This window comes from Flavobacterium lacisediminis (genome assembly GCF_025909975.1).
GTDB lineage: Bacteria > Bacteroidota > Bacteroidia > Flavobacteriales > Flavobacteriaceae > Flavobacterium > Flavobacterium lacisediminis.
This window is the reverse complement of sequence record NZ_JAPCIO010000001.1, coordinates 115,344-346,029: the sequence shown is the minus strand read 5'-3', so window position 1 is coordinate 346,029 and position 230,686 is coordinate 115,344. Positions and strand designations below refer to the sequence as shown.

Below are 230,686 nucleotides of genomic sequence, written 5' to 3'. Positions count from 1 at the left end.
GATTAATTCAGGTTGGGCGTATTATGCTTTTGATACAGCTGAGAGTTTAGATGCAATGCGTAAAGAAGCTGAAGCAAATGGAAATACGTTTATTTATAATCATTCAGTTAGAGAACAATTGGATAACTCGTTGACGGTTTCACGTGAAAAAGTTGAAGAACGAATTGCAAATGGAGAACACTATGTCATCCGTTTTAAAACACCTGTGAATGAAATTTTAGAATTAAAAGACATCATTCGTGGCGATATTAAATTTGATACCAATTTATTAGACGATAAAGTTTTGTTCAAATCAGATGGAATGCCAACGTATCATTTAGCGAATATTGTGGATGACCATTTGATGGAAACTTCGCATGTAATTCGTGGTGAAGAATGGTTACCATCAATGCCATTACACGTTTTATTATACAAAGCATTTGGTTGGAATGCTCCAGAATTTGCGCATTTACCATTGATTTTAAAACCAATTGGAAATGGAAAATTATCAAAACGTGATGGTGATAAAATGGGATTCCCAGTATTTCCTTTGGAATGGAAAACAGAAGAAGGAACTTCATCAGGTTATAGAGAAAACGGATTTTTCCCAGAAGCGGTTATCAACTTTTTAGCTTTATTAGGTTGGAATGACGGAACTGAACAAGAGATTTTCTCATTAGAAGAATTGGTAGAAAAATTTGATTTAAACCGAATTCACAAAGCAGGAGCGAAGTTTGACCCTGAGAAAAACAAATGGTTCAATCATCAGTATTTACAAAAGCAAAGTGATGCAAGTTTAGCGGAAAGCTTTAAAACTATTTTAGATAAAAAAGAAATCTCAACTTCTCTTGATTTGGTAAAAGTGGTTTCTTTAATTAAAGAAAGAGCGCATTTTGTGAATGAGTTTTGGGATTTAGCCGATTATTTCTTTGAAGCGCCAACATCATACGACGAAAAAGCAGCTAAAAACTGGAAAGAAGAAACACCAGGTTTAATGCAACAAGTGATTTCTGAATTGAATAAAATAGAAGATTTTACATCCGTTAACATCGAAACCTTATTAAAAGAATGGATGACAGCTAACGAAATTGGAATGGGGAAAGTAATGCAACCGTTACGATTAAGTTTAGTAGGCGCACTAAAAGGACCACATTTATTCGACATCATCGAAATGGTAGGAAAAGAAGAAACGGTTAAGAGAATAGAAAAAGCGATTGCTAGTTTATAAAAGAAAAGCCCTGATAATTCAGGGCTTTTCTTTTATAAATTTAATTTGTAGTTGTTCTTTTTAATTCTAAGTTCGCAAAATAAATATGCATTGCTTTTACAAAAAAATTAAAATCTTCCATTACTTGATATGTCTTATTGTGCAATCTATCTTTAACAAAAAATCTTTTATAACTTCCAGATGAATATCCCGTATTTGTCATATTAGAATAAGATCTACCTTCTGAAAAATCAAAAACAAATCTATATTTGTCTACATCTGAGAATTTATTGCTGTAAAATTCTGATTCTTTTACAAGTAAATAGTTTCCTTTATAATTCTTTTTAACAGCTCTTTTTACATAACCGTTATAATAAGGATTATTATCTTTTAAAATAACAATTAATACTTCATCTTTATTTACGCCAAAACGAGGAGGAATCGCATTATTTTCAACAGTATAAACTTTTTTCATTTTTTTTATTTGCTTTGCTTTGGCAAAATAGCATGATTGTAAAGTAATTACAACAAATAGTAATAATATTAATTTCTTCATAAGAATTAGATTTTAAATATGAAAGCGCAAATATAAAATATATGCGCTTTTAAAAAGTTTCTTTTTGTAAGTATTTTACAAATATATCGTAATCTGACCACTAATTAAACCAATATTTCCTTTCATTTTTTCATCAAGTAACTTTACGTTATCATTGTTTTTTAAGTTGCCAAAGAAATTCGTTAAACCGTATTGGTAACCAATTCTTGCTCTTACGTTTTTAACTCCACCATTAATTCCTACATAGAAATTCGCATTAAATTTCGAAACATCTAAAATGTCTTTGGCAATTAAACCGGGTTGATCTAACAATAAATTGTTTTCATCGTCTTTATCAATTCCTAATTTACCATTTACTTGTAAAACTGGGCCAAATTCTAAATTCAAATGGTCAGGTATAGCAACATAACTTGGTACAATATAAATTTGAACCGCCGACATTTTGAAATTCGTTTGTGTTTGAATGAATCCTTTTTGTGTTGGAATAGAAAAATTACTATCGGTAAAAAACATACCAAAACTCATTTGCCAATTGTTATAATAGTTTCCTCTAACACTTAAACCACCAATCCAACCAGTTTCGGGTGTTACTGTAAAATTATCGGTAAAAATATTCAATTGGGTTAAACCTGCTCCAATACCAATTCTGTTACTGTCTTTAAAACCACGTTGCGCCATTGCAACTGTTGAAAACAATAAAATAATAAAAGTTAATTTTCTCATATACTATTTTTAAATATTAAACCACATAGAAACAAAGGTTTTACACTAGTTAAAGTTTACCATAGATTACATTTTATATAGCTTTGATATCTATCTTAAATAAAATACCTTAAATTCAATATAAAAAATCTATGTTTCTATGTGGTTAAATTTCTTTTTAAATTAAAAGAAGCGCCAAAAGTAAACTTAAAAATTGGTTTTTGTAACTTTTTACTTTAAAAAGCGTATAATAGGTATAACTAAAACTATAAAATCATGGAGTTTATCATGTTCCCTCTTATTTTCGTTGGATTAATTGTCCTTTTATCTTCTTTCTTCACTGTAAAACAACAAACAGTTGTTGTTGTGGAACGTTTTGGAAAATTTCTTAGTTTGAGAAATTCTGGTTTACATTTAAAAATTCCAGTTGTGGATAGAATTGCAGGTCGCGTTAATCTAAGAATTCAACAATTAGATGTTATCATCGAAACCAAAACAAAAGATAACGTATTCGTTAAAATGAAAGTTTCGGTTCAGTTTAAAGTATTACAAGAAAAAGCATACGAAGCGTTTTATAAATTAGAATATCCACACGATCAAATTACGTCTTATGTATTTGACGTTGTGCGTGCTGAAGTTCCAAAATTAAAATTAGACGACGTTTTCGAAAGAAAAGATGATATTGCAGTTGCAGTAAAACGTGAGTTAAACGAAGCGATGACGACTTATGGTTATGACATTATCAATACGTTAATTACGGATATTGATCCAGATATTCAAGTTAAAAATGCGATGAACCGTATTAACGCAGCTGACCGTGAAAAAACTGCTGCTGAATACGAAGCAGAAGCAGGAAGAATCAGAATTGTTGCCAAAGCAAAAGCAGAAGCGGAAAGTAAAAGACTTCAAGGTCAAGGTATTGCTGACCAAAGAAGAGAAATTGCTCGTGGTTTAGTAGAATCAGTTGATGTGTTAAACAAAGTGGGAATTAATTCTCAAGAAGCTTCGGCTTTAATTGTTGTAACGCAACATTACGATACTTTACAAGCGATCGGTGCAGATGCAAATAGTAATTTAATTTTATTACCAAACTCACCTCAAGCTGGAAGTGACATGTTAAACAATATGGTGGCTTCATTTAGTGCATCAAACCAAGTAGGCGAAATGATGAAAAAAGGAAACATCAAAAAAGTTGCTAAGAAACATCAAAAAGACGAATTTGGAACAGAAGGAGAATCTGAAGAAGTATAAATAAATGCTGAACTAATCCCGAAACTTCGGGATAGCATGAAAAACGAAAACCATCAATTTTTAATTGGTGGTTTTTTTATAACCAAATGTTGGAAATTTATAAATTCAGTGATAATTTTTTAGATACAGTTCCAAAAAGAGAAAATCAGAATTAAATTACCTCAAATTTAGGTAAAAATTGAAATAAAGCGATTTTAGCTACTTTTACAAATCAAGATGTAAAAACACTTTACCTAAAAAAGTTTTTTTCTTACAATTCATTTATGAAAGTCACTTTTTTAAGTTTTTAATTATTAAAAATTAATTTTTGATAGATTTTATTAATAATAATTTTTAGTGATGATTTTTTAATTCTTTATCAAGATTTTTATATAAAACAAAAACGTGTCAGGTTTTGAAAACTTGACACGTTTAAAATATGATTTAGATGCTGAAATAAATTCAGCATGACAAAAAATCGAAAATTTTTATTGTTCTGAAATTTTTGCCCAAGTATCTCTAAGTCCAACCGTTTTGTTGAAAACTAATTTTTCAGCTGTTGAATCTCTATCCACACAAAAATAACCTAAACGTTGAAATTGGAAATGATCTAATTCTTTTGAAGTTTGTAAACTTGGTTCTACATAACCTGTAATTACTTTTAATGAATTTGGATTGATAAATTCTTTAAAATCAACTTCTTTGTCTTTATCTGGACTTTCATTGGTAAATAATCGATCATAGACACGAACTTCTGCTTCTTTTGCATGAGGAATAGAAACCCAATGAATCGTTCCTTTTACTTTTCTTTGACTTGCTTCTGTTCCGCTTCCTGACTTAGAATCTACGTCGTAAGTAACGTGAATTTCTGTGATTTTTCCGTTTTCGTCTTTTACAACTGATTCACCTTTAATGATATACGCATTTTTCAAACGAACTTCAGTTCCTAAAGTTAATCGGAAAAATTTCTTATGTGCTTCTTCTTGAAAATCTTCTCTTTCAATATATAATTCTTTAGAAAATGGCACTTTTCTGTAGGTCATTACTTCTTCTTCCGGATTATTTTCAGCTTCTAACCACTCTTCTTGTCCTTCAGGATAATTCGTAATTACTAATTTTACTGGATCTAAAACTGCCATTACACGAGGTGCAACTTTGTTCAAATCTTCACGAACACAGAATTCTAAAAGCGAAACATCAATCAAATTATCGCGTTTTGCAATTCCGATTGTGTTAGCAAAATTTACAATAGAATTTGGTGTATAACCGCGTCTTCTCATTCCAGAAATCGTACTCATACGAGGATCATCCCAACCTGTAACATGCTTTTCTTCAACTAATTGCAATAATTTACGTTTAGAAACAACCGTATGTGATAAATTTCTACGCGCAAATTCTCTTTGCTTTGGTCGCACCTTCGTAGGATCATAAATTTGATTCAAAAACCAATCATATAATTCACGGTGAGGTAAGAATTCTAACGTACAAAATGAATGCGAAATTTGTTCTAAATAATCACTTTCACCATGTGCCCAGTCGTACATTGGATAAATACACCAATCGTTTCCTGTTCTGTGGTGATGTGCGTGCATGATACGATAAATAATAGGATCACGCATCAACATATTGTTAGCGCCCATCGAAATTTTAGCACGTAAAACGTGAGTTCCTTTCTCGAATTCTCCGTTTTTCATGCGAGTAAATAAGTCTAAATTCTCTTCGATAGAACGATTTCTATAAGGGGAATCGGTTCCTGGTTGCGTAGGAGTTCCTTTTTGTTGCGCCATTTCTTCCGAAGTTTGGCTGTCTACATACGCTTTATCTTTTTTAATTAATTCCACTGCCCAATCATACAATTGTTGGAAATAATCAGAAGCATAACATTCTTTATCCCATTTAAAACCAAGCCATTCTACATCACGCTTAATAGCGTCAACATATTCTTGCTCTTCTTTAGATGGATTGGTATCGTCGAAACGAAGGTTTACGGGTGCTTTGTAATCGATTCCTAAACCAAAATTTAAGCAAATTGCACTAGCATGACCTACATGCAAATACCCATTTGGTTCTGGTGGAAAACGAAAACGTAATTTATCTGCTGACAAACCATTTTTTAAATCTTCTTCAATGATTTGTTCTATAAAATTCAATGATTTTTCTTCTGTTGACATAGTATCAAAAATTTATGCAAAGATATATAAAGTTTCATGGTTTAATACCTTAAAAATGGCTAAAAATTGGTAAATTTGGTATATAATAAAAGAAAAAATGGGAACTATTAAATTACAAAATATTCGCACGTATTCCTATCACGGATGCTTAATTGAAGAAGGAAAAATAGGCTCTGATTACCGTGTAGATTTAGAAATAAAAACCGATTTACGTAAATCATCTCAAACAGATGAATTAGCAGATACGGTTGATTATGTATTATTAAATAAAATTGTGGTAGAAGAAATGGCGATTCGTTCTAAATTATTAGAACATGTTGCACAGCGCATTATCACCAGATGTTTTGCGGAAATTCCTTCGATTTCTCGAATAAAATTAGCAGTTTCTAAATTGAATCCTCCTATTGGTGGCGATGTAGAAGCGGTTACAATAGAAATGGAAGAGTTTAGAAATTAGTTAATGCGTTATAATTTTGGAGTTTAGGGTAATTTTAAAAATTTTTTAAACTATAAACTTTTAAACTATAAACTTTTTATATACATTTGCAGTCCGTTCAAATAATGGCGTCTTGGCCGAGCGGCTAGGCAGCGGTCTGCAAAACCGTCTACCCCGGTTCGAATCCGGGAGATGCCTCCAAAACCTTCAAGGAAACTTGGAGGTTTTTTTATGGGATAATTTTTAGAAAAAATTAATTAAAAGATATATCGAATCCGTGAGATGCCTCCAAAACCTTCTAAGAAATTAGGAGGTGTTTATTTAACAATTGTAATTTTTAAAGGTGATATTTTACAGATGTATAAATCTAAACCTTCATCAAATTCAATTTGAAATTCGTGAATTTTTAAAAAAGTAAAACCTTTTGTTTTAAAAATTTCTGAATATGTTTGTTCATCTATTCTATTACCTTTAACCTCAATAGTTTTATCTAGAATTTTATTATCACTATCTATAAAACTTATAGTAAAACCAATTACATTAACTTTAAAATTAAACACAAAATCAGGCATATGATAACTCAAAAAAGCATTTTGAAATTCTTCCTTAGTTAATTCAACAATACAATTTTTATAACATCCTAAACTATTAATTGTAACAAATCCTGATGGCAATCCTTTAATTCTAAAAACATGTTCCTCAATAACTTTAGAACCATCAAAATTTTCTATTTCAACAAATACTTTGGTTTCACTACCTGAACCTGGGCGAATAACATATTTTCCTTCTTCATTTTTAAAAACACCATTACCATAAATTACATACGATTTAGCATTGTTAACCGCAATTGAAATAGGATTAGGAACACCACGATAAACGACGTTCATTTTATCTAAAGCAATAATACTTTTTGAAGCTGGAATAGTATCTTGAGCGTAACTATGAAAACTAATTATAAATACAAATAATAGAAGCTTTTTCATAGTATGAATTTTTGAAATTATTCAGAAACTGTAGTATCTGGTAATAGCTTATTAGTTATCATTTCTTTTTCTTTTGGGAAGAAACCTTGTAGGATAAAAAACAATCCAAAAATAGAGATAACCAAACTAATTACTCTTTTAATTTTGTAGATGTTAGCTGGAATTAATTTGTGTTTTAACTGTTTTGCTAATAATATTTTAGCTACATCAAAAGCTAAATAAAACGCTAAAATGGCAGCAAAAAAGATAGAAATTCTTGAAGTATCCATTTCCATTTGAGGTCCGTACGTGATAATAATCATCATCCAAAAACCAAGCACTCCAATATTGATGAAATTCAATAAAAAACCTTTAAAAAATAAAGCGAAATAATTCTTTTTTGGAATGTTATCGTCGTCTTGTTCGTCGTCTTGTTGTTTTTTAAAATTACGTTTTAACATGATAAAAGAAACTAAACCGTAAACCAACATGATAATTCCACCAATAATAAACAAAGTGGGATTATCTTTTAATTGTTCTAAAAGTTGATTGGTACTTAAATAAGCAATTAAAATAAAGATAATATCACCAAAAACAATTCCTAAATCAAAAACAAAAGCTGCTCTAAAACCTTTGGTAATACTAGTTTCAAGTAAAACAAAAAAACCAGGACCAATTGAAAAAGCTAACAAAAGTCCCCAAGGAATTGCGGTAAGTATATCGTGTAAATGCAAATTTTAGTCTCAGTCTCGGTTCTCAGTCGCAGTTTTGCAAACTAAAAATTGTTAATAGTACGAAATTACAAAAAAAACTGAAAACTGTGACTGAAAACTGTGACTAACTTTACTTCGCTTGTTCGATAGTTCCTCCAGCGATTTTCTTTTCGTTAATTTGTTTTGGTTTTCCGTAAATCGTAATTTCTCCACCAGCTCTTGTTTTAGCGTCTACAAAATCAGTCGCATATACATTTGCCATTCCGCCAGCATTTACAGTAACTACAGATTGTTGTGTTTTACAATCTTGACCATCGTATTTTCCTCCAGAATTGGATAAAATATCTTGGTTTTTAACTGTTCCTTTTGTAGTTACTATACTTCCTTGTGAAACACGAACTTGTAATCTATCGGCTTGTAAATTAGTTAGTTTTACTTCAGAACCTTCTTTACAAATGATATCAAAATTAATGGCAGAAATTTCATCTTTTGAAGCAATTCTACTTCCTTCATTAGCTTCTACAGCATCTAATTTTTTGTAATAAACCGTAGCGGAAACATCGTCGCCACTTAACATTTTTGTTAGAGGCATTCTGATTTTTAATTCACCATTTTTGTTTACCAATTCTACTTCTTGCGAATTTGCTCCTGTTAAAACGATTTTATTTTCAGATGAAGCAACTAAGTTAACATCTATTTTATCAAAAGCGGTTACTTTGGTAAAATCACCAACGTTTTTTTCGGTTTGAGCAAAAGCTATTGAGCTAATTAGTAATAAACTGTAAACTATTTTTTTCATTTTAATATTTTTAAATTCTTACAAGAAATTAATTACTCTCTCTTTCTCAAATAATGAAAATCTAATTGTTTTTTCACTAAATCTGCATTTTTTACTTTAACGTAAATTTCGTCTCCTAATTGTAAAATGTTTTTAGAAACTTCACCAACTAAAGCATATTGTTTATCATCAAAGGTGTAATAATCATCTCTAATTTCTCTGATTCTAACCATTCCTTCGCATTTATTTTCGATGATTTCTACATAAATTCCCCATTCTGTAACACCAGAAATTACACCTAAAAACTCTTCGTCTTTGTGATCTTGCATATATTTTACTTGCATGTATTTCACAGAATCGCGTTCGGCTTGAGCGGCTAAACCTTCCATTTGTGAAGAATGCACACATTTTTCTTCGTATTCTTCTTCACTTACACTTTTTCCGCCATCTATGTAAAATTGTAACAAACGGTGTGCCATAACATCCGGATAACGACGAATTGGCGAGGTAAAATGACTATAATAATCAAATGCTAATCCGTAGTGACCAATATTTTCAGTTGAATAAGCAGCTTTACTCATACTTCGAATTGTAAGCGTATCCACCAAATTTTGTTCTTTTTTACCCACAACTTCTAAAAGTAAATTATTCAATGAACTCGAAATATCTTTTTTAGAACGGAAATTTATCGAATAACCAAACTTAGCAATCACGGTTTGAAGATTGATTAATTTATCTTCATTAGGTTCATCGTGAATTCTGTAAATGAAGGTTTTCTTTTGTTTCCCAATGAATTCCGCTACTTTTCTATTGGCTAACAACATGAATTCTTCAATCAAATGATTCGCATCTTTACTTTGTTTGAAGTACACTCCAATTGGTTCAGCATCTTCATTTAAATTGAATTTTACTTCTACTTTATCAAACGAAATCGCTCCAGCTGCCATTCTTTTTCTACGAAGAATTTTAGCTAATTCATCCATTTTTAAAGTGGCTTCAACTATTGGTTTTGGAACAATATATTCGCTTCCAGTTAATGAAATTTCGGCTGGAATAACATCACTTTTAGTTTCGATGATACTCTGTGCTTCTTCATATGCAAAACGTTGGTCAGAATAGATTACTGTTCGTCCAAACCATGCATCTAAAACTTCTGCTTTATTGTTTAGTTGAAAAACCGCTGAAAACGTATATTTCTCTTCATGTGGTCGAAGCGAACAAGCAAAATTTGATAATACTTCTGGAAGCATTGGAACCACTCTATCAACTAAATAAACCGAAGTTGCTCTTTTATAAGCTTCATCATCTAAAATAGTTCCTTCTTGAAGATAATGGGAAACATCGGCAATATGAACTCCTATTTCGTAATTTCCATTTTCTAACACTTGAAATGATAACGCATCATCAAAATCTTTAGCATCTTTTGGATCAATCGTAAACGTTAAAACATCACGCATATCGCGACGTTTTTTAATTTCTTCTTCTGTTATTGAAGTATCAATTTTATTCGCATACGCTTCTACTTCAATTGGAAAATCGTATGGTAAACCATATTCAGCTAAAATCGCATGAATTTCTGTATTGTGTTCGCCTGGTTTTCCTAAAACTTTTATCACGGAACCAAAAGGAGAATCGGCTTTTTTAGGCCAATCTTCTAAAGTTACTAAAACAACATCTCCGTGTTCGGCATCACCAATTTTATTTTTTGGGATGAAAATATCGGTATACATTTTAGCATTAGCAGTGGTTACAAAAGCAAAGTTTTTTTGAATATCAATAACCCCAACAAATTCTGATTTTTTTCTTTCTAAAATTTCTAAAACTTCTGCTTCTGGTTTACGTGAACTTCTTCTATTGTAAATATAAGCTTTCACTTTATCACCATCTAAAGCATGATTTAAGTTAATAAACGGAATAAATACATCGTCTTCTAATTCGTCGCAAACAAAATAACCTGTTTTACGAGACGTCATATCAACAATTCCTTCGTAATATTCGGCTTTGGAAATAATTTGATATTTTCCAATTTCCGTTTCGTGAATTTTATCTTGTGCTTTAAGTATTTTTAAATCTCTAATTATTTCGTTTCGGCTTTTGGTATCGCTTAACTCTAAAACAGCAGCTATTTGCTTGTAATTAAAAGATTTAGAAGGTTCTCTTGAAAGTATTTTAAATATTTGTGCAGTAAAATCTTTTGGTTTATTTCCTAATTTTTTTGGTTTCTTACTCATTGTATCATTTTCAATTATTGGTTAAAGTTACAAAATACAACAATGTAAAACGAAAATGTATTTCAGTTTTAATATAAAAATAACTTATCGTAACTTTATAAAGTAAATCAATTCAGATGGAAAATTTTGTAACCGTTGCTGTTTTTAACTACCAACACGAAACTTTAATTATTAAAAATTTATTAGAGCAAGAAGGTATTGCTTACTTTTTTGAAAACGAAACTATCGTTGGAATCGATCCATTTGCTACAATTGCTTATGGCGGAATCAAATTAAAAGTACATCCAAACGATGAAGCAACCGTGAAAGAAATTCTAAAAAAACTAAACGAAGACGATCATTTAAAAATTGTTTAATTTTTTAAAAGCTGAAAGTTTTCAACATATATTAAAAACAAAAAAGGTTATCTAAAATTACTTTAGACAACCTTTTTTAAATGATAAAGTACTATTAATCAATTATTATTGTTCTTGTAGCTTTTCCTTGATTAGTTATTAATTCTACAAAATAATTTCCTTTTGATAAACTCGATATATTTATTTCTGTTTTATTTTCAGTTTTAATTAATTGTCCTAATGAATTATAAATATTTACATTTTTTAATTCTAAATTATTCTTTAAAGTAATATTTAAAATACTAGAAACAGGATTTGGATAGATTATAAAACTCTCTAAAATAAAATTATCTGATGTTAAAATAGCTGATAAATCAAAAACACGCACATGACCAGAATCAGATCCATTTCCATCATTATAATTAGATCCAATTGCAACTATATTACCATTATTTGATAAACTCACTCCACTACTTTTATCTCCAGCAGCCTCACCATTTATATCTTGTCCTATTTGAGTCCAAACTCCTGATATATTTTGGTAAACTCGTACGTGACCAGAATCAGATCCATTTCCATCATTATTAGCAGCGCCTATAACAACTATATTTCCATTACCTGATAAGTTTACATTTCCACTCCAATCACCAGCAGCTTCACCATTTATATCTTGCCCTATTTGAGTCCAAACTCCTGATATATTTTGGTAAACTCTAACATGACCAGAATCAGATCCATTTCCATCATTAAATATAGCACCAATAGCAATTATACTACCATCACTTGATATTGATAAACTTTGACCAAATAAATCACCGGCAGCTTCTCCATTTATATCTTGTCCTATTTGAGTCCAAACCCCTGATATATTTTGATAAACTCGTACATGACCTGAATTTGAACCATTTCCATCATTATTTCTAGCCCCAATTGCTATAATATTAGCATTACTGGATAAACTTAATCTAAAACCAAACCAATCACCAGCAGCTTCACCATTTATATCTTGTCCTATTTGAGTCCAAACTCCTGATATATTTTGGTAAACTCGTACGTGACCAGAATCGGATCCATTTCCATCATTTCCATAAGCTCCAATTGCAACTATATTTCCATCGCTAGACAAACTTAATCCTGCACCACTATAATCATTTAATGCTTCACCAATTATGTTTTGACCAATCTGAGTCCAAACTCCTGATATATTTTGATAAATTCTTACTAATCCTGAATTTTGAAAAATTTGATCACTTGAAGGAGAACCTAAAGCAATTATATTTCCATTACTTGATAAACTTATTTGATAACATTCTTCTCCTAAAATTTGCCCATTTATTTTCTGACCAATTTGAGTCCAAATTCCTGATACATTTTGATAAACTTTTACATGACCTGTAAAATTATTACTACCAACTGAACCAATAGCCACAATATTACCATCAGAAGATATACTTAAACCAGATGAACTCCAATCACCGGCAACTTCACCATTTATATCTTGACCAATTTGAGTTTGACTTAAACTAATTAAAGGAAACAATAAAAAGATAATATTTTTTCTCATTTTTATAAATTAAAATATTTTTCAAATCTAATAATATTTAAGTTTTCAACATTTATTAAATACAACAAAAAATATTTTTAATTTAATTTAAATTTATGATGGTTATTATAGCGTGTTAATATGTAGAATAAGTTTTTTTAAAGAAGTAGTTTTTAAAAGTTATCGTTACTTATACAACGTAATTAACAATTTAAAAATTTAGTAAAGAACTGAAAATAAGACCTTCTAAATTCTTTATTTTGTAGTTATCAACAGTTGTTGAAAATAGATTTTATATTCGTTTTGTAAATAACTTCAATTGTTGATTTCTGTTGAAAACTGATTTTTTTCTATTGATAACTTTTCTAAAAATTCGTGAAACTAAATTAGGATTTTTAATTCCGGTTTTGGATTACAAATTTTTTCTTTACAACCTAAAAAAACTTCTAAATTTCTATCCAAAGTTGTTAACAATAATTGTTAAATTAAGGTTAACTGATTATCAAGGATTTACGTAAAGAAATTAACAATGTGTAATTTTTAGTTTACTTTCTTATATAATTCATTGATTTTAAAGGATTTGTTTAAAAAAATATCAAAATCCAAATCATATTATTATTACTCCTTTATCTTTAGTATTTTTGCATATACAAAACACACAACAACTTATGAAAATTTCAATTGGAAACGACCACGCTGGTCCAGATTATAAAAAAGCTATTGTTCAATATTTAGAAGAAAAAGGACATACCATTTTTAATCACGGAACTGATACTTTTGATAGTGTTGATTATCCTGATTTTGGTCATCCAGTAGCGTATGATGTGGAATCAAAAAAAGCGGATTTAGGAATTGTAATTTGTGGTTCAGGAAATGGAATTGCGATGACAGCTAACAAACACCAAGACATTCGTTGTGCACTTTGTTGGACAAAAGAAATTGCTGCTTTAGCACGTCAACATAACGATGCTAATATTATTAGTATTCCAGCTCGTTATACTTCTATTCAGCAAGCCATTGAAATGGTAGATACTTTTTTAAATACACCATTTGAAGGCGGAAGACACGGAAATCGCGTGAAAAAAATCGCCTGTAAATAATCAATAATCTTAAAATCAATTCAAATGGAAGTCGTAAAATTAGATTTGAATTGTATTAAAAACACTTATAAAAAACGACCATGTGATTCTCACAAAGGAACACATGGTCATGCTTTGTTAATTGCGGGAAGCACAGATAAAATGGGAGCTACTATAATTGCTTCAAGAGCTTGCTTACGTTCGGGCGTTGGTTTATTAACAGTTGTTTTTTACCCCGAAAACAAAAGTGTTCTTTTCAATTCGATTCCCGAAGCGATGTATGCCAATTCTTGTGTGATAAGTGATTCATCACCTTATCAAGCTATCGGAATTGGTCCCGGAATTGGAGTTGATGAAGTAAGTCTACAATACATTTACGAATTGTACGAAAATAAACTTCCTGTTATTTTTGATGCCGATGCTTTAAATTTAATTGCGAAATACAAAATAGATTGGAAAAAATTTAATTTTCGATTTGTTTTAACACCACATCTAAAAGAATTTGACCGATTATTTGGCGAACATGATTCTGAATCCGAAAGAAGAACAACCGCGATTCAAAAAGCGAAAGATTTAAATTGTGTGATTGTTTTAAAAGGACACAAAACGTTTATCACTGACGGAATTCACACTTTTGAAAACACTACAGGAAATTCAGGTTTAGCAAAAGGTGGTTCTGGAGATGCGTTAACCGGAATGATTACTTCATTTTTAGCGCAAGGTTATACTACTTTAGAATCGGCTATTTTAGGAGTTTATCTTCACGGATTAGCTGCTGATATTACACTTCAAACACAAAGCGAAGAAAGCATGTTAATAACCGATGTTATTGAGAATATCGGATTAGCTTTTAAAAGCTTGAATTCCGAAATACAATAAAACAACCTGAAGTATCGCAATAGTATAAAAAGCGATTATAAATGAAAACTTATTGGTTTTGTGCTTGAAAAGATACATGCTTAAAATTCCACCAACAGTTCCACCAATAGCAGTTAATAAAAGCAAATTGAATTCCGAAACGCGTCTTTTATTGTTTTTAGCTCGCCATTTATCGTAGCCAAAAGTTAAAAAACAGAGGCTGTTAATCACAATTAAATAAATAAATAGTACTTCCAAAAGCTAATAATTTTGTCCAAAGATAGTATTTTAGCATTTCAATTTTTATTTACAATGACCAATATTCAATTCATTCAAAACCAAACCAACATTGCTCCAAAAAGCATTGAAGCTACTATAAAATTACTTTTAGAAGATTGTACGATTCCGTTTATTTCGCGTTACCGAAAAGACCAAACCGGAAATTTAGATGAGGTGCAAATCGAAGCCATTTCGAAATTAAACAAGCAATATGATGAAATCATCAAGCGAAAAGAAAGCATTCTAAAATCGATAGAAGAACAAAACGCACTTACACCAGAATTGAAATCCAAAATTGAGAACAGTTTCGATTTACAAGAATTGGAGGATTTTTATTTACCCTATAAAAAGAAGAAAAAAACCAAAGCCGATGTCGCTCGTGAAAACGGATTAGAACCATTAGCAAAAATCATCATGAGTCAAAAAAATGATGATATTGAGTTTTTGGCTTCCAAATATTTGAATGCGAATGTAAAAAATGAAGACGAAGCTTTACAAGGCGCTCGCGATATCATTGCGGAGTGGATTAACGAAAATATCTTTATTCGTAAAAATTTACGTCGCTTGTTTCAACGAAAAGGAGAAATCACAACAAAAGTCGTTAAAACTAAAAAAGACGACGAAGGAGCTCAAAAATTCTCCCAATATTTTGATTGGGCAGAACCGATTTCTAAAGCGCCATCGCATCGTTTATTAGCCATGTTGCGTGCCGAAGCTGAAGGTTTTGTGAAGTTAAATGTCGCTGTTGAAAAAGAAGAAGCTTTAGATTTCATCGAAGAAAACATTATCAAAAATAAAAATTCGGATGCCACAGAACATTTAGAATTAGCGATTAAAGACAGCTACAAACGCTTGTTAGAACCAGCTATTTCAAATGAAACCTTACAAGAGGCAAAAGCCAAAGCCGACATAAAAGCGATTGATGTGTTTTCCGAAAATTTACGTCAGTTGTTGTTAGCGCCACCATTAGGAGAAAAACGAATTTTAGCTATCGACCCTGGTTACAGAACCGGTTGTAAAATCGTGTGTTTGGATGAAAAAGGCGATTTACTAAACAACGAAACCATTTATCCACACGCACCACAAAACGACACCGCCATGGCGATGAAGAAAATTCGCTCAATGGTGAATGCGTACAACATTGAAGCGATTTCTATTGGTAACGGAACGGCTTCTCGTGAAACCGAATTTTTCATTAAAAAAATCGCTTTTGATAAACCCGTTCAAGTTTTTGTGGTTTCCGAAGCAGGAGCATCGGTGTATTCTGCGAGTAAAATTGCTAGAGAAGAATTTCCAAATTACGATGTAACCGTTCGTGGTTCTGTTTCGATTGGAAGAAGATTAAGTGACCCATTGGCTGAATTGGTAAAAATTGATCCAAAATCAATTGGTGTTGGACAATATCAGCACGATGTGGATCAAACTAAACTACAATCAGCTTTAGATAGCACAGTAATGAGTTGTGTGAATTCTGTTGGAATTAATATCAACACTGCTAGTAAATCGTTGCTGAGTTATGTTTCTGGAATTGGTGAAAAAATGGCGGAAAATATTGTTACTTATCGTTCGGAAAATGGACCTTTTGAAGATAGAAAACAATTGAAAAAAGTACCACGTTTAGGAGAAAAAGCGTACCAACAAGCAGCCGCTTTCATCAGAATTCGCGATGGAAAAAATCCATTGGATAATTCGGCAGTACATCCAGAAGCGTATCCTATTGTGGAAAAAATGGCAAAAGATTTGGGAATCAAAACCAATGAATTGATTGCCAATAAAGAAAAAATCGCTCAAATAAAACCAGAAAATTACATCACGGCAGAAATCGGAATTTTAACCTTAAAAGATATTTTAAAAGAGCTAGAAAAACCAGGTTTAGACCCAAGAAAAGCGGCTAAAATTTTTGAATTTGACCCGAATGTAAAAACCATAAAAGATTTACGAACAGGCATGATTTTACCTGGAATCGTAAATAACATTACCGCTTTTGGTTGTTTCGTTGATTTAGGAATCAAAGAAAGTGGTTTGGTGCACATTTCCCAACTAAAAGAAGGCTATGTTTCCGATGTAAATGAAGTCGTAAAAATGCATCAACATGTTCAAGTAAAAGTCGTTGAGGTGGATGAAGCTAGAAAGAGAATTCAGTTGACGATGATTTTGTAATTCTCTAAAATATAAAATCCCAAATTCTAATAAAATGGAATTTGGGATTTTAAATATTAAAAAGAAAAACTATTCTTTTTCTTTAGTTTCTTCTTCTTTTTTAGAATTTGCTGGTTGGTCGTCTTTGGCAGCGTTTTTAAATTCTTTAATACCAGTTCCAATTCCTTTCATTAATTCTGGAATTTTTTTACCACCAAAAAGTAAAACCACAATGGCAATAATAAGGATTACTTGCATAGGACCAATTGCTCCTAAAAATATAGCTAGTGCATTCATTTGTTCTAAAATTTAAAGTACAAAGATATAAAGAAATTAACAAATGATTATTTTTTAACGATTAATTATACAATTCGAAATTAGAAACCCGTTGTATTTAGTATATTTGTGTAATTAATATGTTTTAAAAATGGCTAATAAAAGGCTAAAAAGACAACTTTTATTAAGAAAATTATTCAACAAGAGAAGGTTAGTTATACTTAACGAAGACACTTTTGAAGAAACTTTTTCATTAAAATTAAATTTAATGAACGTCTTTGTTGTGGCAACCGTTGGTGCAATATCCATCATTTTTATTACTACTTATATCATTGCTTTTACACCTTTACGCGAATACATTCCTGGTTATGCTTCATCAAAATTAAAACAAGAAGCTTTAGAAATGGCCATAAAATCGGATTCACTTGAAAAATCGGTGAAAATCAACAATGCTTATATTGCTTCCATTAAAAAAGTGCTTACTGGTGATTTAGAATATGCTAAATTAAATAAGGATTCTATTAAAGCATTAGATGTATCTGAAATAGATATTTCAGGACTTACTCCTACAGAAAAGGAACAAGAATTAAGAGATAAAGTTATTAAAGAAGATAAATATAATGTATTTGAATCTTCAACACCTAAAGTAAGTTTTGTATTATTTCCGCCCGCACAAGGAAGTATTTTACAAAAATATAATGCAGGAAATAAACATTTAGCCGTTACAATCGCACTTACTAATAATACACCAATCAAAGCCGTGGCAGCTGGAACCATCATTTTTTCCGATTGGACGCCAAGTTCAGGATATGTGGTCATTGTACGCCATAAAGATGATATTTTGTCGGTCTATAAAAATGCGGCTTCTGTAACTAAAAAACAAGGAAACACGGTAAAAGCAGGAGAAGTTATTGCTCTTGCAGGAAATGCAAATACAGTTCAAAATTCGGGTGCTACGTTGCATTTTGAATTATGGAAAGATGGTTTCCCAATTGACCCAACGCAGTTTATCAATTTCAATTAACATGTCAGTAAAAGCTTTTGCAGCAAAATTATTTGCAAAAAGAATTCACGCTAAAACCCAAAAATGGGCCAATAATCCTGTTGAAACCCAACATAAAGTTTTTGAAGAATTAATCAGAGAAGCGGGTCAAACGCAATTTGGAAAAGACCACGATTTTGGTTCGATAAAATCCCATTCTGATTTTATTCAAAAAGTTCCCGTTCGCGATTATGAAGGCTTGAAGCATTATGTTGATAAAGTTGTAAAAGGCGAAGAGAATGTACTTTGGAAAGGAAAGCCTTTATATTTTGCTAAAACTTCTGGAACTACTTCTGGAGCTAAATATATTCCGTTAACAAAAGAATCGATGCCATTTCATATTCAAGCTGCACGAAATGCGATTTTGAGTTACATTCATGAAACAGGGAAAGCCAATTTTGTTTCAGGAAAAATGATTTTCTTGCAAGGAAGTCCGCTTTTAGAAGAGAAAAACGGTATCAAACTTGGAAGATTATCCGGAATTGTAGCACATTTTGTTCCGAAATATTTACAAAAAAACCGTATGCCAAGTTGGGAAACCAATTGTATTGAAGATTGGGAAACTAAAGTCAATGCTATTGTTGAAGAAACCATCAATGAAGACATGTCAGTGATTTCAGGTATTCCGTCTTGGGTGCAAATGTATTTTGAGAAACTGGCAGCAAAAGCAGGAAAACCTGTTGGCGAAATCTTTAAAAACTTCAATTTGTTTATTTACGGCGGTGTAAATTACGAACCCTATCGAGCGAAATTTGAAAATTTAATTGGAAGAAAAGTTGATTCGATAGAATTATTTCCTGCTTCTGAAGGCTTTTTTGCATACCAAGATTCACAGAAGGAAAAAGGAATGTTGCTATTATTGAATTCCGGAATTTTCTACGAATTCATAAAAGCAGACGAGTTTTTTACCGAAAAGCCAAAACGTTATACCATTGGAGAAGTAGAATTAGGTGTTAATTACGTTTTAATCATTTCCACGAATGCTGGACTTTGGGCATATAATATTGGTGATACGATTCAGTTTACGAGTTTAAAACCATATCGTGTTATAGTTTCGGGAAGAATCAAGCATTATATTTCCGCTTTTGGTGAACACGTTATCGGAAAAGAAGTGGAATCGGCTTTAAAAGAAGCAATGGAAGGAACTGATGTTCGAGTAAACGAATTTACAGTTGCACCTCAAATTACACCAACCGAAGGCTTACCATATCACGAATGGTTCATCGAATTTGAAAATGAACCAACCAATTTAGAAGATTTCGCATTAAAAATCGACGCTGCCATGCGCAAGCAAAACGTGTATTACGATGATTTGATAGTTGGGCATGTATTGAGAACATTAGTAATTACAGGTGTTCCAAAAAATGGTTTCCAAGAGTATATGAAATCGATAGGTAAATTAGGTGGACAAAATAAATTACCAAGATTAAGCAACGATAGAAAAATTGCTCAGTTTTTTGAGATAAAAGAATAAAGATGAAAGAAAAAAGAGTGATTTGGTTTTTTCTTATCGTTTCACAATTTACTTTTTCGCAAATCCATGGTGTAGTGAAAGACAGTATTTCTGGCGAACCAATTCCGTTTGTGAATATTTGGGTGGAGAATGAAACTATTGGAACTACTTCGGAAGCGGATGGAAGTTTTTTCTTGGAAGCATCCAAAGAAAAAAACATTGTGATTTCGGTTTTAGGTTATGAAAGGAAAACGATTAAAGGAAGTCAAATTTCTGTTGTTCAATTGAAACCTATGGCTTACGATTTACGAGAAGTAGTGATATTGAATAAAAAACAATCCAAACAAATTGAAATAGGCGATATCAAAAATGCTATTTTTCAATCATTTGACAACGGACCAAAAATTGAAGCCAAGTTCTTTCCATACCAGTCTTCGTACAGTAAAACAAAGTTTATAAAAGAAGTAACGATTTTCACAGACAGCAGAATTGAAGAAGCCACTATAAAGCTTCACTTTTACAGTGTGGATGAAAACGGTTATCCAGGCGAAGAATTGTTGACAAAAGATTATGTTGTTACTTTGAAAAAAGGAGTAATCAAACATCGTTTTAATATATCACAATTTGATTTGGTTTTTCCAGAAAAAGGAATGTTTGTGGCGTATGAAAAGTTGTTAATTGAGAGTAATAAAACCGGCACTAAATACCAACCTTATGTGTTATATAACTATGTAGAAAGAGATTTCTTTTATACTTATGCTTACGGAAAATGGAGTAAGCAATCAGGGAATAATTTGGAGAAAATAAGTGTAAATGAACCCTCAATAAACCTAATTTTAACCAATTAAAAATAAAAATCGTACTTTTGCAGGTTAGAAAAACAAAATATTAATGAAAGACATTAAAAACATTTCGCGTTCTAGAGCGCAAGAGTCCTCAGCAGCTATTGAGCGACTGTACATTACCATGAGACATTTATTTAACAGAGGTTTCTATAAACCAATGGGTGTTTCAGGAGAAACTTTAAGAGAAGCTTTATTAGCGCTTCGACCAGAAATTTACGGTACTATTGCAGAAGAAAAGGTAGAATTAAACGGACTTTTATATGTAATCGAACGTTTACCAATTGGAATTGAAGAATGCCGTTACATTAACTTAACTTCTGATGAAGGCTATTCAAATTCGCACTTTAAAGCGATTGTTCCTCCAAAAAGAAGAAGAAATTGTTACCGTATTGACGACGAACAAATGAATGTGGAAATCACACGTGGACGTTCGGATATTTACGATATTTTAACGCATTTGACCTTTATTTTTATCGAATCACATAAAATTAAAGATAGAGTTTTAATTGATGATGAAGGTTCGGTTTCACGTGATTGGCAAAAATTAGAATTAGCGGTAAGACAAACTAAAAAATTAAGTTTAATAGATCGCGAAAAAGCAATTTCTCATGCTGCTAACGTATTAGGAAGAACTTTTGCTGAAGTACAAGATATTTATGATGATTTCGCTACAGCTGAAGCGCCAGATAGATTCTTACACGTAGTGTATTGGTTAGGAAAATTAGCCATTGAAGAGGTTGTTGATAACAACAAAAGAACCATTACGTTTAGTCCAATTTTAAGAGAAAGATTAGGTCACCATATTTATGGGGATATATGGGCAACTACAATAAAAGAAGTTTTACAGCAAAATAATTTATTAGATAGACCTATTCATATTATTAGTGCAAATATGCATAGTGTAATGAATTCTATTTTTGCAGAACCAGTTTTAGGAAAAAAATACAAGAACACACCTGAATTTCAGATATTTGAAGATTTAAGTAGTTCATCAAATAAAGAGTTACGCAAGAAAGTAGAAGAATTTGCGTTACAACAAGGAATGATTTCATTACCAGATGCATCAGGAACCAATATCGACGTTCAAATTTTTGATACCGCTAAAATTGATTTCAAGAAAACCATTTTTGCTGAAGCTAAATTAACCAAGGAAAAACCAGTAATCATTGTAATGGATTACGCTTTTGGTGAGCAAGCATTTGAAACAATTGACGAGCTATTAAAACCATTTAAAGAAGAAAAGAAAAATAAAATTTTCTTAAATGTAGAATCGGTTTCGATTATGGGTAAGGCTGGAATTTTAGAGGGAGGAAAAGGAGATATAATGATTCCTAATGCACACGTAAATGAAGGAACGGCTGATAATTATCCTTTTGAAAATGAATTAACACAAGAAATGTTTGAAGGAAATGATATTCCAGTTTTTGCAGGACCTATGATTACGGTTTTAGGAACATCGCTTCAAAATAGAGATTTGTTGAAGTTCTTCCATGAATCTACTTGGCAAGCTATAGGTTTAGAAATGGAAGGCGCATATTATCAAAAAGCTATTCAATCGGCTTCAAAAATTAGAAAAAGTATCAATCCAGATGTAAAAGTTAGATACGCTTATTATGCTTCTGATAATCCATTAGAAACAGGAAGTACATTGGCTTCTGGTGGGTTAGGAACCACTGGGGTTAAACCTACGTATTTAATTACAATTAAAATATTAGAACAAATTTTTAACGTAAAATAAGTTTAAATGAGTACAAATTCTCAAGATCAAGAAATCGATTTAGGACAAATCGGAACTGGAATTAAAAACTTTTTTAATGGAATTATAAATTCTATTTTTGATTTTATATTTTTTGTTAGGAAGAAAATAGTAATTATTAGTTGTTTATTTGTTTTGGGAATCATTTTAGGTTTTTTAATAGATAAAAACTCAAAAAAATATACATCAGAAATAATAGTTTCTCCAAACTTAGGAGGTGTGGATTATTTGTATGCAAAAGTCGATTTAATAAAATCAAAATTAAAAGAAAACGATAAAGACTTCTTTAATTCGATAGGGATTTCAAATAAGGACAATATAATTGATATTTCAATTAATCCTATAATTGATATTTACACCTTTGTTAATACAAATACTGCAATTGCAGAGAATGCTCAAAACACTCAAAATTTTGAGCTTATGAAATTATTAGCCGAAAATGATGATATTAATGATGTTATAAAAAATGAAATTACTAGTAAAAATTATCCTCATCATAAAATTACTATTGTAACTTTAAATAAGGTTAAAGAAAATGTAATAATTAAACCAATATTAAATTATTTGAATTCTGATCAATATTTGAATAAATTATTATCAATAACAAAAGAAAATATTATCATTAAAATGAAGAAAAATGAAGAACAAATTCTTCAAGTGGATAATTTAATTTCTCAAATTTCTAAAAATATTGCTAAAGAAAAATCAGATTCAAATTTAATTTACAATAATGAAAATAATGAATTAAACGCTCTTTTTTCATTAAAAAATAATTTGATTAATGAAATATCGGATCAAAAAATAACACTTGAAAACATTAAAATTTTTATTAAAGATATTAGTGTAACTTCTAATTTTGTAAACAATAAGGGGTTTAATAATAAAATGAAGTTAATTTTACCCTTTCTTTTTGTATTTATTTACTTAGGATTTTTTAGTTTTATTTCGCTTTATAAAAAACAATTATCAAGAATAAAGTCATAATGAAAAACATATTAATAACTGGCGGTGCCGGATTTATAGGAGCTAATTTTGTTCCCTATTTTATTGAAAATAATTCAGAATACCATTTAGTAAATTTAGATTTACTTACCTATGCAGGTAATCTTGATAATGTAAAAGAAGTGGAAAACCACCCAAGATATACGTTTGTTCAAGGCGATATTTGTGATAGAAGCTTTATAGAAGCACTATTTCAAAAATTTCAGTTTCACGATGTTATTCATTTTGCTGCCGAAAGTCATGTAGATAATTCAATTTCTGGTCCAGAAGCCTTTATTAAAACCAATGTTTTAGGAACATTTAATTTATTAGATACCGCAAGAAAACTTTGGATGTTAGCACCTAATCAATATAATGCAGGATTTGAAAATTCGCGTTTTCACCATGTTTCTACTGATGAAGTTTATGGAACATTGGGCGAATCGGGTTTGTTTGAAGAAACCACACCTTATGCACCAAATAGTCCATATTCAGCTTCAAAAGCAGGTTCCGATATGATTGTAAGAAGTTATTTTCATACGTACGGAATGAATGTGGTTACCACTAATTGTTCGAATAATTACGGACCAAAACAGCATGATGAAAAGTTGATTCCAACTATCATTCGTAAGGCAATTTCAGGAGAAAACATTCCTATTTATGGAGATGGTAAAAACGTGCGTGATTGGTTGTATGTTTTAGATCATTGTAAAGGAATTGAATTAGCCTTCAAAACTGGAAAAGCTGGTGAAACCTATAATATTGGCGGAAGAAATGAGCGTAATAATTTATATATTGTAGATACCGTTTGTTCGATTTTGAATGAATTACAACCAAAATCTGAAGGAAAATATCAAGATCAAATTACGTTTGTAAAAGATAGACCGGGTCACGATTTACGCTATGCTATTGATGCTTCAAAAATCGAAAATGAATTAGGTTGGAAAGCTGATGAGAATTTTGAATCAGGAATTAAGAAAACCATCGAATGGTATTTACAAAAATATAACAACTAATGAAAGGAATTATATTAGCTGGAGGTTCAGGTACACGTTTGCATCCGTTAACATTAGCGGTCAGCAAACAATTAATGCCTATTTATGACAAACCAATGATTTACTATCCATTATCAACTTTGATGTGGGCAGGAATCAGTGAAATATTAATCATTTCAACACCTCATGATTTACCTTTATTTCGTCAATTATTAGGCGATGGAAGTAAATTAGGCTGTCGATTTGAATATGCAGTTCAAGAACATCCAAACGGATTAGCGGAAGCTTTTATTATTGGAAGAGAATTTGTAGGAAACGATAAAGTAGCTTTGATTTTAGGTGATAATATTTTCTACGGAACGGGTTTAGCTGAATTACTTCAAGCGAATAATAACCCAGAAGGTGGAATTATTTATGCCTATCACGTTCATGATCCAGAAAGATACGGTGTAGTTGATTTTGATGCCGCTGGAAAAGTATTATCTATAGAAGAAAAACCAGAACAACCAAAATCTAATTACGCAGTACCAGGAATTTATTTCTACGATAACGATGTTTTAGATATTGCCGCTAATATAAAACCAAGTCACCGTGGTGAATTAGAAATCACCGATGTGAACAAAGAATATTTAAATAGAGGTAAACTTCAAGTAAGTATTTTAGATAGGGGAACTGCTTGGTTAGATACAGGAACTTTCCAATCGTTAATGCAAGCAGGTCAATTCGTTGAGGTAATTGAAGAACGCCAAGGTTTAAAAATTGGTGCTATTGAAGAAGCAGCTTACCGAATGGGATTTATTGATGCAAATCAATTAAAAGCATTAGCAGAACCATTACTCAAAAGTGGTTACGGAAAGCACTTGATGAGTTTAATTTAACTAATTGTTATGCTGAGCTTGTCTGAGCAATTTTTTATACATAATGAATTTCATAGAAACCAAACTTAAAGGATGTTTTATCCTTGAACCAAAAATATTCAAAGACGAACGCGGTTACTTCATGGAAAGTTTCAATGAAAAAACTTTTCAAGAAGGCGTGGGTCAAAAAGTGACTTTTGTTCAGGATAACCAATCGTTTTCCACTAAAGGAGTTTTAAGAGGATTGCATTATCAATGTGGCGAACATGCTCAAGCCAAATTGGTTCGTGTTTTACAAGGTGAAGTTTTAGATGTGGCGGTTGATTTACGTCCCGAATCAGAAACATATGGTCAATATGAAGCGGTTTTACTTTCAGGTGAAAATCAAACCCAATTTTTTGTACCAAGAGGTTTCGCACACGGATTTTTAGTACTTTCAGAAACGGCAACATTCTTTTACAAATGTGATAATTTTTACAATAAGGAAAGCGAAGGCGGATTAATTTATAACGACTCAACTCTTAACATTGACTGGAATTTTCCTTTGGATGAATTGATAATTTCTGAAAAAGATCAAATATTACCTTATCTTCAAAACGCTAAGAAAGTATGGTAGTATTAGTTACAGGCGCCAATGGTCAGTTAGGACAATCCATTCAATTTATTGCGGATAAACATCCAAATATTCAGTTTGTGTATACCGATTTTCAAGAAATGGATATTACGAATCTTGAAAGTTGTCAAACCGTTTTTTCAAAATATAAACCTCAATTTTGTATCAATACCGCAGCTTATACCGCAGTTGATAAAGCAGAAAGCGAAGCAGAAAAAGCGCAATTAATTAATGCTATTGGGCCAGAAAATTTAGCTAAGATTTGTAAAGAATTTGATACTATTTTAGTTCATATTTCTACAGATTTTATTTTTGATGGAACTTCAAAAACACCTTATTTAGAGTCAGATATTCCAAATCCACAAAGTGTTTATGGACAAACCAAATTAGATGGAGAAATTGCTATTCAAAAGAATTGGGAAAAACATTTCATTGTAAGAACTTCTTGGGTGTATTCCCAATTTGCAAATAATTTCATGAAAACGATGTTACGTTTGGCTTCGGAACGAGATAACTTATCTGTTGTAAACGACCAAATAGGAACACCTACAAACGCTGTTGATTTAGCAGATGTTTTGCTAAATATTATAACTAAAGATGAGATCCAAATATCACATTTTGGAACCTACAACTTTTCAAATGAAGGTGTTTGCTCTTGGTACGATTTTGCTAATGAAATATTCCATCAGAGTAAAATTTCCATACATTTAAATCCAATTCCAACAGAAGCCTATCCAACGCCTGCTAAAAGACCGGCATATAGTGTTTTAGACAAAACGAAGATTAAAAAGGTTTTTGGTGTTTTAATTAAGGATTGGAAAGAAAGTTTAAAAGAAAGTTTAAACCAATTAAACTAATGAAAAGAGCCCTACTTTTTATCTGTTTTTCAATCTCATTATCTTTTTCTCAGGAGAAATCATCTGGATATTTTGATGTTCAACTTTTTAGAGGAAATATTATAAAACATACCGAAGATGTTGGGCATTTGATTTCAGATCATCCAGACGGATTTTTACTAAGTTACAACTGGAAAACTTTTGGAAAAAAAGAATGGGAACAAGTTTATAATTATCCCGATTATGGTATTTCATTTCATTATTTAGATTTTAATAATCAATATCTAGGGTATAATGTTGCCCTAGGATTACACTATAATTTTTACTTTTTCAATCGAAATTTAATGTTTCGAATTTCACAAGGTATTGGTATGACATCAAGTCCTTATGATAAAGAAACCAATAATAAAAACAATGCTTTTGGAACTAAAGTAATGGATAACAACTACTTTATGTTACAGTATAAAAAAGAAAATCTTATTAATCGAATTGGTTTTCAAGCAGGATTTATGCTAACGCATTTTTCAAACGGAAGATTTAAAGCACCAAATAGCGGAATTAATACTTTTGCCTTAAACGTTGGGTTGAACTATAATTTAGGTGAAAAGCAAGAATATATTAAGGATTCTTTACCAGCATCTACAACTTATAAAGAACGAATTAAATATAACATTGCATTTAGAACAGGTATTTCTGAAGGTCCAGTTCCAAATTTAGGACAACGTCAATTTTATCATATTGGTTTATATGCCGATAAAAGAATTGGACGAAAGAGTGCTTTACAATTAGGAACTGATGTTTTCTTTTCCCGATATTTAAAAGATTATATAGAGTTTGTTTCGGTGGCTTTTCCTCCCGGACATGAATCTTATACAGACCCTGATACTGATTACAAAAGAGTTGGATTGTTTGTTGGGCATGAATTATTCATAAATAAACTTTCTATTGAAACACAACTTGGTTATTATGTTTATAAGCCATTTGATTATGAAATTGATATCTATCAAAGAGTTGGGATAAAATATTATCTTTATAAAAATTTATTTACCGGTGTTGGATTAAAAACCCATGGCGGAAGAGCTGAAGCTATAGAAGCTACAATAGGAGTACGATTATAAGATGAGAAAAATTATTTTACATATAGTTACTTTGTGTTGCCTAATTTTGGTAATGAGTTGTGGTATTTCCGAAGATTGTTTTAAAGGAAATGGAAATCAAGTAACCCAAACATTTCCTTTAGAGAATTTCTCCAAAATAAAAGTTTATGATGGTGTAGGCTTAGTTGTTAAAGAAGGATCAAATTACGAGGTTAAAATTAAAACATCGGAAAATATCATTGACAACTTAGATGTTAAGCTAGAAGGAAATATGCTGGTAATTAAAGATAATTCTTCTTGTAATATTGCTAGAGATTACGGACAAACAACGGTTTATGTTACTATTCCAGATGGAACTAACCTGCCTTTAATTCAAGAACTAGAATTGCATTGTAAAACCGAACAAAAAATTAAATCCGATGGGATATTGCACTCACCAATTATTCGTTTGTTCTCAATTGGAGATGATGGTGATGGGGCAGGAACAGCTGATTTTCAAATAGCTGTAGATAACGGGCAGTTAGTTATTGAAAGCAATAATGTTTCCAATTTTTATATTAATGGAAATTGTACAGAAATGTTATTAAATTTTTATTTCGGAGATGGACGGTTTTATGGAGAAAACTTACAAGTTGAAAATATAAAATTATATCATAGAGGTTCAAACGACATGTTTGTCTACCCTGTTCAAAAAATAGAAGGAACTATTTTTGCAACAGGAAATGTTATTTTAAAAAACGTACCACCGATTGTTGATGTAGAAGAGGTTTACAGAGGAAGAGTAATTTTTTAAACATGAATCAAAAGAAAAACATCTATTGCTTAACTCCCGTTTATAACGACTGGGAAAGCTTTGTTGTTTTGATTCAAGAAATTAGTCATTTAAGAGACAACTTAAATGATTATAATTTTTTTGTAGTAGCAGTAAATGATGGTTCTACTGAAGAAATTCCAGAAGATTTTGATTTCAAGAATATACCTACTACCGTTTTAAATTTAAAAATTAACATTGGTCACCAAAGAGCTATTGCTGTTGGTTTACAATATATTTACAATGAAATTTCTGATTATGATTTTGTTGTGGTAATGGATAGTGATGGAGAAGATAAACCAAAAGACATTAAGGAATTAATCAACAAAGCAGAGCTAGAAAAAGAAAAGAAAATCATTTTTGCTCAACGTAAAAAACGTCAAGAATCTACTTATTTTAAGATTGGTTATTTCTTTTATAAATATTTGTTTTACTTCTTAACAGGACAAAAGATAAGTTTTGGAAATTTTAGTGTTATTCCAAAAAGATTACTTTCAAAAGTAGTACATCAAAATAACATTTGGAACCATTATTCGGGCGGTATCATTCAATCTAAAATACCATTTGAAAAAGTATTACTTGATAGAGGAAAACGTTATATGGGCGTTTCTAAAATGAATTTTAATAGTTTAATAGTTTACGGATTAAGTTCAATTTCGGTTTATTTTGATTTTTTATCTATTCGTATTCTTAGATATTCATTGTATGGAATAGGCATTTGTACTATTTCTGTTTTATATATATTATACCAAAAATTATTTACCGATAATGCGATTCCTGGTTGGGCATCAAGTTTGACATTGATTATTTTGGGCATTATTTTACAATTGTTTTCTGTAACCTTGGTTGTTCTGTTATTACAATTGAGTTCTAGGAAGCATATAAGTGGACCAAATATTAAGCAATATCTAAATTTTATTGAAAATGAAATAAAAGTAAATTTTTATAAAGACTAATAGATTAAACGATTAGCAAAATAATTTACAAGTAGGATTTTCAAATATGGAGATTCATTTTTTATTCAACCATTTATTACATTTATTGCTGTTTTTTGTAGAATTATTTTATATAGATATGTAAATTTGAGATCGCATAAGTTTAGCTTAAGTATTAGTTTTTATAATTGTAATATTGTTTTTTAGAAATCAATTTACCTTTAGTTAAGTAATAGGATTAGTTTTATATTTATAGAAAAAAAATAATAGATTTAAGTTTTAGTGAAAAAGAAATTAGCCATCATAGGAGCGAGTTATTTGCAGCTTCCCATTGTTTTAAAAGCAAAACAAATGGGGGTGGAAACACATTGCTTTTCTTGGTTAGAAGGAGCTGTTTGTAAAGATTTTGCTGATTTTTTTTATCCTATATCTGTTTTAGATAAAGATTTAATTTTGGCAAAATGCGAAGAAATAAAAATTAACGGCATTACAACTATTGCTACAGATATGGTAGTACCAACAGTATGTTATGTTGCGCAATCATTGAATTTGATTTCTAATTCGTATAGTTCTTCAATTATTTCAACTAATAAGTTTGAAATGAGAAATGCTTTTAAAAGAAATAGTTGTAATACACCTAATTTTATTGAAACTTCAACATCAGAAATCGATTACACTAAATTTGACTTTCCTTTAATAGTTAAGCCTGTTGATCGTTCGGGGAGTAGAGGTGTTTCAAAAGTAAATAACTTTAAAGAGCTCGAAAATGCAACTCTAGAGGCTATTAAAGAGTCTTTTTCAAAAAAAGTAATTATTGAGGAGTATATTGAAGGAGTAGAGGTTAGTGTAGAAACTATATCCTGGGAAGGCGAACATACGATTTTAACTATAACTGATAAAATAACAACAGAAGTACCTCATTTTGTAGAACTTGCTCATCATCAACCCACTCAATTATCACTTGAAATTCAAGAAAAAATAAAAAAGGAAACCATAAAATGTTTAAATGCATTAGAAATAAAATATGGGGCAAGTCATTCCGAATTTAAAATTACACCTAAAGGCGAAGTTTTTGTTATTGAGGTTGGCGCTAGAATGGGTGGAGATTTTATAGGCTCTCATTTAGTCGAATTAACTACGGGATATGATTTTTTGAAAGGAGTTATTGATGTTGCCTTAAATCAATTTCAACAACCTGTTTGTACAAAAAGTAAATGTGCAGGGGTTTATTTTTTATGCAAAGAAACAGAAAAATTATTGCCTTTTTTTAACCAAAAAAATGATTTTGATTTTCAAAAAGACATTCAAAATTTAGAATTAAAAAACATTACAAATAGTAACGATAGGTCGGGGTATTTAATTTATCAAGACAACAAAAGAATTGAATTATTATGACTTTATCAGTAGTTACAACATTATATAAATCAAAACCTTTTTTAGAAACTTTTCTAAAGGAAATTATTGCCAGTATACAAATAATTAAAATCACGGATTTTGAATTAGTTTTTGTTAATGATGGCTCACCAGATGATTCTGTAGAATATTTGTTAGAAAGAAAAAGTGATATTCCTCAAATAAAAATTTTAGATTTATCTAGAAATTTTGGACATCACTATGCAATACAAGCGGGATTAAATTATGCTTCAGGGCAATATATTTTTTTAATTGACAATGATTTAGAAACACCACCAAGCGTTTTAGTTGAATATTATAATGAAATAATAAACGACAATACTTTAGATGTTGTCTATGGTTATCAAGAAACAAGAAAAGGGAGTTTTATTGAAAAAAAAGCAGGAAGTATTTTTTGGATTTTAATTAATAAATTATCAGACACAAAAATTCCACACAATATTCTTACCGAAAGATTAATGACAAGGCAATATGTAAACGAGTTATTACGTTTACAAGACGCTAATTTATTTATTGGTGGTATGTTTTATTGGGTAGGTTTTAATCAAAAAGGAATTGCAGTAAAAAAAGGTTTAAGACAGGGCGCTAGCACTTACACCTTAAAAAGAAGAGCCGAATTAATGTTACAAGCTATTACTTCTTTTTCTGGAAAACCACTAGAATGGTTATTTTATATTGGTATTTCAATTTCTTTCTTTAGCTTCCTATTTTTAATATATTTAGCTTTTCAAAAATTAATTTATCAAGATGAAGTACAATTGGGTTGGACATCAATTGTAGCTATTAATGTTTTAATTTTAGGAATTATCTCTACCTTTTTAGGATTAATAGGTATTTATATTTTTAAAATTTTTAAACAAGTACAGGGCAGACCAAATGCTATAATAAAAAAAATATATGAATAAAAAGAAAATAGTTTTTTTGGTATCAGGCGGAGGTGGAACCTTAAAATTTATTTTTTTCGCGATTGAAAAGCTACAACTTCCAATTCAAATTGTAGGGATTATTGCTGACAGAGTAACAAATCTCGAAAAATTCGCTAATAAAAATAATATTTATTATAATCAAGTTGCATATAAAAGATCAGAACCCAAAGAACTACAAAACGAATTGAATCAATTAAAACCAGATGTTATCATTACAAACATCCATAAAATAATTGATAGTGATACACTTAATATGTTTCCTTCAAAATTCATTAATTTGCATTATTCGTTATTACCAAGTTTTGCAGGTTTTATAGGAATGGAAACAGTTGAAAAAGCGAAAGAACAAAATGTTGGTTTTATTGGCGGCACCTGTCATGAAGTAAACGAAATTGTAGATGCAGGTAAAATCATTCATCAAGGTTGTTTTGCAGTGGATTGGAATAACGACAAAGAAATTATAGATACTGTTTTTAAAACATCTTGTTTAGCAATTTTAGGTGGAATCTGTACTAAAATAGAAATAAAAAAAGAAGGTACAGAAAGAGTAATTATTAATGATAAAGAGATAATATTTTCTCCGAGACTTCCAGTTTCTAATTTAGATTTTGAAGAAAATTTTTGGGTTAAATTAAAAAAAGAACATGATACCATTTAACAAACCTTATTTAACGGGCAAAGAAACACAATATATAGAAGAAGCTGTAAAATCGGGCAAGATTTCTGGTAACGGAATTTTTACACAAAAATGTCAACAGTTTTTCGAGTCTAATTATGGCTTCAAAAAAGCTTTGTTAACCACTTCATGTACCGATGCGTTAGAAATGGCTGCGATTTTGATTAATATAAAAGAAGGAGATGAGGTAATCATGCCATCTTACACTTTTGTATCTACCGCAAATGCATTTGTACTTAGAGGAGCCAAAATCGTATTTGCCGATAGCATGATGAATCATCCAAATATGGATGCGACTAAAATAGAGGCTTTAATTACATCCAAAACAAAAGCAATTGTTCCCGTTCATTATGCCGGAGTAGCTTGTGATATGGATGTGATTATGGATTTAGCAAGAAAGTATGATTTATTTGTGGTTGAAGACGCAGCTCAAGCTATTGATAGTTATTTTACAGGAAAAGATGGCACAAAAAAAGCCTTAGGTTCTATAGGACATTTAGCAGCGTTTTCATTCCATGAAACCAAGAATATTATTTCCGGAGAAGGCGGAATGTTAGTTATTAATGATAAACAATTTATCAATAGAGCTGAAATTATTTGGGAGAAAGGAACCAATCGTTCTTCTTTTTTCAGAGGTGAAGTAGATAAATATGGTTGGGTAGATATTGGAAGTTCATTTTTGCCGTCAGAAATTGTAGCTGCATTTTTATGGGCACAATTAGAAAATTTAGAAAACATTCAAAAAGTTAGAAATCAGCTTTGGAGAGAGTATTATTTAAAATTAGCAGATTGGGCAAAGGAAAATGAAATTGAATTACCTCAAATTCCAAGTTATGCAACAAATAATGCACATATGTTTTTTTTAAAATGCAAAAGTATTGAACAGAGAACGCATATAATTAATAAACTAAAATCAAAAGACACTCACCCTGTTTTTCATTATATTAGTCTACATTCAAGTCCTTTTTATTTAGATAAACATGATAATAGAGTACTACCAAATACGGATGTTTTTACAAATACACTGTTAAGATTACCATTGTTTTATGAGTTAGATATACAAACTGTTATTAATCAATTATTAAATATCAAATGAAAAAAATTATTAATCAATTATTAAACAACAAATGGATAATATCAATATTATTTGTTGCAATTTTTTTAAGATTATACAAAATTGATTATCAGAGTTTATGGATGGATGAAATTTATACAATGAATATTTCAAATCCAGAAAATTCATTTTCGACAGTAATTGATGAGGTAAATAATAGAGATGGTTTTCCCTATTTATATTTTATTTTATTAAAAATATTTCATGCTTTATTTGGGTTTAATTCTATTATTGCAAGACTTTTTTCGGTTTTTGGAGGTATTATTTCAATATATTTAATTTATATATTAACAAAAAAAATTATTAATAAAAATACCGCATTAATAGTCTCTTTATTGTTTTGCTTAAGTCATTATCACATATATATTTCTCAAGAAGCTAGACCATATTCTTTATATTTAGCAGTAACTATTTTTGTTTATTATAGGCTATGGTGTTTTTTAAATGACAAAAGTTTAAAAAATGCAGTTTTTTACGGATTATCGGCAGGTTTATTATTAAACATTAATTTTTTTGGATTTATAAATCTTTTTAGTCAGTTTATTTTTATCCTTTTTTATTTTTATCAAACAAAACAAAAAATCTCAAAAGATATATTAAAACAGTTTTTTATAATTGGGATAATTACAATTCTAATATTTTTGCCAAACATTCAAAAATTTATATTACTTTTTGGAAAAGGAGAATTTTGGGTACCAAAACCAACACAAGATTCTTTTACAATAATGATTAAAGAAGTTTTCGGAAACTCAGAATTTTTATTGTTTTTGTATTTGGTAGTATTTCAATTCCTATTGTTTAATTTATTTAAACTAAAAGGAAATGTTTCAAATAATAATAAACTATTAGCATTCACATTTTTACTATTTTGGGGAGTTGTTTTTGTGCTATTTTTACTTGTTAAATCATACGGGGAAGTTTCACTAATACTAACTAGATACTTTACAAGTGTTATTCCAGTAATTTATATATTTATTGCATGGGGTATAAATGAAATAAAAAATAAATTCCTGAAACATCTCGCAATAGTTTTAATTATTATTTTTTCACTAATTAATTTGGTATTAGAAAAAAAATATTATGATTCACCAAATAAAGCACAATTTAGAGAAGCTTCAAATACAGTTATTGAAAACAACTCTAGAAAACACGAAGTATATACTAGTCAAAAGTATTGGTTTGATTATTATTTTAATAAGTCAGAACAAAATCCGGTAGTTGAAAAAGAATTTGAAACGTTAATAAACGAAATGATTAACGATTCATCAAAGATTCAATCTTTTTGGTATTTAGATGCATTTGGAAAAGTTTATCAACCAAGCGATAAATCTTTAGAATTTATAAACAAAAACTTTGTAATTGATGAATCTTTTGATGGATTTCAAGGGTGGGCGAAGCATTTTGTACTAACTAAAGAAACTCCTCAATTTATAAATCTTAGTGGATTAGATATAAAATCTACTTACAGTGGAGATTCATTTATGAATAACATTGAAATTTTTGATATTAAAGACAATTTACTTTCGGTTTCTGGATGGGCATATTTTAACAATATTTCATCTGAAGAAACAAAGTTATATTTAGTACTAATAAACAACAATACCCAAATTGATAGAGTAAAACTAATTCCAATTCAATCTATAAACAGGCCTGATGTTACAAGTTATTTCAAATGCGATTTTAACGCTGACAACTCTGGTTTTAAAGCAGATTTTGAAATTAGTAATTTAAATAATGAAGAATATAAAGTAGGAATTTATCTGGAAAACAAAAAATTAGCAAAAAAAGGATTGTTTGTTTCTGATAAAATTATTAAATAACAAAAAAAACTTTTACATTTGCGCAAATAAAAAAACGATAAAATGAAAAAAATATTTGTATTATTACTATGTATTTCAATGTTTTCGTGTAAAAATGAAACTGAAGAAAGCAAAAGTACTATTTCGACTACCGAAAACACACCTGTTGAATCCGTTGACAAAACATTAGTTAGAGTAGCATTTAACATTGTTGCAGAGAAAGATGACAAAGCTTGCTTGTTTTATACTGAAGACGGTACAATAAATTTTGATGATAAGAAAACTGTATGGGCAGATATTAAAGGATCAACTCAGGCTCAAGAGGTTGTTTTTAATTTACCAAAAGAAGTATTGCCAACACACATAAGAATTGATTTAGGAAGAGGGAAAAATCCAGAACAGTTGTATTATGATATAAAAGGTTTCAAAGTTACTTATCTTGATAAAGAATTTTCTGCTCAAGGAAATGATGTGTTTAATTATTTTTATCCAAATAAAGACATCAATATTATTACACCAAAATCTACTATGTTAAAAAAAGTTAGCAAAGATCAAGAAACAGGTGTTATTTTGTATCCTCACCAACCACTTTCGGATGAATTAAGTAAAATTGTAAAATAATTTTATTCAAATATTTTAAAAAAGTTACCCTTAATAGAGGTAACTTTTTTATTTTTATGAATTCATAAAATACTAAAATGAATTACGAAGAAAAAGCCCCCGATTATTTTTCTAATATTAGAAAAGACCTTATAAACTTCATAAAACCCAATTCAAAAGATTTAAAAATTTTGGAAATTGGAGCTGCTTATGGAGAAACGTTATTTTATCTTAAGGAAAAAGGTATTGCTTCAGAATGTGTAGGTGTTGATTTGTTTGAAGATGTTAACAATAAACAAAATTATAAAAACATAGATAGATTTATTTTTGGCAACATTGAACAAATCGATCTAAAGGAATATTATGGTTATTTTGATTTAATTTTATTGCCCGATGTTTTAGAACATTTGTTAGAACCAACACCTGTTTTAAATAAAATAAAAGAATACTTAAAGGAAGATGGAAAAATAATTGTCAGTATGCCTAATATTCGTCATTATTCTGCTTTAATTAAAATTTTTATTAAAGGTGATTTCAGGTATGAAGAAAGTGGAATATTTGATTATACTCACATGCGTTTTTATTGTAGAAAGAATATACAGGAGCTACTTGAAATTTCGGGTTATAAAATAATAACACAAGAAAGTTCTATAAAAAATTATAAAGGAAAATCAGCAGCCAAGCTTATAAATTTGATTACTTTTGGGATATTTGAAGAATTTTTTAGTTACCAATATTTTTTTGTAATTAAAAAATAAATGAATTACTTTAAGTCAATATCATAAAATGATTCAATTAAACAGTAGTTTTAAAAAGTTAATTTCATCATCAGGTGTAAATTTTATTTTTAGAATCTTTGGATTAGGAACTTCTTTTCTAACAACGGTTTTAATTACTCGTTTTTTTGGCGTAGGAACTTTTGGTGACTATTCATTAGTATTTGCTTTATCACAAATAATAGCTCTTTTGTTTACTTTAGGAATTCCTAATACTTTAATAAAAGTTATTGGAAACAATAATTTTACATTTTTACAAGCGAAGAAACTTTTGATTAAAGGTTTAAAGGGTGCTTTAATTTTCTCAATAATACCCGTACTATTTTTTTATTTTGGTTCAGATTTTCTATCCGAAAGTGTTTTTCATAATAAACAATTAGTAAATTATTTTTTAATTGTTTCAATTTCTATTCCATTATTTATAGTTCATGAAATTTTTCTTTATTTTTTGATAGCAACAAAAAACTTCAAAAAATATAATTTATTCATGTTTGTTATTCCAAACATATTATTGATATTGTTTTTATTTTTATTTTTTACTTTGGATAAAAATAATTACTTCACATTTATCGCTTTTTCTTTATCTATTTTTATTACCGTTTTGTTGGAAGCCTTAACTATTTTTGAGTTAAAACAACAGGAAGCAACTATATCTATCAGTACTTTAAAACTTATTAAAACTGCGTCTCCATTACTTTTTAGCAGTTTATTCATATATTTATTAAATTATACGAACATTATTATGTTGGGAATAATGTCAAACGACAAACAAGTGGGTATTTATAATATTGCCTATAAAATTGGAAGCGTTGGTTTTTTAGTAATAGTATCGGTAAGTACAATTATAACACCTAAAATGGCTGAACTTTTTGGTAAGGGAAATCTCGATCAATTGAAAAAACTTACACACAATTCAACCCGACTGATTGCTTTTTTGTCATTGCCAATAGTGTTAGTGTTAATTTTTTTAAGTGACTATATTTTGTCTTTTTGGGGAACAGAAGCCATCGCTGGAGGAAACACATTAATTATAGTTTCAATTGGGGTATTTTTTAGTGCTGTTGCGGGTAATGTAGATCAGATTTTAAACATGACTGAGAACCAAAATATTTTAAGAAATATAACTGTTTTTAGTTTTTTCGTTAACTTATTTCTAAGCTATCTTTTGATTCCTTTGTATAATATTGAAGGTGCTGCAATAGCTAGCTTAATAACCAATATTTTAATTAATGTATTGTGTTTGTATTACATAAAAAAGAAATTGGGTTTTTATACTTTATTTTAAAATGAATATTGAATTATCAGTCATAATTGTCAATTATAATGGAGTTAAGTATCTAAAAGATTGCTTAGATTCATTATATCTAAAATTAACTAATATTTCTTTTGAAATAATTATACTAGATAATAATTCAACAGACAATAGTTGTGTCTATATAAAAGAAAATTTTCCAACAGTTAAGTTAGTTGAGTCAAAAATTAATCATGGTTTTGGTAAAGGGAATAATGAAGCTGTCAAGCATGCGAAAGGAAAATATCTACTTCTTTTTAATAACGACACTATTTTATTAGATAATCTTTTACCAGCACTTGAATTTCTTGAAAATGACAGTAAAATTGGTGTTATAGGAATTAATATGCTTAACGGGAAAAAAGAGTATTTGCAAGCAGCAGGAAATTTCCCGAACTTCAAAAATATGTTTCAGTTTCAAAAACTATTAGATTTAGGAATTGAGTTTAAAAAAGGTAAGTTTACAAAAAAATATTATGAAGTCGATTGGTTAGTGGGTTCTTTTTTGATGTTAACTAAAGAAACATATTTATTAATTAAAGGATTTGATGAAGATTATTTTATGTACGTTGAAGATGTAGATTTATGTAAAAAAATTGCAGACGTAGGATTAAAACGCATTTTTCTACCTAATCTAAGTTATATCCATTATGTAGGATTTAATAAAAAGAAAAATCCATTACTAGTAAAAGGGTATAAAATTTATTTAAAAAAACATTTTAAAGGTATTTCAGTATTCTTCATTTCTTTAGCTTTAACTATTAATTCTTTTGTAAAATTTTTAAAATCTAGATTTTAAATAATTTATTCTGTATTTTTGGTCTTTAACAAAAATATAAATGAAGATTAATAAAGCAAGTTTTTACAATTCACTTCTAATTGTGATGTTATTATCACAAATTTATATACCTTCATTTAAGTTTAATGTGTTTTTTCAGTTGCTTGTTTTAAGTTTTTTCCTGTTTTATGAAAAACCTAAAATAAAAACTTCATTTTTAAAATCCTTATTTCCTCTTTTTCTTATTTTTTTTATTGGATTTGTTGGCATGATAATTTTCAAAAGACCAATAGGTTATGCCTTAAAAGATATTTTTCATTTTATTAAACCTCTTCAAGGGATTTTAATTGGTTACTTTTTCTATCAAATAGTTGATAATAAAAAAGTTTTTTTTCAAGCCCTAATAAAAGCGGCATCAATATCTGCTATCATACATATATTTATTGTTCTTTTTTTTACAAATCTTAGCTCGGGTTCAATACATGAAATTAGAGAATTTACTAGAGATAATTATTTAGAATTATTTGCTCTTTTTTTTGTGTTATATTATAAGTTTTTCTTTAAAGAAGAATTGTTTAATAGTATCATAAATAAGAAAATTATTGTTACTATTTTGTCAATTTCATGTGTATTATATTTTTCAAGAACTATGTTAGTTGCTTCATTAATTATTTTACTCTCAATTTATGGATATACAAAACTAACAATGAAATCGGTAAAGTTATTGTCTTTGATGGTAATGGCAATTTTGTTGTTTTACACTTATCTTTATTCTGTAACAATTGATAGGGAGGCAAGAGGTTTGGAAGGTTTTTTATATAAGGTTAAAATTGCTCCATCTGAACTTTTTGAAACGAAAATAGATAGAGAAAATCATAAAGATTTATGGGATCATTGGAGAGGATATGAAGCAAAGCGAGCTTTTGCGTTAATGAATGAAAAACCAATTAGTTATTTAACTGGAACTGGATATGGCTCTGTAGTCAATTTAAAATTTAAAGCACCCCTAGATGGTGGAAAAAAAGGAATGAAATATATTTCAGAATTACATAATGGCTATCCTTATTTATTATATAAATCGGGTATTTTAGCTCTTTTTTCATACTTAGCATTCCTGTTTTTCATGTATAAAAAAATATACATGAAATTTACCTTCGAAACAGTTTTCATCTCAGCGATGGCTCTTTTTTATTTTTTCACAACATTAACAATAACTGGAATTTATAATACAAATGACACTATTATATTTGTTTTAGGCGCTTTATTTTGTGGTTATTTCGAATCAAGAAAAAAAGTTGAATCATGATAAAAAAAGTTTTTCAAAAATTACTATTGCAAACAGGTAAATCATATAAATTGGATTCTGAGATTCCAGACCGATTACTTGTTGAATTCCTATTTGAAAGATTTATAATGATGATAAGAGGCTTATTTTTTATGAGGGGTAAAATTTTTTTAGGAAAAGGGTGTTCTATAAAAAATAAAAGAAATTTTTCATTTGGAAAAAACGTTACTATTGAAAAACACACAACAATCGATTGTTATGCTTCAGAAAAAGTAATAATAGGTTCGGGATCAAGAATAGGGGCTTATTCTTTGGTTACTTGTACAAGTCATCTTTCGAAGTATGGTAAAGGATTAAAGATAGGAGAAAATTCTGCTATTGGTCGTTTTTCGGAATTTGGTGCGGCCGGTGGTATTGAAATTGGTGACAATGTAATTATGGGCTCTTACATTAGCTTTCATTCAGAAAACCACAATTATGATGACACCTCACGCTTGATAAGAGAGCAAGGAGTAACTTCAAAAGGAATAATATTAGGAAATAATATTTGGGTAGGTGCTAAAGTCACCTTTTTAGATGGAAGTCAAGTTGGAGATAATTCTGTTGTAGCAGCAGGCACAGTAGTAAAAGGTGTTTTTCCAAATAATGTTATTATTGGTGGTGTTCCTGCTAAAATTTTAAAAGTAATTGAATAATGAAAAATATTCTTTTTATTCATCAGTCAGCTGAATTGTATGGCTCCGATAAAACTTTATTATTGTTGCTAAAAAATTTAAACAAAAATGAGTTTAATCCTGTTGTAATATTACCTTTTGATGGGCCATTAAAAGTAGCTTTAGAAAATGAAAACATAGAAGTTATAATAGCGCCAGTTTTAAAATTATATAGAAAATTATTTACTCCAAAAAATGTTCTAAATTTTTTTAAAGAAATAAAAATAGCATTTAGAATAGTAAATGAATTACATAAAAAACATCAATTTGATTTGATTTATTCAAACACATTGGCTGTTTTATTAGGAATTATGTTTGCATGGAAAAATAACATAAAACATTTATGGCATGTACATGAAATTATAGAAAAACCAAATCTTTTTAAAAAAGCATTTGTTAACTTATTGTCTTTAAAAAGTAATACATTTATTGTGTATAATTCTCAAGCAACGAAAGCTTTTTGGGAAGTAAACCAAAGAATTAAAAATAAAGGAATTGTAATTTGGAACGGAATTGAAATTAGTATGCCTAAAATAGGTTTATCTGAAATATCTGAAATTCGAACAAATTTATTTTCCTCACAAACTAATGAGATTGTAATAGCATTGGTTGGAAGAATTAGCCGCTGGAAAGGTCAAATGATTTTATTAGAAGCTTTTAATAATTTACTTCAAAATAATAAAGATATAAAGCTTATTATTGTTGGAGCCCCCCCACCTAATCAGGAGAATTTTCAATACGATTTAGAAGATAAAATCGCACAATATCAACTTAAAAGCAAAGTAACAATTATTCCATTTCAAAATGAAATTCATAAAATTTGGCAGGCAATTGACATCGCAGTTGTACCATCCACGGAACCAGAACCTTTTGGAATGGTAGCTATAGAAGCAATGATAGCCCACAAGCCAATTGTAGGGTCTAATCATGGAGGCCTAACTGAAATTATAAAAAACAACGAAACTGGGTTTTTGGTCACCCCAAATAGTGTGAATGATTTAGTAACCGCACTTGAAAAGCTAATTCAAGATAAATCGTTAAGAAATGAAATGGGCGAAAAAGGGTATTTAAGAGTAATTGAAGAATTTTCAGTGGAACAATATGTAGATTCTTTTGATAAGTTTTTTAAAAAAGTATAGTAAATAAACTTAAGATTAGCTTTCATAAACTTTCTTTTAAAAATAGTTCTAAAATAGTTACATTTGAAAAAATATTGTTTTTTTAATGAAGATTGCTATATTAGGAACACGAGGAGTGCCCAATCATTATGGAGGGTTTGAACAATTTGCCGAATTTTTTTCTGTTTATTTAGCTGATAAAGGCCACGAAGTTTATTGTTATAATTCGCACAATCACCCTTATCAAGAAAAAACTTTTCACGGTGTACACATATTACACAAGCATGATCCAGAGTATAAATATGGTACTTTTGGCCAGTTTATATATGATTACAACTGTATAATGGATGCTCGTAAAAGAGATTTTGATATTATTTTACAATTAGGATATACAAGTAATTCAATTTGGTTTTTTTTAATGCCTCAAAAAGCTATTAATATCATAAATATGGATGGATTAGAATGGAAGCGTTCAAAATATTCATGGCCAATACAACAATTTTTAAAAGTAGCCGAATGGTTAGCCGCAAAATCAGGTGATTATTTAGTAGCAGATTCTCTAGGTATCCAGTCTTTTCTAAAGAAAACATATAAAAAAGAATCCACTTATATTGCATACGGTGCTCACTTATTTGATTCTCCAAATGAAAATATTCTCCAACAATATCAAGTTGAAAAAGGAAATTATAATATGGTCATGGCTCGTTTTGAGCCAGAAAACAATATAGATATGGTGTTAGAAGGTGTTGCCTTAGATAAGGAAAATCAAACTCCTATTCTAGTTATTGGTAAACATGAAACAAAATATGGTGCATATTTAAAAAACAAGTTCAAAGATTTTTCTAATATTCGCTTCTTAGGTGGAGTTTATAATTTAGAACATCTTAATAACTTAAGATACTTTAGTAATTTATATTTTCATGGACATAGTGTAGGCGGAACTAATCCATCATTGTTAGAAGCCATGGCTTCACAAGCATTTGTTATTGCACATAATAATGATTTTAATAAAGGAGTACTTAAAGAAAACGCATATTATTTTTCAAACCCAAATGAGGTTAAAAAAATCTTAAATACTGTCAAAAAAAGTGATAACTTGCAATTTATAAAAAACAATTATCAGGCAATTGCAAACGATTTTAATTGGGAAAAAATAAATGGCGATTATTTACAACTCTTTGAAAAATGTATGGATCAATCTTCTAAACGAAAGTAAAACAAACATTTCTTTTTTACCGTTAGTTTTACTAATGGTTAGTATTCCATTAAAGCTAGGAATTAATAATGTTTTTTTAGTAATATTTTTTATTTCTGTTTTATTTAATAAAAACAAATCAAAACAAAATTTTTCAATAGTATTTTTAGCGCCAATATTTCTTTTTTTGTGGATGACTCTGTCATATTATTGGTCAATAGATGTAAAAAATACGTTAAAAGCTATTCCAAAAGAAATTGCATTATTTCTGCTACCCATAACATTTTTATTTGTACAATTTACAAATAAACAAAGACAAAAAGCCATTTCTATTTATAGTTATTCAATGGTTATCTTTACAATGTATTATTTCTTACGTGCTATTTTAAGGTATATAATAACTCATGATAGTAATGCCTTTTTTTACCATGGTGAAAACGACAATGATTATGGATTAGTGCCCAAATTACTAAATGCAATTCATGTTTCGGTTTTTGTTTCAATTGCTTTTTTCTATTTTTTTACTAAGGAAATTAAAACTAAATTGGATTATTTTATTTTATTTTTCTTATTTGGATTCATTACTCTATTATCTTCAAAAAACATCATTTTAGTTGTCATTTTATTAATTTTTGTTCAGATATTTTTTTATTCAAAAATTGCAAACAAAATGAGATTAAGAAATTTAGTTGTTTTATTATCGCTATTAGTATTAGTGTTTTCGTTTGGGAAAATTAAAGAGAGGTTTTATCTTGAATTTCAATCAAATTCAGAAAAAAGTATTTCTCATAATGTTGTTTCAGGATTACCAGAAGGAGTTCACAACGTTAGTATTTATGAAGCTTGGAATAATGAAAAATTTTCCCAAAATGATTTTTTCCCTGGAACAGCATTTCGTGTTTATCAAGCGAGATTGTTTTTTGAATTTCTTCAAGAAGAATCAATATTTTGGAATGGATTTGGGCTAAATGCCTCTTTCATAAAACTTGAGGAAAAAGGAAAACATTATAATGTTTTTTTAGGAAGTGAAACAGCAGAAGGGTATCAAAAGAAAAACTTTCATAATCAATATATTCAAAATTTTGCTGAACTTGGAATAATTGGATTTACCTTATTGATAATTATTTTATTGATAAATTTAAAAAACGCATTAAAAAGGAAAGATTTTGTTCATATTGTTTTTGCAGTTCTAATGATAAGCTTATTTTTGACAGAATCATTTTTATGGCGACAAAGAGGAGTTGTGTTTTTTGCGGCTTTTTATTGTTTGTTTAATTTTATGAATAAAACCCCAGAAAAGAAAAATTAAAATGAAAAGAATATTAATAACAGGTGCGGCAGGTTTTCTTGGTTCGCATCTTTGCGATAGATTTATTAAAGAAGGTTATTTTGTAATAGGTATGGATAACCTCATTACTGGAGATTTAAAAAATATTGAGCATCTTTTTAAACTTCAAAATTTTGAATTTTACCACCATGATATCACTAAGTTTGTTCATGTTCCTGGAAAATTAGATTATATACTGCATTTTGCATCACCAGCAAGCCCAATAGATTATTTAAAAATACCTATTCAAACCTTAAAAGTAGGTTCGTTAGGAACTCATAATTTATTAGGTTTAGCTCGAGTGAAAAAAGCTAGAATTTTGATTGCTTCAACTTCTGAAGTTTATGGAGATCCGTTGGTTCATCCTCAAACAGAAGAATATTATGGAAATGTAAACACAATAGGCCCACGTGGTGTATATGATGAAGCAAAGCGTTTTCAAGAATCAATCACGATGGCATACCATACTTTCCATGGGGTAGAAACCAGAATTGTGCGTATTTTTAATACATACGGGCCAAGAATGCGTTTAAACGACGGTCGTGTAATACCAGCTTTTATTGGACAGGCACTTCGTGGTGAAGATTTAACTATTTTTGGGGACGGAAGTCAAACACGCTCGTTTTGTTATGTAGATGATCAAGTAGAAGGCATTTTCAGATTGTTACATTCTGATTACCATTTACCCGTTAATATTGGTAACCCAGATGAAATTACGATTAAAGATTTTGCAGAAGAAATTATTAAGTTAACCGGAACTAATCAAAAAGTAGTATATTACCCACTTCCTGTTAATGATCCAATGCAAAGACAACCAGATACCACTAAAGCAAAAGAGATTTTGGGATGGGAAGCAAAAGTTTCTAGATCTGAAGGCATGAAAATCACATATGATTATTTTAAGACGCTTTCATCAGAAGAACTTTTAAAAGAAGAACACAAAGACTTTTCAAAGTATATATATTAGTTTATGCAAAAAGGTAGATATTCCAAATATATTAGGCCTATTGTTATTTTTGTAGATTTATTAGTCATAAACCTATTGGTATTGGTATGTCTTAGATCTGCAATGAGCAATTTTGGTTATCATTTAATTTTGTCTACTTTTTGGTTGATTATTGCTTATTATATTGGTTTTTATGAAGTTTACAGAACAACAAAAGAAATAACAATTTTTTCAAAATTACTCAAGCAATTTTTATTTATTTGGTTAATTACATTTGCATATATTGGTTTTAAATATAAATTTGTTACTACAAATGAGATTTTTACCTATATTTTGGTTTCTTTTATTGTTGTAAGTTTTTTTAAATATTTAGTTTTCTATTTATTAAAAAAATATCGAGTTCATTATAAAGGAAATATTAGAAGTGTAATAATTATAGGTTCTAAACAAAACACCTTAGAATTAAGCAATTATTTTACTAAAAACCCTTATCTTGGGTATGTAATTGTAAAACATTTTGATGTAAGGAATGACAAGAATATTAGTATATCAAATATTTTCGAGTATATTTCTGACAATAGAATAGAAGAGGTTTACGCTGCACTTGATGATTTGTCTAAAAATGAAACGGAAAAACTAATTGAATTTACGGACAATAGTATTATTACTTTGAGATTAATACCAGATAATAAAAGTAAATTATACAGAAATTTAGCTGTTGAGTATTATGGAATTATACCAATAATCGTTCTTAGAAAAATACCTCTAGAAATAGATATTAATAATAGGATAAAAAGAACTTTTGACATCATATTTTCATTATTAGTAATAATTTTTATTCTTTCATGGTTAACACTCATTCTTGGGTTATTAATTAAAATTGAATCAAGAGGACCAATCTTTTTCAAACAAAATAGACCTGGATTTAAAGAACAAGATTTTTTGTGTTATAAATTTAGATCTATGATGATTAATAAAACAACCGAAAAAGAAGCAACAAGAAATGATCCAAGGGTTACAAAAATCGGAAAGTTTATTAGAAAAACAAGTATTGATGAATTGCCTCAATTTTTTAATGTCTTGTTGGGAGATATGTCTGTCGTGGGTCCAAGACCACACTTGTGGGCCCAAAACAAAGCATATGGTACTAAAGTAAAAAAATACATGATACGTCATCATGTAAGTCCTGGAGTAACTGGTTTAGCTCAGGTCAGAGGTTTCAGAGGTGAAATTGAAACTGATGAAGACATGGTTAATAGAATAAAATATGATGTTTTTTATATAGAGAATTGGTCAATATGGATGGATATTAAAATTATCATCCAAACAGTAGTTAATATTTTTAAAGGAGAGGAAAAAGCCTACTAATGAACGCTTTAGTTTCCATAATTACACCATCTTATAATTCAGCAAAATTTATTGCTGAAACGATACAATCAGTGCAAAATCAAACCTATCAAAATTGGGAAATGATTATTGTAGATGATGGTTCTTCTGACGTAACGGAAAATGTGGTTTTATCTATCATCCAAAACGATAATCGTATTCAATTTCATAAATTAAGCCAAAATTCTGGACCAGCAGTAGCCCGAAATACCGGTATTGAAAAAGCGTCAGGAGATTACATGACGTTTATTGATGCTGATGATATTTGGTTCCCAACTTTCATCGAAAACAATATTAAAACTATTAACGAAACTGGAATTCCATTCGTGTTTTCGTCTTATAGAAGAGCCAATGAAGAATTAGAATTTGTGTATTCCGATTTTATTGTACCACATAAAGTTTCGTATACCGACATTTTAAAATCCAATTCAATTAGTTGTTTGACCGCTTTTTTAGATATTAAAAAGTTGGGTAAAAAATATATGCCACTCATTCGAAAACGTCAAGATATGGGGTTGTGGTTGAATTATTTGAAAGTGATTCCATTCGCTCACGGAATCCAAGAAACACAAGCTATTTATAGAATCAGAGAAAATTCACTTTCCAGAAAAAAATCGGATTTAATTAAATACCAATGGCAATTTTATAGAGAAGTTGAAAAGCTCAATGTTTTTCAATCGGCTTACTATATGTTGCATTGGATGTATCGCGGTTTTATGAAGTATAGAAATTAGTTTTCGACTTCGCTCAAACTGACAAATGAATCATAAATTTGATTGAAATTGCTTCAATTTCCCTCTTTTTGTTCTTTCCAAAACTTCTTTTCGGTTATAGGTAAAATGCAAGCCAGGTTCTAAATATTTAGCAATTGCTTTTTCAATTTCTTGAATTTGTTCCGAAGTCAATTCCACCGAGCTTACATAATCAATATCAAAACTATCCAATTTGGTTTGGCGTACGATGAATTCTTTTACGTTTCCATCGTCTTCAATTATACTTTTGGTTACGTAGTAAAACGTTAATCCTGGTGATTTTTTCCCACTTGGTAAAAGTGCCACATCGCTGGTTCTTCCAATTAATTTTTTCAGAATGGGTTTTTTCAACGTGCTTTTTTCATCTAAAATCCCAACATCGCCAATTTCATATCGAATAAATGGATGCGCTTTGTTGAATAACGAAGTAATAACTACCTTCCCTTCCTTTCCGTACGGAACGGGATGATTATTTTTATCTAAAATTTCTACAAATAAAGTTTCCGAATTCACTTGCCATTCGTCTTTCGGATTCTGAAAAGCAATTAAATCCAATTCCGAAGCACCATATTCATTCACAACCGGAATTCCTAAATGTTTTTCCAGCAGAATTTTATCTTCTTCAAACAACATTTCCGATGTCACCATACAAACTTTCAAGGTGGGACAAACATCGGTTAAAATGATATTTCGAGCTTGTAAATACTTTCCAAAAAGTACAATCGAACTCGTGTAACCATTAATGTAATCAAATTTTTTGGTTTTAAAATGTTCTAAAACGCCATCTAAAACTTTGTCCGATAAATCAAAAATTGGGAAACGATATCTTTTGCTTAAAAAGTCTTTCAAACGTTCTTTTCGATATCCAATAAAATCTAAAGGAATCCCATAAAATCGCGCTTGATATGATGAATTAAAATCAACGCCATACCAACCAAAACGATGAATAATCGAAGCCCATGTTATCGCATGCGCTTCTTTATCCTTAGCAAAAACAAACGGATCACCACTTGAACCCGAAGTTTTATTTACAAAAACAATTTTCTCTGAATAATCTTTGGAAAGTCGGTCTTTTAAAGGTTTTTGCAAATCTTTTTTGGTCAAAACTGGTAATTCGTTCCAATTTTCAAAGCTATCTTTTCCAACTAAATGCTGATAAAAAGCATTGTTTTTCAAATGAAATTCCACAATTTCTCGTTTTTTAGTTTCGAGATAATCTGGATAATCTGCTTCTGAAATTTGTAGAATTTTCTCAAAATCAGACTGAGCTTTCGCAATAGGAAAACCGCTTATTTTTAAAGAAAGATGAAACAAGTTGAACATTCGTTGGAATTTATCCAAAAGTAATAAATCTGAAAATAATCTTTCTTCTTTTTTCTTTTTTCTTTTTTCTTTCTTCTTAAGAAATAGTACTTTTGCCAAACAACATAACAACACACAAAATGACTATTTTACTACTTGGTTCTGGCGGTCGCGAACACGCATTGGCATGGAAAATGCTTCAATCTTCAAAATGCACTTCTCTTTTTGTTGCACCTGGAAATGCAGGAACAGCAACCATCGCAAAAAATGTAGATTTAAATCCGAATGATTTTGATGCCGTTAAAGCTTTTGTTTTACAAGAAAAAGTAGCAATGGTTGTGGTTGGACCAGAAGATCCATTGGTTTTAGGAATTTATGATTTCTTCAAAAATGACACTCAAATCAATCAAATTCCAGTAATTGGACCATCAAAAGTTGGGGCACAATTAGAAGGAAGTAAAGAGTTTGCAAAAGAATTTTTAGTAAAACACAATATTCCAACCGCTCGTTACGAAAGTTTCACCAAAGAAACAGTTGAAAAAGGCTGTTTGTTTTTAGAAACTTTAGATGCGCCTTATGTTTTAAAAGCAGATGGATTAGCTGCTGGAAAAGGCGTTTTAATCTTATCGGATTTAGAAGAAGCTAAAACGGAGTTACGAAATATGTTGGTGGGAGCTAAATTTGGACAAGCAAGTTCAAAAGTAGTAATCGAAGAATTCTTAGACGGAATCGAATTAAGTTGCTTCGTTTTAACTGACGGAAAATCATATAAAGTATTACCAACCGCAAAAGATTACAAACGAATCGGAGAAGGCGATACAGGATTAAATACAGGTGGAATGGGAGCAGTATCTCCGGTTCCATTTGCGGATGCTGTTTTATTAGAAAAAATTGAAACTCGAATTGTAAAACCAACAATAGCTGGTTTACAAAAAGACGGAATCGAATATAAAGGATTTGTTTTCATTGGATTAATCAACGTGAAAGGCGAACCAATGGTTATCGAATACAACGTTCGTATGGGAGATCCAGAAACGGAAGTAGTGATGCCAAGACTAAAAAGTGATTTAGTTGAAATTTTTGAAGCGATTGGAAGTCAGGAATTAGAAAAAATTACTTTAGAAATCGATGAAAGAGCAGCTACTACAATTATGGTTGTTTCAGGAGGCTATCCAGAGGATTATGAAAAAGGAAAAGAGATTTTCGGATTGGAAAATATCACGGATTCTATTCCATTTCATGCGGGAACAAAATTAGAAAACGGAAAAGTTGTGACTAATGGAGGACGCGTAATTGCTGTAACTTCGTATGGTAATGACTTTCAAGAAGCCATAAAAAAATCTTATCAAAGTATAGCTAAGCTACAATTTGATAAGATGTATTTTAGAACAGATATTGGTAAGGATTTATAATCCTTGCTAATATCTTATAAGATTATTTTAAAAATGAGTGTGCAGTTGTATCTTGCTCATCTTCATTGTTTGCTTTGAAGATGTTCAATTGCTTAATCCAATAAGTCATAGCTGCACAACAAATAATAATAAAAATCCAGTTTAAGATATTTGCAGTCCACCAATTAGTTAATTCTAATTCTCTTAATGCGTCCATTGGTAAGAATAAAAAATCTACGAAAAGTGATTGTATTCCTTCAAAAAATGATTTCATTTTGATAAAGTATTATATTTACACCACAAAAATATAAAATATTCGCATGTTAGCAAGCGTTTTTAGTAAAACAAGACCATTTAATTATTTAGTAATAGGAATTCTGTCGCTTTTTTTCTTTTCTATAAAGATAATTGCGTTGGCTAAACCTACTGCAGACTGGGTTTACTATGCCGAGCAGTTTGGTTTATATGTCTTGCTTTTCGCTTCTTTATTCATTCTAAATTTCATTACACTTAAAAACGGATTGACTAAAGGTAACAATTATGCGTTGTTTTTATTCTTTGTTTTTTTATTGTTCTTTTCTTCCATTTTCCAAAATAAGAACATTATTATTTCTAATTTTCTATTGCTTTTAGCCTTGAGAAGGTTAATTTCATTAAAATCTTTACTTCAAACAAAAGAGAAAGTTTTTGACGCTTCGTTTTGGATTTTCTTAGCTGCCTTATTTCACTTTTGGAGTATTTTTTATATCATTTTAGTTTTCATTGCCGTTATACTTCACGTTTCTAAAGATTATCGAAATTGGATAATACCTTTTATTGCGTTGTTTGCGGTAACTATTTTATTTTTCCTTGCCAATAGTATTCTCGACAATACTTTGTTGAGTACTTTGTTAGATAAAACATATATCAGTTTTGATTTTTATTACTTTGAAAATATTTACCAACGAATAGCTTTAGCGACTTTTACATCATTAAGTTTATTTGCATTTGTTTTGCATGTTTTTGATGTGCCAAACAAAGCCTTGAACATGCAATCGTCACACAAAACGATTTTGTTTTCTTTTATTCTAGGTGTCGGAATCTACGTACTTTCGGCTAATAAAAATAACGGAAGTTTAGCGTTCTGCTTTGGACCTTTAGCTATTATTGGCGCAAATTTTATCGAGAAAATTGAAAATAATTTAGTGAAAGAAATTGTGGTTTATGCTTTGTTAGGATTGGGAATTTTCTTCTTTATAATGCAATTATAATTTAATTCCGTAAGCCAAATCTCCAGCATCACCTAAACCTGGAACAATGTAATTGTGCTCATTCAATTTTTCATCTAAAGCCGCTACCCATAAATGACAATTCGAAGGTACATTCTCTTCTAAATACTGAATACCTTCTGGAGTTGCAATCACTACAGCAATATGAATTTCTTTAGGTTGGTGTTCCAAATGTAATTTGTGAAGCACAGCTACTAATGATTGTCCAGTAGCTAACATCGGATCAATTAATATCAAATTTTTTCCTTCAAATGACGGAGCTGCTTGATATTCTACTAAAATTTCAAACTTATCATCATTGTCATAATGATGACGATAAGCCGAAACAAATCCGTTTTCTGCATTATCAAAAAAGCTCATAAAACCTTGATGTAAAGCTAAACCAGCACGTAAAATCGAACATAAAACTACAGGTTCGGCAATGGTTGTGGTGTGTTTAATACCAAGTGGAGTTTGTACATCAATTTCGTTGTAATCAAGTGTTTTGCTTAATTCGTATGCCATTATTTCTCCAATACGCTCAATATTTTTTCTAAAACGCATGCTGTCTTTTTGGATATTTACATCACGAATTTGCGCCAAGAAATGATTAAGAATACTGTTTTGTTCAGAGATATAATGAATGTGCATTGGATTTATTTTTTATTTTCAGGATAAAAGTACAAAAAATCGCTATTTTTGTATCAATTTTAAAGCTATAATTATGTTTGCTGAATTTGCATTTCCCATTTTTGAACAAAGTATCAAAACATATCACATTATTGACGATGTTTATCAACCAGTTGTAAATCCTTTTGAAAAAGGAACTATTGAATATTTGTTATTTGCAAAAAATTGGGTAGATACGGTTCAATGGCATTATGAAGATATCGTTCGTGATCCAAATATTGACCCTGTAGCAGCTTTAGATTTAAAACGTAAAATTGATGCTTCTAACCAAGTTCGTACAGATATGGTGGAATACATCGATAGCTATTTCTTAGATAAATATAAAGATGTTCAAGTAAAACCAAATGCAAAAATCAATACGGAAAGTCCAGCTTGGGCAATTGACCGTTTATCGATTTTAGCATTGAAAATTTACCACATGAACGAAGAGGCAACTCGTGCTGAAGCTACGGCGGAACACAGAGCTAAATGTCAAGAAAAATTAAATGTTTTGTTAGACCAAAAAAACGATATGTTTACTTCAATCAGTCAATTAATTGAAGATATTGAAGCGGGCGACAAATACATGAAAGTGTACAAACAAATGAAAATGTACAACGATGAGGAGTTAAATCCGGTGTTGTATCAAAATAAAAAATAGTCATCATTTGATGTCTAAACCAAAACACATATTGGTAATAAGGCTCTCAGCCATGGGTGATGTTGCTATGACAGTTCCTGTGTTGAGAGCCTTAGTTTTGCAATATCCAGAAGTAAAAATTACGGTAGTTTCGCGTCCTTTTTTTCAACCTTTTTTTGACGGCATTCCGAATGTGAATTTCTTTGGTGTGGATTTGAATAAACGTCATAAAGGATTTATCGGTTTACTTCGTTTATTTTCCGATTTACGAAAATTAAACATTGATACAGTTGCCGATTTACATAATGTACTTCGTTCTAAAGTAGTGCGAACCTTATTCGCTTTAAGCGGAAAAAAAGTCGCCGCAACAGATAAAGGAAGAGCTGAAAAGAAAGCATTAACGAGTTTAACCAACAAAGTTTTTGCTCCAGTTAAACCAATGGTTGAAAGACATGTAGATACGTTCAAGCAACTTGGATTTGCTATTGATTTAACGAATGCTCAATTCCCAGAAAAAGCAATTTTATCAGAAGAAATTCTTTCAATCACAGGAACAAAAAATCAAAATTGGATAGGAATTGCGCCTTTTGCACAATATGAAAGTAAAGTCTATCCGTTGGATTTAATGCAAGAAGTAATTAATGGTTTATCTGAAAATAAAAACCAAAAAATCTTCTTATTTGGCGGAGGCGAGAAAGAAATTCAGTTGCTAAATCAATTGCTAAACCAACATGAAAATGTAATTGTTTTAGCTGGAAAACTAAAATTCAAACAAGAGTTAGAAGTGATTTCCAATTTAGACATCATGCTTTCTATGGATTCCGGAAATGCTCACATAGCTGCGATGTTAGGTGTAAAAGTGATAACACTTTGGGGCGCAACACATCCTTATGCTGGTTTTAAACCTTTCAATCAACCTGATGATTTTTGTTTGACTTCGGATAGAGAAAAACATCCATTATTACCAACTTCCATTTATGGAAACAAAAAAGTAGAAGGTTATGAAGAGGTAATGCGAACAATTCTGCCTCAAGCAATTATTGAAAAAATAAAAAAAGCCGTAACATTTTAAATTGTTACGACTTTACTAAAAATCAAACTATAAATTATTTTTTCAATTCTTTGATTAATAATTTTAATTCTTCAATTTCTTTTTTTAACTCTTCAATTTCACCTTGTTGTTCTTGTATTGCTTTTACTACAACAGGGATTATTTGATTAAACATTATTCCTGTAGGGTTTTCAATATTCATTTTTACGGGGTCCTGCCCTTCTTTTAAAACAAACCAATCAGATGTTTTTACTGCTTCAGGAATTACTTGTAAAACATTTGAAACATTAAATCCAATATGTTCATCTCTTTCAGCCTCTGTTGACATTCTACTTCCTATATTTACAGCTTCTTCTTTATATAATATAGGTTCTAATTGCATTATTTCTTTCAATCCTTTGGTAAAACTATTTCCTCTTTGAGCAACTCTGTTGTAGGTTGTTCCACTAGATGCAACAAAATTTCTAGCATAAACATCGTCCCAATTTCGTATAGGTCCTGATTGAAAAGGGCTACCTTTTCCTAAGTCAGCTCCAAAATTAGTCATAGGACTAAAACCAGATCCTTCAAAAAATATTTCATTTGTTCCATCTACTATATATTCAATTGATCCAATAGCTATAGCTGTACCTCCTGAACTTCCATTATGAAAACCTGCAACAAAATCTTTTGTATAACTAGAATTTCCCGTGTCACTAAATGTTGTACCATCATCACCATCAATAAAAGCACCACTTCCAAAATTGATATAATTACCATCAAAACTCGTATCCATCATTACACGATCAGATCCTTGTATTATCATCTCACCAGGAAATGCCGCCGATGTGCTACTGCTAAATATTAAATTATTAGTATCTAGGTTTAACGTTGTGTTCTGAGTAAGTGTACCACCAAGTTTTACAGTTGAACCTGTTAATGTTAAACCATTAGTGTAAGTATTTGATCCGCTACCAGAAGGTAAAGTTACAGAGTTCCCGTTTGAGATAGAAAGTAAGTTTCCAACTAAACTTAATGTTTGACTATCTGTTCCACTTCCACCTCCAGTAGGTGTAGCCCAATAACCATTTCCGTTTGCATCAGATGTTAACACTTTACCTGCAGCTTGTGTTCCATCTTCTAATCTAAAAGCATATGAACCAGGAATTGGAGCAGTAGGTATTGATAATAAAATGTTATCTATAGCTGCAGGAAATTGATTGTGAGTAGAGCTATCATTGCGCCATTCAAATATAATGCGCATTGTACTTCCTGCAAAAGCGCTAATGTTTAATGCTGCATTTGAATAGGTTGTCCAAGTGTTTTGTTGATTAAAATTAGCACCAACTTGAATTCTTCCAGCTCCAGCAGTAATTTGTGTTCCAGATACTGGTGTAAAAGAATTTGGTACTAACCAAACTCTGAAGTAATCATAATCAGTTCCCGACAATCTTTCACCGTTACATCTCCAATCAAATGAAAAGGTTGAAGTTGTTGTTCCTGTAGGTATTGCGACATCTCTGTAAGCAAAAGTAACATTGGATTGAGTTCCATAAGCATTTGTTGTTCCACTATCGTTTGAAATGTAAATGGCATTTGCAGGATTTCCAGCGGCACTACCAAACCTCCAATTATTGTGCGATGCTGTCGCACTATTAACAAACGTAAAATCGTTTGTTGTAAAGTTTTGGTTTAAAAGAGATGTAGTTCCTCCAATAGGTAAAGTTGTATTTCCAAAAACATGTAAAGTGGCTGTTGGATTAGTTGTATTGATACCAACTTGAGAATAACTTAGTAGAGTAGTAAATAATAAGCAAGCAAATAATAAAATCTTTTTCATAATATTAGATTTAGGTTACCTTAATATGCCGCAAATGTATTTTCATAATAATATACGAACTAAAAAAGGATGTCCAAGATTACGGAAAACGCACAAATTTCAGTATATTTGGAAGATATTTTCTATAGATTATGAATTTTGTAGTAGGCTTATCAATTACATCATTTTTATCATTTTTGATAACATTTTACTTTTTTTTAGTTAAAAAAGTACAATCTATGGTGTTTGCATTTTATCTAATTTGGTTTTTGGTTTTTATAAGTTTTTATATTTCGACTACGCCATCGTTAAGCTTAAATGAATCATTAATTAGTACTTTTGCTTTATTGTTTTTTGTATGGCTTATATTATTACCACCTTTATTATTTGGTGTAATACTTCAAATTAAAAAGAAAAGTCGATTACCATTTACTCATTTTTATCTTCCTGTTGCCGTTTTTATAATAAACATTTTTTCTATTGTATTTTTTAGTTTAAATCCTAAAAAAGATTCTTCATTTACCTATGAAGTAGTGGAAAATGTAATGACTTATGTAAACTATATCGTAATTCTGTTTTTGTTTCCAATTGTAACGGTTTATTACAGTTATTTGAGTTATAAATTATTGTTTCAATTAAACGAATTAAAAGGTTTGAAAAACGCTTTTCAATCTAATTTATTTCTATTTACTTTATTTTATAATTTATTTATTTTTTTATGGTTTTTAAATTATCTTTTTGATTCTTACACTATTAAATTTTTAATAAAAACCTACTTTTATGTTTACTTCCCCATTAGCATGTTTGTTCTTCAAAAAAACAGATTTAATGCAATAGAAGAAGTAAATCTATATGAGAAAATAAATGCTCTTTTTTTAGAAAAATTACAAGAAGAAAAGTTGTTTTTAGATAATTCACTCACTATTAGAAAAGCAGCAAAAATGATTGGAACAAATGAAAAATATCTTTCCAATGCGATTAATAAAATTCAAAATGAATCTTTTTCATCAATAGTAAATAAGTTCAGAGTGGAATTTGCCCAAAGACTATTGTTAAATGTAGAATATGAAAACTATACGATAGAAAGTATTGGAAATATTTCAGGGTTTAATTCTAAATCAAATTTTAATAGTGTTTTTAAAAAAGCTACAGGTTTAACACCTTCAGAGTTTAAAAATAAGAAAGGAGCTTAATTAGCTCCTTTCTTATTTTTAATTAAACATCATCAAAATCAATTTTAATAGTGGCGGTTGTCGGATGAGCTTGACAAGCCAATGTTAATCCTTCTGCGATTTCAGCATCGGTTAAAATTTGGTTCTTTTTTAAGACCGCTTCACCTTCTGTAATTCTACAAATACAACTGCTGCAAATTCCACCTTGACAAGAATATGGAACATCTAAACCTTGTTTCAAAGCCGCTTCTAATAAGGTTTGTTTTTGACTCATTTCGAAAGTCGTTTCTTCATCGTCAACTAAAATAGAAATTTTGGTATGACCTTCTGACCCTTCTATCGCAGGTGTTTCTCCAAATGAAGTTGTTGAAAACAATTCAAATTTTATATCTGAATCCGAAATATTATTTTCTTTCAATGTGTCTGAAACCAAATTGATCATCTCTTCTGGTCCGCATAAATAGAATTTTGAGAATTCCATTTCGGCATGTTTGTTTTTCAAGATGAAATTTACTGTTGATTTATCAATTCTACCAAACAAAGCATTGTCAGCAGTAGATTGACTGTACACATATTGTACAAACAAACGACCTACATATTGCAATTGCAAATCGTGTAATTGGTTGTGGAAAATGGTGTCTTTTTCGGATTTATTTCCATAAACCAGTACAAAAGTACTGTTTGGTTCCTCTTCTAAAACCGATTTTAAGATTGAAAATACAGGTGTTATTCCGCTTCCTGCTACAAAAGCTGCGTAATTTTTTTGACGTTCTGCTTTTGGTTCGAAAGTAAATTTTCCTTCTGGAGTTCCTACTTCAATTACGTTTCCAACGGCTAATTTTTCGTTGGCAAACTTAGAAAAGAATCCAGTTTTTATTGCTTTTACGGCAATTCTTAATTCGCCACTTTTTGGAGAAGAACAAATAGAATACGCTCTTCTAATTTCTTGTCCGTCAAGCGTAACTTTTAAGTTTACGTATTGTCCAGCAACAAATTGATAATACGATTTTAATTCGTCTGGAACATTAAAAAGAATCGAAACGGCATCGGCAGTTTCTTTGATGATTTCTTTAATGCTTAATTTATAAAATGATGACATGTGATTTATTTTTTACAAAAATAAAAAAAAGAACCCGAAGGTTCTCAATTTATTCCATAAACAACGCTTTTAATTCCGTTGCCTCGCTTGGTTTCATTTTTCCAGCTAAGACTAAGCTTAGTTGTTTTCTTCTTAAAGCGGCTTCGTAACGTTGTTTTTCTAATTCGGTTTCTGGTTCAATTGGTGGAACTGGAATTGGTCTTCCTGTTTCATCAACCGCGACGAAAGTATAGATAGCTTCGTTCGCTTTATTTTTAATTCCTGATTCTCTATCTTCAATCCAAACATCAATATAAATTTCCATAGAAGTATTGAAAGTTCTCGATACTTTAGATTCAACGGTTACTACACTTCCTAAAGGAATAGCTCTATTAAAAGCCACGTGGTTCACAGATGCCGTTACACAAATTCTACGCGAATGTCTTCTTGCGGTAATACTTGCAGCTCTGTCCATACGAGCTAGCAATTCACCACCAAATAAGTTGTTCAATGGATTCGTTTCACCTGGTAAAACTAAGTCGGTTAAAGTAGTTACCGATTCTGAAGGAAATTTTGGTTGCATTGTTTTTTTTGCAAAGATAATGAGGAATTTGAAAATAAAATGCATAAAAAAATCCCAAAACAGGGATTTTAATAATTATTATGCAAAGTGTTAAAAAATTATTCTATCATTAACCACGCTTCTGCATTATGTGTTTTTTGTATGTTTTTTCTATCGGTTTGCGCTTCTTCTAATGTTTTAAAACTTGCATAAACTACATAATATAATTTAAGTTTGTTCATTGGAAGCATCTTTGCGTTTTCAAAACCTGCTGCGTTTAATTCAGCAATTGCTACGTCCGCGTTTTCTACGCTTCTGTATGCGCCAGCTACTAAATGATAAGGCCTTTTTTCTTCAACTGGTGCAGCAACACTTAATTCAACTGCTTCAACTGGTGCATTAATTAGAAAAGTCGCTTGTTGAATTTGTTGTTGTACTTTCTCTTGAACGTTTTTCTGAACTGCTAAAGTTTGGGTTTCAATTTGTTGATTGTTGTAAGTCATGTAACCAAAACCACCAGCACCCAACATCGTTACAAAAACAGCTGCATATTTTAAATACGAGTAATCTTTCTTTCTTTCAGGAGTAAAAATAATTGGTGCTTTTTCTTCTAAAGCTTCTACTTCTTGTTTTAAAACTTCTCTTGTAATTTCTGGAGAAACAAAGCTGCTCAAACCAAACGAATCCGTTAAATAATTTACGGTGTTTGCTGGTTCAAAAACCCAATTCATTTCATTGTTAACCGAAATTTCGCCAATGTTTTTCAACACTACGCGATTGCGGTTTTGCAACAAATACGTCCATTCGTTCACCACATCACCAATTTTGATAACGGCTAATTCGTAGGACATTTTTTCTTGTAATGCCACATGATTTGCCAATAACCCATCATTATTTTTTACATTCGCATTAAACGAAACCACTTTTTTAGGTGGAAAAAACGAACTTGCGCTTCCAGTAACGTGAGCGGACACAGTTTCGGTTAAAAAAGCACCAAAACCAGGAACAGTAACGCACTGATAACGATATAATAAGTCAGATATGTGTTTTTCTATAAGCATAACAACAAAGTTAGATAATCAATAGCAATATCAAAATTTTATCAACAAAAATTATTAACAATTGCGATTTTTACTGTAAATAATTGGAAGCGAATGGCTTGGGTTTTCTTGGTTTCCATGTTCCTGCTTTACGTTGCAATCTTTTATTTGGTGCCTTCGAGAACCTCAGGCAACAAATAAAAAAGGATTTTCACTACAAATGCGAAGCATTCACTGAACACCAAATAAAAATATACGCTGCGTGAAGTAATCAGGGCTAATTAGGTTTCTATTTTCTTTTTTGGATTATTGCTAAAAAGAACTATTTTTGTTCTTCAATTATACGCCAAATAAATTTTATACACGCCATGACACAGTCAGAATTGTACCACACGCTTGCGCTCATGCAAGTGGAAGGAGTAGGAGATGTAATCGCCAAAAAACTCATCCAACATTGCGGAAATGCTACAGAAGTCTTCGCTTCAAAAAAATCCCAACTTCAAAAAATTGACGGCATTGGTTCGGTTGTAATTAAAAATTTGCAAGACAAATCGGTATTTGCAAAAGCGGAAGGTGAACTCCAATTCATTGCGCAAGAAAATATTTCCACCACTTATTTTCAAGATGAAAATTATCCCGAACGATTAAAACATTGCTACGACAGCCCTGTACTTTTATTTCAAGCGGGAAATATCGATTTACAGAATAGAAGAATTATCAGTATTGTCGGAACACGTCAAATTACGACGTATGGCATGGAATTTACTAAGAAATTGATTGAAGAAATTTCACCATTAAATCCAATAATTGTTAGTGGTTTTGCTTACGGCGTAGATATTTATGCACATCAAATAGCAATGGATTGTGGTTTGCAAACTATCGGCGTTTTGGCTCACGGATTGAATCAAATTTATCCGAAAGCGCACAAAAAACACATGGCTAAAATGGAACAAAACGGTGGATTTTTAACCGAATTTTGGAGCATCAGTAATCCCGATAAAGAAAATTTCATCAAACGAAATCGCATTGTTGCTGGCATTAGCGAAGCAACCATTGTAATTGAAAGTGCTGAAAGAGGTGGTTCGTTAGTCACCGCTAATTTAGCCAACGATTACAATCGAGACGTTTTCGCAGTTCCAGGAAGAACAACTGATAAATATAGTCAAGGTTGCAATAATTTGATTAAAACACAACGCGCTAATTTACTTACTTCGGCAGCAGATTTGGTTTATATTTTGAATTGGGAATTGCAACGCGAATCTCAAAAAGTAGTACAAAAACAATTGTTCGTTACCTTAACCGATGAAGAACAAATCATTTATGATTACCTTCAAAAAACTGGAAAAGAAATGATGGACATCATCGCTTTAGAATGTGATTTTCCTATTTACAGAATTTCTTCCATTTTGTTGAACATGGAATTAAAAGGAGTGATTAGACCTTTGCCTGGAAAAATGTTTGAAGTGGTTTGATTTTTTTTGGCTTATTTTTTGATTGAAATTACTAAATTTAGAACATGAAAAAAACACTCAGTATCTTAACGATAGTTTTGTTTTTATTCTCTTGCACCGAGAAAGAAAAAACCTATGAAGAATTAGAAGCGGAGGTTTTGTGCGATGTGTTGCCGGAAATTGCAAAGTATGAATTAAATCAAAATCAAAATATGTTTCTACCTCCACCTTTAGAAACAGATAGTTTGAAATTTTCTAAAGAAGAGATTCAACAATTGAATAAGAAACGTGATGAGGATTGGATTACTTTTAAATCAAAACTCAAACAAAACATTGAAATTGCAATCAAAAAAATTGATGAATTTAAAAAATATAAGTACGCAGTTATTGACACTTTACTTTCAGTAAATAAGCCATTTAATGAAGATTTTAAATATGAATATGATTCATTACCTGAGCGTAAATTAAGTAAAAATGAATTTGAAAAATCAAAACTTGATGTTACTTTAGTTTCTTACAAATACACTTTTGAAGGTGGTGTAAGAGATAATGAACATCTTCCACTTTCTGGGTTGAGTAGAGTTTTAATACACAAAAATGGAAAAGCTTATTTCCAATGTAATAAAATGTATTATCACTATAACGTATTTTGTAATTTCTCACAAAAGGAGAATAAATGGAAAATTGAAAAAATCATTAAAGAATAAAAAACCTCAAAATTTAGACTTCTAAACTTTGAGGTTTTTATATATTGAAATTTGAATTTTATTAATATCCCAACTTCTCTCTAACTCTTTTCAAAACACCATTCGCTACAGCACTTGCTTTTGCAGCGCCTTCAAGTAATAATTTATCTACTTCTTCTAAGTTGTTTATGTAGTAATTGTATTTTTCTCTTTCGGTTTTGAATTTCTCAACGATTAATTCAAATAAAGCTTGTTTCGCGTGACCGTAGCCGTAATTTCCGCCCAAATAATTGGCTTTCATTACTTCTGTTTGTTCTGTTGTTGCTAATAATTTGTACAAAGCAAAACAATTACAAGTGTCTGGGTTTTTTGGATCTTCTAATGCAGTACTATCGGTTTGAATCCCCATAATTTGTTTGCGAAGCGCTTTGTCATCCACAAAAATATTAATGAAATTGTTTCTCGATTTACTCATTTTTTGTCCGTCGGTACCTGGAATTAACATGGTATCTTCAGAAGTTTTTCCTTCTGGCAACACAAAGGTTTCGCCCATTTGATGATTAAATCTTGAGGCTACATCTCTTGTTATTTCAATGTGTTGCATTTGGTCTTTTCCAACGGGTACAATATTGGCATCATACAATAAAATATCGGCTGCCATTAGCATTGGATAGGTAAATAATCCGGCATTTACATCTTCTAATCTATCTGCTTTATCTTTGAAAGAATGTGCTAAGGTTAAACGCTGGAATGGAAAAAAACAACTCAAATACCAAGAAAGCTCAGTAGTTTGAGGCACATCCGATTGGCGATAAAAAACAATTTTGTTTGTATCTAAACCACAAGCTAGCCAAGCTGCAGCCGTACTATAGGTGTTTTGTCTTAATTCTGCTCCATTTTTGATTTGCGTAATCGAATGCAAATCGGCAATAAAAAGAAAAGACTCGTTATCAGGATTGTTTGCCATTTGAATAGCAGGAATAATTGCTCCTAATAAATTTCCTAAGTGTGGTGTTCCTGTACTTTGAACTCCGGTTAAGATTTTTGCCATTGTTTTTGTTTTAACGCTAAGCGTTGCTAAGTTGTTATTTAGAAATGCAAATGTAAAGTAAAAACAGAAAAGTAAAAAGAGATAGGTTTTATATAAATGATTACTTTTGGAAATCAAATAAACTTGCTAAATGAAATTTTTAAAATATCCGCTTACATTATTATATCGAATTTGGTTTTACATCTTGGTTTTAGTTCCAATCATTGTACTGTTTCCTTTTATTTTGGCTACGATCTTAAGCGAGAAAACCTATCCGTTATTTTTTAAAATTGCGAGGTTATGGTCTAAGATTATTTTAATTGGAATGGGTTTTAATTATTCTATTGAAGGCGATGAAGTTTTTGAAGATGGAAAAAGTTATATGTTAGTAGCTAATCATACTTCAATGACCGATATTATGTTGATGTTGATTGCGGTTAAAAATCACCCGTTTGTTTTTGTGGGAAAGAAAGAATTGGCTAAGATTCCAATTTTTGGATTTATTTATAAACGCGTTTGTATTTTGGTTGATAGAGCAAACAGTAAAAGTCGTTATCAAGTTTTTGAGCGTGCTCAAAAAAGAATTCATCAAGGTTTGAGTATTTGTATTTTTCCAGAAGGTGGCGTTCCAGAGGAGCACATTGTGTTAGATGAATTTAAAGATGGTGCTTTCAGAATTGCCATTGAGCATGGATTGCCAATTGTTCCAATGGTATTTTTTGATAATAAAAAACGTTTTTCTTATACTTTCTTCAGTGGAACTCCAGGAAAAATGCGCGCTAAAATTTATCCGATAATTGAAACTAAAGGGAAAACGTTAGAAGATAGAAACGCATTGAAACAACAAGTAAGAGATATCATTTTACAACCGTTGCTTGAGGATTTAAAATAAAAAAGTCCAAACGCATTTGGACTTTCTCAGTTTCATTTTAACTAGAAACGAAACAACTTAACTAAAAATTTAAGCTTAACCAACAAAGCTTAAAAACTAAAACTTACTCCGGTATACAAGCCTATAAAATAAGGCTTGAAGTTACCGGAATTTTCACTAAAAGTATTGATTTGGTATTTAAACATAGGTTGGAAATTAGCATTAAAGCTTTTCCAAAAATTATATTTAAAACCCAAACCGACATTGCTACTAAAATGTATATTGTTTAGATTATTGGCTTCACCAATAGTCATTTCTTGTCCGTTTGAAACAATAGATACCGAATTGTCATTTAAAATCAAAGTACTTAATCCTCCAATGATTTCTATTCCAAATTTTCTATCTAAAATTTTATAACCTAACTCTAAAGGAACTTCTACATAACTAATTTGTTGATTGATTGCTCCATCAAATTTATTTAAAAGATTGCCAGATACAGAAATAAAGGTACCATTGTCTTCGAGTTTGCTTTCGATGTTAATCATTTTACCTCGTGCATTTGTAGCTACATTTTGTATTGGTTTTGTTGTAGTAGCTTGATAAAAACTAATGTCTGAAGTATTATAATCAAGACTTAAATTGTTTACACCTGTTTTTAAAGTTAGTTTGTTATTGATAGCATAATTAACACCAACACCATAACTTACTGTATTGTTGTATTCTTTTTGATTGGCATTAAAACGGCTATCTAATGAGGAACCTTCAGCAATTGAATTAAAATAAACGGGCGATGCGTTTGTACTTACCGCCCATCTACTTCTTTTTTCTTTTTCTTTTTCATCTTCATTTTTCCCAGCCTCTTTTTCTTTTAGCAGTTCTTCTAATGGATTAATTTCTGGAGAAACTTCAGCCACTAGCGTACTATCGTTATTTATGACACTTTCTGATGAAACTACAATGACATTTATGGTGTCGGTGCTTTTTTTCTCAGTATCATTAATTGTATTTACGAAATTTGTATCAGTTTGGTTTTTATCAAAAAACGAATCTATCTTTTCAGCATTAATTTTTTCATTTTGATTTGATTTCTTTTTTGAATTTTTAGTTCCAACCCAATTGTTTGTATTATTATTTTTATCATCAGATAAAAGAAGAATATCTTCATTTGAAATTAAAGTTTCATATTTAGTTTTGTTTCTTTTCGCTTTTGATTTTTTAGAATTAGCTACAATAATTGAATTAGATTCTTTTGTATTATTGTTGTAACGAATTCCGGTTTTATTCTTTTTAGTATCAGATATAATTGAACGATTAGTTTTATTGTTTTTTTCCTTAGAGCGAATGTTTTTATTTTCGTTTGAAACAACTCGATTGTTTGATTTTTTTGAATGTATTAAATCAGAGTCAAATTTTGAACTTTTACTTTCTGTTGTGTTCTTCTTCTCTTCAGTTGAAACATTCTGATTGTTTACATTCGTATTTAAAGCATTGTTGTCTTGAGAATTTAAGTTTGAATTTTGACTATCATTATTTTCATTTTCAACACCAACAACCGTTTGATTAGTGGTATTAAATGGAGATGTGTTTTCCGTTGATTGGAAATTCCAAATTAAAGTACCAATAATGAATAATGAAGCAGCAATACCAGATAGTTGAAACCAAAATGGCACCACTCTTTTTTTCTTTTTCTTTTCATTTAATCGAGAAGCAATTGTATCCCAAGAGCCTTGAGGCGGCGTGGCTTCAAAGTCTTTAAATTTTTCTTGGAATAATCGTTCTATATTTTTCTGATCTTTCATTTTGTCTTTTTAATTGAATAGTTGTTATTCGATTCAATTTTGTCTTTTAATATGGCTTTAGCTCTCGCTAAATTTGATTTTGATGTTCCTATGTTGATACCTAACATCTCAGCAATTTCTTTGTGCGAATAATCATCCATCACATATAAATTAAAAACCAATCTGTATCGGTCTGGCAAAGATTGAATTATTTGAGTAAGAAATTCTATAGATACATTTTCGTCGTCTATTTCCACATCATCTGTATCTGGAATTTTCTCTGAAATAATTTCAAATACTTTTTGATTCCGATATTGTTGTAATGTATAATTTATTACAATTCGTTTTGCCCAACCTTCAAAAGAACCTGAATTTTTATATTGATTTATTTTGTCAAAAATCACTAAAAAACTCTCTTGTAAATTATCTTGTGCTTCCTCATAACTTCTCGAATACTTCAAACACACAGCAAACAACTTCGGCGCTAATAAGTGATAAAGTTGTTCTTGTGCTTTGGTATTGTTTTTAGTACATTCATTTATGAGTTGCTCTAAAATCAAACTGTAATTGTATTAATTAATTACGACATCTTCTGTTATATATTCATCAACACCTTGACCGTTTGTTCCTGTCCAAAACTTAAATGTATAAGTTTCAACTTCAGTTGGTTTAAACGCCAATTCCACTTCATAAGGACCTTCTTCTGTAGCATCTTCACAATTGTTTTCATTTAGTTTAATGGCTCTAATTGCAACAGTTCTTGTGTAGCCATCTTTTTCGATGTAAAAATCGTCATACAAATGGCAAGTTGTAGGTCTTCTGTATCTGACCTTAATATAATTTACTTCATTTATGTTAAAACCAGTAGCTGGCATTTCAACCGATTCTACAGGCAGTAGCACATATTCTGATTTTGGCTCGTCATCTAAACTACATGAGTTAAAAACAAACAAAATACTTAGTATTAAAAAGAACTTTTTCATTTTAATGATTTATTATATTTAATAGATTCAAATTTAATTAAAAGGTTGCGTGTATTTATAAAAAAAATCACGCTCTAGGCGTGATTTAATTTTTAAGCGTTATTTTCTTTGATTAGATCTTTGATTTTTTGTTCTAATTCGTCCATTAATTCTGGGTTGTCTTTAATTAATGCTTTTACAGCATCTCTACCTTGACCCAATTTAGTTTCGCCATAACTGAACCAAGAACCACTTTTTTTGATGATTTCAAATTCTACAGCTAAGTCTAATACTTCACCTACTTTTGAAATTCCTTCACCATACATAATGTCAAATTCTGCTGTTCTGAAAGGCGGTGCTACTTTGTTTTTAACTACTTTTACTTTAGTTCTGTTACCTAAAACATTATCTCCATCTTTGATTTGAGTCGATTTACGAATATCGATACGAACTGAAGCATAGAATTTTAATGCGTTACCTCCAGTTGTAGTTTCTGGACTTCCAAACATAACTCCAATTTTATCACGTAATTGGTTAATGAAGAAAACGGTACAGTTTGTTTTATGAATCGTTCCAGTTAATTTTCTCAATGCTTGTGACATCAAACGCGCGTGTAATCCCATTTTAGAATCACCCATATCACCTTCAATTTCACTTTTTGGAGTTAAAGCTGCAACCGAGTCAATAACAACAATATCAACTGCTCCCGAACGGATTAAACTTTCGGCAATTTCTAATGCTTGTTCTCCATTATCAGGTTGTGAAATAATTAAGTTATCAATATCGATTCCTAATTTTTCTGCATAAAAACGATCAAATGCATGTTCCGCATCAATAAATGCTGCAATTCCTCCTGCCTTTTGAGCTTCTGCAATGGCGTGTAATGTTAACGTAGTTTTACCTGACGATTCTGGTCCGTAGATTTCAATGATTCTTCCTCTTGGGTAACCATTTACTCCAAGTGCCAAATCAATACCTAATGAACCTGAAGGAATAGACTCTACTTCTTCCACTGCGCTATCGCCAAGTTTCATTACTGTTCCCTTTCCGTACGTTTTGTCAAGTTTGTCTAATGTTAGTTGTAAGGCTTTTAATTTTGCTTCTTTGTCTGAACTCATAATATTTGGCTTTAAATTGATTACAATTCTTTTTTTGTAAAAATACAGCTTTTTTCAATTGTGCCAAAAATTGTTAATATGTTTTCCAATTCATTTAAAGATTTGATTTTTAATCAATTTTATTACCTTTGCCCTCGAATTCTTCCATTTAGAATTCACAACATATTTCTCACTTAAACGTTTATAGCATGCAACTGTATAACACCTTAAGCGCAGAAGAAAGAGCTCAATTAATTGATGAAGCCGGAAAACAACGTCTTACATTATCTTTCTATGCGTATGCCAAAATTGAAGATCCAAAAAAATTTCGCGACGATTTATTTATCGAATGGAACAAGCTCGATGCTCTTGGTCGAACGTATGTAGCCAAAGAAGGAATTAATGCTCAAATGAGTGTTCCTGCCGAAAACTTTGAAGCTTTTCGTGAAACTTTAGAAGCCTACGATTTTATGAAAGGCATTCGTTTGAATGTTGCTGTAGAACACGACGATCATTCGTTTTTAAAACTAACCGTAAAAGTTCGTGACAAAATCGTAGCTGATGGTTTGAACGATGAAACGTTTGATGTTACGAATATTGGTGTGCATTTAAAAGCTAAAGAATTCAACCAAATATTAGAAGATCCAAATACGATTGTAGTTGATTTTAGAAATCATTACGAAAGTGAAATTGGTCATTTTAAAGGGGCTATAACTCCAGATGTGGAAACATTTAGAGAAAGTTTACCAATCATCAACGAACAATTAAAAGACTTTAAAGAAGATAAAAACCTAGTGATGTATTGCACCGGAGGAATTCGTTGCGAGAAAGCTTCAGCTTATTTCAAACATCAAGGTTTTAAAAATGTATTCCAATTAGAAGGCGGAATTATCAATTATGCTAAGCAACTTAAAGAGGAAGGTTTAGAAAGTAAATTCATCGGAAAGAACTTTGTTTTCGACCACAGATTAGGTGAAAGAATTACTGACGATATCGTTTCACAATGTCACCAATGTGGAAAACCTTGCGACAATCACACCAATTGTTTAAACGATGGTTGCCACTTATTGTTCATCCAATGTGACGAATGTAAAGCAGCTATGGAAAATTGTTGTTCTACAGAATGTTTAGAAATCACACATTTACCATTAGCCGAACAAGTTAAACTTCGTAGAGGAAAACAAGTAGGTAATAAAGTTTTCCGAAAAGGAAAATCAGAGAATTTAAAATTCAAACATTCTGGAGAATTGTCAGACAAACCTTTGGCTGTTGCCGAAAAAACGAAAGATATTCGCCAGAAGATAAAAGTAAAAAAAGTATTGCTTGGTAAAGCCGAACATTATTATGTGAAAGCACAAGTGGGACTTTTCGTTATAGAAAATCAAGAATTAAATGTTGGCGACAAAATTTTAATTTCAGGACCAACAACTGGAAACCAAGAATTGGTTTTAGAAAAAATGTTCGTAAACGGAACTGAAAATTCAGTAGCTAAAGTTGGCGATAAAATAACTTTTGAAGTACCTTTCCGAGTAAGATTATCTGATAAATTATTTAAAATTATTGGCTAATGACAACTTCGGGAAGAATTGAATTAATGGCGCCTGCAGGAAATTTTGAATCTATGCAAGCAGCTTTAGATAATGGTTGCGATTCCATTTATTTTGGTGTTGAACAACTAAATATGCGTGCTCGAGCAACAGTGAATTTCGTTTTAGACGATTTGCCTGAAATTGCACGTCGTTGCAACGAAAAAAACGTAAGAACTTATCTAACTTTAAATACGATTATCTACGATCACGATTTATCGATTGTAAAAACACTTTTGACTAAAGCTAAAGAAGCAGGAATTACGGCTGTAATTGCATCCGACCAAGCGGTTATTATGACGGCTAGAACCATCGGAATCGAAGTTCATATTTCTACGCAATTGAATGTGACTAATATAGAAACGGTAAAATTCTACGCTATGTTTGCCGATACGATTGTATTGTCTCGCGAGTTGAGTTTGCGTCAAGTAAAAAAAATCACCGAAGACATCGAAAAAGAACAAGTAAAAGGTCCAAGCGGTAATTTAGTTGAAATTGAAATTTTTGGTCACGGCGCTTTGTGTATGGCGGTTTCTGGAAAATGTTATTTGAGTTTACATTCGCATAATTCATCAGCAAATCGGGGTGCTTGCAAGCAAAATTGTCGTAAAAAATATACCGTTATTGACCAAGAATCTGGTTTTGAAATTGAAGTTGATAACGAATATTTAATGTCGCCAAAAGATTTATGTACATTAGATTTTCTAGATCAAGTAATCGATTCAGGAATAAAAGTTTTAAAAATTGAAGGTCGTGGACGTGCAGCTGATTATGTAGCAACGGTTATCAAAACCTATCGCGAAGCTATCGATTCGTATTACGAAGGAACGTTTACCAAAGAAAAAATCAACACTTGGATGGAAGCTTTGGCAACTGTTTACAATCGTGGTTTTTGGAGCGGTTATTATTTGGGACAAAAATTAGGCGAATGGTCGGATAATCCCGGTTCCAATGCAACTCAGAAAAAAGTATACGTTGGAAAAGGAATGCATTATTTCCCAAAATCAAGCATAGCCGAATTCAAAATTGAAGCCTATGATATCAAAAAAGGCGATAAAATTCTAATCACAGGTCCATCAACTGGAGCACAAGAATTAATTTTAGAAGATTTTTTTGTGAATGATGCCACTTCTGAAAAAGCAACTAAAGGAGATAGTTGTACTTTAAAAGTGCCGTTCCGCATTCGTTTATCGGATAAAATGTATAAAATTGTAGAAAACTAATGGTTGTTGTTACCCTTCAAAGAGACAAATGCATTGGTTGCAATTATTGTGTAGAAATGGCACCAGCACAATTTCAAATGTCAAAAAAAGACGGAAAATCGGTGTTAATAAAATCGGTTGATGCCAAAGGTTTTCACACTTTAAAATCTGCAGACCACACCATTGTTGAAAATTGTGAATTAGCAGCAAAGGCTTGTCCCGTTCACATAATTACCGTGAAAGAAACATAATTTTTTGGTTTACAATACTATATAAAGACCTATTTCGTTTTATAATGAGATAGGTTTTTTGTTTTTGTGCAACTTCAAAAGATTGAATTTGAAAGTTTCCATAAAAAATCAATATCTTTACGCTCAAAAACGTTTTGAAACGTAGTCCGCTTAAGGACAATCACTATATATTTAAATTATGGCATGTACAAACTGTTCAACCGCTGATGGTGGTGCACCAAAGGGGTGTAATAATAATGGGACTTGTGGCACCGATAGCTGCAACAAACTTTCGGTTTTTGATTGGTTGTCAAACATGACATTACCAGGAGGTCAGGCGCCTTTTGATGCTGCTGAAATCCGTTTCAAAAACGGAAGAAAAGAATTTTTCAGAAATACAGAAAAGCTAACTTTAGCTATTGGCGATATTGTTGCTACGGAGGCTTCTCCAGGTCACGATATTGGGATTGTAACTTTAACAGGAGAATTGGTTAAAATTCAAATGAAGAAGAAAGGCGATAATCCAGACAAAGAATTAGCTAAAATCTATAGAAAAGCATCACAACGTGATATCGATATTTGGACAGAAGCTCGAAATAAAGAAGAAGCGGTGCGTATGCGTGCTCGCGAAATCGCTATTAATTTGAAGTTAGAAATGAAAATTTCTGATGTAGAATTTCAAGGTGATGGTTCAAAAGCAACGTTTTATTACACGGCAAATGACAGAGTCGATTTTCGTCAGTTAATTAAAGAATTTGCACAAGATTTCAAAATCAGAATCGAAATGAAACAAGTAGGTTTCCGTCAGGAAGCAGCTCGTTTAGGAGGAATTGGTTCTTGCGGAAGAGAATTGTGTTGTTCTACTTGGTTAACCGATTTTAGAAGTGTAAATACTTCGGCAGCACGTTACCAACAGTTGTCTTTAAATCCACAAAAATTAGCAGGACAATGTGGAAAATTAAAGTGTTGTTTGAATTACGAATTGGATACTTATTTGGATGCATTGAAAGATATGCCTGATATGGAAACCAAATTGTATACCGAAAAAGGCGATGCATATTGTCAGAAAATTGATATTTTTAAGGAAATTATGTGGTTCTCTTATGCAAATGCTCCAGCACAATGGATGGTTTTACCAGTAGCAAAAGTGAAAGAAATTTTAGCCATCAATAAGAAAAAAGAACGTGTGGCGGCTTTGGAAGATTATGTGGTAGAAACGGTTCAAGAAGTAGAGAAAAAATTCGAAAATGTAGTAGGTCAAGATAGTTTAACACGTTTTGATCAACCTAAGAAAAAGAATAACAATAAAAACAAAAAACGTAAACCATCAAATTTCAAAAATGCTCCTAAAAAAGACTAAATTTATTGGATTAATACTGTTTGCTTTGCTTTTTTTCTCTTGCGATGAAAAGCAATTTTTTAGCGAATACAAAGAGTTAGACGGTTCTTGGAAAAAATCAGACACGTTGCGTTTTGCATTTGAACAAAAAGACACGGTAAATCCGTATCATTTATTTTTAAATGTGAGAAACAACAACGATTATCCGTTCAACAACATGTATTTGATTGTAACAATGAAAGAACCAGGTAAAAAACCAACTATTGCGGTGGATACTTTGGAATACCTAATGGCAAATCCAGATGGAACGCTATTAGGAGAAGGTTTTTCAGACGTTAAGGAAAGTAAGTTGTGGTATTTAAAGAATTTCAGATTTAAAAGAATAGGAAAATATAATGTTGAGGTAGTTCAGGCAGTGAGAGAAACTGGAAAAGTTGATGGTGTGTCAGAACTAAAAGGAATTACAGAATTAGGTTTAAGAATAGAAAAAATCAAATAACATGGCTACTAAAAAAGCAGTTACTAACGATTATTCCGAATACAAAAGAAAGTTTTGGCAACTTTTTATGTACGGATTTTTGGGAATCATTTTATTATTTTTATTTGCTTCTTGGGGGTTTTTCGGAAAAATGCCTTCGTTTGATGATTTGGAAAATCCAGATTCAAATGTTGCAACAGAAATTATTTCTTCAGATGGAGTAGTAATTGGTAAATTTTATAAAGAAAATAGAACTCCAGTTAAATATCACGAACTTCCACAACATTTAGTAAAAGGACTTGTAGCAACAGAAGACGAACGTTTTTACGAACACTCAGGAATTGATGCCAAAGGAACTTTACGTGCAGTTGTTAGATTAGGTCGAGATGGAGGAGCAAGTACACTAACCCAGCAGTTAGCTAAAAATTTATTCCACGGAGAAGGTTCAAAATTCATTTTATTCAGAGTAATTCAAAAAGTAAAAGAATGGATTATTGCTATCCGTTTGGAACGTCAATATACCAAACAAGAAATCATTGCGCTTTACTTAAATCAAGTAGATTTTGTAAATGGTGCGGTTGGAATTCGTTCAGCGGCTAAAATTTATATGAATAAAGAACCAAAAGATTTAACTATTGAGGAGTCAGCTTTATTCATCGGAATGTTAAAAAACCCATCTTTATATAATCCAAACCGAAAAAAAAGAGCAAAATTGGTTCTAGACCGAAGAAATACGGTTTTAGGTCAAATGGTTAAAAATGGTGTAATTACCGAATCAAAAAAAGAAGAACTAAAAAAACTTCCTATCAAGTTAGATTTTAAACCTGAAAGTCATTCCGAAGGAAGCGCTACTTATTTCAGAGAATATCTAAGAGATTACATGAAGAAATGGGTGAAAGATCATTTAAAACCAGATGGAACAGAATATGATTTGTATCGAGATGGTTTAAAAATCTACACGACCATCGATTCAAAAATGCAACAATATGCAGAGGAAGCGGTAACCGAGCACTTGAAAAATTTACAGAAAGAATTCTTCATTAATGCCAAAGACAAAGAAAATGCCCCATTTGTAGATATTACTCCAGAGCAAACGCAGCAAATCATGATGCAAGCCATGAAAAATTCAGAGCGTTGGAGAAAAATGGACTTGAATGGAAAAACTGAGGAAGAAATTATTAAGTCTTTTGATGTAGCAGCTAAAATGAAAATCTTTACATATGAAGGTGAAAAAGACACCATCATGAAACCAAAAGATTCCATCATTTACTACAAACACATGTTGCAAACAGGGATGATGGCTATGGAACCAAGAAATGGTCACATTAAAGCCTGGGTTGGAGGAGTTAATTACAAATATTTCCAATACGATCACGTTGGGCAAGGAGCAAGACAAGTAGGTTCTACTTTTAAACCATTTTTGTATGCAACTGCTATCGAACAATTAGGAATGTCGCCTTGTGATTCTATTATTGATAGTTATTTCACCATGCCAAAAGGCAAATGGGGAATCGATGCTGATTGGTCGCCAAAAAATTCCGATGGCAATTATAGAGGAACCATTACATTACAAAAAGCATTAGCAAATTCGGTGAATACGGTTTCAGCTAAATTAATTGACAGAGTGGGACCAAAAGCAGTTGTTGACATGGCGAAAGAATTGGGAGTTACATCTGATATTCCGGAACAACCGTCTATTGCCCTGGGTGCTGTAGATATTACTGTGGAACAAATGGTTGGTGCAATGAGTACGTTTGCTAATCAAGGAGTATATGTAAAGCCAACGTTTATTATTAAAATTGAAGATAAAAACGGAGTGATAATCGATCAACCTGTACCATTTACTAAAGATGTTGTGAACAAAGATGTTGCCTATGCTGTTGTGAAATTAATGGAAGGGGTTACTAGTTCAGGAACAGGAGCTCGTTTAAAATATGGTGGTGGCGGATTCATCCAATACGATTATAGTTTTGGAAATCCAATTGCAGGAAAAACAGGAACTTCACAAAACAACTCAGATGGGTGGTTTATTGGAATGGTACCTAATTTAGCCACAGGAGTTTGGGTAGGAAACGAAGATAGAGCAGCTCACTTTAGAGCCACAAGATTAGGTCAAGGAGCTACTATGGCATTACCTATTTGGGGAATCTTCATGAAAAAATGTTATGCCGATAGTGATTTAGATGTATCGAAAGAACCATTTGAAAAACCAGAAGATTTGCAAATAAAAGTAGATTGTTGGACACCTAAAAAAGTAGTTGATACCACAGCTGTTCCAACAGACGAGCCAGACATGGACGAATTCGGATTATAAACAACAACAAACCAAAATATGATTTCTAGAAAAGTTAATAACGTTAAAGAAGCGTTGGAAGGAATTCAAGACGGACAAACTATCATGTTAGGTGGTTTTGGTCTTTGTGGTATTCCCGAAAACAGTATTGCTGAATTAGTAAATAAAAATGTAGCCAATCTAACTTGTATTTCAAACAACGCAGGTGTGGATGATTTCGGATTGGGATTACTATTACAAAAACGTCAAATCAAAAAAATGATTTCTTCTTATGTGGGAGAAAACGCTGAATTTGAACGTCAAATGCTTTCAGGAGAATTAGATGTAGAATTAACTCCACAAGGAACTTTAGCTGAAAAATGTCGTGCTGCTCAAGCCGGAATTCCAGCATTCTTTACTCCAGCAGGTTTCGGAACGGAAGTTGCCGAAGGAAAAGAAACACGCGAATTCAACGGAAAAATGCACGTGATGGAATTGGCTTACAAAGCTGATTTTTCTATCGTAAAAGCATGGAAAGGTGACGAAGCAGGAAACCTTATTTTCAAAGGAACGGCTCGTAATTTCAACGCTTGTATGGCAGGTGCTGCAAAAATCACTATTGCTGAGGTTGAAGAATTAGTACCAGCAGGAACTTTAAATCCAAACGAAATTCACATTCCTGGAATTATGGTAAACCGTATTTTCCAAGGTGAGAAATTTGAGAAAAGAATTGAACAAAGAACTGTTAGACAAAGAAGTTAATCATGGCATTAGATAAAAATCAAATCGCAAAAAGAATAGCACAAGAAGTTAAAGACGGTTACTATGTAAACTTAGGAATCGGAATCCCAACTTTAGTTGCCAATTACGTTCGTACCGATATTTCAGTAGAATTTCAGTCGGAAAATGGAGTTTTAGGTATGGGGCCATTTCCTTTTGAAGGAGAAGAAGATGCTGACATCATCAACGCAGGAAAACAAACGATTACCACTTTGCCAGGAGCAAGTTTCTTTGATTCTGCTTTTAGTTTTGGAATGATTCGTGCGCAAAAAGTAGATTTAACTATTTTAGGTGCGATGGAAGTTTCTGAAAATGGAGATATTGCCAACTGGAAAATTCCAGGAAAAATGGTAAAAGGAATGGGTGGCGCTATGGATTTAGTAGCTTCAGCAGAAAATATTATCGTAGCTATGATGCACGTAAACAAAGCTGGAGAATCAAAAATTCTTAAAAAATGTACGCTTCCATTAACCGGTGTTGGTTGTGTGAAAAAAGTTGTTACGGAATTAGCCGTTTTAGAAATCACTCCAAATGGTTTCAAATTGTTAGAAAGAGCGCCAGGTGTTTCAGTAGAAGATATTATCAAAGCAACTGAAGCCGATTTAATCATTGAAGGAGAAATTCCGGAAATGAAAATCGATTAATAAAAGAGTTTATAATTTTAAACCTGATAGGTTACTCTAACCTGTCAGGTTTTTATATATTTTAAAGAAAATGAGCTTACCAAAAGTAATTCTAAAATCAGGTAAAGAAAAATCTATTCAACGTCGTCACCCTTGGATTTTCAGTGGTGCGGTTTATGGCGTAAGTCGTGAAATAAACGATGGCGAAATGGTAGATGTAGTCGATTCGAAAAACAATCATTTAGGAACCGGATATTTCAGTGATAAAGGAAGTATTGTAGTTCGTATTTTGACTTTCGGCGAAGAGACTTTTTCTGAAAACTTTTGGGCAGCCAAACTACAATCGGCTTGGTATTTGCGCACTCAGTTATTAGATTTTGAAGTTACCAATGCGTTCCGAGTGATTCACGGAGAAGGCGATGGCATTTCGGGATTAATTATTGATTATTACGATAAAAATTGGGTGATTCAAGCGCATTCGACAGGTGTTTTTCTTCAAATGGAGCAAATTTCTGAAGCCATAAAATCTAATTTTCCAGACTATTGCGAAACCATTTATTGCAAAAGCTCAGGAACTTTACCGAATACTGGAACTGATTATTTCTTATTCGGAAATAAAGCAGAAGCGGTTGCCAAAGAGAACAACATTTTGTTTTCAGTAAATTGGGTTGAAGGACAAAAAACTGGTTTCTTCTTAGACCAACGCGAAAACCGTAAATTATTAGGTGAATTCTCAAAAGGCAAAAAAGTGCTAAACACCTTTTGCTACACTGGAGGATTTTCAATTTACGCGATGAGCGCAGGAGCAGAATTAGTTACCTCGGTAGATATTTCTCAAAAAGCGGTAGATTTAGCAGCCAGTAATATGGAATTGAATTTTCCAAATGCTAATCATAAAGCAGTTGCTGACGATGTGTTCAACTTCATGAAAGAGCACACACAACAATATGATGTCATCGTATTAGATCCACCCGCTTTCGCGAAAAGCATCAAAAGTAAACACACCGCAACGCAAGCCTACAAACGTTTAAACATTGCAGGATTTAAAGCCTTAGCACCCAACGGAATTCTATTCACGTTCTCTTGCTCACAAGTCATAGACGATGTTTTATTTTACAACACAGTTGCAGCAGCAGCCATAGAAACCGGAAGAAACATCAGGGTTTTACACAAATTAGAGCAAGGACCCGATCACCCAACGAATATTTACCATCCAGAAGGTCATTATTTGAAAGGATTGGTGTTGTTTGTCGAATAAAGTATTGTAAAATGATTTTTCAACATAAATTTTCAGAATATAATGTTTTATCTAATGGAGCTTATGGTGGACATTATTATTTATCAGCAGAAATAGAATATACAGGAATAAAAAGGAAAATTATTGTGCTTTTTGATAACAAATCAGATGAAGTACAATTATTAGAAAAGGAAGAAATTTTGGTGACTGGTAATTTAACTGATGAGGGTTTAAATCAGACCTTAATTATGACTAATTCTTTAATTATCAAATAAAAAACCTGCAAGTCTTTCTACTCACAGGTTTCCTATTTTGCGTGCTTTGCGAAAAACTTTGCGCCTTTGCGTTTAAATTTTAAAATCATGTTCAAAAAATTACACACCATAAAATCAAAACTTTCAAATGAAGAAATCATTGCAATTCTTCAAGCTAAGGTTGAAAATTTTCATCGTGACAATTCTAAATTCGATTTTGAAGGAAATGTAAATTTAAGCGGAGAAATTAATATTAAGCCCACATTTGATTACGGACCAAGAAATCAATTTCGCCCAGAAATCTCAGGAAAAATTCATAGTAATCAAGTCGACTTAGTGTTTGATTTAAGTTCGATAATGAAAAAAGTATTGTGGTTTATAATATTAGTCGAACCTCTTTTTATTTTGTTTATTTATACTAAAATTCAAGAGAAACAAGTGTTGTTGTTTTTTCCATTTTTGATTGTTTTTATCTTAATTCTAAAATTCACATTTGATAGTAAAGTCAAAAAATCAATAACGTTATTAGAATCTTATTTTAAATAAAAAACCCGCAAGTCTTTCAACTCACAGGTTTGTCTATTTTCTATATTCTATTCTCTTTGTTCTAAGACTAAAGATTCATAAAAAAATCATTCCCTTTATCATCCGTAATAATAAATGCCGGGAAATCTTTTACGGTAATTTTACGAACGGCTTCCATGCCTAATTCTTCAAAATCCACTACTTCAACAGCTAAGATATTTTCTTTCGCTAAAATAGCAGCAGGACCACCAATCGAACCTAAATAGAATCCACCATATTTTTTACACGCATCCATTACTTGTTTCGAACGATTTCCTTTCGCTAACATAATCATGCTTCCACCAGCAGCTTGGAATTCGTCTACATAAACATCCATTCTTCCTGCAGTGGTTGGTCCAAAACTTCCTGATGGCATTCCGTCTGGAGTTTTTGCTGGACCCGCGTAATACACTGGGTGGTTTTTGAAATATTCTGGCATTGGTTTTCCAGCGTCTAATAATTCTTTGATTTTTGCATGCGCAATATCACGAGCTACAATTAAAGTTCCGTTTAATTTCAAACGCGTTTTAATTGGGTATTTCGATAATTCTGCTAAAATTTCAGACATTGGTTTATTCAAATCAACTTCTACTGCTGGTTCTAAATGAGGCGCTGATGTTGGTAAAAACTGACCTGGATTGGTTTCTAATTGTTCTAAGAAAATTCCGTCTTTCGTGATTTTTCCTTTGATATTTCTATCTGCTGAACAAGAAACTCCCATTCCAACAGGGCAAGATGCGGCATGACGTGGTAAACGAATCACACGCACATCATGTGTTAAATATTTTCCACCAAATTGTGCTCCAATTTGACTTTCTTGACAAATAATTTGTACTCTTTTTTCCCACTCTAAATCGCGAAATGCTTGACCCGACATATTTCCAGAAGTTGGTAAATTGTCATAATAGCCTGCTGATGCTTTTTTCACGGCTGCTAAATTCGCTTCTGCAGAAGTGCCACCGATAACGATAGCCAAGTGATACGGAGGACAAGCCGCTGTTCCTAAATCCATAATACGCTCGCGAACAAATTCGTCTAACGATTTTTCATTCAACAACGATTTGGTTTTTTGATATAAAAACGTTTTGTTCGCCGAACCACCACCTTTTGTTAAAAATAAGAATTCATATGAATTTCCTTTTTTAGCATAAATATCAATTTGAGCAGGAAGATTCGAACCTGAGTTTTTTTCTTCAAACATTGAAATCGGAACAATTTGTGAGTAACGAAGATTTTTATTTTGGTATGTATTGTAAATTCCTTTTGACAACCATTCGCCATCTTCTACACCAGTGTAGACGTTTTCACCTTTTTTAGCAACTACAATTGCAGTTCCAGTATCTTGGCAAGAAGGCAATTGACCTTCTACAGCTACAGCAGCATTTTGCAATAAGTTATAAGCCACAAAACGATCGTTGTCTGTTGCTTCTGGGTCTTCGATAATGTTTCTTAGTTTTTGTAAATGTGCCGAACGCAACATAAATGAAACGTCGTCCATTGCTTCTTGTGCTAATAATTCTAATCCTTTTGGATCCACCACTAAGATTTCTCTATCGCCAAGTTGTTCAACTTTTACGTAATCAGAAGTTAATTTTTTGTATTGTGTATCGTCTTTTAAAATTGGATACGGGTCTTGATATAAAAAGTCCATTTGTGTATGTTTTGAAAGGTAAAGTTACGGATTTTTGATGGGAATGGAAAAATGAATTAATTTAATGTTTTAGAAATTCTACATAATGTTTAGCAATTTTTTCTAAAAAGTCATCTTCATCAACTTTTGATTTATTTGCTAGCATTACAATTACTAATTTAGAACTTGGATAAATTTTTACTTCGCTTCTTGCTGAAATTGCATTTCCTCCATGTCCAAAATAAAAGTTTCCAAATTGATCTTTACCTGAGATTATACCAATTCCGTAATTAGTCTTGGTTCCATCAATTAATTTTTGGGATTTTATCAATTCAATAAGTGTTTCTTGTTTTAGAAGCCGATTTGCAAATAGAAAAGCATTTCCGAGTTTTATAATGTCCTCTGAAGTTGAAAGATGACAACCTGAGGAATAACTAGTATCATTGTAAACATAATCTGTGAACTTAACTTTTATATTATTTATATCTTTGTAAAAAGAAACTGTGTTTTCATCATAATTTCCATCATTAATAAATGTATTTTTCATTTGTAACGGATCAAAAACCAGTTCTTTTTGAACTTCATAAATATTCTTATTCTTAATTTTTTCAATTACAAAACTTAAAATTACATAACCATAGTTACTGTAAGAAAACTTGGTTAATGGTTTAAATAACAAATCATCTTTTTGAAAAACTCGGTAAAATTCTTTTTTTGAATAGTTGTTTTTTTTTGTCCAGTCTTCTTCACTTGGATTTCTAATTAATCCAGCAATATGACCCGCAACTTGTTTGATAGTAAAATCATATGGTTTTTTAGACAAACTATCTAAGTAAAAATATGGACTATGGTTCCAATTTATTGTCCCTTCTTCATGCATTTTTCCTAAAACAACAGCTGTAATCATTTTAGTTATGCTTGCTATTTCGAATTTTGTTTTTGAAGGAATAACTTCGGTTCTTTTTTCTAAGTCCGCAAAACCAAAACCTTCAGAAAAAACAATAGAATCATTGTAAGACACACAAATTGACATTGCGGGGATATCCTCTTTTTTTAAATATTTAATTGCAAGCTCTCGTGTCTTTTCATTTATTTTTTGAAAATTAGTTTGAGAAAAAACAGCAAAAGGAAACAACAAAAGGATAAATAATTTCATGTGATAAATTTATGTGCTTTAAGGTTTGTAAACTCTTTTAAAATTCGTTAAAAAAACCAACTCGCTACAAAAATCGCTGTAATTACACAAATCAAATCAACTAAAAGCATCATGCCTAATGTATAACGCGTGTTTTTTACGTTGATACTTCCAAAATAAACCGCAATTACATAGAACGTAGTTTCTGCACTGCATTGGAAAATACAACTTAATCTTCCCGTTAAGGAATCAGGGCCAAATTGCTTCATCGCATCAATCATAAACCCACGAGAACCACCTGAACTAAAAGGACGTAACATTGCAACAGGAAGCGAATCGGTGATTTCTTTAGCTACTCCAAGATGTGCAAATAAGAAGGAAATTCCGTTGGCTATATTTTCAAACAAACCACTGTTTCTGAATAGGGAAATCGCAACTAGCATTCCCATTACATAAGGGAAAATAGTAACTCCGGTTTTTAATCCGTTATTGGCTCCAGCAACAAAAGTGTCGAAAATAGTCGTTTTTTGTTCCACAAATTTCTTCTCTTGAATGAAGGAAAATATCAAAGTTCCACCGATGATTAATATCAATAATAATCCCGAAAGGTTTGAAGTAAAGTAATTTTTTCCGATTAAATCCAAGCTGTTTACGTAGAATAATAATCCAACGATGGCACCAATAACTCCCATTATAGCCGCTAATAACGAAGCGCTTTTGAAGTTGATTTTTTGTTTGATTCCGACTAAAAGAAAAGCAGCAATAGTTCCGATGAACGATGTAATAATACAAGGCAACATTACATCAGCAGGGTTGGCAGCATGTTCAGCAGCACGATAACCAATAATTGAGGTTGGAATTAATGTTAAACCCGCAGCATGTAAACACATGAACATGATTTGGGCATCACTTGCTCTGTCTTTATCAGGATTTAATTCTTGTAAACTTTGCATAGCTTTCAAACCAAAAGGAGTTGCCGCTGAATCTAATCCTAAAAAGTTGGCAGAAAAATTCAAGGTCATGTAAGAAATCGATTCGTGATTTTTTGGGATAGAAGGAAATACTTTCGCAAACAAAGGACTTAGTCTCTTAGCCAATCTTTCCGAAGCGCCTGAAATTATAAGCAATTCCATGATACCACAGAAAAAAGATAAATAGGCAATTAATGGTAGAATTAAATCAAACAAACTGCTTTTGGTCATAGGAAGTAAACCATCGGCTTTTTGTTTTCCGCTGTAGATTTTTACGGTTTGATTATTATAGATGTAGGTAGTGTCGGCATCCTTTTCGTTTTTATTAATAACGAATGTTTTGTCTTCCGCTTTTTGCACACTATCTTGTACAAATTTAGGCACTTCTTTTAAATACTTTTCACCTATTAAAAGAGGTTCGCCTTGTTTACCATTCAACACATAATCAATAGAATAGTATTGCGAAGAAAACAATCCGAAAACAATAAAAAAGATAGACGATATAAATATCACTAACCAGAATCTGCTTAAAACCATAAATTAATATTTTTTCGTAAATGTAGTGTATCTTAACTTTTAAAGAAAATTTTATTTAAATATGAATATTAAACTGTAAAATATTGATATTTATAAAATTAAGGATTTAAATAATTCTGTTTTATTTTAAAACTTTTTTTTTGTAATTGTGAAAAAATTATATATTTGTTTTATTAAATAACACTAATTAGCCCCAAAAAATGAAAAAACAACAATTATTTACCTCTTTTTTTGTGTTTTGTTGTGCGTTTTCTTTTTCCCAAACAAAAGATGATGTTGCTAAAATCACAAAAGATTATGATGTAGAAAAAATCCAACAGAAAATTACCTACTTTCAGAAGTTGGAAGAAACCGAAAGAGCTAAAGCCATAGAAGCAGCGAATAGAAATGGTTGGCCTATAATTATTAAAGGAGAAAATGGAGCCATTCAACAGTTGATGAAATTGACACCAGATGGTTTTCCGGTTTATTATGCAACCACAAATGTTGCAGCTGCAAGATCAACTAGAGCTAGTTTCTTAAATACAGGAGGAGGAATGGGCTTAACATTGGATGGTCAAGGAATGGTAGCTCGTGTATGGGATGGAGGAACAACAAGAAGAACACACAACGGTTTTGGAGGTAGAGTTACAACTATAGATGATGTTGCAGGAACCACTTATAGTGATCATGCTACTCACGTAACTGGTACAATTATTGCATTACCTTGGAACGCAGGTTCAGCTGGTGTTAAAGGTATGGCAACATTAGCAACAGCTAGAACATTTAATTGGGATAGTGATGAGGCAGAAGCTTTATCAGAAGTATTAGGTGGAATGTTGATTTCAAATCACTCATATGGAGTGCCTATCACAAGCGGAACAACTTCATTACCAGCATGGTACATAGGTGCTTATACTGATGACGCAAGAGGTTGGGATGAAATTGCTTATTTATCTCCTTATTATTTACCTGTAATGTCTGCAGGAAACGATGGTACAAATAACAACAATTCTAATCCAATTGCGGGGGGATATGACAAACTTACAGGAAATAAGACTTCTAAAAACACATTAATTGTTGCAAATGCACAAGATGCTGTAATTAATGCAGATGGATCTTTGTCGAGTGTAGCAATTAACACATCAAGTAGTCAAGGACCAACAGACGATAGGAGAATTAAACCAGATATTACGGGTAATGGAACATCATTAACTTCAACAGTTTCTACCAGTAATACAGCAACAGGAATTATGTCAGGAACTTCAATGTCGGGTCCAAATGTAGCGGGAACTTTATTATTGGTTCAACAACATCATAAAAACTTAACAAATAGTTTTATGAAGTCAGCTACATTAAGAGGATTAGCCTGTCATACCGCAGATGATGCTGGAAACGCAGGGCCAGACGCTAGATTTGGTTGGGGATTATTAAATGCTAAAAAAGCTGTCGAAACTTTAACAGGGAATGGATTAACTTCTTGGGTTTCAGAAAATAATTTGACTCAAGGACAAACATTTACGATGACAGTAAAATCAACTGGAGGAGCTTCAAATCCTTTAATTGCATCTATCACTTGGACTGACTTGCCAGGGGTTGCAAATAATGGTACTTTGGGTGATAATAATACAACTCCAGCATTGGTAAATGACTTAGATATTAGAGTGACTAAAGATGGTACTACTACTTTTTATCCATGGAAATTACAGTCAAGCCCAACTGCTTTAGCTATAAGAACAGGAGATAATAATGTAGATAATATTGAAGTTATAAAAATTGATACTCCTGCTGCGGGCGACTATGTAATCACTGTCACTCACAAAGGAACATTAGTTACTGGAGCTCAAAATTATTCTTTAGTTGTAACAGGAATTGTTTCTGATTTTGCATTAACTTCAAAATCAGATGATTTAATAGTTTGCTCAAATCAAGATGCTGTTTATACATTTGATTATAAACAGTCTGGAACTATGACAACTACGTTTTCTGCAGTTGGATTACCTTCTGGTGCTACGGCTACTTTTAGCCCTACATCATTAAGCGCTAATGGAACTGTAACTATGACTGTCTCTAGTTTAAGTTCAGTACAACCAGGAAATTATACAGTTGGAATTACCGGTTCAAATGGAACTGAAGTAGAAACAAGATTAAAACAAATGAGAGTCTATTCTGCAACATTTCAACCAACAGTTTTGACTACTCCTACAAGTGGACAAAATAGTGTAGCAACAACGGTTTTCTTTAATTGGAATTCTAATGTAAATGTTGAATCATATAATTTACAAGTATCAACTCAATCTAATTTTTCTTCATTCATCACTAATGTAAATACAGCTGAGAATAACTATTTAGTATCAGGCTTAACACCTGAAACAACTTATTATTGGAGAGTTGTTCCTTCTAACAGATGTGGAACGGCAGCAGCTGCTTCAGCAACGGTAAATAATTTTAGAACAGGTATTGTAAGTTGTGGAAATACATTTACTGCTACTGATTTTTCAAATGCATCAATTGCTACAACAGTAAATAGTATAGCGACTGTTCCAATTGTTGTTACAGGAGGTTTAACTATTGGAGATATTAACGTTTCTATAGATATTACTCACACGTACATACAAGATATGAAATATTATTTAGAAGGTCCTGCAGCTATTGGAAGTCCAATAATAACTTTATTTGAAGAACCGTGTGGAGATAATGATGATATCAATTGTACATTAGATGATGCCGGAGTTAACTTTACTTGTGGAACTGGAATTCCTTCTATAACAGGAACAGTTAAACCAATAGATTATTTAACAACTTTAAATAATTTACCTGCTGACGGAACTTGGATTTTAAGAGTGGTTGATTCTTACAACGGAGATGGTGGTAGCATTAATGCTGTTTCATTATCGATTTGTAATATTGCACAATCTTTAAGTACTCCAAGCAATGCATTAGCAGAAATTAAAGTATATCCAAATCCAACAAAAGGTATTTTGAATATTAATTTAGCATCTGATACCTTTGGAGAATCTACGTATATATTGTATGATGTTCAAGGAAGACAAGTTGTTACTAAAAAATCTTCAAATGCAATGGAAACATTAAATGTTGAAAATCTATCGGAAGGAATTTATATGTTAACTATTGAAAATGATTTAGGAAAAACTACTAGAAAAGTAGTAATTAATAAATAATTTATTTAGAGTTAAATAAAAAGGGAGCTAATTAGCTCCCTTTTTTTATACATGAATAATTTCATCTTCCACTAACAAATCTTCTCGTCTTAATCTCAGAAAAATTTGCGCTACTGCAATTACATCTTTTTCGCAATAGGTAATGATTCGGTCAATATCGTTTTCTACGTAAAAAACGTGCGCTACCTCGCTACCATCAATATCATCTTTTGGTGATGGAATTCCTAGCACTTTTGTTAATAATTTTAAAGAAGTAAAGTGTTTGTAATCGCCAAACTTCCATAATTCCAAAGTATCTAAATGAGGTACTTCCCATGGTTTTTTGCCGAATAAATTTAACTTATTTGGAAGTGCAATTCCATTGATTATCATGCGTCGAGCTATAAACGGAATATCAAATTCTTTAGCATTATGACCACATAAAACGTGTTGTGCTCCATTAAAATGTGTGTTTAGTAAATTAGAAAAATCGTTTAAAATTTTCTTTTCATCACCCCAAAAACTGGTCACACGAAAGTTTCTAATATCACCTTTATTTACAAAGTAACCCACAGAAATAGTAATAATTTTTCCAAATTCAGCCCAAATTCCCGCTCTTTCGTAAAAATCTTCTGCCGAGACTTCATCTTTACGTTGGTATTGTGTTTTTTGTTCCCAAAGTTGTTGTGTTTCGCTATCTAAACCACGATAATTGTGGTATTCTGGAACCGTTTCAATGTCTAAAAACAGAATGTTGTTTAAGTTAATTTTTTCAATCATAGAGAGTAGTAGTTGATTAATGTATTTATTTTTTGTTTTTTCTTTGTTCTAGCATATTGTAAGCTTCTTCTATATATGTATATAAGTCTTCGCTGTGAGGATCATAAGATGTTTGAACTCCTTTTAAATGACCTAATCTTACGATGATTAATTCATCTTCGGGAATTACAATTACAAATTGCCCTAAATGTCCGCGCATATAGTATAAATCTTTACCTAAAAAGTTGTGCATCCACCAACCATATCCATATTGCGGACTTTTTTCAAAACGTGGAGTGATACATTTTTTCACGAAGGCACTATCTAGTAATTGTTTGCCATTCCATTTTCCATTGTTTAAATATAATTTTCCAAAACGAGCAAAATCCCTAGCATTACTAGCAATACAACAATAAGCTTTTTCAATTCCGTCAGGAGCTTCGTCTAATTGCCAAAGCGCTTCATTTTCAGCTCCCATAGGTTGCCAAAAGTGTTTAGAAACATAATCTGATAAATGTTCACCAGTAGCTTTTTCAACACACATAGCAAGTAATTGTGTGGCACCACTTAAATATTTGAACGACTGACCTGGTTTTTCTTTAATGTCTAAACCAAGAATAACACCTTTTAAATCATCGTCAAAATAAGCGCGGGTTACAATTGAAAATGGGCTATAATATTTTTCATCCCAACTCAAGCCTGACGCCATAGAAGATAAATCACCTATGGTTACGTCTTTTGCATAATTACCTTTTAATTCTGGAAAAAAGTCTGTTACTTTTTGATCTAAGCTTTTAATTTTTCCATCCATAATGGCTTTTCCCATCGCCATAGTAACGACACTTTTTGCCATGGAAAAGGAATTGGATTTCGAGTTTTTATCAAATCCGTCAAAATAGCTTTCGTGCCAAATACTATCATTTTTTATGATAAGATAAGCAATGGTTTGTAGTTCTTTATGGTTTTTTGCTAAGACTTCAGTAGCTGGAACAGAGTTATAATCTGATGCAATTGCCCAAGGTTGTGCAATCCCTTTCTTGATTTCTCTATTTGGAAATTCTTTATAATCCTCTAAAAATGCAGTAGTGTAGCCTTTAAAATAAATGGTTCTTACAGCACGTAAAAGATAATCTACATCAAAAATGTACATTAAAATAATAATGCTCGCTAAAATAATAGTGAACCATTTAAAGAATTTAAGAAGGAATTTCATGAGCTACTTTTATAAGATTGCGTCATAAAAGTAGCAAAAAGTGATTTGATTTTATAAAAATCTAAAACAAACTTTCTTGCTTTACCGGATTTTCATGGTCAAGTAACCATTTTTTTCGCCACAATCCACCCGCATAACCTGTTAATGAGCCGTCGCTTCCAATGACTCTGTGGCATGGAACTACAATCCAAAGCGGATTTTTCCCATTGGCAGAAGCAACAGCACGAATTGCTTTTACATCGCCTAATTTTTTCGATAATTCTAAATAAGAGCAAGTTTTTCCAAATGGAATATGGAGTAATTCTTGCCAAACTTTTTTCTGAAATTCTGTTCCAGATGGATTGATTAAGAATGAAAATTCAGTTCTTTTCCCTTCAAAATAGTCTTGGAGTTGCAAAACAGCTTCTTTTAATTCTTTTGGGATTTTAGCTGAAATTTCAGTTTTCTCATTCATAACATGAATTTTAGAAACCCCATTTTCATCACCTTGAATTTCTGTGAAGCCAAGTGGCGTATTTATGATGGCTGTTTTCATTTTGTAAATATAAAAAAACCACCTATAAAAGGTGGTTTAATAAGATGTAAAAGCTGAATTAATAATATTGTTAAGATTTAATCTCTTCTTTTTTGTCAGTAGCTGGCTCTAATACTTTTCCTTTGAAAGACAAAGTTTTTACTGCTTCAGCTCCGTTTTCAGTAGTTGTAATTGTTACTGATTTTTGAAAAATACCACCAGATGCAGCATTAAAAGTAGCAGCAACCATTCCTTTTTCTCCTGGTTTAATTGGAGTTTTTGTGTAATTTGCAGCCGTACAACCACAAGCAGGTCTTACATTTGTAATTAAAATAGTTTCTTTAGTAGTATTAGTGAAAGAAAACTCATAAGTAACAGGTTTTCCTTTTTCAATATCTCCAAAATCATGCATTTCTTGATCCCATTTAATGTTTGATTGTTTAGGAGCTACAGGAGCTTTTATTTCAGAAGGAACTACTTGCATAGCTTTAGTAGTTTCTACTTTAACTTCTTTAGTTTGTGCAAATGATGCACTAGCTATAAATAAAGCTACAATTGATAATTTAATAGATTTCATACGCTATAATGTTTTTAGTTATTTTAAATTTGTCATACAAAACTAAAAAACTTTTAAGAGCGTCTTGTTAATTAAAAATTAATGATTGTTAATGAGATGTTAATGAGGTTTTTTAGAACCACTTTTTTTGTAATATCGATCTCATTATGAAGTTTAACAGATTTAATACCGTCATTTTTATTGGGTTTTTAGCAATTGTAGGTGTTATCATTATGCAATTGTTCTTACTTAATCAAGCCTATATTTTTGAGAAGAAAGACTTGGAGGATAAAATTCATTTTGCACTGCAAGATGTAGTGGAAAAGATATACCGTGACAATAAATCGGAATTACCAATTACAAATCCTGTAAAAAAAGTATCTGAAAATTACTTTATTGTAAATGTAAATGATGTTTTCGAAAATCGAATTTTAGAACAATATTTAAAACTCGAATTTGAAAAAGTAAAACTTGAGCTTGATTTTGAATATGCTATTTATGATTGTAGCTCAGATGCAATGGTATATGGGAATTATATTTCAGTTAACGGAAAATCTGAAAAATTTTGCAAAGATTGTTTTTCAAAAAATAGCGATTTAACCTATTATTTCGCGGTACGATTTCCTAATATTAAACAAACCTATTTTAAGAGTTTATCACAATATTGGATATTTACAGGTGTATTGTTTTTGGTCTTAATCATTTATGTTTATTCTGTTTTATTAATGTTAAAGCAAAAACGATATACCGATTTACAAAAGGATTTTATCAATAATATGACGCATGAGTTTAAAACTCCTTTAGCATCTATTTTAATTGCTTCAAATTATGCCAATACGCAAAAAGAAATTGTTGATAATCCTAGGCTGTCTAAATACATGCATATCATCATCAATCAAAGCAATAAACTGAACCAACACATTGAGAAAATTTTGTATGTTGCTAAAACCGAAAGCAAACAAATTGTTTTAGATAAAGCCAAGGTTGATTTAAATCAATTACTTGAATTAGTTAAAGAAAATATCATTTTAAAGCACCAGAAAGAAATTAAAATTGACATTCAACTACAACGTCATTTTATAATTAATGCTGATGAATTTCATTTTTATAATGTAGTGTATAATATTATGGATAATGCGGTAAAATATTCGGGTCAGGACCCAATGATCCAAATACAATCCAAAGAAAATGAGAGAGGATTACTTTTAAAATTTTCGGATAATGGAGTTGGAATTCCAGTTAATGATTTGCCATTTGTGTTTGATAAATTCTATCGTGTAGCCAGAGAAGACAGTAAAGATATAGAAGGATTTGGCATTGGACTTTCCTATGTAAAACGTGTTTGCGAATGGCATAAATGGAAAGTTTTTGCAATGAATAATGAAGATAAAGGAATTACAATATCCATTCAAATAAATAAAAACGATTATGAGTAAGAAACGTATTTTGTATGTAGAAGACGACGAAACCTTAGCGTTTTTAACATCTGATAATTTAGAACAACATTTTGAAGTAACTCATTGCAATAATGGAAAAGATGCTTTTCAACTTTTTTGCAAAGAATCTTTTGATTTGTGTGTTTTGGATATTATGTTGCCTGATATGGATGGATTTGAGATTGCCACTGAAATCAGAAAGCGCAATCAGGAAATTCCAATTATTTTTCTTTCTGCGAAAACTATGAAAGAAGACCGAATTAAAGGTTTGAAATTGGGTGCCGATGATTATTTGGTAAAACCATATTCGATAGAAGAATTGATTTTAAAAATCGAAATTTTCTTAAACAGAAGTCAAAAATCTAATGATAATAAACCTATTCAAAAAAATTATGTCTTTGGCAGTTTTCATTTTGAACCGGAAAATTATTTATTAAAAAATGATCATCAAAAAATAACCTTAACTGAGCGTGAAGCATCTTTGCTGAAGATGTTTTTAGATAATCCTAATACTGTTTTAAAACGAGAAAAAATCTTAATTGATTTATGGGGAAGCGATGATTATTTCTTAGGAAGAAGTTTGGATGTTTTTATTTCCCGATTACGAAAAATCATAAAAGAAGAAACCCACGTGAGAATTGAAAACATTCCGCGCGTGGGCTTTAAATTGGTAGTTGAGTAATCGCATTTTATTCGAAACTCATCATATATATTTCTAAAGCTTTACGTTCTTCAGCCGTCATAGCTTTGGTAATTGCAAAGTTCGTTTTCATGGTTTCATATTGCGATGAATCAACGATAGGTTCTCCTTCTTCGTTAATGAAAGCAGCAATACTAGCTCCTTTTTCTTTGTAAATCTTAGCAATTTCTTTTATTGACGGACCAATTACTTTCGTATCTGGTTTATGACATGCTGTACACGTTCCTTTCCCTTCGAAAAGTTCTTGCCCTTTAGCGAATAATGGATCAACTGTTGTCTCAGTGGTTGTCTCAGTTTTTTCTTCAACTGGATTTCCGTAAGCATCCGTTTCTTTTTTTTCACCACAATTAGTCAATGAAATGGCTAATGCAAAAACAGCGAATGATTTTAATATATGTTTCATTTTAAAATTATTTGTTTAATAAAATGGCTGCTTCTTTTGCGAAATATGTTGAAATCAAACTTGCACCCGCTCTTTTAATACACATTAATTGCTCCATCATAATTTTATCGTGGTCTAACCAACCTCTTTCCGAAGCCGCTTTAATCATGGCATATTCACCAGATACATGAAAAACTGTTACAGGAACATCAACTGCATTTTTAACTTCACGAACGATATCTAAATAGGCAATTCCAGGTTTTACCATGACCATATCAGCACCTTCTTCTACATCCCAAAGAGCTTCTTTAACCGCTTCGATGCGATTAGCGTAATCCATTTGGTAAGTTTTTTTGTCTTTTGGAACTTCAACGTCAGCATCTTTTGGCGCACTATCTAATGCATCACGAAACGGACCATAAAAAGCCGAAGCATATTTAGCCGAATAACTCATGATTCCCACATTATGAAATCCTGCTGCATCTAATCCTTGACGCAATCGAAGCACACGACCATCCATCATATCACTTGGCGCTACAAAATCAGCTCCTGCTTTTGCATGAGAAACCGCCATTTTTACCAAGGCATCATTAGTTGCATCATTGGCTACATCACCTTTTTCAATGATACCATCGTGGCCATAAATGGAATATGGGTCTAACGCTACATCAGGCATTACAATCATTTCTGGACAAGCCGCTTTAATAGCACGAATGGCTCTTTGCATCAAACCATTATCGTTCCAAGCTTCTTTTCCGGTATTATCTTTTAAATCATCGCTAACTTTTACATAGATGTTTACGGCACGAATTCCTAAAGCGAATAATTCTTTTACTTCTTCCACCGTTAAATCTAAAGTACGACGGAAAATTCCTGGCATAGAAGAGATTTCTACTTTCGTGTTTTCTCCTTCCATGATAAACATCGGGAACATAAAATCAGCCGGACTCAAGCTGGTTTCGCGAACTAAACTTCTAATAGATTCGTTTACTCTTAAACGACGACCTCTGTGTAATGGAAACATAATTTGTTATATTTTATAATTGAGGAATATAATTAAACCCAGTCAACTGGTTTTGCTAATATTTTCAGTAATTTTTCTTCTTCACTTCCTACTTCTGGATGATGGTCGTATACCCATTGCACATGTGGTGGTAGACTCATCAAAATACTTTCGATTCTTCCGTTGGTTTTTAGCCCGAAAAGGGTTCCTTTATCATGAACTAAATTGAATTCCACATAACGACCACGACGAATTTCTTGCCATGTGCGTTGTGCATCTGTATATGGTAAATCTTTTCTTTTTTCCACAATTGGAACATATGCTTGTAAGAAAGAATTCCCAACTTCTGACACAAAATTGAACCAATCTTCCATCGACATTTGTTCGGTTGCTTTTAAATAATCGAAAAATAAACCGCCAATTCCACGAGCTTCAAATCGATGTGCGTTCCAAAAGTATTCATCGCATTTCTTTTTATAGTTTGGATAAAATTCATGGTTATGTTTGTCGCAAGCATTTTTACAAGTTTGATGAAAATGTTTGGCATCTTCTTCAAACAAATAATATGGTGTTAAATCTTGTCCGCCACCAAACCAGCTGTTGATTACGTTTCCGTTATCGTCGTACATTTCGAAATAACGCCAATTCGCGTGAACGGTTGGCACCATTGGGTTTTTAGGATGAATAACTAAACTCAATCCGCAAGCGAAAAAATCGGCTTCTCCAACACCAAACATTTTTTGCATCGTATCGGGTAATTTGCCATGAACGGCTGAAATATTTACACCACCTTTTTCAAAAACATTTCCGTTTTCAATAACACGTGTGCGACCGCCACCGCCTTCTGGTCGTTTCCAAATATCTTCGCGAAATTTGGTACCGCCATCGATGTCCTCTAATCCTTTACAGATTTGATCTTGCAGGTTTTGTATGTAGGTGTAGAATTTATTTTTCAATTTAAATATGTTTTTTTCGAAGTTTTACAATTACAAAAATTCCAACAATAACTAATGTAATGATTAATCCAATGATTAGTTTTTTAGATATTTTATCTTCGCTTTTAGTAATTCTATTTTGATTATTTGGAGCAACATCGTTCTTGTTTTTAGAATCTGTTTTTGCATAAAAATCTTGTGCGAACTCAATGTCTAAATCTTTGTTTTCAATAACCCAATTTGTTTCTTTCTTTTCAATTTCAGCATATCTGCTTTTCCCAATTAGAATACCTTTTTTAACTTCTTTGAGCAATTCTTCATAGGTGTTTTTGTCACGTTCTTGCATGCTCAAAAACATTTGAATATTTTCTTTGGTTTTGAGAGAAACTGAACCGGCATTGTATAAATCAGAAGCCATATAAGCCATAGTTGCTAATCTTTTAGCGCTTGGTGTATTATAAGAATCCGCAAGTAACAAATCTCCAAGAGCATTTAAAAGTATAGGGGAGTTATAATTTCCAAATCGCATCATACCTAAAACTCCTTTTATAGCTTTTTCATTTTCTACTTCTGGAAGAAATTTTTCCTTTGAATTATTTTTTGCATTGTATTTTTCTATTAAAAAAATGTAAAAGTTATTAGATTCAGACTCCTTTTTTTTGTTTAACAGAATAAATTCAACAAGGTATTTTTGATATATTTCTCTTCCAAAGTGAGCCTCAGGATTTATTTTGATAGCTTTATTAATATATTTTAATCCTTCTTCAAATTGTCCATCATGGATATAAAAGGTACCAAGATTAGCGAATGTTTCATATAAATTTGGAGCAAATTTTTCTTTAAGCTTCATAAGCTCAATAGCTTTTTTGTCATTCCCTAATTTTGAATACGCCACTGCTAAATCATCAAAAAGTAAAGGGTCTTTATTTCCTTTATCAATTTGAGTTTGAATTTTAGCTATACGCCATTGGTAATATGAATTGGAGTGCCTGTCAAAATTCCCAGTCATTAATTCAAAAGCATCTGGAAACTTTTGTTTTTCCATTGCATAAGTGTCTCTATCCCAAAGGCACGCATTAATAAAGTTTGAAAATAATAAAATAAATACAGTTAAAATTGCTCTCATTTTAATTTATTTTTCATGTTCTAATTCATATAATTCCATATCCAATGGAGTTTCATTTGGAGGTGTGTATTCATTTAAAAGTGTTCTTTTCCATGTGAAACCACACTTTTCTGCAACTTTACAACTTCCAATATTTGTTTTATGAGCAATAATTTGAAATTTATTGAATCCTAAAACTTCAAAACCGTATTTTGTGGCTCGAGCAATAGCTTTTGACATCCAACCTTTGTTTTCGTATTCTGAACTAATACAATAGGCAAATTCTCCTTGTTTCGTATCCCAATTTATTTCTTTGATGATAATTAAACCAGCAATTTTTGAATTTGAAATATCTTTAATTCCAAAAGTAAATTCAGATTTTAAAGTGATTTCTTTTCTTTTTTCTTCAATATAACTTAAACTATCTTTTATGGATAGATTTTTAGATAATGTAATTGGAAAATAACGATTAAAGTTATCAAAATTCAAAACCATCATTTCAGATAAACTTTTTGCGTCATCTGATTGTAAAGTGATTATATGAAATGAATCGGTTGTTATCATTAGTTATTTTCTAAGTGTTTTGATCTTAGGAGGTTTGTATGTAGGTGTAGAATTTATTTTTCATTTTTTCCCCAATACTTTTTATCTTGGTAAAGACCAAGTCCTAATAAAATTATTCCTCCAAAAAACCCTATTAACCCACCTAGTATTTCTTTGTTTTGAAATTCTTTTGTATTCAAAATAATTTTATAATTCTTTTCAATTTGAAACAAATTCAAATTTGGCTTTATTGTGTCTTTAGATTCTAAATAATAAACCGTTATCTCGTCTCCAACTTTAATGTTTTCCTCAAAATAACTATAGCTGTTTGAAGAATTATAAGTCGCTAAAATTTGATTTAGACCTTGAATTTTTATAAAAAAAATATCAGATTTAAACGAACCTCTTCCGGCAACGGAATTGTTTTTATTCATTATTCCTGCTTCAATAACTTTTCCACTATAATTATTAATTTGATCTATATCGTAGCTACTTAATGTAAGAGCTTGATAAGCACCAAAAAAACAACATAATGAGAGTAGTAATGAACCTAAAAAATTTCCAATTCTCTTATAAATTAAAGGGATTCTCATTTAAATTCTACTTCTTATACTCTTTCACCGCTTCTACAAAAGCCTTCGCATGATCAACAGGAATATTTGGTAAAATACCGTGACCTAAGTTGACGATGTATTTGTCTTTTCCGAATTCGTCAATCATTTGATGTACCATTTTTTTGATGGTTGGGATTGGAGAAAGTAGTCGACTTGGGTCGAAATTTCCTTGTAAAGTGATGTTTCCACCGGTTAAATAACGCGCGTTTCTTGGCGAACAAGTCCAATCTACTCCTAAAGCTGATGCTTTTGATTTAGACATTTCGTTTAAAGCAAACCAACAACCTTTTCCAAATACGATAACTTCTGTTTCTTCAGCTAAAGCTTCTACAATTTGGTTGATATATTGCCACGAAAATTCTTGATAATCTACTGGAGAAAGCATTCCTCCCCAAGAATCAAAAATCTGAATAGCATTACAACCTGCTTTTACTTTTTCTTTTAAGTATAAAATTGTGGTATCCGTAATTTTTTGCAATAGTAAGTGTGCTGCAACCGGATTTGAAAAACAAAATCCTTTAGCAGTATCAAAACTTTTAGAACCTTTACCTTCTACAGCATAACAGAAAATTGTCCAAGGCGATCCCGCAAAACCAATTAACGGTACTTCGTCGTTCAACATTTCTTTGGTTAGTTTTACCGCATCCATCACGTAACCTAAAGTCTCGTGAATATTTGGGACAAAAACCTGATTTACTTGTTCGGCAGTACGAATCGGATTTGGAATTATCGGACCTAAATTGTCTTTCAATTCCACATGAATTCCCATAGCTCTTGGCACTACCAAAATATCTGAGAATAAAATAGCCGCATCTGGTTTTACAATACGAATAGGTTGCACGGTAATTTCAGCTGCTAATTCTGGAGTTTCGCAACGCGAGAAGAAATCATATTTATCGCGCAAAGCTCTAAATTCTGGTAAATATCTTCCTGCTTGACGCATCATCCAAACTGGTGGACGTTCAACAGTTTCTCCTTTTAATGCTCTTAAAAATAAATCGTTCTTAATCATTTTTGATTGCTTTAGGCTTTAAGCAATAGGCTATAAGCGTTTATAATAATGTATTACTTCGTAAATTACATTTTCAACAGTGGGTTGTGATGCAATTACAATATTTTCTGTTTTGTTTTCTAATGCTTTTGCAGTGGTGTTTCCAATACAAAAACACTTTTTATTTTCTAATGAATTCATTTCCAAAAAACTATTCACTCCAGACGGACTAAAAAATAAAATGCCATCAAATGGTTTTTTTATTTGGTGTAGTTTTAGTTTGGTTTCATATACGACAAATTCGTTGTATGCGATTTTCTTTTCCTGAAAATAATTTGGAATCGTATTTTTTCTGATGTTTCCACAGAAAAATGTAAACGAATTGTCTTTATATTTCGAATCGATTATTTGAATCAAATCTTCGGCATAATCAGCACTTTCAATAACGGTGAAACCTTTTTTTTCGAGAAAATTCTTGGTTTTACTTCCTACACACAAACAAGGTTTCAAAAGAATGTTTTGTACTCCCGATTTCAAAACACTTTTTACTGCTTGTTTACTCGTGAAAACTAAGTAATCATTTAGTTGAGGTGTTTCAAAAGAAACTGCTTTAGTTTGAATAAAATTCTTTTCTACAAGTTTCATTCCAGCATCAGAAAACTTCTTTTTTAACGCCTTTGAAAGTTTTTTCGTAGAAAGAATTTGAGTCATTTTAGCTTCTAATTTGATATTCTTCTTGACCTAAACAATAAGTTTCGATATCTTTATTATATCCGTAAACTACTAAAATATCATCTTCTAATACTACAGTATCAGGAGCAGGACGACCAATAGTTTCTTTTATAATTGATTTTTTTCCGATAAGATTACGTTTTTCTCTTTTACGAATAATAGTAACCAAAGTCAAATGATATTTATCGATAGAATCTAATTCAGCTAATGTTTTTCCGAAGAATTCAGGCTTAGCTTTTACTTCCGAAATCGTGAAGTTATCATCTAATTGATAGTTTTCCAACGTTGATTTGAAGTTGATTTGTTTTGTTAGTCTATCTGCTGACTCTTGCTCTGGGTGAATGATACTGTGAATTCCCATTGCCTCTAAAACCGTATCGTGAATAGGTGATAAAGCACGACTGATAATTTTTACATCACTCAATTTTTTTATGATTGCAGTTGTAATAATAGCAGCACCTTCATTTTCTCCAATTGCAACTACTACTTTATCTGCATCTTTTAAAGGTAAAGCTTCATACGATAATTCATTTGTTGAATCTAATGCAATAGCATGTGAAATTTTATCTTTGATAAGATTAATTTTTTCGATGTTTTTATCTACACCAATTACTTCGTTTCCTGTTTCAGTTAAGCTGATAGCAAGCGACATTCCGAAGTTTCCTAAACCAAATACTATAATTTTCATTTTTGGTAGATTAGTTAATTAATATATTTTCTTTTGGATATTCGTAGAATTGATGATTCAATCTTCGTAATAATCCAACCATTAAGTTGAGCATTCCAATTCGACCAATAAACATACAAGCAATTAAAACATATTTACTTGGTTCAGTTACTGTTGGTGTATAATTTAAACTTAATCCAACGGTACTATATGCTGAAAAACATTCAAAGGCTACGGTTAATAAAGGTGTTCCTTTTGGTTCAAAAATCAACATTGCAACAATTGAAATTCCTATTGTAATTAAAGAGATACATAAAATGGCAAAAGCACGTGAAGTAGATTCTGAAGAAATTCTTCTTCCAAATAATTGAATTCTGCTTTTTCCACTGGCAACAGCAAAAATATTTAAAGTTGCTAATGCAAATGTACTCGTTTTGATACCACCGGCAGTAGAAGCTGGAGATCCACCAATCCACATTAAGAAGATAATGAACAACAACGAAGGAACATTCATTTTAGCAAAATCTACCGCGTTAAATCCAGCAGTTCTTGGTGTTACCGAATTAAAAGAAGCCGCTGTAATTTTTCCAAAAAGACTATCGTGTTCTAATAAGGTATTGTTGTATTCTGAAATAAATAAGAAAATGAAACCACCTATTAACAACACTAAAGTAGTGTAAATTACAATTTGAGTATTTAAAGTGATGATTCGAACTTTTTTATGGATGATTCTTTTATCAAATAGTTCTACCACATAAGTTCTTATTTTTTGATAAAAATTAAATACAATGTTGTGACCTAAACCTCCTAATACAATTAATGTCATAATAATCCATTGTAAGAAATAGTCAAAACGGATAGCTTCATCATACAAACCAGCTGATAAAATAGAAAATCCAGCATTACAAAAAGCTGAAATAGAGTGGAATATTGAAAAGAAGAATTTGTTATCAATTGCATGATTATCTGCAATAGACGAATAAACAAAAATGGCACCGATAGCTTCCACAGCCAAAGTGAAAATAACAACATTAAGAGCAGCTCTAAAAACGTCTCTCATGCCATCGTGTGCAATAAAATCTTTAGTATTTAATCCTTCTTTAAATGAAGAACTTCCTCTAAAAAAGAAAGCAAAGAATGAGGTAAAAGTCAAAATTCCGATTCCACCTAATTGAATTAAAACTAAAATAATGGATTGTCCCACTACAGTGAAAGCCGTTGAAGTATCAACAACTGCTAAGCCAGTAACACAAACAGCACTTGTAGAAGTGAAAAGCGCATTAGTAAATGTGATTCCGTTTGTTGTGGCACTTGGTAACATTAATAAAAACCCTCCTGTTAATGCTAAAATCATAAAACTTCCTACAAAGACAATTGCGGGATTGAAATAAATATCATAGATATGACGCACCAACACAAGTAGTCTAAGGAGAAAATAAAAGATCAAACCTCCTTCTAATAGAGGCTTTATTTTTTGCAAAATATAATCTGTTGGGAATTCAAAGTTTAGTAATGATATGATTACACAAGTAATCATTATCCCGGTTAGTAACACCATATTTACAAGGGCTACTTTTTTATTACTCTTATACTTGTAAGTAAAAAACTTAAATGAATTGAAGGCTAATAATCCAATAGAAAGGAGTATTAAACCAATAACGTGAGGTGAATTGTAGTTTTCTTCGAAGTCATATCCAAAGTCAAAAACTATAAAAAGTAATACGATAATATCAAAAAAGCGATATAAATAATTGAGTAACGATTCTTTCTCCATTTTGGAATAAAATTACTTTTTTAAATCACGACGAATACTTTCCATTAAAGCACTTCCGCCGCTGTTTAAAATTTCTTCGGCACAATTTTTTCCGAAGTTTTTATAAGAATCAAAAGTACAACTTTTTTTGATTGTGTGTTTTTCTTTTCCGTCTAAAGAAAACAAAACGCCTTCAAAATTAATTTTATCTGAGGTAAATGTTGCCAAAGCACCAATTGGAGCTGTACAACCACCTTCTAGTGTTTTTAAGAATTCACGTTCAATATGTGTACAAATTTCTGTTTCTGAGTGATTTAGTTTGGCTAATGCTTCTCTGCAAAAATCATCTTTTTCCATTGCCACCACAACCATTGCGCCTTGTGCTGGTGCTGGAACCATCCAATCTAAATCGATATAATTTTCTGGTTTTAAGTTAATGCGTTCTAATCCTGCAGCTGCAAAAACAGCTCCGCTCCAATCGCTATCATGAAGTTTTTGCATACGCGTATTTACATTTCCACGTAAATCTACCACATTGTGATTTGGATATTTATTCAACCATTGCGCTTGTCTGCGTAAGCTTCCAGTAGCGATAGTTCCGTTTGAATTTAAAAAATCTAAATTGCCTTTGTGAACTAAAATATCTAATGAGTTAGCGCGTTCTAAAACAGCTGCTTGCACAATTCCGATAGGTAAAGCGGTTGGCACATCTTTCATAGAATGCACCGCAATATCTACTTGGCCATTTAACATGGCAATATCTAAAGTTTTGGTAAAAATTCCAGTGATTCCTAATTCGTAAAGTGGTTTGTCAAGAATGATATCTCCTTGCGATTTAACTGCTGTAATTTCGGTTTTATAACCTAAATCATTTAGTTTTTTTTGTACTGTGTGTGCTTGCCAAAGGGCTAATTCGCTATCACGAGTTCCTATTCGGATTGTTTTGCTCATTATTTTGCAACCGTTTCTAATTGGAAAATTTTTTCAATCCATTCAATACTTTCATCCACCATTGTTTCATCATCTTTTAAATGATTGGCAAAATGATTTGTGATTTTTTGAATTATTCTAGCGGTAATTAATTCGGCTTGTTCTTCGTCAAAATTAGCTAGTTTTTTTCGTTGGAAATTTAATTCTCCTTCTTTAATTGTATTCAATTTTGCTTTTAAAGCATGTATGGTTGGTGCAAATTTACGTTGTTTGGTCCAAGCGATAAATTCGTCTTTAATTTCGTCAATAATAGCTTCTGCTGCAGGAATATGTTTTTTTCTGTTCTCTAAAGTTTCATCTGTAATTTGCGAAAGTTCATCCATGTGAACTAAAGTAACTCCTTCAATGTCTTTTACATTTTCGTTCACGTTTTTCGGAATCGATAAATCTAAAATTAGTAAAGGTTTTTTCAGATTTAAAATGGCTTTGTCAACTGTTGGATTTTGAGCACCAGTTGCTACTACTACCACATCAGCTTTTTGAAGTTCTAACTGCAAATCAGCATAATCTTTAACTATAACATCTAGTTTTCTAGCTAATTTTTCAGCTTTCTCTTTGGTTCTGTTTATTAATGTGATTTGCTCGTGTTTCGTGTGTTTTACTAAGTTTTCACAAGTATTTCTTCCGATTTTTCCTGTTCCAAAAAGCAAAATATTTTTCGAAGCAATATCTTCTACGTTTTTAAAAATGTATTGAACCGAAGCAAATGATACCGATGTGGCTCCAGATGATATTTCAGTTTCATTTTTTATTTTCTTGCTTGCTTGAATAACCGCATTCACTAATCTTTCTAAAAAAGCATTTGCTAAATCAAGCTCTTTACTTTTTACGAAGGCATTTTTTAATTGACTAATGATTTCAAAGTCACCTAAAATTTGACTATCTAAACCAGTTCCTACACGAAACATATGTGAAATAGCTTCACTATTTTTGTATACAAAAGCTACTTTTTGAAAATCTTCAACTGTTCCCTGACTGTTTTCGCATAATAATTTAATTAATTGAAAAGGGTGTTGAGCAAAACCATAAATTTCAGTACGATTGCAAGTTGAGGTTACGATTAGGTTATCAATACCTTCTGCCTTGGCTTGATGCAATAAGCTGATTTTAGCTTGATCGTCCAAGCTAAATTTTCCTCTCATTTCTGCATCTGCCTTTTTATAACTTAATCCTATAGCGTAAAAAGTTGGATGCTTTGCGAATGTATTGTTTTCCATAAATATGTACTCTTCCTAAAAGTTCAACAAAATTATATTTTACCATTTTATAAAAACAACGCTCAAAGGACTTTTTGTGTCGCTTAAAGATATTTTAAGCTAATATTATCTTTTTACTATTATTTCTATTAAATTTGTAATGTATTCAAGGGCTGGCAATTGCTTTATATAGAATAATTCTAAATAAAATTTTATTTGTCAACTTAAAGTATATACGTAAAAATATCGCTATGGGTTCTTTAGAAGAAATTAAAATTGAAAACGAATTTATTTTATTGCGTTTTCAAAATGATAGTAATGAAACTATTAAAATTGAACGCCCTGTAAGTCAGGGGCTTATACAGTTTCATTTTGGAATTAAAGGAAAGGGAAAATTTATTTTTAATCAGGGAAATTATGCTTTAGATTTAAAAGAAGAGAAGTCTCTTTTGTTTTATAATCCACAAAAAGAATTGCCTATTCATTTGGAATTAGCTCCAAATACTTGGGTGATTTCAGTTATTGTTTCTATTAAGAAATTTCACGGGCTATTTTCGTCAGAAGCAGAAAATATTCCTTTTTTAAGTGATGAAAATAAGGACAAAAAATATTACAAGGAAAACGATATTAGTCCTTCGATGTCAATTGTACTTAGTCAAATCTTTCATTATAATTTAAATTCCTTCATTAAAAATCTATATTATAAAGGAAAAGGATATGAATTGTTGAGTTTGTACTTTAACCGTTCAGAAGATCCAAATGCTGAGCAATGTCCGTTTTTAATTGATGAAGAAAATGTTTTAAAAATAAGAAAGGCAAAAGATATTATTTTAAATAATATGGCAGAACCACCAGGACTTCAAGAATTGGCTGATCAAGTAGGTTTAAATCTTAAGAAGCTTAAAATGGGTTTTAAACAAATTTATGGCGATACCGTTTATGGATTTTTATTCGATTACAAAATGGATTATGCACGTCAATTACTTGATAGCGGTTCATATAATGTAAATGAAGTTGGTTTAAAAATCGGATACAGCACAGGAAGCCATTTTATAGCGGCTTTCAAGAAAAAATTTGGGACTACTCCTAAAAAATATTTAATGTCAATAAATTCTAATGTATAAAAAAAAGAGCCATTCGGCTCTTTTTTGCTTTTATTTTGTTTAGTTGTAATAATGAGCTACAATAATAACTTCATCGTCTCCGCCTCCAATTTGCATTTTAACAGCACCTGTCATTAAAGTGCTTGCCACAAAAAGTATTCCTGAAAACATTGGTGTATATGTTCCTGGTCCAAGTACAATATAGTCATGACCAGTTGCATAGAACTCTTTTCCATCTCCTTCTCCTCCGCCAGCTCCTAAAGAACTACCGTTTGTGTAAAAATTTCCACTATAACCTAGTGCACCCGGATTTCCACCAAAATCTACAGGGTCTCCATTATAATCTGTGGTAACAATTGGTCCTGCAGGACCACCACTACGTAAATAAACATAAAATTGAGCTGTACGTGCATGGTTATCATCAATTGGAATACCAGATTTAAATATCTCGTAAGAAAGTGAATAATTAATTTCAACAATGGCAGGTCGTGTTAATGTAAAAGTTGAACTTCCAGGACCTGTTACTCTTGGCCATCCTCCTGGTGCGTAACCTGAACCTACACCTGTTTGATTAATTACATTTGCATCAGCACCACCAGTATCTAATGGATCAGCTAAATAGTTGGCAGGATTAAATAATACTCCAATATTAGTAGGAACAGTATTTAAAACCAAATCACCATCGGTATCAACATAAACACGAGTATTCTCTTTGTTTCCAAGATTTAAGACATTATTAGTAGCATTAAGACCTTCTACTCTAATATTAGAAGTTGGTCCAGCAACGTGTAACTCTTCTAATGGCGTTGTGGTGTTAATTCCTACTTGACCAAATACTAAAAAAGTAAATAGTGAAAATATTGATGTTAAAATTTTTTTCATAGTAAACTTTAATTATATATTCGAATTTTTAAATAATCTGAAGAGCCCCCGAACCCTACATAGGTTTTTCTGTTATTTCCATCTACGGTTTCTCCATAAAACACCAATCTATGGTTTCCAGCAGGGATATTTCCATATCCAACACCGTGTATAAATGCATACCCAACGGAACCTTGAACATATGAAGTGTATGCTTCACCATGTAAACCATATCTTTTTGATAATTCTATTGCATCTAAACCATCACTATTATAATCAATATAAAAATAACAACGAACTGCTCTTGCGGAAATATCATTAAATGTTGAAGCGCCAGGAGCGGGTAAAATTTCATCCGACAGATCTATTGTCATTGCATATCGCACTTCTATTAAAGCCTCTTGTGGACTTGTAAAAGGGACTTGAACAATTTCTGAAACACCAATTGAAACGGTTTCGTCATTAGCTACAACTGTACCGTCCCCAAATGGTCCGTTTGGGACAAAATTTGGGACACTAATTAAAAAGTTTAATGGTGCGTTGGTTCCTACTCCGCCTCCAGTACTATAACCTGGAGGATTAAGTGTGAAATCTCCATCAGCGTTTACATAAAGAGGCGCAAGTTTTGTTCCATCATTTAATGCAGGTTCATTAATACTATTTAAACTTTCAACTCGAATTGTTGAAGTTGCGCCAGCTACGTGAAGGTCTTGTTGTGGATTATTAGTTTCTATACCAATTTGTGAAAACGAGAAACAACTAAATAACAAAAAGAAATATATAATATTTTTTTTCATAGTATAAAAATTAATATAGTTTTATAAATATTGAGTCTGGACCTCCAGCAAATCTTACAAATGTTGGTCGATTAGCGCTTCCTGAGCAAGCAGTTCCATAAAAGCGAAGCGTGTGTACTCCTGCTGGTAAAGGTATATATGTAGTTCCAGAATTATAAATATAACCCGTTGCTCCATCAGGAGCTGCTGCAGGGTTTGTTGCTGCATCATTTCTATTGAAATAACATTTTGAGCTAGCACCATATCTTCTAGTAGTACCTAATAAAACTGGTGTATTTAGTGTAAAGAAATTTGTAATATTTCTTGCATACGGGTCTTTGATTATTGTAAAAAGATTGTTTTGAAACACTTCAATACTTAAAGAATATTTTATTTCTACGATTGTAGGTCTAGTTAATGTAAAGACATATGAAGTAATTTGAGTAGTCTCATAACCATCGTTGGGCACATCTCCGGCTAAAATTGTTAGCGTGCCATTTATTGCAGCTGTTGAAAAGGCATCGTCACCATCACTATTGTCATAAGCTTCGGTTTTTAAAGTTAAGTCACCATTATGATCAACATAAACGGGATAAGTTTGGTCTACGCCTCCACCATTGAATGTATTATTAGTTGAATTTAATCCATCTACACGTATAGTTCCTGTTTGTGAACCTAGATGAAGTGCTTGTTGCGGAGTGTCTTCATTGATTCCGACACCACTAACTTGTGCTTTTGAGTTTACCCCAATAAAAAAAACTATCAGAAAAATAATTTTTGATTTCATACTCTACCTTTTGGTCAAAAATCGAATTATTTTTCTGATAATCAATAAAATGTAGACAAAAATCGATTAAATACAATTTTTGTCGATAAAAAACCTTTTTCTTTACAGAGTTAGTTAAAATAATAAGCAACTATTTGAACCTCATCCATTCCTACGCCTAAATATAATTTTACAGCTCCTGTCATAGCTGTGTTTCCAACAGCTAATTGTGCTGCAAACATAGGAGTATAGGTTCCGGGTCCTAAAACTACATAATCTGAAGCAGTATTTCTAAAATTTCTCCATTCTCCTTGGCTTGCCACACCATGTGTATTATTATAAAACTGACCATTAATTGCAAGAAGACCTCCTAATTCCATACAATTACTAGTAATACACCAAGGGCCTCCGTTGATTGGATTTCCATAGTAATCATTAATTACTGCTGGACCTAGATAATTATTTTGTCTAAAGTACATCGCAGTTTGAACAATTCTAGCTCTAAAATCGTCAATTCTAGATGTTGCAGTTACATTTTTTCCAACATTCCAGCTTACAGAATAGTTAACCTCAACAATTGCTGGTTTAGTTAAGGTAAAAGAAATAGCGGTTCCTCCAATAGGAATTCCACCTTGACTAAATCCTGCACCACTACCTACTTGATTAATTAAAGATGTTGGATCTTGTACATCTTCCAAATAATTTTCAGAATCAAATAATATTTCAACATTGTCTGCTAAAGTTCCTAAAATCAAATCGCCATCAGCGTCTACGTAAACAGGTGATGATGAAGCTGTTCCTAAGTTGTTAACGTTGTTAGGAGTGTTTAGTCCATCAATTCTTATTGTTGAATTTGAACCTCCTACATGAAGTTCTTCTTGCGGATTAGTTGTATTTACACCTACTTGCCCAAAAATTGAAGCACAAAATGTAAAAATAATTAGGGTAAAATATTTTCTCATGATTGTAGGTTTTAGTTATATACACGTAGTTTTAAATAATCTGTAGCGCCTCCAAATCCAACGCTTGTAAAAGTATTTGGAGGGTCATTAACAACTCCAAAGAAATGAATGGAATGTGTTCCTGGGGGTAAGGTTGCGTATCCTTGACTATTCATATATGGGTAGCCCAGTGAACCTCCTGCAACCGAACAGTAAAATTGTCCTTTATGGCCGTATTGTAATGCCTTCTCTGCAGGGCTTAATCCGTCATTATTTATATCAAAGCAGAAAAAGGTTTGTATGGTTCTTGTTTTACTGTCGTTAATATATGCTAAACTAGGAGTTAACATATTTGAACCCGATATTACTATTGTAACACCATGTTTTACTTCAACAGTACATGATTGAGGCACAGTAAATGTAGCGCTATAAATAAAGCCTTCAACGGTTTCTTGAGTTAGATCACTATTTATTATTCTTCCTAAACTATCATAAGGAGCGGGTAGTCCATCAACATTGTCTGGAATAAAATTTGGCACATCTATTAAGAAGTTTATTGGTAAATTTCCATTTCCACTTCCGCCTGCTGTATAGTTAGGTGGAGTTAATGTAAAGTTTCCGTTAGCATCTACATATACACGTGCATTTTTTATTCCGTCATTCAGTGGGTTATTTGCGTTGCTTAAACTCTCTATGCGTATAGTTGAATTATTTCCCGCAACATGTAATTCTTCTTGTGGGTTTGAAGTCCCAATTCCTACTTGACTAAATCCAATAGCTGAACTAAAAAGTAAATATAAGTATTGATTTTTCATAATTTTCTGAGTTTTAGAATTAGAAAAGAGGCTTAATGTAATCTAAAAAGTAGAGTGTCGTTTCCTCTAGCAAATTTTACGCAAGTGGCTAATCCTGTATTTGCGGTACTGTTTGTTATTCCTGAAGAAACCTCACCATAAAAACGAATTACATATGAACCAGCAGCTGGCAGAGTAATGTACGAAGTACTCGTGTTAAATAATTTACCTGTTTCACTATCAGCTGATCCACCTGTATAGCATTTTGCAGATTGTCCATATTTTCTTCCTGCGCCATTAACTTGAAAAAAAGTATTTACTCGTCTAGCTCGTCTATCTGAAATAGCTGTTTCTGCTGGATTTAAAAATACATCCATGCTAACATTGTATTTTACTTCAAGAATTGACGCTCTATTAACGGCTATTGTAAAGTTAAAAAGCTCACCTACCATTACGCCATCATTATCACCAGCAGGAAGTGTTACAACCGAGCCTGGCAAAATTGCATGATCGAGAGCATCTGAACCGTTGCTGTTATAAATAGGTTTAAATTCTAATGTAAGATTACCATCACCATCTACATAAAGCGGGTATGTTTCTGTTCCCCCGCCATTGTATGTTGAATTGGTTGCGTTTAGACCGTCAACACGAATTGTTCCACTTGAAGATCCTAAATGAAGAGCTTGTTGAGGAGTATCCTCGTTTATTCCTACACCTTGCACTTGAGAAAATGCTGTAGTTGAAACAAACCAAATGAGTAATTTAATGTAATGTTTCTTCATGGGCCAAGGTTTTTAATTATTAAATATTCAATAATTCTGTCACTAAGTTAAATATTATTTAATATAAAAAAAAATATATTGTTAATAATATTATAATTTTAACAAAATTTCGATGAAATGAATAATTTTTCCGACAAATAGTCATTTTTGCTTTAAGATTAATCTTACGTCATTTTTTTTTGATAATTAAATAGTATTTTTGAAAAAAAAAGAAAATGAAAAAAGGAGTATTATTAGTTAACTTAGGTTCGCCAGAAAGTCCAACAGCCAAAGACGTTAAGCCATATTTAGATGAGTTCTTAATGGATAAATATGTAATAGATGTTCCGTTTTTATTACGTGCTTTGTTAGTTCGTGGGATTATTTTGCAAACAAGACCTAAAAAATCAGCGGAAGCGTATGCAAGAATTTGGACAGATGAAGGTTCGCCTTTAATTGTTATTTCTAAAAAAATGCATCAAAAAGTAAAGCAATTGGTAGATGTTCCTGTAGCTTTAGCAATGCGTTATGGAACCATGACCATTCAAAAAGGATTACAAGAATTAAAAGATCAAGGGGTAACCGAAGTAATGCTTTTACCATTATATCCGCAACATGCAATGGCTTCAACTACTACTATTTTGGTTTTAGCAGAAGAATTACGTCAAAAACATTTTCCAGAAATGACTTTTACTAATGTTCCTGCGTTTTACAATAAACCTGATTTTATTCAAGCTTTGGCAAATTCTATCAAAAGACATTTAGAAGGATTTGAATACGACCACTTATTGTTTTCATACCATGGAATTCCAAAACGTCATATTCGTAAAACTGATGTAACCAAATCGCATTGTAAAATAGATGGTTCTTGTTGTAATACTCCATCACCAGCACATGAATTTTGCTACCGTCATCAATGTTATGAAACTACAAAACAAGTCGTAAAATTACTAGGAATTCCAGAAGGAAAATACAGCCAAACATTCCAATCGCGTTTAGCAGGTGATAAATGGTTAACACCATATACAGATGTTGAAATTAACAAAATGCCTGAACAAGGAATTAAAAAATTAGCGGTAGTAACACCAGCTTTCGTTGCTGATTGTTTGGAAACATTAGAAGAAATTGCAATGGAAGCTAACGAACAATTTTTACATCATGGAGGCGAGGAATTTATGGCAATTCCATGTTTAAATGATGAAGATGAATGGTGTGGTGTTGTAGCAAATTGGATCAAAGATTTTCAGAAACAATAAAGAAAAGACTTCTAAATGGAACTTTACAACTACATAAAATCATTACATTTAATCTTTGTTATTACTTGGTTTGCTGGGTTGTTTTACATTGTTAGGTTATTTGTTTATCATGCTGAAGCAAAACAAAAATCGCAACCAGAGCAAGATATATTGATTAAACAATACCAATTAATGCAATATCGATTGTGGTTTATCATAACTTGGCCAAGTGCTGTTTTAGCAAGTATTTTCGCTTTTTGGATGTTGTTTTTTACCGAAGTAGGCAAAGTTTGGTTAACTCAACCTTGGATGCATGTTAAACTAGCTTTTGTGTTTCTATTGTATTTGTATCATTTAAAATGCCACCAAATTTTCAAACAATTACAGAATAATGATGTAAAACATTCGTCAGGATTTTTCAGACTTTGGAACGAAGGTGCTACAATTATTCTTTTTGCAGTGGTTTTTTTAGTAATTTTAAAGAATGCTATTAATTGGATTTTTGGAGTTGTTGGTATTATAGCTTTTTCAGTTCTATTAATGTTAGGATATAAGCTGTACAAACAAATTCGAGAAAAAAACAACAGCTAATTTTTAGCACAGCGATGGACAGAATATTCAATTTTAAAAACCTTTCATTACGTGTAAGAATATTTCTTTCCATGATATTCTTAACACTAATTGCATCTGTCCTAATTGCAGCGGTTTCCATTTATCAATTTAGAAAAGAAGCGCGTGAATACCATCAAGATAGGCTGGAAAGAAAAGAAGTGGCCATTACAGAGCATATTAACTATGTGCTACAAACCACCACTTATCCACTAAGTACCGAAAACATCCCGTTGATTTTTAAAGATAAAATCTTCGAGTTGTCTGATATTCATAGTATGGAAATTAACTTTTTCGATTTAAAAGGAAAATTGTTGATTTCGTCTAAAGCAATTTTTAAGTTAGATAAAGACAAGCCAAAAATCAATCCATCCACATTAAAAATTATCCAATCTTCTTTAGATAAACGCTACATTGAGTTTTCAAAAGTCGATGGACAATCGTTTCGTTCTTCCTACTCCTATTTAAAGGACACCAAGTTTAAACCCATGGGTATTTTAAATTTGCCTTACGAAGAAAATACCGAGTTTTACGACAATGAAGTTCAAAATTTCTTAATTCGATTCGGACAAGTTTATATCTTCATGTTCTTAATTTCAATTATATTGTCTTATTTCTTGTCGAGTTATATTACAAAATCGTTAAAGATTATTAGCGATAAAATGGAAGAAACGCAATTGAATCAGCGCAATGAAAAAATTGTAATTGAAGATGGAAGTAAGGAAATTAACCTGCTGATTAATTCGTACAATACTATGGTGGACAAGTTAGAAGAAAGTGCCACTATTTTAGCACAGAGTGAAAGAGAACAAGCTTGGCGCGAAATGGCAAAACAAGTAGCTCATGAAATTAAAAATCCATTAACACCAATGCGATTGACCGTGCAAAGTTTTCAAAGAAAGTTTGATGCAAACGACCCTGATATTTCAAAAAAACTAGATGATTATACCAAAATAATTTTACAACAAATTGACACTATGAGTGCTGTGGCAAATGCATTTTCTAATTTTGCGACCATGCCAGCCCAACAGAATGAAACGCTAAATGTTGTTAACGTCGTTAAAATGGCAATGGAAATTTTTAATGAAGATTTTATTCAATTTTCGGCCTTAGAAGATGAAATCATTACAAAATTAGATAAAACTCAATTGATTAGGGTGATTACCAATTTGGTTAAAAATGCAATTCAAGCCATTCCCGAAGAACAAGAAAAGAAATTGGTTTTTGTTACAGTTTTTAGACAGGATAACGAGGTAAAGATTGCTGTAAAAGACAACGGAAAAGGAATTTCACTAGAAAATCAGGAGCGTGTTTTTGAACCAAAATTCACCACAAAATCAAGCGGAATGGGACTTGGTTTGGCCATAATTAAAAATATCATAGAAAATTATCATGGAACTATTACCTTTGAAACAGAACCTAATGAAGGAACTGAATTTTTAGTTTCGTTCCCAATAAATAAATAATAAAACAAGTAAAATGGAAAACATTCTTATTGAAAAACAAGACGCAATTGCGATTATAACTATTAATAGACCAACAAAATTAAACGCTTTAAACAAAGCTACAATTCAAGAATTACATGATGGTTTTAAAGCGTTAAACGAAGACAAATCAGTAAAAGCTATTATCATTACTGGAAGTGGCGAAAAAGCATTTGTTGCCGGAGCAGATATTTCAGAATTTGCCAATTTTTCAATAGAAGAAGGTGGTAAATTAGCTTCACAAGGACAAAAATTGTTATTTGATTTTGTACAAAATTTAAGTACACCAGTTATTGCAGCAGTTAATGGATTTGCTCTTGGTGGCGGATTAGAATTAGCAATGGCTTGTCATTTTAGAATAGCTTCAACAAATGCAAAAATGGGATTGCCAGAAGTTACTTTGGGTGTGATTCCTGGTTATGGAGGCACACAACGTTTAGCGCAATTAGTAGGAAAAGGGCGTGCTATGGAACTAATCATGACAGCAGGAATGATTGATGCAGAAACGGCTAAAAATTACGGATTAGTAAACCATGTTGTTGTACAAGAAGAACTATTAGATTTCACAAAAGGTATTGCTTCAAAAATTGCAAATAATTCAAGTGTAGCTATCGCAAAAGCAATCGAAGCAATTAATGCCAATTTTGAAGACGGAACGAATGGTTATGAAGTAGAAATTAAAAACTTTGGTCTTTCTTTTGGAACCGAAGACTTTAAAGAAGGGACAACCGCATTTTTAGAAAAACGAAAAGCAATATTTCCTGGAAAATAAAATATAAACCCAGAACTTAGTTCTGGGTTTTTTATTTAAGATTACTAAAAAATGTTTTAGTTATTTTTTTTAAGTATAATTGTTAAAATGTTTAATTTTGATTTGAAATAAATATTTTTTAATTATTTAACAAACAACAACACAACAATTATGTTAAAACAAATTAATGATTTCGTAGCTGAAGTTGCAAAATCAAACCCTAATGAACCTGAATTCTTACAGGCAGTACAAGAAGTAGCAGAAGCTGTTATTCCATTCATTGAAAGTAATAAAAAATATAATAACAAAATGCTTCTTGAGCGAATGGTGGAGCCTGAGAGAGTAGTTATGTTTCGCGTAGCATGGATAGACGATTCAGGAAAAACAAGAATTAATAAAGGATATCGTATTCAAATGAATTCTGCAATTGGACCTTATAAAGGAGGATTGCGTTTTCATCCATCTGTTAATTTGAGTATTTTGAAATTTTTGGCTTTTGAACAAGTGTTTAAAAACAGCTTAACCACATTACCAATGGGTGGTGGTAAAGGAGGTTCAAACTTTGATCCAAAAGGAAAATCAGATACTGAAATTATGCGTTTTTGTCAAGCGTTTATGGATGAATTATTCAGACATATTGGCTCAGATACTGATGTTCCGGCTGGAGATATTGGTGTAGGAGGAAGAGAAGTAGGATATATGTTTGGAAAATATAAAAAGCTTAGAAATGAATTCACAGGTGTATTAACTGGAAAAGGAATTTCTTTTGGAGGTTCATTAATTCGTCCTGAAGCTACCGGATATGGAACGGTTTATTTTGCACAAAGTATGTTAGCAACTAAAGGAACTTCTTTTAAAGGAAAATCGGTATTAGTTTCGGGTTCTGGTAATGTTGCACAATATGCTATTGAAAAAGCAACACAGTTAGGTGCTAAGGTGGTTACTACTTCTGATTCTTCTGGTTATATTTATGATGCAGATGGAATTGATGCAGAAAAACTTGCCTACATCATGGAAATCAAGAATGTAAATTATGGTAGAATTTCTGACTATGTAGCAAAATATCCTAATGCTAAATTTATAGCCGGGAAACGTCCTTGGGAAGTAAAAGGAGATATTGCATTGCCTTGTGCTACCCAAAATGAGTTAAATGGAGAAGAAGCAAAATTATTAGTTAGTAATGGATGTATTTGTGTTGCTGAAGGAGCTAATATGCCATCAACTCCAGAAGCAATATCAGAATTTCATAAGGCAAAAATCTTATTTGCTCCAGGAAAAGCGTCAAATGCTGGAGGAGTAGCTACTTCTGGTTTAGAAATGTCGCAAAATTCATTACGTTTAAGTTGGACAACAGAAGAAGTTGATCAAAGATTATTTAAAATTATGAGTGATATTCATGAATCTTGTGTAAAATTTGGAACTGATGAAGATGGATACATAGATTATGTAAAAGGAGCAAATATTGCAGGTTTTGTTAAAGTTGCTGATGCAATGTTAGCGCAAGGAGTAGTATAATTCAAAATACAATTTCATAAAAAAAGCGGTTTTCTATCTGAAAATCGCTTTTTGTTTTTATTCTTGTCCATCCCATTCCGAGTAAAATTGACTCAAAAAAGTAATCATAAAATCATGACGTTTTTGCGCTATTTTTTTACCGGTTTCTGTATTCATTTTGTCTTTTAAAAGTAATAGCTTTTCGTAAAAATGATTCAGCGTTGGAGATTCACTATTTTTATATTCTTCTTTCGTCATATTCAAGTTAGGCTGAATATTTGGATTGTATAAAGGGCGGTTTTTAAATCCGCCATAATTGAATGTTCTAGCAATTCCTATGGCGCCAATGGCATCTAATCGATCAGCATCTTGTACGATTTCTAATTCTTTAGAATTGAATTTTTTTTCAAAATTCCCACCTTTAAAAGATATATTTTCAATAATAGCAATAACATGCAAAATAATGTCTTCAGAAACATTTTGCGATTCTAAAAAAACTTTAGCTGTTTTTGGACCAACCGTTTCATCTCCTCCATGAAATTTTGAATCAGCAATATCGTGTAACAAAGCTCCTAACTTTACCACGGTCACATCACAATCTTCACTTTCAGCAATTAATAAAGCATTTTTATATACACGTTCAATATGAAACCAGTCATGTCCACCTTCGGCGTTGATTAATTGATTTTTTACAAAAAGTATGGTGTTATTGATTAATTGCATGTTTACAAGTTACAAAAAAATCCCAACTTTAAATAAAATTGGAATTTAGATATTAAGTTTTGAAAATCCTTATTTTACTAAAGCAGGCTCAACCCATTTAAAAAGTTGTCCTTCAGCTGGAACTACCATTCTTTCTGAAATTTTTGCCATTCGAGCAGGTAATTTCATAAGGTAATCACGTGCTTTTTCAGCTTCATCGGTAAGATTACCAATTTTATCAATTTCCCATTTTTCATTCAATTTTTTTAGAATGTCAACATAATCCATCGCAGTGTAAACACCTAATCGTTGTGCTGATTCTGAGAATTTTTCAAATGCAGTTCCAATGCTTTCACCTGATTCTCTAATCAAATGAGCTGGCATCGTAATTTTTTTCTTCATCATGTATTGAAATGACAACATCATTTCACTTGGATCTACTTCAAAAATACGTTTCACAAATTCGCTATACGCTAAATGATGACGCATTTCGTCTCCTGCAATCAAATTACACATTTTGTGTAGTTTTTTATCACCAAATTTCTTAGCCATTTGTGCCACTCTATTATGAGAAACATAAGTAGCTAATTCTTGAAAACTTGTGAATACAAAGTTTTTATAAGGATCTCTTCCTGTTCCAGGATCAAAACCATCGTTGATTAAATGATGAGTTGTAATCTCTACTTCTCTCATGTTTACTCTACCAGAAAGATACAAGTATTTGTTTAATACATCTCCGTGACGGTTTTCTTCACCTGTCCATTGACGTAACCATTTTGCCCAACCGTTATCTCCATTTTCTCCTTTTTGAGAAACGCCTTCAACATCCATTAGCCAAGTTTCGTATGTTGGTAAAGCTTCCTCAGTAATTGTATCTCCTACTAAAGTTACCCAAAAATCATAAGGTAAATCTTTCGCGATTTCACGTAATTCTTTTACTTCTTCTAAAAAATTCTCTTTCGAAGAATCAGGAAGCAAATCAGTAGGCTGCCATATTTTTTCGACAGGGATTAAGAATTCTTCCATGAAATGATCCACTTTTTTTTCTAAAAATTGCATCACTTCTAAACGGACATTTTGAATAGACATAGGGGCTATATTTTAATATGTTGTGTTATTATTGTTTCAGTTTTTTCAAAAATTTCCTCAAAAGGATATTCTGAAATTTTTAAAGGCTCATGGATGTTGAATTCTAAACGAGTTCCTAAGCCAAGAGGGAATTGCCCAAATTTAGTCATTTTCCACGAATTATTAATCGTTATTGGTAAGAAGTATGCATCTGGAGCAAATTTGTATAGCATTTTTAATCCGTTAACTGCGAATGGTTTAGGAGTGCCAGTTTTACTTCTTGTTCCTTCTGGAAATATAACTACCGAGTAATTGTTATTGTTGATTAATTCGGCTACTTTTTTAATTTCTGGCAATGCTTGTTTTGGATCTTTTCTGTCGATTAATGCAGAACCTCCATGACGTAAATTATAGGAAACACTTGGAATTCCTTTCCCTAATTCAATTTTACTTATGAACTTTGGATGCACTTTACGTAAAAACCAAATGATAGTGGTAATATCATGTAAACTTTGGTGATTTGCTACAATAACTAAAGGTTTGTTTTTAGGAACATTTTCTAATCCTTTAATATGATAAGTAGTACCAACAATATGAGCTGTTCTAACTAAAAACCAATTCAGATAGGCAACACTTAAACGGTGGGCATTGTATCCAAAAACATTGAAGCATATCCATTGAATAGGGTGAAAAATTACCAACCATAAAAGGAAGAAAATGTAATATATTATTGAAAGTGGGTATGAAAGGATTTTTTCCATATAAAAACCAATTTAGGCAAAAGTAAGCTATAAAATAAAAAACCACCAATATTTTGGTGGTTTTTATTGTATGCCAGCATAGTAACTTAGCAAAATTCGTTGTAAGCGTCTTTTAAATTTTCAGCAATTAATTCTGCTGGACGACCTTCGATATGATGACGTTCTAGCATGTGAACTAATTCACCATCTTTAAATAAAGCCATACATGGTGATGATGGAGGAAAAGGAAACATATGTTGACGCGCTGCATCTACAGCTTCTTTATCTACTCCTGCAAAAACCGTTACTAATTGCGAAGGTTTTTTAGCACCATCTAAACTCATTTTTGCTCCTGGACGTGCATTTCTTGCTGCACAACCACAAACAGAGTTGATTACTACTAACGTAGTTCCTTCATTTTTTAAAGCATTTTCTACTGCTTCAGCGCTATATAATTCTTGAAAACCAGCTTCTGTTAATTCAGCACGCATTGGTTTTACCATTTCTTCTGGATACATAATTTTTATGTTATAAGTTAACGAGTGGCAAAGTTACAAAGTTTTTTGCTTGTTACAGAAAACCAATTCATAAAGATTTGTTATGTTTACATTTTTAAAATATATTATATGAATTTTTTAGCGGAACCTGATGAGTTTTATATTAAAATTGGATTTTTAATTATCTTTGTTATTGGTTATTTAATTATTCAGAAAAATAACAACTTGAAATTGACTTTGCAGTATGTATTGTATTCATATGGAATTGCAATTTTACTTCTGTCGTTAAACATTTCTCATATTTTTCCAGGATTTCCAAATGATGTTTCAGAATTAGAAAACAAGAAAAAATTACTTTATCATTTGCAAAGAAATAATGATACTCTTGTTGAAATTACTGAAGCTTTTCGTGATTTAGTTTTAATAACATTTTTATTTTTGGTTGCGATTATTTCTAAAATCATCAAGTATTTTAAATTAGAAAATTCTTCCAAATAAAGCCTTTATAAATAATATTTTTGGGCATTTCCAAATGACTTGTAAATCTTCCCAGATTGAAGTTTCTTCATCTAAAAATTTAAAAATTACAGTTGAACTTCCTTTTTTAAACATCGAAGAAAATATCTTAGAACCTAATTCGTTTTTTGAGCTTAAAATATCCAATAATAACAAATCATAGAACCAAAATTTATCTTTTTTATGAAATTTCGTGAAGTCGGATTCTGATTTTAGAAATTGAACTAAAGCTTTTGATTTTTTTGAAGCGTTTTTAAAAGTATAACCTGTGCTAGCTTTTGTCCAACCGCCAGCCGAACCAATATTGATAACGTTCTTTGTGTTGTGTTTCCAGAAAGGATAACATGTCATCGGGATATTGCCTTGTTCTTTTTCGATGATTTCGTATTCCGTTATGCCAAAATTTTCAATGTATTTCTTGATTTCAGATTCATATTCTTCTTTTGAAAGTAAGTCTTTTGAAAACAATGTATATTCTAACAACGCTTCATTTTCGGATGTTGGTAAAACATACATAAAACGCGTATTGCCTTTTTGTTCCACCGAAAAATCCATGAAAGTAGCACAATTTGGAGTAAAAACAGCCTCTTTACTTTTGATAAACCAACCTACAAAATGTTGCTGTATCAAAGGAAATTTATTTTGCGCAGTAACAATTTCAGGATGGTAAATTGAATTAAAAATTTTGTTACAAGTAAAAGTTTCTTCTTTGGTTTTTACAACGCAATGATTTCCTAATTCTGTAAAATCAACTACTTTTTGATTTAGAAAATGGATGTTTTTATGTTCGGAAATCTTCTTGAAAATCAATTCATAAAAATCCAAACCATTGATTTTCTTGTATTGATAAGGCGTTAGTTCTAAAACGCGATTGAATTTTTCATTTGCAAAAATAGCTTGATTCCATTTTTTTGAGACGATTTCATCAAATAAATTGTTTTCATCCCAAAAGCACCAAGTTCTATCGTTTGTTTTTTTAGTATTCTCATCAATTAGCAAAATAGATTTTTCATCGAATTTTCCAGATAAAAGCATTTCATAAACGGTCATCAAAGCCGATAATCCTGAACCTGTGAAAATATAATGATAATGTTGCATTAAAAAATGGTATATCGAATTCCTAAAAAGCCTCTAATTCCTTGGTTGGGTGCATACACATAACTTGGGTCAAAAGTTAGTGCGTATGGATTTGTTGGTGTAGCTAAAGCATTTCCGTTGGTGTCATATTCAACACCTTCATCAAACGGATCGTTTGCTCTAGCAATTAAGAATGAAGCGCTTTTGTTTGGCGTCCAATTCAAAATATTTTTCACACCACCATAAAGTTCAAAACTACGAAATTTTTTATAAGTAAATTGTATGTTTTGCAAACTCCAAATAGGAGAGTACTCAGGCCTTGGGTCTAAATCACCTAAAATTGGCAATCGCATTGGTCCATATAAATTCCCAGTGTAATCGATGGATAAAAACCATTTTGGAATATCGTAAGTTATAGCCCAATTAATGCTGTATTTTTCCGTTAAAACAGGTGTTGAAATCACTCCGTTTTGCACATTTTTAGGTTCCATAATCGTAAAACCAACAATTGCTTTTAATCCAAAAGGCGCAACTAAATCGATATTACCACTTATTCCTAACGTTTGTGCATAGCCATTTAAGTTCGAATAAATAATTTGATCTGGATTTGTGTCGTAATCTGGAATAATTTGGTTGTTAAAATACGTGTACCAAGCCGAAGTTTCAAATCCTAAAAAAACACCGTTTTCAAATCTGATTTTCTTCAAATAATTCAAGTTGATGTTGTATGAAGTTTCAGGTTTTAAATCTTCGGTAATTACTACATCTCTCGAACCTGTTAAAGCAGCGTGATCTTCGGTAAATAAATTCACGATTCGAAATCCAGTTCCTGCATTAATTCGGAATACATCGTTTTCTGTTGGATTCCATTTGTAGGCAATTCTGGGTGTAAAAATGTTGCCGTGATTGTTGTTGTAATCGTATCGAGCACCTAATAAAAGATGATGTTTTTCAGCCAATTTTATTTCATCTTGAAGAAAAACACTATAAATTTTTGTTTGTTCTGCCGAAAGGGTAGCAGTTGTATTGTCGTCATAATATTGATAACGAAAAGCAGCTCCCAACAACAAATTGTGATTTTCTAGCTTTTTATCCCAAGTATATTGTCCAAAAGCAATTTTTTGATTCGCCAAGTAAATCGTATTTCCATACACCGAATTTTGGTCATGAGCGGTCATTGAAAACGATAAATACATATCTTCGGTTGTTGGCAATTGATATTTACTCAAAAGTTCCACACGTTTCGTATAAATACTTTCGCCATACACTTCCGAACCACCGCGATACGATTTGTTCCATTGCATTTCGCCACCCCAACGGTCTTCGTAAAAAAGGCGTCCTGCGATGGTGAATTCTTTGTTGTTTTTTCGTTCAAAGTTCCATTTGTTGAAGATGGAAATACGTTCTTGTAAGGTTACATCGGTAAAATTATCGTTGTTGTTGTCAATTGGTTGGTTGTAGTTGTAATAATTGATGCCGACTAAAGTAACCGCATTTTTACCAATGTTACTTTTAAATCCTAAATCCACATTATTTTCTAACCAAGAAGTCGAAAAAATATCTGCCGAAAACAACGGGGCATTCAAAGGTTTTTTTGTGATAATATTGATTAAACCACCAACCGCTTCACTTCCGTACAAACTTGATGCTGGGCCTTTTACTACTTCAACTCTGTCAATCAACGAATTCGGAATTCCTGATAAACCATAAACGGTTGAAAGTGCGCTTACAATTGGCATTCCGTCAATCGTAACCATGGTGTATGGACCTTCTAACCCGTTGATGTGTATATCTCCAGTGTTGCAAATGTTGCAATTTAGTTGAGGTCGAACACCATTTACATTTTGCAATGCTTCAAAAATATTGGAGGTTGGGTTTTTCTTTAAAAAGGCTGTTGTATACACTTCTACAGGAACGGGTGTTTCCATTCTTGAAACGGGTTTTAGTGTTCCGGAAATTACTACATCGTCTAATGTGTTTGAATCTTCTTGTAAGGTGAAATTGATTGTTAAATCAGAATTGTTTTCAAGTGTAATTTTTTTCTTTTCGGATTTAAACCCAATGTATGAAGCGGTAATTGTATAAGAACCGTTAGGAATATTTTCGAATTCATATAAACCTTTTTCATTTGTTTCAACTCCTTTGTTTAGCTCTTTTATATAGATATTGGAATAAGCTAAAACTTCATTATTAGCGGTCACTTTCCCTTTTATTGTGTTTTGTGAAAAGGTAAAAAACGAAAAAAATAGAGTTATATAAATAAATATTTTAGACATTATAAAATTAAATTTAGACAAATCTAAAAATAAAACATTTACAAAACTAAAAAAACTTTATATATTTGTCAAAATGAATTGTTTATGACCATTTCTGAAGAAAATTATATTAAAGTTATTTATCATTTGTCTTTGGTTTCTCCAAAAGGCGTCAACACGAACGCTATTGCGGGAATGTTAGATACTAAAGCTTCTTCGGTTACCGATATGATGAAAAAACTTTCGGATAAAGATTTGGTAAGTTACCAGAAATATCAAGGCGTTACCTTAACTGAAAAAGGTTTTCATTCGGCAAAAATGATTGTTAGAAAGCACCGATTATGGGAAGTTTTTTTGGTAGATAAATTAGGTTTTTCTTGGGATGAAGTGCATGAAATTGCAGAAGAATTAGAACACATTAAATCCGAACAATTGATTAATAAATTGGATGCTTTTTTAGGTTTTCCAGCAGCTGATCCACATGGTGATCCTATTCCTGATGCAAAAGGTGTGATTAAAAAAATTGAGAAACAACTTTTATCGGAAGTCGAAATTAATGCCTCGTTTCATTGTGTTGGCGTGAAAGATTCGTCTACCGATTTTTTAAAATATTTAGACAAGCAAAAAATAGCATTAGGTTCGGTTGTTAAAGTAATCGACAAAGAAGATTTTGATGATACTTTAACGGTTGAAATTGATGGAAAAAGATTAACGATTTCGAATAAAATTGCTAATAACTTATACGTACAATAATTATGTTTGATTCAATTATTCATTTTTTTGAAAGTATTGACCCGATTCTGGCTGCTTTTTTAGCAACCACATTTACGTGGGGATTAACAGCATTCGGAGCTTCGTTTGTGTTCTTTTTTAAAACTATGAATCGAGTAGTTTTAGATGGAATGCTTGGTTTTACAGGTGGTGTAATGGTTGCAGCAAGTTTTTGGAGTTTGCTAGCACCAGCAATCGAAATGAGTGAAGGAGATGGATTTATTAAAGTAATTCCGGCTGCAGTTGGATTTTTATTAGGAGCCATTTTTATTTTCGGATTGGATAAAGTGTTGCCTCACATGCACATTAATTTCAAAGAAACAGAGGGAATAAAATCGCCTTGGCAACGTACGACACTTTTGGTTTTAGCCATTACGCTGCACAATATTCCTGAAGGATTAGCGGTTGGGGTTTTGTTTGGTGGTGTTGCCGCTGGAATTCCAGAAGCTTCAATTGCAGGCGCCGTTACTTTAGCGATTGGAATTGGAATTCAGAATTTTCCTGAAGGAATTGCCGTTTCTATGCCGTTACGAAGAATGGGGATGAGCAGAACAAAAAGTTTCATGTACGGACAATCGTCAGCCATTGTAGAACCTATTTTTGGAGTAATTGGTGCTGTTGCGGTTACTTTTTTCACCCCAATATTACCTTACGCATTGGCTTTTGCTGCTGGAGCTATGATATTTGTTGTCGTTGAAGAAGTAATTCCAGAAACCCAACAAGATAAAAATACCGATATTGCTACTTTAGGTTTTATCGGAGGATTTATTGTAATGATGATTTTAGATGTGGCTTTAGGTTAATGACAAGCACAATCATCGCCACAAGGTTTTGATTTCTTTGGACGTTTTTTCCAAAAGAATTTCTTTACCAAAAAACCTACGGCTATGGCTAAAGAAAGGTAAACTAAGATTTGTTGTATATCCATAGTACAAAAATAAGAAAAGCAATCTCAATAATAATGAGATTGCTTTTTTATTAACTAAAACTAAATGAAAATCATTAAAATTGAGCTGCAATTCCGATAGATGCGCTGAATGGCATTCCAGGTCTTAATCCTGCTGGAACTCTTGAAACCAAATACGTAGTATCGAAAAGGTTATTGATGTTTCCAGTTAAACTAAAATGTTTGTTGAATTTGTATTTTGAACCAAAATCAACAACAGTGTTACTTGGTACAGAATTTTTATTTGGAATCGAACCTTGACCAGCAACTGTTCTAAATTCGCCACTGTATCTAGCTCCTAAAATCAATTCAAATTTCGCATGTTCTAAAGCAATCGAAGCATTAAATTGGTGTTTTGAAATGTATGGAATTTCATCTCCTTTTTCAATTGTTCCCCAAGCTCCGTCTGAACTTGCAAATTCGTTTACAAATTCTGTATCGGTTAAGGTATATCCAAAAGTAATTGGTAATTTGAATTTGCTTTCTTCTTTCAGTACTTGATAATTGATTAAGAACTCAATTCCTTTTACATGCGCTTCTCCAGCATTGAATTGGTCTAATGTTCCAGAACCACCACTTGCAGCTAAATCACTTCCTAAAAGATTTTTATAATCATTAAAGTACACTACTAACTCGCCACTGAATTTTTTATAATTATAACGCGTTCCAATTTCGTAATTCGTACTGTTTTCTGCATCTGTTCCTGGTGTGTTTGTTGGTGGCGCAAATCCTTTATGAACCCCTCCAAATAACGACACATAATTATTGAATCTATAATTGGCTCCAATTCCTGGTAACCAAACTTTTACATGATTGTCGTTTTTAACTAAGTTAACCCCTGTTCTTGTTACGTCATTCGTACCATAGTTTTTGTTTAACAAATCTATAGTTTCGAAACGAATACCTGGCGTAACAGTTAAGTTGTTATATTTTATTTTGTAAAGCGCGTGTGCTGCTAAAGCTTTTGCATAAGCAACTCTGTTATCTTGTGTTCCTGGAGTTCCAGCAGTAGTTAATACCATCGAACCATCAATCATTGCATAGCTATCATTCCATTGGAATCTGTCTTCGCTGTCTTTGTGATAACGTACACCAACTTCTAAATCATGATAAACATCACCCGTTAAGAAATGAAAATCTAATTTTGTTTGAACACCTTGTGCTAAATAGCCTCTATTGTTTGCTCTTACACGTAATGCATTGTTTGGTGAGTTTTGTGCACCAGTTACATAATCAAAAGCTAATGCATTTGTTGTTGGGTCTTCTAAAATTGCATTGATAGGATAAGTTGTTCCACCAAATCTTACATCGTTTAATTTATACCAGTTTCTTGCAAATTTATTACGATAAGCTGTTGTAGTTACACTAAAGTAGTTACTTGTTTTTAAAGTATGTGTAACCGAAAATTGATTGTTTTTTGTAGTAATATTATCTTTTTCAGAACCTGCATAACGCATGAAAGGCGAGTTATTAAAATCTTCTTCAGTTAAACCTAAATAAGTTTCGTTTGCATCTTCTTCAGCGTACACCATTTTAAAATCTAATGCATTATAAATTTTATTGGTGGGTTTCGATTGTACTCTAAATTTAGCCATTACATCTTTTTTGTCAAAACCTGTGTTGGCACCACTTGGTAAATTTTTAAAACCATCTGAATTGTAGTTTAAGAATTGAACTACAGCACCTACTGTTTCATTTGCAATACCAACGTTAGCAACAGTACGACTCGTATTAAAACTTCCGTAATCTGTTAAAAATCCTGCGCTAAATTTTGTTGGAATTGGAGCCGAAACAAAGTTAATGGTTCCTCCAGTAGTAAAAGGTCCGTATTGAATTTGGCTACTTCCTTTTAATATCTCAACAGCATTCATACGAGCAACCGAAGGAAAGTAATATGCTGCTGGAGCTGAATAAGGAGCTGGTGCAATTAAAACATTGTCTTCCATTAAAGTGATTTTCGCACTTCTGTCTGGGGAAGTTCCTCTTAAACTAATATTTGGTCTTAAACCAAATCCATCTTCTTCATAAACATTAACACCAGTAACGGTTCTAAGTACACGATTAATATCAGTATAGTTGAATTTTTGTAAATCTGCCGCTGAAATGTATGAAGCGGAACCTGTTTTATTAGCTGCTTCAAATTTACTTCCAATGATTTGATTAGCCGAAATAACAACTTCTTTTAAGTTTTTAACAGAATCTTTTTGCGTGTTGTTTTCCTTCTCTTGAGAAAATACCAAACCTGAAATTAATAGGGTAATTGGGGTAATTATATATTTCATCTTTATTTAGATTAATTCTACGGAGCAAAAATAATCACCAAAGTTTATTTAGACAAATTATAAATAAACTTTTTTAAAGAGATTTTTAGAATTGTATTTAATTTATTTTTTTAATAATAAATTTTTATTTTTTCTATTTAAACTATGAAAATATACGAAACTATTTAACAAAAACAGCTTTTTTTAAAAGTATATTCCTGCTCCAAATGTCATATAATTGTAATTTGGAGTAGCAATTTTTAAATGTTCGTAGCCTAAAGCGAAAAAATAATTCTGTTTATGGTATTTCCCTCTAATTTCGAATGAGTTTACAGGTAAGCCATTTATTCTACTCCAAATCATTGCACTATTAAAGCTGATGTTTTTTATAGCAAAAACATCGGTATGTAAACCATAAGAAAATCCAGTTTTTTGAACATCATTACCCACATAAGTAGCACCAAGTGTCCAACCTAAATTGAATTTTTTAAATCGAATTCTATCGTAAGCCACATTAAATTGAAATAGTGAAAGATTTGAATAGTTGTTAGTAATAGCATTTTTCTCAATTAATTCTCGATAATCACCTTGTATATAGAAATATTGAAAAGGTCTGAATTTTGCTTTTAGATGATTTCCGAATAAATTATTGTTGCTATACAGAAAATGATTCTCAACATCAAATCGCATCAAATTTCCATATTGAATACTGTCGTTTTCTTTTTGGAAATTTCCTGATTCACCATCAAAATAAGGATATTTAGATAATGGGTTGTATAAATGATTTTCACTTCTATAATCGCCGATAGTGGAATAAAAACTCACATATAATAAGCCTTCAACGAATAAGCCAGCTAATCCAAAATCATTTGAAGAAGAATTTCTACTTGAACTTGATGAACTTGAACTTGAGCTCGACGAAGAATTCGAAGTGTTTCCAGATTTTAATTCATTTTTTGACTTGTCAATCTTTTGAGAAAAAGAATTGTGTAAGGTAAGACTAAGTAAAATTACAAGTAATGTGTTTTTCATCAATTTTTGTTTCTTAAAAGCAATCAAAAAGTATGCCTTTATTTCAAAACTTGATATGCAATTAAAGCAGTTATGTAGGCAAAACCACTCATAAAAACCAACTGAATTATTGGCCATTTCCAAGAATTGGTTTCTTTTTTTACAATGGCTAAAGTAGAAATGCACTGCATAGCAAAAGCATAAAAAAGGAGTAATGAAATTCCTGTAGCAAAATTGAATATTTTTTCACCTGTTTCAGGATGCACTTCGGCAGCCATTTTATTTTTAATAGTAGTTTCTTCTTCGCTATGACTTCCTACACTGTAAATGGTGGCTAATGTGCCAACGAAAACTTCACGAGCTGCAAACGAACTTACTACGGCAATTCCTATTTTCCAATCGTATCCTAATGGACGAATAGCAGGTTCAATCGCTTTTCCCATGTATCCGATATAAGAATTTTCTAACTTAAAGGAATTTACTTGATCTTCAAATGCTTCAGTAGTGATGGTTTTGTTTTGATTTTGTTGGGTAATAATAGCTTCAGCATTATTGAAATCATCACTTAATCCGTGAGAACCTAAATACCATAAAATTACCGATAAGGCTAAAATGATTTTTCCAGCACCTGTAACAAAAGCTTTGGTTTTTTCTAAAACATTAATACCAACATTTTTAAACATCGGAATTTTATAACTCGGCATTTCCACTACGAAATACGATTTGCAACTTAATTTTAAATATTTATTAAGTAAGAAAGCCGAAAAAACCGCCATTCCAAAACCTAATAAATACAATGCCATCAGTGTTAATCCTTGTAAACTTAAAAAGCCAAAAATTCTTTTTTCAGGAATAATTAAGGAAATCAAAATAGCATAAACAGGTAATCTTGCTGAACAAGTGGTGAAAGGTGTTACTAAAATCGTAATTAATCTTTCTTTCCAATTTTCGATATTTCTCGCACTCATAATTGCCGGAATAGCACAAGCCGTTCCTGAGATTAAAGGCACAATACTTTTTCCAGACAAACCAAATTTTCGCATGATTTTATCCATTAAAAATACTACGCGACTCATGTAACCGCTTTCTTCTAAAACAGAAATGAATAAGAATAAAAAGGCAATTTGCGGAATGAAAATTACGATACCACCAATTCCTGGAATTAATCCTTCACTGATTAAATTAGTAAATTCTCCCGCTGGAAGGTGTTGTTTAGCAAGCGAGCTAAAATTAGCAAACGTTTCATCTATAAAATCCATTGGAATGCTACTCCAATCAAACAAAAACTGAAAAATAAGCATTAAAATTCCGAAGAAAATTACATAACCATAAATTTTATGTGTTAGAATTCTGTCGATTTTTGCTCGAATATCAGTTGCTTTTGAAACATCTATTTTTTGACCAATTTTCAATGTGTCATTAATAAATTGGTAACGTTTTATGGTTTCTTTTTGTTGTAAGCGTTTTAAATCGGCGTGTGATTTAGTAAACGAACTTTTAATTTCGTTACGCTCTAAATTTAAGAAATTGACATCTTGCGTAATTACCAACCAAAGTTTATACAACAACTGATTTGGAAACGCTCTTCTTAAATTATTAAAATAATCTGGGTCAATCGACGATGCGTGTAAACAAGGTTCGGTTGAAAGTTCCGTATAGTTCAGAATCAATTCTTTCAACTGATTAATTCCAGTTTTTTTTCTTGAACTGATTAAGGCAATTTTCGTTTTTAACTCTTTTTCCAAAACTGGAATATCCAGTTCAATTCCTTTTAAAGCCATTCGATCTGCCATGTTAATGACTAAAATGGTTGGAATTTCTAAATCTTTGATTTGAGTAAAAAGGAGTAAATTTCGTTTTAGATTTTCTACTTCGGTAACTACAACAGCAACATCTGGAAAATCTTCATCGTTTTTATTTAGTAACAATTCGATTACTACGTTTTCATCAATTGAACTCGCATTTAAGCTGTAAGTTCCGGGTAAATCAATGATTCTAGCTCTCGTGTTTTCGTTTAATTTGCAAACACCTTGTTTTTTTTCAACGGTAATTCCTGGGTAATTTCCCACTTGTTGATTCAATCCTGTAAGTTGGTTAAAAACGGAAGTTTTTCCCACATTTGGGTTTCCAATTAAAGCCACTTTTATAGGATTTGAACTCATGAGAATTAAATTTTAGTAACGGTAATTTCCCTTGCCGTTTCAATACGAATGGCAACATGAGAATCATTTACGTTGAAATATAAGGGATCACCTAAAGGCGCAATTTGAATTAAAGTAATGGAATTTCCAGGTAAACATCCCATTTCTAAAAGCTTTAGCGGGATTTCATCTAGATTGACCGAAGTAATGGTAGCTACTTCACCAATTTTAAGTTCAGAAGAACAAATTTCCATTTCCTTATTTAGATTGAATTAAAATACAAAAGTAAAAATTATAATCGGACTACAACTGATAATTGTCAACTTTAGCAAAATATTTATAAAAATTAATTTATTGGTTTTCACAAAGCCACAAAATATCTTCTAAAAGTTGTTTCATGTTCTTTGTTTTTGGGTCATCTGAAGGTTTGTCAAGATTGGTACCGTCATAAAAACCTCTAATTCGTTTGTTTTTATCTACCAAAATGAAATTTTCGGTATGTACCATGTCATAAATTTCTTCCGGTTTACCCGTTTTTACTGCCAAGTATGATTTTCTGGCTAAATAATAAATATCCTTTTTATCTCCAGTTACTAAATTCCAACGCGAGTCATCCACTCCTTTTTCAAGAGCATATTTTTTTAATACTTCTGGAGTGTCAATATCAGGAGTAACAGAAAAAGACAACAGTTTTACTTTAGGATTGTTTTTCAATTGATTTTGCAACCAAGTCATATTATCTGTCATTTTTGGACAGATAGTTGGACATGTAGTAAAAAAGAAATCGGCTACATAAATCTTATTTTCATAGTCTTTTTGAGTAATTATTTTCCCATTTTGATTGGTAAAAGCAAAATCAGCTATTTTATGATCGTTACCAATATGTTGCACGGTTGAATCAACTAATTCTGGATTAATATCTCTAGGAGAATATATAGGTAACATTTTCTTTGGAGAAAGAAGACTATAAATTCCTAAAAAAATAAGCACAGAAAGTATTGCAAACCCAATAATAAATTTTTTATAGCGTAGAAAAGAACTAAGCATTGCGATTTTTTTACAAAAATAATCATATTTAAATAATTTTGTGAAAAACCTGAGTAGACATTTGTTAAAATTATAATTTATTGATTTTCTTGATTATATTTGTGAAAATATACCATAAAACTACTAAACCATGATTAAAAATTACTTGATTGTTAGTTTATTGTGTTCCTTTTTAGGTTTTTCACAATTTAATCCATCTGCTCCATGGATGACTAACGTAAGCACAGCTAAAAACGGAGAGGCTACAATAAATGAAATGGTTGCCGCTTTCAATTCCTACTGGACTACTAGAGACAAAGACGTTAGAGGTTCTGGTCACAAGCCTTTTATGCGTTGGGAGTATCATTGGAGAAATTATACGAATGAGCAAGGATATATAATGCCTGCTGAACAATTATGGCAAGCATGGCGTCAAAAGAACCAGGCAAAAGCTAGTAGAAATACTACAAATAGAGCATTACCTCCAAGTAATTGGCAACCAGTTGGTCCATTTACACATACTAATACAGGTTCATGGTCTTCAGGGCAAGGACGTGTAAATATAGTTCATGTAGACCCATCAAACCCTAATACAATATATTTAGGATCTCCAGCTGGAGGAATTTGGAAGTCAACTAATAGCGGAACTTCTTGGACACCACTTACTGATGAATTACCACAAATTGGTGTTTCTGGTATAGCAGTTGATTATTCGAATTCAAATACAATTTATATTGCAACAGGAGATAAAGACGCAGGAGATTCTTATTCTGTAGGAGTTTATAAATCTACTGATGGTGGTTTAACTTGGGCTGCAACAGGTACAATGGGAGCATCTAACCCTTCAAGAGCTGGGGATATTGTTATACATCCAACCAATAATCAAATTTTATGGTGTGCTACAAATAATGGGATATTTAAATCTACTAATGCAGGTGCTTCATGGACTCAAATTTTAGCGGGTATAAATTTTTCACAAGGTAATATTAGATTAAAACCAGGTGACCCTTCGGTTGTATATGCCTCTGCAAGCAATAGATTTTACAGATCTACGGATACAGGTAGCACTTTTACAGCTGTTACAGTTTCTTCTGTAGCTTCAACAAGTCGTATAATTATTGATGTAACAGCTGCTAATAGTAGTTACGTTTATGCACTAAGTGTTAACAATAGTTCTGCTTTAAATGGAATTTATCGATCAACAGATAGTGGTGTTACTTTTACAAAAACTTCTGGGACTACAGATTTTTTAGAGTCAACTCAAGCGTGGTATGATTTAGCATTAGCAGCATCTCCAACAAATGCTAATGAAATTTATACCGGTTGTTTAAACGTTTGGAAATCAACAAATGGAGGTGCAGCTGTCACAAAATTAAATAATTGGAGTAGCCCAACAGCACCTAGTTATACCCACGCCGATATTCACTATTTAGGATTTCATGGTAATAAATTATTTTGTGGTAGTGATGGTGGTATTTATGTTTCTGATAATGGTGGAACAAATTTTACAGATTTAACAGCTGGTGTTCAGATTAGCCAGTTTTATAAAATTGCAGTATCTAAGCAAACGGCAGCCAATATGGTAGGTGGATTGCAAGATAATGGAGGTCATGCTTATAGTGGAGGTCAGTGGAAAAATTATTATGGTGCCGATGGAATGGATACCGCAATTAATCCAACAAATCAAAATCAATATTATGGGTTTATTCAGTATGGTTCTTCTATGTATATTAGTAGCACTGCAGGAAATTCAGCATCAGGTTCAGTTGGTTCCCCAGGAGGCGTTAACGGAAATTGGGTAACTCCATTATTGGCTAATAGTTCAGGTGAATTGTTTTCTGGATTTGGTAATTTGTTTAAATTAACTAGTGGTGCTTGGGTACAACAAAATGTAACTGCACTTGGTTCAGGTAATCTAGACTTAATTCATGTAGATCCATCAAATGATAATAATATGTATGTAGCAAATGGTGCTACTTTATACAAAAGTACTGATAGAGGAATTAATTTCCCACAATCTTATACAGCTGCAGCGAATATTACATCAATTGAAGTACATTCTTCAAATAGTAATATTGTTTATATAACAACAGCGGGAACATCAGGACAAGTTTTGAGATCAACAGATGGTGGAATTAATTTTTCAAATTTTTCAACTGGTTTACCATCAATTGGAAAAAATTGTATCGTACATCAAGGAAGAAACACAGATAATCCATTATATGTTGGAACAAGTCTTGGTGTTTATTACAGAGATGACTCTATGACTTCATGGGCTCCTTTTGAAACTAACTTGCCAAATGTTTCAGTTACAGATTTAGAAATCAATTTAGAAGACGCAAAATTAGTTGCCGCTACTTATGGAAGAGGGGTTTGGCAAACCAATATTCCAGTTCAGGTTCCAGCGATTGATATAAAATTTGTAAGTATTCAAAATCCTGGAATTAATATTAATTGTGGTGCTGTTGTAACACCACAAGTTCAAGTTCAGAATAATGGTACTTCTTCTATCCCTTCTGTAACAGTTAATTATACAATTGATGGAACACCATATAATTATGTTTGGAATAATGCTCTGGCTGCTGCAGCAACTGCAGTAATTGATTTGCCATCAGCTACATTAACAAGAGGGGTTCATAATTTAAATGTAACAACTACTACAACAAGCGATGCTTATTCTGATAATAACTCAGGAAGTACTCAGTTTTATGTAAATGATGCAGGAACAGTAGGTGTAACAAATGCATTTACTAATGCGTCAGATGCTTTAATTTCTTACAACGAAGGTACTTCTGGTTCACAATGGGTTAGAGGTGTTAGAAGTGGCGGTGTTATGGCTTCAGGCGGAAATACAGTATATACAACAAACCTTTCTGGAAATTACCCAGATATGGTAAAATCATATTTAGTTTCTCAATGTTACAATTTAAGTAATGTTGTAAACCCAACTATTAATTTTGAAATGAAGTTTGACTTAGAAGCAAACTGGGATGTTGTTTATGTAGAATACTCAACTAATTTTGGAGCTTCATGGTCTGTTTTAGGAACAATGGGTGCAAATTGGTATAATAGTAACAGAACTCAAGCTACAACAGGAAATGATTGTTACAACTGTCCAGGAGCACAATGGACAGGTACAAATACTACAGCTGCAACTTATACTTATCCGTTGAATGCATTAAATTCTCAAACTAATGTTATTTTTAGAATTGTTTTCCATTCAGATGAATCTGCAAACCAATTAGGGGTTAATATTGATAATTTCGTGATAAATGGAACTCTTTCAAATCAAAACTTTGAATTACAAAATATTGTATTGTATCCAAATCCATCTAAAGGAATTTTCAATATTGCATTAGGAACAGTAGAACCAACTTCAATTGATGTGTATGACATTACAGGAAAAATGGTATGGTCTAAAAAAGATTTTACAATTACTAATGCTGAAGTTTCATTAGATTTATCATCAGTTGCTCAAGGAATTTATTTTGTAAAAATTTCAGCAGACAATCAATCAACAGTTAAAAGAATTATTAAAGAATAACTATGAATAAATTCATCTTAAAAGGAAGTTTCGGCTTCCTTTTTTTGTCAGTAGCGTTATATTCTTGTAAATCATCACAAGAAGTAGCAACAAAAAAAGAGTCAGTAGGAATTAACGTTGGATATATGGATAAATCCGTAAATCCAGCCGATAACTTTAATCGTTATGTAAACGGAACTTGGTTAGATAAAACCGAAATTCCAGCAGACAGAACACGTTGGGGAAGTTTTGACGAGCTTCGTAAAAATACCGATGACGATGTAATGGCTATCTTGAAAGAAGCTATCAACGACAAAACTATCGATCCAAATTCAGACCAAGCAAAAGCAATTAGCTTATATAAAACTGTTTTAGATACTGTAAGCAGAAATAAAGCTGGAATTGATCCGTTAAAACCATATTTAGCCAAAATTAATAGTGTTCAGAATGCAGATCAATTAGTTGCTTTATTAGCCGAAATGGAACCAGAAATGGGATTAGGTTTTTTCGGAAGTTACATAGGTGCTGATGCTAAAAACAGCAACAAAAACGTAATTTATGTAGGAACAGGAAGCCTTGGTTTACCTGATAGAGATTACTACGTTTCCGATGCGCCAGACAACAAAGAAAAGCGCGAAAAATACATTGCTCACGTAACCAGAATGCTACAATATTTGGGTGAATCTGAAGCTACAGCAAATACAAATGCAAAGAAAATTTTAGCATTAGAAACTAAAATGTCAACTGCAACATTAGATAGAGTTGAGCGTAGAGATAGAAGAAAAACTTACAATCCAATGAGTTTTGCTGATTTGCAAAAATTAGCACCAACAGTAAAATGGGATACTTATTTTCAATCTGTAGGAATTGGAAAAGTAGATTCGTTAGTAGTTTCGCAACCAAAATATTTGCAAACAGTTGAAACTATCTTAAAAGACAACCAAGTTGAAGATTGGAAAGCGTACATGCGTTGGACAGCATTAAGAGGTTCTTCAGGATTACTTTCAACTGAAATCGAAAATGCTAATTTTGATTTCTACGGAAAAACCTTAACTGGTGCGGTAAAACAACGTCCAGCTGAAGAAAGAGCTTTAGCAACAGTTAATGGAAGATTAGGTGAAGCTTTAGGAAAATTATACGTAGCTAAAAAATTCCCACCAGAAGCAAAAGCAAAAGCGCAAGCAATGATTGCAAATGTAATGTTGGCTTTTGATAACCGTATCAACAATTTACCTTGGATGACAAAAGCAACTAAGGAAAATGCGAAAATCAAATTGAATAAATTCCGAGTGAAAATCGGATATCCTGATAAATGGAAAGATTATTCAGCTCTTGAAGTGAAATCTCCAGAACAAGGCGGAACGTATTTTGATAATTCAAGAATGTACGCAAAATGGAGCCACAAACAGAATATCGCTAAATTAGGTAAACCAGTTGACAAAGAAGAATGGGGAATGTCGCCACAAACGGTAAATGCATATTTCAGTCCAACAAACAACGAAATTGTATTCCCAGCGGCTATTTTACAACCACCTTTCTATGATTACAAAGCGGATGAAGCAGTAAATTATGGTGGAATTGGCGCTGTAATTGGTCACGAAATTTCACACGGATTTGATGATTCAGGTTCAAGATATAATGCTGATGGAAATTTAGTAAACTGGTGGAGTGATGAAGATTTGAAACAATTCACAACATTAGGAAGTGCTTTAGCTGACCAATATTCAGCTTTAGAGCCATTACCTGGAATTTTTGTTGATGGAAAATTCACTTTAGGTGAAAACATCGGAGATTTAGGAGGAGTTAACGCGGCTTATGACGGATTACAAATCTATTTGAAAGCAAACGGAAACCCAGGTTTAATCGACGGTTTCACACCAGAGCAACGTTTCTTTATTTCTTGGGCAACCATTTGGAGAAGCAAAATGCGTGACGAAGCGATTAAAAACCAAGTAAAAACTGACCCACATTCACCAGGAATGTACCGTGCTTATGTGCCGCTACAAAATGTGGAAGCGTTCTATAAAGCATTCAATATTTTACCGCACAACGGTATGTATTTACCTTTTGAAAAACGCGTGAAAATTTGGTAATCAAATTCAAAAAATAAAATCAAATCCCATCTTTTTAGGTGGGTTTTTTTATTTCTTCTTAATGGCTCGATTCACTAAATAAAGTCCAATAATAGTTATCGTTCCACCAATGATAATTGCAGTTGTCAAAGGTTCATTAAACAACAAATAGCCAAAAAACAACGCCACCATCGGATTTATGTAAGCATACAAACTACTGATTTCGGTTGGTAAGTTTTCCAACGCATAAATAAACGCAATAAACGTCAACACTGAACCAAAAACCACTAAATAACCAATCGACCACCAAGAAATCGCCGGAATTTCGCTCAACGGAACCGAAGTCCCATTAAATCCAATTACGCTTGAAATCACAATACTCGAAATCAACATTTGCAATCCCAAACTAAAATAGGGGTTGAAATTTGTCTTATTTTCTTTGATATAAATCGAAGACAACGCCCAAGTAAAAGTAGCAATTACCGAAAGTAAAATCCCAAATCGGAATTCAGGACGTAAGAAATCGTTGAGGTAATCGTAAAAAATGACGCAAATACCACCAAAAGCTACAATCAAGCCCACAACAGCTTTCCAAGATGTTTTTTGTCCGCGGAACAAACTGATGATGACAATCCAAAGTGGAAAAATAGAACCAATAATCGCACCTAAACCACTTGAAATGTATTTCACGCCCCAAGTACTCAAACCGTTACTCAGCATGAAATTCAAGACACTCAGAACCAAAATAGTGCGCCATTGTCGTTTGTTTGGCCAAGGATGTTTTTTGATTAAGAAATAAAGCAGATATAACAATCCGCCAAAAAGTTGACGCAGCGCTACCAATTGCATCGGAGGCATGTGTTTGACACCTTCTTTGGAAGCAATCCAAGTGGTTCCCCAGAAAAAGCTAATCCAAATTAATGCTAAAACGGGTAAACCAATCGCATTTTTCTTTTGTTGGATGTAATTGTGAAATACGCTAAAATACGCCATTACTAAATTTCTTTTTGGAACGAATAACCTAAAATGGTTTCCACTTTTTTACTGGAAATAATTTTACCTTTCGATTCTGAATCTTCCACAAAGGTAGGCAATGGCAAATTCAAAATTTCAGCTTTTTTGTGATAATATGCTTTACGTGTTGGATGCTGAGGTGCGACAGCATTGAAGGTTTGATTCCATTCCCAATTGTCATGTTGAACTTGTTTCAGTATCTCTTCAATAATTCCAATGCAATCTTCTCTTTCAATCATATTCACTGGCGCATCTGGATTTTGAACATTCGTTCTTCCTGCCAAAAATTTTATAGGATGACGATCATCGCCCAGCAAACCACCAAAACGAATTACCGTAGTTTTAAAATGCGAATTCGATTGTAAAAGTGTTTCAGTAATTACTAATTGTTTCCCACTTTCGGTATCAGGATTTGGTTGGGTTTCTTCTGTAATTTCAACAATTGGAAAACCATCACCATAAACCGAAGTCGAACTCACAAAAATAACTTTCTGAATACCCGATTTTTCAATAAATGGAATCAACGTTTTTACTTTATTTACGAATGTCATTTCTTGTGAAGTCGTAATTTCTCTTCTCAATCCTGGTGGTATATCAATCACTAAAACATCGGTTTCTTTCAGAAAATCTTCAATAGTTCCAATGATTTGATGTTCTTCCAACTGAATTTGGAAAGGCGAAATTCCAGCATTTTTCAATACTTCCAATTTACTTTCTGAAGTCGTAGAACCTTTTACTTCGTAACCTTTTGAAAGCAATGATTTGGCTAAGGGTAAACCTAGCCAACCGCAACCGAGTATGGAGATTTTTATTCCCATTTGTGTTTTTTTATGTAGGTATTTGTTGGAATATCGTAATCGTAGTAAATAACATATTTAAAACCAGCTTTAGTTAAAGTGATTGAATCTGGTTGAATTTCTTTGTTTAAATAAATATGACTGTTTTCCGGATTTTTTTTATCGAACACTACATTGAAAAACTTTTTTAAGTCTTTCTTACTAAATTTATTTTCATTTGATTCAGCAACATATCTTTGATTTTTATAGTAAAAGTAATATCTCAAATCACTAGTTTTTCCATGACTCTTAATGCTACTAGTTATACCAATTGTTTTACCATTATAATTTTTGATTTTATAATTATACTCCTCTTTTCTAAACTTTGAAAAAATCAGAATAAACACTATAGACAATAGAATTAGGAGGAAAATAAATTTTCCCTCATTTTCTTTTAAATAAGTAATGATTGTTTTTTTTTCTCTTTCTTCTTTCATCTATTCTCTCAACTATCTTTCTTCACCAACATATAAAAATCATCTTCCAAAGCGCGATAGCCTTGGTCGTACAAAAAGAAATAGGTGTTGCCAGTTTTGGTTTGCAACATACTTGTAAAAAACTCAAAATCGAAACCTTTGCTTAGTAATTTGGTTTTCGTGGTTTTTCCTTTGTCTTCTGGGTTGAGTTCACACAAAATGCGGTAATTTTTACGCAATTTGTTATTTATGTTTCGCATCAGATTATTCTGATCTTTGTTCATTTTGTTGTTGTACGCATTGCGGCACCCATCCGAACAAAACTTTTTATCTTCGCGACCTATAATTTTATCGCCACATTCTAAACAGGCTTTACTCATATTAGTATTTTTTAAGCGTATCCGTTAACCTTTAAGTTTTCTAATTCTTTGGTTTCTAAATTATATTCAATATTCCAATAATAACTTCCGCCATCTGAAATCCAAATTATTTCATTCAACCAATGCCAATGGTGTTCTTTAATAGATTTACTCCAAAGTGAATTTATATATAAAATTTTTTCGCCTTTGTTATTTATATAACCAAAGTACTGTCTTTTATATTTTTTTAAATTCTTGTGAATAATCGGAGAACGGGATTGATTTATCAGAGGATTATTCAAGAATTTTAGTTTAAATTTTAATGCATTTTCAGCTTTTATTATTTCTTCTTTTGTTGGTGTAAATCTATTTTGCTGCATTATTTCATTACTCGATTCTGGAAAAATTGCAACTTCAAATTGTCTTGTTTTGAAATGTTCCGCCACATTTTGAGCATAAATAAAACAACTAGATAGAAATAATATGATAATGTATTTCATCTTTACTTCTTAAAATTAAACTTCATTTCTTTACCACTATCTTCAAAAACTACGTAAAGATTAATTTCGTTATCTGAAATTTTTTCAAACGTAAATTTATCGAAATACACATGGGTTGGCGTGACTTTCACTAATCTGAAATTCTCACTTACTTCCGCTTTTTCCCAACCTTTCAATTCACCATCAAAGTGTTTGAGTTGTAATAAAAGGGTTTTCTCTTTTTCAATAATGTGTCCCAATTCATAAAAAGCGACTTTTCCATCAACAACTAATTTGAAACTAAACATCATCGAATTTCCAATCGGCTCGCTCCAAGTTTCTTGACAAATGCCACCTAAAGCTTCGCCTGTCCAATTACCAACAATCCATTTTACATCTTGTAAAGTAGCTCTTGGTGAACCTTTTTCATCGTTGTAATTCAAAGTGTTTTGTCCAAATGCGCTAAACGAACAAATAAAAAGTAAAAAATAAATACTTTTTTGGAAGATTGATTTTTTCATCTGTAAAGTCTTATAGTTAAAGCGAATATACAAAAATAATTTCCATTTACAAACGCTTACAAATATTTACAACCGATATTAAATAGCTAATTACCGAATAACGTTTTTTTCTTGCCACATCTTTGCACTGTCGAAATGAACGAATTATTAGTCGCAGTTTTCAGTCACAGTTTTCAGAAAATTAAAAAGAATGGATTTCAAAAAATTATTAGCCTATCAAAAAGCTTTTTCATTAGCTATGGAAATTAAAAAAGTATCTGAGACATTTCCAAAAGATGAAAAATACGCATTAACAGATCAAGTTAGAAGATCATCAAGAAGTGTATGTGCCAATATTGCAGAAGCTTACAGAAAGAGAAGATATATTAATCATTTTATAAGTAAGCTTACAGATTCAGATGGTGAAAATTCTGAAACTTCAGTTTGGTTAGATTTTGCTTTAGAATGTAATTATTTATTGAAGTCACAATATATTGATTTGGTAAATAAGTCAGAAGAAATTGGTAAAATAATAAATTACATGATCCTAAATCCAACTAAATTCGGTTGTAAATCATAAAATTAAATACCTGAGACTGAAAACTGCGACTGCGACTAAAAAAGTAACATAATTATTAACATTAAATATTTACACGCCATGAAAAACAGAGTACAATTAATCGGACATGTAGGTCAAGAACCAGAAATCAAAAACTTAGAATCTGGAAGAGTAGCTAACTTCACTATCGCTACGAATGAAAATTACACCAACGCCAAAGGTGAAAAAGTTGAACAAACCGAATGGCACCGAGTTTCCGCTTGGGGTAAAACAGTAGACATCATCGAAAAATTATTAACCAAAGGAACTCACGTAGCCATCGAAGGTAAATTAACACACAGAAGCTACGACGACAAAGATGGAAACAAACGTTATATAACGGAAGTTGTTGCTAATGAATTGGTTTTATTAAGCAAATAATCAAGTTCAAATTCAAGTACAATTTCAAAAGTCAATTTCAAATTTTGCGTCTCTGCGACTTTGCGAGATATTACAATTAACACAAACATTAAATATTTATACGCCATGAAAAACTCAGTACAATTAATCGGACACGTTGGTCAAGAACCAGAAATCAAAAACCTAGAAGGAGGAAAAAAATTAGCAAACATCAGCATCGCTACAAACGAAGTGTATTACAAAGACAACGGTGACAAAGTAGAACAAACGCAATGGCACCGCGTAACCGCTTGGGGAAAAACGGCTGATATTATCGAGCGTTTTGTAACCAAAGGCAAAGAAATCGCTATCGAAGGCAAATTAACACACAGAAGTTACGACGACAAAGACGGAAATAAACGTTTTGTTACCGAAGTTGTAGCAAACGAAATTTTGTTAATCGGTAAATAAGGATGTTATGCAAGTTAAAGTATTTTCAATCCGATTGGATAACGCATTTTTGGAGTACGATCAACAACAATTGAATGCTTTTTTGAATACAGTTACGTTTAAAAAATCGAGTTCGCAATTTGTTGAAAGTGAAGAAGCACATTGGTCGGTAATTGTTCATTATGAATCAGAAGAACAAGAAAAACCAGAACGATTAGAACGAAAATCTTACGAAGATTTGAATCCGAAAGACAAACAAGTTTATGGTTATTTGACTCAATGGAGAAACGAAAAATCAGAAGCTTTGAAACTGAAAAAGTATATGATTTGTCACAATTCAGAATTAATCGATTTAGCCATGTATAAGCCAAGTAACTTAGATGAATTGCAACAAATTAAAGGTTTCGGAAAACAAAAATCGGAACGATTCGGAGAAGATATTTTAGCCATTTTGAATGCGGTTTAAGATGAAAAGCGACCTTATGGTCGCTTTTTTTATTCAAAATCAGCAATTTATCAACACTAAAACGTTTTCGTAAGAGTGCGCGTTTTTTTATTTATTACTAAAAAGATAATTTTATTTTATCAAATTGATAATTATGAAGTCAAAAATATATTATTCTATAATTTTTTTAGCTTTTTTGTTGTTTTCAAGCCTGAGTTTTTCACAAGTAGGAATAAATACAACAAATCCTTTAAGCACGTTGGACATTAATGGAAATTTATCAGTAAAAACGGTAACGTTAAACGGAACGAATTCTGGAGGCGGTGGTTCGGCTTCACTAATTAATGATGGTGTTTATATTTCGGTTCGACCATTAGCAACAGATGATAAATTTCAACTACCAGATCCTACTTTAGTGCCAGGTCGTGTGTATTTTGTTAGAAATATTCAAAATTCTGTAACAGCTCAGTTAACAACAACATCTGGTATGTTTTTTCCTAAAAATTCTACTACAGGAAGTTCAAATTTATATATGTACGAAGGAAATTTGAGAACGGTTATTGTAATAAGTGATGGTGTGAATTGGACTTATATAAATTAAGAATCCATTAAGTTTTGTAATTCTTCAACAAATAATCCCATGTGATAGCCATCAACCAAACCATGATGTGCTAAAACCGTCATTGCCATAGTTTTTTTACCATTTTCGGTCATTAACTTTCCATAAGAAACTTTTGGACAACTATCTGGTAACGTATAACTTCTAGAATGCGTCAAACCTGTAAAGTTAATCCAAGGAACAGCAGAAAAATGAATAATATTATCAGGGAATTCTCTTGTAAAAAGTCCCGGTGTTATTTGAATTCTCTCAATTTCAGTTTGTACAATTTCAGTAAATTCGTGAATATCGGAATGATATTTCATAAAAGAGAATCCAAACGTTTTGTCTTCGCGCATGATTGTTGAAGAAGCGTCAATTTCGTCATAAAGCACCACATCATTTCCTTCAATTCGATATCTGAAATTTTCTACTCTGTTTACGGCAGCAATAGTTTTGTGTAAATAGTAAACAAAAAACGGAATTTGCATGGCTTTCGCCTTTTCATAAGCAATAGTCATATCAATTGTTGTTGTAATGCCAAAGAATGGTTCTTCGAAAGTACAGAAAAATTCAAAGTGTTCTTTTCGGTTCCAAGTGGATAAGTCTATTTTTTGCTTCATTTTAGTAAGGGTAAAATCTCAGTAATATCGGTAAACGATTTGAAATTATCGTGTTCAATTTCAAAATCAATTTTTTCGTATTCCCAAGTCGTGTGATACGGAATGTGAATGGCATGTCCGCCAATGTTTAGAACAGGTAAAACATCCGATTTTAATGAATTTCCAATCATTAGAAAATCTTCAGCTTTACAATCTAAACGACCTAACATTTTTTCGTAATCCAATTCTGCTTTGTCGCTCATGACTTCAATATGATGAAAATAAGCGCCAATTCCTGAATCGTGCAATTTACGGTGTTGGTCTTTTAGATCGCCTTTTGTGGCTACAATTAATTTATAACTTCCTTTTAGTTGTTCTAAAACTTCGGTAACATTAGGTAATAATTCGACTGGTTTTTGAAGTAAATCTTTCCCAATAGCTAAAATTTGCTCAATTCCTTTTCCCGAAATTTTATGATTGGTCAATTGCAAAGCAGTTTCAATCATTGACAATGTAAACGCTTTAATTCCGAAACCATACAAAGGCAAATTTTTCACTTGATGATTCAATATCAATCCCAAAATTTCCTGACTTGATGCATAATCTTGAAACAAAACACAAAAGCGTTCTTGCGCCTCATCGAAATAAGGTTCGTTGTGCCATAAAGTGTCGTCTGCGTCGAAAGCGATTATTTTTGGGTTCATTAGCTTTTAAATTTAAAAAAAGAATAACTTTTATTTTCTGAATCATAAGCACCAAAAAACAAATCAGATTTAAATTTAAAAACAGTTGGTCTTTCCAGTTTCTTTTTTTCTTCGGCAAATGCTCTTAATTTATCAAATGGTAATTTTTCTATTTCTCCGGAAATGTGATTAAAGTTTTTATCAAAAACAGAATTTATATAAATAACCTTTCTATTTCTGTAAGAATTTAAATTGTTATTAGAGAAACTAGCAATTATTATGCTTTCGATAATACTTCCTGTTGCACCACCTATAATACCACCAAAACTGTTGTATGGATTTGTTGTTTCATCTAATGAAACTCCTCCAATTGTGAAATACAATTTATTGTTTGAAGAGTAACAACTTAAAGAAGGATAAAATTTATTTATTTTTCTTAAAAGTTGGTTTGTTGTACCTAATACTCTTGTGTTTTTTACACTACCATTTTCTTGAATGATATCTGAATTTTTGAATTCAAAATCTTTTTCATCATTGATTTCAAATTGTTTTATCAGTTTTCCTTCAAAATCTTTAACTTCAACAATCATGTAGTTTGGATTTGATTTCATTTGGATAATAAAATTATCAACTATAAATGAGTTTGAATCTACGGAAAGAAAATCATTTTGTTTTATGTAAGGCTGACTTAATGATGAAACTGTTGCAGTATATTGTTTTAAGTCGATAGAGATTATTTGTGTAAAACCTTTATTATTGTCTAATGTCAGTATTAATTTATCTTCTTTTACATAAGATTTTCTCTTATTAGAACTTATTACCAACGAAGGTGGTGTTTCATTTGTAATGTTTTGAAATGTTAATTCTTTCTCAAATGCAAAACCTTCATAAAGTATTGGCCAAAGTGTTGAAAATCGATTTTCTTTATTAATGAATTTTTTGTCTGATAAATCGATAATTTTTTTCTCTAATGTTTGATTTTTTATGGAATGAAAATTTAAAATACTACTTCGTTTGTTAATGGTAATAATGTGAAATGTATTGTTAATGATAATTTTCTTTATGATTTCTTCCTCTTCGCTTATCTCTAATTCTAATATTTTACTTGAAACATTATTATTTCTGAAGTTAAATGTTTGAACCATTACTTCATTTTCTTTTGAATTTTGCCAATAAAGCACTGCGTTGCCATCTTCAAATCCATTACCGATTATACTTTTGAATTTTTTATCAGGTTTCGCGGTTTTCAAACGTACTTCTTGGTTTATGTTTTCATCAAATAATAGTGATTCAACATCTGTTTTGTTCACCAAAAAGAATGCTATTTTATTGTTTTGTTCGTCTATTGTATGAAAGTAGTCGGTTTTATTATCAATTTCTAGGTTAATACTTTTAACTAGTTCTTGAGAATAAGAGATACCATTTAAAAATAAAATTAGAAATAATACAAGTTTTTTCATTGAAAAAGAATTTTAAGATATCATCGCACCATTAATCACACCTTCCGCATCTGGATTTACGAAAACTAATTTTCCTTCTGCGTTGTTGGTTAATAATAACATGCCTTCGCTTTCCACACCACGTAAAGCTCTTGGTGCTAAGTTTACTAAAACAGTTACGCGTTTTCCAATAACTTCTTCTGGTGTAAAATGCTCCGCAATTCCAGAAACGATGGTTCTAACATCAATTCCGGTGTCCACTTTTAAAACTAAAAGTTTGTTGGCTTTTGGCATTTTTTCTGCTTCGATGATGGTTCCAATTCGTAAATCTATTTTGGCAAAATCTTCAAACGAAGCCGTTTCTTTTTGCGGTTCAGCTTTTGCATTTTCCACTTTATTGGCAGTTTTGGTTGCTTCTAATTTGTCTAATTGTTTTTGGATTTCGGCATCTTCAATTTGGGCAAACAAAATTTCGGCTTGACCAATTTGGTGACCTGCTGGTAACAAATCTGTTTTAGTCGTTACATCATTCCAACCTAACGTATCGATTTTTAAAATATTCGATAATTTTTTAGCTGTAAAAGGTAAAAATGGTTCCGATAAAACCGCTAAAGCAGAAGCAATTTGCAACGCTACATACATTTGAGTTTGCACTCTTGCCGGATTTTCTTTTACCATTTTCCATGGTTCTTCATCCGCTAAATATTTATTTCCTAAACGAGCTACGTTCATTAATTCGCCTAAAGCTTCTCTGAATCTGTAACGCTCAATTGAACTTGAAATTACAGCTGGATACGCTTTTAATTCGGCTAATGTTTGTTCGTCAACTTCAGAAAATTCGTTTGGAGCTGGAACAATTCCGTTGTAATATTTATTGGTTAAAACTACTACACGATTGATGAAATTTCCAAAAATCGCCGCTAATTCATTATTATTTCTTGCTTGAAAATCTTTCCAAGTGAAGTCGTTATCTTTGGTTTCTGGAGCATTTGCCGTTAATGCATAACGCAACGAATCTTGTTTTTCTGGGAAATCTTGTAAATATTCATGTAACCAAACTGCCCAGTTTTTAGAAGTTGACAATTTGTTTCCTTCTAAATTTAAAAATTCATTTGCTGGAACATTATCGGGTAAAATGAAACTTCCTTCCGCTTTTAACATCGCTGGGAAAATAATACAATGGAAAACGATATTATCTTTTCCAATGAAGTGAACCAATTTTGTATCGGCATCTTTCCAATACGGTTCCCAGTCTTTTCCTTCGCGAGCGGCCCATTCTTTGGTAGATGAAATGTAGCCAATTGGTGCATCAAACCAAACGTATAATTTTTTTCCTTCTGCGCCTTCAACTGGAACGTCAATTCCCCAATCTAAATCACGCGTTACAGCTCTTGGTTCTAAACCGCCATCAACCCACGATTTTACTTGTCCGTAAACATTTGGTTTCCAGTCGTTTTTATGACCTTCTAAAATCCATTCTCTTAAGAACGATTCGTAACGATTTAAAGGTAAAAACCAGTGTTTCGTTGATTTTAAAATCGGAGTTTCACCTGTAATAGTTGATTTCGGATTAATTAAATCGGTTGCGTTTAAAGTCGAACCACATTTTTCACATTGATCCCCGTAAGCTTCTGGATTGTCACATTTTGGACAAGTTCCAGTTACAAAACGGTCTGCTAAAAATTGGTCTGCTTTGGCGTCGTATAATTGTTCGGTTGTTTCTTCGATGAAATCTCCGTTATCGTATAATTTTTTGAAAAATTCTGATGCGGTTTTATGATGAATCTCCGAAGAAGTTCTAGAATAATTATCAAAAGAAATTCCGAAATCTAAAAACGATTGACGAATAATTCCGTCATATTTATCAATTACCTGTTGAGGCGTAATGCCTTCTTTTTTAGCTTTCATTGAAATCGCCACACCGTGCTCGTCGCTTCCGCAAATGAAAGCCACATCTTTACCTTGCAAACGCAAATATCTTGCATAAATATCTGAAGGAACATAAACACCTGCTAAATGTCCAATGTGAATAGGTCCATTTGTATAAGGTAAAGCCGCAGTAATCGTATATCTTTTCGGATTTTCTAACATATCATCGTAAAATTTGATGCAAAAATAATCGATTAGTGATGAAATCCCGAATTTTAATTGGATTTTGTTTACTTTTGAGTTAATAAAATCTGACTATGTATAGATTTATTTTAGTACTTATTTTAATTTCAAACTTTTCTCATTCGCAAAAGAAAATGAAAATTCCACCTTATCTTAAAAAAGGCGACACAGTTGCTATTGTTTGTACCGCTCGTAAATTTTTTCCAGAAGATGCAAAACCCGCTATTGAATTATTAGAATCTTGGGGATTGAAAGCCAAATTAGGCCGAACCATAGGTTTAGATAGTTGTCAGCTTGGCGGAACTGATGCAGAAAGAATTGCCGATTTTCAAGAAATGATGGATGACGACAATGTCAAAGCCATTTGGTGTGCGCGTGGCGGTTATGGAACGGTTAGAATTATAGATTCATTAGATTTTACCAAATTCAAAAAGCATCCTAAATGGATTATGGGATTTTCTGATGTTACTGTTTTGCACAGTCAATTGAATGTGGAACGCGTGGCGACTTTGCATTCGATTATGCCATTTACAGTTCCAAAAGCACCCGAAGAAGTAAAAGAAACGTTGCGAAAAGCACTTTTTGGAGATGCAATTTCGTATACAATTCCATCAAAACCATATGATGTAAAAGGAAAAGCTTCTGGTGAATTAGTAGGTGGTAATATTTCGATTTTATATAGTTTATTAGGGTCAAAATCATCGATTGATACAAAAGGAAAAATTCTCTTTATTGAAGATTTGGACGAATATTTGTATCACATCGACAGAATGATGTACAATTTAAAACGCAATGGATATTTTGAAAATGTAAAAGGAATTATTGTGGGAAGTATGGCCGATATGCACGATAACGAAATCCCGTTTGGGCAAAATGAAGTACAAATTATTACTGCAATTGCCAAAGAATATAACATTCCAATCGTTTTTGAATTCCCGGCTGGACATCAAAAAGACAATCGAACTTTGATTCTTGGAAAACAAGTAGATTTTGAAGTGAATGATAAAGAAGTGATTTTATCTTTCAAATAACTGAACACTAAAATCTGAACACTGAATACTTTAACAAATGGCGGAACACAATGATTTAGGAAAATTTGGAGAAGAATTAGCAGTTGATTTCTTAGAAAAAAACGGCTATGAAATCTTAGAAACGAATTGGGTTTTTGATAAAGCTGAAATCGATATTATTGCTCAAAAAGAAAATATTTTGGCAGTTGTTGAAGTGAAAACGCGTTCGAGTTTAGATTTTGGTTTACCACAAGAATTTGTAAAGCCTAAGAAAATTCAATTATTGGTAAAAGCTATAAATGAATACGTTACCCAAAACGATTTAGATGTTGAAGTGCGATTTGACATTGTCGCTATTCATAAAGAAAATGCAGAATTTGTTATAGAACACATCGAAGAAGCATTTTATTATTTTTAATGTTAAATTTGTAACAAATTGTTTTTGTTTTTATCTTTGCGCCCAACAAACAACTAAAAACATGAAAACAATATCTTCAGTAGTAGAGCAATACATTAAATCGAAGCCTTTTTTATTGAGTTCGCTTTCGCAAGGAATTATTAACTTGACTTCTTTAGCTCGTATCATGATGCCTGAATTAGAGGCGCATTTAGGTAAAGATGTAAAACAAGGCGCAGTAGTAATGTCATTAAAAAGACTTTCTGAAGAGTTAGATTTCAAAATCAATTATAAAATTTCAAAAGTCTTAAAAAATATTGGTGAGATCACGGTTCGTTCTTCACTTAGTGATTTTACATTTATAAGCTCAGACACACTTTTAGACAATCAAGCGAAGTTGATTTCGGAAATTAACAAACAACAAGATATTTTTTACACATCATCAAGAGGTGTAAATGAAACCAATATTGTAACTAGTACTTCGGTAGAGCCAATGGTTGAAGCTATTTTTAAGAATGAAAAACTAACACACAAGATTGAAAATCTTTCTTCTATCACTGTCAAATTACCACAAGAAAACATTTCAACTCCTGGAGTTTACTACTATATTTTTCAAAGATTAGCTTGGGAAGGAATCATTATTCATGAAGTAATTTCAACTACAAATGAATTTACGATTATTGTTAGTGATGATCAAATTGATGTAGCATTTAAGGTAATAAAAGATCTTAAAAACGTATTTGATTAACAAAAAGTCTACTATTTTTTTTCACTTCAAAAAAAGAAACGTATTTTTACCATTCTATACATACTAAAAAGCGATTTTAGTAGTTTAAGTACAAAAACGTTTTACATTGAAAAGCACTATATTTAAATATACTTTAGCGATTGGTTTTTTGTTTTTTTTAATAGCTTGTTCTGTTAAAAAAGACAAGTTTGTTAATCGTAATTTTCATGCTGTTACAACAAAATATAATGTTTTGTATAATGGTAATGTAGCTTTAGAAAAAGGACTTGAAGAGCTAAATCAAACTTATAAGGACAATTTTTGGGAAGTGCTTCCGGTTGAACGAACATCAGATGCAGAAGAAGCTATTTTACCTGGTCAAACAAAAAATAAAAATTTTGAACGTGCAGAAGAAAAGGCTGTAAAAGCAATTCAAACGCATTCTATGAATATTGCGGGAACTGAAAAAAATCCGCAAATGGATGAAGCTTATCTTTTGTTGGCTAAATCACGTTATTATGAAAATCGCTTCATCCCTTCATTAGAGGCATTAAACTATATTCTTTATAAATATCCTTTAAGCGATCGTATTTATCATGCTAAAGTATGGCGTGAAAAAGTAAATATTCGTTTGGATAACGAAGATGTAGCTATAAAAAACTTGAAAAGACTTTTAAAAGATGATAAAATTCAAGGGCAAGATTTAGCTGATGCTAATGCAATGTTGGCTCAAGCTTTTATGAATATTCAAGTTAAAGATACCGCAATTGCAGCTTTAAAAATTGCCAAAGAAGCAACAAATAACAACGAAGAAAAAGCAAGATATACCTTTATTTTAGGGCAATTATACGAGCAAATGCAATATAATGATAGTGCATATGCTGCTTTTGAAGAGGTGATTCAAATGAATCGAAAAGCGCCTCGTCGTTATGTAATTCAGGCTCATGCTAAACAAGCCCAACAATTTGATTATACAAAAGGAGATACATTAGCTTTTTTAGAAAAATTTAATAAGTTAATTGAGGATAGAGAAAACCGTCCTTATTTAGATATTTTAAATCATCAAGTTGGGGTTTTCTATGATAAAAACAGTAAGAATCAACCAGCTAAGAAATATTATAATAAATCTATAAAATCAGTTTCTAGTGACAAATATTTAGTGGCGTCAAATTATAGAAATTTAGGTGAGATTTATTTTAAGGAAGCGGATTACAAATCGGCAGGAAAATATTATGATAGCACACTTATAAATTTGAACGATCGTACAAGAGAATATAGAAAGATAAAAAAGAAACGTGATAATTTAGAAGATGTAATTAAATACGAAACTATAGCTCAAAAAAATGATAGTATTTTGTCGGTTGTAGCAATGTCTGATTTTGAAAGAAAAGCATATTATGACAATTACATTGTAAAATTAAAATCTGAAGACGATAGAAAAGCTAAAATAGCTGCTGAAAAAGCTCAAAAAGAAGCTAATTTACAAGCGAATAATAACAATTCAAAAGGTTCAGGATTAATAAATCCAAATACTAAAGGAAAAGATATTCAAATACAAAATCCAAATAATCCTTCTTTATTGCCGCCGGGTATGGGAGCGGATAATTCAAGTTTCTACTTTTATAATCCTGTAGCTGTTGAGTTTGGTAAGAAAGATTTTCAAAACAGATGGGGGAAAAGACCCTCAAAGGATAATTGGAGATGGTCATCTGAAAAAGTTGAAAGCAACTCTATTGATGAAGATTTGAAGAATAATGAAGCAGATAAAGATTCATTAGTAATTGCAGAAAAACCAGAATATACTGCAGATTTCTATTTAAAACAAATTCCAACAGACTCAAAACTTTTAGATAGTTTAGCAAAAGATAGAAATTTGGCTTACTATCAATTGGGATTGATTTATAAAGAAAAGTTCAAAGAATACGAATTGGCTGCTTCTCGTTTAGAGCAATTATTAAAAAACAAACCAGAAGAACGTTTGGTGCTTCCAGCAAAGTATAATTTATATAAAATTTATCAGCAAATTTCGCCTTCAAAAGCAGCGGATATGAAACAACAAATCTTGTCGCAATATCCTGAAAGCCGTTATGCTCAAATATTGAACAATCCAGAAGTTGAAATAACAGATAATGAAAATCCTGAATTGGTATTTAATGCTTTGTATAAGAAGTTTGAAAACAATCAATTAAGAGAAGTTTTTGTAGAAGTTGACGAAGCTATTTTTAGATTTGCTGGAGAAGAATCATTGCCGAAATTTGAAATGCTTAAAGCGAAAATAGTAGGAAGATTAAAAGGGGTTGAAGAATATAAAAAAGTATTAAATTTTGTTGCTTTGACCTATCCAAATACAGAAGAAGGAAAACAAGCCGAAAAAATGGTACAAATGGATGTTCCATTAGTAGAAGCACTTGATTTTGGTTTAGCTCAACCAACGAGTTACAAAATTATTTTCCCTAAAACGTATCCTTACGGCAAAGAAGTCAAAAATCTAACAGATAAAGTAGCAAAATACATTAAAGACACCAATGCAGTAGCGTTAAAATCGTCTGAAGATATTTATACCTTAACAGATAATTTCCTAGTAATTCATGGTTTCGACACCAAAGATGCAGCGATTTCAGTCTTAGCAGTGTTGCAATTGCATAAAAATTATAAAGTAAAAGATAAAGTATATATTGTTTCAACAGAAGATTACAAGATTATACAAATGAAGAAGAAATTAGAAGAATGGATTTTGTTAAATAAATAAACAGTAAATACCTACTATTATGTTTGAAAAAGTAAAAAATCAAGATCATTTATTAGGGAAAACCAATAGAATTGTTGACGGAACTACTATTATAGGAAATATTACAACGCAAGCTGATTTTAGATTAGATGGAAAATTGACTGGTAATTTTACTTCAGAAGGTAAAATTGTTATAGGTCCTACTGGCGAGGTAATAGGCGATATAATATGTAAAAGCATAGATGTTGAAGGTGTTTTTTCTGGGAAATTACAATCGGAAGGTATGTTAAATGTTAAGTCAAAAGCACACATAACTGGAGAAGTAATCGTTGGAAAATTAGCCGTTGAGCCTGGCGCACGATTTGAAGCGAGTTGTGAGATGAGGACTCAAACTAAATAATGAATTCTAATAATAAACAATCGAACAAGTGGTTGGCACTAATCAATATCCCATTTCAAATGGGATTGATTATTTTTTTTGGAGTTATGTTGGGACAATGGTTAGATGAAAAATATAAAATTGAAGGTTCTACATTAACGATAATAGTTTCATTGTTAGCTGTTTTTTTAGCATTATATAATGTAATTCAGCAAGTTAATAAATTGAATAAAGATAAATAATGATAAAAAAAATCTCAAAACTTTTAATGGTTTTACTTCCTTTGACTTTTGTTTTATACTTTTGTCAGGAATTTATTTTAAGTAATTTTTTCAATCATTTGGAGTTTAAATTAACAACAATTTCTATTTATTTTTTTCATTTTTTTACGGTTATAGTTTCGTATGTTCTATTAGTTATTGTAAATAAATATTTTTTTCCTCAAACAGGATATGCTTTTTTGGCATTTGGTATTATTAAAATGGGACTTTCGGTTTATTTTCTTATGCCAGTTATACAGTCGAATTTAGCAGATAAGGTGCCAGATGTTTTATCGTTTTTTATACCTTTTTTTTTATATCTGTTTTTAGAAACAATTTTTTCAGTTACATTACTTAATAGTTCAAATTTGAATGATAATCAGTAAACTATATTATTTGATTACTTTTTTTTAAAAATTATAATAATATGTTTTCATTTTTTAATTAATAATGTACCTTTGCACAAAATTTAGAGGAAATAAATTTTACTATTATTAGTATAAGTATATGAGAATAGCAAATCGCACAATTCAATTTTTGTTTTCATTATCATTTTTGATTTTACCATTAATGGCTTCTGCAAGCGGAGGACATTCAGAATCAGCTGATAAAGAGTTTAGCGCTACAGAACTTATTAATTCGCACATCGGAGACGCTCACGAGTTTCACATAGCTGATTGGAATGGTCACGCAATTTCGTTGCCATTACCTATTATTTTATGGACAGATAATGGATTAGAGATTTTTTCTGCTTCAGAATTTCATCATGATAACACAGGTCATCATGTAGCTAAAGAAAAATTTGTAAGATATAATGAAGTAATTTTTTATGCTGACAAATTTGAAACATTAAAAGAAGAAGATAAAAGTGCTTTTAATTTTGGGGCACGTCCTTTAGATTTTTCAATCACGAAGAATGTTTTTTCAATGTTAATGTCTGTTATCATTCTTTTGATTTTATTTATAACAGTTGCTCGTTCTTATAAAAAGAACAGCATGGCTCCAAAAGGATTAGCTGGTTTCTTAGAACCATTAGTAATTTTTGTTAGAGATGATATTGCAATTCCTAATATTGGAGAAAAGAAATATGGAAAATATATGCCGTATTTATTAACTATCTTTTTCTTCATTTGGATTAATAACTTAATTGGTTTAATTCCTTTCTTCCCATTTAGTTCTAACTTAACTGGAAATATTTACTTTACTTTTGTAATGGCATTTATTACATTTTTGATTACAACTTTAAGTGCAAACAAAGCATATTGGGGACACATTTTTGCACCACCAGTGCCAAAAGCATTGTATCCAATTATGTGGCCAGTTGAAATTATTGGTATGTTTACAAAACCATTCGCATTAATGATTCGTTTATTCGCTAACATTACTGCAGGTCACATTATTATTTTGAGTTTAATTTCATTGATATATATATTCAAAACAGTTGCAATTGCTCCGGTTTCAGGTGCTTTCGTATTGTTCATGAGTGTTTTAGAAATGTTAGTTGCTGCTTTACAAGCGTATGTATTTACTTTGTTATCAGCATTATTTATTGGTCAGGCTGTTGAAGAGCACGACCATCACTAGAATTGAGTTTTATTAATTATTAACTATATAAATATTTTATTATGGTATTAGCTGGAATCGGTGCTGGATTAGCTGTTATTGGAGCTGGAATCGGTATTGGAAAAATTGGTGGATCTGCTATGGACGCTATGGCAAGACAACCAGAAGTTGCTGGTAAAATTCAAACTGCAATGATTATTGCTGCTGCTCTTATTGAGGGTGTTGCTTTATTCGCTGTTGTAGTTGCATTAATTGCAAAGTAATTAAAGATAAACTTCTTACAGCGGTTGGCTGTAAGAAGTTTTTATTAAGAAACTAAATTAACAATATAGATATATGAACTTTACTTCACCAGAAAGCTTAGTATTTTGGACAACCTTAATTTTCGTTGTATTTTTTCTTTTAATGAGAAAATTTGCTTGGAAACCTATTTTAGGAGCAGTTAAAGGAAGAGAAGACTCTATTAACAACGCTTTATTAGCAGCTGAAAACGCTAAGAAAGACATGCAGAACTTGAAGTCTGATAATGAAAAATTATTAGCTGAAGCAAGAGCTGAAAGAGACTTGATGATGAAAGAAGCAAGAGAAATCAAAGAAAAAATGATTGCTGATGCTAAATCTGAAGCGCAAGCTCAAGGCGAAAAAATGATTGAATCGGCAAAAGCTTCAATCGAAAGTGAGAAAAATGCAGCTATGGCAGAATTGAAAAATCAAGTTTCTTCTTTGTCATTAGAAATTGCTGAGACATTATTAAAAGGAGAATTATCTAACAAAGAAGCTCAAACTAAATTGGTTGAGAAAATGTTAGGTGACGCTAAATTAAACTAATATCATGGCAGGAACTAGAGCAGCAATTCGATACGCTAAAGCTATTTTGGACATTGCCCAAGTGAACAACAGCACACAAGCTGTAAATTCTGATATGACTTCAATTGTTAACGCAATTAAAGACAGCGCTGAATTAAAAGATTTCTTGCAAAGTCCAATTGTTAAAGGTGAAATTAAATTTTCTTCTTTAAACGAAATTTTTGCTTCTGCTCAAAAAGAGACAAAAGGATTATTTCAATTGCTTTTAGTAAACAAAAGATTTGAATTATTAAATGATGTTGCTTTACAGTTCAATGCTTTATACGATGAACTTAACGGAATTGAGATTGCTAAGGTAACTACCGCTTTCCCAATTACACCTGAGTTAGAAGCTAAAGTATTGGAAAAAATTGCATCGTTTTCAAATAAAAATATTACCATTCAAAACATTGTAGATCCTGCTATCATTGGAGGATTTATTTTAAGAATGGGCGACAAACAATACAATGCATCTGTGTCAAGCAGACTGCAAAATTTAAAAAGAGAGTTTAGTAATTAATATACCATTAAAGATATATCAAAATGGCGGAAATTAAACCTGCTGAAATTTCAGCAATATTAAAACAACAATTATCAGGTTTTGAATCTGGTGCATCGTTAGAAGAAGTTGGAACAGTACTTCAAGTTGGAGACGGTATAGCTCGTGTTTACGGATTATCAAACGCTCAATACGGAGAGTTAGTACAATTCGAAAACGGATTAGAGGCTATCGTATTGAACTTAGAAGAAGACAATGTTGGGGTGGTACTTTTAGGACCATCAACAGGAATCAAAGAAGGTTCAACAGTAAAAAGAACACAACGTATTGCTTCTCTTAAAGTAGGAGAACAAATGGTAGGTCGTGTTGTGGATACTTTAGGTAACCCAATTGATGGTAAAGGTCCAATCGGTGGTGATTTATACGAGATGCCATTAGAAAGAAAAGCTCCTGGAGTTATATTCCGTCAACCAGTAACTGAACCATTACAAACAGGAGTAAAAGCAGTTGATGCAATGATTCCAGTGGGTAGAGGTCAACGTGAGTTGGTTATTGGTGACCGTCAAACTGGTAAATCAACAGTTTGTATTGATACCATCTTAAATCAAAAAGAATTTTACGATACAGGAAAACCTGTATTCTGTATATATGTTGCAATTGGGCAAAAAGCTTCAACTGTAGCAGGAATCGCAAAAATGTTAGAAGAAAAAGGTGCAATGGCTTATACCGTTATTGTTGCTGCAAACGCTTCTGACCCAGCTCCAATGCAAGTATATGCTCCTATGGCAGGTGCTGCAATTGGTGAGTATTTTAGAGATTCTGGTCGTCCAGCTTTAATTGTTTATGATGATTTATCTAAACAAGCTGTAGCGTATCGTGAGGTGTCTTTATTATTAAGAAGACCACCAGGACGTGAGGCTTATCCTGGAGACGTTTTCTACTTACACTCTCGTTTATTAGAAAGAGCTTGTAAAGTAATTAACAACGACGAAATCGCTAGAAACATGAACGATTTACCAGATTCTATCAAAGGAATCGTTAAAGGTGGTGGTTCGTTAACAGCGTTACCAATTATCGAAACACAAGCGGGTGACGTATCTGCATATATCCCAACAAACGTAATTTCGATTACTGACGGACAGATTTTCTTAGATGGTGATTTATTCAACTCTGGAGTTCGTCCTGCAATTAACGTGGGTATTTCTGTATCTCGTGTGGGTGGTAATGCACAGATTAAATCAATGAAAAAAGTATCAGGTACTTTAAAATTAGACCAAGCACAATTCCGTGAATTAGAAGCTTTCGCGAAATTTGGTTCTGACTTAGATGCTGTAACTTTAAACGTTATTGAAAAAGGAAAAAGAAACGTTGAAATCTTAAAACAAGGTTTAAACTCTCCTTTTACAGTAGAAGATCAGGTGGCTATCATTTATGCAGGTTCTAAAAACTTGTTAAGAAATGTACCAGTTGTAAAAGTAAAAGAATTTGAAAAAGATTTCTTAGAATACTTAAACGCTAAACACAGAGATACATTAGACGCACTTAAAGCAGGTAAGTTTGATGACGCTATCACTGACGTTTTAGAAAAAGTAGCGAAAGAAATTTCAGCAAAATATAATTAATTAGTCAATTAGACAATGTGTCAATTAGACAATTAATTGGCACATTGATAAATTGGCACATTGACAAATTAACAAAATGGCAAACTTAAAGGAAATACGTAATAGGATTACTTCTGTTTCATCTACGATGCAAATTACATCGGCGATGAAAATGGTTTCTGCTGCAAAATTAAAAAAAGCGCAAGATGCTATTACAGCTATGCGTCCGTATGCAGAAAAACTTACTGAGCTATTACAAAACTTAAGTGCAACTCTTGAAGGAGAAGTTGGTGGTGCTTTTACAGCTCAAAGAGAAGTAAACAAAGTACTTATTGTTGCAATTACTTCAAACAGAGGTTTGTGTGGTGCGTTTAATACGAATGTAATTAAACAAGCAAAAGCAGTTGCTGATACGTATGCAGGAAAACAAGTAGATATTTTTGCTATTGGTAAAAAAGGAAACGATGTTTTGCGTAAAACAAACAACGTAATCGAAGTTAACAATGTTATTTTTGACAAATTAACTTTCGAAAATGCTTCTGATATTGCACAACAATTAATGGATAAATTTGTGAAAGGTGATTACGATAAAATCGAAATCGTTTACAACGAATTTAAAAATGCTGCAACTCAAATTGTAAGAACACAACAGTTTTTACCTTTAGCTCCTATTGTTGGTGGCGAAGTAGTAGCTTCTGATTATATTTTTGAACCATCTAAAGAAGAAATTGTGTTGACTTTGATACCAAAATCATTAAAAACACAATTATACAAATCAATTAGAGATTCATTTGCAGCAGAACACGGAGCACGTATGACAGCAATGCATAAAGCAACCGATAACGCTACAGAATTAAGAGACCAATTAAAATTAACTTACAACAAAGCGCGTCAAGCAGCTATTACAAACGAAATCTTAGAAATCGTTGGTGGAGCAGAAGCTTTGAATAATTAATTTTAATTTAGATATTATAAAAAGTCCCGATTTATTCGGGACTTTTTGTTTTATATTTGTAAGAATAAATTAGTGTTTATGAAATATATTTTAACCATTTTTATTATCTCAATAACTTTTCAAAGTTGTCTTCATAATAATAAATTAGATGGCTTTGTTGAAGTTCAAAGCGAAATAAAATCAAAAAAAATTAAAACAGTAACTATTAATAGAGGAATTTTAACTTTGAATAAAACAATATATTTACACGGCAATTCCGTCCTTGTTTATAAAGATAGTTTTCCAAATTGGATAGAAGATCATGGTGCGCCAGACTTTAGTTTTGATGAATATATTTTCGAGCCAAGCATAACGGATATTGATCCGCCTTACATTTTATATAAATTTAAGGATGAAAAATATTTTTATGTAGTTAAGAATAATGATACACTAAAATTTGAGTTGGGTGATTTTTAAATTTATTATTTAGTTGTTGCTCTGCAAAGTCTCTCGATAGCGTGGAATTGCATTCTGTTCCCACGAAGAAATGTTTCCCGATTTATTCGGGACTTTTTTGTTTTATATTTATAAGAAAGATATATTTAAGTTTTAATCAGAATAAGTGTCAATTTATATACTTTACAATATCAATATATGAAAAAATCTTTTTTATTTTATTTAGCATTATTTATCATAATTGCATTTATCATTTCTTCTTTCTTTTCTTATAATGAATACAAGAATGTAAAGGAATTTTATAATACAAGAGTATCAGGAATTGTAATAAATAAAGAAAGAGGAAGAAATAGATTGTTTTTTCAATTAAATAATCAAAATGAAAGGATTTATCTTTATTGTGAAGATGAAGAATCTATTCAGGTAGGTGATTCTATTTTTAAAAATATAAATTCTGAAAAAGTTTACATTTATTACAACTCAAATAATAGATATTTTTATAGTCATACTATTTTTTTTGATAAACAATTGAAATATTATAATTATATTATTAACTAAATTCTCAAAAACACAATTTCATTTAACAAAACCTTTTTTCCCTCATTTACTTTTATTGGTATATTTGTAAGTAACAAACTATTTTCCAATGAAAAAATATTGCTGTTTCTTCTTACTACTTTTCACCTTTTTTGGTAATGCTCAAAATCTTCGTTTAGAAGACATCATGAAAGGCGATGAATTCATAGGTCACCAACCTGATAATCACCGTTGGTCAATCGATGGGCAAACCGTTTTATTTGATTGGAATCCGAATAACGAAATCGATAACAGCACGTATTTTTGGAACAAATCGAGTAAATCGCCTCAAAAAGTAACGACTTCAAATCCTATGTACGATTTGGATTTTATGGCAACACAGAAAGATTATGATGTTGTGTATTATACCAATCAAGGCGTTTTGTATGCGTATACCAAATCCACAAAAAAGATTAAAAAAGTCATTCAATTAGCAGACCGAATTGCCTCTGTTCAAAGAAGTAGTGATCCTAATATTATCTTTTTTCAGCAAAATCGCAATGTATATCAATTCAATACCAAAGATTTTTCGATTGTTCAATTAACGAATTTTAGAACTGGAAAAGAAAATAAATCGTCAAAAGAAGAAGATTCATTTCTAAAAGATCAACAAAAAGAATTGTTTCAATTTGTTCGAGATCAAGCAAAAGCAGACGATTGGTATGAAGCGCAATCCAAATCCAAAAAAGAGAAGTTTCCAAAAGAAGTTTTCTATGATAAATCTTCTTTAGAACAAATAAAAGCATCGCCTGACGGAAAATTTGTAACCTTTAGAATTTCAGATTATCCAAATCAGCCATCTACAAATGTTGAAAACTTCATCACCGCTGATGGATTTACGCGTCAAGAAAAAGCACGTGCAAAAGTTTCGGTAGAGGGTTTCAGTAAGCACAAATTCGGAATTTTCAATGTAGAAAAAGATACTACGTATTACGTTTCGTTTTCTAATTTATCAGGCATCAAAGACGCACCAAAATATTACCAAGAATATGAGGATTTAAAAGGCGATTCGGAATATGATATTCCAGTAGTAATGCAAAGTCCAGTGTATAGCAAAGACGGAAAAAATGCCGTGTTAGAAATCAGAAGTCAAGACAACAAACACCGTTGGATTGTACAATTGGATTTAGTTTTAGGAAAAATAACCGAGTTAGATCATCAACACGACGAAGCTTGGATTGGCGGACCTGGAATTCCAGGCTATAGTTTTAGTAGCGGAACTTTAGGTTTTATTGATAATGCTACTTTTTATTTTCAATCGGAAGCAACTGGTTTTTCACATTTGTACAAGTACAATTTAAAAACCAAGAAAAAAGAAGCATTAACAAAAGGCAATTGGGAAGTTCGAAATGTTCAATTATCGAATGATACCAAATCATTTTACATCATCACGACAACAACACATCCAGGCAACAGAAGTTTTTATAAATTAGACATCGCTTCTAAAAAAATGACCGGAATTTTAACAAACGATGGCAATTACGAAGTAGAATTATCTCCAGATGAACAAACACTTTTGGTGCGTTATTCGTATAAAAACAAACCTTGGGAATTGTATGTTGGTGCTAACAAGCCGAATTCCGATTTGAAACAAATTACGTTTTCAACTACGCCAGAATTCAAAAAATACAACTGGAAAACACCAGAAGTTATAACATTTAAATCGGAAGATGGAACGACAGTGTACGCTCGTTTGTACCAACCAAAAGTAGAAAACAAGAACAAAGCAGCAGTTATTTTTGTTCACGGCGCGGGATATTTGCAAAATGCACATAATTATTGGAGCACGTATCACAGAGAATTCATGTTTCACAATTTACTTACCGATTTAGGCTACACGGTTTTAGACATCGATTACAGAGCCAGCGATGGTTACGGTCGCGATTTTAGAACAGGAATTTACCGACACATGGGTGGAAAAGATTTATCAGATCAATTAGATGGAAAAAAATATTTAGTAGAAAAAGCAGGAATTGACGCTAATCGAGTTGGAATTTACGGCGGTTCGTATGGTGGATTTATTACATTAATGGCTTTGTTGACAAAACCTGGCGAATTCAAAGCAGGAGCCGCGTTACGTTCAGTTACCGATTGGGCGCATTATAATCACGGATACACGTCAAACATTTTAAATTTCCCAGAAACCGATCCTGAAGCATATAAGAAAAGTTCTCCGATTTATTTTGCGAATAATTTACAAGACAAATTGTTAATGTTGCACGGAATGGTAGACGATAACGTACAATTCCAAGACATTATTCGATTAACGCAACGATTTATCGAATTGGGTAAAAATAACTGGGATTTAGCTGTATTTCCAGTGGAAGCCCACGGATTTAAAAGAACGTATTCTTGGGTTGACGAATACCGAAGAATTTTAGACTTATTCAACGAAAATCTATTACAAAAATAAAATGCCACAGTTACTCGAATTAGGAACTAAAGCCGAAATGTTGGAGCAATTATCCATCATCCAACAATTATATCCCGATTATACGCTTGAAATTTATGGTGATTTGTTAGACAAAATGATTCCACATAATTACAAACAATTAATTGTAGTGGAAAACGGAATTACTATGGGTTTGGCAGGATTTTGGATAGGTACTAAACTATGGTCTGGTAAATATTTAGAATTAGATAATGTGGTGGTGCACGAAGATTATCGTTCCAAAGGAATTGGTAGTGTCATGACCGAATATCTCAATCAAAAAGCAATCGATGAAGATTGTAATATGATTGCTTTAGATGCTTACACGACCAATTTTGGAGCACAAAAATTCTACATGAATCATGGTTTTGTGCCAAAAGGTTTTCATTTTGTGAAATATATAAAATAGGAATTATGAAGAATTTAATTGTCGTTTTTTTGGTTGGTTTTTTAATATCATGTGGAACTGCGAATAAAGCAGAAGCACAATCTGAAATTGATGTTGCAGAAGCTTTTTATCAAGGTTGGACAGCAGGTGTTCGTGGTGGTGGTGGTGGAATTAATTTTAATTTAAAATTGAAATCAGAACTACCAGAAGGAGTAGAACTAAAACGCGTTATTTTTAAAGGTTTTGAAGCCCCATTAAGTCAACAAGATACTTTGTCTTATAATGCGGCAATCATAACAGGAGTTAATCAAGAAAGATTTGAAGGAGATAAAAAAAGCACATCATCTAGTCCAAAAAACAATATAGAACTTAAAGATAATGAGGCTATTCTAGTATTCTCAAAAAACGGGAAAGAATACCAACAAAAAATTACGAATGTAGTTGAAAAACCAGCTTTAGAATATCCTTCGGCAAGACCAAAGTTTTAATTATATTTGTTATACTAAAAAACGAATAATTTGAGTTCAGGTAAAAGTCTTTTCAAACAAACTTTAATTTATGGCATAGCAACAGTTTTGCCTAGAATGCTAAGCTTTCTTTTAGTAAGATTATATACAGATTATTTACCAACTAATGAATATGGGAAAGTTTCTGTTATTTTTTCATTTTTGGTTTTCTTTAATGTGATTTTATCTTATGGCATGGAAACGTCTTTCTTTCGTTTCTATAGTAAAGAAGAAGATAAAAATAAATTAATATCAACTTCAACAATCTCTCTTTTTTGGTCAACAATAGGATTTCTAGTTATATTTCTACTTTTCAGAAAAGACTTGTCAATTTGGTCAAGAATCAATTTAGAATACATCGTTTTCACAATTTGGATATTAGCATTAGATGCTTTGGCTATTATTCCGTTTTCAAAAATTAGAGCTGAAGGTCGTCCAATAAAATATGCAGTAGTTAAGATTTCAAATGTTTTAATTAACTTATCATTGAATGTTTTTTTCTTAGCATTTTTACCAAAATGGGCTACAAATACTGACAATGTATTTATTCAAACTATCTACCACGAAGACTTTCAAATTGGATATATTTTCGTGTCAAATTTAATCGCCAGTTTGGTTACATTAGTTTTCGTTTTACCCGATTATTTCAAAATCAAATGGCAATTTGATGTGGATTTATGGAAGAAAATGATGCAATACGGTTTACCTATTTTAGTGGCTGGAATTGCTTTTGCCATCAACGAACATTTCGATAAAATTTTATTAGAATGGATGGATATTGATTTGGCAGATATTGGAGCCTATTCGGCTTGTTACAAAATCGGAATGTTTATGGTGTTGTTCCGAACTGCTTATTCTTTAGGAATTGAACCGTTTTTCTTTAGTCATGCTAAAAATGAAAATGCTCCTCAGACTTATGCTACGATTACCAAATATTTTGTCATTTTTGGTTCGTTTATTTGCTTAGGCGTTATCGTTTTTGCCGATATTTTAAAATTAATTTTGGTAAATAACCAAAGTTATTGGTCTGCAATGAATATTGTTCCATTAATTGTTTTGGCGAATTTCTTTTTAGGCATTTACACAAATTTATCCGTTTGGTACAAGTTAATTGATAAAACCAGAATTGGTGCTTATATTTCAATTGTTGGAGCAATAGTAACTTTAGTTTTAAATCTACTTTTAATTCCAATTATCAGTTACATGGGTTCTGCAATTGCTACTATTTTGGCTTACGGAACCATGATGTTCATTTCGTACTACATGGGACAAAAAAAATATCCAATTCCATACGATAAGAAATCGATTTTCACTTATTTGGGATTGGCAATAGTGCTTTCGGCAATTTCATTTTATGTACCCATTTTACGTGAAACTTATGTATTCGGAATTGCATCTATCTTGTTTTTTGCTTACTTTGTATACCGAAACGAAAAAGAAACTATTTTAACGATTATCAGAAGAAAATAATATGCAAATTAAAATCATCAATAAATCAAATCACGAGTTACCAAACTATGAAACCATCGCTTCAGCAGGAATGGATTTGCGTGCGAATATTTCAGAACCCATAACCTTAAAATCATTAGAAAGAACCATTGTTAAAACCGGACTTTTCATTGAATTACCAATCGGTTTTGAAGCACAAGTGCGTCCAAGAAGCGGTTTAGCAGCAAAAAAAGGAATCACCGTGTTAAACTCACCAGGAACTGTCGATGCAGATTACCGTGGAGAAATCGGTGTGATTTTAGTAAATTTATCCAATGAAGATTTCGTAATCGAAAACGGAGAACGCATCGCACAATTAATTATCGCCAAACACGAACGCGCAGAATGGATTGAAGTATCAGAATTGTCAGAAACTTCAAGAGGTGAAGGTGGTTTTGGAAGCACAGGTGTAAAATAAGTGTTCAGAAAAAACATCAAAAATATAATCTTAGCGAACTTTGCGAAAAACCTTTGCGAGCTTTGCGTTTAAAATATAAAACATGAAAATAATCGTGCCAATGGCAGGTCGTGGTTCACGCCTTCGCCCACATACATTAACCATTCCAAAACCATTAATTCCTGTAGCAGGAAAACCAATCGTTCATAGATTAGTAGAAGATATTGCCGGAGTTTTAAATCAGAAAATAGACGAAGTTGCGTTTATTATTCATGAGAGTTTTGGTAAAAAAGTAGAAGAAGATTTAATTGCCATTGCTCAAAAATTAGGTGCAAAAGGAACTATTTATTATCAAAACGAAGCCTTAGGAACAGGTCACGCGATTATGTGCGCCAAAGATTCTTTAAGCGGACCAGCAGTTATTGCTTATGCTGATACGTTAATTCGTGCTGATTTTGATTTGGATACTTCAGCCGATAGCGTTATTTGGGTAAAACAAGTCGACCAACCAGAAGCTTTTGGTGTGGTAAACTTAAATTCAAACGGAGAAATTATCGAATTGGTAGAAAAACCAAAAGAGTTCGTGTCGGATTTAGCGGTTATTGGAATTTACTATTTCAAAGATGTTGCCGTGTTGAAAAACGAATTGCAATCGGTATTAGATAACAACATTATCCATGGTGGCGAATACCAAATTAACGATGGTATTAAGCAAATGATGGCAAAAGGCATGAAATTTGTACCTGGTAAAGTAGACGAATGGATGGATTGTGGAAATAAAGATGTTACTGTTGAAACGAACACAAGAATGCTAGGGTTTTTACATAACGATGGCGAACATTTAGTTGATTATGATGTGAAATTAGAAAATTCAACTATTATTCCACCATGTTACATTGGTGAAGATGTGGTATTGATTAATGCAACCGTAGGGCCAAATGTTTCATTAGGAAAAGGATGTCACGTGATTGATACTACCATAAAAAATAGTTTGATTCAAACACACGCACATATTAAAAATGCCAAATTAGACAACGCAATGATAGGAAATCACGCGAGTTTTGATGGTAATTTTACAAGTATTAGTATCGGAGATTATTCGGTTTTAGAATAATGTTTAATTGAATGTTAAAAAATGAGTTTAGGAATTTGTAGTGTAAATAATAAGCACTTAAAATTGATGATGATTTTTTCATCATTGAGTTTGCTAATGGCTTTAATTAGTTGTAATAAAGACAATAAAAAAATAACTTTAAAAACTGAAAATAACTACAAACAAAAAACCATATCAACCAACAATGATTTTTTAATTTATAAAAAGGGCGTTTCTGATATAAAAATTGGTGAGAATTTACCTGATAAAATAAACAAATATGAGTATATTAAATCTCATAAATTAGTTGAAGAAGGAAATGTAGAACCAATAGTCAAAATATGGCATAATAAAGATACATTATTTGAGGTGAGTTTTGTTTATGATTTAGAAAATCAAAATTTTAATGATAAGATTTCTGAAATTTTAATAAAAAGTCAAAAGTTTAAAACTAAAGAAAACATTGGTGTAACATCTACTATTGAAGATTTTATTAAAGAATATCCAAACTATTTTATTTGGTACACTTATATTAGCAATAATTATGTAATACAATCTAAAGATTTAGAGATACAATTTTTGCTTAATGAAGAAGATTATATTGGTAAAAAAGATTTAATGTCAGGTGATATGGTTGAATTAGAATTAACGGATTTTAAACCTTATTCAAAAATTAAAGCAATAAGAATCTTTTAAAAAAGATTGATTTATAGTTTATGGATTACATAAATTTTGATGATAATTTTACAAGTATTAGTATCGGAGATTATTCGGTTTTAGAATAGATGATAAAGAAAAAACACATAGCTTTATTTACATTCCTGCTTTTCAGTTTTGGGAATCTCTTGTTTGCGCAAGAAAATCCTGATGCGATTGCATTGGTGGATGACCAATTGGAAAATAATTTTTACGAAGCCATGAAACAACGCGGCATCGAAAATTACGATAAAGCTATTGTGGCGATTCAAAAATGTATTGAAAAAGAACCCAAAAATGCGGCATTTCAATATGAATTAGGCAAAAATTATTTGAGCCTAAAAAATTATGTTGATGCGGAAAGTGCCTTCAAAAAAGCGGTCGAGTTAGACAACAAACAACGTTGGTATTGGAACGGATTGTACGATGTGTATTATCAAACTAAAGATTATCAAAAATCTATTCCAATTGTAGAAAAATTAATTGAGTTTGATTCCAACATGAAAGAGGATTTGGTTTCGCTTTACATGAATACCAACCAACACGGAAAAGCTTTAGAATTATTGAAAGACATGGAATCGAAATCCAAGTTGACCAGTACAATGGAGTACTACAAACTGAAGATTCAAGAATCAAATGCCTATACAAAACCACAAAAAGAACAATTAGAACAAGCAATCAAAAAGAATCCAAAAGACGAACAGAATTACATTGATTTGATTGTTTTATATACGAGCTTCAACCAAGAAGACAAAGCCTTTGAAGTGGCAAAACAATTGGAAAAAGAAATTCCAAATTCCGATTGGGCGCATGTAAGTTTAGTGAAATTCCATTTGAATAATAATGATGGTACGAATGCTTCAAAATCAATGTTTAGAATCTTAGATAATGACCGAATGGATTTAAAAATCAAACACCGTGTTTTTAATGAGTTTTTGATTTTTGCAGTTAAAAATCCAACGTATTTAAAAGATATCGACAAAGCAATTCCATATTTTGATAACGACAGAGAAATTAATGTAGCTAAAGAAGTAGCTAAATTTTTCTGGAAAAAGAACGATTTAGAAAAAACTGCGTATTATTTCGAAAAAGGACTTAAAAAAAATCCAGAAGATGTAGAAGCGATGGAATTGTATTTAGAAATATTAATTCAAAAACAAGATTTTCAATTGGTAAGCAAGAAAGCAGAAGAATATTTGGAATCTTTTCCAACGCAATCGGGTTTTTATTTTTATGCTGGATTGGGTTACAACAAGTTGAAAGAATTTAAGAAAGCTAAAACCGCTTTAGAAAATGGCTTGGATTTTGTAGTGGAGAACCAACCATTAGAAGCTAATTTTTACAAACAATTAATTATAAGTTGCGAAAATTTGAATGATATGGCTAAAAAGGAATTGTATACCAACAAATTAAAGCAATTACAAAAATAAATGAAATCAATTATATCTGCCATTTTAATATTCTTTGTAGTAGGTTGTAAATCTAAGCAAGCGGTTGCATCAGCAGCGGCAAATGATAATACTGAGGTAACTAAGGTTATCAATGGTCACTATGCGAACGAACATAATTTTTCAACGTTAAACATTAGAGCTAACGCTAAATATGAAGATGAAAAACAGTCTCATTCTATGAATGCAGATATTCGGATTAAAAAAGATGAGATCATTTGGATTAACATAAAATTCTTAGGAATTCCGATGGCAAAAGCAATGATAACTCCAACCCAAGTGAGTTATTATGAGAAGATTAATAACACGTATTTTGAAGGCGATTTCAGTTTGTTAAGTAATTGGTTAGGAACCGAGTTAGATTTCAATAAAGTTCAAAATTTGTTTTTAGGAAAAGCTTTAGATGATTTAACAAAAGACCAGTGGATTTCTGTAGTGGTTGAAAAAATGTTTAAGTTGTCTTTGCCTACAAGTTCAGATGTTTCTAAAGAATTTTATTTTGAAGGGGCTAATTATTTATTGAAAAAAGAAACTATTAATCAGGAAAGTAAAAATCGAAGTTTAGAAATTCGTTATCCATCTTATAAAGAAGAAAATGGGATGTTTTTGCCAAATGAAATTAACATTAAAGCAGAACAAAAAGATAAAGTAACAATTGATATTGAATATAAGCATACAACATTTAATGAAAAATTGAGTTATCCTTTTTCAATACCTAGTGATTACACCGCTATAAAAATCAATTAATTTTTTATTTAAGTAAAAAAACTACCTTTGTAAAAATCTATATTGCATGAACCAATTCGTTAAAATTTTATTTTTCTTTTTTATCACAACAATGTGTTTTGCGCAACCTTCTGAACAGCAAAAGTTAGAAGAACGTAAGGCACAAATTCTGAAAGAAATTTCAGAAAATAAATCTAGATTAGAATCGGAAAAAAAGAAAGAAAAATCGGTTTTAAAACAAATTGATCAGCAAAAACAATTGATTCAACTTAGACAAAAATTGTTGAATACAACGGCAAAGCAAACTCGATTACTTAGTGATGATATTTATTTAACTCAATTGGAGATGAATAAATTAAATCGAGAATTAAAAGTATTGAAGGAAGATTACGAAAAAATGATTGTCAAATCATACAAAAGTAGAAACGAGCAAAGTCGTATTATGTTTATTTTGTCTTCTGAAAATTTTTTACAGGCCTACAAGCGTGTTCAATATATGAAGCAATATGCTGATTTTAGAAAAATGCAAGGAGAAGAAATTAAAATTAGACAACAGAAACTAAAGCAAGCTGAGATTAATTTAGAAAATAGTAAAAAAGAAAAAGAAAAAGTTCTAGTTCAAACAGAAAAAGAAAAGCAAGAGCTTGAAAAAGAAAAGCAAGAACAAGAACGCTTAGTTAAATCGATACAAAAAGATAAAAAGAAAATAGCAGCAGAGATTACTAAAAAGCAAAAAGAAGCTAAAGATATTGATGCAAAAATTAAAAAATTAATTGCTGCAGAAATTGCTGCCGCTAATAAAAGAAATGCTGAAAAATCAGGAACTACTGCGCCAAAAGCTGGAACTACTGCCGCTTCTAAGTTTGTATTATCAGCAGAAGGAAAAGTAGCTTCAGATAATTTTAAAGCGAATAAAGGAAAACTTCCTTGGCCGGTTGTAAAAGGATATGTTTCTTTACCTCACGGAGACCAACCACATCCAGTTCATAAAAATTTAACAATTCACAATAGTGGTGTTGAAATTTCTACTGAGCCAGGTTCTTCTGCAAGAGCAGTTTTTGGTGGTGAAGTATTACAAGTGCAAGTAATTTCTGCTAACAATAAAGCGGTTTACATTCAGCATGGAGATTTTATCACCGTTTATTTAAACTTGTCTTCGGTAAGTGTTACTAAAGGACAAAAAGTAAGCATCAAACAAAATATTGGAAAAATTCATACCGATTCATCTGGCAAAGCTGTTATTAAGTTTTTAGTGTTGCAAAATACCACTACTTTAAATCCAGAATCTTGGTTGAATATGTAAAACAAAATGAGGTCTAATGGGCCTCATTTTTTTTGAATTCCATATTATTTGTATTTTTATATTATAATTACAACACATGAATTTAGCGAACATCAAAATACTTCATATAGATAGCAATCACCCACTACTTTGGGAACAATTAGAACAAGCAGGATTTCATAACGAAGCTGATTTTATTTCATCCAAACAAGAAGTAGAAGCCAAAATTGAAAATTACCACGGAATTGTAATCAGAAGTCGCTTTAAAATTGATAAAACCTTTTTAGATAAAGCCACTAATTTACAATTCATCGCTAGAGTTGGTGCAGGATTAGAAAGTATCGATTGTGATTACGCTACAGCGAAAGGAATCCATTTAATTGCTGCTCCAGAAGGAAATGCTAATGCAGTCGGTGAACATGCTATCGGGATGTTATTATCGCTTTTTAACAACTTGAACAAGGCCAATAACGAAGTGAAATCCGGTCAATGGAAGCGTGAATCCAATCGCGGACATGAGTTAGAAGGTAAAACCATCGGAATTATTGGTTATGGCAACATGGGAAAATCATTCGCAAAAAAGCTTCGTGGATTTGATGTTACTGTTTTATGCCATGATATTTTACCGAATATGGGCGATGCCAATGCCACTCAAGTTTCACTATTAGAACTTCAAGAACGAGCTGATGTTTTAAGTTTACACACACCATGGACACCCGAAACCGATAAAATGATAAATTCGGATTTCATAATTAAATTCAAAAAGTCATTTTGGTTGATTAATACCGCAAGAGGAAACTCAGTTGTAACAGCAGATTTGGTTGAAGCCTTGAAATCAGGTAAAATTTTAGGTGCTGGTTTAGATGTTTTGGAATACGAAAAACTATCTTTCGAAACATTATTTGAAGGCGAAAAACCAGCCGCTTTTGAATATCTTTTACATGCCGAAAACGTATTGTTAACACCACATATTGCAGGTTGGACCTATGAAAGTCATCAAAAGTTAGCGCAAATAATTGTAGATAAGATCAAAAGTGTTTACCTATATTAGGTTGTAACAAAATTTGACAACTTAGACTTATAAGTAATATTTTTATATATTCGTAAAAACTAACTAAAACAAAAAACAAATGGAAGTAACCAACCAACAAGAAACTTGGAATCAGCCAAACAACAACATTCCGGTATTTAAAGTTGACCCAATTATGGTGTTATTATTAAGTTTTATAACTTGTGGATTATATTTAATCTATTGGAACATAAAAGTTTCTGAAGTTATAAATGCAGTATCAAACAGAGAAGTAATTTCTACACCAGTAGCTGTTTTTTCAGGATGTTGTTTGCCTGTAAATTTATATTTTTATTATGTTTTAGGTAAAGATGGTTTGCCTAATGTTTATAAAAGAACAGGAGAATTAGATAAAGATCAATCGACTTTGTTAATTATTTTAGGTTTATTCTTTCCTTTTGCAGCAGCAATGATTGTTCAAGGAGATGTTAATAGATTATACAATTAAAAATTTTGTTTTAAATAGAATTTTAGGTATTACAGGTGCGGCTTTAACACTTGTAATACCTTTTTTTTTATGGCTGCAAAACACGAATCATTCGTTAGATAATGAACAATCATTTTGCCCATTAAAAGCGACCACTGGTTTTCCTTGTCCTTCATGCGGAATCACAAAATCAATTGTTTATTTTTATGATGGGAATTTATGGAAAAGCTTGAGTTTCCACCTTTTCGGCCCTTTGGTTGTTGGGTTTTGTATTTTTATAATTGTTCTTTTTTTGGTAGAAATCAAAACAAAAAAAACCTACTTTAGAGACTGGTTTTATAATCGAAAATTAGCATATTATTTAGCAGCTTTTTTGATAGGATACCACATTATAAGATTAATCCTTTTTATACAAGAATATTCGTGGGATGAAATAGTACAACAAAGTATTTGGAAATAAAGGTTATAATTTAACATTAATCAACATAGTATGTTTCAATGGTATAAAAAAGTAGTTTTTGAAAATTATGCAAATTTCAACGGGAGAGCAAGACGTTCTGAATATTGGTACTTTGTTTTATTTAATATGATTTTTGCAATCTGTGCTTATTTATTAGATACAGTATTAAATCTTAATTTCGAGCCAGGCGCAGGAGGACCTTTTTATGTTATTTACATATTAGGTGTCTTTATACCTGGATTAGCAGTTGCAGTCAGAAGATTGCATGATCTTGACAAAAGCGGTTGGTTTTTCTTAATTGCTTTAATACCTCTAATAGGTCCAATATGGTTATTAGTGTTGTTTTTTTCAGAGGGAACAAATGGAAGAAATAATTACGGAGAAGACCCAAAAAATAATGGCAGCGAGATAAATGAAATAGGTAAAGAATAAATGTAAAAAGGCTAATCAATCGATTAGCCTTTTTCTTTTCTTTCCAATTCCGCTTGAAACTCTTCCATTACGGGTTTCATGGTACTTTCAGGAATATCAGATATTCGAATATACATTAATCCGTCAACCGCATTGTTGAATAGTGGATCCACATTAAATGCAACCACTCTTGCGTTTTGTTTGATATATTTCTTAATTAAAACTGGCAAACGTAAAGTTCCAGGTTCTAACTCGTCGATAATTTTGTCAAATTTATTTAAGTCTGACTCGGTTTCGTTAAAAACAAAATCTTTATCAGCGTCTTTTAGTTTTACTTTGAATTCTTTTTTCGGATGCACATATTGCGCAATATACGGATCGTAATAATGCGACTTCATGAATTCAATCATTAACGATTTTGAAAACTCAGAAAACTGATTGCTAATACTTACGCCACCAATCAAATATTTATGTTCAGGATAATGTAAAGTCGTGTGAACGATTCCTTTCCATAACAAGAATAACGGCATTGGTTTTTGTTGGTATTCTTTAATAATGAACGCTCTACCCATTTCGATAGATTTACTCATCATATCATACAATTCAGGTTCAAAACGGAACAATTCATGTAAATAAAAACCATCAATTCCGTGTTTTGGATAAATATGCGAACCTAATCCCATACGATAAGCGCCAGCAATACACTGTGCTTCTTCATCCCACAAAAACATGTGATGATAGTATTTGTCGTAAGCATCTAAATCTAATGATTCGTTTGTTCCTTCACCTACTTCTCTAAACGTAATTTCGCGCAAACGACCAATTTCGTGTAAGATATTCGGAATTTTATCAGCGGTTACGAAGTAAACTTCATAATTTTTACTTTGTAATAAGCGGTAATCACCATTTTTTAGAAAAGCCATCTCTTCTAAAATTTGATCATGATTTGCTGGTTTCGCAATTTGCTTTGGAGGTTTTGGAATACTTAATTTTGGTAAATTAATTTTACTTTCCTCTTCAAAAGCATTTGAAAGCATGTAGGTTTTTTTACGTAAGAAATCCCCATACGCTTCAATATCTTGGTATTCGTTTTGTTCTGCTACCGAAATAGGTTTTCCAATACGAACTTTAATTACTCTATCTTTTTGCGTTAGTAATTCACTTGGTAATTTTGCAGTTCTAAGTGTGTCATTTATTTTAGATAAGAAGTAAAATAATCTACTATTCTTAGCATGAAAATAAATAGGAATAACCGGAACTTGTGCTTTTCGAATCACTTTAATTGCGCCTTCTTCCCAAGGTTTATCTACGACTAATTTACCATCTTTATAAGTAGAAACTTCTCCGGCAGGAAACATTCCTAATGGTTTTCCATCGCTTAAATGACGTAACGTTTCCTTAATTCCAACAACACTTGATTTTGCATCTTTATGATTTTCAAACGGATTAACCGGCATAATGTACGGTTTCATTGGTTCGATGCGGTGCAATAAAAAGTTGGCGATAATTTTGAAATTAGGTTCTCTTTCAAGCATTAATTTCAAAAGTAAAATACCGTCAATTCCGCCAAGTGGATGATTAGAAATAGTAATATAAGCGCCGTCTTTTGGTAAACGTTTTAAATCTTCTTCGGGGATTTCGAACTTGATTTGGAATTCATCTAAAATAGCATTCAAAAATTCCAATTCACTCAAATGTTTGTTTCGGTCATAAATTTTGTTCAGCGAAGAAATCTTAAGCACTTTCATGAGCAACCAGCCCGAGAAAGTCCCGAAAACCCCATATTTGTCAGCATTAATTGCCTTTGCAACTTCTTTAGCAGTAACTAAACCCATTTATAATTTGTTTATTGAGCAAGAAACAAAGATAAGAATTTTGATGAATTTTCAGCACTTTTCATTTGCTAATAAAAAAGACGATTTTGTTATATTTTTTAGTAGCTTGATAGTTAGTGAATTATGAAATCGATGAAATCTAATCTTTATTTTTAAAAACCTTTTTCTTATATTTGGTCAAAAGCTATAGTAGTAAATGAAAATCATATCATACAACGTTAACGGAATTCGAGCAGCCATTACCAAAGGTTTTTTAGAATGGTTGCAACAAGCAAATCCCGATGTTATTTGTCTTCAAGAAATTAAAGCTACCGAAGACCAAATTCCAAAAATCGAAATTGAAGCAGCAGGTTATCCTTACCAATATTATTTTCCAGCTGAAAAAAAAGGGTATAGTGGTGTGGCAGTTTTGTCAAAAATCGAACCTAAAAATGTAGTTTTCGGAACTGGAATTCAGCACATGGATTTTGAAGGAAGAAATTTACGAGTAGATTTTGAAGACGTTTCTATTATGAGTTTGTATCTTCCATCTGGCACAAATATTGATAGATTAGATCATAAGTTCATGTTCATGGACGATTTTCAAAACTATGTTAATGAGTTAAAAAAAGAAGTTCCAAACTTGGTAATTTGTGGTGATTACAACATTTGTCACGAAGCAATCGATATTCATGATCCAATAAGAAATGCAAAGATTTCGGGATTTTTACCTGAAGAACGCGCTTGGTTAGATGGTTTCATGAAAAGCGGATTTATAGATACCTTTCGTCATTTAAACAAAGAACCACACAATTATAGTTGGTGGAGTTACAGAGCTAATGCTCGAAATAATAATAAAGGTTGGAGAATCGATTATTGTTTGGCAGCCGAACCTTTGAAAGATAAAATTCAAAGAGCATTAATTTTGCCAGAAGCCAAACATTCCGACCATTGCCCAGTTTTAGTAGAAATTAAATAAGAATCAATTAATCAAAAACGATAATACTAATGATTAGAAAAATTGCCCTTGCCTGCGTAGTTTTAAGTTTAACTACTTCATGTGTTTCTAAAAAAATCTATCAAGATTTAGAAAACAAATATGCCGATTTAAAGAAAGAACACAACGCTTTATCTGACGAAAATGGATTACTAAAAACCGATAAAAATCAGTTGGAATTAGATAAAAATAATCTTCAAACGGAATTAGATAAAACAAAGGCTGAACGCGATAAATTAGCGGCAGATTACGCTGCTACCAAAAAGAGTTTAGATAATTTGAAAGCGTCTTATGCAGCTCTTGAAAAAGACAGCAACGATGCTTTAGAAGCTAATATTAACAAAAACAGACAATTGTTAGCCGAGTTAGAAGCAAAACAAAAAGCTTTAGCAGCGGAACAAGATCGTTTAAACAAATTGAAAAAAGATTTAGAAGCTTCGTCAACTCGTTTAGCCGAATTAGAAAAAATGATGGCTGACAAAGAAGCGGCTATGAAAAAACTTAAAGAAACTTTATCTAAATCCTTAAAAGCATTTGAAGGTAAAGGTTTGACTGTAACTGAAAGAGATGGAAAAGTATACGTTTCTATGGAAAACAAATTACTTTTCGAATCTGGAAGTTGGACAGTTGGTTCAGAAGGAAAAAAAGCAGTGGATTTAGTTGGGAAAGTTTTAGGAGATAATCCAGACATTTCAGTTTTAATTGAAGGGCATACTGATAATGATAAAATCACAGGAACTATTGGTGGTGGAGTAGAGAACAACTGGGATTTATCAACAAAACGTGCCACAGCAATCGTAAACATTTTATCAGCGAATGCTAAAGTGAAAAAAGAAAACTTAACAGCTGCGGGTCGTGGTGAATATGCGCCTTTAATGAGCAACGAAACGGCTGAAGGAAAAGCAAAAAACAGAAGAATCGAAATCATCTTAACGCCTAAATTAGATGAAATTTCTAAAATGTTGAATGATCTATAACATTTCATAAAAGATTGATAAAAAAGGCTTGAGTTTAAAATTCAAGCCTTTTTCTTTGGGTTAAACTTTGTAACTTTGAACTTTAAATTTTCAAATCCTGAAATGAACTACACAACACTACCCAATACCGAACTAAAAGTCAGCAAAATCTGTTTAGGAACGATGACTTTTGGGAATCAAAATACCGAAAGTGAATCACACAGTCAATTGGATTATGCTCTTGAAAAAGGAATTAATTTTATTGATACTGCTGAGATGTATCCAATTGGTGGCAACGCTCAAATCTTTGGGAGTACGGAACGTCACATTGGAACTTGGATTAAGAAAATTGGTGCTTCAGAAAGAGAAAAACTGGTTTTAGCTACTAAAATTGCGGGACCAAATCGTGGAATGGAGTACATTCGTCAGCCATTAGATTTTTCAAAGAAAAGTATTCACGAAGCGGTTGAATTAAGTTTAAAAAACCTTCAAACCGATTACATCGATTTATATCAAATGCATTGGCCAGAACGTGTAATGAACATGTTTCAAAAGCGTGGTGTTCAGGAATTAGATCCAAAATGGCAAGATAATATTTTTGATGTATTAACAGTTTACGATGGATTAATCAAAGAAGGAAAAATCAAACATATTGGACTTTCAAATGAAAATCCGTGGGGTGTGATGCGTTTTTTAATGGAGAGCGAGAAACACGATTTACCAAGAATTTCAACCATACAAAATCCGTTTTCGTTGTTGAATCGATTGTATGAAGTAGGTTTGTCTGAAATTGGAATGCGTGAAAATGTTGGGTTATTAGCGTATTCGCCATTAGGTTTCGGATTTTTATCAGGTAAATATTTGAACGGTTATCCAGAGAATTCTCGTATGAAATTGTTCCCGAATTTTGTTCGTTATACTAACGAGAATTGTTTCAAAGCAACCATATTATACAAAGAATTAGCGGAAGCCAACGGATTAACCTTAACTCAAATGGCAATTGCTTTTGTGCATCGTCAAAAATTTGTGACTTCTACTATTATTGGAGCTACAACTATGGAACAATTGCAAGAAAATATAACTGCCTTCGATACTGTTTTATCAGACGAAATCGTAGCTGAAATAGAGAAAATTCAGGAATTAATTCCGAATCCAGCGCCTTAAAAAAAGTAATCAGTGTTCAGTTATAAGTAATCAGTTATATACTGAACACTTACTTCTGAACACTGATTTTTTGTCATTCTGAACTTGTTTCAGAATCCAGTTTGAGAAGCTGAAACGAGTTAAGCTTGACAAAGTGGTTTTTTACAAATTATCTATAAACTTATCCTTCGGATATTTGACCTTGTAACTAATTCTGAATTTCTTAGTTTCTCCAGCGCCTAGTTTTACATCCCAAGTTAAAATTCCGGTTTCTGTATTTACTTTTGCTTTTCCGTTGTCTAATAATTCTATGATAATTTCTTTATCAGTACTAATAGGATATTGATCTTTCAACAACATTTCAATCGCTTCTTTTTTGTTGTTTTTTACGGTGATATCGTAAGTAAAAGTTTGTTCTTTATACCCAGATAAGAATTTAGTTCCCGATTTATCAGCAATTTTTTCACGTTTGATGGCAATTTTTTTATCTCTTCCCATACTCAAATTCAACGTATCAGATGTTTGATTTGGGTTAATCATGGTTTTACCCACATACATGCCTTCGAAGATAATGTTCGCTTCTCCAGGTAATAAATTGAATTTAGAATATTCGCTAATTTCAGCTAACAAAAAGGCTTCTTTTTCTGCTTTTGGAACGGCGTAATATTTGTAAGTTGCTGGTAATTTTAAATCTTTCAAGGCAACACTATGCGCTTTTCCATTAGATAAAATGTCATATGGAATATCTATATCAAACGAAACATTTAATTGGTTTTCATTGATGGTAGTGTAGTTTGAGATAGAAGATTCATTGTCCTTTCTTTTTATTCCTACAGCTGAAGTTACCACAACTTCATTCATTTTAGTGTCATCATTTACATAACCATAATTTCTAGGATATCCATATCTCAAAAACCAAGCTTGTAAAATAGGAGCTGTATTGTTTTGATTTGGATTTCCACTTGAAAGTGTTAGTTTTACTTTTTTCCAATCGATTCCTGTGTTTTGTACCACTTTTGCTTTGTACATTAAATTGATTGGTGAGTTGATGTTGTCGGCACGTAAATCATAAAATGGTGACCACGAAGCATTAGCTGTAATGTAGTTGATATCTAAATTAACTGAACTCGCCGCATCGGTCATGACTTGTAAAACTAAATTTCCTTGAGAAGTTTTTTCTTGTTTTTGGGTATTCAATTCTAATTTAGAGTTCAGTTTTGATAATTTGTCTTTTAGCTTGTTTTCTTTTTCAATTAAAACATCAACTAAATTGCTCAATTCGTTTCTTTTAGCCCTGTAATAGTCCACCAATTTGATTAATTCGGTTACATTCAACCCTGAGTTTTGTCCGGCAACGTTTTGATTTTTATCTAATAAATCAATGGTTTTGGAATAGGAAACTTTTTCGTTGGCAATTTTTCCCATTTCTTTTTCGATAAGTACAATGCTATCACGCACTTTTTTAATCATCGGGTTACTTTCATCAATTTCATATTCCGAAATAAAATTACGTGTAAACTGAACTGATAAAACCGTAACATTAGCCGGAGCGCCAATCTGAATGGTGTTTTCATTGACATAATCCGCCACATTTTTAATGACAATCTCACTCGTTCCTGAAGGAAGCGTAACAGCTGCCGATTGTAATAGTTCGGCCGAATTACTGTAAACCGTTGCGCTTTTAATTTTAGCTGTTGTAAAAATTGGTTTTTGAGCAAATGTGATTGCTGAAAAACATAATAGTGTGAATACAAATATTTTTTTCATCTCTATAAACTTTAGTGTTTAATGTATAGAGTGAAATAAAAGTAAAAAGGTTGGGAAGCTTTTAAAAATTTTGTACAATTGTAAGAAAATATGGAATTATGAAACGTTTTTTTCAGTTGTTACTTTGTTTTGTTGGAGTTTGGGGATATTCTCAAAAAAAATATCACTTCAATTATGCACTGTCATATGAGTATTCTTCCGTCGATTCCAAAACTAAAAAGTCAAATTTATATTTAGTTAACTCTAAAAGTATTAACTATTATTTGGGTGAATCAAGAGACAAAGATTCCATAAATATGAATTTGATTTTTCTAGATCATACTGGTATTTCATCTGTATCAAGAATTGCAATTCAAGATTTTTATAAAGCAGAAGTATTTTCTAATGAATGTAATTCTGTAGTAAAACATACGAATCAATTTAAGAATAAAGCTAATGAATATGCTTTTGTGAAGCACAATGACACTTTAATTAATGATGTTTCTTATTTTCATTATGAAATAAAGTCTATAAAAAGTAGTAAATATCAGAAAAGAAAAAAAATTCAGTCTGCACATTTAATTATCGATAAAAATAGTCAAGAATTTACGCCTCTATTGTATAATCCACTGTTTTTTAACCTATATAGTAAAACACCAATATTACCAAATGGTTTATTTAAAATTATTTATTATACAAACCTAAAAGGAGAAATTACTTTCAAACAAGAACTTTTAAATGTGGTAAAAATTGATAAATATTTGACTATTCCAGAAGAATGTGATTATACTAAATCCCCAGAATAATCTTAGCAATCGTAAAATACGTCAAAATTCCTAAGATATCGTTACTTGTGGTAATGAACGGACCAGTAGCTAATGCAGGGTCAATACCATATTTATTTAAGATAATTGGAATAAAAGTTCCAATTAACGATGCCATAATAATTACCGAAAGTAAAGCAATAGCAACTGTATAACCTACATGAATTTCGTAGCCTAACAAGAAATAACTACCTGCCAATAAAATTACAGAAAGAATAACTCCGTTTAATAAACTCAATGAAAGTTCTTTTAATAATCGTTCTATAACAGGGCCAATAATGGTGTTGTTTGCCAAACCTTGAACAATAATTGCCGAAGATTGTACACCTACATTTCCAGCCATTGCGGCAATTAGTGGTGTAAAGAAAAATAATTCGGGATGTAAGTCCATTATCGGTTCAAAAATTCCTAAAACGTGTACTGAAATAAATCCTCCAAATAAAGCTAAAACCAACCAAGGTAAACGTGCTTTTGTTAGTTCTAAAATACTATCATCGGCTTCAACGTCTTGAGAGATACCTGCTGCCAACTGGTAATCTTTGTCGGCTTCTTCTTTGATTACATCAATAATATCATCAATCGTAATTCTTCCTACTAAACGACCTAATTCATCTACAACCGGAATCGCTTCCAAGTCGTATTTTTGCATAATTCGCGCTACTTCTACATCTTTTGTGTCTACTTTTACGTAGTCTACTTTTTTGATGTAAACTTGGCTAATAGGTGTTTTTGTTGAGGTAGTTAATAAATCTTTTAATGATAAACGACCTTTTAATCGCTCTTCATCATCAACCACATATATCGAATGGACTTTTGAAACATTTTCAGCTTGAGCACGCATTTCTTTCACGCAAGTTAAAACATTCCAATTTTCGTTAACTTTTACTAATTCTTTTCCCATCAAACCACCGGCAGAATCTTCATCGTAACGTAATAAGTCTACAATGTCTTTGGCGTGTTCAACGTCTTCTAATTCCGAAATTACTTGTTCTTTTTTGTGTTGCGGTAATTCAGCAATAATGTCGGCCGCATCATCGGTACTTAATTCGTCAAGCTCTTCAGCAATTTCTTTTGGAGAAAGGTTTTTTAAGATTTTTTCACGAACTTCTTCGTCTAATTCTAACAGAATCTCGGCTGTTTTTTCAGAATCTAAGGTGTTAAAAATATAAGCAGCGCCATAATCATCGAGTTCTTCCATGATTTCGGCAATATCAGCAAAGTGAATATCTTCAAGAAGCAAAAGTAATTCTTGCGACTTGTTTTCACTTATAAGTTGTTCTATTTCAGATAGAAACTCTCTGCTGATTTTAAACTCCATCGGCTGTTATTTTTTGGGTAATTTCGATAAATTGTTCCACCGTTAGTTGTTCTGGGCGGAGGTCAAAGATACTATCTTCTTTTAAATTATCAGAAAAATTGAACGTTTTTAAGCTATTTCGCAATGTTTTTCTTCTTTGTTGAAAAGCGGTTTTTACTACTCTAAAGAACATTTTTTCATCACATGGTAATGAGTAATCTGCTTTTCTTCTTAATCGCAGCACACCAGAATCTACTTTTGGTGGTGGATTAAAAACATTAGGTGGAACTGTAAACAAATATTCCGCTTCATAAAAAGCTTGTGTTAAAACCGATAAAATTCCGTAGACTTTACTTCCTTTTTTCTCGCAAATTCGTTGGGCAACTTCTTTCTGAAACATGCCGGCAAATTCTGGAATTTGGTCGCGCATTTCTAGGGTTTTAAATACGATTTGAGTTGAAATATTGTAAGGGAAATTTCCAATGATTGCAAAAGGTTCGTTATTAAAAACCTCGTTTAAATTGTATTTTAAAAAGTCTTTCGAAACAATATGATTTTCCAATTTTGGAAAGTGAACACCCAAATATTCTACCGATTCTTTGTCGATTTCAATTACAAAGGTTTCGGTTGGTTTATCTAACAAATATTTGGTTAAAACACCCATTCCTGGACCAATTTCCAAAATTTTTGAATAGCCTTCTAACGAAAGTGTATCAGCAATATCTTTTGCAATACTTTCGTCTTTTAGGAAATGTTGTCCTAAGTGTTTTTTTGCGCTTACTTTTTCCATTTTAATTTGTTTCTCCGTAGAATTCTCCCATTACTTCCAACTCAGTTCTAAAAGCTAACATTTTATCAGCAAAAAGGTGTAAACCTTCTTGGCGTAATCTTGGTGCGTGGTTTTGGTAATAGTCTTCTAATTTAGCTCTCGAATCGGTAAAATATTGTACAGCATACGTTACGCCTCCCATTTCTTCTTCTACTAAAACGCGAACCATTTTAGCATTGGTAAATAAACCGGTTGCTAAAACATCGTTAATATGTTTGTTTTGCATCCATTTTAACCAATCGTGGTGAATGCTTTCGTCTACGTTTACTGTTACGTTATATATAATCATTATTCTTGTTTAATCGTTTAACTAAAAATATCTTTTCTCTTGTTTCTTTCTTCTTTTCTCTAAATAGTGGTATCGCCTCTCAAAGTTCGGTATTGTTTTCTACTTTCAGTATAATACAAACTATCGGGGTGTTCTAAAACCATTTTTTCATATAGTGGTTTTGCTTTTTCATTGTCTAAAAGATATTTTCTATAAATCTCTGCGGAAAAAAATAAGGCTTCGTCTTTGTAAATTCCTTCCTTGTAATTGTCTAAAATATTTTGATAAAAACTTAATGCTTTTAGATAATCTTTTTTCTCTTCATAGATTTTCCCAACTTTAAACAATGTGCTTTCTTCTATACTCTCACCTTTATGTTTTTGCAAAATAGTTAAGAACGATTGTAATGCTTCTTCTTTTTTATTCTGATACAATTGCAAATCGGCTTTAGCATAAGCTTGAAGTGCAACTCTTAAACTGTCTTCGGCTGAATTGTCTTGTAAAAGCAAAAACATTTCGATAGCATCATTTGCAATTAACAAACTTGGCGATTGTTTCAAAACTTTTACTTGTTGTAAGGTCCAGTCGAAATCTTTTTTGTAGAAGTTGGCTTTGGCTAATTTTAGGCTGGCTTCGTGCGCAAGAACATCATTTTTTAAGTTGTCCTCTACTTGTGCATAATACAAAATAGCTTGATTGAATTTTTCATCATAAACCATAATATCAGCTAATTCCATTTTTACTTCTGCTTGTTCTCTCAGATTTAATGGTAATTTTAGTGCGTTTTGTAATAATTCGATTCCTAATTTTGATTGATTCAAATAAAACGTTTTAAAATGGGCTGAAAGAATTTGCAAGTCTAATGAATACGGACTAATACCGTATTTTTTCAGTAATTCTTGAAGTTTTAAATCGATAGTAGGATGCTCTTTTGAAGTTGCCGATTCCATTTCCATCGAAAGTAAAAAATGATGCGCTTTCATTTGTAATTCCAAATCCTGAGTGTTTTCTAAAACAAATTCTAAAATAAGTTTTGCGTCATCAAATTGTTTTTCTTCTACTGCCATACTTCCCAAAGTGACAATATTATAAAAACTATCTGGATTTCTTTTGTAAACCGCTTTCTCTTGAACAAATGCTTTTCCGTATTCTTTTTGTTGAACGAAAAACCAACTCAAAAACTGATTCCAATAAACATCTTGCGACTTCTGTGTTCTTAGTAATAAGTTTTTGCGAATGGAAGCAGCAAATGAACCATCGGAATCGTCCATTAAGTAACGAGTCAATTGATTTTGAACCATTGGAGTTCCATCTGGAGTATTGAAGCCGTAATCCAATAATTTGTTAAGCATCACTTCCAAATTACCTAATTGCCCTTGAATCATAGCAGTTTGGTAATCAAAATTTAGATTAGGGTTTAATTTTTGGCCTTTTTCGTAGGCTTTTAATGCCCATTCCAATAATACTTTTCTTTCAAAAATACTTCCTAGATTATATGCGAAATTGGCATTTTTATCAATTTCATTAAGTGCTTCTTGATATTTTTTGTCTGCTTCAGATTGTTTTTTTTGTAGTTGATAGATATAACCTTCTTCTACTAAAAGAGTAGGGTTGCTGTTTTTAGGCTTTAATTCATTTATAAATTTTAAAGCTTTCTCATATTGTTGCAATTGTTGATAACAATACAAAAGTTTATCCAAATATAAATGTTTGTTTTTTGAGTAAACTTCTTCAAGAATGGTTACTGCTTTTTCATATTCTCCAGCATCAATATAGTTGAATGCTAGTTGCTCGTTCTGTGCCGAAACCCAAAACGATGACAAAAAGAGAATAAAAAAAGCTATTTTTTGTAACATAAATAAAACAAATAATGTACTAAAGTAACACTTTTTAGCGTCAAATTAGTACATTATTTTATAAAGATTAACGTTTAGTTAATGATATCAAATCCAGTATATTTTCTTAAAACTTCAGGAACTACGATACCTTCTGGTGTTTGGTAGTTTTCTAAAATTCCAGCTAATACTCTTGGTAAAGCTAATGAACTTCCGTTCAATGTGTGTGCTAATTGGTTTTTACCCTCTTTGTCTTTGAAACGTAATTTTAAACGATTCGCTTGAAACGTTTCAAAATTAGAAACCGAACTAATTTCTAACCAACGCTCTTGCGCAGTTGAATAAACTTCGAAATCATACGTTAAGGCAGAAGCAAAACTCATGTCTCCACCGCATAAACGTAAAATTCTGTATGGTAATTTTAATTCTTGTAAAATTCCTTTCACGTGTTCTACCATTCCGTCTAATGCTTGGTATGAATTATCTGGATGTTCAATACGAACGATTTCTACTTTATCAAATTGGTGTAAACGATTTAATCCACGAACGTGTGCGCCATATGAACCTGCTTCACGACGGAAACAAGGCGTATATCCTGTACAAAGAACTGGTAAATCATTTTCGTTTAACAATACATCTCTAAAGATATTTGTTACTGGAACTTCCGCTGTTGGAATTAAATATAAGTCATCAACACCAACGTGGTACATTTGCCCTTCTTTGTCAGGTAATTGTCCTGTTCCAAAACCAGAAGCTTCGTTTACCATATGTGGTACTTGGTATTCTAAGTAACCCGCATCGGTATTTTTATCTAGGAAATAAGTGATTAAAGCACGTTGCAATTTGGCGCATTTTCCCTTGTAAACAGGAAAACCTGCTCCTGTGATTTTAACACCTAATTCAAAATCAATTAAATCGTATTTTTTTGCTAATTCCCAGTGAGGCAAAGCGCCTTCGTGTAATTTTGGAATTTCACCTTCTTGAAAAACGTTTAGATTTTCTTCAGGTGTTTTCCCTTCCGGAACGATGTCTGCCGGTAAATTAGGTAATTTGTATAATTCTTCTTGTAATTTTGAGGCAAAAGCATTCAATACTTCAGTAAGCTCTTTGTCTTTTTCACGAAGTTGAACTGATTTTTCTTTTAAGATTTCGGCTTTCGCTTTTTCGCCACTTTTCATTAAATCGCCAATGTCTTTGGATAGCTTATTCGACTCGGATTTGATAGTGTCTAATTCTGCTTGAGTTGCTCTTCTTTTTTCATCTAATGCAATAACTTCCTCGATTGCAATTTTAGCATCTAAGTTTTTCTTAGCTAATCGTTTTACTACTTCGTCTTTGTTTTCTCTAATGTACGCTATCTGTAACATAATATATAGGATTTTAAAGATGCAAATTTAATGAATTGGATTTAGATAATGTATAAAAAATATAATCGCTGGAGTGTTTTTGTGAATTGAGTAAATTCTCATCTAAACTACGTTTAAAATAAAGATATTATTGTATATTCGCTTAATTTTTGTATGAATTAATAAATTTAGATTGAATTTATTAAGTAATATTAAATATAGTTGTAATATGAATTTGCCCCTAATTCAATAACCTACATAAAAATGAAAAAAATTACCTTAAGTTTATTACTTTTATTTGGCGTTATCAGTTTTGCCCAAACGGATAATGTTGAATTTGAAAGAATGGTAGAAGCAGAAATGAAATCAGCTTCTTCTACACAAAATCTCAGAATTAATCCCAATACTCTGAATTATGATGTTACCTATCATGAATTACGATTTACTGTAAATCCAAACAATACAACGCCTTACATTAATGGTGTAGTAAAAACTACTTTTACAGCTTTGTCAAATATGAATGTTGTAACTTTTGATATGGCAACGGCACTAGTAGTGAGTTCGGTTACAATGAATAGTACTAGTCTTACTTTTAATCAAAGTAATTACGAACTAAACATTAATTTACCATCAACATTAACAACAGGAAATAGTGCAACAGTAGAAATTACTTATGCTGGTTCTCCTCCTCAAGCAGAAGGAGCTTTTACAAGAAGTACTCACAGCGGAACACCAATAATTTTTACGCTTTCTGAGCCTTTTGGGGCTAGGGATTGGTGGCCTTGTAAACAAGATTTGAATGATAAAATCGGAAGCTTTGATATGTATATTACTTGCCCTGATACCTACATTGGAGTTTCAAACGGATTGTTACAAAGTACAGTTACTTCAGGAGGAAATACAACGCGTCATTTTAGACATAATTATCCCATTCCTGCTTATTTGATTTCTTTAAATGTAACTAATTACACAACCTATAATATTCAAGCGGGTTTAGGGACAGCTGAGAGTCCATTTTTCCCTATTAACAATTATTTGTATCCAGAAAGCAATACGGCTGCAACTAGAGCGGCAATTGATGTTACTGCTCCTATTATGAATGTATTTGAGACTAAATTCGGGCCTTATCCATACAGAAATGAACAATACGGTCATGTGCAGTTTGGCTGGGGTGGAGGAATGGAACATGCAACGATTTCTTCGATGGGAGGTTGGAGTAGAAGTTTAATAGCTCATGAACTAGGACATCAATGGTTTGGAGACAAAATAACTTGTGGTTCGTGGAAAGATATTTGGTTAAACGAAGGGCTAACAGAATATACGGCAGGAATTATGGTTGAAGAATTAGATGGTGCTGCTAGTTTTGTTACCTGGAAAAGTAATAAAATAACAAATATTACATCTCAAACTGGAGGGGCAGTTTATTTAACGGATGCAGAAGCGTTAAATGTAGGTCGTATATTTAGCAGTAGATTATCATACAATAAAGGTTCTATGGTAACTCATATGTTACGATGGGTTATGGGTGATGCAAATTTTTTTCAAGCTTTACGTAATTATTTATCAGATTCAAATTTAGCTTATGGTTATGCAGTTACTAACGATTTAAAAGGTCATTTAGAAGCGGTGCATGGAAGTAGCCTTTCAGAATTTTTTAATGATTGGTTGTATATGCAAGGTTATCCTACCTATACTGTAATAGCTCAAAATTGGGGCGCAGGTCAAGCTAAAATAACTGTAAGTCAAACACAATCTCATGCATCTGTTACTTTTTTTGAAATGCCATTACAAATTAGATTAACTGGTGCGGGAGGTTTAACGCATGATATAGTTGTAAATCATACAACTAATGGTCAAGAATTTGTTGTCCCTGTGCCTTTTGTGGTAACTGGAGCTTTATTTGATCCTAACAGACATATTATTTCTCCTTTGACTACAGTGACTCTATCTAATGAATCCTTTGAATTAGAGCAAACAATTTCAGTTTATCCTAATCCAGCTAATGAAGAGTTGCATATTATGATGCCAACTACAACTCAGCTAGAGAAAGTGGAAATTTATAATACGTTAGGACAATTATTAGCAACACATTATACAGCAGATTTTAGAATTGATAACTTAAGTTCAGGAATGCATGTAATGAAAATCACAACTTCTGAAGGAGCAATTCATAAAAATTTTATAAAAAAATAGTCCAACAATAAAAATATGATGAAAAGTAAGGTGAAAACCTTACTTTTGTCGTTTAAATAAAAGCATAAAAATGATTCAAGTAGCACAAATATTATTCATATTATCCGTTTTAGTAATCCTTCACGAATTTGGTCACTACATCACAGCCAAAATGTTCAAAGTGAGAGTTGAGAAATTTTACTTGTTTATGGATGCTGGTTTTTCTTTAGTAAAAAAGAAAATTGGTGAAACAGAATGGGGAATCGGATGGTTACCATTAGGAGGTTATGTAAAACTTTCTGGAATGATTGATGAAAGTATGGATACTGAGCAAATGAATGCGCCTGCAGAACCTTGGGAATTCCGTTCAAAACCAGCTTGGCAACGTTTGATTATTATGTTAGGTGGGATTATTGTGAATGTAATTTTGGCTTGGTTGATTTTTACAATTATGTATGCAACTGTAGGGCAAAAATTTATTTCAACAGCTAAAATTCAAGAAAACGGATTGGCTTTTGGCGAAGTAGGTCAAAAAGCAGGTTTTAGAAATGGAGATAAAATTCTTTCAGTAGACGGAAAACACCAACCTAGTTTTAACCGAATGACTTTAGATGTTTTATTAGGTGACAAAGTTGAGGTAGAACGTAACGGACAAAAAGTTGATGTGATTTTAACCGACGAAATGAAAGGTGAAATCATCAGTAAAGAAGGAAAAGAATTTGTTGGGCCTCGATTTTCAAATACCGTAGTAGATTCTGTTGTTCCAAAATCGGCAGCAGATATGGCAGGTTTAAAGAAAGGAGATAAAATCAAAGCTTTAAATGGTAATGCTTTTACTTATTATGATGAGTTTAAAGAACGAATTTCAAAACATAAAAATGATAGCATTTCTTTGTCAGTTTTGAGAGGAACTCAAATGGTTGAATTGAAAGCAAAGGTTGATAAGGAAGGAAAATTAGGTTTCATCAACAAAGCATTAGATAAATTAGATTACGAAGTAAATAATAAATTGTCTTTCGGTCAAGCGGTTCCTGCGGCAGTAAAAGAGTCATGGTCGCTGTTAGTTTATAATGTAAAACAATTCAAATTAATTTTACGCCCAAAAACAGAAGCTTACAAACACGTTCAAAGTCCGATTGGAATTGCACGTCGTTTACCAGATACTTGGAATTGGGAATTTATTTGGAATTTCACAGCCTTATTCTCAATCGGATTGGCATTTATGAACTTATTACCAATTCCTGGTTTAGACGGCGGACACGCATTATTTACGATTGTTGAAATGATAACTGGGAAAAAATTATCAGACAAAGCAGCTGGGTATGTTCAAACCTTTGGAATGATTATCTTATTGACGTTAATGGCTTTAACTTTCGGAAAAGATATTTATCAATTAGTAGTAGACAAACTTTTATAATTTTTTCAATAAAATAATTTGCGATAACAAAAAATCAGTTTATATTTGCACTCGCTTAAAAGATATACAACTTCCTCCTTAGCTCAGTTGGTTAGAGCATCTGACTGTTAATCAGAGGGTCCTTGGTTCGAGCCCAAGAGGGGGAGCAAACTTTTAAGCAAAATATAAACCTTTGAGGTGATTCCTCCTTAGCTCAGTTGGTTAGAGCATCTGACTGTTAATCAGAGGGTCCTTGGTTCGAGCCCAAGAGGGGGAGCAAACTTTTAAGCAAAATATAAACCTTTGAGGTGATTCCTCCTTAGCTCAGTTGGTTAGAGCATCTGACTGTTAATCAGAGGGTCCTTGGTTCGAGCCCAAGAGGGGGAGCAAACTTTTAAGCAAAATATAAACCTTTGAGGTGATTCCTCCTTAGCTCAGTTGGTTAGAGCATCTGACTGTTAATCAGAGGGTCCTTGGTTCGAGCCCAAGAGGGGGAGCATTAAAAAAGCCAGTCATTCGACTGGCTTTTTTGTTTTTATACCTATTTTTTTTCATTTTACGAATTACATTTTAATTCTTGCCCAACTTAGATATTTTTTGTAACTTTAATACAGCAAATAGTTGCCTAATTAGTAAAATTAAGTACCATGATGAAAGTTGCAAAAAGAGTTGGCATTTGGATGGATCATTCTACAGCTCACTTAATGGAGTATTCAAGTGAAGATTATGAAGTAAATACTATAGCTTCTAAATTTACAGAACCTGTACATCAGAGTAAATTGTTACATAGTGAAAATAGTATGCATAATAAGGAGAATCAGTCCTTAAAAATATATTACAAAGAATTAATGGATATTATCAAAGAGTATGATGTTGTTTTGCTTTACGGTCCTACAGCTGCTAAAACAGAATTATCCAATATGATTCGCGAAGATCATCGTTTTGATAAAATTAAAATTGAAACGAAATCAGCAGAAAAAATGAGTCACAATCAACAACATGCTTTTATAAAAGACTATTTTTCTAAACTCCTAAATTACGAAAGTCCTTATTATAAATAATTTGAAGTCTTTTAATTTAAAAAAGAGGTTGTCATGTTTTTGATAACCTCTTTTTTTATTTTAATCTCGTCTCAACCAACCGGTAACACTCAATCGAGGTTTGTGACTTTCTAATACCTCATGAACCAATTCATTGCTCTTAAAAAATACCGTTTTTCTGTTTGTTGGCGCTATTTTTTGAGCCATATCACCATCATAAATGCACAATTCGCCACCATCTTCTGGTTGCCAATTTTCGTTCAAATAGGTAATCATCGAAAACTGTCGGCTCGAATTATCTTGAAATTGATCTAAATGTTTTCTATAAAAACTGCCTTTGTCAAACAACGCAAAATGAAATTCATAACCTGTAATTCCAGTATAACAACTTCGGTTCAAATACGACACAAAAGCATCTACTTGATCTAAAAATGCATTTTCATATTCATTATTGTTCGCTCGGTCTAACCAATAAATAGTATCACTTCTTATCGCCGAATTTTGAGTCAATTTTGCGGCATTTCCTATTCCTGCGGCTTTTAATAAATTTTGTTCTTTCAATTCAAACAATCTGTTTATCAAATGTTGCGCTAATTCTTCCGATACAAAATGTTCCACGATGCCCACTTTCGAATCCAAATAACTCGAAATTAAGGTTTCAAAACAATCTTCCATTTTATTTATGTTGTAAAATACCTCACAAAGATATCATTTCCTTTTTTAATTTGGGCGTTCCCACAAGGGTCGGGCTTTCCGTTACAATCTTTATTTGTAAAATTTAGCAATTTTACAAATAAAGGATTTCCACTACAAATGAAATTCACCGAACTCAACTAAAACTAAAACTGGGTGAGGTAATCCCTAACGCGAACCTCGTTTTCAATTAAAATTAGTATTTTTACAAAAACCTTTCAGCATGCAAAATCTTTTAAAAGTTTCAGAAAACACACAGCTTTCTTGGCGTAATTTAAGTATTCAAAATCGAATTTCTTTTCTGCCACAATTAGCTAAACTACTTTTAGAAAACAAAGAAGCATATGCAACTTGTATCACTACCGAAATGCATAAACCCATTTCACAAGCCATTGCTGAGGTTGAAAAATGTGCACTTCTATGCAATTACTATTATGAAAATGCAGAAACCTTTTTAGCAACGAAACACATAAAAACCGAAGCTTCTGAAAGTTTTGTCACCTACGAACCTTTAGGAGTTATTTTAGGCGTAATGCCTTGGAATTTTCCGTTTTGGCAAGTATTCCGATTCGCGGTTCCAACAATTATAGCGGGGAATACTGTTGTGGTTAAACACGCGAGTAACGTTCCAAAATCAGCCGAATTAATTCAAGAAATATTTGAGCAAGCAGGTTTTCCAAAAGGTTGTTATCAAGATTTACCAATTCCAAGTAGCGAAGTAGCAAACAGCATCGCAAATCCAATTATTAAAGCAGTTTCCCTAACAGGAAGTGAACAAGCCGGAATTGCTGTCGCTACCGAAGCTGGAAAACATTTAAAAAAATGCGTTTTAGAACTAGGCGGAAGCAATGCTTTCATCATTTTAGAAGATGCCAATCTTGAAAAAGCTGTTGAAAAAGCTGTCAATGCCCGAATGCAAAATACAGGTCAAAGTTGTATTGCTGCGAAACGCTTTTTAGTTCATGAAAATATCGCAGAAGAGTTTGTCGCTAAATTCAAAGTTGCTATTCAAAATTTAAAAACCGGAAATCTGTTAGATAAAGAAACTCAAATTGGTTCGTTAGCTCGAGTGGATTTAGCAGAAGAATTAGAAGTCCAAGTTCAAAAATCCATTCAAATGGGAGCCAAATTAATCATTGGAGGAACCCGAAAAGAAGCGTTTTATGAACCCACAATTTTAACAAACGTAACAACAGAAATGCCTGTTTTCAATGAAGAAACCTTTGGACCTGTGGCTGCCATCATAACTTTCAAAACTATTGAAGAAGCAATTAAATTAAGTAATCAATCGGAATTTGGTTTGGGAGTTTCTATCTTTACTCAAGACATTGATTTTATCAAGACTAAAATCCCATCATTTAATGAAGGTGCCGTTTTCATCAACGATATGGTGAAATCCGACCCAAGATTACCTTTCGGTGGTATAAAAAAATCAGGTTACGGAAGAGAATTAGCCGAAGACGGCATCAAAGAATTTGTAAATGTAAAAACAGTTGTAATTAATACTTTTTAATATGAAAAAACTAACCATCCTATTCCTAGCAACTCTAGGATTTTCCTGTAAACCTTGTGAGGAAAAACTCCAATCAGAGAAACAAAACATCACTACCGTTTTAGACAATTGGCACAAAGCAGCTGCGGCTGCAGACTATGAAGCGTATTTTGGAGCCATGTCTGACGAATCTATTTTTATTGGAACGGACGCCACTGAAAATTGGAATAAAAAACAATTTCAAGCTTTTTCAAAACCTTATTTTGACAAAGGAAAAGCTTGGAACTTTAAAGCAATAGAACGTAATATCTATTTTAGCGAAAACGGAAAAATGGTTTGGTTTGACGAATTATTGAGTACACAAATGAAAATTTGTCGCGGTTCTGGTGTTTTAGTGCAAGAAAACGGACAATGGAAAATTAAACATTATGTGCTTTCCATGACAGTTCCAAATGACAATGTAGATGAAGTAGTAAAAATAAAATCAGTAATAGAAGACAAAATACTTTCTGAAAAGAAATAAGAATAAACCGAAATAAAATTCAATCCCAAGATAATTTGTCTTGGGATTTTTTATGTCTAAATGTTAAAATTCGCTTTTTTTTCATTTCCAGAAAACCAAGGAGAAATTGTTTACGTAAATCAACTAAACAAATATCTCAAATAAAATGAAAATTAATAAAAAAGTCAAAATTGCTTTGGGAAGCATCTTCGGAATTTTCCTGATACTTTTTGTGGTTTTAGTGGTTCATATCGCCACGGCTAAACCTTTAGTAATTGATAATGCATCGCTTCAAATTAGTCGAATAGATTTCAAAGAACCAATAGATTCACTAAAAGCGAAAGAAATCCATCGAAATTTAAAATCCATTCCAGGTGTAAAAACCGATAGGTTGAATAGAGAAACTGGAGTTTTGGTTTTCTTTCACGATATAAAAATAGCCGATTCGAAAACTATTTATGACAAGTTAATAGCCATGGGAAATTACAAGGCTGAACGTTTTACATTGCCAAAAGAGTTAGAAAACAAAACGGCTTGCCCAGTGATGAATGAAGATAGCTTTAGCTATAAGTTTTCTAGAGGAATTCAACGAATTTTTAATTAATTTCTAAATACTATTACTATGAAAAATTTTTCAAAACTAGCCTTATTGGCTTTATTTATTGCATCGGGTGCGTTTGTTACTTCTTGTAGTGACGATGACAAAGCAGCAGAACCAGCATCTTTATATGCAAAATTAGGAGGAACTACTATGGTTGCTGATCCTAACAATCAAGGACAAATGATAGAACAAGGGAGATTGAGTTATCGATCTGTTGTGGATTCTACAATTACGTTAATTGTTTCTGATATTGTAGTGGGAGCAGAAGGTAATTTAGGAGAGCATTTTGCGCCAGTAATTTCAGAAGCTTTAAGTGGTAACACAACTAATGTTGCTATATTAAGTGATAATTTGACCGATTTCTTTTCGGCAAATACTGGTGGAGGAGCAACAAATGTTTACACAGGATTAGATATGGTTACAGCTCATGATCCAGCTCAAAATCCTCGTATGGGAAAAAAATCAAATGATGCAGAATACGATAAATTTATTGGATATGTAGGAGCAGCCGCAGGTTTAAATGGCGTAACTGATCCAGCACTTATAAATGAAGTTGTAGCTGTGTTAGAATCATTGAGAGCTCCTATCGTTCAGGAGTAAGTTTGTTTTTTGTTTTAATGGAAAACGCTCCGAGGAATCGGAGCGTTTTTTTATTTTTTATAGGTATGTTCGTTTAAGTTTTTGAACATATCTACGGTCATGTTTTCTAAATCAAAATCGTTTTTCCAACCCCAATCTTCTCTTGCCGAAGTATCGTCAATACTTGCAGGCCAACTATCAGCAATTTTCTGACGAAAATCAGGTTCGTAGCTTAATTCGAAATTTGGATAGTGTTTTTTAATTTCTTCACCAATTTGCTTCGGAGTAAAACTCATCGCTGCTAAATTGTATGCAGAACGAATTTTAATTTGTTCCGCTGGAGCTTGCATAATTCCTATAGTTGCTTTAATCGCATCGTCCATATACATCATTGGTAATTCTGAATTTTCAGATAAGAAACTCGTGAATTTTCCATCTGTAATTGCTTTGTGATAAATATCTACTGCGTAATCTGTAGTTCCTCCACCCGCTTCTGTACTCCAACTAATTAAACCTGGGTAACGAATACTTCTAACATCTACACCATATTGTTTGTGGTAATATTCACACCATCTTTCACCTGTTTGTTTCGAAATTCCATAAACCGTTGAAGGCTCCATTACTGTATATTGAGGTGTATTTTGTCTTGGAGTTGTTGGTCCAAAAACCGCGATACTCGAAGGCCAAAATATCTTTTTAATTTTCCCTGCTTTGGCTAAATTCAAAACATGAAATAACGAATTCATATTCAAATCCCATGCAAAAGCTGGATTTTTTTCAGCCGTAGCCGAAAGTAAAGCTGCCATTAAATATACATCGGTAATTTGATATTTTTCAAGTAAATGTTCAATTTGGTTATAATCAAGAGCGTTTACTACTTCAAAAATTCCGTTATTAACAACATCATTTTCTAATTTTCTAATGTCTGATGCGATAACGTTGTTAACACCGTAAGTTGCTCTTAATTTAGCTGTAAGTTCGGTGCCAATTTGACCACAAGCACCGATTATTAAAATTTTCGTATCCATTTGGTTGTGTAAAAGTGGTAACAAATATAACATTTAGAAGTAATTTTTTAGATGATTTTTTGTGATATTTTTACAAATTACCAGCTTAATTTAGATATTTAACAAATTAACATCTTTTAAATGATTATTCTTAATCGATTAACAATTTTGATATAAATGTAGTGTTAAGATATTATTAGAAAAGCCGCTACGTTTAGTAAACATTTGTACCTTTGCTTTTTAATCTAGTAAAATGAAAGTTTTTTTATATAGTTTATCGCTTTTAATTTTAACTCTGATTTCATGTGAGAATGAGAATCAGCAATTAGAAGCACAAAAAGTAGCCCAAAAAAATGAAGCCGTTTTTAAGAATATTTCTAAAATGTGGCAATTTAATTTTCCAACACCACGACCTGAGGTCGAAGCTACCCTAAATAAATGGGATCAATGGCGTCAGTTTGAAATTGAGATGTTACAAAAACCAAAATCTACTTTATCAGCTTTTCAGATGAAAACTAAAAACTTATCTAAAAGAGCTGATACATTAGCAATTACAATTCCGTTTGAATACAATAAACCTCAGATTTTGAGTAGAATAACAACTTTAAACACAAAATTGAAGTCATTGGAGACTTTTATGAATTTAAGAGTTATTCCAGAACAACGAATTGCTAAATTAATCCCAGAAATTAATGAAGAAGTAAAAGGTTTGTACAAACAATGGGATGAAATCATCATAAAAAAAGCTATTCCTAAGGAAATAGGAGAAGAACTTATGTTACAAGCTTTGGATACTACTAGAAACGCAAATCCAGATGAAATGCGAAAAAGGATGGAAATTTCTAATAAAATAAAATAAAAATTTTAAGTATATTTACTATCAAATAGTTACATATGAAAAAAAACTACATTTCTACATTTTTGTGTTTAATAGCTTTTGTTTTTTTACAAACTAGCCATGCTCAATCAACATTGTTTTCAGATAATGCTTCAAATTATGTTTCTTGGACAAATGGAGGGAATGCTGGAACTGGTTTTTCAACTTGGGATTTATGGACACAAAACACAGATGGAACTCATTTTGCAGGGCATTTTTTAGGAAGTTCTACAGGACAAGGTTTTGGAGATATTAATACTTTAGGAACTTCATTTTCTATGTATGCCAATCCTGGTGGAACTTTTGTCCAAGCTAATGCACAACGTTTTTTGAATAATACAGGTTCGCCAGCTATTGGAGGAAGACAATATTTGTTACCAGGGCAAACTTTTAAAATTGATTTAACTATTGCATTTAGGAATGGATACAAGGGAATTGATTTAATGGACCAAAATTTTAATTTATTATACAATTTTAATGTTGGTTCTGATATTTATGCTACAACTACAAATGCCAATCTTGGATGGACATATGACCAAGCTTCTGTTTTTCAATTGCAAGTCAATCAAACCGAAATTAATTCTTACGAAGTAATTATTACAAGAGGAGCTGATGTTTATAGTTCAGGTATTCGAACAGGACAATTTTCAGGGTTTAAATTATATGTTGGGAATACTGATGCAGGAAATGATCTAAATAATATCCACGCAAATAAGTTACTAGTTCAAAAATGTGCTATGACTACTACTTGGAATGGAACATCCTGGGATAAAGGTGAACCAAATGCAAATAAAAATGTTGTTTTCACAGGAAATTATTCCTCTTTGACTGATTTTACTGCTTGTTCAATAATGGTAACAAATAATGCCATAGTAACCATTAATTCTAATCATACTTTGTCAGTTGAAAACGGTGTTAATGTAGTTTCGGGATCAAACTTAGTTTTTGAGAATAATGCAGCATTGTTACAGACCAATTCTAGTGCTATTAATGTTGGTAATATTACTTATAAGCGAAATGCAGCACCAATGAGAGAGTTTGAATACACGTATTGGGGTTCGCCAATTATAGGTCAAGTTTTAAATGTTTTTTCGCCATTAACACTTTCAGACAAATTTTATTCTTACAATTCAAGTGTTGGGGTTAATAATTGGGTGTTAGAAAACTCAAGTAATGTTATGATACCGGGTAAAGGGTATGCCATAAGAGCGCCTCAAGGATATACTTCAACTCCTCAAGTTTTTAATGGCCAGTTTGTTGGGACTCCAAATAACGGAAATGTTCCGGCAAATGTTGTTGCTTTTAATCCAGGATTGTTAAATTATAATTTATTATCTAATCCGTATCCTTCAGCTATAAATGTGGTTACTTTAATTGATAATACTAATCTTGGAACCCTTTATTTCTGGACACATAATTCTGCGATTACCAACAATGTTTTTACATCAAATGATTATGCCATCCGCACAAGAACAACAGGAACTGCGGCTGTTACAGGAGGAACCGCTCCAGGATTGTATATTGCAGCAGGACAGGGATTTTTTGCGTCGGCAGGTACAACGACAACTATCAATTTTACTAATGCAATGCGTGTTCCAGGTAACAACGCTCAATTTTACAGAGCTATTCTAGACTTGCCTTTGAATTATTATTTTCACTTAAATATGACCAATACATTGGGAGCCTTTAAGCAAATTGCTGTTGGTTATCAAGAAGATGCTACTAATGATTATGATTTTGGTTCAGATGCTTTAGCATCAACTGAAGGTGCTATTCGTTTTTACTCTTTAATTCCTTCTTTAAGTTTTGGATTTGGAATTCAAGCAAGAGCTTATCCTTGGTCAATTAGCGATGTTATTCCTTTAGGTTATACTACGACGCAAGCAGGAACTTTTGATATTGCTATTGATCATTTTGATACTTTTTTCGCTGATAAAGATATTTTTTTAGAAGACACTAGCAATGGTACTTTTCATAATTTGAAAAACAGTGCTTTTAGCTTTTCAACGGCTATTGGTACTTTTGATACTCGTTTTAAAATTCATTATCAAGACACTTCTTTATCAAATGATGATTTTGCTGGAATTGAAAATTCGGTATATGTTTTTAAAGAAAATAACCTACCGAAAATCTTTTCAACACAATCAAATATTGCAAGTGTAATTGTGTATGATATGTTAGGAAGAGTTGTCTTTTCAAAAGATAGAGTAAACGCTTCAGAAGTTGTCCTTTCAAATTTAATAGCGAACAATCAAGCACTAATTATTAAAACAACATTAGAAAATAACGTTACCGTTGCTAAGAAATTCGTTTTTTAACAAACGTTTCCCTAATATAACCACTACTTTTCTATTGAAAACGTAGTGGTTTTTTTATTTTTGTAGTCAATTAAAAAATTCATTTTGAGCAAGTCCGACATTATATCCATTTACGATAAGTCACCAAAGATTGCCGTTTTAGAAAGTACATTCGCAGCGCGCCAAAAGTCTCAAATGACTGGTTTGGTTGGCTCGTCGTTGTCTTTTGTGGCACATTCACTGTTTAAAAAATCAGAACTTCCTTTCCTGATTTTATTCAGTAATAAAGAAGAAGCGGCGTATTATTTAAACGATTTGGAGCAATTAATTAATGCCGAAGACGTACTTTTTTACCCAAGTTCGTACCGAAGACCTTACCAAATTGAAGAAACCGACAACGCAAATGTGCTACTTCGAGCTGAAGTTTTAAACCGAATCAATTCGCGCAAAAAGCCAGCGATAATTGTTTCGTATGCCGAAGCTATTTTTGAGAAAGTCGTTACCCGAAAAGAATTAGAGAAAAACACCTTAAAGTTGTCAGTTGAAGACAAACTTTCCATCGATTTTATTAACGAAACCTTATTTGAATATAATTTTAAACGAGTAGATTTTGTTACCGAACCAGGCGAATTTTCCGTTCGTGGTGGAATTATTGATGTATTTTCATTTTCAAATGATAATCCGTACCGAATTGAATTTTTTGGAAACGAAATCGATAGTATCCGAAGTTTTGATGTTGAAACTCAATTATCGATTGAAAAACTGAAAAAGATATCGATTATCCCAAATGTTGAAAATAAATTACTGCAAGAAAACCGTGAAAGTTTCTTAGATTATATCAATGAAAAAACGGTTTTAGTGATTCAAAATACCGAATTATTAGGACAACAATTAGATAAATTATTCGATAAAGCCAATGAAGCTTTTGAGAAATTATCTAAAGACATACAGCACGCACCACCCGAAGAATTGTTTTTAAATCAAAAGCAGTTTTTAAAACGTGCGCTTGATTTTTCGGTGATTGAATTGCATGCAAATCCTGTTTTTAAAACCGATAAAAAAGTCGAATTTCATATTCAACCGCAACCTTCGTTCAACAAACAATTTGATTTGTTGTTGAATAATTTGAGCGAGAATCATTTCAACGGCTATAAAAATTATTTGTGTTGTTCCAATGAAAATCAGGCGAGTCGTTTTCATGATATTTTTGAAGATATTGATGAAGCCAATCACGAAAGTATTCGCAAGCAATATAAAACTATGGTGTTGCCTTTGTTTGAAGGTTTTATCGATGAAGAAAATCAAATTGCGTGTTACACCGATCATCAAATTTTTGAGCGTTACCATAAGTTTTCCATTAAAAACGGTTATTCAAAAAAGCAAACCATAACGTTAAAAGAATTGACTTCTTTGTCGGTGGGCGATTATGTAACGCACATCGATCACGGAATTGGAAAGTTTGGTGGTTTGCAGAAAATTCAGGTGGAAGGCAAAACGCAAGAAGCTATAAAATTGGTCTATGCCGATAACGATATTGTGTATGTGAGTATTCATTCGCTGCATAAAATCTCAAAATACAATGGCAAAGATGGCGCGCCACCTAAGATTTATAAATTAGGAAGCAATGCTTGGAAAACCCTAAAACAAAAAACAAAAGCACGTGTAAAACACATTGCGTTCAACCTAATTCAGTTGTATGCGAAGCGAAGATTAGACAAAGGTTTTCAGTTTGCACCTGATAGTTATTTGCAAAAAGAATTAGAAAGTTCATTCATTTACGAAGATACGCCTGATCAAATTACGGCGACAGCCGATGTAAAAGCCGATATGGAAAATGAACGTCCAATGGACAGATTAGTCTGTGGAGATGTAGGTTTTGGAAAAACAGAAGTTGCGATTCGTGCAGCATTTAAAGCGGTAGATAATGGAAAACAAGTCGCGGTTTTAGTACCAACGACTATTTTAGCGTATCAACATTACCGAACATTTTCGGAACGTTTGAAAGATATGCCGGTTACCGTAAGTTATGTAAACCGATTTAGAACAGCGAAACAAAAAGCCGATACGCTTCAAAAACTGCAAGAAGGGAAAGTCGATATTTTGATTGGAACACATCAATTGGTAAATAAAAATGTAGTGTTTAAAGATTTAGGTTTGTTGATTATCGACGAAGAACAAAAATTCGGAGTAAACGTAAAAGACAAATTAAAAACCATTGCTACAAATGTCGATACCTTGACCTTAACCGCAACTCCGATTCCGAGAACATTGCAATTTTCGTTGATGGCAGCGCGCGATTTATCGGTAATTACAACGCCTCCGCCAAATCGTTATCCAATTGAAACGCACGTGATTCGTTTTAACGAAGAAGCCATTCGTGATGCGATTTCGTATGAAATTCAGCGTGGTGGTCAAGTGTTTTTCATCAATAACCGAATTGAAAACATTAAAGAAGTTGCTGGAATGATTCAACGCTTGGTGCCAGGAGCAAAAGTCGGTATCGGTCACGGTCAAATGGATGGAAAAAAACTAGAAGAATTGATGTTGGCTTTCATGGAAGGCGAATTTGACGTTTTGGTCGCAACCACCATTATCGAAAGTGGTTTAGATGTGCCGAATGCGAATACTATTTTCATCAATAATGCCAATAATTTTGGATTGTCTGATTTGCACCAAATGCGTGGTCGTGTGGGAAGAAGTAATAAAAAAGCGTTTTGTTATTTCATTACGCCACCGTATTCGATGATGACAGGTGAAGCGCAAAAACGTATTACGGCTTTGGAACAATTTAGCGAATTAGGAAGCGGTTTCAACATTGCGATGAAGGATTTGGAAATTCGTGGTGCGGGTGATTTATTAGGTGGTGAACAAAGTGGTTTTATCAACGAAATAGGTTTTGATACCTACCAAAAAATCATGAATGAAGCCATTGACGAGTTGAAAGAAAACGAATTCAAAGACTTGTACCAAGAAGAAAATGACATTGAAACCAAAGAATTTGTCAAAGACATTCAAATTGATACCGATTTCGAATTACTATTCCCAGATGAATACATCAACAATATTACCGAACGTTTGAATTTATACAACGAGTTGAGCCAAATTAAAGACGAAGCTACCTTACAACAATTTGAACAAAAACTAATTGACCGCTTCGGGGCGTTACCAAAACCAGCTATTGCCTTACTAAACAGCGTGCGTATCAAATGGAAAGCAACCGCAATGGGAATTGAACGTTTGATGATGAAACAAGGCAAAATGATAGGGTATTTTATTGGTGACCAACAAAGTGATTTCTACCAAAGTAATCGTTTCATGAAAGTACTACAATTTGCCCAACGCAACGGCAATGTTTGTAAAATAAAAGAAAAAGAAACCAAAAATGGCTTACGTTTATTGCTGACTTTTGACAATGTGAAATCAGTGAATAAGGCATTGGAGTTGTTGGAAGGGATTTAAGAATTTTTTTGAAGTGGATTTGTGCACGATATTAAATTCCGAGCTATCGGGTTTTCATTTATTATATTTCTGATTGTTCGAAAATTTCATATAATCAATAATTAAAATTTAAAATACTGTGGATTACATATTTTACAGAATATACACTTATTATAACAAGAAAGATTATATACCAGTTATGATGGGTATTTATTTTTTATTTGTATTGGAACTCACTATTTTGTTTTTCTTGTCAGTTATTTTTAATTTATTGACAAATGGCTTGTTTTCTAATCAAAATATAGGGAAAGTTGTATTTTGGGTAGTCTATGGAGTTATTTTAGCTTTTCTTTTTGCCTTTAATGTTTTCCGATATTTTAAAAGAAATAAGTTAGAATCCATAATTAAACAATTTGAAAACAGCCCTTTAAATAAAAAGCTAAAAACGTGGCAGATATTTATTATGCCGATTTTAGTCGTTATTTTATCAGTTATGTTAATTGTATTATTTACTCGTATAAAGATAAAATAAATTATTAATTTGATGAATATTATCTACAATCTTTGTTGTTTTTGGAATATACTTTTTGTATCAAACTTATAAAAAGCCTGCTCCAAGGTTTAGTACTGATTTAAGAGGATATTTTGGAGGAATAGGACTTATTTGTTTGGGTATTTTGTCATTAATTGGAAAATTTAATTTATTTGAGACAATCAAAGGTATTTTTAATATTGATCTCTAAACAAATCATTCAAATCTCGTTTTTCTTTTAATTTCTTCAGTTTTTTCTTGTCTTGAATTGTGAAAGTTAGTAGCATGATGGCACAAATTACTACGTAAGAAAAAGCAACAACGCTATAACATAACGGATAATTGTAATCAAAATAATAGATTAAACTTTTCGAATTTCTTGCTGAGTATTCAGGAGCAATTAATGTAACTAAAACACCAACTACAACCAATCGTAACCAATAATTTTTCAAATAACTGGGACGATTTTCTAATTCTTGAATTTGGTAATCAAGACTTTTTAACCTTCGTTCTTTTAAATCACTCATAATTAGCCAAACAATTCACTCACCACATCTTCTATCTTAGCCACTAAAACAATTTTGATTCCCATATTTTTCAAGGAAATTTTATTGTGTTTGGAAACAAAAATCGTGGTAAATCCTAATTTTTCTGCTTCTTGAATGCGTTGTTCAATGCGGTTAACGGGTCTAATTTCTCCTGAAAGCCCAACTTCTCCTGCAAAGCAAAAACCTTCAGCAATGGCAATGTCTTCGTTTGAGGATAAAATAGCGGCAACAACCGCTAAATCAATTGCCGTATCTTCTACTGAAATTCCACCTGTTACGTTTAAGAATACGTCTTTGGTGCCTAATCGAAAGCCTGCACGTTTTTCTAAAACCGCTAAAATCATGTTTAATCGTTTGGCATTGTAACCTGTGGTGCTTCGTTGCGGCGTTCCATAAACAGCGGTGCTTACCAAGGCTTGAATTTCTAGCATTAACGGACGCATGCCTTCTAAAGTAGTAGCAATTGCCGTTCCTGAAAGTTGCTCGTCTTTGTGTGAAATTAAAATTTCCGATGGATTGTCGACTTCACGTAAACCAGAACCTTGCATTTCGTAAATACCTAATTCGGCAGTAGAACCAAAACGATTTTTTAATGAACGTAAAATGCGATACACGTGATTTCTATCGCCTTCAAATTGTAAAACGGTATCCACCATGTGTTCCAAAATCTTTGGTCCGGCGATGGTTCCGTCTTTCGTAATGTGTCCGATTAATAAAACCGGCACATTCGATTCTTTGGCATATTTAATCAACTCTGCCGTACATTCTCTAATTTGAGAAATACTTCCCGCAGACGATTCAATATAATCGGTATGCAAGGTTTGAATTGAATCGATAATGACAATATCGGGTTCAATTTCTAAAATTTGACGGAAGATATTTTGGGTTTTGGTTTCGGTTAAAATATAACAATTATCGCCATTAGAAGTAATGCGTTCGGCACGCATTTTAATCTGTTTTTGGCTTTCTTCTCCCGAAACATAAAGCGTTTTGTACGGTAATTTTAAAGCAATTTGCAATAGCAACGTACTTTTTCCAATTCCTGGTTCGCCACCTAATAAAGTTAAGGAACCCGGAACCAATCCGCCACCCAAAACCCGATTCAACTCGTTATCTGTTGTGTTCAATCGGATTTCTTGTGCGGTATCTATTTCTTTAATTAGTAAAGGTTTAGTTGCGGCTTTTGAAGTAGCACTCGTGGTTTTCCAAGCTACTTTTTCTTCTTTTTGAACCAATTCTTCTACAATGGTATTCCATTCTTTGCAGGCGTTACATTGTCCTTGCCATTTTGAATATTGGGTGCCACAATTTTGGCAAAAGAAAGCCGTTTTTACTTTACTCATTTGATGTTATTCCTTTTTCTCTGTTGGTTCTTCTGTAGGAGTTTCTGCAGGAACTTCTGCTGGAGCTTCTTCTGTTGGTTTGTCTGGTTTTCCTTTTAAAGCTTCCGCTCTGTTTAACATGAAATCTTTTGTAATTTCACGAATTGGCTCTTGCGTGAAAGCTCTTTGATACGTTTTAATAGCTCTTTTGTAGTTGCCAGTTTTTTCGTAATATAAAGCTTCGTGATAAGTTCCTAAAGTAGTCTTTGGATAATGTTTATTAGCATAATCACTCAAGGTTAATAACTCATTGTAAGCTTTGTTTTTCATGATTGCCGCTTCGATAGCTTTAAAATCTGATAATCTTGGTTTCATTTTAAAACCAAAACGTTTTTCTAATTCGTCGTATTTCGCAACTAAATAATCAGTATAACCTGCATCTAATTTTAAAATTTTATCTTGAAATTCCACCATTGAAATCGGTTGGTAACCATCAAAAATAAAATAAATAGCATTTGGAATCGCTTTAGCTACTAACGAATAATGCGAAGCACCTTTGAATGCATCGTTTTGATATTTAAAAGTAGCATTTGGAATCGCTTTGATGTTTGCGTCTAACTCTGCAGCTTTTTCGTTGATTTCTTTTAAATCACCTTCGCCTGTTGCTTGATAATAAAAAACAGGTTTAGTCATTTTTGCTAAACGTTCTGCTACGCGTTTTTCCATTTCTGGAGCCATTTCTGGAGCTAACGAAATATAGGCGTTGAAAATTGGGTTGTCTTTGTATAAATAGAAATTCAAGAAACCAGCAGTTGTGTCGTGTCCAGCAATCATTCGGAAAGGAATGGTACGATACGTTTTGTCTACATAAGGATATAATTCTTGCCCAATAAATTCAAAGAAATTTGCTCCTGTGCCTGATGGAAATCCTGCTTCGTCAAATTCGCTATCTGCAAAACGAGTTTCGCCATTGTTTTGATTTACTGCGATGATGATCATTTCAGGTAAATCGTCCCAATAAGCACCATATTTTAAAATTCCTTCAAATGGATCAAGTAGATATTCGCCGTCTAAAATTAATAAAGTTGGGTAGCTTTTTTCTGGACTTGTAGCATATGATGCAGGTGTTACAACTGTAAAAGTTCGTGTACCTAATTTTTTAGATTCGATAGTTTCTGGCGTGCGTTGTGCAAATAAGCATGACGATACCAGTAAAGCAAAAAGGAAAAGTTTGGTTTTCATTTTAAATAGTTTGGTTAAAATAGATTAGCAATTTACTAATTTATTTTTTATTTAAAATAGGTAAAAGCAAATAAGATAATAATCCTAAGAAAATGGTTAAAACTGTTTGTGATGTCCAAACCAAGTAGCCAAATGCGGCGCCTGTTTCTTCCGGTATTCCATATAAAAACAAAACAGTTGATATTGCTAAAGGATATGCTCCAAGTCCACCATTGGAAAAACCAACAGCAAGTGTTCCAAAAATAAATCCCATTACAACAATGTCAAAACTTATATTTGCGGTTTCTGGTAATGCAAAAATAGTAACGTAAAACATCATCAAATAAGAAAACCAAATAAAAAAAGAATGAAAAATGTAACTCCATTTGTCTTTCATTTTTAAGATGCTTTGCATGCCTTCAATTAGGCCAGAAAGTTTTTGTTTTAGTTTTAAAATGATGTTCCATTCTGCATAAATCCAAATTAAAATAAAAAGCACAAATAATATAAATCCTGAAATTGAAAGCCAAATTAGAGTTTCGAATTTCACCCCTTTTTCAATTAAAAATTGGTAAATCGTGTCAAATTGTATAACAAATCCGATTGCTAAAAAAAGTAAAAAAATAAGCATATCAACAATTCGTTCGGCAACTACTGTTCCAAAGGCTTTGTCAAAAGGAACATCTTCATATTTTTTTAATAAAGCTGCTCTCGAAATTTCACCTGAACGTGGGATAGTTAAATTAACCAAATAAGAAACGCAAACTGTCATTAAATCGTTACTGAATTTAGTTTTATAACCCAAATGTTGTAAGGCGTATTTCCAGCGATATGCTCTTGACCAATAGCCAAATAGAGCTATGAAAAGGGATAGAAAAATATAAAAGTAATCGGCTTTCAAAAAGCTGATTTTTGTTTTTTCTATTTGCTCGGTTGTCATAGTACTATATTGATAATACATGATTCCCAGTCCTATAAATAAAGGAATGATTAAGCTTAAAAATTTTCGGATTGGCGTTTTCAAACTACGTTAAAGAATTGTCTTTTTCGTTAGGGAAAACTAAAGTAGGTTTGAATTTTTTAGCTTCTTCAAAGTCCATAATTCCGTAAGAAATAATGATGATAATATCTCCTCGGTGTACTTTACGAGCAGCAGGTCCGTTCAAAGTGATTTCACCTGTGTTTCTAGGTCCTTTGATGGCATACGTTTCTAATCGCTCCCCATTGTTAATGTTTACGATTTGTACTTTTTCACCTTCAATAATATTAGAAGCCTCCATAAGTGCTTCGTCGATGGTGATACTTCCTATATAATTCAAATCGGCACCCGTTACGGTTACTCTATGAATTTTTGATTTTACTACTTGAATTTGCATGTTGCAAAGGTAATTAATTTAGTGAAATATTATCAATTAATCTGATATTCTCAATGAAAATGGCGATAAAACCGCGATATTTTTTGTTGGATTCTTTTTCTAAAACCGGCAAAAGTGTTGCTTCATCGGCAATTTCAAAATATTCTAATTCAAATTCTGGATGTTTTTTGAATTCGTTTTCTACAAATTTTATCGTTTCTTCGGCTGAATTTGTTTGAAAAATTTCTTTTGCCGAATTTAGTATATGATAAATAATAGCTGCTTTTTCTCTTGCAGATTCTGAAAGGCGTTCATTTCTTGAACTCATTGCTAATCCGTTTGCTTCTCTGTGAATTTGGCAACCATTAACTTCAACCGGAATGTTGTATTTTGAAACTAATTTCTTTACAATTTGAAGCTGTTGAAAATCTTTTTCACCAAAATAAGCTTTATTTGGTTGAACAATTTCAAACAATCTTTTTACAATCGTTCCAACTCCGTCAAAATGTCCTGGGCGGTGTTTACCTTCCATTTGATTTTCTAAACCATCGTAATTAAAACTTTCAGAAATAGTGTTTCCTTCATAAATATCTACAACTTCTGGAGCATAAACGATAATATTGTTGCTTAAATCTTGCATGATTTGCACATCGCGATCTAAAGTTCGAGGATATTTATCTAAATCTTCTGCGTTGTTAAATTGTGTAGGATTTACAAAAATACTCATCACAGTTACATCGTTTTCAGAAAGCGATTTTTCTAGCAACGATAGGTGTCCTTGATGCAGCGCTCCCATAGTAGGAACAAATCCAATGGATTTATTTTGTTTGATTAATGGGCTTAAAAAAGCACTTAAATCGGACTTTTTGTTAAAAATGAGCATTTTCTACTTTGTTATTTCAGGTGCAAACTTACTATTTTAGTGGATAAATCCATAAAATTTTGTAATTTTGCAAGGTTTTTTAAAACAATAATTAACTAGAATACATTATGGAAGACAAGAGGATATTGTATGTATCATCTGAAGTGGTGCCTTATTTAGCTGAAAACGAAGTATCGTTACAATCGTATGAAATGCCAAAAATGATTAATGATTTGGGCGGACAAATACGAATTTTTATGCCTAGATATGGTAATATTAACGAGAGAAGACATCAATTGCATGAAGTTATCCGTTTATCAGGAATGAATTTGGTGGTGAATGATATGGATATGCCTCTAATCATTAAAGTAGCTTCAATTCCTAAAGAGCGAATTCAAGTATATTTTATCGATAACGACGAATATTTCAAAAGAAAAGCAACTTTTTCAGATGAAGAAGGTGTTTTATATCCAGATAATGACGAAAGAGCTATTTTCTTTGCAAAAGGAGTAGTTGAAACGGTTAAAAAATTGAATTGGGTTCCTGATGTAATTCATGTTCATGGTTGGATGGCAGCTATGTTACCAGTTTATTTAAAACATTATTATAAAGACGAAGGTATTTTTGCGGAAACAAAAATCATTTCATCGGTTTATGAGCAAGGTTTTGAAGGAGAATTAGACAAAGAATTTATCAATAAAGTATTATTTGATAACATCAATAAAGATTCAGTTTCAGATTTAGTGTCGCCAACATATGAGAACTTAATGAAGGTGTCTATTATGCATTCGGATGCAATAGTGGCAGGTTCTGAAGTGTTGTCACCAACTTTAACAAAATTTATAGAAAGTTCGAACAAACCTTTTTTACCTTTCGCCTCTAAAGACACAATTAAAGAAGTATATACTTCGTTTATTAAAAATCACGTATTATAAAAGGGTTTTCTGCTATGAAAAAAAGTTTTTTAAAAATATTTTCTGTAATTACAATTGCTATTGTTCTTATTTCTTGTGATAAAGATTTTAATTCTATTGGCTCAGATCTTGTTGATGATGCTCACTTTGATTTAGAAGAATATAATGTTCAGAATATTGTTGCTTATTCAAAAGCTACAGGACCTGTTCAGTCGAATAATTTACCGGTTAACTCTTTAGGTATTTACAAAGATCCTTATTTTGGAACAACTAAATCACACATTGTGTCTCAAGTTGAGTTATCTAATGCAAATCCAACAATCGGTGAAAATGCAGTAATTGATTCTGTTTATTTGTACATCCCATATTATAGTACTTTAAAATCTACTAGTAGTACTGGAGAAAGAATATATGAGCTAGATTCTGTTTATGGATATTCTGAAGCAGCTAAGTTTAAGTTACATGTTTATGAAAATGGTTATTTCTTAAGAGATTTTGATCCACAAGAAGATTTTCTAAACACGCAAAAATATTTCACTAACGAAAAATTCTTGGTTGATGCATATAAAGGTACTGAGCTTTTGAATAATAGTGCTAAAGTTGCTCAAAACGAAGAGTTTGTAATTAGCAATAAAGAACTTTACATATATAAAACAAACGGAAGTGGATTGTATGTTGATAGTGAAGGAGAGGTTTTAGATAATCAAACAGATGTAACTTTAAGAGTAATTAAAGAAAGAAAAGCACCGGGTATTTGGTTAGATTTGAAAAACAGTTTTTTTCAGCAAAAAATTTTAGATGCAGCCGCTTCAGGAATGTTGTTTAATAATAATGTTTTCAAAGATTATTTTAGAGGATTGTTGTTTGAAGTAGAAGAAATTCAAGCTGATCAAGGAGCTCTTGCAATGTTAGATCTTTCTTTAGCAGAATTTAAGATACTTTTTAAATCTGAAATAGGTGGAGGTGAGCCTTTAAGAAGAACTCTTAGTCTACAAATGGGCTATAAGTCAACTGGAAACAAAAAAAGCAATACAATCAACTTTATTGAGCATACAAAATCTTCAAGCTATATTAATGGTCTAGCCTCTTCTAATGAAATTACAGGAGATGAAAAACTTTATATTAAAGGTGGAAATGGCTCTGTAGCGTTTTTGGATGTTTTTGGTCCAGATACTGATGGTAATGGTGTTTCTGATGAATTAGATGAATTAAGATTACATGTTTTGAATGACAAATGGTTAATTAACGAAGCTAATTTGGTTTTCAATATTGATAATGTTGCAATGGGATTGTCTTCTCAAATTGAGCCGCAAAGAATTTATATTTTTGATGCAACAAATAATAAACCTATTATTGATTATTATGCTGATCCAAGTACAAATACAGATCCTAAGAAAAGCAGACAGTCTTTTGGAGGTTTAATAGAAATTGACTCGGATAAGAATGGTATTAAATACAAGTTTAGAATTACTGAGTATATAAAACGATTGTTGATTAATGAAGATGAAAACAACAATACAAATTTGCGTATTGGAATTTCTGTTACAGAAACTATTAATATGCCAGAAAATGCATTTATAAACCCAGCTAATCCAATTGTAATTGGAACAGGTGAGGTAGAATTTGTGCCAGTTGCATCTGTAATGAATCCATTAGGGACTGTTTTATATGGTACTTCTCCTGTGACAGGGAATGAGGATAAAAAAATAAAATTAAAAATTTATTTCACTAAACCTAACTAGTATATGTGTGGAATTGTAGGTTATATTGGTCATAGAGATGCTTATTCTGTAATTATTAAAGGATTACATCGTTTAGAATACAGAGGCTACGATAGTGCGGGTATTGTTTTATATGACGGACAAGATTTAAAATTATCAAAAACCAAAGGAAAAGTTTCTGATTTAGAGGCAAAAGCCGAAAGCGAGAAAACAACTATTGGTAAAATAGGAATGGGGCACACACGTTGGGCAACTCATGGAGTGCCTAATGATGTGAATTCGCATCCACATTTTTCTAACTCTGGAAAATTAGTTATAATTCATAATGGAATCATCGAAAATTATGAGCCATTAAAACAAGAATTAATCAAAAGAGGATATACATTCAAGTCTGATACAGATACGGAAGTTTTAATCAACTTGATTGAAGAGGTTAAGAAAAAAGAAAATTGTAAACTTGGAAAAGCAGTTCAAATTGCGTTAAACCAAGTTATTGGAGCTTATGCGATTGCGGTAATTGATGTTGAAAAACCAGATGAAATTATCGTAGCTCGTTTAGGAAGCCCATTAGCAATTGGAATTGGTGAAGATGAGTTTTTCATCGCATCTGATGCAACACCTTTTATCGAATATACTTCAAATGCTATTTATTTAGAAGATGAAGAAATGGCAATTGTGCGTTTACATAAACCATTAAAAGTTAGAAAAATTAAAGATGATTCATTGGTTGATCCTTACATTCAAGAACTTCAATTAAACTTGGAGCAAATTGAAAAAGGAGGTTATGATCATTTCATGATGAAAGAAATCTACGAACAACCAAGCGTAATCAAAGATACTTACAGAGGAAGACTTTTGGCAAACAAAGGAATTATCCAAATGTCAGGTGTTGAAGATAATTTAGAAAAATTCTTAAACGCAAAACGAATCCTTATAGTTGCTTGTGGAACTTCATGGCACGCAGGATTAGTTGCAGAATATATTATTGAAGAATTTTCAAGAATTCCGGTTGAAGTAGAATACGCATCAGAATTCAGATATAGAAATCCTATCATCAATAAAGATGATGTAGTTATTGCAATTTCACAATCAGGTGAAACAGCAGATACCTTAGCTGCAATCAAGTTAGCTAAAGAAAATGGAGCATTTGTATTTGGAGTTTGTAATGTAGTAGGTTCTTCAATTTCTCGTGAAACACATGCAGGTGCTTATACGCATGCAGGTCCAGAAATCGGAGTGGCTTCTACAAAAGCATTTACAACACAAATTACCATTCTTACTTTGCTGGCACTTCGCTTAGCGAAAGCTAAAGGAACAATGAATAATTCTGAGTACCAACGTTATTTGTTAGAATTGGAAATCATGCCAGAAAAAGTGCAAGAGGCTTTATTAACAAATGATGTGGCTAAACAAATTGCTGAAATTTATAAAGATGCAACCAATTGTTTATACTTAGGAAGAGGTTACAACTTTCCAGTTGCTTTAGAAGGTGCATTAAAACTAAAAGAAATTTCATATATCCACGCAGAAGGGTATCCAGCTGCAGAAATGAAGCACGGACCAATTGCATTGATTGACGAACATATGCCAGTAATTGTAATTGCTCCTAACAAAGGACATTATGATAAAGTGGTAAGTAATATTCAAGAAATAAAATCAAGAAGCGGAAAAATTATTGCTGTAGTTACTAAAGGAGATACGCAAGTAAAAGCTTTAGCAGACCACGTAATTGAAATTCCAGAAACAAACGAACCGTTTACACCATTATTAACTACAATTCCGTTACAATTATTATCGTATCATATTGCAGTTTTAAGAGGTTGTAATGTGGATCAACCTAGGAATTTAGCAAAATCCGTTACCGTAGAATAACATTTTAAAAGCGAAATTGGAAGATTTCGCTTTTTTATTGCAAAAAATTCAAAAAATAAATTGCAAAATTGTTTTAGAAAAAACTATCTTTGCACTCGGAAAAATACATCATTTTTTCAACATTAATTAGCTATTAAATAAATACATAAGCAATGTCTAGAATCACAGGAAAAGTTGCACAAATTATCGGGCCAGTTGTTGACGTCGTTTTTAATGACTCAAATAACGAATTACCTAAAATTTACGATTCATTAGAAATCACTAAAAAAGATGGTACTTTATTAGTACTTGAAGTTCAATCTCACATTGGTGAAAACACTGTTCGTACCATTTCTATGGACTCTACAGATGGTTTGTCAAGAGGAGCAGAAGTAGTTGCTACTGGTGCTGCAATTCAAATGCCAATTGGAGCTGACGTTTTTGGTCGTTTATTTAATGTAATTGGTGATGCAATTGATGGTTTAGGAGATTTACCTAAATCTGGCGCAAATGGTTTACCAATTCACAGACCAGCTCCAAAATTTGAAGACTTATCAACTTCTTCTGAAGTTTTATTTACAGGTATTAAAGTAATCGACCTTATTGAGCCTTATGCAAAAGGAGGTAAAATTGGATTATTTGGTGGTGCTGGAGTAGGTAAAACAGTATTAATTCAGGAGTTGATTAACAATATTGCAAAAGGTCACGGTGGACTTTCAGTATTCGCAGGAGTAGGTGAAAGAACACGTGAAGGAAATGACTTACTTCGTGAGATGTTAGAGTCAGGAATTATTAAATATGGTGACGATTTCATGCACTCTATGGAAAATGGAGGATGGGATTTGTCTAAAGTAGATATGCCAGGAATGAGAGAGTCTAAAGCTACTTTCGTTTTCGGACAAATGAATGAGCCACCTGGAGCTCGTGCTCGTGTAGCACTTTCAGGATTATCTATCGCTGAATATTTCCGTGATGGAGCTGGATCTGACCAAGGTAAAGATGTATTATTCTTCGTTGATAATATCTTCCGTTTTACACAAGCAGGTTCTGAAGTATCGGCTTTATTAGGACGTATGCCATCTGCGGTAGGTTACCAACCTACATTAGCAACTGAAATGGGTGCAATGCAAGAGCGTATTACTTCAACTAAAAAAGGATCTATTACATCTGTACAAGCGGTTTACGTACCTGCGGATGACTTAACTGACCCTGCACCAGCAACAACGTTTGCTCACTTAGATGCAACAACAGTATTGTCTCGTAAAATTGCTGAGTTAGGTATTTATCCTGCAGTAGATCCATTAGATTCTACTTCTCGTATCTTAACTCCAGAAATCTTAGGAAACGAGCATTATGACTGTGCTCAAAGAGTAAAAGAGATTCTTCAAAAATACAAACAATTACAAGATATCATCGCCATCTTAGGTATGGAAGAGTTATCTGAAGAAGATAAATTAGCAGTATCTCGTGCACGTCGTGTACAACGTTTCTTATCTCAACCTTTCCACGTAGCGGAGCAATTTACAGGTATTCCTGGAGTATTGGTTGACATTAAAGAAACTATCAAAGGGTTTAACATGATTATGGATGGTGAATTAGACCACTTACCAGAAGCAGCGTTCAACCTTAAAGGTACTATCGAAGAAGCTATCGAAGCTGGACAAAAAATGTTAGCAGAGGCATAATTTTTAATAGCTTAAAGCCTAAAGCTTAAAGCCTAAAGCATAAAAAAATGATTTTAGAAATAGTATCACCAGAAGCTACATTGTTTAAAGGAGAAGTTACTTCGGTAGCAGTTCCTGGGATTAACGGTGAGTTTCAAATGCTAAATAATCACGCACCTATTGTTTCTTTATTAGCAAAAGGAAATGTGAAAATCAATGCTCAAAACATTAAAATTGAAAAAGAATTCGTTTCTAAATTCAATAAAGTAAATGAGCAAACGTATTGGTTACCTATTAATTCAGGTACCATCGAAATGAATGAAAACAAGATTATTGTTTTAGCTGACTAAGACAATAGATTTATAGTAAAAAGTCCTGCAAATTGCGGGACTTTTTTTGTTTTATGACTTTGTGATTGTATCGTATGCAAATTTTAATTTACTTATCACAATTTCAATTTCTTCTTCATTCAAATGCCCAAAACCAAAACGGATAGCACAAGTGTTTTTATCTTGATAAAGAATCGTTTTCGGAAGAAGTACATCTATTTTAGCTACTTCTTCAGCAAGTTGAATTAACGATATGGAAGGATTAAATTCAATCCAAATGGCTAATCCGCCTGAAGGCTTTTTAAATTGGATGGACCCGTTGAAATATCGCTTAAAACATTCGCAAGCATAATCTCTTCTTTGTTTATATATTATCGAATTTTTTTTCAATAAACGATGAATTTCACCTTCATAAATTAATTCCGAAAGTACTTGTTCTTGAATTAAATCACCTTGTTTGTCTAACATTTGCAGATAGTTTTTGGCTTCCGAAATCAAATTTTCTGGAGCGACCACAAATCCGGTTTGAAAACTAGGAAATAATGATTGTCCTAATTTTCCAAGATAAATTACCATTCCATTTCCGTCTGAAACTGCCATTGGTAACATGGCTGAGCCATCGAGTTGAAAATCGTAATCAAAATCATCTTCAATTATGGCAAATTGGTATTTCTTGGCAAGTTGTAAAAGTTGTAATCTTCGCTCAGCAGACAAAGTATTTGTAGTTGGGTAATCGCGATTGGAACACACATAAACACAACGAATCTTGCCTTTTGTAAAATGTTTTTCAATGTAATTGATATCTAATCCATTTTCGTCAATTGGAATGGTTTTGATATTTGCTCCAGCTTCCTGAAAAATCATATTAGCATTATAGTTACTCAAATTACCAACCAATACCACATCTTTCTTGCGAATTAGAAGTTGCGAGATTATATACAAACTCATTTCAGTACTTCTTGTACTGATTAAATTTGTGGGTTTGATGTGAAATCCTCTGGTTGCATTTAAAAAATTACACAATTGATTTTCAAATACAGAATAGCTATTTTTCGATGTGTTGTTCCATTTTGAAATCAATGATTTTCGTTTCATGGATGTACCATACCATTTTGAAAATTCGTGAATAGGATGTAATCTTAAATCGGCTTGACCATCGTTTAAAACGTATTTTGCTTCCGAAAATTCTTGTGTTGAAGCCAAGTGAAACGAAGTCTGAAAAGGGAATCCCGTAGTTTTAGGATAACTATATGCATCGTTTATTTTATTAGATCGCGCTTTGATGGAAGCTGTTTTTGGTTTTGGAACCAAGATAAAAGTGCCTTTATTTGGAATGATTTCAACCCAACCTTGCGAAGCTAGTTCGTCATAAACTGCAACTGCCGTATTTCTGTGAATGTTAAGTAATTGGCTGAAAACTCGTGTTCCAGGTAAAGCCATTCCTTCTTTTAGATAACCTCTTTGTATCGCATTTATAATTTGCTGTGAAATTTGAATATATACGGAAGTAGCACTTGATTTATCAAAGTGAATAAGTTCTTTCAGTAATACATTAGCCGGACTATCTTTCATTTTAAAACTGGACTATTTTAATCGTCCGGAAAGTTACGACTTTTGCACCGTTTTAAAATAAATTTCAAATGAAAAACAAATACTTTTTACCTGCATTACTTTTTTGCTCTATAATAGGAAATGCTCAAGAATCAGAATTAAAAACCGATTCTCTTAAAGAAGTTGTAGTTACTTCTTCTCGAATTGATTTACCTTTTAAAGAAAATTCAAGAACAATTCAAATTGTTACTGCAGAAGATATCAAAAAACTTGGTATTACAAATGTTGCTGATGCATTGCAACAACTAGCAGGTGTAGATGTAAGACGCCAAGGTGTAAACGGAATGCAAGCCGATTTATACATAAGAGGAGGTGGTTTTGACCAAACCTTACTTTTAATTGATGGTATTAAAGTGGATGATCCTCAAACTGGTCACCATACCATGAACTTAGCGTTGCCAATTGAAGTTATTAAAAGAATTGAAGTAATTAAAGGACCTGCCGCTCGTATTTTTGGGCAAAATGCATTTACAGGGGCTGTAAATATTGTAACTAAAGATGTTGCTGAAAATTCTTTAATAGCTAAAGTTCAAGGTGGATCTTTTGGTCAGTTTATTGCTGAAGCTACAGGTACAGTAAGTTTAAAAGAGAGTAGTCATATTGTACATTTTTCTAAAAACTTTTCAGAAGGGTATCGTCATAATACTGATTTTGACAATACTAATTATGTGTTGAAAAGTCAGTTTAATAAGAATAAATTACCAATTAATTTACTTACATCTTACTCTGAAAGAAAATTTGGAGCTAATGGTTTTTATGGAATTCCATCTGCAACAGAACAATACGAAGAAACTCAAGCAAGTTTAGTTGGACTTTCAACCGTGATTAAAAATGGAAATTTCACTTGGAAACCAAGAGTATATTGGAGAAGAAATCAAGACGAATACCACTACATCAGAAGTAATCCGTCTATTTATAGAAATTTACATATTACCAATAAATTTGCTGCTGAATTAAATGGTTCTTATGAATCAAATGTGGGAATCACTGGTTTTGGAGTAGAAATGGCTAAATATTACATTTCTAGTAACCGTTTAGGAGATAATTCGAGAGAAATGGTTTCTTTATTTTTAGAGCATCGTTTTCAGTTCTTCGATAAAAAGTTTGATTTAACTCCTGGCTTGGCAGTTTCTTATTTTTCTGATTTTGATAGTAAAGCTTTTCCAGGTTTAGATTTAGGATATCAAGTTACTTCCAATGTAAGAGTTTATGGAAATGTTGGATATACCTATAGAGTGCCAACTTATACCGATTTATATTATGTAGGTCCACAAGCTATCGGAAACGAAAATTTACAGCCAGAAGAAGCTTTTTCGGAAGAAATTGGATTAAAATGGACAACATCAAGATTTGATTTTGCTTTTGCGGCATTCAATAGAGATTCAAATGACTTGATTGATTATGTAAGATTAACAGAATCTGATTTAGTTTATACACCTCAAAATATTCAAGATGTAAACACAAAAGGTTTTGAATCTAATATGGAATATAGATTTACTGTAAACGCTTTGCAACAAAAAATCAAATTAGGATATACTTTTATTGAAGATGAAGTTAAAAAAACGGATGCAGCCTATTCTAGATATTCAATTAATTCTATGAAGCATCAATTTGTTGGAAATTATGCAATGCAATGGTTCAAAAATTTCAGCAATTCAATTGGATATAGATATGTAGAAAGAACTTCTGGAGTTAGTTACAATATTTGGGATATTAGCGCATCCTATCAAGTAAAAGCATTAGAGTTCTCTGTTTATGCTAATAATATTTTCAACACAGACTATGTTGAAGCAGGTATGGTACCTATGCCAAAAGGAAATGTTATGTTTGGTATGAAATACTTGTTTAAATAAGAAAAACTATTTTTATATTTGAAAAGGATTACAACATTGTAATCCTTTTTTTATTATGAATAATATTATAAGTTATCAAAAAGAAATTTCTTTTGTAAAGCGTTTTTTTGGAATTGCATTTACAATTTTAGGTGTTTTAATGCTTCTTTTAACTGGTGGTTTAATGACGCTTATTTTTATTGCTATAGGTTTGGGATTAAATACTGCAGAAGGTTCCGAAATCAATTTGTTTTCTAAACAGTTTAGAACCTTTCATACGTTATTTGGTATTAAAGTTGGAAAGTGGTTGCCAATACCAAATTTTGAATATGTATCAGTTTTTAAGACCAATGAAAGTCAAACGGTTAGAGTTATTACTGCGGAGACTACTCAAAAATATGAAATTATACATGTAAACTTGTTTTACAATCGTAATAAGCACATAACGTTTTATAAAACAGTAAACAAAGAAGATGCTTTTGAAGTAGCTAATCATTTCAAGTTAGCGCTTAATATAGATGTTTTAGATGCTACAGAAAACGAAAAGAAATGGTTATAAACAAAAAAAAGTCCCGATTTAATCGGGACTTTGTTCTTTCTAGGTAATCAAAAAATAATATATATTAGTCTTCGATAACTACTACTTGAGCAGCTACTTTACCTTTTCTTCCTTCTTCTTCTTCGTAGCTAACTGCATCACCTTCATTAAGAGATTCAACTCTCATTCCGCTTGCGTGTACGAAAATGTCTTTTCCTGTTTCATCATCTGTAATAAAACCGTAACCTTTTGATTCATTGAAGAATTTAACTTTGCCTGTGCGCATTTTTGTAATATAAAAAAATTAATAATACTTCAAAGATATACTTATTTACGACACGAACAAGAAAAAGTTAAAAATATTTCAAAATTACTGATTATCAGTGTCTTCTTTTTTCTTTGAACTTAAGTTTAGCATTCTTTCTCTCGTTTCTTTGTTCTTAAATCTCGAATATAAAAACAATGGCATTAAAACGAAAGCTACTAATAAAATTCCAATTCCAATCCATTTATCGCCATTTAAGCCGTTGTTTTTTTGAAAATATCCAAAAGAAATAAGGCAAGCAATGGTTACGATAAGACCAATTAGAATCTTTTTCATGTTATCTTAATTTAATATGTAATTCTTGTAATTGTGCTTCATCAATAGTTGACGGAGCATCAATCATTACGTCTCTTCCTGAGTTGTTTTTAGGGAAAGCAATAAAGTCACGAATCGTTTCTTGTCCGCCTAAAATAGAAACCAATCTATCCAATCCAAAAGCTAAACCTCCGTGTGGTGGCGCTCCAAATTCAAAGGCATTCATTAAAAATCCAAACTGAGATAAAGCTTCTTCTTTGCTAAATCCTAACAAATCAAACATTCTACTTTGTAATTCTCTGTCATGAATACGAATAGAACCTCCACCAATTTCGTTTCCATTTAATACCATATCATAAGCATTAGCGCGAACTTTTCCTGGTTCGGTTTCAATTAATGCCATGTCTTCTGGTTTTGGCGATGTAAAAGGGTGGTGCATTGCGTGGTATCTTCCGCTTTCTTCGTCCCATTCTAATAATGGGAAATCTACTACCCATAATGGCGCAAATTCGTCTGATTTTCTCAAACCTAAACGAGTAGCCACTTCCATTCTTAAAGCTGATAATTGAGTTCTTACTTTATTTGCGTTTCCAGATAAGATTAAAATTAAATCACCCGGTTTTGCATTGGTAATTTCGGCCCATTTTTTCAAATCTTCTTGATCGTAGAATTTATCTACAGATGATTTGAACGAACCATCTTCTTCACATTTTAAATATACCATTCCTGAAGCTCCAACTTGAGGGCGTTTTACCCAATCAATTAAAGCGTCAATTTCTTTTCTTGTATAATTTGCACAGCCTGGTGCAGCGATTCCAACTACTAATTCAGCTGAATTGAATACTGGGAAATCTTTATGTTGGGCAACAGCATTTAACTCACCAAATTTCATTTCAAAACGAATATCTGGTTTGTCATTACCGTAGGTTTTCATGGCGTAATCGTAAGTAATTCTTGGGAATTTATCTACTTCAATTCCTTTGATTTCTTTTAGTAAATGACGTGTTAAGCCTTCGAACATATCTAAAATATCTTCCTGCTCTACGAATGCCATTTCACAGTCGATTTGTGTAAATTCTGGTTGACGGTCAGCACGTAAATCTTCGTCACGGAAACATTTCACAATTTGGAAATATTTATCCATTCCACCTACCATCAATAATTGTTTAAACGTTTGTGGTGATTGAGGAAGTGCGTAAAATTGACCTTCATTCATTCTACTTGGTACTACGAAATCACGCGCACCTTCTGGAGTAGATTTAATTAAATATGGTGTTTCTACATCACAAAAACCTTGGTCAGAAAGATATTTTCTAACTTCCATTGATACTTTATGACGGAACAATAAGTTGTTTTTAACCGGATTTCTTCTGATATCTAAGTAACGATATTTCATACGAATATCTTCGCCACCATCGGTTTCATCTTCGATAGTAAATGGAGGCAATTGTGCTTCGTTTAAAATAGTTAATTCGGTAACTAAGATTTCAACGTCACCAGTTGCCATATTTGGGTTTTTAGAAACGCGCTCAATAACAGTTCCTTTAATTTGAATAACAAACTCTCTTCCTAAAGATTTTGCTTTTTCAATAACGGCTTTATCGGTTCTTTGTTCATCAAAGATTAATTGCGTGATACCATAACGGTCACGTAAATCAACCCAAATCATAAATCCTTTATCTCTCGATTTTTGAACCCAGCCTGCAAGGGTAACTTCTTTATTGATGTGTGAAGCGTTTAATTCGCCACAGTTATGACTTCTGTACATTTCTTGAAATTTTTTGCAAATGTAGTAACAAATATTAATTTTATTCGTTTAAATTTAATAGATTTGATTCAATAAATAACACTTTTAAAACATGAAAAAAGCATTCATTTTGTTTTTTGCCGCAATTCTTTCAGGATTTGCTCAAAATACAACCAATACCGTTTCTTTAAACGTAAAAATTGCAAATAGATTTTCGGACACGATTACTATTTCTTCGGGAAGATCTTTCAAACAAAAAGTTGGGATTAATAAAAAAGGTGAGTTTCAAACCACTTTTGAAGCTTCAAAAGATGGAGGATTATACCGTTTAAATGATGGTAACGAAGGAACTACTATGTTTTTGAAAAATGGTTACGATCTAAAGTTGACATTAGATACTAAAGATTTTGATGAAACTATTGTTTACAAGGGAAATGGGGCTAATGAAAATAACTATTTAGCTAAAAAAGCATTATCTGATGAAAAGTTTGAGATGGAGTTAGAAGCATTATTTGATGCTGACGAAGCTACGTTTAAAGACGCATTGGCTAAAAAGAAAGCGAATGATATTAGCATGATTGATGGGAAAGGTTTTGATGAAACTTTAGTAAAAATGTTACGTCCTTCGTTTGATCAAGAAGAAAAATTCTTGTTAGATTATTACAATCAAAAACTAGCAGCTAAGAAAATGGAAGGCATTGTTTCTCCATCATTTGATTATGAAAATCACAAAGGAGGAAAAACCAAGTTAGAAGATTTAAGAGGAAAATATGTATATATTGATGTTTGGGCTACTTGGTGTGGACCTTGTTTGGCTGAGATTCCTCATTTAAAGAAAGTAGAAGCAAAATATCACGGAAAGAATATCGAGTTTGTGAGTATTTCTGTTGATACAGAAAAGGATTATGAGAAATGGAAAAAAATGGTAGTTACTAAAGAATTGGGTGGAATTCAATTATTTGCTGATAAAAACTGGACTTCTGAATTTGTAAAAGCTTTTGGAATTAATTCAATTCCAAGATTCATATTAATTGATCCAAATGGAAATGTAGTTAAGGCGGATGCACCAAGACCTTCTTCTACAACATTAATTGAATTATTAGATGGTTTAGTGAAATAACAACCTCTATTTTTATATCCTATTTAAAGCCAATACATTACGTATTGGCTTTTTTAATGTTAAATTTTTATCCAATGTTACCAAATTGTTAAGCAAAAGTTTTTTTATTGTAAAATAAATTTTATATTTGTTTCTGTAATGTTAACCTAAAAAAGAAAAGACTATGAAAAAATTAGTGATTGCAGCAGTTTTATTGGTTTCAAGTTTGTCATTTGCACAAGAAGTAAAACCAAAATTAGAAGTGGTTGACCAAATGGTAAAAGCAACATATTATTATGATAACGGACAAGTAAAACAAGAAGGTTATTACTTGGATGGAAAATTACATGGAAAATGGATGGCTTATAACGAAGATGGCAGCAAACAATCTATTGGAGAATATAACAAAGGAACTAAAACTGGTAAATGGTTTTTCTGGAGTGACTCTTCATTAAGCGAAGTTGATTTTTCTGATAGTAGAATTGCTGAAGTAAAAAAATGGTCAAAAGATGTTTTAGTTAAAAACTAATTCAATTTAAAGTATAAAAAAAGTCCCGATTTTATCGGGACTTTTTTGTTTTATACTGATGGTAAGATTTCAGTTTCTTTGTTTTTTCGGTTCTTAATTTTGATTTTCATTCTGTTTAATAAGAAGAACATCACGGGAACAATAATCAACGTAAGGAATGTTGCAAATATTAATCCGTAAATAACCGTTTTAGCTAAAGGTCCCCAGAAAATTACGTTGTCTCCACCCATATAAATATTAGGGTTGTAGTTGATGAATAATCCGAAGAAGTCGATATTTAAACCAATTGCTAATGGAATTAAACCTAAAACCGTTGTAATAGCCGTTAACAATACTGGGCGTAATCTTGAACGACCACCTTCAACAATAGCATCAAAATAATCTTGTTTACTTAAGATTGATCCTTCTTCTAAACCTAATTCGGCTACTTTTCGGTCTAATAATAATTGGGTGTAATCTATTAATACAATTCCATTGTTTACTACAATTCCGGCAAGAGAAATAATTCCCATCATGGTCATAATAATTACGAAATCGTCTCTAAAAATTACTAATCCCAAGAATACACCAATAAAACTTAAGATTACGGTAAACATAATAATAGCTGGTTTTGAAATCGAATTAAACTGTGCTACCATTACTAAAATAATTCCACCCATTGCGATTAATAAAGCTTTGAATAAGAAAGATGAGTTTTTCTCTTGTTCTTCTTGTTCACCTGTAAAGGCAAAGTTGGTGTCTTTCGGCATTTTATAAGTTGCCATTTCTTTTTTAAGCGTACCAACAATTTCATTCGCATTATAACCTTCTAATACATTTGAATATACTGTAATTACTCGTTTTAAGTTTTTACGTTTGATGGTATTGAATGAAGATGTATTTGTTTTTTCTACTAACGCAGCAATTGGAACTTGTTGTAATCTTCCAGTAGCTTGGTCTCTAAATGTTACAGGTTGATTAAAAATGGCACTGTTATCATTTTTCAAATCTTCGTTAAAACGTACATTTATTTCATAATCATCTTTGTCTTCTTTATAGGTCGAAATTTTTTCTCCATATACAGAACGACGTAGTGTTTGACCAACTTGAGCGGTTGAAATGCCTAATTGCCCAGCAATTTTTCTATCAACAACAACTTCTAATCCTGGTTTTGATTTATTTACATCTAGTTTTAATTCTTCAATTCCGGCAATGTTTTTGGAGTTGATAAAATCTTTTACTTTTTCAGCTTCAATTAACATGTCATTATAATTTTCGCCAGAAATTTCAATATTGATTTTATATCCAGACGGAGGACCATTTTGATCTTTATCTACTACAATAGATACTCCAGGATAACCTTTAACAGCTGCGCGAATTTCATTCATCAAGTCACTACTGTTTAAACCTTTTCTGAATTTGAACTCACGCATTGAAAGTGTGATTTTTCCTCTGTGTGGCATTTCATTTTGCGAAGCACCATCAGTTTGAGGATTTCCAGCACCTTCACCAACTTGTGCTACACCAGATTCAACCATAAAGTTAAAATTCTCTTCATCGGTATATTTATTGGCTACAGCATATACTTTTTTCTCAATTTCTTTTGTAAAAGCATTGGTTTTAGCAATATCAGTTCCTTCCGGGAATTCGATATACGTTATAATTTGGTTAGGCTGATTTTCAGGAAAGAACAAAACTTTTGGTTGAGCAATTCCCACTAAAATAAATGAGAAAACTAAAAGGCCAACGGTTCCAAATAAAAAATAATAAGGTCTTTTACCGCTCAAAACATAAATCAGCGATTTTTTATAAAAGTTTTCAAGTTTTACTAATGAGACTTCCATAAAATATTTTTGAGCTCTTGACAAATAATATTTGTAAACCCAAAGCATTACAGCAAAGAAAACCATTAAATTTCCAATTCCTTTTAAACCATCTGTGCTGGTTGAAAAACCAAGAATTACTATAATTAATCCTATTCCTCCAACAAGGCTACTCAAACGAATTAAGGTTTTTTGAGACATTTCTTTTTCTTCTAATTGCATGAATTCGGCATTAATAAGTGCATTGATGACTAATGCTACAAACAATGATGAAAACAATACAACAGAAAGCGTCATAGGAAAATAAATCATGAATTTACCCATAGTTCCAGGCCATAATCCCAATGGGAAAAAGGCAGCTAAAGTGGTTGCAGTTGATGCAATAATAGGCCATGCAATTTCTCCAACACCTTCAATAGCAGCTTGCTTTCGGCTTAATCCTTGACTCATTAACGAATGTACGTTTTCTACTACTACAATTCCGTTATCAACTAGCATTCCGAGTCCCATTACTAAGGCAAATAATACCATCGTATTTAAAGTTACTCCAAATGAAGCTAAAATAATGTACGACATAAACATAGAAAGCGGAATGGCAAAACCAACGAAAAGTGCACTTCTAAATCCTAAGAAAAACATCAAAACACCTACTACAAGTAATACTCCAAAAATGATGTTGTTTACTAAATCATCTACTTGGTTAATGGTTCTTGAAGATTGATCATTTGCCATAGAAATTTTTAAATTCGAAGGAAAATAATCGTCTTGTGCTTGTTTTACAATTTGTTTGATGCTTTCTGTAGCCTCAATCATGTTTTTACCGCTACGTTTTTTAACATCTAACATTACTACTGCATTACCATATTCTCTGGCATGTGTTGTAGCTTCTTTAGGTTGAAATTTAATGGTTGCAATATCTTTAAGATACACAACGCCATCTTGTTTTTTAACCACAACGTCTTCCAATTCGGCAGGATTTTCAATTTCTCCTACTACACGAATGTTTTTCTTGATGCCGTTATTGACTACATTTCCACCAGAAATAGTTGTGTTTTCTCTTGAAACAGCTCCGATAATATCATCAAAACTGACTTGAGCTGCCGTCATTTTGTAAATATCTACTGCGATTTCCACTTCTTTTTCTTGAGCGCCACGAATAGCTGCTTCTTTAATTTGTGGTAATCTTTCGATTTTATCTTCTAAATATTCGGCATAATCTTTTAATTTATCTAAAGGTAAATCTCCCGATAAATTAATATTTAAGATAGGTTGTTCTTCCGCAATGTTTAAATCGAAAACGTTCGGTTCAACCTTTTCGCCTCCTGGCATTGTTGGCCAATCGGTTTCAGATTTTACTAAATCTACTTTGTCTTTTACTTTTTGTTTGGCTGCATCAACCGATATATCTTCATCAAACTCCACTAAAATCATAGAATAATCTTGAAGTGTGTTTGAGGTAATTTTAGTTACACCTGATATGTTGTTAAACTCTTCTTCTAAAGGTTTAGTGATTAATTTTTCAACATCTTCAGCCGCATTTCCTGGATTGATTGAACTAACGTAAATTTTAGTTTCAATAATTTCAGGGAAATCTTCACGAGGCATTGAATAGTAGGAAATTAATCCGCCTATCAAGATAATAGCTGTAATTACATACACGGTCATTTTATTATTAATCGCCCATGTTGAAATTCCGAAGCTTTTGGTTATTTTATTACTCATACCAATATTTTTTTAGTACTTATTTTTTTAAAATTTCAACAATATCTCCATTTTGAACACTTCTTGCGCCTTCAATAATGATTTGTTCTCCTTTGTTTAATCCAGATTTTACTTCAATATTTGCTCCAGAAGTTAAACCTACTACGATGGTTTTTTTGATGGCTTTTGGCTCTTTCCCAGAGGTATCAACTGTATAAATAATTTTTTCGCCAACTGCATTTTCAGTAACAATACTTTCTGGAACTAAAATCGCATTTGCTTTTTTGTAGTCTTCGATTTTTAAAACAGCTACTTGATTTGGACGTAATAAATTATCTGAGTTTGGAACCGCTACTTCAATACTAAAATTTCTATTGTTTGGATTGATGTAATTTCCAATTTGTCTCACTTTTCCTTTATATATTTTACCAGTAGATTTTACTTCAACATCTACGATTGCTCCATTTTTAATTTTCCCAATGAAACTTTCAGGAACATTTGCAGAAACGTACATATCTGATAAATTTACAATACGCATTAATTGTTGACCTGGACCAACAACCTGACCTTTTTCAGTAATTACTTCGTCAATAACACCACTAAATGGTGCTTTCACAATTGTTTTTCCAAGTTGCGCTCTCATTTGGGCAACTGCTTTCATTTGAGCTTCGTAATTTGTTTTTGCTTGTAAATATTGAATTTCTGAACCAATTTTTTTATCCCAAAGATTTTTTTGTCTTTCAAATGTAGTTTTTGCCAATGTAGCTTGTGTTTCCATTTGTGCCAATTGATTGCTTAAACCACCATCGTCAATTCGGGCTAAAATTTGCCCTTTATTTACTTTTTGACCTGATTTTACATACACTTGAGATAAAACTCCCGAATATTCTGGGTAAATAATAAGATTTTGTTTAGTATCAACATTTCCTTGAATGTCAATGTAATGCGTAAAAATTGTATCGTTAACAATTGCAGTTGTAACTAAAGCTGATTTTTTTAGTGTGTCTAATTCGGCAATAGCCAAATCAAGTTTTGCTAATTCAGCAGCAATAGCATCATATTGTTTCTGAATTTCTGATCTTGATGCTTTAATAGTTGCTAAATCTTTTGATTCAATCGCTTTATCAACAGATGCAGTTTTTGAATCACCTCCACAAGAAGTAATTAGTAAACCTAATAAACTGATGTATAGTATTTTTTTCATTGTGCGTTTTTATTTTTTATTGGTTAGTTTGTCTAAAGTTGCTTTTTTGTTCATTACATCAATCATAGCTTGTAAATAATCTTGTTGCGCTGTGTATAACTGACGTTGTGCTTCTGTAAATTCAAAACTTGTAGAAAGTCCTTCTTTGAATTTTATTTGTTGTTTGCCTTCGATTCTTTCGGCTAATTTTAAATTACTTTTTGATGCTGAATATTGCTCAATACTGTATTCGTAATCGGTTTTAGCTTGTTGAAATTGAAGTTTTAAACGTTGCTCTGTTTCAGTAAGCTGTGTTTTTGCTTGTTCAAAAGCAATTTTTGCTTGTTGGGTTCTGGCTCTATCTCTAAAACTACTAAATATTGGCAAACTAACATTTACACCAAAATTTGAATAATTGTACCATTTTTGTTGTGTTGAAATAATATCAAATTCATTAGAAAAAGTATTGGCACCATAGTTCAGTTGCGCGCCAATTGTTGGCAATGCTCTAAAACGTTCTAATTTTAACAACAAACGTTTCGATTCTTCGTTATTTTTTTGAATTTTAAAATCTACTGAATTTTGAGAATTAAATTCTTCCGCAAGCACAGCTAAATCAACATTTTTAAGTGCTAAATCGTCTAATTTTTCTGTAAGAGTAACATCATTATTGATGTCGATTCCCATAGAAATTTTTAGAAGATTCAATGCAATTTCAGCTCTTTTTTGTGCATTTGATAAAGAACTTTTCAATTGTGTTAACGTAATTTGAAGTTGCTCAACGTTTTCTTCCTCGGTTAAACCGTTTTTAAAAGTTTCGCTAGTTTCAAATAATGTTTTTTCTAAGGTGGTTTTGTTTTTTTCTAAGATTAAAACACTTTCTTTTGCTAACAGCACATTTCCGTATGCATTCGTAACCATTTCTTTTATTTCTAAATCGGTTTTTTCTTTTGCATTTTGTGAAATTTGCAAATACACTTTAGCCGATTGTAATCCTACAATATATGAACCATCAAAAATTAATTGGTTTAATGTTGCAGAAGCATTTGCGCTGTGTTTAGTTCCAAAGGCAATAGTTGAAATTTCATTTGGATCGCCACCAGGATTGAAAGCATTTCCAGAAACCCCTTGTACTTGAAAGTCAAGATTGTTTAAATATTGTAAGTTACTACTAATTTGTGGAAGTCCAGAAGCAGTTGTTTCCCATTTTTTTTGCTTGGCAGCTTCAATATCACGTTTTGCATTAATTGAAGTATAGTTGTTTTCAATAGCATGATCAATTGCTTGTTGCAATGTAAAGCTATAGGTTTCTTTTTTATCTTGTGCGTTCAAGAATACAGAAACGAACAAAAGGGTTAGTAATAGTTTTTGTTTCATATGGTGGTTAATGATTAAGTATTTGTGTTTCTAATTGTTTTTCAAGTTCTACTATTCCAGCTAATGATGCCATTGCTCTTATGTGGTATTCTAAAGCTTTTAATTCTAATTCTTGAGCATCTTTTTCAAGCATTGTGTTTTCGTTTATATTGAATATTAAAGTGTAATAAAACTTGACATAATTTTCAATATCTAAATCTTTTCGGTACAAACCTTCGTTGATTCCTTTTATGATATTGTCTCGAAAACATTCTTCACAAACACTAACTTGCATGCTCAGAACTTTCTCGTAAATTTCTGGATAATGCTTTTTTAACTGATAAATAGGAGAAGATTCTGCTGATTTGAACATTTCTTTAAACATTCTTCTGATTTCGAAATTTTCTTCAATGGCGTTAAAATTCTGTGCTACGATTGTGTTAATTGTTTCATGAATTTCTTTGTGCACCATTTGAACACTTTCTTCAATTAGTATATCTTTATTAGAAAAGTATTTATAAATTGTTTTTTTTGAAATACACATTTCGCAAGCAATATCATCCATAGTAATGCTTTTGAAACCCAGTCTCAAAAACATTTCTTTTGCTTTATTTATAATTTTATCTTTCATTTTTACAGTAAAATCTCTTTTTTGGATTTTATTTTCGGGTACAAATGTATAATGGAAACTTTTAACACCAAAATAGTTTCCATTGTTTTTACATAAATTTAACATTTGATATATTCGTGTCGTTTCAGAATATTGGAGTATTTTAGCAAAAAATTCAAATAATGCATTCTATATCGTACTATCAAGAAAAAATGAGTAATCATTTTTCGCAAATTGTTGCCAACAAAGAGCCTAAAAACTTATACGAACCTATCGAGTATATTTTATCGCTTGGCGGAAAAAGAATGCGTCCCGTTTTGACTTTAATGGCAAGCGAAGTTTTTAATGTGGATTGTGAAAAAGCCATTCCAGCAGCAACAGCGGTTGAGGTGTTTCATAATTTTTCATTAATTCACGATGACATTATGGATGATGCGCCTTTACGAAGAGGTAATCAAACCGTTCATGAAAAATGGGATTTGAATACCGGAATTTTATCAGGTGATGCTATGTTGATTTTAGCGTATCAATTCTTTGAAAATTACGAACCAGCAACTTTCCAAAAATTAGCAAAATTATTCAGTAAAACAGCTTTAGAAGTTTGTGAAGGACAACAATATGATGTAGATTTTGAAACCCGTGATGATGTTACGATTCCAGAATACCTAAAAATGATTGAATATAAAACTGCGGTTTTAGTTGGTGCTGCCATGAAAATGGGGGCAATTGTAGCCGAAACTTCTGAGGAAAATGCTGATTTGATTTATGATTTTGGACTGAATTTAGGAATTGCGTTTCAATTACAAGACGATTATTTAGATGCTTTCGGTAATCCAGAAACCTTCGGAAAACAAGTGGGTGGAGATATTATTGAAAACAAAAAAACCTATTTATACTTAAAAGCAATTGAGTTTTCTAAAGCAGAAGAAAAGCAACAATTATTGCATTTGTTTTCCATCCAACCTTCAGAAAACACAGATAAAATCGAATCAGTAAAAGCTATTTTTAATTCTTCTGGTGCAAGTGAAGCTACAAAAAATGCGATTCAAGACTTTACTTTCAAAGCATTTGAAACCTTAGAAAAAATGGATATTGAAAATGAAAAGAAAGCTATTTTAAAAGCTTTTGGAGAGAATTTAATGGGAAGAAATGTATAATCCACCAGCAAATATTGATGCCTTAATTTCGCAAGCCGAAGAAGAACATTTGTACTTTAAATTGATTGAGCAAGTAAATAAAGATTTTGCCTTAGCTAATGAATCATTAGATGTGCCATCAAGTATTTTTCCGTTTGAATTTAAGAATTTGGTACAAGAAAAAATTTACAAACTCATTCAATACAAATTTGCTGAATATCTGAATTTACTCTACATAATTGATGTTCCAGAAGATCAAATCAAAAAATTAGACGGTTCTGATTTGGTGGAATTGTCGGAACAAGTTGCTTTTTTAGTGTTAAAGCGTGAATGGCAAAAGGTTTGGTTTCGTAATAAGTATTAAAAAAATATCCTTACAAAAGGCATAAAAGCTTCTGCGTAAATATTGTCTCTGTCTTTGTGCAACACATTGTATCGAATTCCAATAGTTACATTTTCATTGCGATATCCTGCTCCAACGAACAAAGCGGTATTCCAAAAATCTTGAGAATCGCTTCCAAATGAATCATTAAAAGTTCTGTTTACTCTTAATTGTTCTAATTCGGTTGAAATTTGTAATTCTTCTATAGGATTAAACAAAGCCACTACACTACCACCATACATATTCGCTTTGTATAAATCACGTTGTTTTACATAGTTATATTGAACACCTAAACCCGCTGAAACGTATTGATTAAAGTTGTAAATAGCACTTGGCGCAACCATAATATCGGCATAACCATTACCAACTCCTAAGCCTAATACTCCACCAAATTGTACATGGTTCCAAAAATCACTTTTTGTTTTCATTTCGGTGTTTTCTTGTGCAGAAATTTCAGAATTAAATCCAAATAAAAACACAATACTTAGTAAAAGTGTTAATTTCATTACGGAATTCTTTTTCATAAATCAATTTTGAAAAAATTAATGTTATAAAAGTATAAAAATCCTTGAAAGATTATCATAAAATGTTTTACTTTTGCGTAAAATTTTTAATTAATAGGTCTTACCGACAACACACTATGGATAGGTTTTCCTTTTTAAACGCTGCACATACTGCATTTTTTGCAGATTTATACGAACAATATTTACAAAATCCAGATAGCGTAGAGCCAAGCTGGAGAAGTTTTTTTCAAGGATTTGACTTTGCGCAAGCGGGTTATGGTTCTGAAGAATTTGCCGCACAAGTAGTTCAAGTAGCTTCTGGTGATTCAGGTGAAATTTCTGAAAAAATGCAAAAAGAGTTCAATGTTCTGAAATTAATTGAAGGATATAGAACACGTGGACACTTATTCACAAAAACAAATCCTGTAAGAGATAGAAGACTTCACGGGCCTTCATTAGCACTTGAAAATTTTGGTTTATCTCAAGCCGATTTGAATACGGTTTTTGATGCAGCTAAAATGGTTAACATGAAACCATGTACTTTGGCGGATATCGTTAAACATTTAGAAAATGTGTATTGCCAATCTATCGGTGTGGAATACATGTACATTCGCGAACCACACAAATTAGAATGGATAAAAAATCGTTTAGACATTAACGACAATTTACCAAACTTTACTGCTGACAAGAAAAAACACATTCTTAAAAAATTAAACGAAGCAGTTTCTTTCGAAAACTTCTTACATACCAAATATGTAGGTCAAAAGCGTTTCTCATTAGAAGGTTGTGAAGCGGTTATTCCTGCTTTAGACGCTTTAGTGGAAGCTGCAGCTGACAAAGGTGTTGAGCAATTCGTAATGGGAATGGCACACAGAGGTCGTTTAAATGTATTGGCAAACATCTTCGGAAAAAATACTCAAAATATCTTCTCTGAATTCGACGGAAAAGACTACGATGAAGACGCTAACTTTGATGGTGACGTAAAATATCACTTAGGTTTAACTTCTGATAGAGTAACTGATTCAGGTAAAAAAATCAACTTAAATTTAGCTCCAAATCCTTCGCACTTAGAAACAGTAGGTGCCGTTATTGAAGGAATTACAAGAGCAAAACAAGATAGAAATTATCCAAATGATTTTTCAAAAGTCTTACCAATTGCCGTTCACGGTGATGCTGCGGTTGCAGGTCAAGGTATTGTTTATGAAATCATTCAAATGGCTAAATTAGATGGTTATAAAACAGGTGGAACGATTCACTTAGTAATCAATAACCAAGTTGGATTTACAACGAATTATTTAGATGCGCGTTCGTCAACGTATTGTACGGATATTGCTAAAGTAACTTTGTCGCCAGTTTTACACGTAAATGCTGATGATGCAGAAGCTGTTGTTCATGCGATGTTATTTGCTTTAGATTATCGTATGGAGTTTGGAACTGACGTTTTTATTGATTTATTAGGATACAGAAAATATGGTCATAACGAAGGAGACGAACCTCGTTTTACACAACCTGTTTTATATAAATTAATTGCAAAACATAAAAATCCAAGAGATATTTATGCGGAGAAATTAGCACAAGAAAATGTTATTTCGGCTGGATTTGTAAAAGAATTAGAAGAAGCTTACAAAGCAAAACTAGATGAAAATTTAGAAGCCTCTCGTAAAAAAGACTTAACTGTAATTACACCATTCATGGAAAATGAGTGGGAAGGTTACAAACAAGTTTCAGATGATGTAATGCTTCAAAAATTTGACACTAAGTTTGATAAAAAACAATTAGCTGAAATTGCTAAAACCATTACCGAACTTCCTGCTGATAAGAAATTCATCAGTAAGATTACGAAGTTAATTGGTGATAGAAAAAACATGGTGGAGACCAATAAATTAGATTGGGCAATGGGCGAATTATTAGCTTATGGTTCTCTAATGTCAGAAGGTTTTGACGTGCGTATATCTGGGCAAGACGTTGAACGTGGAACATTCTCACACCGTCATGCTGTAGTTAAAGTAGAAGATTCAGAAGAAGAAGTAATTCTTTTAGACAAAATAAAAGATAAAAAAGGAAACTTTTATATCTACAATTCGCACCTTTCAGAATATGGTGTTTTAGGTTTTGAATACGGATATGCGTTAGCATCGCCAAAATCTTTAGTAATTTGGGAAGCACAGTTTGGAGATTTCTCTAACGGAGCTCAAATTATGATTGACCAATACATTTCTGCAGGTGAAGATAAATGGAACAACCAAAACGGATTGGTAATGTTATTGCCTCACGGTTATGAAAACCAAGGAGCAGAACACTCATCAGCACGTATGGAACGTTATTTACAAATGTGTGCAAAACACAACATGTATATTGCCGATGTAACTTCGCCAGCTAACTTCTTCCATTTAATGAGAAGACAGTTAAAAACAGAATTCCGTAAACCATTAGTAGTATTCTCTCCAAAAAGTTTATTACGTCATCCAGATGTAGTATCTTCAATGGACGAATTAGCAAACGGACAATTCCAAGAAGTGTTAGATGATCCAAATGTTGCTGATAAAAAAGCTATCAAAACATTGGTTTTCTGTACAGGAAAAGTATATTTTGACATTATTGCACAAAGAGAAGAATTAGGTAGAAACGATGTGGCGGTTGTTCGTTTAGAACAATTGTTCCCATTAGCAGTTGACCAAATCAAAGCGATTATCGACAGTTATCCAAATGTTGATGATTATGTTTGGGCACAAGAAGAACCTAAAAACATGGGAGCTTATTCTTATATGTTAATGAATTTCGATTTAGTAAAATTAAGATTAGCTTCGCCAAAAGCATATAGTGCACCAGCTGCGGGTAGTTATGAACGTTCTAAAAAACGTCAAAAAAATGCCATCGCGATGGTTTTTGATAAAACATTATTTCAATAAAAAACAACTCAATTATCACCCTGAGCTTGTCGAAGGGTAAACTTTTTAAATAAAAAGATATGATTTTAGAAATGAAAGTCCCTTCTCCAGGGGAATCAATTAAAGAAGTAGAAATTGCTACATGGTTAGTAAAAGATGGTGATTATGTAGAAAAAGACCAAGCGATTGC

Annotated in this window: 223 protein-coding genes and 5 tRNA genes (2 of these 228 only partly in view); 135 read left to right on the top strand and 93 right to left on the bottom strand. The window is 31.9% G+C overall.

Features of this window, described 5'->3' with window-relative positions:
* Positions 1–1,207, top strand: the 3' portion of a protein-coding gene (gene gltX / locus OJ995_RS01715) for a glutamate--tRNA ligase (RefSeq protein ID WP_264367856.1). Its footprint begins 290 nt before the window's first position; only the last 1,207 of its 1,497 coding nucleotides appear in the window; the start codon falls outside the window, past its left edge; the stop codon is at positions 1,205–1,207.
* A 40-nt stretch (positions 1,208–1,247) separates the two neighbouring features.
* On the opposite strand, the gene OJ995_RS01710 is transcribed toward gltX, so the two are convergent.
* Together OJ995_RS01710 and OJ995_RS01705 are read right to left on the bottom strand one after the other, a co-directional pair.
* Positions 1,248–1,742: a hypothetical protein gene (locus OJ995_RS01710; protein ID WP_264367855.1), complete on the bottom strand. Its 495-nt coding sequence runs from the start codon at positions 1,740–1,742 to the stop codon at positions 1,248–1,250.
* A 75-nt stretch (positions 1,743–1,817) separates the two neighbouring features.
* Positions 1,818–2,465: a PorT family protein gene (locus tag OJ995_RS01705; RefSeq protein WP_264367854.1), complete on the bottom strand. Its 648-nt coding sequence runs from the start codon at positions 2,463–2,465 to the stop codon at positions 1,818–1,820.
* 255 nt (positions 2,466–2,720) lie between these two features.
* Here OJ995_RS01705 and OJ995_RS01700 point away from each other — a divergent pair, with 255 nt between their 5' ends.
* Positions 2,721–3,695: an SPFH domain-containing protein gene (locus OJ995_RS01700; protein ID WP_133609102.1), complete on the top strand. Its 975-nt coding sequence runs from the start codon at positions 2,721–2,723 to the stop codon at positions 3,693–3,695.
* Positions 3,696–4,162: 467 nt separating this feature from the next.
* Here the strand turns inward: OJ995_RS01700 and OJ995_RS01695 are convergent, their stop codons facing one another.
* A complete protein-coding gene (locus OJ995_RS01695) occupies positions 4,163–5,845 on the bottom strand; it encodes a glutamine--tRNA ligase/YqeY domain fusion protein (RefSeq protein ID WP_264367853.1) in 1,683 nt (560 codons plus the stop codon).
* A 97-nt stretch (positions 5,846–5,942) separates the two neighbouring features.
* Between OJ995_RS01695 and folB the strand changes: the two genes are divergently transcribed.
* A complete protein-coding gene (gene folB / locus OJ995_RS01690) occupies positions 5,943–6,302 on the top strand; it encodes a dihydroneopterin aldolase (RefSeq protein ID WP_264367852.1) in 360 nt (119 codons plus the stop codon).
* A gap of 106 nt (positions 6,303–6,408) precedes the next feature.
* Positions 6,409–6,482, top strand: a tRNA-Cys gene (locus OJ995_RS01685).
* Between the two features lie 116 nt (positions 6,483–6,598).
* On the opposite strand, the gene OJ995_RS01680 is transcribed toward OJ995_RS01685, so the two are convergent.
* From OJ995_RS01680 to rnr, 4 genes are all read right to left on the bottom strand, one after another.
* Complete coding sequence (locus OJ995_RS01680) at positions 6,599–7,264, bottom strand: GldM family protein (RefSeq protein ID WP_264367851.1); 666 nt, start codon at positions 7,262–7,264, stop codon at positions 6,599–6,601.
* Positions 7,265–7,281: 17 nt separating this feature from the next.
* Positions 7,282–7,977: a LysE family translocator gene (locus OJ995_RS01675; protein ID WP_264367850.1), complete on the bottom strand. Its 696-nt coding sequence runs from the start codon at positions 7,975–7,977 to the stop codon at positions 7,282–7,284.
* 109 nt (positions 7,978–8,086) lie between these two features.
* Entirely contained in the window at positions 8,087–8,755 is a 669-nt protein-coding gene (locus OJ995_RS01670; protein ID WP_264367849.1) for a head GIN domain-containing protein, read from the bottom strand.
* A 32-nt stretch (positions 8,756–8,787) separates the two neighbouring features.
* On the bottom strand, positions 8,788–10,965 hold the full coding sequence (rnr, locus tag OJ995_RS01665; RefSeq protein WP_264367848.1) for a ribonuclease R: 2,178 nt from the start codon (positions 10,963–10,965) through the stop codon (positions 8,788–8,790).
* 116 nt (positions 10,966–11,081) lie between these two features.
* On the opposite strand from rnr, the gene OJ995_RS01660 reads away from it, so the two are divergent.
* Positions 11,082–11,321, top strand: a complete 240-nt coding sequence (locus tag OJ995_RS01660) for a hypothetical protein (RefSeq protein WP_026725428.1) — start codon at positions 11,082–11,084, stop codon at positions 11,319–11,321.
* A gap of 94 nt (positions 11,322–11,415) precedes the next feature.
* On the opposite strand, the gene OJ995_RS01655 is transcribed toward OJ995_RS01660, so the two are convergent.
* Complete coding sequence (locus tag OJ995_RS01655; protein ID WP_264367847.1) at positions 11,416–12,840, bottom strand: T9SS type A sorting domain-containing protein; 1,425 nt, start codon at positions 12,838–12,840, stop codon at positions 11,416–11,418.
* 671 nt (positions 12,841–13,511) lie between these two features.
* Here OJ995_RS01655 and rpiB point away from each other — a divergent pair.
* The gene (gene rpiB, locus OJ995_RS01650) at positions 13,512–13,943 is read left to right on the top strand and encodes a ribose 5-phosphate isomerase B (RefSeq protein ID WP_111566511.1); all 432 of its coding nucleotides are present in this window, start codon (positions 13,512–13,514) and stop codon (positions 13,941–13,943) included.
* 24 nt (positions 13,944–13,967) lie between these two features.
* The gene (locus tag OJ995_RS01645) at positions 13,968–14,801 is read left to right on the top strand and encodes an NAD(P)H-hydrate dehydratase (RefSeq protein ID WP_264367846.1); all 834 of its coding nucleotides are present in this window, start codon (positions 13,968–13,970) and stop codon (positions 14,799–14,801) included.
* Here the strand turns inward: OJ995_RS01645 and OJ995_RS01640 are convergent.
* On the bottom strand, positions 14,766–15,038 hold the full coding sequence (locus OJ995_RS01640; protein ID WP_264367845.1) for a DUF1294 domain-containing protein: 273 nt from the start codon (positions 15,036–15,038) through the stop codon (positions 14,766–14,768). The two genes, OJ995_RS01645 and OJ995_RS01640, sit on opposite strands and share 36 nt — an antisense overlap.
* A 54-nt stretch (positions 15,039–15,092) precedes the next feature.
* On the opposite strand from OJ995_RS01640, the gene OJ995_RS01635 reads away from it, so the two are divergent.
* Positions 15,093–17,219 (top strand): Tex family protein, encoded by a 2,127-nt coding sequence (locus tag OJ995_RS01635; protein ID WP_264367844.1) that lies wholly within the window; start codon positions 15,093–15,095, stop codon positions 17,217–17,219.
* A 69-nt stretch (positions 17,220–17,288) separates the two neighbouring features.
* Here OJ995_RS01635 and OJ995_RS01630 read toward each other — a convergent pair whose 3' ends face one another.
* On the bottom strand, positions 17,289–17,495 hold the full coding sequence (locus OJ995_RS01630; protein ID WP_264367843.1) for a Sec-independent protein translocase subunit TatA/TatB: 207 nt from the start codon (positions 17,493–17,495) through the stop codon (positions 17,289–17,291).
* Positions 17,496–17,742: 247 nt separating this feature from the next.
* Between OJ995_RS01630 and OJ995_RS01625 the strand changes: the two genes are divergently transcribed.
* From OJ995_RS01625 to OJ995_RS01485, 29 genes are all read left to right on the top strand, one after another.
* Positions 17,743–18,498 (top strand): murein hydrolase activator EnvC family protein, encoded by a 756-nt coding sequence (locus tag OJ995_RS01625; protein WP_349292867.1) that lies wholly within the window; start codon positions 17,743–17,745, stop codon positions 18,496–18,498.
* A 1-nt stretch (position 18,499) separates the two neighbouring features.
* Positions 18,500–19,990: a GH3 auxin-responsive promoter family protein gene (locus OJ995_RS01620; RefSeq protein ID WP_264367841.1), complete on the top strand. Its 1,491-nt coding sequence runs from the start codon at positions 18,500–18,502 to the stop codon at positions 19,988–19,990.
* Positions 19,991–19,992: 2 nt separating this feature from the next.
* Positions 19,993–20,817: a carboxypeptidase-like regulatory domain-containing protein gene (locus OJ995_RS01615; RefSeq protein WP_264367840.1), complete on the top strand. Its 825-nt coding sequence runs from the start codon at positions 19,993–19,995 to the stop codon at positions 20,815–20,817.
* Positions 20,818–20,860: 43 nt separating this feature from the next.
* Positions 20,861–22,552 (top strand): DUF6909 family protein, encoded by a 1,692-nt coding sequence (locus tag OJ995_RS01610; protein ID WP_264367839.1) that lies wholly within the window; start codon positions 20,861–20,863, stop codon positions 22,550–22,552.
* 6 nt (positions 22,553–22,558) lie between these two features.
* Positions 22,559–23,554 carry a hypothetical protein gene (locus OJ995_RS01605; protein ID WP_264367838.1) on the top strand — a complete coding sequence of 332 codons (996 nt, stop codon included), beginning with the start codon at positions 22,559–22,561 and terminating at the stop codon, positions 23,552–23,554.
* Positions 23,554–24,567 carry a dTDP-glucose 4,6-dehydratase gene (gene rfbB / locus OJ995_RS01600; RefSeq protein WP_264367837.1) on the top strand — a complete coding sequence of 338 codons (1,014 nt, stop codon included), beginning with the start codon at positions 23,554–23,556 and terminating at the stop codon, positions 24,565–24,567. The genes OJ995_RS01605 and rfbB overlap by 1 nt, the downstream gene beginning before the upstream one ends.
* Positions 24,567–25,424: a glucose-1-phosphate thymidylyltransferase RfbA gene (gene rfbA, locus OJ995_RS01595; protein ID WP_264367836.1), complete on the top strand. Its 858-nt coding sequence runs from the start codon at positions 24,567–24,569 to the stop codon at positions 25,422–25,424. The genes rfbB and rfbA overlap by 1 nt, the downstream gene beginning before the upstream one ends.
* 43 nt (positions 25,425–25,467) lie before the next feature.
* Positions 25,468–26,019, top strand: a complete 552-nt coding sequence (gene rfbC / locus OJ995_RS01590) for a dTDP-4-dehydrorhamnose 3,5-epimerase (protein ID WP_264367835.1) — start codon at positions 25,468–25,470, stop codon at positions 26,017–26,019.
* Complete coding sequence (gene rfbD, locus OJ995_RS01585; protein ID WP_264367834.1) at positions 26,013–26,873, top strand: dTDP-4-dehydrorhamnose reductase; 861 nt, start codon at positions 26,013–26,015, stop codon at positions 26,871–26,873. Before rfbC ends, rfbD begins: the two co-directional genes overlap by 7 nt.
* A complete protein-coding gene (locus tag OJ995_RS01580) occupies positions 26,873–27,970 on the top strand; it encodes an acyloxyacyl hydrolase (protein WP_264367833.1) in 1,098 nt (365 codons plus the stop codon). Before rfbD ends, OJ995_RS01580 begins: the two co-directional genes overlap by 1 nt.
* Position 27,971: 1 nt before the next feature.
* Positions 27,972–28,742, top strand: a complete 771-nt coding sequence (locus OJ995_RS01575) for a DUF2807 domain-containing protein (RefSeq protein WP_264367832.1) — start codon at positions 27,972–27,974, stop codon at positions 28,740–28,742.
* A gap of 2 nt (positions 28,743–28,744) precedes the next feature.
* The gene (locus OJ995_RS01570; protein WP_264367831.1) at positions 28,745–29,716 is read left to right on the top strand and encodes a glycosyltransferase; all 972 of its coding nucleotides are present in this window, start codon (positions 28,745–28,747) and stop codon (positions 29,714–29,716) included.
* Between the two features lie 261 nt (positions 29,717–29,977).
* Positions 29,978–31,090, top strand: a complete 1,113-nt coding sequence (locus tag OJ995_RS01565; protein WP_264367830.1) for an ATP-grasp domain-containing protein — start codon at positions 29,978–29,980, stop codon at positions 31,088–31,090.
* On the top strand, positions 31,087–32,013 hold the full coding sequence (locus OJ995_RS01560) for a glycosyltransferase family 2 protein (RefSeq protein WP_264367829.1): 927 nt from the start codon (positions 31,087–31,089) through the stop codon (positions 32,011–32,013). Before OJ995_RS01565 ends, OJ995_RS01560 begins: the two co-directional genes overlap by 4 nt.
* Complete coding sequence (locus OJ995_RS01555) at positions 32,006–32,692, top strand: formyltransferase family protein (protein WP_264367828.1); 687 nt, start codon at positions 32,006–32,008, stop codon at positions 32,690–32,692. The genes OJ995_RS01560 and OJ995_RS01555 overlap by 8 nt, the downstream gene beginning before the upstream one ends.
* Positions 32,679–33,806 (top strand): dTDP-4-amino-4,6-dideoxygalactose transaminase, encoded by a 1,128-nt coding sequence (rffA, locus tag OJ995_RS01550; protein WP_264367827.1) that lies wholly within the window; start codon positions 32,679–32,681, stop codon positions 33,804–33,806. The genes OJ995_RS01555 and rffA overlap by 14 nt, the downstream gene beginning before the upstream one ends.
* Positions 33,803–35,644 carry a glycosyltransferase family 39 protein gene (locus OJ995_RS01545; protein ID WP_264367826.1) on the top strand — a complete coding sequence of 614 codons (1,842 nt, stop codon included), beginning with the start codon at positions 33,803–33,805 and terminating at the stop codon, positions 35,642–35,644. Before rffA ends, OJ995_RS01545 begins: the two co-directional genes overlap by 4 nt.
* Before the next feature lie 42 nt (positions 35,645–35,686).
* On the top strand, positions 35,687–36,244 hold the full coding sequence (locus OJ995_RS01540) for a hypothetical protein (protein WP_264367825.1): 558 nt from the start codon (positions 35,687–35,689) through the stop codon (positions 36,242–36,244).
* Positions 36,245–36,321: 77 nt separating this feature from the next.
* Entirely contained in the window at positions 36,322–36,981 is a 660-nt protein-coding gene (locus OJ995_RS01535) for a class I SAM-dependent methyltransferase (RefSeq protein WP_264367824.1), read from the top strand.
* Positions 36,982–37,009: 28 nt separating this feature from the next.
* Positions 37,010–38,284, top strand: coding sequence for a flippase (locus OJ995_RS01530; RefSeq protein ID WP_264367823.1), 1,275 nt, complete (start codon positions 37,010–37,012; stop codon positions 38,282–38,284).
* 1 nt (position 38,285) lies between these two features.
* Positions 38,286–39,089: a glycosyltransferase family 2 protein gene (locus OJ995_RS01525; protein WP_264367822.1), complete on the top strand. Its 804-nt coding sequence runs from the start codon at positions 38,286–38,288 to the stop codon at positions 39,087–39,089.
* 247 nt (positions 39,090–39,336) lie between these two features.
* Positions 39,337–40,374 carry an O-antigen ligase family protein gene (locus tag OJ995_RS01520; RefSeq protein WP_264367821.1) on the top strand — a complete coding sequence of 346 codons (1,038 nt, stop codon included), beginning with the start codon at positions 39,337–39,339 and terminating at the stop codon, positions 40,372–40,374.
* A complete protein-coding gene (locus tag OJ995_RS01515; RefSeq protein ID WP_264367820.1) occupies positions 40,371–41,048 on the top strand; it encodes an acyltransferase in 678 nt (225 codons plus the stop codon). Before OJ995_RS01520 ends, OJ995_RS01515 begins: the two co-directional genes overlap by 4 nt.
* Positions 41,048–42,205, top strand: coding sequence for a glycosyltransferase family 4 protein (locus tag OJ995_RS01510; RefSeq protein ID WP_264367819.1), 1,158 nt, complete (start codon positions 41,048–41,050; stop codon positions 42,203–42,205). The genes OJ995_RS01515 and OJ995_RS01510 overlap by 1 nt, the downstream gene beginning before the upstream one ends.
* Before the next feature lie 85 nt (positions 42,206–42,290).
* On the top strand, positions 42,291–43,400 hold the full coding sequence (locus tag OJ995_RS01505) for a DUF1972 domain-containing protein (RefSeq protein ID WP_264367818.1): 1,110 nt from the start codon (positions 42,291–42,293) through the stop codon (positions 43,398–43,400).
* Positions 43,342–44,688 carry an O-antigen ligase family protein gene (locus OJ995_RS01500; RefSeq protein WP_349292866.1) on the top strand — a complete coding sequence of 449 codons (1,347 nt, stop codon included), beginning with the start codon at positions 43,342–43,344 and terminating at the stop codon, positions 44,686–44,688. Before OJ995_RS01505 ends, OJ995_RS01500 begins: the two co-directional genes overlap by 59 nt.
* Position 44,689: 1 nt before the next feature.
* A complete protein-coding gene (locus OJ995_RS01495) occupies positions 44,690–45,673 on the top strand; it encodes a UDP-glucuronic acid decarboxylase family protein (RefSeq protein WP_264367817.1) in 984 nt (327 codons plus the stop codon).
* Positions 45,674–45,676: 3 nt separating this feature from the next.
* A complete protein-coding gene (locus OJ995_RS01490) occupies positions 45,677–47,020 on the top strand; it encodes an undecaprenyl-phosphate glucose phosphotransferase (RefSeq protein WP_264367816.1) in 1,344 nt (447 codons plus the stop codon).
* Positions 47,020–47,772: a glycosyltransferase family 2 protein gene (locus tag OJ995_RS01485; protein ID WP_264367815.1), complete on the top strand. Its 753-nt coding sequence runs from the start codon at positions 47,020–47,022 to the stop codon at positions 47,770–47,772. Before OJ995_RS01490 ends, OJ995_RS01485 begins: the two co-directional genes overlap by 1 nt.
* A 30-nt stretch (positions 47,773–47,802) precedes the next feature.
* Here OJ995_RS01485 and OJ995_RS01480 read toward each other — a convergent pair whose 3' ends face one another.
* Positions 47,803–49,113: a phenylacetate--CoA ligase family protein gene (locus tag OJ995_RS01480; RefSeq protein WP_264368014.1), complete on the bottom strand. Its 1,311-nt coding sequence runs from the start codon at positions 49,111–49,113 to the stop codon at positions 47,803–47,805.
* A 119-nt stretch (positions 49,114–49,232) separates the two neighbouring features.
* Here OJ995_RS01480 and purD point away from each other — a divergent pair, with 119 nt between their 5' ends.
* Complete coding sequence (gene purD / locus OJ995_RS01475; RefSeq protein WP_264367814.1) at positions 49,233–50,504, top strand: phosphoribosylamine--glycine ligase; 1,272 nt, start codon at positions 49,233–49,235, stop codon at positions 50,502–50,504.
* Positions 50,505–50,526: 22 nt separating this feature from the next.
* Here the strand turns inward: purD and OJ995_RS01470 are convergent, their stop codons facing one another.
* A complete protein-coding gene (locus OJ995_RS01470) occupies positions 50,527–50,757 on the bottom strand; it encodes a DUF6341 family protein (protein ID WP_264367813.1) in 231 nt (76 codons plus the stop codon).
* Positions 50,758–50,803: 46 nt separating this feature from the next.
* Between OJ995_RS01470 and OJ995_RS01465 the strand changes: the two genes are divergently transcribed.
* Complete coding sequence (locus OJ995_RS01465) at positions 50,804–51,733, top strand: DUF6427 family protein (RefSeq protein WP_264367812.1); 930 nt, start codon at positions 50,804–50,806, stop codon at positions 51,731–51,733.
* Here the strand turns inward: OJ995_RS01465 and upp are convergent.
* Positions 51,728–52,381 carry a uracil phosphoribosyltransferase gene (gene upp, locus OJ995_RS01460; RefSeq protein ID WP_264367811.1) on the bottom strand — a complete coding sequence of 218 codons (654 nt, stop codon included), beginning with the start codon at positions 52,379–52,381 and terminating at the stop codon, positions 51,728–51,730. The two genes, OJ995_RS01465 and upp, sit on opposite strands and share 6 nt — an antisense overlap.
* 73 nt (positions 52,382–52,454) lie before the next feature.
* Between upp and OJ995_RS01455 the strand changes: the two genes are divergently transcribed.
* Together OJ995_RS01455 and OJ995_RS01450 are read left to right on the top strand one after the other, a co-directional pair.
* The gene (locus OJ995_RS01455; protein ID WP_111566475.1) at positions 52,455–53,060 is read left to right on the top strand and encodes a DUF4254 domain-containing protein; all 606 of its coding nucleotides are present in this window, start codon (positions 52,455–52,457) and stop codon (positions 53,058–53,060) included.
* 10 nt (positions 53,061–53,070) lie between these two features.
* Positions 53,071–54,111, top strand: a complete 1,041-nt coding sequence (locus OJ995_RS01450; RefSeq protein ID WP_264367810.1) for a glycosyltransferase family 9 protein — start codon at positions 53,071–53,073, stop codon at positions 54,109–54,111.
* Between the two features lie 34 nt (positions 54,112–54,145).
* Here OJ995_RS01450 and OJ995_RS01445 read toward each other — a convergent pair whose 3' ends face one another.
* The gene (locus tag OJ995_RS01445; protein WP_264367809.1) at positions 54,146–55,909 is read right to left on the bottom strand and encodes a hypothetical protein; all 1,764 of its coding nucleotides are present in this window, start codon (positions 55,907–55,909) and stop codon (positions 54,146–54,148) included.
* Between the two features lie 218 nt (positions 55,910–56,127).
* Here OJ995_RS01445 and OJ995_RS01440 point away from each other — a divergent pair, with 218 nt between their 5' ends.
* Positions 56,128–57,081, top strand: a complete 954-nt coding sequence (locus OJ995_RS01440; RefSeq protein WP_264367808.1) for a helix-turn-helix domain-containing protein — start codon at positions 56,128–56,130, stop codon at positions 57,079–57,081.
* A gap of 22 nt (positions 57,082–57,103) precedes the next feature.
* Here the strand turns inward: OJ995_RS01440 and OJ995_RS01435 are convergent, their stop codons facing one another.
* The 3 genes from OJ995_RS01435 to OJ995_RS01425 all read right to left on the bottom strand — a co-directional run bounded on the left by OJ995_RS01435 (position 57,104) and on the right by OJ995_RS01425 (position 59,761).
* The gene (locus tag OJ995_RS01435) at positions 57,104–58,159 is read right to left on the bottom strand and encodes a ferredoxin--NADP reductase (protein WP_264367807.1); all 1,056 of its coding nucleotides are present in this window, start codon (positions 58,157–58,159) and stop codon (positions 57,104–57,106) included.
* A gap of 49 nt (positions 58,160–58,208) precedes the next feature.
* The gene (locus OJ995_RS01430) at positions 58,209–58,721 is read right to left on the bottom strand and encodes an acyl-CoA thioesterase (RefSeq protein ID WP_133609003.1); all 513 of its coding nucleotides are present in this window, start codon (positions 58,719–58,721) and stop codon (positions 58,209–58,211) included.
* 98 nt (positions 58,722–58,819) lie between these two features.
* Positions 58,820–59,761, bottom strand: coding sequence for an HU domain-containing protein (locus tag OJ995_RS01425; protein WP_264367806.1), 942 nt, complete (start codon positions 59,759–59,761; stop codon positions 58,820–58,822).
* Positions 59,762–60,108: 347 nt separating this feature from the next.
* On the opposite strand from OJ995_RS01425, the gene dprA reads away from it, so the two are divergent.
* Positions 60,109–61,212, top strand: a complete 1,104-nt coding sequence (gene dprA / locus OJ995_RS01420) for a DNA-processing protein DprA (RefSeq protein ID WP_264367805.1) — start codon at positions 60,109–60,111, stop codon at positions 61,210–61,212.
* Between the two features lie 44 nt (positions 61,213–61,256).
* Positions 61,257–61,898, top strand: a complete 642-nt coding sequence (locus OJ995_RS01415) for a hypothetical protein (RefSeq protein WP_264367804.1) — start codon at positions 61,257–61,259, stop codon at positions 61,896–61,898.
* Between the two features lie 61 nt (positions 61,899–61,959).
* Here OJ995_RS01415 and trpS read toward each other — a convergent pair whose 3' ends face one another.
* Positions 61,960–62,928: a tryptophan--tRNA ligase gene (trpS, locus tag OJ995_RS01410; protein WP_264367803.1), complete on the bottom strand. Its 969-nt coding sequence runs from the start codon at positions 62,926–62,928 to the stop codon at positions 61,960–61,962.
* Positions 62,929–63,058: 130 nt separating this feature from the next.
* Here trpS and OJ995_RS01405 point away from each other — a divergent pair, with 130 nt between their 5' ends.
* Positions 63,059–63,799 (top strand): lysophospholipid acyltransferase family protein, encoded by a 741-nt coding sequence (locus OJ995_RS01405; RefSeq protein ID WP_133608993.1) that lies wholly within the window; start codon positions 63,059–63,061, stop codon positions 63,797–63,799.
* Between the two features lie 89 nt (positions 63,800–63,888).
* Here OJ995_RS01405 and OJ995_RS01400 read toward each other — a convergent pair whose 3' ends face one another.
* The 4 genes from OJ995_RS01400 to recA all read right to left on the bottom strand — a co-directional run bounded on the left by OJ995_RS01400 (position 63,889) and on the right by recA (position 67,636).
* The gene (locus OJ995_RS01400) at positions 63,889–65,577 is read right to left on the bottom strand and encodes a hypothetical protein (protein WP_264367802.1); all 1,689 of its coding nucleotides are present in this window, start codon (positions 65,575–65,577) and stop codon (positions 63,889–63,891) included.
* Positions 65,574–66,116 (bottom strand): RNA polymerase sigma factor, encoded by a 543-nt coding sequence (locus OJ995_RS01395; protein WP_264367801.1) that lies wholly within the window; start codon positions 66,114–66,116, stop codon positions 65,574–65,576. The genes OJ995_RS01400 and OJ995_RS01395 overlap by 4 nt, the downstream gene beginning before the upstream one ends.
* A gap of 12 nt (positions 66,117–66,128) precedes the next feature.
* Positions 66,129–66,539 carry a hypothetical protein gene (locus OJ995_RS01390; RefSeq protein ID WP_264367800.1) on the bottom strand — a complete coding sequence of 137 codons (411 nt, stop codon included), beginning with the start codon at positions 66,537–66,539 and terminating at the stop codon, positions 66,129–66,131.
* 92 nt (positions 66,540–66,631) lie between these two features.
* The gene (gene recA, locus OJ995_RS01385) at positions 66,632–67,636 is read right to left on the bottom strand and encodes a recombinase RecA (protein ID WP_133608986.1); all 1,005 of its coding nucleotides are present in this window, start codon (positions 67,634–67,636) and stop codon (positions 66,632–66,634) included.
* A 188-nt stretch (positions 67,637–67,824) separates the two neighbouring features.
* On the opposite strand from recA, the gene trhO reads away from it, so the two are divergent.
* From trhO to OJ995_RS01330, 11 genes are all read left to right on the top strand, one after another.
* Positions 67,825–69,183 (top strand): oxygen-dependent tRNA uridine(34) hydroxylase TrhO, encoded by a 1,359-nt coding sequence (trhO, locus tag OJ995_RS01380; RefSeq protein WP_264367799.1) that lies wholly within the window; start codon positions 67,825–67,827, stop codon positions 69,181–69,183.
* On the top strand, positions 69,183–70,424 hold the full coding sequence (locus tag OJ995_RS01375; RefSeq protein WP_133608982.1) for a peptidase U32 family protein: 1,242 nt from the start codon (positions 69,183–69,185) through the stop codon (positions 70,422–70,424). Before trhO ends, OJ995_RS01375 begins: the two co-directional genes overlap by 1 nt.
* The gene (locus OJ995_RS01370; protein ID WP_026725596.1) at positions 70,424–70,654 is read left to right on the top strand and encodes a ferredoxin; all 231 of its coding nucleotides are present in this window, start codon (positions 70,424–70,426) and stop codon (positions 70,652–70,654) included. The genes OJ995_RS01375 and OJ995_RS01370 overlap by 1 nt, the downstream gene beginning before the upstream one ends.
* Before the next feature lie 178 nt (positions 70,655–70,832).
* The gene (locus OJ995_RS01365; protein ID WP_264367798.1) at positions 70,833–71,993 is read left to right on the top strand and encodes a PSP1 domain-containing protein; all 1,161 of its coding nucleotides are present in this window, start codon (positions 70,833–70,835) and stop codon (positions 71,991–71,993) included.
* Complete coding sequence (locus tag OJ995_RS01360; RefSeq protein WP_264367797.1) at positions 71,974–72,471, top strand: gliding motility lipoprotein GldH; 498 nt, start codon at positions 71,974–71,976, stop codon at positions 72,469–72,471. The genes OJ995_RS01365 and OJ995_RS01360 overlap by 20 nt, the downstream gene beginning before the upstream one ends.
* Position 72,472: 1 nt before the next feature.
* The gene (locus tag OJ995_RS01355) at positions 72,473–74,764 is read left to right on the top strand and encodes a penicillin-binding protein 1A (protein ID WP_264367796.1); all 2,292 of its coding nucleotides are present in this window, start codon (positions 72,473–72,475) and stop codon (positions 74,762–74,764) included.
* A gap of 18 nt (positions 74,765–74,782) precedes the next feature.
* Entirely contained in the window at positions 74,783–75,484 is a 702-nt protein-coding gene (locus OJ995_RS01350) for a CoA transferase subunit A (RefSeq protein WP_264367795.1), read from the top strand.
* A gap of 2 nt (positions 75,485–75,486) precedes the next feature.
* Positions 75,487–76,146 (top strand): CoA transferase subunit B, encoded by a 660-nt coding sequence (locus tag OJ995_RS01345; protein ID WP_264367793.1) that lies wholly within the window; start codon positions 75,487–75,489, stop codon positions 76,144–76,146.
* 70 nt (positions 76,147–76,216) lie between these two features.
* Positions 76,217–77,383 carry a class I SAM-dependent rRNA methyltransferase gene (locus OJ995_RS01340; protein WP_264367792.1) on the top strand — a complete coding sequence of 389 codons (1,167 nt, stop codon included), beginning with the start codon at positions 76,217–76,219 and terminating at the stop codon, positions 77,381–77,383.
* 11 nt (positions 77,384–77,394) lie between these two features.
* Entirely contained in the window at positions 77,395–77,637 is a 243-nt protein-coding gene (locus OJ995_RS01335; protein WP_264367791.1) for a hypothetical protein, read from the top strand.
* Between the two features lie 87 nt (positions 77,638–77,724).
* A complete protein-coding gene (locus OJ995_RS01330) occupies positions 77,725–78,162 on the top strand; it encodes a hypothetical protein (protein WP_264367790.1) in 438 nt (145 codons plus the stop codon).
* Positions 78,163–78,229: 67 nt separating this feature from the next.
* Here the strand turns inward: OJ995_RS01330 and OJ995_RS01325 are convergent, their stop codons facing one another.
* From OJ995_RS01325 to OJ995_RS01315, 3 genes are all read right to left on the bottom strand, one after another.
* Positions 78,230–79,831 (bottom strand): fumarate hydratase, encoded by a 1,602-nt coding sequence (locus tag OJ995_RS01325; RefSeq protein ID WP_264367789.1) that lies wholly within the window; start codon positions 79,829–79,831, stop codon positions 78,230–78,232.
* A gap of 61 nt (positions 79,832–79,892) precedes the next feature.
* On the bottom strand, positions 79,893–80,966 hold the full coding sequence (locus tag OJ995_RS01320; protein ID WP_264367788.1) for a serine hydrolase domain-containing protein: 1,074 nt from the start codon (positions 80,964–80,966) through the stop codon (positions 79,893–79,895).
* A 47-nt stretch (positions 80,967–81,013) separates the two neighbouring features.
* Positions 81,014–82,453, bottom strand: a complete 1,440-nt coding sequence (locus OJ995_RS01315; protein WP_264367787.1) for a nucleoside recognition domain-containing protein — start codon at positions 82,451–82,453, stop codon at positions 81,014–81,016.
* A gap of 200 nt (positions 82,454–82,653) precedes the next feature.
* Between OJ995_RS01315 and OJ995_RS01310 the strand changes: the two genes are divergently transcribed.
* Positions 82,654–85,614 carry a S8 family serine peptidase gene (locus OJ995_RS01310; RefSeq protein ID WP_264367786.1) on the top strand — a complete coding sequence of 987 codons (2,961 nt, stop codon included), beginning with the start codon at positions 82,654–82,656 and terminating at the stop codon, positions 85,612–85,614.
* A gap of 45 nt (positions 85,615–85,659) precedes the next feature.
* Here the strand turns inward: OJ995_RS01310 and OJ995_RS01305 are convergent, their stop codons facing one another.
* The 4 genes from OJ995_RS01305 to OJ995_RS01290 all read right to left on the bottom strand — a co-directional run bounded on the left by OJ995_RS01305 (position 85,660) and on the right by OJ995_RS01290 (position 88,656).
* Entirely contained in the window at positions 85,660–86,373 is a 714-nt protein-coding gene (locus OJ995_RS01305; RefSeq protein WP_264367785.1) for a 3'-5' exonuclease, read from the bottom strand.
* A 25-nt stretch (positions 86,374–86,398) separates the two neighbouring features.
* Complete coding sequence (locus OJ995_RS01300) at positions 86,399–87,565, bottom strand: serine hydrolase domain-containing protein (RefSeq protein WP_264367784.1); 1,167 nt, start codon at positions 87,563–87,565, stop codon at positions 86,399–86,401.
* A 61-nt stretch (positions 87,566–87,626) separates the two neighbouring features.
* Complete coding sequence (locus OJ995_RS01295; protein ID WP_264367783.1) at positions 87,627–88,100, bottom strand: methylated-DNA--[protein]-cysteine S-methyltransferase; 474 nt, start codon at positions 88,098–88,100, stop codon at positions 87,627–87,629.
* Between the two features lie 70 nt (positions 88,101–88,170).
* Entirely contained in the window at positions 88,171–88,656 is a 486-nt protein-coding gene (locus OJ995_RS01290) for a DUF1573 domain-containing protein (protein WP_264367782.1), read from the bottom strand.
* Positions 88,657–88,802: 146 nt separating this feature from the next.
* Here OJ995_RS01290 and OJ995_RS01285 point away from each other — a divergent pair, with 146 nt between their 5' ends.
* Positions 88,803–90,071, top strand: coding sequence for a sensor histidine kinase (locus OJ995_RS01285; protein ID WP_264367781.1), 1,269 nt, complete (start codon positions 88,803–88,805; stop codon positions 90,069–90,071).
* On the top strand, positions 90,064–90,753 hold the full coding sequence (locus OJ995_RS01280; RefSeq protein ID WP_264367780.1) for a response regulator transcription factor: 690 nt from the start codon (positions 90,064–90,066) through the stop codon (positions 90,751–90,753). Before OJ995_RS01285 ends, OJ995_RS01280 begins: the two co-directional genes overlap by 8 nt.
* 7 nt (positions 90,754–90,760) lie before the next feature.
* Here OJ995_RS01280 and OJ995_RS01275 read toward each other — a convergent pair whose 3' ends face one another.
* From OJ995_RS01275 to hemA, 12 genes are read right to left on the bottom strand one after another with little or no spacing between them, the layout of a single operon-like run.
* Complete coding sequence (locus tag OJ995_RS01275; RefSeq protein ID WP_264367779.1) at positions 90,761–91,174, bottom strand: c-type cytochrome; 414 nt, start codon at positions 91,172–91,174, stop codon at positions 90,761–90,763.
* 7 nt (positions 91,175–91,181) lie between these two features.
* Positions 91,182–92,177: a porphobilinogen synthase gene (gene hemB / locus OJ995_RS01270; protein ID WP_264367778.1), complete on the bottom strand. Its 996-nt coding sequence runs from the start codon at positions 92,175–92,177 to the stop codon at positions 91,182–91,184.
* 32 nt (positions 92,178–92,209) lie between these two features.
* Entirely contained in the window at positions 92,210–93,112 is a 903-nt protein-coding gene (hemF, locus tag OJ995_RS01265) for an oxygen-dependent coproporphyrinogen oxidase (RefSeq protein WP_264367777.1), read from the bottom strand.
* A 1-nt stretch (position 93,113) separates the two neighbouring features.
* A complete protein-coding gene (locus OJ995_RS01260; RefSeq protein WP_264367776.1) occupies positions 93,114–94,217 on the bottom strand; it encodes a tetratricopeptide repeat protein in 1,104 nt (367 codons plus the stop codon).
* Between the two features lie 6 nt (positions 94,218–94,223).
* Complete coding sequence (locus tag OJ995_RS01255; protein ID WP_264367775.1) at positions 94,224–94,760, bottom strand: GNAT family N-acetyltransferase; 537 nt, start codon at positions 94,758–94,760, stop codon at positions 94,224–94,226.
* A gap of 53 nt (positions 94,761–94,813) precedes the next feature.
* Positions 94,814–95,332, bottom strand: a complete 519-nt coding sequence (locus OJ995_RS01250; RefSeq protein WP_264367774.1) for a hypothetical protein — start codon at positions 95,330–95,332, stop codon at positions 94,814–94,816.
* Positions 95,333–95,339: 7 nt separating this feature from the next.
* Positions 95,340–96,365, bottom strand: coding sequence for a uroporphyrinogen decarboxylase (gene hemE / locus OJ995_RS01245; protein ID WP_264367773.1), 1,026 nt, complete (start codon positions 96,363–96,365; stop codon positions 95,340–95,342).
* A 30-nt stretch (positions 96,366–96,395) separates the two neighbouring features.
* Positions 96,396–97,055, bottom strand: coding sequence for a uroporphyrinogen-III synthase (locus OJ995_RS01240; protein WP_264367772.1), 660 nt, complete (start codon positions 97,053–97,055; stop codon positions 96,396–96,398).
* A gap of 1 nt (position 97,056) precedes the next feature.
* On the bottom strand, positions 97,057–97,764 hold the full coding sequence (locus OJ995_RS01235; protein ID WP_133608928.1) for a potassium channel family protein: 708 nt from the start codon (positions 97,762–97,764) through the stop codon (positions 97,057–97,059).
* 10 nt (positions 97,765–97,774) lie between these two features.
* Positions 97,775–99,517 (bottom strand): TrkH family potassium uptake protein, encoded by a 1,743-nt coding sequence (locus OJ995_RS01230; RefSeq protein WP_264367771.1) that lies wholly within the window; start codon positions 99,515–99,517, stop codon positions 97,775–97,777.
* A 12-nt stretch (positions 99,518–99,529) separates the two neighbouring features.
* Positions 99,530–100,450, bottom strand: a complete 921-nt coding sequence (hemC, locus tag OJ995_RS01225; protein ID WP_264368013.1) for a hydroxymethylbilane synthase — start codon at positions 100,448–100,450, stop codon at positions 99,530–99,532.
* Positions 100,447–101,703, bottom strand: a complete 1,257-nt coding sequence (gene hemA / locus OJ995_RS01220) for a glutamyl-tRNA reductase (RefSeq protein WP_264367770.1) — start codon at positions 101,701–101,703, stop codon at positions 100,447–100,449. The genes hemC and hemA overlap by 4 nt, the downstream gene beginning before the upstream one ends.
* A 230-nt stretch (positions 101,704–101,933) precedes the next feature.
* Here hemA and OJ995_RS01215 point away from each other — a divergent pair, with 230 nt between their 5' ends.
* Positions 101,934–102,806, top strand: coding sequence for a helix-turn-helix domain-containing protein (locus OJ995_RS01215; RefSeq protein ID WP_264367769.1), 873 nt, complete (start codon positions 101,934–101,936; stop codon positions 102,804–102,806).
* Positions 102,807–102,845: 39 nt separating this feature from the next.
* On the opposite strand, the gene OJ995_RS01210 is transcribed toward OJ995_RS01215, so the two are convergent.
* From OJ995_RS01210 to OJ995_RS01185, 6 genes are all read right to left on the bottom strand, one after another.
* Positions 102,846–103,667, bottom strand: a complete 822-nt coding sequence (locus tag OJ995_RS01210) for a hypothetical protein (RefSeq protein WP_264367768.1) — start codon at positions 103,665–103,667, stop codon at positions 102,846–102,848.
* Positions 103,668–103,675: 8 nt separating this feature from the next.
* On the bottom strand, positions 103,676–104,443 hold the full coding sequence (locus OJ995_RS01205; RefSeq protein WP_264367767.1) for a hypothetical protein: 768 nt from the start codon (positions 104,441–104,443) through the stop codon (positions 103,676–103,678).
* Positions 104,444–104,453: 10 nt separating this feature from the next.
* Complete coding sequence (locus tag OJ995_RS01200; RefSeq protein ID WP_264367766.1) at positions 104,454–105,209, bottom strand: hypothetical protein; 756 nt, start codon at positions 105,207–105,209, stop codon at positions 104,454–104,456.
* A 110-nt stretch (positions 105,210–105,319) separates the two neighbouring features.
* Positions 105,320–106,150 (bottom strand): hypothetical protein, encoded by an 831-nt coding sequence (locus OJ995_RS01195; RefSeq protein ID WP_264367765.1) that lies wholly within the window; start codon positions 106,148–106,150, stop codon positions 105,320–105,322.
* Positions 106,151–106,161: 11 nt separating this feature from the next.
* On the bottom strand, positions 106,162–106,944 hold the full coding sequence (locus OJ995_RS01190) for a hypothetical protein (protein ID WP_264367764.1): 783 nt from the start codon (positions 106,942–106,944) through the stop codon (positions 106,162–106,164).
* A gap of 32 nt (positions 106,945–106,976) precedes the next feature.
* Complete coding sequence (locus OJ995_RS01185) at positions 106,977–107,705, bottom strand: hypothetical protein (RefSeq protein WP_264367763.1); 729 nt, start codon at positions 107,703–107,705, stop codon at positions 106,977–106,979.
* 215 nt (positions 107,706–107,920) lie between these two features.
* On the opposite strand from OJ995_RS01185, the gene hemH reads away from it, so the two are divergent.
* The 5 genes from hemH to gdhA all read left to right on the top strand — a co-directional run bounded on the left by hemH (position 107,921) and on the right by gdhA (position 113,278).
* The gene (gene hemH, locus OJ995_RS01180) at positions 107,921–108,940 is read left to right on the top strand and encodes a ferrochelatase (RefSeq protein WP_264367762.1); all 1,020 of its coding nucleotides are present in this window, start codon (positions 107,921–107,923) and stop codon (positions 108,938–108,940) included.
* Between the two features lie 15 nt (positions 108,941–108,955).
* Positions 108,956–109,510 (top strand): CopD family protein, encoded by a 555-nt coding sequence (locus tag OJ995_RS01175; protein ID WP_264367761.1) that lies wholly within the window; start codon positions 108,956–108,958, stop codon positions 109,508–109,510.
* A gap of 71 nt (positions 109,511–109,581) precedes the next feature.
* A complete protein-coding gene (locus OJ995_RS01170; protein ID WP_264368012.1) occupies positions 109,582–110,994 on the top strand; it encodes a sensor histidine kinase in 1,413 nt (470 codons plus the stop codon).
* A 13-nt stretch (positions 110,995–111,007) separates the two neighbouring features.
* Positions 111,008–111,784: an enoyl-CoA hydratase/isomerase family protein gene (locus OJ995_RS01165; RefSeq protein WP_264367760.1), complete on the top strand. Its 777-nt coding sequence runs from the start codon at positions 111,008–111,010 to the stop codon at positions 111,782–111,784.
* A 150-nt stretch (positions 111,785–111,934) separates the two neighbouring features.
* Complete coding sequence (gdhA, locus tag OJ995_RS01160) at positions 111,935–113,278, top strand: NADP-specific glutamate dehydrogenase (RefSeq protein ID WP_264367759.1); 1,344 nt, start codon at positions 111,935–111,937, stop codon at positions 113,276–113,278.
* Between the two features lie 57 nt (positions 113,279–113,335).
* Here gdhA and OJ995_RS01155 read toward each other — a convergent pair whose 3' ends face one another.
* From OJ995_RS01155 to OJ995_RS01140, 4 genes are all read right to left on the bottom strand, one after another.
* Complete coding sequence (locus OJ995_RS01155) at positions 113,336–113,980, bottom strand: HD domain-containing protein (RefSeq protein ID WP_264367758.1); 645 nt, start codon at positions 113,978–113,980, stop codon at positions 113,336–113,338.
* Positions 113,981–114,049: 69 nt separating this feature from the next.
* Complete coding sequence (locus tag OJ995_RS01150; RefSeq protein ID WP_264367757.1) at positions 114,050–115,048, bottom strand: acyl-ACP desaturase; 999 nt, start codon at positions 115,046–115,048, stop codon at positions 114,050–114,052.
* A gap of 5 nt (positions 115,049–115,053) precedes the next feature.
* Entirely contained in the window at positions 115,054–115,788 is a 735-nt protein-coding gene (locus tag OJ995_RS01145) for a lysophospholipid acyltransferase family protein (RefSeq protein ID WP_264367756.1), read from the bottom strand.
* Between the two features lie 86 nt (positions 115,789–115,874).
* Entirely contained in the window at positions 115,875–116,285 is a 411-nt protein-coding gene (locus tag OJ995_RS01140; RefSeq protein WP_133608889.1) for a BrxA/BrxB family bacilliredoxin, read from the bottom strand.
* 108 nt (positions 116,286–116,393) lie between these two features.
* Between OJ995_RS01140 and OJ995_RS01135 the strand changes: the two genes are divergently transcribed.
* Positions 116,394–116,762, top strand: a complete 369-nt coding sequence (locus OJ995_RS01135) for a hypothetical protein (RefSeq protein ID WP_264367755.1) — start codon at positions 116,394–116,396, stop codon at positions 116,760–116,762.
* Here the strand turns inward: OJ995_RS01135 and OJ995_RS01130 are convergent.
* Positions 116,742–117,878, bottom strand: a complete 1,137-nt coding sequence (locus tag OJ995_RS01130) for a lycopene cyclase family protein (RefSeq protein WP_264367754.1) — start codon at positions 117,876–117,878, stop codon at positions 116,742–116,744. The genes OJ995_RS01135 and OJ995_RS01130 overlap by 21 nt on opposite strands.
* Positions 117,878–120,133: a TonB-dependent receptor gene (locus OJ995_RS01125; protein ID WP_264367753.1), complete on the bottom strand. Its 2,256-nt coding sequence runs from the start codon at positions 120,131–120,133 to the stop codon at positions 117,878–117,880. Before OJ995_RS01125 ends, OJ995_RS01130 begins: the two co-directional genes overlap by 1 nt.
* 84 nt (positions 120,134–120,217) lie before the next feature.
* Between OJ995_RS01125 and OJ995_RS01120 the strand changes: the two genes are divergently transcribed.
* Both OJ995_RS01120 and OJ995_RS01115 read left to right on the top strand, forming a co-directional pair.
* A complete protein-coding gene (locus tag OJ995_RS01120; RefSeq protein WP_264367752.1) occupies positions 120,218–120,865 on the top strand; it encodes a metal-dependent transcriptional regulator in 648 nt (215 codons plus the stop codon).
* A 2-nt stretch (positions 120,866–120,867) separates the two neighbouring features.
* On the top strand, positions 120,868–121,686 hold the full coding sequence (locus tag OJ995_RS01115) for a ZIP family metal transporter (RefSeq protein WP_264367751.1): 819 nt from the start codon (positions 120,868–120,870) through the stop codon (positions 121,684–121,686).
* Here OJ995_RS01115 and OJ995_RS01110 read toward each other — a convergent pair.
* The 6 genes from OJ995_RS01110 to OJ995_RS01085 all read right to left on the bottom strand — a co-directional run bounded on the left by OJ995_RS01110 (position 121,683) and on the right by OJ995_RS01085 (position 128,289).
* Positions 121,683–121,811 (bottom strand): FeoB-associated Cys-rich membrane protein, encoded by a 129-nt coding sequence (locus tag OJ995_RS01110; protein ID WP_133608879.1) that lies wholly within the window; start codon positions 121,809–121,811, stop codon positions 121,683–121,685. The two genes, OJ995_RS01115 and OJ995_RS01110, sit on opposite strands and share 4 nt — an antisense overlap.
* Positions 121,812–121,885: 74 nt before the next feature.
* Positions 121,886–124,111, bottom strand: a complete 2,226-nt coding sequence (locus OJ995_RS01105) for a TonB-dependent receptor family protein (protein WP_264367750.1) — start codon at positions 124,109–124,111, stop codon at positions 121,886–121,888.
* Between the two features lie 183 nt (positions 124,112–124,294).
* Positions 124,295–125,122 (bottom strand): hypothetical protein, encoded by an 828-nt coding sequence (locus OJ995_RS01100; RefSeq protein ID WP_264367749.1) that lies wholly within the window; start codon positions 125,120–125,122, stop codon positions 124,295–124,297.
* A gap of 38 nt (positions 125,123–125,160) precedes the next feature.
* Positions 125,161–127,263, bottom strand: a complete 2,103-nt coding sequence (feoB, locus tag OJ995_RS01095) for a ferrous iron transport protein B (protein ID WP_264367748.1) — start codon at positions 127,261–127,263, stop codon at positions 125,161–125,163.
* A gap of 5 nt (positions 127,264–127,268) precedes the next feature.
* On the bottom strand, positions 127,269–127,496 hold the full coding sequence (locus tag OJ995_RS01090; protein ID WP_133608872.1) for a FeoA family protein: 228 nt from the start codon (positions 127,494–127,496) through the stop codon (positions 127,269–127,271).
* Positions 127,497–127,593: 97 nt separating this feature from the next.
* A complete protein-coding gene (locus OJ995_RS01085) occupies positions 127,594–128,289 on the bottom strand; it encodes an SCO family protein (protein WP_264367747.1) in 696 nt (231 codons plus the stop codon).
* Positions 128,290–128,419: 130 nt separating this feature from the next.
* Between OJ995_RS01085 and OJ995_RS01080 the strand changes: the two genes are divergently transcribed.
* Complete coding sequence (locus OJ995_RS01080; protein ID WP_264367746.1) at positions 128,420–131,812, top strand: T9SS type A sorting domain-containing protein; 3,393 nt, start codon at positions 128,420–128,422, stop codon at positions 131,810–131,812.
* Positions 131,813–131,814: 2 nt separating this feature from the next.
* Positions 131,815–133,884, top strand: a complete 2,070-nt coding sequence (locus OJ995_RS01075) for a M13 family metallopeptidase (RefSeq protein ID WP_264367745.1) — start codon at positions 131,815–131,817, stop codon at positions 133,882–133,884.
* Between the two features lie 48 nt (positions 133,885–133,932).
* On the opposite strand, the gene OJ995_RS01070 is transcribed toward OJ995_RS01075, so the two are convergent.
* Genes OJ995_RS01070 through OJ995_RS01045 form a run of 6 tightly spaced genes read right to left on the bottom strand, consistent with a single transcriptional unit; the run spans position 133,933 to position 137,488 of the window.
* The gene (locus tag OJ995_RS01070; RefSeq protein ID WP_264367744.1) at positions 133,933–134,856 is read right to left on the bottom strand and encodes a DMT family transporter; all 924 of its coding nucleotides are present in this window, start codon (positions 134,854–134,856) and stop codon (positions 133,933–133,935) included.
* Between the two features lie 2 nt (positions 134,857–134,858).
* Positions 134,859–135,695 carry an SDR family oxidoreductase gene (locus tag OJ995_RS01065; RefSeq protein ID WP_264367743.1) on the bottom strand — a complete coding sequence of 279 codons (837 nt, stop codon included), beginning with the start codon at positions 135,693–135,695 and terminating at the stop codon, positions 134,859–134,861.
* Positions 135,686–136,150 (bottom strand): hypothetical protein, encoded by a 465-nt coding sequence (locus OJ995_RS01060; protein ID WP_264367742.1) that lies wholly within the window; start codon positions 136,148–136,150, stop codon positions 135,686–135,688. The genes OJ995_RS01065 and OJ995_RS01060 overlap by 10 nt, the downstream gene beginning before the upstream one ends.
* 8 nt (positions 136,151–136,158) lie before the next feature.
* On the bottom strand, positions 136,159–136,509 hold the full coding sequence (locus tag OJ995_RS01055; protein ID WP_264367741.1) for a hypothetical protein: 351 nt from the start codon (positions 136,507–136,509) through the stop codon (positions 136,159–136,161).
* Between the two features lie 11 nt (positions 136,510–136,520).
* Entirely contained in the window at positions 136,521–136,988 is a 468-nt protein-coding gene (locus OJ995_RS01050; RefSeq protein WP_264367740.1) for a hypothetical protein, read from the bottom strand.
* 2 nt (positions 136,989–136,990) lie between these two features.
* Positions 136,991–137,488, bottom strand: a complete 498-nt coding sequence (locus tag OJ995_RS01045) for a DUF6265 family protein (protein WP_264367739.1) — start codon at positions 137,486–137,488, stop codon at positions 136,991–136,993.
* Positions 137,489–137,678: 190 nt separating this feature from the next.
* Between OJ995_RS01045 and OJ995_RS01040 the strand changes: the two genes are divergently transcribed.
* The 5 genes from OJ995_RS01040 to OJ995_RS01020 all read left to right on the top strand — a co-directional run bounded on the left by OJ995_RS01040 (position 137,679) and on the right by OJ995_RS01020 (position 139,900).
* Positions 137,679–138,047, top strand: coding sequence for a four helix bundle protein (locus tag OJ995_RS01040; protein WP_264367738.1), 369 nt, complete (start codon positions 137,679–137,681; stop codon positions 138,045–138,047).
* 78 nt (positions 138,048–138,125) lie between these two features.
* Positions 138,126–138,446, top strand: coding sequence for a single-stranded DNA-binding protein (locus tag OJ995_RS01035; protein WP_264367737.1), 321 nt, complete (start codon positions 138,126–138,128; stop codon positions 138,444–138,446).
* Positions 138,447–138,551: 105 nt separating this feature from the next.
* Complete coding sequence (locus OJ995_RS01030; RefSeq protein ID WP_133608852.1) at positions 138,552–138,875, top strand: single-stranded DNA-binding protein; 324 nt, start codon at positions 138,552–138,554, stop codon at positions 138,873–138,875.
* A gap of 7 nt (positions 138,876–138,882) precedes the next feature.
* Positions 138,883–139,320 (top strand): HRDC domain-containing protein, encoded by a 438-nt coding sequence (locus OJ995_RS01025; protein WP_264367736.1) that lies wholly within the window; start codon positions 138,883–138,885, stop codon positions 139,318–139,320.
* A 133-nt stretch (positions 139,321–139,453) separates the two neighbouring features.
* Entirely contained in the window at positions 139,454–139,900 is a 447-nt protein-coding gene (locus OJ995_RS01020; protein ID WP_264367735.1) for a hypothetical protein, read from the top strand.
* Here OJ995_RS01020 and OJ995_RS01015 read toward each other — a convergent pair.
* The 4 genes from OJ995_RS01015 to metG are packed head-to-tail and all read right to left on the bottom strand — an operon-like array spanning position 139,897 to position 144,712.
* Positions 139,897–140,520, bottom strand: coding sequence for a chloramphenicol acetyltransferase (locus OJ995_RS01015; protein ID WP_264367734.1), 624 nt, complete (start codon positions 140,518–140,520; stop codon positions 139,897–139,899). The two genes, OJ995_RS01020 and OJ995_RS01015, sit on opposite strands and share 4 nt — an antisense overlap.
* The gene (locus OJ995_RS01010) at positions 140,517–141,203 is read right to left on the bottom strand and encodes an HAD family hydrolase (protein ID WP_264367733.1); all 687 of its coding nucleotides are present in this window, start codon (positions 141,201–141,203) and stop codon (positions 140,517–140,519) included. Before OJ995_RS01010 ends, OJ995_RS01015 begins: the two co-directional genes overlap by 4 nt.
* The gene (locus OJ995_RS01005) at positions 141,203–142,642 is read right to left on the bottom strand and encodes a hypothetical protein (protein ID WP_264367732.1); all 1,440 of its coding nucleotides are present in this window, start codon (positions 142,640–142,642) and stop codon (positions 141,203–141,205) included. Before OJ995_RS01005 ends, OJ995_RS01010 begins: the two co-directional genes overlap by 1 nt.
* A gap of 12 nt (positions 142,643–142,654) precedes the next feature.
* Complete coding sequence (gene metG, locus OJ995_RS01000) at positions 142,655–144,712, bottom strand: methionine--tRNA ligase (protein WP_264367731.1); 2,058 nt, start codon at positions 144,710–144,712, stop codon at positions 142,655–142,657.
* 95 nt (positions 144,713–144,807) lie between these two features.
* On the opposite strand from metG, the gene OJ995_RS00995 reads away from it, so the two are divergent.
* The 28 genes from OJ995_RS00995 to OJ995_RS00860 all read left to right on the top strand — a co-directional run bounded on the left by OJ995_RS00995 (position 144,808) and on the right by OJ995_RS00860 (position 169,552).
* Complete coding sequence (locus OJ995_RS00995) at positions 144,808–145,764, top strand: S66 peptidase family protein (RefSeq protein ID WP_264367730.1); 957 nt, start codon at positions 144,808–144,810, stop codon at positions 145,762–145,764.
* 37 nt (positions 145,765–145,801) lie between these two features.
* Positions 145,802–146,161 carry a YraN family protein gene (locus tag OJ995_RS00990; RefSeq protein WP_264367729.1) on the top strand — a complete coding sequence of 120 codons (360 nt, stop codon included), beginning with the start codon at positions 145,802–145,804 and terminating at the stop codon, positions 146,159–146,161.
* Positions 146,162–146,222: 61 nt separating this feature from the next.
* Positions 146,223–146,888, top strand: a complete 666-nt coding sequence (locus OJ995_RS00985) for an aspartate kinase (RefSeq protein WP_264367728.1) — start codon at positions 146,223–146,225, stop codon at positions 146,886–146,888.
* 106 nt (positions 146,889–146,994) lie between these two features.
* Positions 146,995–149,616 carry a type IX secretion system periplasmic lipoprotein PorW/SprE gene (gene porW / locus OJ995_RS00980; RefSeq protein ID WP_264367727.1) on the top strand — a complete coding sequence of 874 codons (2,622 nt, stop codon included), beginning with the start codon at positions 146,995–146,997 and terminating at the stop codon, positions 149,614–149,616.
* Positions 149,617–149,635: 19 nt separating this feature from the next.
* A complete protein-coding gene (locus tag OJ995_RS00975; protein ID WP_264367726.1) occupies positions 149,636–149,995 on the top strand; it encodes a bactofilin family protein in 360 nt (119 codons plus the stop codon).
* Positions 149,995–150,216 carry an AtpZ/AtpI family protein gene (locus tag OJ995_RS00970; RefSeq protein WP_153207228.1) on the top strand — a complete coding sequence of 74 codons (222 nt, stop codon included), beginning with the start codon at positions 149,995–149,997 and terminating at the stop codon, positions 150,214–150,216. The genes OJ995_RS00975 and OJ995_RS00970 overlap by 1 nt, the downstream gene beginning before the upstream one ends.
* A 525-nt stretch (positions 150,217–150,741) precedes the next feature.
* Complete coding sequence (gene atpB / locus OJ995_RS00965; protein ID WP_153207229.1) at positions 150,742–151,818, top strand: F0F1 ATP synthase subunit A; 1,077 nt, start codon at positions 150,742–150,744, stop codon at positions 151,816–151,818.
* Between the two features lie 41 nt (positions 151,819–151,859).
* Positions 151,860–152,060: an ATP synthase F0 subunit C gene (gene atpE, locus OJ995_RS00960; protein ID WP_026717725.1), complete on the top strand. Its 201-nt coding sequence runs from the start codon at positions 151,860–151,862 to the stop codon at positions 152,058–152,060.
* Between the two features lie 73 nt (positions 152,061–152,133).
* The gene (locus tag OJ995_RS00955) at positions 152,134–152,625 is read left to right on the top strand and encodes a F0F1 ATP synthase subunit B (RefSeq protein WP_264367725.1); all 492 of its coding nucleotides are present in this window, start codon (positions 152,134–152,136) and stop codon (positions 152,623–152,625) included.
* A 4-nt stretch (positions 152,626–152,629) separates the two neighbouring features.
* Positions 152,630–153,163, top strand: coding sequence for an ATP synthase F1 subunit delta (atpH, locus tag OJ995_RS00950; RefSeq protein WP_264367724.1), 534 nt, complete (start codon positions 152,630–152,632; stop codon positions 153,161–153,163).
* A gap of 23 nt (positions 153,164–153,186) precedes the next feature.
* Complete coding sequence (gene atpA, locus OJ995_RS00945) at positions 153,187–154,764, top strand: F0F1 ATP synthase subunit alpha (RefSeq protein ID WP_264367723.1); 1,578 nt, start codon at positions 153,187–153,189, stop codon at positions 154,762–154,764.
* Between the two features lie 76 nt (positions 154,765–154,840).
* Positions 154,841–155,698, top strand: a complete 858-nt coding sequence (gene atpG / locus OJ995_RS00940) for an ATP synthase F1 subunit gamma (protein ID WP_026725480.1) — start codon at positions 154,841–154,843, stop codon at positions 155,696–155,698.
* Positions 155,699–155,776: 78 nt separating this feature from the next.
* Complete coding sequence (locus tag OJ995_RS00935; protein ID WP_264367722.1) at positions 155,777–156,154, top strand: hypothetical protein; 378 nt, start codon at positions 155,777–155,779, stop codon at positions 156,152–156,154.
* A 177-nt stretch (positions 156,155–156,331) separates the two neighbouring features.
* Positions 156,332–156,691 (top strand): hypothetical protein, encoded by a 360-nt coding sequence (locus tag OJ995_RS00930; protein WP_264367721.1) that lies wholly within the window; start codon positions 156,332–156,334, stop codon positions 156,689–156,691.
* Positions 156,692–156,779: 88 nt separating this feature from the next.
* Positions 156,780–159,122 carry a S9 family peptidase gene (locus tag OJ995_RS00925; protein WP_264367720.1) on the top strand — a complete coding sequence of 781 codons (2,343 nt, stop codon included), beginning with the start codon at positions 156,780–156,782 and terminating at the stop codon, positions 159,120–159,122.
* Between the two features lies 1 nt (position 159,123).
* Complete coding sequence (locus tag OJ995_RS00920; protein WP_264367719.1) at positions 159,124–159,549, top strand: GNAT family N-acetyltransferase; 426 nt, start codon at positions 159,124–159,126, stop codon at positions 159,547–159,549.
* 5 nt (positions 159,550–159,554) lie between these two features.
* Positions 159,555–160,016, top strand: a complete 462-nt coding sequence (locus OJ995_RS00915) for a hypothetical protein (RefSeq protein ID WP_264367718.1) — start codon at positions 159,555–159,557, stop codon at positions 160,014–160,016.
* Positions 160,017–160,046: 30 nt separating this feature from the next.
* Positions 160,047–161,504, top strand: a complete 1,458-nt coding sequence (locus tag OJ995_RS00910) for a lipopolysaccharide biosynthesis protein (RefSeq protein WP_264367717.1) — start codon at positions 160,047–160,049, stop codon at positions 161,502–161,504.
* 1 nt (position 161,505) lies between these two features.
* Positions 161,506–161,940, top strand: a complete 435-nt coding sequence (dut, locus tag OJ995_RS00905) for a dUTP diphosphatase (protein WP_264367716.1) — start codon at positions 161,506–161,508, stop codon at positions 161,938–161,940.
* Positions 161,941–162,022: 82 nt separating this feature from the next.
* On the top strand, positions 162,023–163,033 hold the full coding sequence (locus OJ995_RS00900; protein WP_264367715.1) for a sugar phosphate nucleotidyltransferase: 1,011 nt from the start codon (positions 162,023–162,025) through the stop codon (positions 163,031–163,033).
* Between the two features lie 21 nt (positions 163,034–163,054).
* Positions 163,055–163,708, top strand: coding sequence for a hypothetical protein (locus tag OJ995_RS00895; RefSeq protein WP_264367714.1), 654 nt, complete (start codon positions 163,055–163,057; stop codon positions 163,706–163,708).
* Between the two features lie 89 nt (positions 163,709–163,797).
* Positions 163,798–165,138, top strand: a complete 1,341-nt coding sequence (locus OJ995_RS00890) for a tetratricopeptide repeat protein (RefSeq protein ID WP_264367713.1) — start codon at positions 163,798–163,800, stop codon at positions 165,136–165,138.
* Positions 165,139–165,903, top strand: coding sequence for a lipoprotein insertase outer membrane protein LolB1 (lolB1, locus tag OJ995_RS00885; RefSeq protein WP_264367712.1), 765 nt, complete (start codon positions 165,139–165,141; stop codon positions 165,901–165,903).
* Between the two features lie 46 nt (positions 165,904–165,949).
* Complete coding sequence (locus OJ995_RS00880; RefSeq protein WP_264367711.1) at positions 165,950–167,185, top strand: murein hydrolase activator EnvC family protein; 1,236 nt, start codon at positions 165,950–165,952, stop codon at positions 167,183–167,185.
* 76 nt (positions 167,186–167,261) lie between these two features.
* On the top strand, positions 167,262–168,215 hold the full coding sequence (locus OJ995_RS00875) for a 2-hydroxyacid dehydrogenase (protein ID WP_264367710.1): 954 nt from the start codon (positions 167,262–167,264) through the stop codon (positions 168,213–168,215).
* 79 nt (positions 168,216–168,294) lie between these two features.
* Positions 168,295–168,681 (top strand): DUF4234 domain-containing protein, encoded by a 387-nt coding sequence (locus OJ995_RS00870; protein ID WP_264367709.1) that lies wholly within the window; start codon positions 168,295–168,297, stop codon positions 168,679–168,681.
* Positions 168,659–169,120, top strand: coding sequence for a DUF2752 domain-containing protein (locus OJ995_RS00865; protein WP_264367708.1), 462 nt, complete (start codon positions 168,659–168,661; stop codon positions 169,118–169,120). Before OJ995_RS00870 ends, OJ995_RS00865 begins: the two co-directional genes overlap by 23 nt.
* Positions 169,121–169,150: 30 nt before the next feature.
* Positions 169,151–169,552 carry a DUF805 domain-containing protein gene (locus tag OJ995_RS00860; RefSeq protein WP_264367707.1) on the top strand — a complete coding sequence of 134 codons (402 nt, stop codon included), beginning with the start codon at positions 169,151–169,153 and terminating at the stop codon, positions 169,550–169,552.
* 23 nt (positions 169,553–169,575) lie between these two features.
* On the opposite strand, the gene OJ995_RS00855 is transcribed toward OJ995_RS00860, so the two are convergent.
* Positions 169,576–171,366 carry a GNAT family N-acyltransferase gene (locus OJ995_RS00855; protein ID WP_133608788.1) on the bottom strand — a complete coding sequence of 597 codons (1,791 nt, stop codon included), beginning with the start codon at positions 171,364–171,366 and terminating at the stop codon, positions 169,576–169,578.
* A gap of 196 nt (positions 171,367–171,562) precedes the next feature.
* Between OJ995_RS00855 and OJ995_RS00850 the strand changes: the two genes are divergently transcribed.
* From OJ995_RS00850 to OJ995_RS00840, 3 genes are all read left to right on the top strand, one after another.
* Positions 171,563–172,324: an exodeoxyribonuclease III gene (locus OJ995_RS00850; protein WP_264367706.1), complete on the top strand. Its 762-nt coding sequence runs from the start codon at positions 171,563–171,565 to the stop codon at positions 172,322–172,324.
* 29 nt (positions 172,325–172,353) lie between these two features.
* Positions 172,354–173,319 carry an OmpA family protein gene (locus tag OJ995_RS00845; RefSeq protein ID WP_133608784.1) on the top strand — a complete coding sequence of 322 codons (966 nt, stop codon included), beginning with the start codon at positions 172,354–172,356 and terminating at the stop codon, positions 173,317–173,319.
* A gap of 102 nt (positions 173,320–173,421) precedes the next feature.
* Complete coding sequence (locus tag OJ995_RS00840) at positions 173,422–174,462, top strand: aldo/keto reductase (RefSeq protein WP_264368011.1); 1,041 nt, start codon at positions 173,422–173,424, stop codon at positions 174,460–174,462.
* 141 nt (positions 174,463–174,603) lie between these two features.
* On the opposite strand, the gene OJ995_RS00835 is transcribed toward OJ995_RS00840, so the two are convergent.
* Entirely contained in the window at positions 174,604–176,208 is a 1,605-nt protein-coding gene (locus OJ995_RS00835) for a DUF4139 domain-containing protein (RefSeq protein ID WP_264367705.1), read from the bottom strand.
* 98 nt (positions 176,209–176,306) lie between these two features.
* Here OJ995_RS00835 and OJ995_RS00830 point away from each other — a divergent pair, with 98 nt between their 5' ends.
* Complete coding sequence (locus tag OJ995_RS00830) at positions 176,307–176,993, top strand: hypothetical protein (RefSeq protein WP_264367704.1); 687 nt, start codon at positions 176,307–176,309, stop codon at positions 176,991–176,993.
* Here the strand turns inward: OJ995_RS00830 and mgtE are convergent.
* The 5 genes from mgtE to serS all read right to left on the bottom strand — a co-directional run bounded on the left by mgtE (position 176,977) and on the right by serS (position 182,607).
* The gene (gene mgtE / locus OJ995_RS00825) at positions 176,977–178,329 is read right to left on the bottom strand and encodes a magnesium transporter (protein WP_264367703.1); all 1,353 of its coding nucleotides are present in this window, start codon (positions 178,327–178,329) and stop codon (positions 176,977–176,979) included. The two genes, OJ995_RS00830 and mgtE, sit on opposite strands and share 17 nt — an antisense overlap.
* Entirely contained in the window at positions 178,319–179,098 is a 780-nt protein-coding gene (gene rsmA, locus OJ995_RS00820) for a 16S rRNA (adenine(1518)-N(6)/adenine(1519)-N(6))-dimethyltransferase RsmA (protein WP_264367702.1), read from the bottom strand. The genes mgtE and rsmA overlap by 11 nt, the downstream gene beginning before the upstream one ends.
* A 1-nt stretch (position 179,099) precedes the next feature.
* A complete protein-coding gene (locus OJ995_RS00815) occupies positions 179,100–179,426 on the bottom strand; it encodes a DUF4286 family protein (protein WP_264367701.1) in 327 nt (108 codons plus the stop codon).
* Positions 179,427–179,485: 59 nt separating this feature from the next.
* Positions 179,486–181,261 (bottom strand): tetratricopeptide repeat protein, encoded by a 1,776-nt coding sequence (locus OJ995_RS00810; RefSeq protein ID WP_264367700.1) that lies wholly within the window; start codon positions 181,259–181,261, stop codon positions 179,486–179,488.
* A gap of 74 nt (positions 181,262–181,335) precedes the next feature.
* Positions 181,336–182,607 carry a serine--tRNA ligase gene (gene serS / locus OJ995_RS00805; protein WP_264367699.1) on the bottom strand — a complete coding sequence of 424 codons (1,272 nt, stop codon included), beginning with the start codon at positions 182,605–182,607 and terminating at the stop codon, positions 181,336–181,338.
* Between the two features lie 243 nt (positions 182,608–182,850).
* Between serS and OJ995_RS00800 the strand changes: the two genes are divergently transcribed.
* From OJ995_RS00800 to OJ995_RS00770, 7 genes are all read left to right on the top strand, one after another.
* Positions 182,851–184,779 (top strand): M1 family metallopeptidase, encoded by a 1,929-nt coding sequence (locus tag OJ995_RS00800; RefSeq protein WP_264367698.1) that lies wholly within the window; start codon positions 182,851–182,853, stop codon positions 184,777–184,779.
* A 70-nt stretch (positions 184,780–184,849) separates the two neighbouring features.
* The gene (gene rseP / locus OJ995_RS00795; RefSeq protein ID WP_264367697.1) at positions 184,850–186,175 is read left to right on the top strand and encodes an RIP metalloprotease RseP; all 1,326 of its coding nucleotides are present in this window, start codon (positions 184,850–184,852) and stop codon (positions 186,173–186,175) included.
* 72 nt (positions 186,176–186,247) lie between these two features.
* Positions 186,248–186,321: transfer RNA gene (locus tag OJ995_RS00790), tRNA-Asn, on the top strand.
* Between the two features lie 36 nt (positions 186,322–186,357).
* Positions 186,358–186,431: transfer RNA gene (locus OJ995_RS00785), tRNA-Asn, on the top strand.
* Between the two features lie 36 nt (positions 186,432–186,467).
* Positions 186,468–186,541: transfer RNA gene (locus tag OJ995_RS00780), tRNA-Asn, on the top strand.
* Between the two features lie 36 nt (positions 186,542–186,577).
* Positions 186,578–186,651 (top strand) — tRNA-Asn (locus OJ995_RS00775).
* Positions 186,652–186,801: 150 nt separating this feature from the next.
* On the top strand, positions 186,802–187,215 hold the full coding sequence (locus OJ995_RS00770; protein WP_162845045.1) for a hypothetical protein: 414 nt from the start codon (positions 186,802–186,804) through the stop codon (positions 187,213–187,215).
* Positions 187,216–187,275: 60 nt separating this feature from the next.
* Here the strand turns inward: OJ995_RS00770 and OJ995_RS00765 are convergent, their stop codons facing one another.
* Positions 187,276–187,869, bottom strand: coding sequence for a 2OG-Fe(II) oxygenase (locus tag OJ995_RS00765; RefSeq protein WP_264367696.1), 594 nt, complete (start codon positions 187,867–187,869; stop codon positions 187,276–187,278).
* 241 nt (positions 187,870–188,110) lie between these two features.
* Here OJ995_RS00765 and OJ995_RS00760 point away from each other — a divergent pair, with 241 nt between their 5' ends.
* The 4 genes from OJ995_RS00760 (at position 188,111) to OJ995_RS00745 (ending at position 191,082) form a co-directional block, all read left to right on the top strand.
* A complete protein-coding gene (locus OJ995_RS00760; protein ID WP_264367695.1) occupies positions 188,111–189,400 on the top strand; it encodes an NAD-dependent succinate-semialdehyde dehydrogenase in 1,290 nt (429 codons plus the stop codon).
* Position 189,401: 1 nt separating this feature from the next.
* Positions 189,402–189,902, top strand: a complete 501-nt coding sequence (locus OJ995_RS00755) for a nuclear transport factor 2 family protein (protein WP_264367694.1) — start codon at positions 189,402–189,404, stop codon at positions 189,900–189,902.
* A 145-nt stretch (positions 189,903–190,047) separates the two neighbouring features.
* Positions 190,048–190,485, top strand: coding sequence for a hypothetical protein (locus OJ995_RS00750; RefSeq protein ID WP_133608756.1), 438 nt, complete (start codon positions 190,048–190,050; stop codon positions 190,483–190,485).
* A gap of 18 nt (positions 190,486–190,503) precedes the next feature.
* A complete protein-coding gene (locus tag OJ995_RS00745) occupies positions 190,504–191,082 on the top strand; it encodes a globin family protein (protein ID WP_264367693.1) in 579 nt (192 codons plus the stop codon).
* Between the two features lie 50 nt (positions 191,083–191,132).
* On the opposite strand, the gene OJ995_RS00740 is transcribed toward OJ995_RS00745, so the two are convergent.
* Positions 191,133–192,089 carry an NAD-dependent epimerase/dehydratase family protein gene (locus OJ995_RS00740; protein ID WP_264368010.1) on the bottom strand — a complete coding sequence of 319 codons (957 nt, stop codon included), beginning with the start codon at positions 192,087–192,089 and terminating at the stop codon, positions 191,133–191,135.
* 232 nt (positions 192,090–192,321) lie between these two features.
* Between OJ995_RS00740 and OJ995_RS00735 the strand changes: the two genes are divergently transcribed.
* The 4 genes from OJ995_RS00735 to OJ995_RS00720 all read left to right on the top strand — a co-directional run bounded on the left by OJ995_RS00735 (position 192,322) and on the right by OJ995_RS00720 (position 199,212).
* On the top strand, positions 192,322–192,927 hold the full coding sequence (locus OJ995_RS00735; protein ID WP_264367692.1) for a hypothetical protein: 606 nt from the start codon (positions 192,322–192,324) through the stop codon (positions 192,925–192,927).
* 35 nt (positions 192,928–192,962) lie between these two features.
* Positions 192,963–195,263, top strand: coding sequence for a DUF8693 domain-containing protein (locus OJ995_RS00730; RefSeq protein ID WP_264367691.1), 2,301 nt, complete (start codon positions 192,963–192,965; stop codon positions 195,261–195,263).
* Positions 195,264–195,437: 174 nt separating this feature from the next.
* Positions 195,438–198,701 carry a transcription-repair coupling factor gene (gene mfd / locus OJ995_RS00725; protein ID WP_432419325.1) on the top strand — a complete coding sequence of 1,088 codons (3,264 nt, stop codon included), beginning with the start codon at positions 195,438–195,440 and terminating at the stop codon, positions 198,699–198,701.
* A gap of 118 nt (positions 198,702–198,819) precedes the next feature.
* Positions 198,820–199,212 carry a hypothetical protein gene (locus OJ995_RS00720; protein WP_264367689.1) on the top strand — a complete coding sequence of 131 codons (393 nt, stop codon included), beginning with the start codon at positions 198,820–198,822 and terminating at the stop codon, positions 199,210–199,212.
* 194 nt (positions 199,213–199,406) lie between these two features.
* On the opposite strand, the gene OJ995_RS00715 is transcribed toward OJ995_RS00720, so the two are convergent.
* The 6 genes from OJ995_RS00715 to panC are packed head-to-tail and all read right to left on the bottom strand — an operon-like array spanning position 199,407 to position 204,541.
* A complete protein-coding gene (locus OJ995_RS00715) occupies positions 199,407–199,739 on the bottom strand; it encodes a hypothetical protein (protein ID WP_264367688.1) in 333 nt (110 codons plus the stop codon).
* A gap of 2 nt (positions 199,740–199,741) precedes the next feature.
* Positions 199,742–201,103 carry a DNA repair protein RadA gene (gene radA, locus OJ995_RS00710; RefSeq protein ID WP_264367687.1) on the bottom strand — a complete coding sequence of 454 codons (1,362 nt, stop codon included), beginning with the start codon at positions 201,101–201,103 and terminating at the stop codon, positions 199,742–199,744.
* 6 nt (positions 201,104–201,109) lie between these two features.
* The gene (locus tag OJ995_RS00705; protein ID WP_264367686.1) at positions 201,110–202,324 is read right to left on the bottom strand and encodes an alpha/beta hydrolase; all 1,215 of its coding nucleotides are present in this window, start codon (positions 202,322–202,324) and stop codon (positions 201,110–201,112) included.
* Between the two features lie 40 nt (positions 202,325–202,364).
* A complete protein-coding gene (locus OJ995_RS00700) occupies positions 202,365–203,327 on the bottom strand; it encodes a lysylphosphatidylglycerol synthase transmembrane domain-containing protein (RefSeq protein WP_264367685.1) in 963 nt (320 codons plus the stop codon).
* A gap of 1 nt (position 203,328) precedes the next feature.
* A complete protein-coding gene (gene panD / locus OJ995_RS00695; RefSeq protein WP_026725939.1) occupies positions 203,329–203,679 on the bottom strand; it encodes an aspartate 1-decarboxylase in 351 nt (116 codons plus the stop codon).
* 13 nt (positions 203,680–203,692) lie between these two features.
* Entirely contained in the window at positions 203,693–204,541 is an 849-nt protein-coding gene (gene panC / locus OJ995_RS00690) for a pantoate--beta-alanine ligase (protein ID WP_264367684.1), read from the bottom strand.
* 107 nt (positions 204,542–204,648) lie between these two features.
* On the opposite strand from panC, the gene OJ995_RS00685 reads away from it, so the two are divergent.
* The 5 genes from OJ995_RS00685 to OJ995_RS00665 all read left to right on the top strand — a co-directional run bounded on the left by OJ995_RS00685 (position 204,649) and on the right by OJ995_RS00665 (position 211,020).
* Positions 204,649–205,455, top strand: coding sequence for a glycogen/starch synthase (locus OJ995_RS00685; protein ID WP_264367683.1), 807 nt, complete (start codon positions 204,649–204,651; stop codon positions 205,453–205,455).
* Positions 205,456–205,469: 14 nt separating this feature from the next.
* Positions 205,470–207,176, top strand: a complete 1,707-nt coding sequence (bamH, locus tag OJ995_RS00680; RefSeq protein ID WP_264367682.1) for a BamH family beta-barrel-assembly machinery protein — start codon at positions 205,470–205,472, stop codon at positions 207,174–207,176.
* Positions 207,177–207,179: 3 nt separating this feature from the next.
* On the top strand, positions 207,180–209,027 hold the full coding sequence (gene glmS / locus OJ995_RS00675) for a glutamine--fructose-6-phosphate transaminase (isomerizing) (RefSeq protein WP_264367681.1): 1,848 nt from the start codon (positions 207,180–207,182) through the stop codon (positions 209,025–209,027).
* 152 nt (positions 209,028–209,179) lie between these two features.
* Positions 209,180–210,691, top strand: coding sequence for a F0F1 ATP synthase subunit beta (gene atpD, locus OJ995_RS00670; protein ID WP_264367680.1), 1,512 nt, complete (start codon positions 209,180–209,182; stop codon positions 210,689–210,691).
* Positions 210,692–210,738: 47 nt separating this feature from the next.
* Positions 210,739–211,020 (top strand): F0F1 ATP synthase subunit delta/epsilon, encoded by a 282-nt coding sequence (locus tag OJ995_RS00665; RefSeq protein ID WP_026725933.1) that lies wholly within the window; start codon positions 210,739–210,741, stop codon positions 211,018–211,020.
* A gap of 51 nt (positions 211,021–211,071) precedes the next feature.
* Here the strand turns inward: OJ995_RS00665 and OJ995_RS00660 are convergent, their stop codons facing one another.
* Positions 211,072–212,571: an aminotransferase-like domain-containing protein gene (locus tag OJ995_RS00660; RefSeq protein WP_264367679.1), complete on the bottom strand. Its 1,500-nt coding sequence runs from the start codon at positions 212,569–212,571 to the stop codon at positions 211,072–211,074.
* Between the two features lie 68 nt (positions 212,572–212,639).
* On the opposite strand from OJ995_RS00660, the gene OJ995_RS00655 reads away from it, so the two are divergent.
* Together OJ995_RS00655 and OJ995_RS00650 are read left to right on the top strand one after the other, a co-directional pair.
* Complete coding sequence (locus tag OJ995_RS00655; protein ID WP_264367678.1) at positions 212,640–214,463, top strand: TonB-dependent receptor plug domain-containing protein; 1,824 nt, start codon at positions 212,640–212,642, stop codon at positions 214,461–214,463.
* A gap of 55 nt (positions 214,464–214,518) precedes the next feature.
* Positions 214,519–215,001, top strand: coding sequence for a hypothetical protein (locus OJ995_RS00650; protein WP_264367677.1), 483 nt, complete (start codon positions 214,519–214,521; stop codon positions 214,999–215,001).
* A 64-nt stretch (positions 215,002–215,065) separates the two neighbouring features.
* Here OJ995_RS00650 and OJ995_RS00645 read toward each other — a convergent pair whose 3' ends face one another.
* The 3 genes from OJ995_RS00645 to aspS all read right to left on the bottom strand — a co-directional run bounded on the left by OJ995_RS00645 (position 215,066) and on the right by aspS (position 217,328).
* The gene (locus OJ995_RS00645) at positions 215,066–215,266 is read right to left on the bottom strand and encodes a cold-shock protein (protein WP_008255794.1); all 201 of its coding nucleotides are present in this window, start codon (positions 215,264–215,266) and stop codon (positions 215,066–215,068) included.
* Between the two features lie 84 nt (positions 215,267–215,350).
* The gene (locus tag OJ995_RS00640; protein WP_133608709.1) at positions 215,351–215,581 is read right to left on the bottom strand and encodes a hypothetical protein; all 231 of its coding nucleotides are present in this window, start codon (positions 215,579–215,581) and stop codon (positions 215,351–215,353) included.
* A gap of 1 nt (position 215,582) precedes the next feature.
* Positions 215,583–217,328 carry an aspartate--tRNA ligase gene (gene aspS, locus OJ995_RS00635; RefSeq protein WP_264367676.1) on the bottom strand — a complete coding sequence of 582 codons (1,746 nt, stop codon included), beginning with the start codon at positions 217,326–217,328 and terminating at the stop codon, positions 215,583–215,585.
* Between the two features lie 91 nt (positions 217,329–217,419).
* On the opposite strand from aspS, the gene OJ995_RS00630 reads away from it, so the two are divergent.
* Complete coding sequence (locus OJ995_RS00630) at positions 217,420–218,427, top strand: TlpA family protein disulfide reductase (RefSeq protein ID WP_264367675.1); 1,008 nt, start codon at positions 217,420–217,422, stop codon at positions 218,425–218,427.
* A 163-nt stretch (positions 218,428–218,590) separates the two neighbouring features.
* Positions 218,591–218,935, top strand: coding sequence for a toxin-antitoxin system YwqK family antitoxin (locus OJ995_RS00625; protein WP_264367674.1), 345 nt, complete (start codon positions 218,591–218,593; stop codon positions 218,933–218,935).
* Between the two features lie 50 nt (positions 218,936–218,985).
* Here the strand turns inward: OJ995_RS00625 and OJ995_RS00620 are convergent, their stop codons facing one another.
* From OJ995_RS00620 to OJ995_RS00605, 4 genes are read right to left on the bottom strand one after another with little or no spacing between them, the layout of a single operon-like run.
* Positions 218,986–222,459: an efflux RND transporter permease subunit gene (locus OJ995_RS00620; protein WP_264367673.1), complete on the bottom strand. Its 3,474-nt coding sequence runs from the start codon at positions 222,457–222,459 to the stop codon at positions 218,986–218,988.
* Positions 222,460–222,478: 19 nt separating this feature from the next.
* On the bottom strand, positions 222,479–223,642 hold the full coding sequence (locus OJ995_RS00615) for an efflux RND transporter periplasmic adaptor subunit (protein ID WP_264367672.1): 1,164 nt from the start codon (positions 223,640–223,642) through the stop codon (positions 222,479–222,481).
* Positions 223,643–223,651: 9 nt separating this feature from the next.
* The gene (locus OJ995_RS00610; RefSeq protein ID WP_133608697.1) at positions 223,652–224,998 is read right to left on the bottom strand and encodes a TolC family protein; all 1,347 of its coding nucleotides are present in this window, start codon (positions 224,996–224,998) and stop codon (positions 223,652–223,654) included.
* A gap of 7 nt (positions 224,999–225,005) precedes the next feature.
* On the bottom strand, positions 225,006–225,608 hold the full coding sequence (locus OJ995_RS00605) for a TetR/AcrR family transcriptional regulator (RefSeq protein WP_133608695.1): 603 nt from the start codon (positions 225,606–225,608) through the stop codon (positions 225,006–225,008).
* A gap of 161 nt (positions 225,609–225,769) precedes the next feature.
* Between OJ995_RS00605 and OJ995_RS00600 the strand changes: the two genes are divergently transcribed.
* Both OJ995_RS00600 and OJ995_RS00595 read left to right on the top strand, forming a co-directional pair.
* The gene (locus OJ995_RS00600; protein WP_264367671.1) at positions 225,770–226,744 is read left to right on the top strand and encodes a polyprenyl synthetase family protein; all 975 of its coding nucleotides are present in this window, start codon (positions 225,770–225,772) and stop codon (positions 226,742–226,744) included.
* Complete coding sequence (locus OJ995_RS00595) at positions 226,737–227,087, top strand: hypothetical protein (RefSeq protein ID WP_133608691.1); 351 nt, start codon at positions 226,737–226,739, stop codon at positions 227,085–227,087. The genes OJ995_RS00600 and OJ995_RS00595 overlap by 8 nt, the downstream gene beginning before the upstream one ends.
* On the opposite strand, the gene OJ995_RS00590 is transcribed toward OJ995_RS00595, so the two are convergent.
* Entirely contained in the window at positions 227,084–227,629 is a 546-nt protein-coding gene (locus tag OJ995_RS00590; protein WP_264367670.1) for a hypothetical protein, read from the bottom strand. The genes OJ995_RS00595 and OJ995_RS00590 overlap by 4 nt on opposite strands.
* A 116-nt stretch (positions 227,630–227,745) precedes the next feature.
* On the opposite strand from OJ995_RS00590, the gene OJ995_RS00585 reads away from it, so the two are divergent.
* Both OJ995_RS00585 and odhB read left to right on the top strand, forming a co-directional pair.
* A complete protein-coding gene (locus OJ995_RS00585) occupies positions 227,746–230,517 on the top strand; it encodes a 2-oxoglutarate dehydrogenase E1 component (protein ID WP_264367669.1) in 2,772 nt (923 codons plus the stop codon).
* A 59-nt stretch (positions 230,518–230,576) separates the two neighbouring features.
* Positions 230,577–230,686 carry the start of a 2-oxoglutarate dehydrogenase complex dihydrolipoyllysine-residue succinyltransferase gene (gene odhB / locus OJ995_RS00580; RefSeq protein WP_264367668.1) on the top strand. The gene runs 1,108 nt beyond the window's last position, so the window shows 110 of its 1,218 coding nt (coding positions 1–110); the start codon lies at positions 230,577–230,579; its stop codon lies off the right edge, out of view.

Bases quoted from the DNA above. Each gene is read 5' to 3' on its own strand.
- OJ995_RS01710 (WP_264367855.1), bottom strand. From the start codon at position 1,742: ATGAAGAAATTAATATTATTACTATTTGTTGTAATTACTTTACAATCA.
- OJ995_RS01705 (WP_264367854.1), bottom strand. From the start codon at position 2,465: ATGAGAAAATTAACTTTTATTATTTTATTGTTTTCAACAGTTGCAATG.
- OJ995_RS01700 (WP_133609102.1), top strand. From the start codon at position 2,721: ATGGAGTTTATCATGTTCCCTCTTATTTTCGTTGGATTAATTGTCCTT.
- OJ995_RS01695 (WP_264367853.1), bottom strand. From the start codon at position 5,845: ATGTCAACAGAAGAAAAATCATTGAATTTTATAGAACAAATCATTGAA.
- folB (WP_264367852.1), top strand. From the start codon at position 5,943: ATGGGAACTATTAAATTACAAAATATTCGCACGTATTCCTATCACGGA.
- OJ995_RS01680 (WP_264367851.1), bottom strand. From the start codon at position 7,264: ATGAAAAAGCTTCTATTATTTGTATTTATAATTAGTTTTCATAGTTAC.
- OJ995_RS01670 (WP_264367849.1), bottom strand. From the start codon at position 8,755: ATGAAAAAAATAGTTTACAGTTTATTACTAATTAGCTCAATAGCTTTT.
- rnr (WP_264367848.1), bottom strand. From the start codon at position 10,965: ATGAGTAAGAAACCAAAAAAATTAGGAAATAAACCAAAAGATTTTACT.
- OJ995_RS01660 (WP_026725428.1), top strand. From the start codon at position 11,082: ATGGAAAATTTTGTAACCGTTGCTGTTTTTAACTACCAACACGAAACT.
- rpiB (WP_111566511.1), top strand. From the start codon at position 13,512: ATGAAAATTTCAATTGGAAACGACCACGCTGGTCCAGATTATAAAAAA.
- OJ995_RS01645 (WP_264367846.1), top strand. From the start codon at position 13,968: ATGGAAGTCGTAAAATTAGATTTGAATTGTATTAAAAACACTTATAAA.
- OJ995_RS01635 (WP_264367844.1), top strand. From the start codon at position 15,093: ATGACCAATATTCAATTCATTCAAAACCAAACCAACATTGCTCCAAAA.
- OJ995_RS01630 (WP_264367843.1), bottom strand. From the start codon at position 17,495: ATGAATGCACTAGCTATATTTTTAGGAGCAATTGGTCCTATGCAAGTA.
- OJ995_RS01625 (WP_349292867.1), top strand. From the start codon at position 17,743: ATGAACGTCTTTGTTGTGGCAACCGTTGGTGCAATATCCATCATTTTT.
- OJ995_RS01620 (WP_264367841.1), top strand. From the start codon at position 18,500: ATGTCAGTAAAAGCTTTTGCAGCAAAATTATTTGCAAAAAGAATTCAC.
- OJ995_RS01615 (WP_264367840.1), top strand. From the start codon at position 19,993: ATGAAAGAAAAAAGAGTGATTTGGTTTTTTCTTATCGTTTCACAATTT.
- OJ995_RS01610 (WP_264367839.1), top strand. From the start codon at position 20,861: ATGAAAGACATTAAAAACATTTCGCGTTCTAGAGCGCAAGAGTCCTCA.
- OJ995_RS01605 (WP_264367838.1), top strand. From the start codon at position 22,559: ATGAGTACAAATTCTCAAGATCAAGAAATCGATTTAGGACAAATCGGA.
- rfbB (WP_264367837.1), top strand. From the start codon at position 23,554: ATGAAAAACATATTAATAACTGGCGGTGCCGGATTTATAGGAGCTAAT.
- rfbA (WP_264367836.1), top strand. From the start codon at position 24,567: ATGAAAGGAATTATATTAGCTGGAGGTTCAGGTACACGTTTGCATCCG.
- rfbC (WP_264367835.1), top strand. From the start codon at position 25,468: ATGAATTTCATAGAAACCAAACTTAAAGGATGTTTTATCCTTGAACCA.
- rfbD (WP_264367834.1), top strand. From the start codon at position 26,013: ATGGTAGTATTAGTTACAGGCGCCAATGGTCAGTTAGGACAATCCATT.
- OJ995_RS01580 (WP_264367833.1), top strand. From the start codon at position 26,873: ATGAAAAGAGCCCTACTTTTTATCTGTTTTTCAATCTCATTATCTTTT.
- OJ995_RS01575 (WP_264367832.1), top strand. From the start codon at position 27,972: ATGAGAAAAATTATTTTACATATAGTTACTTTGTGTTGCCTAATTTTG.
- OJ995_RS01570 (WP_264367831.1), top strand. From the start codon at position 28,745: ATGAATCAAAAGAAAAACATCTATTGCTTAACTCCCGTTTATAACGAC.
- OJ995_RS01560 (WP_264367829.1), top strand. From the start codon at position 31,087: ATGACTTTATCAGTAGTTACAACATTATATAAATCAAAACCTTTTTTA.
- OJ995_RS01555 (WP_264367828.1), top strand. From the start codon at position 32,006: ATGAATAAAAAGAAAATAGTTTTTTTGGTATCAGGCGGAGGTGGAACC.
- rffA (WP_264367827.1), top strand. From the start codon at position 32,679: ATGATACCATTTAACAAACCTTATTTAACGGGCAAAGAAACACAATAT.
- OJ995_RS01545 (WP_264367826.1), top strand. From the start codon at position 33,803: ATGAAAAAAATTATTAATCAATTATTAAACAACAAATGGATAATATCA.
- OJ995_RS01540 (WP_264367825.1), top strand. From the start codon at position 35,687: ATGAAAAAAATATTTGTATTATTACTATGTATTTCAATGTTTTCGTGT.
- OJ995_RS01535 (WP_264367824.1), top strand. From the start codon at position 36,322: ATGAATTACGAAGAAAAAGCCCCCGATTATTTTTCTAATATTAGAAAA.
- OJ995_RS01530 (WP_264367823.1), top strand. From the start codon at position 37,010: ATGATTCAATTAAACAGTAGTTTTAAAAAGTTAATTTCATCATCAGGT.
- OJ995_RS01525 (WP_264367822.1), top strand. From the start codon at position 38,286: ATGAATATTGAATTATCAGTCATAATTGTCAATTATAATGGAGTTAAG.
- OJ995_RS01520 (WP_264367821.1), top strand. From the start codon at position 39,337: ATGATAATTTTCAAAAGACCAATAGGTTATGCCTTAAAAGATATTTTT.
- OJ995_RS01515 (WP_264367820.1), top strand. From the start codon at position 40,371: ATGATAAAAAAAGTTTTTCAAAAATTACTATTGCAAACAGGTAAATCA.
- OJ995_RS01510 (WP_264367819.1), top strand. From the start codon at position 41,048: ATGAAAAATATTCTTTTTATTCATCAGTCAGCTGAATTGTATGGCTCC.
- OJ995_RS01505 (WP_264367818.1), top strand. From the start codon at position 42,291: ATGAAGATTGCTATATTAGGAACACGAGGAGTGCCCAATCATTATGGA.
- OJ995_RS01500 (WP_349292866.1), top strand. From the start codon at position 43,342: ATGGCGATTATTTACAACTCTTTGAAAAATGTATGGATCAATCTTCTA.
- OJ995_RS01495 (WP_264367817.1), top strand. From the start codon at position 44,690: ATGAAAAGAATATTAATAACAGGTGCGGCAGGTTTTCTTGGTTCGCAT.
- OJ995_RS01490 (WP_264367816.1), top strand. From the start codon at position 45,677: ATGCAAAAAGGTAGATATTCCAAATATATTAGGCCTATTGTTATTTTT.
- OJ995_RS01485 (WP_264367815.1), top strand. From the start codon at position 47,020: ATGAACGCTTTAGTTTCCATAATTACACCATCTTATAATTCAGCAAAA.
- OJ995_RS01480 (WP_264368014.1), bottom strand. From the start codon at position 49,113: ATGTTCAACTTGTTTCATCTTTCTTTAAAAATAAGCGGTTTTCCTATT.
- purD (WP_264367814.1), top strand. From the start codon at position 49,233: ATGACTATTTTACTACTTGGTTCTGGCGGTCGCGAACACGCATTGGCA.
- OJ995_RS01470 (WP_264367813.1), bottom strand. From the start codon at position 50,757: ATGAAATCATTTTTTGAAGGAATACAATCACTTTTCGTAGATTTTTTA.
- OJ995_RS01465 (WP_264367812.1), top strand. From the start codon at position 50,804: ATGTTAGCAAGCGTTTTTAGTAAAACAAGACCATTTAATTATTTAGTA.
- upp (WP_264367811.1), bottom strand. From the start codon at position 52,381: ATGCACATTCATTATATCTCTGAACAAAACAGTATTCTTAATCATTTC.
- OJ995_RS01455 (WP_111566475.1), top strand. From the start codon at position 52,455: ATGTTTGCTGAATTTGCATTTCCCATTTTTGAACAAAGTATCAAAACA.
- OJ995_RS01450 (WP_264367810.1), top strand. From the start codon at position 53,071: ATGTCTAAACCAAAACACATATTGGTAATAAGGCTCTCAGCCATGGGT.
- OJ995_RS01445 (WP_264367809.1), bottom strand. From the start codon at position 55,909: ATGAAAAAGATTTTATTATTTGCTTGCTTATTATTTACTACTCTACTA.
- OJ995_RS01440 (WP_264367808.1), top strand. From the start codon at position 56,128: ATGGTGTTTGCATTTTATCTAATTTGGTTTTTGGTTTTTATAAGTTTT.
- OJ995_RS01435 (WP_264367807.1), bottom strand. From the start codon at position 58,159: ATGTCATCATTTTATAAATTAAGCATTAAAGAAATCATCAAAGAAACT.
- OJ995_RS01430 (WP_133609003.1), bottom strand. From the start codon at position 58,721: ATGCAACCAAAATTTCCTTCAGAATCGGTAACTACTTTAACCGACTTA.
- OJ995_RS01425 (WP_264367806.1), bottom strand. From the start codon at position 59,761: ATGCTTATAGAAAAACACATATCTGACTTATTATATCGTTATCAGTGC.
- dprA (WP_264367805.1), top strand. From the start codon at position 60,109: ATGACACAGTCAGAATTGTACCACACGCTTGCGCTCATGCAAGTGGAA.
- OJ995_RS01415 (WP_264367804.1), top strand. From the start codon at position 61,257: ATGAAAAAAACACTCAGTATCTTAACGATAGTTTTGTTTTTATTCTCT.
- trpS (WP_264367803.1), bottom strand. From the start codon at position 62,928: ATGGCAAAAATCTTAACCGGAGTTCAAAGTACAGGAACACCACACTTA.
- OJ995_RS01405 (WP_133608993.1), top strand. From the start codon at position 63,059: ATGAAATTTTTAAAATATCCGCTTACATTATTATATCGAATTTGGTTT.
- OJ995_RS01400 (WP_264367802.1), bottom strand. From the start codon at position 65,577: ATGAAAGATCAGAAAAATATAGAACGATTATTCCAAGAAAAATTTAAA.
- OJ995_RS01390 (WP_264367800.1), bottom strand. From the start codon at position 66,539: ATGAAAAAGTTCTTTTTAATACTAAGTATTTTGTTTGTTTTTAACTCA.
- recA (WP_133608986.1), bottom strand. From the start codon at position 67,636: ATGAGTTCAGACAAAGAAGCAAAATTAAAAGCCTTACAACTAACATTA.
- trhO (WP_264367799.1), top strand. From the start codon at position 67,825: ATGCAACTGTATAACACCTTAAGCGCAGAAGAAAGAGCTCAATTAATT.
- OJ995_RS01375 (WP_133608982.1), top strand. From the start codon at position 69,183: ATGACAACTTCGGGAAGAATTGAATTAATGGCGCCTGCAGGAAATTTT.
- OJ995_RS01370 (WP_026725596.1), top strand. From the start codon at position 70,424: ATGGTTGTTGTTACCCTTCAAAGAGACAAATGCATTGGTTGCAATTAT.
- OJ995_RS01365 (WP_264367798.1), top strand. From the start codon at position 70,833: ATGGCATGTACAAACTGTTCAACCGCTGATGGTGGTGCACCAAAGGGG.
- OJ995_RS01360 (WP_264367797.1), top strand. From the start codon at position 71,974: ATGCTCCTAAAAAAGACTAAATTTATTGGATTAATACTGTTTGCTTTG.
- OJ995_RS01355 (WP_264367796.1), top strand. From the start codon at position 72,473: ATGGCTACTAAAAAAGCAGTTACTAACGATTATTCCGAATACAAAAGA.
- OJ995_RS01350 (WP_264367795.1), top strand. From the start codon at position 74,783: ATGATTTCTAGAAAAGTTAATAACGTTAAAGAAGCGTTGGAAGGAATT.
- OJ995_RS01345 (WP_264367793.1), top strand. From the start codon at position 75,487: ATGGCATTAGATAAAAATCAAATCGCAAAAAGAATAGCACAAGAAGTT.
- OJ995_RS01340 (WP_264367792.1), top strand. From the start codon at position 76,217: ATGAGCTTACCAAAAGTAATTCTAAAATCAGGTAAAGAAAAATCTATT.
- OJ995_RS01335 (WP_264367791.1), top strand. From the start codon at position 77,395: ATGATTTTTCAACATAAATTTTCAGAATATAATGTTTTATCTAATGGA.
- OJ995_RS01330 (WP_264367790.1), top strand. From the start codon at position 77,725: ATGTTCAAAAAATTACACACCATAAAATCAAAACTTTCAAATGAAGAA.
- OJ995_RS01325 (WP_264367789.1), bottom strand. From the start codon at position 79,831: ATGGACTTTTTATATCAAGACCCGTATCCAATTTTAAAAGACGATACA.
- OJ995_RS01320 (WP_264367788.1), bottom strand. From the start codon at position 80,966: ATGAAATTATTTATCCTTTTGTTGTTTCCTTTTGCTGTTTTTTCTCAA.
- OJ995_RS01315 (WP_264367787.1), bottom strand. From the start codon at position 82,453: ATGGTTTTAAGCAGATTCTGGTTAGTGATATTTATATCGTCTATCTTT.
- OJ995_RS01310 (WP_264367786.1), top strand. From the start codon at position 82,654: ATGAAAAAACAACAATTATTTACCTCTTTTTTTGTGTTTTGTTGTGCG.
- OJ995_RS01305 (WP_264367785.1), bottom strand. From the start codon at position 86,373: ATGATTGAAAAAATTAACTTAAACAACATTCTGTTTTTAGACATTGAA.
- OJ995_RS01300 (WP_264367784.1), bottom strand. From the start codon at position 87,565: ATGAAATTCCTTCTTAAATTCTTTAAATGGTTCACTATTATTTTAGCG.
- OJ995_RS01295 (WP_264367783.1), bottom strand. From the start codon at position 88,100: ATGAAAACAGCCATCATAAATACGCCACTTGGCTTCACAGAAATTCAA.
- OJ995_RS01290 (WP_264367782.1), bottom strand. From the start codon at position 88,656: ATGAAATCTATTAAATTATCAATTGTAGCTTTATTTATAGCTAGTGCA.
- OJ995_RS01285 (WP_264367781.1), top strand. From the start codon at position 88,803: ATGAAGTTTAACAGATTTAATACCGTCATTTTTATTGGGTTTTTAGCA.
- OJ995_RS01280 (WP_264367780.1), top strand. From the start codon at position 90,064: ATGAGTAAGAAACGTATTTTGTATGTAGAAGACGACGAAACCTTAGCG.
- OJ995_RS01275 (WP_264367779.1), bottom strand. From the start codon at position 91,174: ATGAAACATATATTAAAATCATTCGCTGTTTTTGCATTAGCCATTTCA.
- hemB (WP_264367778.1), bottom strand. From the start codon at position 92,177: ATGTTTCCATTACACAGAGGTCGTCGTTTAAGAGTAAACGAATCTATT.
- OJ995_RS01260 (WP_264367776.1), bottom strand. From the start codon at position 94,217: ATGAGAGCAATTTTAACTGTATTTATTTTATTATTTTCAAACTTTATT.
- OJ995_RS01255 (WP_264367775.1), bottom strand. From the start codon at position 94,760: ATGATAACAACCGATTCATTTCATATAATCACTTTACAATCAGATGAC.
- OJ995_RS01250 (WP_264367774.1), bottom strand. From the start codon at position 95,332: ATGAGAATCCCTTTAATTTATAAGAGAATTGGAAATTTTTTAGGTTCA.
- hemE (WP_264367773.1), bottom strand. From the start codon at position 96,365: ATGATTAAGAACGATTTATTTTTAAGAGCATTAAAAGGAGAAACTGTT.
- OJ995_RS01240 (WP_264367772.1), bottom strand. From the start codon at position 97,055: ATGACTCAAATTCTTTCTACGAAAAAACTTTCAAAGGCGTTAAAAAAG.
- OJ995_RS01235 (WP_133608928.1), bottom strand. From the start codon at position 97,764: ATGAAAATTATAGTATTTGGTTTAGGAAACTTCGGAATGTCGCTTGCT.
- OJ995_RS01230 (WP_264367771.1), bottom strand. From the start codon at position 99,517: ATGGAGAAAGAATCGTTACTCAATTATTTATATCGCTTTTTTGATATT.
- hemA (WP_264367770.1), bottom strand. From the start codon at position 101,703: ATGGAAAACAATACATTCGCAAAGCATCCAACTTTTTACGCTATAGGA.
- OJ995_RS01215 (WP_264367769.1), top strand. From the start codon at position 101,934: ATGGGTTCTTTAGAAGAAATTAAAATTGAAAACGAATTTATTTTATTG.
- OJ995_RS01210 (WP_264367768.1), bottom strand. From the start codon at position 103,667: ATGAAAAAAATTTTAACATCAATATTTTCACTATTTACTTTTTTAGTA.
- OJ995_RS01205 (WP_264367767.1), bottom strand. From the start codon at position 104,443: ATGAAAAAAAATATTATATATTTCTTTTTGTTATTTAGTTGTTTCTCG.
- OJ995_RS01200 (WP_264367766.1), bottom strand. From the start codon at position 105,209: ATGAAATCAAAAATTATTTTTCTGATAGTTTTTTTTATTGGGGTAAAC.
- OJ995_RS01195 (WP_264367765.1), bottom strand. From the start codon at position 106,150: ATGAGAAAATATTTTACCCTAATTATTTTTACATTTTGTGCTTCAATT.
- OJ995_RS01190 (WP_264367764.1), bottom strand. From the start codon at position 106,944: ATGAAAAATCAATACTTATATTTACTTTTTAGTTCAGCTATTGGATTT.
- OJ995_RS01185 (WP_264367763.1), bottom strand. From the start codon at position 107,705: ATGAAGAAACATTACATTAAATTACTCATTTGGTTTGTTTCAACTACA.
- hemH (WP_264367762.1), top strand. From the start codon at position 107,921: ATGAAAAAAGGAGTATTATTAGTTAACTTAGGTTCGCCAGAAAGTCCA.
- OJ995_RS01175 (WP_264367761.1), top strand. From the start codon at position 108,956: ATGGAACTTTACAACTACATAAAATCATTACATTTAATCTTTGTTATT.
- OJ995_RS01170 (WP_264368012.1), top strand. From the start codon at position 109,582: ATGATATTCTTAACACTAATTGCATCTGTCCTAATTGCAGCGGTTTCC.
- OJ995_RS01165 (WP_264367760.1), top strand. From the start codon at position 111,008: ATGGAAAACATTCTTATTGAAAAACAAGACGCAATTGCGATTATAACT.
- gdhA (WP_264367759.1), top strand. From the start codon at position 111,935: ATGTTAAAACAAATTAATGATTTCGTAGCTGAAGTTGCAAAATCAAAC.
- OJ995_RS01155 (WP_264367758.1), bottom strand. From the start codon at position 113,980: ATGCAATTAATCAATAACACCATACTTTTTGTAAAAAATCAATTAATC.
- OJ995_RS01150 (WP_264367757.1), bottom strand. From the start codon at position 115,048: ATGTCTATTCAAAATGTCCGTTTAGAAGTGATGCAATTTTTAGAAAAA.
- OJ995_RS01145 (WP_264367756.1), bottom strand. From the start codon at position 115,788: ATGGAAAAAATCCTTTCATACCCACTTTCAATAATATATTACATTTTC.
- OJ995_RS01140 (WP_133608889.1), bottom strand. From the start codon at position 116,285: ATGTATCCAGAAGAAATGGTAAAACCAATGCGTGCTGAATTAACAGAA.
- OJ995_RS01135 (WP_264367755.1), top strand. From the start codon at position 116,394: ATGAATTTTTTAGCGGAACCTGATGAGTTTTATATTAAAATTGGATTT.
- OJ995_RS01130 (WP_264367754.1), bottom strand. From the start codon at position 117,878: ATGCAACATTATCATTATATTTTCACAGGTTCAGGATTATCGGCTTTG.
- OJ995_RS01125 (WP_264367753.1), bottom strand. From the start codon at position 120,133: ATGTCTAAAATATTTATTTATATAACTCTATTTTTTTCGTTTTTTACC.
- OJ995_RS01120 (WP_264367752.1), top strand. From the start codon at position 120,218: ATGACCATTTCTGAAGAAAATTATATTAAAGTTATTTATCATTTGTCT.
- OJ995_RS01115 (WP_264367751.1), top strand. From the start codon at position 120,868: ATGTTTGATTCAATTATTCATTTTTTTGAAAGTATTGACCCGATTCTG.
- OJ995_RS01110 (WP_133608879.1), bottom strand. From the start codon at position 121,811: ATGGATATACAACAAATCTTAGTTTACCTTTCTTTAGCCATAGCCGTA.
- OJ995_RS01105 (WP_264367750.1), bottom strand. From the start codon at position 124,111: ATGAAATATATAATTACCCCAATTACCCTATTAATTTCAGGTTTGGTA.
- OJ995_RS01100 (WP_264367749.1), bottom strand. From the start codon at position 125,122: ATGAAAAACACATTACTTGTAATTTTACTTAGTCTTACCTTACACAAT.
- feoB (WP_264367748.1), bottom strand. From the start codon at position 127,263: ATGAGTTCAAATCCTATAAAAGTGGCTTTAATTGGAAACCCAAATGTG.
- OJ995_RS01090 (WP_133608872.1), bottom strand. From the start codon at position 127,496: ATGGAAATTTGTTCTTCTGAACTTAAAATTGGTGAAGTAGCTACCATT.
- OJ995_RS01085 (WP_264367747.1), bottom strand. From the start codon at position 128,289: ATGCTTAGTTCTTTTCTACGCTATAAAAAATTTATTATTGGGTTTGCA.
- OJ995_RS01080 (WP_264367746.1), top strand. From the start codon at position 128,420: ATGATTAAAAATTACTTGATTGTTAGTTTATTGTGTTCCTTTTTAGGT.
- OJ995_RS01075 (WP_264367745.1), top strand. From the start codon at position 131,815: ATGAATAAATTCATCTTAAAAGGAAGTTTCGGCTTCCTTTTTTTGTCA.
- OJ995_RS01070 (WP_264367744.1), bottom strand. From the start codon at position 134,856: ATGGCGTATTTTAGCGTATTTCACAATTACATCCAACAAAAGAAAAAT.
- OJ995_RS01065 (WP_264367743.1), bottom strand. From the start codon at position 135,695: ATGGGAATAAAAATCTCCATACTCGGTTGCGGTTGGCTAGGTTTACCC.
- OJ995_RS01060 (WP_264367742.1), bottom strand. From the start codon at position 136,150: ATGAAAGAAGAAAGAGAAAAAAAAACAATCATTACTTATTTAAAAGAA.
- OJ995_RS01055 (WP_264367741.1), bottom strand. From the start codon at position 136,509: ATGAGTAAAGCCTGTTTAGAATGTGGCGATAAAATTATAGGTCGCGAA.
- OJ995_RS01050 (WP_264367740.1), bottom strand. From the start codon at position 136,988: ATGAAATACATTATCATATTATTTCTATCTAGTTGTTTTATTTATGCT.
- OJ995_RS01045 (WP_264367739.1), bottom strand. From the start codon at position 137,488: ATGAAAAAATCAATCTTCCAAAAAAGTATTTATTTTTTACTTTTTATT.
- OJ995_RS01040 (WP_264367738.1), top strand. From the start codon at position 137,679: ATGGATTTCAAAAAATTATTAGCCTATCAAAAAGCTTTTTCATTAGCT.
- OJ995_RS01035 (WP_264367737.1), top strand. From the start codon at position 138,126: ATGAAAAACAGAGTACAATTAATCGGACATGTAGGTCAAGAACCAGAA.
- OJ995_RS01030 (WP_133608852.1), top strand. From the start codon at position 138,552: ATGAAAAACTCAGTACAATTAATCGGACACGTTGGTCAAGAACCAGAA.
- OJ995_RS01025 (WP_264367736.1), top strand. From the start codon at position 138,883: ATGCAAGTTAAAGTATTTTCAATCCGATTGGATAACGCATTTTTGGAG.
- OJ995_RS01020 (WP_264367735.1), top strand. From the start codon at position 139,454: ATGAAGTCAAAAATATATTATTCTATAATTTTTTTAGCTTTTTTGTTG.
- OJ995_RS01015 (WP_264367734.1), bottom strand. From the start codon at position 140,520: ATGAAGCAAAAAATAGACTTATCCACTTGGAACCGAAAAGAACACTTT.
- OJ995_RS01010 (WP_264367733.1), bottom strand. From the start codon at position 141,203: ATGAACCCAAAAATAATCGCTTTCGACGCAGACGACACTTTATGGCAC.
- OJ995_RS01005 (WP_264367732.1), bottom strand. From the start codon at position 142,642: ATGAAAAAACTTGTATTATTTCTAATTTTATTTTTAAATGGTATCTCT.
- metG (WP_264367731.1), bottom strand. From the start codon at position 144,712: ATGTTAGAAAATCCGAAAAGATATACGATTACTGCGGCTTTACCTTAT.
- OJ995_RS00995 (WP_264367730.1), top strand. From the start codon at position 144,808: ATGTATAGATTTATTTTAGTACTTATTTTAATTTCAAACTTTTCTCAT.
- OJ995_RS00990 (WP_264367729.1), top strand. From the start codon at position 145,802: ATGGCGGAACACAATGATTTAGGAAAATTTGGAGAAGAATTAGCAGTT.
- OJ995_RS00985 (WP_264367728.1), top strand. From the start codon at position 146,223: ATGAAAACAATATCTTCAGTAGTAGAGCAATACATTAAATCGAAGCCT.
- OJ995_RS00975 (WP_264367726.1), top strand. From the start codon at position 149,636: ATGTTTGAAAAAGTAAAAAATCAAGATCATTTATTAGGGAAAACCAAT.
- OJ995_RS00970 (WP_153207228.1), top strand. From the start codon at position 149,995: ATGAATTCTAATAATAAACAATCGAACAAGTGGTTGGCACTAATCAAT.
- atpB (WP_153207229.1), top strand. From the start codon at position 150,742: ATGAGAATAGCAAATCGCACAATTCAATTTTTGTTTTCATTATCATTT.
- atpE (WP_026717725.1), top strand. From the start codon at position 151,860: ATGGTATTAGCTGGAATCGGTGCTGGATTAGCTGTTATTGGAGCTGGA.
- OJ995_RS00955 (WP_264367725.1), top strand. From the start codon at position 152,134: ATGAACTTTACTTCACCAGAAAGCTTAGTATTTTGGACAACCTTAATT.
- atpH (WP_264367724.1), top strand. From the start codon at position 152,630: ATGGCAGGAACTAGAGCAGCAATTCGATACGCTAAAGCTATTTTGGAC.
- atpA (WP_264367723.1), top strand. From the start codon at position 153,187: ATGGCGGAAATTAAACCTGCTGAAATTTCAGCAATATTAAAACAACAA.
- atpG (WP_026725480.1), top strand. From the start codon at position 154,841: ATGGCAAACTTAAAGGAAATACGTAATAGGATTACTTCTGTTTCATCT.
- OJ995_RS00935 (WP_264367722.1), top strand. From the start codon at position 155,777: ATGAAATATATTTTAACCATTTTTATTATCTCAATAACTTTTCAAAGT.
- OJ995_RS00930 (WP_264367721.1), top strand. From the start codon at position 156,332: ATGAAAAAATCTTTTTTATTTTATTTAGCATTATTTATCATAATTGCA.
- OJ995_RS00925 (WP_264367720.1), top strand. From the start codon at position 156,780: ATGAAAAAATATTGCTGTTTCTTCTTACTACTTTTCACCTTTTTTGGT.
- OJ995_RS00920 (WP_264367719.1), top strand. From the start codon at position 159,124: ATGCCACAGTTACTCGAATTAGGAACTAAAGCCGAAATGTTGGAGCAA.
- OJ995_RS00915 (WP_264367718.1), top strand. From the start codon at position 159,555: ATGAAGAATTTAATTGTCGTTTTTTTGGTTGGTTTTTTAATATCATGT.
- dut (WP_264367716.1), top strand. From the start codon at position 161,506: ATGCAAATTAAAATCATCAATAAATCAAATCACGAGTTACCAAACTAT.
- OJ995_RS00900 (WP_264367715.1), top strand. From the start codon at position 162,023: ATGAAAATAATCGTGCCAATGGCAGGTCGTGGTTCACGCCTTCGCCCA.
- OJ995_RS00895 (WP_264367714.1), top strand. From the start codon at position 163,055: ATGAGTTTAGGAATTTGTAGTGTAAATAATAAGCACTTAAAATTGATG.
- OJ995_RS00890 (WP_264367713.1), top strand. From the start codon at position 163,798: ATGATAAAGAAAAAACACATAGCTTTATTTACATTCCTGCTTTTCAGT.
- lolB1 (WP_264367712.1), top strand. From the start codon at position 165,139: ATGAAATCAATTATATCTGCCATTTTAATATTCTTTGTAGTAGGTTGT.
- OJ995_RS00880 (WP_264367711.1), top strand. From the start codon at position 165,950: ATGAACCAATTCGTTAAAATTTTATTTTTCTTTTTTATCACAACAATG.
- OJ995_RS00875 (WP_264367710.1), top strand. From the start codon at position 167,262: ATGAATTTAGCGAACATCAAAATACTTCATATAGATAGCAATCACCCA.
- OJ995_RS00870 (WP_264367709.1), top strand. From the start codon at position 168,295: ATGGAAGTAACCAACCAACAAGAAACTTGGAATCAGCCAAACAACAAC.
- OJ995_RS00865 (WP_264367708.1), top strand. From the start codon at position 168,659: ATGTTAATAGATTATACAATTAAAAATTTTGTTTTAAATAGAATTTTA.
- OJ995_RS00860 (WP_264367707.1), top strand. From the start codon at position 169,151: ATGTTTCAATGGTATAAAAAAGTAGTTTTTGAAAATTATGCAAATTTC.
- OJ995_RS00855 (WP_133608788.1), bottom strand. From the start codon at position 171,366: ATGGGTTTAGTTACTGCTAAAGAAGTTGCAAAGGCAATTAATGCTGAC.
- OJ995_RS00850 (WP_264367706.1), top strand. From the start codon at position 171,563: ATGAAAATCATATCATACAACGTTAACGGAATTCGAGCAGCCATTACC.
- OJ995_RS00845 (WP_133608784.1), top strand. From the start codon at position 172,354: ATGATTAGAAAAATTGCCCTTGCCTGCGTAGTTTTAAGTTTAACTACT.
- OJ995_RS00840 (WP_264368011.1), top strand. From the start codon at position 173,422: ATGAACTACACAACACTACCCAATACCGAACTAAAAGTCAGCAAAATC.
- OJ995_RS00835 (WP_264367705.1), bottom strand. From the start codon at position 176,208: ATGAAAAAAATATTTGTATTCACACTATTATGTTTTTCAGCAATCACA.
- OJ995_RS00830 (WP_264367704.1), top strand. From the start codon at position 176,307: ATGAAACGTTTTTTTCAGTTGTTACTTTGTTTTGTTGGAGTTTGGGGA.
- mgtE (WP_264367703.1), bottom strand. From the start codon at position 178,329: ATGGAGTTTAAAATCAGCAGAGAGTTTCTATCTGAAATAGAACAACTT.
- rsmA (WP_264367702.1), bottom strand. From the start codon at position 179,098: ATGGAAAAAGTAAGCGCAAAAAAACACTTAGGACAACATTTCCTAAAA.
- OJ995_RS00815 (WP_264367701.1), bottom strand. From the start codon at position 179,426: ATGATTATATATAACGTAACAGTAAACGTAGACGAAAGCATTCACCAC.
- OJ995_RS00810 (WP_264367700.1), bottom strand. From the start codon at position 181,261: ATGTTACAAAAAATAGCTTTTTTTATTCTCTTTTTGTCATCGTTTTGG.
- serS (WP_264367699.1), bottom strand. From the start codon at position 182,607: ATGTTACAGATAGCGTACATTAGAGAAAACAAAGACGAAGTAGTAAAA.
- OJ995_RS00800 (WP_264367698.1), top strand. From the start codon at position 182,851: ATGAAAAAAATTACCTTAAGTTTATTACTTTTATTTGGCGTTATCAGT.
- rseP (WP_264367697.1), top strand. From the start codon at position 184,850: ATGATTCAAGTAGCACAAATATTATTCATATTATCCGTTTTAGTAATC.
- OJ995_RS00770 (WP_162845045.1), top strand. From the start codon at position 186,802: ATGATGAAAGTTGCAAAAAGAGTTGGCATTTGGATGGATCATTCTACA.
- OJ995_RS00765 (WP_264367696.1), bottom strand. From the start codon at position 187,869: ATGGAAGATTGTTTTGAAACCTTAATTTCGAGTTATTTGGATTCGAAA.
- OJ995_RS00760 (WP_264367695.1), top strand. From the start codon at position 188,111: ATGCAAAATCTTTTAAAAGTTTCAGAAAACACACAGCTTTCTTGGCGT.
- OJ995_RS00755 (WP_264367694.1), top strand. From the start codon at position 189,402: ATGAAAAAACTAACCATCCTATTCCTAGCAACTCTAGGATTTTCCTGT.
- OJ995_RS00750 (WP_133608756.1), top strand. From the start codon at position 190,048: ATGAAAATTAATAAAAAAGTCAAAATTGCTTTGGGAAGCATCTTCGGA.
- OJ995_RS00745 (WP_264367693.1), top strand. From the start codon at position 190,504: ATGAAAAATTTTTCAAAACTAGCCTTATTGGCTTTATTTATTGCATCG.
- OJ995_RS00740 (WP_264368010.1), bottom strand. From the start codon at position 192,089: ATGGATACGAAAATTTTAATAATCGGTGCTTGTGGTCAAATTGGCACC.
- OJ995_RS00735 (WP_264367692.1), top strand. From the start codon at position 192,322: ATGAAAGTTTTTTTATATAGTTTATCGCTTTTAATTTTAACTCTGATT.
- OJ995_RS00730 (WP_264367691.1), top strand. From the start codon at position 192,963: ATGAAAAAAAACTACATTTCTACATTTTTGTGTTTAATAGCTTTTGTT.
- mfd (WP_432419325.1), top strand. From the start codon at position 195,438: ATGACTGGTTTGGTTGGCTCGTCGTTGTCTTTTGTGGCACATTCACTG.
- OJ995_RS00715 (WP_264367688.1), bottom strand. From the start codon at position 199,739: ATGAGTGATTTAAAAGAACGAAGGTTAAAAAGTCTTGATTACCAAATT.
- radA (WP_264367687.1), bottom strand. From the start codon at position 201,103: ATGAGTAAAGTAAAAACGGCTTTCTTTTGCCAAAATTGTGGCACCCAA.
- OJ995_RS00705 (WP_264367686.1), bottom strand. From the start codon at position 202,324: ATGAAAACCAAACTTTTCCTTTTTGCTTTACTGGTATCGTCATGCTTA.
- panD (WP_026725939.1), bottom strand. From the start codon at position 203,679: ATGCAAATTCAAGTAGTAAAATCAAAAATTCATAGAGTAACCGTAACG.
- panC (WP_264367684.1), bottom strand. From the start codon at position 204,541: ATGCTCATTTTTAACAAAAAGTCCGATTTAAGTGCTTTTTTAAGCCCA.
- OJ995_RS00685 (WP_264367683.1), top strand. From the start codon at position 204,649: ATGGAAGACAAGAGGATATTGTATGTATCATCTGAAGTGGTGCCTTAT.
- bamH (WP_264367682.1), top strand. From the start codon at position 205,470: ATGAAAAAAAGTTTTTTAAAAATATTTTCTGTAATTACAATTGCTATT.
- glmS (WP_264367681.1), top strand. From the start codon at position 207,180: ATGTGTGGAATTGTAGGTTATATTGGTCATAGAGATGCTTATTCTGTA.
- atpD (WP_264367680.1), top strand. From the start codon at position 209,180: ATGTCTAGAATCACAGGAAAAGTTGCACAAATTATCGGGCCAGTTGTT.
- OJ995_RS00665 (WP_026725933.1), top strand. From the start codon at position 210,739: ATGATTTTAGAAATAGTATCACCAGAAGCTACATTGTTTAAAGGAGAA.
- OJ995_RS00660 (WP_264367679.1), bottom strand. From the start codon at position 212,571: ATGAAAGATAGTCCGGCTAATGTATTACTGAAAGAACTTATTCACTTT.
- OJ995_RS00655 (WP_264367678.1), top strand. From the start codon at position 212,640: ATGAAAAACAAATACTTTTTACCTGCATTACTTTTTTGCTCTATAATA.
- OJ995_RS00650 (WP_264367677.1), top strand. From the start codon at position 214,519: ATGAATAATATTATAAGTTATCAAAAAGAAATTTCTTTTGTAAAGCGT.
- OJ995_RS00645 (WP_008255794.1), bottom strand. From the start codon at position 215,266: ATGCGCACAGGCAAAGTTAAATTCTTCAATGAATCAAAAGGTTACGGT.
- OJ995_RS00640 (WP_133608709.1), bottom strand. From the start codon at position 215,581: ATGAAAAAGATTCTAATTGGTCTTATCGTAACCATTGCTTGCCTTATT.
- aspS (WP_264367676.1), bottom strand. From the start codon at position 217,328: ATGTACAGAAGTCATAACTGTGGCGAATTAAACGCTTCACACATCAAT.
- OJ995_RS00630 (WP_264367675.1), top strand. From the start codon at position 217,420: ATGAAAAAAGCATTCATTTTGTTTTTTGCCGCAATTCTTTCAGGATTT.
- OJ995_RS00625 (WP_264367674.1), top strand. From the start codon at position 218,591: ATGAAAAAATTAGTGATTGCAGCAGTTTTATTGGTTTCAAGTTTGTCA.
- OJ995_RS00620 (WP_264367673.1), bottom strand. From the start codon at position 222,459: ATGAGTAATAAAATAACCAAAAGCTTCGGAATTTCAACATGGGCGATT.
- OJ995_RS00615 (WP_264367672.1), bottom strand. From the start codon at position 223,642: ATGAAAAAAATACTATACATCAGTTTATTAGGTTTACTAATTACTTCT.
- OJ995_RS00610 (WP_133608697.1), bottom strand. From the start codon at position 224,998: ATGAAACAAAAACTATTACTAACCCTTTTGTTCGTTTCTGTATTCTTG.
- OJ995_RS00605 (WP_133608695.1), bottom strand. From the start codon at position 225,608: ATGAAAGATAAAATTATAAATAAAGCAAAAGAAATGTTTTTGAGACTG.
- OJ995_RS00600 (WP_264367671.1), top strand. From the start codon at position 225,770: ATGCATTCTATATCGTACTATCAAGAAAAAATGAGTAATCATTTTTCG.
- OJ995_RS00595 (WP_133608691.1), top strand. From the start codon at position 226,737: ATGTATAATCCACCAGCAAATATTGATGCCTTAATTTCGCAAGCCGAA.
- OJ995_RS00590 (WP_264367670.1), bottom strand. From the start codon at position 227,629: ATGAAAAAGAATTCCGTAATGAAATTAACACTTTTACTAAGTATTGTG.
- OJ995_RS00585 (WP_264367669.1), top strand. From the start codon at position 227,746: ATGGATAGGTTTTCCTTTTTAAACGCTGCACATACTGCATTTTTTGCA.